Raw genomic sequence first — 230,686 nt, forward strand, 5'->3', positions numbered from 1 at the left:
GCACGGCGGGTTCTCTGCTGTTTCTGTTCATTCCTGCAGGCAGTATGCCGATGCTGTTCATCGTCATCATGATTCTGGCTGCGGGAACCTTCATGCTGCAAACTTACAGGGACGCATTGCTGATGAATCGGCTCGGTTCGCACGACAAGGCGGACATGTTCTCCGCCGTACAGACGGTCATGTCGCTGATTGCCATACCATGGGGTTATTTTTCCGGGCTTCTCTATAACTACAAACCGACGCTGTTATTTGTTTGTATTTTCGTTTTGTATCTACTGCTGCTCGTGACCGCTTTCTTTTTGTCATCGACTCATTTTAAGACGGCGGCAGGAAAATTCAAGATGGAAAACGAATCCATACACAGGTAATAAAATACAAACTTAAATGGAGATGAATATGAACAACAATCTGTTTCATGCCGAGGCCAGGAAGTCATTGACCTGGATGAATCCGCCCGAGCATTGGGCGTACACCGAAGACGGGAGATTGATGGTCGAAGCCCCGCCTACGGCGGATTTCTTTCAGGACCCGGCCGGCAAACATGTAGTAAGCTCTGCGCCGTATCTGCATTTCCCGGTCGGATCGTCATTCGAGCTGACAACGCGGCTTCAGGTAGACATGCGGCATATGTATGATTCGGGCTGCTTAATGCTGATGGCGGATCATGCCAATTGGGCCAAGCTTTGCTTCGAATTCAACGGCGAGTATCCCACGATTGTTTCTGTCGTCACGCGGGACGGCTCCTCGGATGATTGCAATTCGGAGCGTGTTACGGTCGATAACCCTTATTTGCGCATTACGAAAGCGGGGTCGTGCATCTCTTTCCATTATTCGCCGGACGGGGAGGAGTGGAGGCTGATCCGGTATTTCGGGATGAATTTGCCTTCCGACATCGTGGCGGGCGTCGTGGCGCAATCCCCGAAGGGAACAGGCTGCCGGGTCCATTTTGATTATTTGCACGTAACGACGCCTAACGCGGACAGCCGCTTTTAGAAGTGCCGATATGAAGCTGAGTGGAGGGACTGGACATGAAAGCGGCCATATTTGACTTCGACGGATTGCTGCTGGATACCGAAACGCCTTGGTACTACGCCTTTAAAGAAATTTACGAAGAGCACGGGCTCGATCTCCCATTAACATTGTGGAGCAAAAACGTCGGAACCTCCTTTGATGAGTTCAACCCGTTCGACTATCTTGAAACTCATGCAGGGCGGCAGATCGACCGCGGGCTGATCGAGCAAAGGTCCGAACAAAAATACGCGGTGCATATGCAAAATGCGCAGCTTCGTCCGGGCGTCACTGAAATATTGCGCGAGGCGAAGGCGCGCGGGCTCAAAACAGCCGTCGCATCGAGCTCGACGCGAAAATGGGTGCAGGGCTACTTGCAGGAGTTCGGCCTGCTGCAATTTTTCGATGCGGTCGTCACTTCAGACGACGTCACACGCGTAAAGCCCGACCCCGAGCTGTATGTGACGGCACTGGCGAAGCTTGGTGCGGCAGCTGCCGAAGCCATTGCCTTCGAGGATTCGCCGAATGGCCTGAAAGCCGCCAATGCGGCGGGAATTCGTTGCATGATCGTACCGAACGATGTGACGCGCGAACTGCTCTTCGACACTTGCGAGCAGCGGCTCGATTCGCTGTTGTCGTTTGATTTTACCGCGCTGTCCGGCAAGCGGCCGGATTCAGCATAAGTTCATTTGAAGCATGCGCTCCCGGTATTGCTGCGGGGTGCATGCTTCATATTTTTTGAATATGGCGCCGAAATAACTGGGACTGTTGAAGCCGACTGCCGCAGCTACTTCGTTGCAGGTCATTTTCGCTTTCGAGGCAAGGATCTCCTTGGCCTTCAGGAGGCGAAGTCTGGTCAGAAAATGGGTGGCGGTCATGCCATACCTCTTGCGAAACAGTCTGTTCAAATGCTGCTCGCTCGTTTCAATATACTCAGCCAGCTCAGACAGCGGCAAATTCTCGGAATATCTGTCATACATCAGCAGAACTGCGGTTTCGAGCTTGTTCTCCTTGTTCCCCCGCCGTTCGGGCTTAGGAAGAGAGCGGGTCTTCCATACTTTAACCAGCAACGTGTACAGCAGCGCGGAGTTCTCGAATTTCAGATCCTGCCATTGCGAATTCAGGTTCAGTATAATTTCATCAAACAGAATCTTGATGATCCCGTCTTGTAAAGGCAAGACGAATGCCTCTTCGAGCTGAAGCGTTTTCATGATGCCGGATAATTCAAATCCATTGAATGAGAACCATTTGCTCTGCCAGGAGTTTCGCAATGTTTCGATTCGCAGCGCAGTCCGCGGCGGGTAGAGCAGCAGCATGCCTTCCTCAAGCTGGATCGTTCGATCGGAAAGGATAATCTGCCCGGCTCCGCTTTCGCATTGGAGTAAAGTATAATCCGATCTATCGTTAATGGACGAAAGCTGTTCGACCACGCCTGTTCTCCCGCTGCCGGTGATGTATACAGGAAGGTGGGTCATTCCAAATACTGCTCTCCTTTCAGTTTCAAATGAAAGGTCTCTATATGATGATAATTATTACCTGTCTATGGTAATATTTCAATTGATTGTTTCGCACTGTAATTTGGATTTGCCCATTAACGACGATTTAACGGAAATAATGGCGCAGATTACCATTACATACGTCTCTTTCATCTTGATAGAATGTGAGTATGCTCTATTCAAATGCGGAATTGGAGGGTGTATTGTTAGGGGGGACGTCAATGCGAAGGTCATCATGGAACTGAAAGCAATATGGGATGATGTGGGGCGGAACATGCTCACCGCAAGCGGTCTATGGCTATTGCCGCCAAATAGACAAAACGGATTGAAAGGATGCTTTGTCGTTGCCAGATCCCCATTCCGTAACAGAGTACTGGTTATAGTTCTGAAACCGCAATGCCGCCGGTGTCATCCCATTGCGATCCTGGAACAGACGGTAGAAGTGCTTCATATCGTAAATCCCCACATCCTCTGCAATAGATTGAACGCTACGATCCGTTAATAAAAGAAGCCAGATGCTATTGACGATTCGTATATCTTGAAGCATTTTGATAAAGGAACGACCTGTGGCGATCTTGAACAAGCGCTGGAAATGTCGAGGACTCATAGCAACTGCATGACTGATCTCGCTAACTGATATGGGCCTTTTGTAATGGGAAGCCATATACTCCACAGCAATGTGTATAGGGTAATCCGCTTCACTGGATTTATTGAAATCCACAGTGCTGGTTGAGGAAGACAAAGAGGATAACAGATTGAGCAGCAACGCAAAAAGCTTTATTCTAACGTAAGGATTTTGCGAGTATTTCTCTCGATGCATAGTTTGAAGAAAGTATGCGATTTCCTCCGATACTTCCCGGAAAGCCAGCCAGGTTGCTCCTTTGTGAAGGTTGTTGAGTAAGGTGTAATCTTCCTTCCATTCATGTTGAACCAGTTCGGAAGGGACTATAAAGATTTCCGGCCTGTACATACAATTCCAGATACGCAAGGAACGCCGTCCTGTTAAATCGCACGGTTGGAAGACATGCTGTATACCGGGAGGGATAAAGAAAAGGTCTCCTTTTGTAACCAACAGTTTTTCATTCTCAATATAGTGAATTCCATCACCTTCAGCTACATAAGCAATTTCAACAAAATCGTGCTGATGCCGCAATAGAAATGGTGTTTCTCTACCGCAGGATGTTTGAATCGGGATATTCGATTTAAAGATGTAGCGGCTCTCCAGAATAGGATATTCCCCCATACGCAACCCCCTTTACCATTAAAACTAGTATAATCTATCTGCTTCTATTCATGTTTTTACTATAGCACAACGATGTCATTAATACCCATATTTAAAAATTTATGTATATGATAAGTTACTCGCAAGTCCTAGGAAATGGAGGGAGATTCATAGCAAAAACAGCGGAAAATCTCATTCATGCAGCCGGGTCAGGAAAGACGCCGAGCGGGTTCTCAATCAGTCTGATCACTGCTATATTCATCGTGCTTTTCGCGATGGCAAGTCCTGTCTACTATCTGAATAAGTGGCATTTCAAAAGGCAAACTAGACGCAACCCGCTTTATACGAGCAAGTTGGTCCAGCTTCAAGTCCGCTATCCCATGATCTACGAGCTAGCTATGCTAGTGCAGAATTTTCCGATTCCTCGCAATGTTTACAAGGCTTTGCCGGAATTAAGGGGGGACGTCCTTCAAGTCGGCTGCGGGACTGGATTGTTGAACAAGTTCGCCCGATCGAATCGTTATGTTCGCTGGATCAACATGGACCCCAACCTGCGGGCGCTGAAGCTAGGCGTTAAATTGGGGCGGTTTGATTCCTATGTTCACGCTTATATTGACAAAACCGTACCACTGGAGGACAAGTGCTGCGATGTGATTATCTTTGCTCGCAGCTTTCATCACATTCGAAACCATAAGAAAGCGTTTCGGGAGTGCAGCCGATTGCTGCGTGATGATGGACGGATTATCATTGCCGATCCGGTTGTCCTTGTAACAAAATTCAGGTCGCAAGCGGAAAGGGGGTATATGGCCAATTCCTCAATCGACGGGGTGATTTGGCGGTTCAGTAAAGAGTCGCTTATTCGTCACTTAGAAGAAAACATGACCTCCGATCTGGAGATCGAATCGGTGACTGATTGCAGGCAGCTGCACATTACGAACTATAATTTGTTTGTTCCTCAAACGGATCTCATTGTAGTGCTAAGAAAAAAAGGAGGAATTTATGATGAACAGTAAAATTATTGAAATCATCGCCGAAATCAAGGAAGATCCGACACTGCTCCAAACCCTCAGCAACTCCTCCGACTTGATGATCGACGCAGCAATGGACTCCCTGCAAATTATTAGCTTTATTCTTCGCATTGAAGAAGAATTTGATGTTGAAGTTGATTTTGATACGTTTAACCTCGATCATCTGGAATCGATCGAAGCTTTCACTCATTATTTGGGTCAGTTGGAACGCGTATGATAATCTCGGTTCATTACGGTACCTTTAAGGCGGAAAGCTATTGTTAATGAGACAGGAGGGCACAAATGACGGAAGTAGTGACGATTCTCTGCTCCGGATTCGGGTTGGGCTTTTACATTCCCGGTCTGCTGATCGCACAGAAGCTGAAGCGTTTGGGACAAGTTACAGATGTAGAAGTGTTCGAAAACCTGCTTACGGAAGACAAAAAGCTGATGTCGGATGAGAGCCGAAAGGCTTACGCCGCGAACTTTGCCTTTGCTTTCGCTTCGCAGAAAATTCCGGGGAATATTCGAAAGAGTCTCGATTCCAATAAAGTGGAAGCCCTGATTGTTCGGTGGTTGCGTGAGGGAAGGAAGCGATTCATCTGTCTATCTGGCCACTGGGTCCATATCCTTGATGAATTTCGTAAACTGGCAGGCGGCGACGTTGTGGCGGATTTGCTTTACGTCGATTCCGATTTATCGCCTTCCTGGAAGCAGCTGCGCAAGCAGATGCCAAATTATGCAGCATGTTATCGTGAGGTTGGTCTCTATGATCCAATCGGAAAGAAAACCAAATTCAGAATCGATGTTGACGTTACTGATCCGGTTCCTTTCCCTGAACGTAATGGACGACTCGTCGTTCACGGAGGAGGTTGGGGAATCGGCACGTTCCGCCAATCTATTCAAGAGCTGGAGCAAGCCGGATATTCGCTTGATGTAGTCGCGTATGGCCTTGATGATATCACCGTTGATACGGCGGGCAGACGGTATTTCATGAACGATCCGGATTGGCGAGCTTGGATAAGGGAAGAGGGAGGGTCGCATACGTTTCCGCCATTTGCACGCGTGGATCAACCCGGTAACATCGTTTATTCTCCCGGTCTGGATTATCACGGTTTGTACGGGGTCATTCGCAAGTCGACAGCAGTCATCAGTAAACCTGGAGCGGGTGCTCTTATTGACTCGCTAGCCTCGGCGACCCCGCTGGTATTGCTGGAGCCATTCGGTCAGCATGAGAAAGTAAACGCGGACGTGTGGGAATCAGAGGGGTTCGGTATTCGGTATGAGCGCTGGAGAGAAGGTGGATATGAGATGAACGTCCTGCAGAAGCTGCAACACAATCTCGTAATCAAGAGAGCACAAATTCCTGATTACGCAACCTGTATGGCAAGCGGGATGACTTTGGTCGATGGGAGAGGATAGCATGCAAAGTTCTGTCATCACACCTTCTGTTTCAATGGATTTATCTTTACCGAAGTGGGTGTTTCTGCAGTTATTGGAAAGCTGTAATCTGCGCTGCAAAATGTGTTACGAATGGGGAGAAAACGGACCTTACAGGGAGAAAAAAATATTAAGGCAGCTCGATATCGAAGTGGTGAAGAATATCATCAACACCTGTAAGCCGGTTCAACCTTACTATGAGCTATACGGCGGCGAGCCATTGCTTTATCCGCATATTGACGAAGTACTGGAGGCCATCCATGAAGCGGGAAGCAAGGTGCACATGCCGACGAACGGCACCTTGCTGGAGAAGTATGCCGAACTGTTGGTCGCCTGCCCGCCCGAGAGGGTATGGATTTCTCTGGACGGCCCTCCTGATATTAATGATGCGCAAAGAGGCAAAGGAGTCTTCCAGAAGGCGTTAAGAGGCATCGAGAAGCTGCAGCGTTTGAGGGAACGAGCGGGTTCGAAATATCCTCAGATCGGCATCAGCACGGTCATAACGCCTACAAATTACAAATATCTTGAATCGTTTTTCTTCGAATCGCTGGATATCAGCAGGCTTGATTGTATGAGTCTCGAACTTCAAGCGTACATCACCGAGAAAGACCACCATGATTATGCAGGGGTATTGCGAAGAGAGTTTGGCGTACAGGAAGCTCCGTTAGCCAAGGGATTTGTCTGCGATCCGGCGATCTTTGCGGATGTTGATGCAGGCTTGATTGCCAGGCAGGTCAACCGAATCGCGGAATATTGTCAGGCGGAAGGCAAATACTTGAACACCTATCCTAAAGTGATGACTGAAGATAATATACGCAAATATTTCAGCGCCGACTGGTTTTCCATGACGAAAGTGAAGAAAAGATGTCCGTTCCCATGGATCAGCACGGAGATCAATGCCAGAGGCGACGTGACGTCGTGCCACGCCTACTATGATTTGACGCTGGGTAACGTTCATGAAACGGGTATCGATGAAATCTGGAGAGGAGAGAAGTATGCCCAGTACCGCAATTATTTGCGAAAGCATCTGCTGCCAATCTGCCAAGGCTGTTGCCTATTTTATAACGAAAAACCCATGATGGCTTAGCCCAACATTTTACGAGGAGGGATCGCGATGCAGCCGTCCAGCAAAGTTGCGATGGATCGCAAATCATTCGAAATTCTGAAACGAACGATTCGAAATGTGGTTGTTCCGCATCGCAAGAGAAAGATGGATTCCGGTTATAAAACAGTGATGCCGGAGGTTATTGCCGTTAAACTGACCAATCGCTGCAATCTCAGATGCAAGCACTGCTATCAATGGAACGACTCGGGATATCATCACGATATGGAACGCGATGAGCAGAATCTGGATATGGACGTCGATATATTTCGCAGCTTGCTGGAGGAAACCCGCGAGACCAAGTCGAGGCTGTATCTATGGGGTGGCGAACCTTTGTTTCATCGCAAGATTTCGGACATTCTTAAGCTTCTGGAGGAGGACCCCCGGGAAACAACCATATGTACCAACGCCTACCTGATCGATCAATACGAAGAAAGCTTATGCCGAATTTCGCCCAATCTCGAATTACTTATCGCGATTGAGGGCTTTGAGAAAGAGCACGATCTGCTTCGCGGAAAAGGATCGTTCAAAAAAGTAATGAATCAGATCGATCGTCTAATCGCTCTTCGTGAACAAGGTCTGTTTCATGGAAAAATCTCGGTTCACTCGGTGATCAACGACAGTATGATCGGAAGAATGTACGATTTGATGGCGTTCTTTGAGCGTAAGGGAATCGACCTTGTACTTCTCTGTTTCCCCTGGTACATTTCGCAGGAAACGACAAGCGAGATGGATATCTTTTTCCGGGATCACTTTGACTGGTTGAAGCAGCTTGAGGAGAACCGGCGAAGCAGCTGGCATGCTTTCAAATATCATATGAAGCCGGAGAACATAGGAAGATTAATGGATGATTTAAAACGGATCAACGATAGAATATGGCATACCCGCATCCGCTATCAGCCTGGACTCGACTTTGACGAGATCGAAGCGTTTATCGGCGGCGATGCCATGACTTCACGATGCGCCACGACTTGCTTGGCTCTCAGTACAAGAGCCGACATTATGCCTAACGGTAACGTGAGCGCCTGTAAATTTTTCTCGGAGTTCTCCGTCGGCAATCTGCATGAACAATCGCTTAATGATATCTGGAACTCAGAGGCCTATGATAAAATCAGGCGAACACTGGGAGAACAGCTATCCCCGGCTTGTTCCAAATGCAATGTGCTTTACTTGCATGGCTCTGCAGCATCGCTTGCACACATATGATCGGCATCAGTGAAAGGAGAACAACGCAATGAAGACGGTTATTCTATGCGGAGGCTTGGGAACTCGATTTGCCGAGGAGACGAATAGCCGGCCCAAACCGATGATTGAAATTGGCGGTATACCGATTCTGTGCCACATTTTTCAGATTTATCGCTCTTTCGGATTCAATGATTTTATGTTGACTCTTGGTTATAGAGCCGACTATTTTCAAGCTTTCTTCGCCGCCGGCGAGAAGAAGGCAAGGCATAGTCTAAATGAAGCGAAGATAGAACTGGTCGACACGGGAAGCGATACCATGACGGGTGGCCGTTTGGGAAGAGTAAGTCGCAGTATTGATAATCAGGCATTCATGGTCACATATGGCGACGGGTTGGGAAACATTGATATAAACGCTTTGTTGAGGTTTCATCGAAGTCATGGAAAACTTGCAACGGTGACGGCGGTTCGACCGAAAGCAAGATTTGGGATGATGCGGTGCGTAAACGGTGTTGTCACTTCTTTTCGTGAGAAAGTTCACGCGCAGGATGAATGGGTCAATGGCGGTTTTTTCGTGTTCGAACCGGAGGTCCTGAATTTCATCGATGGTGACGAGACAGAACTGGAGCGAGAAGTTCTTGAGAACTTAAGCGCGATGGGACAATTGATGGCTTACCGGCATGAGGGTTTCTGGGCCTGTATGGATACGATACATGACAAGCGCGAGCTTGAAAGGCTTTGGGAGAGAGGTGAGGCTCCATGGAAGGTATGAAAGGACTGCTATCCGAGCAACAGAAGCATGTACAAAGCCTACCTTGGGAAAATGAAGTGATCCGAGAAGATATGATCTATATGCTGAAAAAGTTCGGCAAGCCGGAAAGGTTTGCGAAAAAAACGATTGTCATTACCGGTGGCGGCGGATTTATCGGATATTATCTGACTCTGTTCTTGCTGTATCTATCAAATAATGCCGATCCGATTCATCAAATCTATATACTTGACAGCTTTACAAGAGGGAAGCCGAAATGGCTGCTCGATTTAGAGAATGGGGGATGGCCACCGTTAAAAGTCTGTGATTTTGATGTGACGAAAGATTCATTCGAGCCATACGTAAAGGAAGCGGATTTTCTCTTTCATTTGGCTTCCATTGCTTCTCCAACTCATTACCGGCGCTTCCCCCTGGAGACGCTGGAGGCGAATGTGATCGGACTCAAACGGCTGTTCGATGAGTGCCGTTCGGGAAATCCTGAAGGCATTTTATTTTTCTCCAGCAGCGAGGTGTACGGGAACCCCGATTCCAATGCCATCCCAACGCCGGAGACTTATAACGGCAATGTACCCACTACCGGACCCAGGGCTTGCTACGATGAATCCAAGCGGCTTGGCGAGACATTGTGCTATATCTACCATGAGCTGTACCGGCTGCCGATTCGGATCGTACGGCCTTTTAATAATTTCGGTCCCGGTTTGGATTTGAATGACCGACGAATCACTTCCGATTTTGCAAAAGCTATAGTTAAAGGTACGGATATTGAAATTTACTCAAGCGGTTTGCCGACACGTACTTATTTATATATTGCGGATGCGATAGTCGGATATTTGCTTGTATTGACTCATGACCGTTTTGATATTTTTAATATCGGTTCGGACGCACCGGAAATCAGCGTGTCGGATACGGCAGCTTTGTTTGCAGAATGCGCCCGCGAGCTAACCGGAAAAAGGACATCGATCCTTTATTGCAGTCCGGAGGATTATAACTATTTGACCCATAATCCCGAGAGGCGTTGCCCGAATATTCAGAAAGCGAAACAACTGCTCGGATTTCAGCCGGAAATCGGGTTGAAAGAAGGGATTCGACGATATTTAACTTTTAACGGGGTGAAGGCATGAAAAAGCCTGCAGATGTGGCGGTAATCGGTCTCGGATTTGTCGGATTAACCGCTGCGCTCGGATTTGCGGAAAAAGGCATGCGCGTTTGGGGATTTGATCAGGACGCGGCCAAACGTGCGTGCTATCGTTCAGGTCAGGTACCTTTTTACGAACCAGGTTTGGAAAAAGCGCTGCAACGTCAGCTTGATCAGAAATTTTTTGTGCAAGAAACGCTTAAGCAAGCAGTCGACCATGCCGAGTTGATATTTCTTTGTGTCGGAACTCCCGCCGATGAGAGCGGACAACTGAATCTATCAAGTCTCAATCGAGCACTACTTAATATTCTTCATTGCCTGCACAGGGACAAGTTTTATGGAATTGTCGTGAAATCAACCGTTCCTCCGGGCACAATGCGAGACTTATTGATTCCAACCATACATGCTGAAGGATTTGAGCTCGGGAAGCAGGTCGGTTTGGCGTACAATCCCGAGTTTCTAAGGGAGGGCAGTGCATGGAACGATTTCATGTTTCCTGATCGTATAGTGGCGGGTGAAGCCGACGATACAATCGGATCGTTGCTTGAAGAGGCATACAGGCCATTTAAAGCGTCCTATTGTCGCGTTTCGCCAACAACTGCAGAATTTGTGAAGTTCGCTTCAAACACGCTGCTTGCCACCATGATCAGCTACGCAAATGAAGCGGCGATGATCGCGGAGCAAATTGGCGATATTGAGGTGCCTGCCGCATTTAACCTGCTTCATATGGATCGCAGGTGGTCCGGATTCCCGGCAGGCATGAGCAAATACGTATACCCCGGCTGCGGATTCGGCGGATATTGTTTGCCTAAAGATACCATGGCCTTCAAGCGAGTAGCGGAAGAGTATGGATACAATCCCAAGCTGCTGAACGCTGTGATAGATATTAATCATGATATCATGGAGAGGTTCGTCGAACGGATTCTGGCCGGTATAGGCGATCGCGACAAGCAAATCGGTATTCTAGGTCTTGCCTTCAAGCCCGGAAGCGATGATGTTCGACATTCGCCTTCGGCTCGCATGATTCAATTGCTTCTGTCTCATGGTTGTGTCAACATTGCCGCTTATGACCCCTTTGCCATGAAATCTTTTTCCGAACAGTATTCATTTCCTATTAGGATGATGGATTCATTGGAGGAGATCGCAATTTCAAGCGATATTCTTGTGGTTGCAACAGCATGGGAAGAGTTTCGCGCCATCCATGACTTATTTCAAAAAGAACGTCTGATCGATGCGCGATATATGTTAGCGGGTCGCGGAAACTGTATAGAAGAGAAACAAGCGGTAAAATTCTCGTAAGGATGCGCGTAGTTATTACGGTTTGATTACCGCCGATCAATAAATGGCATATGGATTGGGAGGAGAAATATCGATTAATCGTCGATTTGTGGTATAACATACAAATAGTCCCCTTTTATAGGGACTATTTGACATTTCTATTATATGCGAATCATATTCAAGGTTGCAGGATGACATCAAACGACGACGATATACCATTAGGCGCTATAACTTTTACCCGGAAGCTTGAAATAGGGGTCCCTCCATTGGAGTTATACTTAATAAATCCTCTCAGCGGATCAATGCTCACAGAATCAGGTGTTCCGGCAACAGGAGAACCGTAGGTGATCTTGTCTATTGCGAACATAAGATTCAACAGATCATTACCGTTCTGGCTTGTGCCGGTTGCGCCGGGATCTTGGACCAACCAATTGTCGGTCGGATTCCATTCTTCGTCCAGCGACCCAGGAGCGTGAAATGCTTTAACAGTATCAAAATATTGATCCGTAACGGTGATTTTGTTCGCAAGTTTAGCATCCCATACATATAAGCCGGTGCTCAAATCCGATCTGGAAATATTGAATATTCTTGATTTATCGAGAACAATTGAAGACACTGCCGGCGCTTCGTTTTTAACTTGAATATCGAAAGCCGCTGTGCGTCCTTCACCTTTAGCATCTGTGAAAGATACGCGAATCGTGGCTTTTCCTTCTTTTAGACCGACCAAATACCAACGCCCGTTACTTGCTTTGGCGACTTGAGCCACAGAGGGGTTGCTCGATGCTCCGCTATTAATCGTCCACGTATTCGTTGAAACTTGTTGCGAATAATCCCCTTTATAAGCGATAATATTCAATTCTTTAGCGAATTGTAAGTAATGATTTAAAACATAAGTCGCATCGGTTACCGAATCTCCTAAATAATCTTTGGCGGCAAGAACCGTTGATAAATAATTATAAGGTAACGGAACAGGAATATAACCGAGATTCCCGCCCATGAAATCCGATGATAACTTCGGATCAAAGGCTTCTTCGACAGAACTAAGAGAATTAATCTCTTGGTTGGTTCCCGATTTATACAATACGGCTTTAAAAGTAAAGCTGGATTCACCCGAATCTCCGGTATAGAAGCGGAACCCTTTATCGAAAACAGTATGAATGTCAAAATCATGATACACTTCGTTTGCTACGGTTCCAATCGGTCCGAATGCAGCCCCCATACTTTGGGGAAACGCTTGAAACACATATTTCCGATTCTGATAGGGAGCATTTGCGCTTGCGTCTTTTTCGTTACTGGCTAAAAAAGTGCCGAATGCATTTCCGCTGTTAAATTTGAAAGACATCCGAACATAATAATTACGGGCGTCATCATACTTCATTTCACTGCCATATTGATCGTATACTTTTAGTTTGAGATCCGTAGCCCAGTAAGGCATTAAATATTTGTACGGCTGCGGTTGCGAAGAAAACTTGATGGAATCCGCACGGCGCTCATCGCCAATCGTTGTTGTGAACTGTGCTTTTACGTCAGGCTTGTCTTTCAAGAAAACCGTAATGATCGCCGGGCCTTTCGAAACGACGGATTTAATAGCGATTTGGCCTCGGTTGATTCCGCTTGTAGCAATTGAATTGGCAGCTTTCAATGGATCGTCCTCAAGCAAGATGCCGCCGGTTCCAAGGATCATAAATTTATCGGCGTTATTGATGATATCATCTGCAGATAGAGGATTTCCCTGCCAGTCCTTAACGACAAGCGGCACAAATAAATTGGCATCCGCGGTATCATCATTTCTTTCTTTATCACCGACTGCCAGGTTATGCTTATATTCTCCAAACTCAATCATGGCAGGAACACTAGCGGTCTTAACATGGATCTGTTTTGAAACGGATTGACCGGAATAGTTCGCGTAGACAGTGAGAGAAATATCTTTCTCTTTATCGGCGACGGAAGTAAGCTTGACATCCGGGGCATCATCGCCTGCAACGTTGTCAACGAATGCATTCGAGTTATCATCACCCTTCTGCAGATCCGGATCTGCAATGACCACAGATACTCCTTGATTTAAAATGTCTTTATCCGTTATTCGAAGACCGTATTGATCATACGTTTTGACTTCCAAATAGGCCGACGATTTTGCTGCGATGTTATCCAGCTTTACCCCGGACGCATTCTTGATCTCGCCAACCTCCACCTTGCTGGCCAGAGGCTGTAAACCTACCGTAAATGTTTTTGATAGTGTAATTCCGCTATTTCGATCCGATATGATGATAGAAATTCCGTCATTTGTTTTAACGCCGGTGTTTTCGGTGATAGAGATAGCTTGTTCGCCTGATACTGTGGTAAAGTCAGCATTGTTTACGAAAATACTAAAACTGCTTGCAGGGATCGAAGCTTTTTTACCATACTGGTTTGTAGCTTTGAAATCGACTCGCGCTTTTTGACCTGAGGCGAGTAGAGGCAGGTGGTCGTCAGCCGACAAGAACTCGATTTTCGAGATGCGTTCCTCTGTCGTGTCTACTTTGGCAATACGGGTCGTTTCATCGATGTTCGGAAGCCCTCCCAAACGAATCGCCCACGAAGCGCTGTCGAAGTTTTGATCAAATAACAGAGTTGCGCCGGTTTTATCGTCGTTCCAGGTAACTTTGAAGCCGCTTTTTTGCTCAGTTCCATTTTTATAAACGGATAAGGTAACCGCGTCGGTGTCGGTAACAGCACCATTTAAGGATAGCGTTAAAGCGTTTGCATCCGTTGCTTGTAAGGATGTAATTCCATATGAGCCGACGAAAGCTTTCTTGAAATGTTTCGTTTCATATGCAGCGAGCACCAGGTCTTTGCGGGTAGCTGCCGTTCCGCCTTCAAAACGGCCGTTGTCCTGATTCGTCATTAACTTTTCTTGTAAAGCTAAAGCCACATAACCTCTAGCCCAATGAGAGACGGTTGGGTCGTCTGCAAGACCGCTTGCCGACTCCGCTGCCTTCTCCTGCCCAAGGCCGCGAATCAGAAAAGCCGCCAATTGTTCTTTGGTAACAACACCTCCAGGGTTAAACTGACCCGGTGCATATCCCTGTGTAATGCCTGCTTTTACAATCGCTTCAATATACGGTAGTGCATACCCATTTGAAGGGTCGTCCTTCTGTACGTCCGTGAAGTTGGAGATGGATAATTTTGTATCCGCTTTCAATTTGAAAATGAAAGAAGCGACTTTAGCGAATTGAGCACGATTCATGTTCTCGGCGACGCCAAATTTTCCATTTTCTAATCCTTCAAAAATACCCTCAGCAATCATTTCCGAAAACTTTGCTTTGGTTGTCGGGTCTAATCCTTGGAGGTCGCTAAAGTTATCAGCCGCTGATGTCTTATTTGTTTGAACATCATCTGCAAGAACAGGCGAATAGGAAGCAAGCAGTAAGATGGAAGCGGCCAATCCGGAATATTGCTGTTTAAATCGTTTCATTGTTCACTCTCCTGTAATGACTATTGTACTTTGTGTCCCCCCGTTACATGTGCAAAACAGCTTTACTCCTTTCCATAACGAATTGGTGAAGGCAACGAAAATGCGCGTGGTACAAAACAAAACGCATCTTCGTTTTCAATAAAATTATACAGAGCGAGAAGAGTGTCAGAAATAGTGCAAAACAAAGGTGGAATATCTCGATATTAACATTAGGCTTCATTCGCCATGAATTGAAAGAGGAGGATAAACGGAATCGCGGCGCCGTGACTTGCTGATAACGGGAGGAGGGGAGGTGCATAAAACGAGTTCTTAGCGATTATCCCCAGCTTGTCCGACCCATTCCTCCAGTTGACGGAACGTTGTTTGTTCCAAATCAATTGTCTGAAGCATGTGGGTCGTAAGCCGGATACGGGACTGCAGCTTATTGCCGGATAGGGCGATCTTGATCCATAGCAGTCGAATTTTATCCCAGCGATCGGCTGCCTGCAGCATCTGATGAGCCAGATGGAGCAGTTGGGATTGGCCGCAAACATCATGCAGATGTAAGAGAAAAGCTGCATATCGTCTACGGTACAGCGGAAATTTCATCAAAATAAATTGATCCGGAAATGTTGAGCAGCTAGCGGGCAGGCCCTGTTCCTTATAGAGATTAGTAAACTCACATAAATCATAAAACGATTGACGCAATCGCATCAGATCTTCCTCGTTGCATAACGATTCCTTGAGAATCGCAAACACATCTTGGGCTGAAGAAGAACGCGGGGTTAATTCGAATACAGCATAGCCACGGCAGATTTCCTGAAATAGATTCCAGGAGAAAGGTTCGCAATGCCCCTTATAAAACGCATCCATCAGGGTGAGTTCATTCTTCACGTTATCATAGCCAAGCACAAGGCAAGAATGAAGCACGTGCATTTGCCGATAGATCTCCGTCCACGGACAATGATAGGCATCGATTTCTACCAGCAGGGGCATGCCAGCGGCCAGTTGCCGCTTAATAAGATTCAGTAATTGGCGTTCGTCTTTTTCATCAGCGGGTCTGTTGAAAAATCGAACCCGAATGCCGTGATAGGCGGCTAAGTAATCAAGACTCGGCTTAGGAAATTCGACTCGTTCAAGGAGCGATGTTGTCGGAGCTTCCCGCCGCAGCGAAAAGCTCCAAACATTAGCATACATACAATGGTTTCCGCGTCCCAGCCACTTGGCAACAGATGCGATTGCATCATCGATACAGCTTGGGAATTTATCCGTTTTCGGGACGCTCTTGACCGGCAGAATCACAAGCATACCAGGAATCCTCCTTTTTTGATTATCGGTCGCTTAAAGGAGGATCCTGGTCAAGCCAGTTCCATTCATTGTTTTCAATGAAGATTGCAGTGGAAAGCTCCGGAGGGAAGCCGGGATTCCGGAAACCAAACAGCATCGCGGCAAAGCCTTTGCACTTATCCGCTGTCGGATTGCTCAGAAGATCGCCTGCGAGTCGGATGAAGTTGTCCGGTTTTTCGGGCGCGTTTTCGACAGCCGTCATTAAAGACTTGTGGCATGGGAATAACATGCGATTGTGAGCAAGAATGATTCGGCCGCCAAACAACACAAGATTGCTTGCAGAATGGGCGAGCAAGTAGGGGCTGCTCTTTTTTACCGCTTCATCGGCAAAGTAAAAGCCATACAAAAAGATTTGCGCAAAAAAGTCCTTGATATTTTTATCCCGATTAGCCTCTGGAAAAACCGGTATTTTGGCGAGAAGCGAATCCAGGTCCGGAATACGTGAAAACCATGCCCTGGATCCGATAAAAGAAGCACGGGTCGGTTCGCTGCCGCGTTCGGCTGCCAGCTCCAGGAAGCGAAGATTGATTATTTTGCCGTCAATGTATCCCCCGGGATAATCGCATATTTCTTTCTCATGATTGATATACGAAAGGTTATAAGTCTTTTTTCGTTCGTCGTATGATTCATCGGTCACAACCAAGTAAACGTCAACGTCCGATGTTTCTTTCGCTTTTCCTTGCGCGACGGAACCCGCAGTAATTACGGCCAGTATCGTAGGATCCTGCCGCAGCGTATCAACCAGATTATTTAAAGCACGTTTATGATGCTCGTACATCGAAATTCCTCCCATTTCCTATGTTATGATTCTAAAGTAGCAAAAGGGTCGGCATTGCACTATGGTCAATTCTGCCATAAGCCAAGAGCTTCATGCTTCCATCAAAAAGGCTTGCTTTCCGGTATATGCCGCGAAAGCGAGCCTTTTTGCCGCTCTCCTTTACAAAAACTTTAACCCGATCACCGCGCCGTCGCCATTGCCGCTTGTTAGAATAGAGTCAAGACGGACGACGCTGGACACCCTTCCCTATACAACGATAATGACGAGAAAGAAGGAAGACGGCAATGAAAGTGATGATTGCGGAAGACGAAATTTTGGTGCGCCTCGGTTTAAAAAAATCGATTCCGTGGTCGACGCTTGGCATAGAACTTGTATGCGAGGCGAAAGACGGTGCTGAAGCTTACGAATTGTTCAAGCTGCATCTGCCCGACATCGTGCTGGTCGACATCGAGCTCCCCAAGATGGACGGGCTGAAGTTTATCCGTCTTGCAAAAGCGCATCGAAGCGGCACCCATTTTATCGTGCTGACCTGCCATCAGGACATGAAATATATGCGCGAAGCGATCCAACTGCAGGTAAGCGATTTTATTTTAAAATCGACGCTGGATATGAAAGAGCTGTGCGATATATTGCAAAATATTGCTTTGAAGCAGGCGCGCGACGTGCCAAAGGAACAGCCGAAAACGCCGGAGGCCGCCATTTTGCCCGACGAAGCCTTCTACCGGAACTGGCTTGGCGGATCGCTGCGCGATTCAGCGCGCATCCGGCAGCAGTTGGCGCGAACCGTCCCGGACGACGAATGTTTTATCGCTTGCGTCCTGCAGCTCGACGTCCGTTCGCACGTCCATATCCGGTTGTCGGAAGCGGATATTCGCGGCATGGGACAAAGGCTCGGGCGGCTGCTCGTTCAAGAGCATGGGGAGCACATTCTGGGCATTGTGGAAGAGACGCACTTGCACAGGTGGCATTTTATCGTGTCTGAACGGCTCGCAGCTGCGGACATGATCGCGTGGATGGATGCAGTGAAGGCCAACACCGGCATCGTGTTTTCGGTTGGCCGGAGTGCGCCGTTCGTTCACCCGCACGAATGGCAAACGCACGATCGCCGGGCGGCCGAACTGCTGCAGCACCAATATTATGATCCGGAAGGGGAGGGGCGCCTGTATGAAGGGGCGATTTCCCTTGGCGAAGCGCTGCCCGAGCCGGTGTCTCATGCGAGAAGGGAGCTGTACGAAAGGATCGGTTCGCTGCAGTTTGCCGAAGCCAAGCTCAAGGTGTACGAGCTGAAGGAGGCGCTGCTCCTTGCCCACCGGCTGCATCCCCACATCGTCAAAAACATGTTTACGGAATTTTTGTTTCGCATGTGGTCTGCGTGTGAGGAACTGGCAGCTGGAAAATCGATAGCCGATCATCGCCTGGTCGATCAAATGTATGCGACGCAGAAGCTCGATCAAACCGCCTCACTGCTGCTCGCCGATATGGAAAGAGCCGAACGCCAACTGGAGTTGACGAATTCGGTCGACGACAAAACGAAAATTATCGTGCTGATCAAGCAATATATTAAAAACCATTTACAGCAGGAAATATCGCTTCAGGAGGTCGCCGACACCTTCCATCTCAACAGTTCGTATTTAAGCCGGCTGTTCCGCGAAGTAAGCCAAATGAGCTTTACCGAATTCGTTTTGTTCGAAAAAACGGAGCTTGCCATTGTTATGATGCGTAACGGCAAAAGCTTGACGGAAATTTCCGAGAAGCTCGGCTATTTGAATTTAAGCTCGTTCACCCGCATGTTCAAGAAGGTGCGCGGCGCTTCGCCGTCGCTGTTCCTCGGCCGAACGACGAAGCATGATAAATGAAAAGCGGCGAACGATCAAATCGGGGCCGTTTTTTTACAATTCGTTCATGAAGCAAGCCTGCCGCCATCCGGCAAATGCCGCATAAAGAGATAAGCGATCGGTCACTTCCTGTCATTTCCCGCCGGCGGCCTCCCGCCTATAATTTGAACTAGCAATTGATCAACCACATAATGAGGAGGAGTTCAAATGAGTGTCGGCATCATTGCCATGCGCGTTATGCGGGTATGGCTTGCTGCAATCATCGTTTTTGTCACGATTGTCCCCGGTATGAACACATATGCCGCCGGGCCTGTTTCTGCATCCCCGCCCGATCTTGAAGGGCATTGGGCTAAGGAAACGATGGAGCGCTGGCTGCGCAACGACCTGCTTCAAGGTTATCCGGACGGCAAGGCGGAGCCGGACCGGACAGTCACCCGCGCAGAATGGATGGCGCTTGCCAACCGCGCGTTCGGCTTCAGCGCAGCGGGCGAGATCGGCTTCCCGGACATCGCGGCGCCCGACTGGGCTTACCCGGAGGTGCAAAAAGCGGTCAAGGCCGGTTACGTGACCGGCTATGAGGACGGCACGATTCGCGTTGACGGCAGCGTCAGCCGCGAGGAAGCGGCGGTTATGCTCGCGCGGATGTTGAATCTGAACGTGAACGCGGCCGCAGGCGGCGCGGACAAGTTCATAGATGCGAAGAAGATCGCGGGCTGGAGCCAGCCGTCGGTTGCGGCGCTCGCTGCAAGCAAGCTGATTGCCGGTTATGCCGACGGCAGCTTCAAACCGCAGGCGAAGCTGACCCGCGCAGAGGCGGTCATGCTGCTGGATGCAGCGATGGCAGCCGCCAAACCGACGGACAAGCCGGCCCAAACTGTGTACGACCAACCGGGCGTATACGGGGATGCCGATCGGGTCACGGTCGTCAGCGGCGACGTGACAGTTCGATCGGCAGGCGTTACGCTGCGCAATATGCGGATCACCGGGAAATTGATTCTTGCCGGGGAGATCGGCGAAGGCGACGTCCATATGAGCCGGCTGACCGTTCAGGGCGATACGATCGTGTTGGGCGGCGGCGCGAACAGCGTTCATTTCGCGGACTGCACGCTCGCGAAGCTGATCGTTCGCAAAGGCAAGAGCAGCGTGCGAGTTGTCGTTGAAGGATCGACAGGCGTGGCGAACGCCAGCGTCGAATCCCCGGCCACGCTGGAGGAAGCTGCGAACTTGACCGGAAGCGGGTTCGCGGACGTAAGCATCGGCGGCGGCGGGCAAGTGGCCGAAGACGCGGCTGTGAAGCTGATCGGGCGATTCGACAGCGTATCCGTTGCTGCGGCGCATATTTCCGTTCAATTGGCGAACGGATCGGCAGCCCGGCTCACGGTCGAGAAGCAAGCGGAGGGGGTTACGCTGACGGTGGCGGCTGACGCCAGCATCGCCAAGCTGATCCTCGACTCGCTGGCGAAAGTGCTTGGCCAAGGCTCCATCGACGAAGCGACGTTAAGCGAGCTTGCGAAGAACACGACGTTCGAGAAGCAGCCGCGCAAAGTGACCGGAGGTTCCGGCAGCGGCAATGGCGGCGGGAGCAGCACCGGCAACGGTGGTAATGGCAATGGAGGCAACAATGGCGGGAACAACGGCGGCAATCCGCCGACAGATCCTGCTCCCGCGCTTGTGTTTCCGGTCATGAGCGATACGCATGTCGGCATCGAGGATGTTTCCCAGGACGCGGCGGCCAAATTCAAGCAAGCGCTGGAAGTGTACAACACGCTCGCCCAATATGATGCCGTCGTCGTTAACGGCGATTTCGTGGACAGCGGGAAAGTGGAGCAGTACGACGAGGCCATGGCCATTCTTCAAGCCAATAAAGAAAAAGCGGCTAAATCGATCCTCGTTCCCGGCAACCATGAATATTACGCCAGCAAAGAATTCGGCGGCGACAAGTATAAAGCGGCGGAACGGTTTTATGACAAAACCGGCATGAATACAGCCGGATACAACGTGGAAGCCGTAGATCGCAATACCGAAAACGCGGGCGTATTTTTCGATACTTGGGTCAAGGGATACCATTTCATCGTGATGGATCATGACCGCAGCACCATGTCCGACGCCAAGTACAAGTGGCTGGAGGAGAAAATCGGCACGGATGAGCAAGGGAAAGCGGCGGACCCGACCAAACCGGTGTTTGTTTTCACCCATTATCCGTATCGAAACACGACTTACGGCAGCGAAGGCGCCGGCTGGAAAAACCCGGCCGAGTACGCCAAATTCAAAACGATCATGGCGAAGCATCCGAATGCGATGATGTTTACGGGACATACGCACTATACGCTGGAGCACCCCAATACGATTAACGCAAACGACGGATTCATCCGCGTGGGCGACGGAGCGACCTCTTTCGTACAAGCGTACGGATACAGCAATGACAGCGATATTTATTTGGACAAGAAGCTATCGCAAGGATTGCTTGTCAAAGTGTACGGCGACAAGGTTGTTATCGAACGAAGAGAGCTCGACCGGCAAGGCGCGATCATCGGAGAGCCTTACAAGATCGATTTGGAAAATCCGGTAGCTTCGGCCAAAGCCTATTCGGCAGATAGCCGGAATCCCGAATTCGCGGCAGGGTCCAAGCTGACGGTATCTTCCGTCACCGCAGTATCCGCCTTGCTCGAATGGCCTAAAGCTCTGGACGATACGCGCGTGGATCATTACGAAATATACGCGAACGACAAGCTGATCGGCGCGCCGTTAGTGATCTCGCCGTTCGTCGAGGTTTCCGCTCATACTTTTGCGGCTAAAGGTTTAACGCCGGATACGGAGTACAGCGTGTCGATCCGAGCCGTCGACGCCTTCGGCAAACCGTCGCAGCCGATCTCCGCGGCTTTCCGGACTGCAGCGGCTCCGGCCGGATACGACCCGCGGCAGGCGGATATTTTGGACATGGATTTCACGAACGCAGCGGGCAATATCGTGAAGGACGGCTCCATCAACGGGAATGATGCCGTTCTTGAGCACAACGCCAAGGTGATGCAGGATGCCAAATTTGGCAAGCAAGCGCTGGTCCTTGACGGGGCGGGAAGCCGCGGACTGCCGAGCTCGGTCGCACGGGTGAAATATAACAGCAGCCTGTTCAAGCAGGACGCGATGACGATGGAAGCGGCTTTCTATATTTCGCCGGACAGCGATTTGTCGAAGGATGAGTACCATATTCTCGGCACCTACGAGAACGGCGGCTATTATCTCTATTACTCCGCCAAAGACCAGAAGTTCGTGTTCGACACACAAAATTCGAGCGATCCGGCCGAATCGGACGTCATCGCGGACGTGAAGGGAAAAGTGTTTTATCTCACCGCCGTGTATGACGGAGATGCAGCAAACGGGTATGCCGGCGGCTCCATCAAGCTGTACGTGAACGGCGTTTTGGCCGGCAGCAACAAAACGAGCGGTGTGCTCCCGATCAACGAAACGAACGATTTGATCCTCGGCGGCGACGTCGAAGGCTACGGCGATGTGATCCATCTGTTCGAAGGCGCGATCAACCGCGTCAAAATGTATTCGCGTGCACTGAGTGCCGAAGAAGTCGCCGAGAACTACGATCAATACCACGGGACGGTTAAAATCGTAGGCGGACACGACATCGTTCTGTTCAAGGACGAAATCGCCTGGATGGATGTCAAAACGCCGCTCGGCGCCGAGGCGAATTGGAGCATACCGCAGAACGGCGTCATCAAGGAAGACGACGACCACGGCAGCAGGCGCGCCGTCAAAGCGCTGGCTCCCGGCGTCGAGACCGTACGCGTGACCGCCGGCAACGAAAGCGACACAGCGAACGTGATCGTGGCCAACTACAACGTCAAGCTGACGCTGAACGCCGGCATCCATAATGCGGCTGACCTTGCCTCCATCATGGCACCGGGCAAAACGGCCACGAATTGGAGCTCGTTGTCGCCGGAAGTGGCGACGGTTGACGCGAATGGTACAGTAACTGCAAAGATGGTCGGCAATACTGTCGTTTCCGCAACCGTCGACGGCGTGACGGTAAGGACAAGGGTGATCGTAGATCCGGATCCGGCTAAGTTCGAACCTTTGGACCCTATCGATATTACAAAAAGGCCGACAACGGCGCAAAAGGTCAGTCCGGAAAATATTGCGCCTGCGGTCGTAAACACAGTGCTGCAAAAGATCGTGAGCAAGTATGCAAAAACAGATTCCGCACTGCCGCAGGAAGTGAAGGATTATATTAACGGTACCATCCAGGCGCCGACGGAACGATCGATCCCGGCATTAAACGGGGATCTTCCCGGGGAAATCCTTCCGGTTGATGCCGCAGACGTCAAGTTCAGCGTCACGGACGCCACCTATACGACATGGCTCGCCACAAATAAAGGCGTCGTACGCATCAACCTCGGCGAAACATATTCGCGCGACGTCATGCAATTGTTCGCGACGCACCGTTATTTGCCCGACGACGACGTTCAATTTATCGCTCCCGACGGCAATAACGGGATTTGGGCGGTAACGATCAGTGGCGTTTCCCATATCGAGATGATCGGGATGGGCTACGAGAAAAAAGCCCAGATCATGAGCGATAATCTGGAAGCCAATAACTTGCGCCGAGGTCCGGACGGCCAAATCGCCTTGCCGTTCCTCTCCGAAGGCAGCGGCACGCCGGGGAACCGCCGAGGGTATGAAACCGATAATGACGGGTTGTGGACGGCCGACGCCATCGCCGGCGAATTGTTCCGCACCGCAGTAGAGGAAACGAAAAATCCGAACAGCGTTCAGGCCCAACAGGCGCGCGCAAGGGCGACAAGATCCGTGGAAGCCGATCTATTGCTTATGTACGTCACTGGACGCGCGGGGCAGATCGAAGCCAAGGTCCGAATGCTGCCGTACAGCACGATGGATGTCGGTTCGATGAGCTACTCCTATCTAAAAGCCGGGGGTCGCAAAAATAATCCGGACGATTATGTGTACTCGGGGCCGGCGGCGACTGAAAAACGGACGATCCAGGGCTTTATGAGCCGGACGATGGGCATCGATAAAGCGGGCTTCGACAAGCATGACAGCTGGAACGGCATCTTTTATAAAAAAGGTTTGACGGTGGACGGCAAAAGCTATTCCTACAATACGACCGATTCGTTCGCGGACCCAACTAATACGGGGAACGATGACGTCCGGAAAAAAGGCTGGGGCGAATTTGCGGGATCGGTCGTCAATTCCGCAAGCGACATTCCCGCCAGGCTTTCCAAGCTGTTTACCGATCTCGGCGCAACCGAGAAGGACTTGTATTACAAAGGCGATACAAGCGCCGACGAAATTCTCGGGCATATGTATTTGTACAAAATCGCTTACGATACGCTCTGCACCGGACCGAATGCGGATAACGAGCTGGGCCGGCTGATCGCGAATGCGGCGGGAGAGTTCGCGCGGCATATCATCAACAACGGCTACACGATTACCGATATTACCGGGCAGCCGACCGTACACGGCAAATACACCGGCGATGTGTTCGGCCGGACCGAAGACGCCGGTGAAGATACGGCGCTGCGGGCGGCGGAGCTGATGACCATCTTCAAGACGGCCGCGTACGTCACGGGCAACGATATGTTCCTTAACGAATACCGCAAGGTGGCAAGGGATTACATTTATCCGTCCGTATTTGAAAACGTGGATGCTTATAACGACGTAGTCGCCGGCATTAAAGGAACAGGACCGCTTGCAGGGGCCGTAGAACTTAAAGGCGTCAATATGCCTCCGCAAAACGGGGTTGCCCAAGGCTACATGCAGCGGCTCAACCAACGCTGGGCGAGCTACTATTATGCCAGCCGAAGGGATGGCGACCCGTCTCCGTTCACCTGGTACAATTATTCGGACGAACGGCAGGCGATGTTCACCTTCTACAATCTGATCGCGATTCCGGAGAAGGCGGGCGACGAAGACATCGCCGTCATGATCCGCGCCGGACTCGACAACTGGTATAAGTCCAACATGCAATATGAAGATGAGCCGCTGTGGGATTACATTTACCAGCTTGCTTATCCCGACCGGCGAGTCGTCGACCTGAACAAGGCGGCATGGGTGCTGAAACGGACGCCGATCGACCGGACAGATTATTACGTCAATCTTACCGGCCGCAAAGATATTTCGTGGTTCGTGACAAAAGCGATCGTCAATGCCGACGACGGGTACAACAACAAGACTTCCGGGGGCGGGCTGCTCACTGAGGCCGGCGTTCCAGCGGCCAACGGGATCGTATACGACCCGGCGACGGGGCAATACGTCAAGCAGGCGGTCAAAGAAGGCGACCTGTTCGTCGTAAGAACGAGAAGACAGGAAGGCCGGCATGTGCAAACGGCGATGAAAGGCGACCCGACAAGGAAAATCGCGGTTTCCCCTGACGAACGACCGCTCACGAGACCCGGCGACAGCATGTTCGCGATTGACGACGGCGGCAATGAAAACAACTGGGATTACGGGAACGCCTTTAATGCTCCGTATTGGATGGCGCGTTATTACGGCATGATTACCGCCGATCAATAAACGGCGATATGGATTGGGAGGAGAAAAATCGATAGCTGGAAATCGAACGCATTGAACGAAGTGGCCCGAGTTTTTTAGATCAGCCTTAGAAAAGCATCCGCCGTGAGGCGGATGCTTTAGGTTCACGAATCGAATCGATATTCTTGCGGTGTGCATCCATAGTGCTTTTAAAGATCTTGATGAAATGAGGCGGAGCCAGAAAGCCCAGCTTGGAGCTAATGTCGGAAATTTTGAGATCGGTGCTTTTGAGCAAATAGGCCGCTTTTTCCATGCGCAAAGCGTATAAATTCAGTCCAAAGCTTATCCTTTTATTTCTGAGTATCTTAGAATCCGTTTGTACATCGTTTTGTTCTTCAAAGTGTTAAAGATGCTCATATCAGGCTCTGTATTAATCTCCAAGACCCAGGGATACAATTTATAATCAATTGCTATATCAACTCCGAATGCTCGTTTACTTCTATAACTTTTACGAAGGACAGTGCTTGCATCTTTCCCTAATCTCTCAATTATTTGAATGTACTGTTTCCTTGATTCGTCATTCAGATGTGACTTGAGCAAGGTATCTATAGGTAAGGGAGTTCCACCAGAATGATAATTTGTTACTATTTTATTACGCTTCGATTGTCTCCCAATAATCCCAGTCACATCTAATATTCCTTTTTCATTCTTTTGTACCATAACTCTGATATCGAACGGACGATTATTGTGTTTTAACAATACAATTCCTTCTTGAACAATATATTTATCTCTAATTAGATTCCTTTGAATCGAATCAAATAAGACATTCAATGAGTTAAAATTACGAACATTCGATCCGGTGCGTAAAATAAAGTTATTTTTTTCCTTAGTTAATTTATATATCCCATGACCGCCTGTTCCCTCATCAGGTTTTAGGTAAACTGATCCATACAATCTCAGCATTATTTTAATGTTAGACAAAGTTGCTTTTCGAGTGTTTGGCAAGAATTTGCGTATCATTTTATATTTCTTCATGAAATTGTACTTTCCTAATTTACCCATTTTATATTTTACCTTTTTCACACGATCTTCCTCCTAAACTGATCATATTTCTCACCCAAGACCGATGCTTAAACTATTGCCGAGTATGTCGTCTTTGTTTTTTATTGATAAAACCAGTCTTATTCAAAAGATAACGTAATACCTTCATCTGGTACATTACTCGAACTGCTTTAGGTAAACTGCAGCTCGTCTCCACAGTGATGGAGTTTGATTTTAGTAAGCGATACGCAGCGGTACGGCCAGACCCAGGTAAAGAACGTATACGAATTGAAAATTGCCTTGATTTATTAGAAATAGAACGGTTCATATGATTTGTAAGGCGTCTAATTAATGGTATTGCTTCACTATTTGGATTCGTAAGCAATGTCTGCCCTAATACGCTTGGGTCTAATTTTGAGAAACCTCTGGCTTCGTGCAGATCAACGTACCATTCAGGTTGAAATTGCTTCGCCAACCGAAATAGCGCGGCCGTTAGCGGGTGATTTGCTGCAACGTTAGGTTTACGTGGGAAAGTCCGATTCAAATCGGGAGTACCTCTGATACGTTTCTTATAGGCGATCTGATTGACGATTGGAACGATAATCAACATTCCTTTGTCGATATGGAGGATGTTCTTCCGTAGTAAATCCACCAGTTTATTAGCCGCGAGTACGTTTGCTGTTTCATCCCCATGAATCCCCGCCGTTATCATTACTGTTTTTCTCACAGTGTTCCCCTTGATAATGTAATAAGGTGTTTCGAACTTAGTCCCTTTTGCTAAAAGAAGTTTCGATATTTGCATTGCAGTAGTCACCTCCCAGTTAGTGACTAATGTACGTTCCGATCTGTCCATACGAAACGGACATTAGCACAAACAGCAAACGCTCCATTAATACAAATATCTCTTCCAGCCGCGGCAGAAAAACTTATCATGATCCGGGCAAAAATGGATTGTCGAACGACACAAACATTGTCCTTTTAAAGTCGCATAAATTGCGGCTTTTTATAACAACGCGGGATCCATATCCAGATCGTGCAAAAGAAATAGGGCTTCCTTCGCAGCAGCGAAGAAATCCGTTTGGCGTGCGGAATACGAAAATTAAACATGTTGCCATAAGTTAGAATGTTTGATAACATGTTAACGATAACACATGGAATCATGGAGACTAATATGAATGTCAAGATGGCGGATGTAGCAAAAGCAGCGGGCGTTTCTCTTGCAACCGTCGGCAGGGTTCTGCACAATAACGGTTACGTGTCTGAAGAGAAACGCAAGGAGATCGAGCGGATCATCAAAGAGATGGGGTATATTCCGAACAAGATTGCACAGGGGCTGAAAAGCAGTCAAAGCAAAATCATTGGGCATTTGACGCTATTTAGCGCTAACATGCAGTTTATGGAGATCAGCTCTGCAATCAATGTTGCTGCCTCGAACAGCGGTTATCATGTGCTGACTCTTACGAGCCACAATGGCTTGGGTGAGGAAGAGCAACAGGTCAACGACTTGATCGGTCACCGTGTGGACGGAGCTATCATTACCTCGAATCGTGCCTTTTCAAAGGATTTAATCAACCGGTTGATCGAAAAAAATATACCCGTTGTGATGATTGAACGGACCTATGAAATGCCCTTGGTAGATCGAATTGTGGTTAATGATCGCGTCAGTTCGCAAAGCGCCGTTCGTCATATGGTGAATAAAGGACACCGACGTATCGCTTTTATCGGCGCCAAGCTGGGACATCAGGTTGAAGTGGACCGTTACCAGGGATACCTTGATGCTCTGAACGAGGCAGGAATAACGCCGCAAGAGGAGTGGATAAGGGTTAAGCCCGACTATTCTGTGGACGCCGGCCGGAAGGCAGCTAGCGATCTACTGGATGCGAAGCGTCCTCCGACGGCGATTTTTATGACCTCGGACATCTATGCTTGCGGCGTGATGCAAGTTTTGTATGAACGCGGTCTTCGCGTGCCGGACGACCTGTCGCTTATCGGATACGACAACACGCTGTCGGCCCTGCTCTCTCCACCGATTACATCGGTCGGACTACCGTTCAAAGAAATCGGTGATCATACTATGCAACTGCTTCTACGAAGAATGGAAGACACGAAAGCCTCATCCCGCACGATCGGAATAGACCCATTTCTGATGGATCGGCATACGGTGAGGGAATGGCATGGCGACTAGTCGGGCGTACGATGCAGGAACTTTGGAATTGATTCGCCTTCGGCATTCGATTTCGGGTCTTGTTTCGCCAATGTGGTAACGTTAACACATATCTCTTATGTGATGTGTTAACGATAACATAAATAACAGAGTCTTTATGAAGGTATCCCGGTTCGTTTTCCGGATTCTTTGCTATGCTCTAATCCAATTTATAACCAGAGGAGTGGAAGTACGATGACACAACCGATGCCAATGCTTACACAGATTTGCCTTGTTGTCCATGATGCGGAACAGGCAAGCGCCAATTGGGCTAAAGTGCTGGGCGTTCAACAGGCAACTGTCGAGACACTGAAGATGGAGGGAGTGCTTCACTATACGTATGGAAAACCAGCAGAATACATGGGATGCAAGGTGGCCAAGTACGAATTGGAGAATCTGATCCTGGAGCTTATGCAGCCCGCCGAATCTCCGAGTCCCTGGAGAACCTTTCTCGATCAACACGGACCGGGAGTTTTCCATTTCTGCTTGTACGTGGATGACCGCAAGTCCATGTATCGGACTCTGGCCGACATCGGAGCAGAGCTCCCGTACCATATTGGCTATTTTGCCAAAGGTTCTTACAGCTACGTGGACACGAGAGCTCAGCTTGGACTGGAGCTTAGCATCAACAACCGAGCCGACAATCTCGATTTGGTGCAGCGCCTTGCCCAAGGGAGCGCAAAAGCTTTAGATGAAGTAAAGGATCTTTAGATATCGAAAAGTAAAGTACATGCCCATTCAAACAACAAAGGAGAACGAAAAATGGATATTCAAACCCTTCGGGCTTTAATAAAAGAAAGGGATTCCTATAGCATTCTGGAAACGATAGATATCATAACAGGCGAACGGACTGTTTTGCGGGAGTTCGACGAGGTCATCGAGGCTCCCAACTGGACGAAAGACGGCCGATTTTTGGTGTATAACAGCAACGGCCTTATGTACACCTACGAGCTGGATACCGGAACGATAAGGCAGATCGAGACCGGATTTGCCATCGACTGCAATAATGATCATGTACTTTCTCCCGACTGCGCTCAAATCGCAATTAGCCATTTTACGGAAGAGGATGCGTTGTCCAGAATATACGTTCTTCCATTTGAGGGAGGGGTACCGGTACTGGTGACGCCGAACGGTCCAAGCTATTTGCACGGTTGGTCTCCGGACGGTTCGACTCTTGCTTACTGTGCGGAAAGAAACGGACAATATGATATTTTTACTATTCCGGCGAGCGGTGGTGAAGAGATCCAACTTACTGACCTTCCCGGGTTGGATGACGGACCTGAATTTTCGATCTGCGGTCGCTGGATATGGTTTAATTCGACACGAAGCGGATTGATGCAGATTTGGCGCATGGGTTATGACGGGAAAAACCCGGAGCGAATGACATTTGAAGAAGCCAATTGTTGGTTTCCGCATATGTCCCCGGATGGCGAATGGGTATCCTATCTGGTTTACCGCAAAGGTGATGTGGCTCCCGGAGAACACCCGGCTAATAAACAGGTGGAACTGCGTCTAATGCCTGCGGGCGGCGGACCGTCGCGCACGATTGCCCGACTGTTCGGCGGTCAGGGAACGATAAATGTCAATTCGTGGGCGCCGGACAGCCGTAAACTGGCTTTTGTTTCATATCGGCTGAAGCAGTAGCGTTCAAGTCCTGGAAAGAAGGGGGCGTAGTGATGACCTTTCAACCCCGGGCAGCGACTACATATATCTGGAAGGGAAGATGGGCATGGACACAGTGAAACCGGTTAAAGTTGCAGTAGTGGGCTGTGGGAGGATTAGCGAGGCGTATTTGAGTTCAATGATTAACCGCTTTCGTATATTGGATGTGGTCGGTTGTTGCGATCGCGATCCTGACAAGGTGGAACAGACCTCGAAAAAGCATACATCAGAGCGCTCTCCATGGAAGAGATACTGGAGGACGATTCGATTGAAATCGTAGTAAATCTGACCGCTCCGACTGCACATTACGATGTCGTGAAACAATTCTATTCGACGCCAATTCCATACTCATCGTTCCGGAGAAGCCGACGCTTGTGCTGTTTGGCACCAATGGCCTCATGTACATGTCCGATCCTAACCGTTTTGGCGGTGAGGTCAAGGTTATTCTAAAGGGCAACACGGAGCCCATGGTCATACAGCAATCCCATGCCTTCACCGGAGAGAGCCGAGGACTTGGCGTCGCAGAGATGGCGTGGTCTATGCGCAAAGGCAGAGTGAATCGCGCGAACAAGGAATTGGCCTATCATGCTCCGGGAATTCGAGCTGCTGCTGTTTCTTTCCAGAAATCCCAATATCGTTTTCTCCAAGGAAAGGCTCTTCGAACGAATCTGGGGATTCGATTATATTAGCGACAATACGATCGTCACGGTGTACATCAACCGAATCAGATCGAAAATCGAGAAGGATAGCAGCAATCCGCAATATATCGATACCGTTTGGGGTGCCGGCTATCGCTTCAACAAGATCTAAGGAGGCGCTGGATGAGAATTGCCATCGTGACAGAAACGTTTCTTCCTTCGACCGATGGAATTGTTACCCGCTTAACGGCTTCCTTTTTATCGCACCAAAAGAAAAAAGGGCAGGTAACCAAAATCTCGATATTCAGTGTCCCACTGGATATCCCTACGCCGGCATTGCGAAGTAGAAGGCCCGCCCCTAAAAAGGGGCGAGGCCTTCTTTTACTGAGGCGATTTAAAAGCGTGGTGAAAAAGCAGCCGGAAAGCCGATAGGGAGTTGGAGTAGCAAGATGGAATTTATTTGATGATATTTGTTTTATGTGTAACAAAGCGGGTAACTTTATGAAATGGAGAGACATGATGAAAAGTTGCACAAATTTACAATAATTTTGAAAAGGATCTTTTAATTTTGTTTTTTTAAAATCGTTTTTTTTCTAAAAAAAAAGCCCTTCTTATAAATTATCTGAATATTTACGGATATAATCAAACATTTATGGGATATAGCCCGCTGGACATACCTTCTATAATTAAATCTAACAGATCGCTAAACAAAGTAGCAATGATCTGGAGCCGGAGAAAACAAACAAAAAAACTTTAGAGAAGAGGGTTGACGATGAAGAACAGAAAGATAAGAAAGAAAGTAACTCTTTTAAGTCTAGTTTCCCTGCTTGCCTTATTCAGCGCGGCTTGCGGAAATAAAAGTTCGGAGAGTACAAACGGAGCATCGGCGGGAGGCGATAAAGTGACGCTGACCATGATGCACCCATGGACGACGCCCAATATCGACAATGACGTGTACAAGGCGAGAATTGCCGAGTTTGAAAAAAAACATCCGAACATCGTGATCAAGACGGACGAGGTTCCTTCCGCGCAATACAAAACAAAAATCCATACAATGGCTGCGGCAAACAATTTGGCGGACATCAACGTTGTTTGGCCAGGGGCGGATATGGATCCATTGGTAGAGGGCAAACTGCTTGAGCCGATTAACGGTCTGTTGGACAACTGGAAGTCCATTCTGCCGGAAGCGGCACTGAAAGGCTTCAATGTGAAAGGCAATCAGTATGCCGTACCGACCAAACAAACGTTTGTAGACATCGTCTATTACAACAAAGAGCTTTTGGCCAAAGTTGGCTACAATGAGTTTCCTAAAACCTACAGCGAATTTATCGATCTGGTCAAAAAGCTGAAAGACGCCGGCATTACGCCGATCTCGCTTGGCAACAAAGAGAAATGGCCGCTCCAGTCCTCGTATCTGTCGATAATCGGCGACCGCTTTACAGGCAGCGACTTTCTGCAGAAGGTTGTGAACAAGGAAGCCAAGTTTACCGATCCGGAATTCGTGAAAGCCATCAGCGTCATCGACGAACTGACCAAACTTAAAGCTTTTAATGTGGATGCCAATAATATGGACACCGTACAAGGACAGGATTATCTTATTCAAGGCAAAGCCGCTATGCACATTTCCTCTTCCACTGTTGATGCCCGAATTCGCGTGAACAACCAAGACGGCAGCAAATTCGGCATTGCCCTGTTCCCAAGCGTGGACGGCGGTAAAGGGGATCCGAAAAAAAGCGCGGGTGTCGTACAGTACGGCATCGCAATCAAGAGCGGCTTGGATGAGAAGAAGAAGGCGGCAGCCGAAGAATTCCTTAAGTATTTCGTAAGTGAAGATTTGTATAAAGCATTGATCAGCAACGGCGTCGTTGTTCCGGCGAAAGTGGATATTCCCCAGGATGCGAACCCTTATCTGAAACAATTGCTTAACCTGACCGGCAACGGAACAGCTCCTGTATTCGACAGCATGATTCCGACCCAGGTGGTGGACGTTATTCAAAACGGCCTGCAGGCGTTGACTGTAGGACACGGTACCCCTGAACAAGTAGCAGCGGATGCGCAAAAAGCAATGGACAACATTACGAATTAATGCTCAGTTAAACAGGCTTAATCCGATGCAAAGAAAACCCGCATACCGGGTTTTCTTTGTTCAAAGCCAAAGCTGACCGAAAGGAGAACTGCTGATGCAAACCTTGAAACGAAGCAGATACGCCATCTTTATCGGCTTGTTCCCGGCGCTGGTGATTTATCTCAGCATCGCGATCGTTCCGATAGGCATCTCGCTTTACTACTCGCTCATGAACTGGAACGGTATTGGTTCCATGAAATTTATCGGACTGGACAATTACATCCAAATGCTGCAGGACGATACCTTTTGGCTGTCGGTCAAGAACAACGTTATTATTATGATCACCGGACTGATCGGGCAAATTCCGCTCGGACTGCTGTTGGCGCTGCTGATGAACCGCGGGTTGAAGGGCTCCGGCTTTTTCCGGACCATCGGATTTATGCCGGTCGTCATTTCCTCGGTCATGGTATCCCTGATTTTTGGAATGGTTTACAACACCGAATACGGACTGCTTAACAATCTGCTCGCCTTTTTCGGACTTGATAGCTGGCAGCAGAATTGGCTTGGCGATTCCAAATGGTCGATGCTATCAATCAGCGCGGCTTATATTTGGCAGAACTGCGGTTTGTACATGGTTATGTTCCTGGCAGCTCTGCAAAACATTCCGGACGAGATCAACGAAGCCGCCGAGCTGGATGGAGCTACAGGCTTTAAGAAGACCCGGTTCATTACCATTCCGATGCTCCGCAGCACCTTAATGGTCACGATCGTATACAGTATAAGCAACTCGTTCCGCGTATTCGATCTCATACAGGTTCTGACGGGCGGCGGACCGGCTCACCAGACGGAAGTCATGACGATTTATATGTACAACAGCGCCTTCGTGAATTTACGCTACGGATACGGCAGTGCGGCTTCCATTATGATTTTGCTGTTCAGTCTTATCGTCATTTCCTTCGTCAACCGGATCACCCGTGAGAAAGATTAAGAGGGAAAGGAGGAATACGTTGAATGAAGAAAAAGTCTCCGTTATTCCTAATATTCGCATACACATTTTTGATTCTGTTCGCTATTATGAATATAGTACCGATTTTTTGGATGGTTATAAACTCGTTTAAGTTGGAGCAAGAGTATGCGGCAAATCCGTTCTCGCTGCCGTCCGGCTTCGAGTTCTCCAATTATGCGGAAGCGTGGAGAATCGCCAACATGAACGTTTATTTCTTTAACAGCTTGCTTATCACCTTTGCTTCACTGATCGTGACTGTGCTGCTCGGATCGATGGCCGCTTATTTCCTGGCCCGCTTTTCCTTTAAGCTGCGCGGATTAACCTACAGCCTGTTTCTGCTTGGTATGCTGATTCCCATTCATGCCACATTGATTCCGATCTTTCTAATCATGCAAAAGCTGAGCCTAATCGATACATATCTGTCGCTCATTTTGCCATATACAGCATTTCACCTGTCTCTGACGGTATTTATTCTGGAAGGTTTCATGCGGGGGTTCCCGAAAGACCTGGAGGAGTCGGGTGTTATGGATGGGGCCGGCATCTTCCGGATCTTCTGGTCCATCATTTTACCGATTACCCGTCCGGCCATGGCTACCGTGATCATTCTGAATTTTATATACAATTGGAACGAATATTTGTTTGCACTCGTTTTGATTACATCCAACGCCCTGAAGACGCTGCCGTTGGGCTTGTCCAATTTCGTCGGTATCGAAACCGCTAGCTATACGCTGCAAATGTCTGCGCTTACCATCGCATTGATTCCGATCATTATCTTCTATCTGCTGCTGCAAAAGCAATTGGTAACAGGCATGACGGCAGGAGCAGTTAAAGGCTGATCAATCTGCGTCCTGACAGCAAAGGAGAGATGACATGAAGACAAGCTACATCCGACGTCTGAGCAGCTTAAGCTTAAAACGCAGGGCACTTGTCATCTTCCTGCTGTTCGTCATTTTGCCGACGATAGGGGTCGGCGTCGTTGTGCAGTACAAATACAATCAGGTGCTACGCGAGCAGTTTATCAGCTCTACCCGACGCAACCTGGATAATGTGACGAGCCAGCTGTCAGAACAGACAAAGATGGTTGAGGATATCGCCGACTACCTCATTTTAAGTCCCGATATGCGGAGCTACTTAAGGACCGGACCGCCGCTCGATAATGAGCTCAAAGCGGATCTCAAGAACAATATTGAAAACTTTCTGACCTTCCAGTTGATGTCCAAAGGTTATATCCGCTCTATCGAAATTACGGGGTATAACGGGAACCAGATCAAAATGGGCGAGCCGTTCACCGGCGATGAAAGCCGCTGGAAGGAAGAAGCCATCGGGCGAAAAGGCGGCATCTTCTGGAGTGAAGGCCACACCCTGGAGAGCTCCTGGAATGGTCAGGTGCGGGTGCTGTCCATGATCCGCATCTTAAATTCATACATGAAGATTACTCAGCCGCTCGGCGAACTGACGATCAGGCTGGATGAAGCCAGCATCGCTTCCCAGCTGGAGAAAGGCGTGCTGGAGGCGGAAGCGGGGGGCGTGTTTATCGTAGGACCGAAAGGCAATCTGATCTTATCTTCCAAGGCCGCGATGCCGGGCGGTTATGTTCCGGATGAAACGCTGCTGAAGAAGCTGTCTTCCGGCAAAAAAGATTTCCTCAACTATAAGGTACAGGGGAAACGGTATTTGGTCTTGTACAACCAGATGGAAAATACGGATTGGAAAATCATCGCCATGGTCTCAGAAGCGAATATTTCCGAACAGCTGCGCGGCGTCCAGGCCATCATGATGATTATACTGACCGCGATCCTTCTATTGGCTTTAGTCGCTTTATTCGGCTTTAACCTGACGATCATCCGGCCGATTCTGAGGCTGAAGAAAGAGACGGGACGGGTAGCCGGCGGCGATTTCAGCGCCAGGGTTCCCATAGATTCCCAGGATGAAATTGCCGAGCTTAATCGTAAATTTAACGATATGGTCACGACCATTGAAGAGCTGATCGAGCACAAATACAAGCTGGAGCTTAGAGAACGGGAGTCCGAGCTCAAGCTGATGCAAAACCAGATGGACCCTCACTTTTTGTATAATACATTGGATATGATCCGATGGACGGCGCGGCTGGAAAAAGCGGACAAATCGAGCCGTATGATCGAGATGCTGTCCAAATTTTTTCGTTCCAGCGCAGGCAACCGAAATTATCAGACCACGCTTGCCAAAGAAATCGAATTTGCTCAGACCTATTTATCTTTGCAGCAGTTTCGCCTGGGCGACAAGCTGATGTACAAGCTTTATCTGGAACCCGGGATTGAAGAGACTCCCGCACTCAAAGCTTCGATTCAGCCGCTAGTCGAGAACTTCATCAAACATGGCATCGATAAGAAGAAACACTTCAGCATCATTGAAGTGATCGGCTACAGGTCGGAAGACGAAATTTGGATCGATGTAACCGATAACGGCAAAGGCATGCCGCCGGATCGGGCTTTTGAAATCAGCCATGCTTTGGCGAGCAGGCAAATGGAGCGTTCGGCGGGCCGCATCGGCGCACTTCTGAACATTCATGAGCGGGTCACCATCTTTTTTGGACAACAGTACGGTTTGGAGATCATTCATAACTCGGATGAAGGTACGGGAATCCGCTTAAGACTTCCCGGGCCGGAGCCCGAAAGCTAGGAGGGCATCTCATGGGCAAACAGGAAGCTGCGGAGCTGCGGCGGATCAAAATGCTGATCGTGGACGACGAGCCGATCATTTGCATGGGTTTGCGTTGCACGATCGATTGGGAGGAGCTCGGCGTCGAGGTCATCGGCGAGGCATATGACGGTGAAGAGGCGCTCCGTTTGATGGAGCAGGTGCAGGCCGATTTTTTGCTGTCGGACATCCGGATGGACGGTATGGACGGCTTGGAGCTTGCCGCGCAGCTCAGGCAGCGTTACCCGGATACGCAGATGGTCATTATTAGCGGATACGAGGACTTTGGTTACGCCCGCCAAGCCATGCGGCTCGGGGTCAACGATTATTTGCTGAAGCCCGTGGAAGTAGAAGAATTGACCAAAGTCGTGCAGAAATTGGTGGAAGGCATCAGAAGCAGAAGGAATACAAGCGGAGACCAGGACGTGAAGCTGTGGCTGGCGAATATGGCCCGAAGCGGCATCGCCTACGGAAAAATGACGCCTCCGCCTCTGCACGGCGTCCAGTTCCGGATTCTGGCCAGCCAGTTGGCATGCTTCTATGAGCTTTATGAGGATGTGCGGCCCGACCAGTACGAGCGTATCCAGGAGCAATGGATTCACACGCTCCACCGCCGGCTGGAGAATCCCGGGCTGCGCCCCTTTTCCATCTTTGACCATGAAAATTTGCTGATCACGCTGGCCGTGTCGGACCGGTTCATGGACGAGGGGGAGTGGGATTTGCTGCTGCGGCAAGATACCTTGCCTTCGTCGGGACAACCGCAGTTCTACTGCGGTGCGTCGGAACCGTACGGACATTTGGACGAGACCGCTCAGCGCTGTTCGGAAGCGGCGTCCAGGTTGAAATACTACGTGCTGGAGCATGAACCGGTACTGAATGCCGCCTATGAAGCGAAATGGCAGGGGGGCCGCAGGCCGGAAGTGCTGGATGTATCGGCGCGGGTGCAGCATCTGGTCGCCGCGTTGTTCAAGCAGGACGAACAGGAACTGAAAGCGGAAGTGTCCGATATGTTTCATTTCTTTAAAAAGGAAGCTTACCTGCTGCAGGAGGTTGTCGCTGTCTGCGAGGAGTTGTTCGCGCTGCTTCGCCAGCGTCTCAGAAAAAGCGGCATGACCGGACTCGACGGCAGCCGTCCTTCACTGGATTTGAATCTCTACAATTCGTATCATGCTCTTGAGGAAGCGGCGAACCGGGATATGTCGGAACTGCTCGCGCTGATCGAGAAAAACGGCATCGACCGTTCCTACTGGATTATCGAAAAAGCCAAAAGCTATATGAACGATCAGTATCGAAGCGATCTCAAGGCTTCGGAGGTTGCAGCTTGGCTCAAGATCACCCCGAGCTATTTCAGTTATATTTTCAAGCAGAGTACCGGTAAAGGGTTCACGGAATATATGAACGAGCTGCGCATTGAGCAGGCGAAAGCGCTGCTGGCGACGACTCACGACAAAGTGTTTGAAATTGCCGATCAGGTCGGCTACAAGGAATACAAATATTTCGTTTCGGTATTTAAATCGTTTACAGGCTTGACGCCCAAGGAATATAGAGGACTTCGCGCAAGTAAAACCGAGAAGGGGTGAAGCGGACGGTGGAGACATACAAACAGGCCGGACTGCCGTTGGAGGAACGGGTTCAGGATCTATTGTCCCGCATGACATTGAAGGAAAAAGTCGGACAGTTGAATCAGCGCATGTACGGCTGGGACGCTTACAAAATGGAAAACGGGGAGTTCCGAATTACGGATGCATTTAAAGAAGAAGTGGAAGCGTATGGCGGAATGGGCGCTTTATACGGTTTGTTTCGCAGCGACCCCTGGTCCGGGGTCGACTATTCCAACGGCATTACCGCGGAACAAAGCGCGGTTGCGGCAAACCAAATTCAACGTTATGTGATCGAGCATTCGCGGCTCGGCATTCCCGTACTGCTGACGGAAGAGTGCCCGCACGGGCATCAGGCGCTGGACGGTACGATGCTGCCGGTCAATCTGGGTGCGGGCTCGACCTGGAATCCGGAGCTGCTCGAGGAGGCTTACGGCCACGTGGCGGCCGAAATCCGCAGCCGTGGCGCACATATCGGGCTGGTGTCCGCCCTGGATATTCTTCACGACCCCCGCTGGGGCCGCTCCGAGGAATGCTACAGCGAGGACCCTTATTTGGCCGCCGCCTTCACGGCGGCCGCGGTGCGCGGCATGCAGGGGACAGGCGCAGAGAAATTGGCCGGCCCGGATCGCATTGCTGTGGTGCTGAAGCATCTCTGTGCGCAGGGCGCAGGTCAGGGGGGGAGAAACGCTGGACCCGCGGATATCGGCGAACGCGAGCTGCGCGAAATCCATCTCCCGGCAGCCCGAGCGGGTGCCGCGGCCGGCGCGGCCGGTTTTATGGCCGCCTACAACGAAATCGACGGCGTGCCGTGCCATGCCAATGACAAGCTGTTGACCGGCATTTTGCGGGAGGAGTGGGGATTTGACGGCATCGTCATGGCGGACGGTCAGGCGGTTGACCGCCTGTTGGCTTTGACCGGAAGCCATGAAGGCGCAGGGGCGATTGCCTTGACCTCCGGCGTGGACTTAAGCCTGTGGGACAAGGCCTTTACGACGCTAGAGGAGGCGGCTGCCCAAGGGCTTGTGTCCGAAGCGGACATTGACCGCGCCGTGGTCCGGGTGCTGACGCTCAAGTTCAGGCTTGGCTTGTTCGACCGGCCGTACGCCGATGAGCGGCGCCCGCTGGCTGTTGTCGGCAGCGACCGCATGAGGCGGCTGAATTTGCAGGTCGCGCGGGAATCGGTCGTCCTGCTGAAGAACGAGGGTGAGATTCTGCCGCTGAAGGCGGACAAACAGCGGCGAATCGCCGTGATTGGCCCCAATGCGGACCGGCTGTACAATCAGCTTGGCGATTATACCAGCGTGCAGCGCAAGGGGCGGGGAACCACCGTTCTGGAAGGCATCCGCCAAGCGGCGCCGTCCGGGGTTGAGGTCGTGCACGCGCTCGGCTGCGGCATCCGCGATACGTCGGACGCCGGCCTGGCTGCGGCCGTAGAGCTCGCCGCCGGAGCGGACGCTGCCGTGCTGGTGCTGGGCGGAAGCAGCGCCCGCCAGTTCGGCGGCGATTTTGACGGCAACGGGGAAGCCGTCATTTCCGAAGGCAGTCCGTCCGAAATGGACTGCGGCGAAGGCGTGGATCTGGCCGACCTGCGGCCGGGCGGCATGCAACAGCGGCTTGCGGAAGCGGTGGCCGCTACCGGTACGCCGGTCATTGCGGTGATGATTCAGGGCCGCCCGCTGGAGCTGACGGATTTGGAGCCGCTGGCGGACGCTCTTCTATGCGCCTGGTATCCCGGCATGGAAGGCGGTCTTGCCATTGGGGAGATTCTGTTCGGCCAGGTGAATCCGAGCGGCAGGCTGCCGGTTTCGCTGCCTCGCTCCGCGGCGCAGCTGCCGGTATATTACAACCAGAAAGCGGCGCACCGTCTCCGCAACTATATCGATATGCCTTCGGCTCCGCTGTATCCGTTCGGATACGGTTTGAGCTATACCCGTTTTGCGTACAGCGAATTGACGCTTTCGCAAAGGGCCGTTTCTTCGGCGGAGCTTGCCGCAGGATACACGGTCCAAATCAGCGTCAAGGTAAAAAACACCGGTGCCGTCCGCGGGGCGGAAACCGTGCAGCTATATATCCGCGCCCTTGAATCGGGAATTACCCGTCGGATTGCCGAATTAAAAGGCTTCCGCAAAGTAAACCTGCATCCGGGCGAAGAACGAATCGTTACTTTGGAATTGGGGCATGAAGAGCTGGCTGTCTGGAACCGGAACATGGAGTTCGCCGTCGAGCCTTGCCGGATCGAGGTTAAGGTCGGCGGCAGCGCGACCGATACGCTTTCCGCCGAATTGAGCGTCGTACGATCATTTACAATTTAGCGGATAGAATCGCAATTCCATTGGATATTTTCTCGCAGTTTCCTGAATTACTATAGAAGTAAGCAACAAATAAGATGATAACAAGCAAACCTACCTCTAAACGCGGTCGTTCATCTTTGAAAGACCTCGAAAGAGGTTTATCTCATTGAGGCAGGAGGTAAGCCGATGGATCGAAGCTTATTACTGCGGCGTGTCCGCCTGGTGAGCGGAGAAGAAGTGGATGTGGCGATTAACGCCGGAATCATTACGGATATTGTTCCCGGAGGCGCGGCTTCTTGCGGCGCGGATTCGGAAAGCGAGATTTGGGAGCAACCCGGTACATATGTCTCCAGCGGCTGGATTGATCTGCATGTACACGCCTTTCCGGAGTTTGATCCCTATGGCGACGAAATCGATGAAATCGGGGTTAAGCAGGGGGTCACAACGATTGTCGATGCCGGAAGCTGCGGCGCCGATCGGATCGGTGATCTGGCCGCCGGCGGGCGGAAAGCGGATACCCGGCTGCTGGCTTTTCTGAACATTTCGCGTATCGGACTGCTGCGGGTCGACGAGTTAAGCCGGTTGGAGTGGATCGATCGGGACAAGCTGCTTCAGGCTGTATCGGGGCATCCCGATCTCATCGTCGGTCTGAAGGCAAGAATCAGCCGAAGCGTCGTTGGGGAAAGCGGCATTCAACCGCTGCTGATTGCCCGCGAGCTGTCTGAGCGGACAGGGCTGCCGCTGATGGTCCATATCGGATCGGCGCCGCCGGATATCCGCGAAGTGATGCCGCTGCTGCGCGGCGGGGATGTGGTTACGCACTACTTGAACGGAAAAAGCAACAATCTGTTTGACGAAGACAGCAAACCGCTGGAAGTGCTTCGGGAAGCCGTCCGCCGCGGCGTTCATCTGGACGTCGGGCACGGGACGGCGAGTTTTTCGTTCCGGGTAGCGGAAGCCGCCAAGCGGCATGGCATAGACCCGAACACGATCAGCACGGACATTTATCGCGGCAATCGGCTGAATGGCCCCGTATACAGCATGTCCAACCTGCTCAGCAAATTCCTCTACCTCGGTTACACGCTCGAGCAAACCATCGGTTGGGTGACGGTACGGGCTGCCGAGTGGCTGAAACGGCCGGAGCTCGGGCGAATCCAAGTCGGCGACCGGGCCAACCTGACCTTGTTCGGGCTGGAGGAACGGCCGATCGCGTTGATCGATTCGGAAGGAGAAACGAGAACGGTGGTGCGGCGAATTGAAGCGAAAGGGGCAATCATAGGTGACAAACTCATTAAATGCTAGATACGGGCTGAAACGGGTTATCAACGCAAGCGGGCGGATGAGCATTCTCGGCGTTTCGGCACCGACGGACACCGTTATGGAAGCGATGAGACAAGGCGGGCAAAGCTATGTGGAGATAGCGGATTTGGTAGATAAAGCAGGCGATTACGTAGCCCGGCATGTCGGTTCCGAAGCCGCGGTTGTCGTTAATTCCGCTTCCAGTGGCATTGTGTTGTCCGTTGCGGCGATCGTCACGAAGGGCGACCGTCGGACAAGCGTGCGTCTGCATCAGGAACCCATTGAACAGAATGAAATCATCATGCTGAAGGGTCATAACGTGCAATACGGCGCTCCGGTTGAAACGATGGTTTACCTCGGCGGCGGCAAGGTTGTTGAGGTCGGGTACGCGAATGAAGGACGGGCCGAGCACATAGCCGATGCCGTTTCGGATAAGACGGCGGCGATCCTTTATGTGAAATCCCACCATGCCGTGCAAAAAAATATGATTTCCGTGGAAGAGGCATGGGAAGTCGCGCAACGTAAAGGGATTCCGCTCATCGTGGATGCGGCGGCAGAAGAAGACCTGCAACAATATGTAAAAGTATCGGATTTGGCGATTTACAGCGGCTCCAAAGCGATCGAGGGCCCGACCTCCGGCATCGTAGCCGGGAAGCAGTCTTATATCGAATGGTTGAAAGTTCAGCTGCACGGCATCGGCCGCAGCATGAAGGTGGGCAAAGAAACCACTTTCGGCCTGCTCCAGGCGTTGGATGAATATGCCGTGAAAAAAGATAACAGCGAGCAGGAGAAAGCTTCCTTGCAGGCTTTGATGCCGCTCAGCCGGATTCCCGGTCTGGAAGTGACTATCGTTCAGGATGAAGCGGGCCGGGCGATTTATAGAGGCCGCGTCAAGGTGGACGAAACGGTGGCGGGGATCAGCGCCAAACGGTTGAACGAGGAGCTTCAAAACGGCGACATCGCCATTTATACCCGGGATTACGGCGTAAGACAGGGCTACTTTGACATCGATCCCCGTCCGTTGGCGGGCGACGACATCATGATCATCGAATCCAGAATCCGGGAGTTAACGGGAGGTTCTAACCATGTCTGAGATCGCAAAAAGATTTTACAAACATCGGGTGGCTTTAAATGTTCTGGCCAAAAACATCTCCAACGCTAAGGAGGTGTTTGAAGCTGCGGAAGGGCATGTGCTGATCGGTGTTTTATCCAAAGATTACGGCACGGTGCCGGAAGCCGTGGAAGCGATGAAAGCTTACGGCTTGGAAATTGACGATGCGGTTTCCATCGGTCTGGGCGCCGGCGATAACCGGCAGGCCGCTGTCGTTGCGGAAATCGCCAAGCATTATCCGGGCAGTCATATCAATCAAGTGTTTCCGGCGGTAGGAGCTACCCGCGCCAACCTGGGCGGTAGAGACAGCTGGATTAACAGCCTTGTTTCGCCGACAGGCAGGCCTGGTTATGTCAACATCTCTACCGGTCCGGTCAGCGCGGCACAGAAGGAACTTGCAGTGGTGCCTGTCGAGGCGGCCATTGCATTGGTTAGAGATATGGGTGGCAACGCTCTGAAATATTTCCCGATGCAAGGATTGCAACGGGAAGAAGAGCTGCGTGCCGTTGCAAAAGCTTGTGCAGAGGCCGGTTTTGCGTTGGAACCGACGGGCGGCATCGATTTGGACAACTTTGAAGCGATTTTGCGCATTACGCTGGAGGCCGGAGTGCCTCGGGTGATTCCGCACGTTTATTCTTCTATCATCGACGCTTCTACTGGTCTGACGATCATCCGGGATGTGCAGAAGCTGCATGGAATGATGATGAAGCTGGCCGACCATTATGCCTAAACGTATAGCGGCATTTGGAGAGGTTATGATGCGCCTTACGGTGCCGGGCTATGATCTTTTAACGCAGAGCAGTACGCTCAGCTACTCCTTTTCGGGAACCGGGGTCAATGTCGCGGCGGCCTTGTCCCGATACGGTCACGATGGGCGCCTGGTGTCCAGGCTGCCGGACAACCCGCTGGGGGATGCGGCCGAAGCTTATTTGCGGAAGCTCGGATTAAACACTAACCGTGTGCTTAGAGGCGGGGCGTATATCGGCATGTATTTCTTGGAGAACGGCTTCGGACTCAGACCTGGCCGTGTCACTTACTCCAATCGCCAGGAAAGCAGCTTCAATACGGCTCCGGCAGGAACCTACGACTTTAAGGGAATCGCAGGCGAACTGGATGCCGCACATTTCTGCGGTATTACACTGGCGATGAACGATAACGTCAGGGAGGCGATGAAGGCTTTTGCCCGGGCGGTAAAAGAGCGCGGCGGCAAGGTGGTTTTCGACTGCAATTACCGGCCGGGCTTGTGGGGAGACGGGGGTTACGCCAAAGCCAGGCCGCATTATGAAGACATGCTGCGTCTCGCGGATATCGTCTTCATGAACGAAAAAGACGCGATCCATGTGCTTGGGCTGCATACAAGCCGCACGTCGAGGGAAGAGCAACTGGCGGAGCTGATTCCGGCTGTCGCCGAACGTTACGGTCTGCAGGCGGCCGCCGGAACGCACCGGTCCATCCAAAGCGATAACCGTCATAGCTTGAAGGGCTATCTTTTTAAAGAAGGGGCTGTTGTCCATTCCGATCTTCTGACGTTCCCGGTGTATGACCGGATCGGGGCCGGAGACGCTTTTGCGAGTGGGATCATTCACGGAGAGCTAGAAGGGTTCGAACCCCAGCGAACCGTTGCTTTTGCGGCGGCCGCTGGGATGCTGGCGCACACTGTAGCTGGGGATACGCCGATGGCTTCCGAACAGGATGTTGTTCGCGCTATGGATCACGCCGTTAGAGATGTGGAGCGTTAACGTCATTAAAGGAACAGCATCAATAGCTTTCATTCATGGCTCGGGCCGCTGAAACGCCATATTCGGGATATTATAATAACATTTCAACATGACCAAGATGCATTGGATCAAGGAGGCACAATCAATGAAAATTACAAGACATCCTGAAAACCCCATCGTAGTACCCGGTGGATATGAATGGAGATTGGCTACCGTATTTAATCCGGCCGTTGTCAAAGATAACGGCAAATATTACATGATCGAACGGACCGCCGGTTCGCTTACCCCGTGCAAAAACTTCCTGGGCCTACTGGAAAGCGAAGACGGCGTACATTTTACGCATGTCACAGACGAGCCAGTCGTAACCCCGGATATGTTAGGATTTCCATACGGCAGTGTTCAAGACCCGCGGATGGTCAAAATTGATGATACCTTCTACATGACGATTGCGGTGCGGCCTTGTGCGATGAACTACTATCCGACGGGCACCGGAATTCCGGAGCGTTCGATTCCGACCTATCCAGACGGCTGGGGAGAAGAAGAAGGGCACTGGCTGACACGCTCGATCCTGATGTCCTCCCGGAACCTGACCGACTGGGAATATGTGACGACTACAACGCCGCTTGAAATCAACGACCGTAACAACGTGCTTTTCCCTGAGAAGGTAAACGGCAAATACGTCCTGCTCCGCAGACCTGAAGAATATATTGGCGAAGCGTTCGGCACTGACCAAGCGGCTATCTGGATCACGTACTCCGACGATCTGGTGAAATGGGAAGAGCCTGTTCTGCTGGCCAAAGCGGAGAACGATTGGGAAGGCAAAAAAATCGGCAGTTCCACGCCGCCAATCCGTACCGAACATGGGTGGCTGCTGCTGTATCACGGCGTAGACCAGAACACTATCTACCGCGTAGGCGCGATGCTGCTTGACCTGGACAATCCGAATAAAGTGCTGGCCAGAACGTCCAACTTCATTATGGAGCCGGAAACCTATTACGAGAAGTTCGGCTACCAGATTCCGAATGTGATTTTCCCAACAGGCTGCGTATTGGATGAAGGGATTTTGCACATCTATTACGGTGTAACGGATACGGCCATCGCTTTAGCTACCGTCCCGCTTGAAGACATGCTTAATCATCTACTGGCCCAAAAGGTCTAACGGGAACGGGCTAACAGCTGCATGAATGAAATCGTTTATTTGAATCAGATAACTTCAACAGACAAACCCGTTAGGTTATCCGCGCAAATAATGGGATAGCTTGTAGCATCCATTTTATTTGAACTTATAGAGAGCCGCTTATCGAAATAAGGATAAGCGGCTCATTGCCGTTGCGATCTTTACCGGGAGCAGCCATTCGAAGTTGTCCAATATTCCTTTTCAGCACGTGGAATTCGATGGTCATCGAACCGACTAATGACAAGAACTTTGTTACAGTACACATATCACTCTTAATTGAATCAATACTTATTAATACCCACACAACCTTAGCATAATTGCAATATTATACCTTTAAGATGCACTTGATGAAATGCAGGAATAAGCAGCATTGTTCTTTCATTTGGTTATTTGTGTTGTATGTCTGATAAATTAAGGAGTTGGTAATATTGCTATGATCTATGTAGCTCTTGGAGATTCTATCACATTTGGGGAAAACGCCTCCTCTTTTGCAAATGCGTATCCCCAATTGACCGTATCTACATTAAATTCAAGCTCCCATAAAGCTACTTGTTGTGTTATGGCTCGGCCTGGTTGGACCAGCGATGATCTGTTAGATTCAGTGATATGGCGGGGGGCTTCAGTTATTCGGCAGGCTGCTGTTGTTTCGATATGGATCGGAGGCGTGGATTTAGCAAACGCAGCATTGAGTTCACTTCGAAATCAGCAGCCATTAGCCGCAAAACAAATTGCAGCAAACTATATACGCAACCTAGGTGCCATTGTATCCCAAATAAAAAAAGGATGCCATGCCCGCATCATCTGCTGCACGCAGTACAACCCATTCCCTAACAGTCCTCTTGCTGTTGAGTCAGTAGACAAACTTAATCGTATAACGAAAGAGCTCGCCCAAAGTTACGATGTAAGTATTGCTCCCGCTCATGCATGGTTCGAAGGAAAACAAGCGAATCTTATCTATGGATATCGAAATGGAAAAATTGAGGATGCCTTGAGCGGATCACTGCCCATCCATCCAAATGATAAGGGGCATCAAGTTATTGCAATGGGAATGGCACCATATCTTATCCCTCGTAAGTAGCATAGAGGCGCGGGAAGTATTGAAGATCGATTGAAATGCAGGGTGGAGTGCGACCCAAGCAACCCGAGAGCCAACCCCTGCAATAGCAGGAACGTCTCAGAGCTTTACGGTGACTGGACTCAGCGCAAGTACGACGTATTATTTTGCGATCGAGAGGTGATTTTGAACTAGAGAAAATATTAAAACAATTTCAAGTGTCAGATAAATCAATGAGTGCAGCATTTACTTGTAAATATGGATTTCAGTTTGCGGATTGAGAAGATCGGTAGTTTATTTTCACCAGAAACATGCAATTGTACAAAAGAATCCTATTAAAACAATTGTTGAATTATTAGAAGACGCAAATTCTAATATAAAATACGAATGTATGTGAACAACAAGATGCCAATCGAGGGTAAAACATGGCTCATCCAATTAGAAAGTAAGGTTGCCGATGTGCCATTGAACCTATGCGATTCGGATGGGGAATCATTTTGGGAAACGGTCAATAAAAAGATTCTATCCTACTTCATTCGCAACTCGGCTGGGAACCCTTGGGGGAACCATTTCGCACTTGCTCTACTTTGTTTGAAAAACTTAGTTTGTTTAATTGACAAACTAAGTTACAAGTGCTATCATCACACCATGATAACCAAAACTTATACTCACATTTTAATGGAGGAGCAAAGCCATCATGGATCAAAATATTAAACAAGCGATAGTCAGGGGAGAAACCTCGCTTGGCATCGAATTTGGATCCACACGAATCAAGGCTATACTGATTGATTACAATTTTGAAACAATCGGTTCCAGCAATTATGAGTGGGAAAATCAATTGATCGACGGTTATTGGACCTACCATCTCAATGAAATGATTAACGGGTTGCAAGAAACCTATCGCCAATTAAAGCAAGAGGTTGAAAATAATTATGGCGTAACACTGCAAAAGATCGGTTCAATTGGATGTTCTGCTATGATGCAGGGCTATATTGCACTTGATCAAGCAGGGGAGCTATTGGTTCCGTTCCGTACATGGCGCAATGCCACAACGGGTACAGCTGCATCGGAGCTAACCGAGAAATTCCAATTTAAAATTCCTCAACGCTGGAGCATTGCACATTTGTATCAAGCGATTTTAAACGATGAAGAGCATGTCACTAAAATAGATTATATTACAACTTTGTCGGGTTACATTCATTGGCTGTTGACCGGCAGCAAGGCTCTTGGTTTGGGGGATGCCTCTGGCATGTTCCCAATCGATGAATCTGCATTGCAATATAATGAAGAGATGGTGAAGCAGTTTGCCGAATTAATTGCCGATAAAGATTACCCGTGGAATCTTAAAGATATTTTACCTAAAGTTTATACTGCTGGTGAACATGCTGGATATCTCAATGAAGCTGGTGCCCGACTATTAGATCCATCAGGCAGCCTGCAAGCAGGTATTCCGCTATGTCCTCCAGAAGGAGATGCCGGAACAGGCATGGTCGCTACGAATAGTGTCAAAAAGCGTACCGGCAACATTTCCGTAGGTACGTCGATTTTTGCCATGATTGTACTGGATAAAGATATATCCGTGTACCCTGAGATTGACATCGTGACTACACCTGATGGCAGCCCTGTCGGCATGGTTCTTGCTAACAACTGCTCCAGCGATATTAATGCATGGCTCGGCTTGTTCCGTGAATTTTATGAAGCAATGGGACTGAAACCCGATATGAATCAGTTATTCAGCGTCCTGTTCAACAAAGCGCTGGAAGCAGACGCTGATGGCGGCGGCTTGCTAAGCTACGGCTATTATTCAGGTGAGAACATTACCGGGCTTGCAAAAGGTCGTCCACTGTTCGTTCGTTCTCCAGAAAGCCGCTTCAATCTGGCTAACTTTATGAGAGTACATCTGTTTACCGCGTTTGCTGCACTAAGGCTCGGGATGGATATTTTGACACAGAAGGAGCATGTGACAATTGACCGTATTTTGGCGCATGGCGGATTGTTCAAAACGCCGCTAGTTGGTCAAAAAATGTGTGCCGCAGCACTGAATGTTCCTGTTTCGATCATGTCTACGGCTGGTGAGGGCGGCGCATGGGGGATGGCAATTTTGGCATCCTATATGGTTAATAAGGAGCAGCACGAGGGCTTGGCTGATTACCTTACCACTAAAGTGTTCAATGATGCAGAAGGACAAGAGGTTTATCCTGACAGCGCAGATGTGAATGGCTTTGCCTTGTTTATGGAGCGTTACACGGAAGGGCTGGCTATTGAGCAGGCAGCGGTAGATCATTTTGTGGAAAATTGGAAGAAATGACACCTAAACAAAAGATAATAAATTTATCAGCAAGAGACAATACCTCGGCAATAATTTATGCGATGATGATCACAGGATGTAAGCATGGCGTGGGACGAATGTTTGGTTTGGTTATAACGAACCGTTCCTTATAAAAGAGGAACGGTTTTCAATACTTAGTTTTTTTTAGTCCGTGATATTTATGTATAAAACAGACCATAATTTGTGTCGCGAAACGGACTAAATTTGTGGACAGTACACAAGAAAAGAAAAAGCGTTTTTTGAGGTCGAAAATACATATGCACAAAACCCGTATTTTGTACATATGTTTATAAGTCGATTAACCCCCTCATATGTTGTCTAATGTCGGACGTGTCTAATGACACAAATCTCCCTACATAAATGACACAAAATTCCCTTGATTGTCATACCACCCTTTGTCGTTATCGGACGTTTGGAGGCCCCAACCATTTTAACAGGAATGCGGCTCCCTCGATTTTTAAAATATTGACCTGAGATGAGCTCTGCAAACCTCTTATTCGATGTCAATCAAGGAATTGCTTTAAATTGCTTCATTTATCACCCATGCGGCCAATCACAGCTTTATCTGCTTCGGCTTTACGGCACCTTGCTTCACCGCCTCCATATATTCATATGGCGACAAGTCATAGATGCTGCCGTGGATGCGGATTCGATTAACGTACAGGAATCTAGGCTTTTTAAATAATATGAATGCTTAGCGTACGTTTTCCGCGTTTTGTTGGCGGGACCCCTTACTGATCTGCTAGGTCACGCCCCTATATATCCAGCTTCAAGGCTCCGACGAATACGTAGGTATATTTAAAACTTCGGGATGGAATATCATGGGAAACTCAAAAAGAACGAGCCTCGTCCCTTACGTTCCTAGCCTTTGGAGTCGGTTCTGCGCAGTGGATCTGCTCGTTCTAAAAGTATCATACCTCTGGATCTTCTTTCTTATGCGTGATGATCTGCAAAGAAAAAACGCCACCCGTTAAGGTGACGTTGATTTCATTATTTCTTACAATACACGGCGTGCCGTAGCGTAATGATTGCTCCACCAACCTTTGCTCATATCCGAGATCGTAACTCCCGGACTGCCGTAAGTCTGTAGAACTTTACCGTTACCGATGTAGATACCTACGTGATGGATCGGTGAATAAAAGAATACCAAGTCACCGGGCTGCAGTTGATTACGTGGTACATACGTACCGACATGCGATTGCTCGCTGGACGATCTAGGCAAATTAATACCATATTGTCTAAACACAAATTGCGTAAACGAGGAACAGTCAAAAGTTCGAGTATTTCCCGACGCTGAACCAAATCGATATGGTGTGCCCATATAGCGTTCGCCTGTAGTGATGATCTTATTCGCAGTTGTGGCCGCCGGTGCCGTTACCGTAGCGGCATGTGTTGTTGGTGTGATCGCCATAGCGCCGCCTGTGAAGACGGATAAACCCAGAGCAAAAGTCGCGATCATTTTATTGGCTTTTTTCATGTGTATCCTCCCTTTGTTGGCTCAATGGCCTGTGTTTTGTTGACCTGGGATCACTATAACACAGAGAGGATATCCGAAAATTTACCGCTATGTCCGTTAAAGTACGCGCGGCAACGATTCAACCGGGTTTATTAGAGTTTGCTAAGAACTGAATGAGCAGAATTTTATTGACTAAATAATAAAAACCGCCGGATGCTTTCCGAGGCGACTCTCTAAATTTATGGTCGATCAAAGAAGTCCTTTTGAGTTTTGCGTTTTCTAAGGGCTAGAAGCAGCCGGGAGCCAGCTAAAGCGCACATCATGTGCATCATATTGCGATATTGCCTTCGTACTCGCTAAATTAATTTCTTAGAAAAATAAGGGTAGAGCCAACGGAACGCTAAAAATCGTTAAAGCAGACATTAGCCATGAGCTATAGCGAGGAAGTAAAATTTAAACCAGCTAGGCTGTTAGCTATTTCTTGAATAAATTTAAATAATAGTATGATTATGTCAAACTCATTATTATAACCTCCGGATCGGAGGTTTCTTTGTTTGTTCAGTCGTCGACGATACATCGTCAAAAACGCCTCAAAAGGGGTAGTGTCAACATTTTGAGCGATTTAGACACGGCCATGGAACGGACGGAGATTCACCCGACTCTTATCTCTCACCTGTATGTTATCGTCCAACATTAACGATCTTCTTGATCCATGCTGGCTCACTCGTCGCCGCCCGCACAAGGCAGTCGGCACAGTCTGCAAAGGGCAGCGGCCGCAGTGGAGAGATGCGAGCCCATGGACCTGCTGTATAGTTCAGATTGCCATCCGCGTATTTAAGCACTGACGCTCGTACAATTACCCAATCCAAATCACTCCGTATTACTGCATGCTCGGCAATCGCCTTATCCTCGATCGCCTTCCAATAGATTCGGCGCATCAAGTCTACTGCCCACCGATTGACAGCAGAAAGTTCTTTTCCGTCGCTCAAATTAATGCCACTCTGCATGACTAGGTGCTTAACGCCAGCTCGCTGACAGGCCGCAAGTATATTCGGGATTCCCTCCGACATGACGGTGCCCGGTGAGAAGTTTGCCGCCATAACATTCTTTGCCGCCCTGATATTCAGAAGCCACTTCTTGGCGCTATCCGGCGAGAAGTTACTTGGCGGGCCTATGCAACTGATTACGGCTTCAGTACCGGCTATGGCTTTTTCCATGCTCGACGCATCGAATACATCCCCCTTCCGGGTGCTGATCCGCTCTGCGGGGGTAATGACTTCTGGCCGACGAGCCACGGCTACAACTTCATGTCCCAATTCAAGTGCTCGTTCCATCACTTTCCTTCCAGTTCCCCCTGTTGCTCCAATAATTGCAATTTTCATTAAAATGTTCTCCTTTCGCTGGTGATCATGATTAAACCCATCCTCTTATATGCGCATATAATGCACTCTAGAATATTAGGTAACAACTATGTATAATTATAAATAGAAATAAAAAGTCTACAATGATTAAAAAGTCAGGTTCCGTGCATTAGTTCACAATTCTTTTGAAATTATGTATTAATTTCAGGAAAGCTGGTGTTTCTCAGGTGTCAACGATGGATCGAAGGATACGCAAATCTCAAGAAGCCATAAAAATGGCTGTTGTTGAACTGATGATTGAAAAAAAATTTGATCAAATTACGATACAAGATATTTCCGACAGGGCAGATGTCAGCCGAAGAACCATCTATCTTCACTACATGGACAAATTTGATCTTCTGGATAAACTCATCGAAGAACATATTGAACAGATGCGGGAAATCTGCGATTCGACAGGCGACGACGCCGATTATGTGGATGCGGGGTTGTTATGGTTCGAGTATTTTGAGCGTCATTCTTTATTTTTCTCCGCGATGCTAGCGAGTAAAGGGGGCCCTTTTTTTCGTAATCGATTCCTTACGTTTTTCCTCCAAGAGTTAAAGAATAAAGAGAATGGTTTATCACAAGGGAGTAATCGAGGCTTAACTAACGGCGAGGAGGTTGATTTTCAATTTTTAGGAGCGGCTATCGTAGGGGTAGTGGAATGGTGGTTCAAGAATGAAATGCCCCACCCTCCTTCTTTCATGGCTCAACGATTGGGGACGTTGCTTGAACGAAATCTTGAAGCAGATTTCCCGCTTGCATGAAGAAAAGCCCTATGTATGAAAATTATAAATCAAAATTAGATGTTTTGACTTCGCATTGGCATATAAAAAAGCAAAACTCGCCGCAAACTTGGCGAGTTTTCTTTAATATTGTTATCTATTCCTAATTCAACTAAACTCCCCGTTACTTCAATAAAAAAGGAACAGCTGCCGGCCCGTGGCATTCTGCTCCCTTATTTTGAACTATCGTCCCCCGATAGTTTAGTTCTCAGAGCGTAATGAGATGATGTAAGACTAAAATGTTCATTGCGGACCTCTATCCCTAATGATATACCCTTGCCCGAGTTCGATCTCTGTGAAGCCTGCCATTTGGCGTGCTTGGAACCCGATCGGCTTATTTCTGCCTACGAGAATGATATTTTGAATGTCGGCGATGCCTTCTGACGGTAGAGAAAATGCTTTGATATACGCAAATTCCTCGCTTAGCGTTGTATGAATAGCATTCATGAGCTGGTCATTTTCACCTTTACCGAACAAGTTCATAACGATCAATCCCGAAGAATCGAGCTTTTCTCTGCAAATCACAAAGAATTCTTTAGAGATCAAATGAAGAGGCGTTCCCTTTTCAGTAAAGGCATCTAAAACAATAAAATCATAAGCCTGTTGATCTTCACTTTCAAGAATTTGTCGGCCATCACCAATGCTCACATTATCCTTTCGGTATCCAAAAAACCTCTTACTTAACTCCACCACCTTGTGATCTAGCTCCGCCACCTTAAATCGTTTCTCTGGAAAATGGCCAGCAATCGTCCCAATCCCGTGACCGATGATAAATACGTTTTCGAAGGAAGGGGTGTTACATTCAATTAGATGTATAATAGCTCGCGGATATTCAAATAGGATACGTTCCGGATCATTCAAATCCATAGCACCTTGTATGGCTTTATTGGAAAACTCCAACACTCGAAACTTGCCTTTTTCACCGTACAACTCTGTAGTGTCATAAACGGATATCTCATGATTAGGGCTGGACGTTTTGAAAAGTAAATCCAAGTTATCGATCCCTTTCTGGCTGATCTTTGTGACAGTATACCATTATAAGCAATCAACTTAAAGAAGAATTCTATTAGTTGTCGAAACGATATCCGCCAATTATTAGAATATGCGGCCGTCACTTCGCCAAATTCGGAAAAAACAAATATGTCCCGTTTTTCCGTTCGTCTGTATTTCCCGCTTGTTCCATTCGCAGTAGATGTCGCCGCTGACGCAATAGTTCAACTCGAAGATCGGGCAGGCTTCCCGAATGCTTATCTTTGTATCCTGTTCGTAGATCAGATCGGAAATGATAATTTCCATTCCGGACCGAATCCGCATACGCGTGATGGCGCCACTCCCCATACGAACGAGCAACAAGAGTTCTTGCTCCCAATGGCTATGGCGAGTACCGCCATTTACCCATGCTGTCAGTTGATCAAAGTAATCATGTATCGTTGTATTTGTAACGGTAAAGTTCGATGTCATCGTCAACCCTGCTTTCCTTCACAATCAAATTGATAACCATTCTCATCGATTGTACTTGGTTCTCCCTCGTTTATCAATAGCAGGGAAAAGAAGGTTGCGATGTCAGGCATGCAGGGTTGATTGATCTGGAAGCAACTGAATTTCGCATTAACATTTCATCACAATTAACCGACTCTACGGCCGTTTCGATACAGCAAATAAAGCAAATATGGCGCTCCAATCAGCGACACCATCAATCCCGAAGGAACTTCTTTCGGCAAAGCAACCAATCGTCCCGCCACATCGGCCGTTGTCAGCAGCAAAGCGCCGATCAGCATGGAGAACCCCATCATTCTGCGATGAGCCGTTCCTGTCAACAGTCTTGCCGCATGCGGAGCCAGCAATCCGATAAATCCGACGGTGCCTACGGTGGCTACAACGACCGCAGCTAATGCTACTCCCAGGCTTGCCGTCAGCAATCGATCTCGCTTGACGCGTTGTCCAACCCCTGTCGAAACTTCGTCGGTAAAGGACAATAATTCCACACGCTTCCCCAACCACCAGGCGATCGGAAGAAGAAGAGCAGAAACGATGACTAATGGAATCGTATCTGTCCATCCTCGCGCATACGTACTGCCCGCAAGCCAGATGAAAGCAGCCGTAAAGCTTGTCGTCCGCAGCACCAGGATTTGAATGACGGCCGTACCTACCGCGGATATGCTGATCCCCGCCAGAAGCAACATTCCGGGCTCCAGACCGCTTCGCCAAGCAGCCGCGAAAATAACAATGGAGATGATAACCGCTCCAGCAAATGCACATATCCCCATCAGCCATCCCGGCGCATAGGGCCATACAACCAACAGGGCCAGCACCCCCGCACCTGCGCCGGACGTAACCCCGATGACTGACGGATCGGCCATCGGATTGCGCACGGCACTCTGAATCAGTAAGCCGGATGCCGCCAGTGCCGCGCCGCCAAGCCAGGCAGCAGCCATACGCGGCAAGCGCAATTGCCACACCAGATGATGAATCGATGGTTCGCCTTGGCCTAATAACCCTTGGATAAACCCTTCGAAGGTCAGCATGGAATGTCCTGAACACAAGCATCCATATAGGGTGACGCCGAGCAAAGCCAAGCTCAGCAGGATATAGGCCGTGAACATTCGCGCTTTACTCGCTCTGAATCTGGAAGTTGCGGACATCGGGGGTGTCCCGGCGAATCCGCCAATTCCTTGACGCTTCTTTTGTGCGCGCATTACGAATACGACCAACCAAGCACCGCCAAGCAATGCCGTCACAGCTCCGACAGGAAGCGTGCCGTAAGTCGCCTGTAACATGGAGGTCAGCGAATCGGCAACGAGCAAAAGCCCTGCCCCCAGCATCGCGCTTGCGGGAATCAACAAACGGTGCCGCCGAATGCCGGTCAGTCGAATGATATGCGGCGCGAGCAGACCGATATACCCGATAGGACCAGCGAGGCTCGCACTGAGCGCGGCAAGTGTAATGGCTATTCCAGACAACGCCACCTTCGTCCAAACCGTACGTTGCCCCAGGGAAGTCGCTGACTCCTCACCAAGCATCAGCAGATCAAGGGATTTGGAGAAAAGAAAAACAATCGCCAACCCGATGACCATCCAGTGCCATGTGACCTGAACGCCTTGCCAATTGTTTTGCATCAAGGAACCCGAGCCCCACACGAACAAGTGACTGGCATCTTCCAAATACAAAATTTGCATCATATTCGTCAACGAAGACAGCAACAAGGTGACAATTAAGCCGGACACCACCAGACGAATCGGTGGTGCCCGATAACCCCCGGCCAGCACGTAAGCCATGCCGGCCGCCAGAACGCCGCCAGCAAGAGCAAAAACAAATGGAAACCGGTGAAGCAGAAAAGGACTCCATACCGTTCCTGCTACGACTGCCAAGTAAGCTCCCGCATTAATGCCAAGGGTGCCCGCAGAAGCGAGCGGATTGCGCAGCACCGTCTGCAGCAACACGCCGCTGGCAGCCAAAGCTGCTCCACAGAGCATGCCCGCAACCGCCCGCGGCAAACGCAGCCCCCATATGGCCTGATCAACAGCCGATCCTTGCGCATGTAGAAGAGAACGCATTACATCAGATACGCTGATATCTACTTGTCCCTGAGTTACATGAAACATAAAGAGCAGCGCCAGAAGCAGGGCGCTTCCTCCTATCACACTGACCGCCTTCACATTCGCTTTCATTGCCCGGTCAACGCCTTGACAACCTCACCGACCAGCACTTTGGCGCTGATTGGTCCCCCATACGCCCAAATCCGACGATCTATCGCATAGACACGCTGCTGTTTGACGAAATCCAATTCGTTCCATAACGCATTGGCTTCCAGTTGATTCCGCAGTCCGCCTGTACTGTCCGTGTTTAAATAAATCAAGGAAGTATCCTGATAATCCATTAACGCTTCTACGGTTGTCACCGTCACGCCTCGTTGTTCAAACATCTGAGGCTGATAGACGTGATGTAATCCGATTTCTTTCATGATTCGCGCACCTTGGGAGTTTCCAGTGAACAACCATACGGCAGGACCCGATTGACCAGGTGTCATTTGTGCGAACACAACATTCGCTCCCGCTTTATTCGCGCCTTTCAGCCTCCCTTTGGCCTCGTCATACACCTTTTGCAAATCCTTGAGTTGCTGCTCGGCTTCATCCCCTTTGCCTACTATATCTGCAATTACACGGAATGTTTCCGTCATTTCTTCGTACTGCTCCTTCCCTTCCGGCGGATAGGGATCAAAGACCATGGTCGGCGCAATGGCATTTAGCTTCTCATAGTTCTTCTGAACAAAATACACATTGGTTAAAATGAGATCCGGCTGAAGTTCGGCAATGATTTCGAGATTAGGTTCCTGCCGGCCTCCGACATCCACAACCTCGGCCCCCAACCCAGGCTGTATATTCACCATGGTGTTAAAGCCTGTCGGAGAATCAATATCCGCTACGCCTACCGGCGTAATCCCCAGCGCCAGCAGATCTTCCGTATAACTGAAATCCAATGCCACGATTCTTTTTGGTGTTTCGGTCAACCTTACTTCGCCTAACGGATGCTTAAATATACGAGCCTCTTCCTGGTTAAGCGATGGCTGCCGATTCTTGGAGCAGCCAGTCAGCATCACTATGGCCAAAACAATAAATGTGAAGATAAACCCTTTTCTAACTCCCATCCTTATGTGCTCCTTTCTGTGAATGATAATGATTATCACATACATTCATAGCTCACCTCTACCCAAGGAAGACGCTCGGCAACCCATTAAGGACGGCAAAACGGACATACATCAGTTGACGATGCATGTCCGTTTCGTTTGTAAGGGATTCCGTTTTTATCGTTCAAGATGCTGCCCATATTGACTTGGATTGCAGCCATATTGCTTTCTGAAGGCGGCAGCGAATTGGCTCGGGTTGCTGTATCCAACCGCCATTGCCGCATCGCATACCCTCATCCGATTCGTCTCCAGCAGCCATACCGCTTTTTGCATTCTTTGTTCGCGGACATATTCAAAGATCGTTTTGTCGAACACAGTCCGGAAGCCTGCTTTTAGTTTTGTTGTGCCCATTCCTGCTATTTTGGCCAACTGCTGAATGGAAAGAGGCTGATCCAAATGCTCGAGTATCGCTCTGCGAACGTTATGCAGCTTCTCCAAGTCATTGCGATGAAGTGTCGTTAATTCTTTGCTCGACAGATCATATGTAGACAACTCATGAATAAAGAGAGTGACCAGCTCCAAAACCTTACTTTCCATAAACAATCGCTTTAGCGCCCCGTCATATTCACATGTCCACATCGCCTGCAAAATCGCTTGAACAGCCGGTGAGATAGCTTGACCGCGAATGGTGTTTTTATATGAGTGTAGCATCTGCCGCAGTTTGCGGTTCTCCTCCCCGTCGGCAAAATACGCCTCCAATATACCCGGACTCATTCGAATCTTAATGGCATTGTTCTGGATAGCTGAGCTTGTCTCCAAATAGACTTTGGTTTGATGGGTAAAGAACACCGTACTCTCAGGACCGGATAAGTTCGTACAAATGGCATTATTCCATTCACAGTAGCTTTCTCCGCTTAGGCGATAAACCAAACCCAAAACTTGGCACTCCTGGTCGATCCTCAATCTCAGATTTTGATGCAGACTTAAACGCTCCAGTAAAATTTCCATCCCCGGACGAATAACCATTCGGTGAATCGTGCCATTTCCAAGTTCATTCGGAAGGATCAGTTGTTGTCCCCAACTTGAACGAGACAGTTTCCTCTCCAGCCCCATCGATAAATGATCCATATATTCGTGCATGCGGGTTAATTTGAATTTGTGCTGCATAAGCCACTTCCTCGATATCTATAATGAGTATCATTCTCATTATAAAATATAATAAGGAATAATGCAGGATTGTTTTTCTGGCGCTATCCTCTTACTTTAAGAACGTTTTATAAACCGACCTTGTCTTCGACGCAAGCAACTCTCATGACCAATGCCAACCTTCTCTGCATCACAAGTCCTAGCCGCTAGTTTCATACAGTTCTCCCCTCTGCCTGATCATTCTTCATTGGCCTCTATCTTCTCCACGACCACCTGCACGACATAGCAAATTCCGCTATGATACAACCCTTACTTCCGTTCTGCTTCTCCAGTGAAAATTTGTATCACTTACGGCATATATTTTAAAATGTTTGTGCGAGCTTTTCTGCACGCACAACGGCATTCGCTTTAATTTCTTCAGCTTTGTTTGGTGTTGCCGCATAGCCTTCTATAAAAATACCTTCAAGTGATGGAACTCCAAAAAAGTCCATAATTGCTGCTTTGTATGAATCGATAAATGTTTTTCCGACTGCCATGCTGAAAGACTTTGCTTCATTATAGAAAGGGCGATATGACGGTCGGGTGTCGTTTGTGACAACATAGACACCTTGGACAGTACCCAATTATGGACAGACTTATCCCGTTGGTGATTGATTGTTGATTTCTGGCCAAAAGAAAAACCGCTCTATCAATCATAAGGCGGTAAATTCTGAACTAACGTTTTCCGTTATCAATGACTCGTGGTACGGTCTTCCCCCAGTCTGTAACGGCAAAGTGCACTTTATCCCTCATACGCTTGCATCAAAGTTTTTATGTCAATTTTACTCTTCGTTTGGAGCAATGCTTTCATAACTCTTTCTGATTTTTCTGGATCTGGGTCGCTTACCATCTCGGTTAGAGTGGAAGGAATAATTTGCCACGACACGCCATACTTATCTTTTAGCCAACCGCAGTTTTGAGCCTTTTCATCTCCGCCTTCGGAGAGTTTTTCCCAAAAATAGTCCAATTCATCTTGATCTTCACAGTTCACGATAAATGATATTGCCTCTGTGAATTTGAAATACGGACCGCCATTCAAGGCTACGAATTTTTGCCCGTCCAATTGAAATTCCACGGTCATTACTGTTCCTTCTGGTATCCCGTGATTATCTTTGCCATGGTGAGTGATTCTTCCTATCTTCGAATTTTTAAAAATAGAAGTGTACAACTCTGCCGCCTGTTCGGCTTGTGTATCGAACCACAAGTTTGGCGTGATTTTTTGGATTTTGTTATTCATAATTTTTTCCTCCTTAATATTCAAGCGTTTTAGTAGGTTTATACACAATACAGTTTAGCATAAAAAATGAGCCATGGTTTCTTTCAAATTGCTATGTTTAAAAAGTTGCTCATTGAAAACAAAAAAAGAACGGGAAGCTTCCCGTTCCAAGCTACTGCGAATGTCTAACTGTTGATACCCGCTGTTTGTATTTATTCTTATTTGAAATAATAATTTCAATCATGATAACTAAAATGAGCGATAACCCAAATAACGGCATCATACAACCTAGTACAACCATAAAAATGATGAAGCCTATCGACAGCCTGCCTGTAAGATTTGGAGGTGCTGACAAGGAATTTTTCTTCTTCCGGATGAACCACGTTCTAAAGCCCCAAAAAATAACGAGCAGAAACGAAAGACAAACTAGCAGATTCATTAATTTATTGAGCCAGCCGAATAAGTGGCCTTCATGCAGCGGAATTCCCCAAGTATACCATTTCGCTAAAATTCCGTAATCCTCATAGCCTACTTTTGAAATCAATTTACCGTTATATTGATCAAAGTAGGTCGTCACTTCCTCATAAGGGCTAACGTCTAAGCCTGTTACACCGGTATTGCTTCCTTTGGAAACCGTATACACGCCGTTTTCACCGGATGGGTAAATGATTGAATATGGTTTGGAAATGTTATTCTTCTCCACCTCATTCATCAACTGTTGGACAGTAATCATGTTGCTTGGGCTCGACATTGAATCCATAGGCGCCATACCAGTATGATCAGCATGAGCTTCGCTGGATGTTGGGGCTTCATTTTTACGGGTAGCCCAAGGAATTTCGTTCATGTCCGATGTCGGCGGATGTTGTTTTAAGAATGGAATGCCGATCGAAGGATGCTTTTGAGCTGTCGAATAGATGAAATCCCCCATAAATGCCGACCAGGGCAACCCGGTAAAAATAATGATAATCATTGGAATTGTAATGATGGTTCCGATGAGCGCATGCCATTTAAGATTCTTTTGCCTCTTCGTTGGGCTTGGCTCTTTCTTCAAGGCTCTTCCTTTGAACGTCATATAAATACCGGAGAACAGCAGGAAGACCGCCCAACAGGCAGCTAGTTCCACCAAGTAGTTAACGACGGTTCCACCTACAAACAGTGAACTATGGAGAGCTCTCATGAAATTTGAAAACGTATATTCCGCATTTTGACTGCCGACGATTTGGTTATTTTTATCCAAGAATATGTATTTTTGGACGCCGTCTTTAGTCAACGTCAGTCGTGTATTATACGGATCTGCTAACATAATTACTTTTGCAACAGAATATCCTGCGTAGGTTTCTTTAGCCTTTTCAATTCCTTGATCGATCGTCAATGGTTCGGCTTGACTGCTTTTACCAAAAAATTCATGCTTATACACATTATTTTCTACATTTGTATAGAACAAATAGCCAATACCGCTTAATGTCAGTGTAATCAGCAGTGGTGTAATAAATAATGCTGCATAAAAATGCCACCGCCAAAAACGGTTATAATTCGTTTTTTCCATTTTGTCTTTCCTTTCATGTCATAAGAGTGTAACCCATTCACCATTACACAAGCTCCTGCACCCTATCGATGGCCTGGGTGCAGGAATGATCCCCGCATAAAAAATGTCACCTCCTGAATAAAGACTCCCCTTCGAATACCTACTTCGGATTCAGACTACATTATACTTATTGTGTTTGACTTTGAAATGACTCGATAGTGCTAGGAATCGATGAACAAATTTTGAACGTGTATGCCATCGAATGGCACTCACCTCGTAGAAAATGACTGCCAACTTGCCGGAAGCCATCATCAGTCAGTCGAATATCAACTATCATTGGATACCCACAGGTTATAAACCAGCTCCCTCTGGTTCTTGGTGCTCAGTCTGTTGTTCCGGTTGAACTTGAGGTCCCAAAGATTGATACAGAATTCCAACAGTCAACAGCATGATAGCGTCCATAAACAGAATCATGAGCAAAGGATGGTCCTGCGTGATCATGACACCAAGCATAGCCCCCATCATTCCGCTCATCACTCCGGACAACATGCCGTCGAGTGCAGCAAGCCAGCTATAGGCCTGGCCTGCAAGGATTCCCGCGCCAACTCCGAGCGTCACGCTAAGAACAGTTGCATAGAACAAGGATTGTAACCAGATTCCGAGTAGTGTTCCTCCAATCAGCCCAGTCATCATTCCGACGGTCATGGCCGCCATCATGGCGGTCATCTTGTTAAGCCTGGAAGCATCGGTCCGGAGCCGCACGATCATAGCTGCAGCCGCAATCGTCGTTGCCAGAGCGGATATCGTTCCGACAATGACCGTTTCTGAAGCGGATCCTGAGCTGCTGGCGGCAGTCGCGGTTCCATGATTATGATCGTGCTCTGCTGCTACAGCTAACGGTGCTGCCATCCACATGCTTATCACCATAATCAACATGCAGAATGCTACCTTTACCCAGTTCTTGCTCATTGCCACAAACACCTCCGCATCATTGTAGTTCATCCCATAAGCTCTTCACTCTATCATAGTCATCTGCAATCAGAATAGTATGACTCGTTCGAGTCATTTTTCAACGCCAAATAAGACATCACACCAGTATCCCTTCTGAAAACAACTCCTTAGAGCCACGTCGTCAGGCTATGAAACAAGTTACAATGATGTTCAAATACGAGGTGAAAGAGAATGAAGAAGCCATACTATCGCGTGCTTGTAGCCGTTCACGAAGAACGGATCCGTCAGTTGATTTGCATGAATTTGGAAAAAGATTCCACATTTATAAGGGAAGCAGAAAATTCCGAGACGGCCATTAGTGTGCCTGCTAATTCATTCGATCCCTACATAACCAGGTTCCGCCCAAAGCAAAAAACACGTCGAAGGCAAGTCGGATCGAAACTCTGACTCCCTACTTGCTAGGCAGGTGCTCTTCGAACTGAGCTATGTCCCTTCGTTGTCATCTTTTCGGTGCTTTTCAGTGCCTTACTGATTCTCCCTATTTATATTTTATTTTAGTTGGCACTCGATGACAGCTTCGCTGGGAACAGAGACCCCTACTGCCGGGATTCCAACTGGTCCATGTGTTCTACCACTTCGTCAAGATCATTATCGAGCATTCGCATGTAGCCTTCCAACTGGCGGAAGTTGCTTTTCGTTTGCCTGCAAAATGTGTGCAGCTCGTCGGGGAAACGGCATTCAGTTTTTCATTTTGTGCCTCAACCTCGCCTTTTTTCCAATGCCGCAGCAAATACGCATACTGCACCGCCGCTAGCGCTGCCGGTGATCATTATTTTCGACATTTTCTTGATCCTGTATGGACTCTTAAATTTTTATCCAAAAAAAGAAAAATATATGATATATTTGACATGTAACTTAAAACATGTTCAGGAAAAGAGGATGTTATATGAAAAAAATCTTTTTAACTTGTCTTACCATGCTCATGTTTTTGATTCCATTTTCCCCTGTGACTTCCGCCAGTGGAGATCGGCTGATTTATGACACGATGTATAATGTCGCCGGTAGAGGGTTAGTGTCAGACAATAACAGGTTTTCGTTTCAATTTGATAACTGGGGCGATGCGCAGCTCTGGGACGTCAAGACAGGAACGATGTTATGGAACTCCAAGACGAAAGACACGAGAATACATAAACTCCAGATTAATTATTTCAGCGGGAAGTTGGTAATATCAGATCCGCAAAACACACCTTATTGGACGTCGGATAACCTGGCGTGGGCTAAGGCATGGTATGGAGCAGACAATGTGCCGGCCAATCTTAGAGGCAATGTGCTGATCATGCAAAATGACGGCAATCTGGTACTGTACAACAATGAAAATCCGGCCTTGGGCTGGTATCCTGTCTGGGCTTCCAATACAGGTGGACATTAGACACCATCCGTATCTTGCAAGTGGATTCACGCGCTCATCCGTCATCATTATGTAATGTGATTTCATTAAAAAGTTGTTGTACACCAAAAGATCTCTTCAGTAGTGAAGAGATCTTTTGGTAGTGCGCCACGCATGGCAATTAAGTGTCCGGTGAACCTAAAGTGGTTGCATTGATTTGGAACACTAATATTGACAGTATCCCAAATCAATGCAACCTGTTTTACCCAGTTCTCACTACTCCTGTCGCCTTACCTTCCTTGCTCCTTTCAAGTGGATTTCCCGATCCGCGCAAACCCCTAACTAAAGAGGACTATGGGGCTGATTCGTTCCAATACCCCAACTTTAATTTCTCATCTACAATTTGAACGTCGTCCACAAATGAGATAAAGTTCTTGTCACCCGACACATGGCTGTGAGTTAAAACGTATTATATACATTTACACATTCTTTCGCGGTCGGCTCATAAAAACAGTGCTTCTTCCATCGTCCTACGAGCGGCTGATTATACCAAGTTGGCGGACATGGTCCGGGATTTTCGAACGATCCTGGACGGAAGTACCATAAGGAGAATTTGGCTGGCCAATTCCGCTCCCCTTTCACAGAACGTTGCGCCAGACGGCGTTCCCTCTCTCTTGACTTTTGATAGTACAAACCATGTTGCAACGCTTCGAATGCATGCGGCTGATTGATCATTTGGGGAATTGTCCGAATTCCTTTAAAATCGGAGCAATTCGCTCTTATTCGGTTAATGCCAACATTTCCAACAAGGAGCATGCCCATTTCACCTTCGGTCTCAGCTTCAGCTCGAAGCAACCTTGCCAACATATCAATATCCTGTTTCCTTGCTTTTACGACTGCCATGTGGCTCACCTCTTTAGATTTCTAGACTCATCATATTGTAGGTGAAGCGGATGTGTTACTCTGGCAAAATAGAACATGCCTATTTTTCAGTATAATGCTGGTAATCGGCGGGATGTAAGCAGATACAATTATAGCTACCATCCCAGCCTTCGTTCACTTGGCAGCTAGACTACAATTGCGAAGTCATTGTGTGCCTTGGTAGCGACCTAACAGCTCGGAAAGTCTCGTCCTTATCGCTTCTTTTAATTCCTCCGGCTCAACCAGAATAACCTCATCTCCTAATCCAATGAAAAACTCCGCATAAAAGGAAAGATGGGATCGGGACACAGCCTTGTCAATAAAGCCGCTTCCGTCTGCATTCAATTGCAGAGAGAGCCAAATCTCTGCCTCGCAGCGTTGCACGCCTTTGCGACTCAGATAAGCCCGAAGGTGGGTGGGGTCTTTCACAGGCTCCTCTTCTTCTCGCCATGTAAGATGGATATCGCCAAGCTCAAGCGGCTCTATGCCTGAAGTATCGTAGACAGCCGTTCGAATCCGGTCGCACCGGAACAACCGATAACCTTGGCGCAGGAAGCAATGCGCCAAGCAATACCAGTACCCTTGGTTGGCATAGAGCAAGACTGGTTGAATCTGACGGCTGCTTTCCCCTTTCTCATCCGATTCGTATTCGATAGCGAGTACCTTTTGCTCCACAGCGGCTTCCAGCACAATAGCCAGGTATGGAGCATCCCCCCACCTTGTCGGTGCAATGAAATCGAGCCGGTCTTTCATGCTGTCGATGCGATTCCTGACATCTCCAGGCATATGCAAATAAAATTTTTTCAGTGCAGAAACCGACTCCACTTCGAATGGAAGCGAGGAATAATGACGTAAGGCATGCACCGCAAAAAACATCGCCACCGCCTCCATTTCCGTAAACGCGATAGGCGGCAGAACCCTTTCTCTTACTACTTGATATCCCCCGTGCGGGCCTACTTCCGAATAAAGCGGAACCCCCAGCTCGCTCAATTCCTGCAGATCTCTCAAGATGGTGCGCGTGGACACCCCGAATTCATCGGCAAGCTCTCGAACCTTGAACTGCCGCTTTCGATTAACGGTCATCATCAGTTCCATCAGTCTTTTGGACTTAGGCAATTCAGATTTTGGCATTTTAATTCCCCATCTTGTTCCAAATTAAAGTTCATGACAATCCCTGTCACCATTATTCCTTATTATAGTCTCAGAGGGCAATACAAACTTCAAAAATGATGGAGGAATGACGAATGTCAACATGTGACAAGAATCAAAAAGTCGAATTCGTAACAATGAGAGACGGGGTCAATCTGCATACGATTGTTACGCTTCCGGAAGGGGGAGGCCCTTGGCCAGTCATTCTCAGTCGAAATCCGTACCCGTTCATGCAGGCGGATTTTCTGGAGCAGGCGAAGTTCTGGGCTGGGCACGGATATGCCTTCGTTCTGCAGGAATGCCGAGGCCGGGGGCAATCTGAAGGAGAATGGATTCCCTTTGTCCATGAGAAAGAGGATGGGCTGGATACGCTCACTTGGGTGATCGAGCAATCTTGGTCGAACGACCGCATCGGCACTTACGGTTCCTCTTACTTGGGGATCCTTCAGTGGAGCATGGCCGCACACTTGCCCCCGGAAGTCAAAACGATGTTTATCGCCGTCGCCGGAATCGAGCGGTACAAACAACTTTACATGAACGGCATGTTTCGGCACGACCTCTTCACCGCTTGGGCGATTTGGAACGCCGGCTATGAGCCGCTTTTGCCGCAAGATACACTTTATCGGGAAGCGCTGTCCGTGAAACCTCACATCGAGATGGACCAGCATCTGTTTGGACATAAGCTGCCTTGGTATCGGGATTGGGTAACAGAGGTCGATCCCGATAGTCCTTTTTGGAAAACAGGTTTTTGGGCCGAACTGAAAGAAGCTCCCTGCAAGACGAAGATTCCGCTCATGATCATCGAAGGATGGTTCGATCAAAATCTCAATTCGTCCGTCTTGAGCTACAACAAACTTCCCGAACCCGTCCGATTGGGAAGTTGTTTTCTCATCGGGCCTTGGGTGCATACAGAAGATGTTGCCGGCGACCTGGATTATCCGAATCATGAATTATGGGTTCCGAAGCAGCATCGAGCCGCATTGCAGTGGTTTAATCATCATTTGAAAGGCGAGCCGTTCGAGAACGAGGATCTAAAGGGAAAGGTTCAAACTTATGTGATCGGGGAAGGACGTTGGAAAAGCTGGGACGGATGGATCAAAAACAATAGCGTTGCGCGATATGAACTGGCATGTACGCAGGGGCCCATTCATTGCTTGACGCTCGAAAAATCGTTTGCGGAAACTTCCGTTTCCTATGCATACGATCCTTCCAATCCCGTACCGACGAAGGGGGGAGCCGCTTTGATGAATTATTTGTCCGGGGCTCCTGACGCTTGCAGGCCGGCCAGCGTCTATCAAGACGCGCCGGGTACGAGGACGGACGTCATTTCTTTCTTGTCGGAAGAACTGGAGGCCCCCTTGCAGATCTCGGGGCCAATTACAACGCATCTGACCGTAAGCTCGGATGCCGAGGATACTTCGTTCACGGTATGCATCATGGAGCAGTTTGCTGACGGTACCACGTGCAACATTCGCGATGGCATCACTAGCTTGCGTTTTCGCAATGACCGTACATCACCCTACACGCCAAACGAGATCGTCGAGATCGAAATCGAATTGTGGCCGATCCTCTGGACGCTCCGCAAAGGTTCGAAATTGAGGTTTGATATCTCCTCATCCAATTTTCCGGCCTACCATGCGCACCCTAACATCGCCGGATCTTGGGCGCTTCAAGAAGAGATGAAAATCGCGAAGCAAACGATATATACCGGTGATATTCGTTCATCGTGGATTGAAATTCCGGTTCTATAGAACCTATAGATTAGAACGAACAACATCGTTGATCTGCCTGTTTCCGGCAAGACGTCCCAATCGGAATACTATTGGGCTTAGAGTAAGAATAAACGCTAAGCCAGAAATGATTGAAGGCTTAGCGTTTATTTTCGTTAACATGCCCACCCGAAACTGATTTCACTTACCATTCCGCATACACAAATGTCGGAGACCTTCCGGTTTAGCAACTCTTTTGTCGATATCCGTTCAATCAATCCGGCACAACCCGATAAACATTTTTCTTCCCTATATTTTGCAAAATGCGGGTTGGCACACATGACATTTTCACCACATCCGTTATCCCTTTTGCATTTTTCGTTAAGGTTAACATCATGATTGTTCCTCGCAGTCTAGCGGTATGCCGGGGAAGTTCGGTGGAAACGAAATTCCCTAGAGAAGACGCCGCTACCCGATTTCTAATGCGTCCGTCTATGTCCTTCACCTTAAACATTCTTATCGGATGCAGTACATGGGGATGCGCTCCCAACACTACATTCACACCATTTTTAAACAACAGCTGCATGAGCAGGATTTGGCTGCGGTCGGGATAAGTTTGAAATTCTTTCCCGAAATGTAGACAAGCAATGATAAAATCTGTTCTACTCTTCAAGCTGCGCACGTCAGCTATTATTTTTTTCCGGTTTAGCCTGTTGACTAACCACGGCTCCGGCACTGCAATCCCGTTCGTTCCTTTCGTATAAGCCAATATTCCGATTTTTATTCCCTTTACGTTAACAATCAGTTTCCGGCGGGCTTCCCGGGCGGAGCGATACGTGCCCGTATGTCGCAGACCGTGTCGATCTAGGACGTTCAATGTCCGCCTCAAACCGGATAGTTTCCCGTCCATACAATGGTTATTGGCTGTGCCTAATACATCGAAGCCCAAGTTCCGGAGCGCAGCAGCGAACTTGTCCGGGGAGTTAAACAACAGTTTTCTGGGCTCTTCGCGAAAATTGTTGCCGGAAAAGGTCGTCTCCAGATTGCCTATCGTTAGATCGGATTTCCACAGATAGGGTTTCACTTTGGCAAAAATAGGTGCGAATCCGCCTTCCCGTGCGGCCGAGGCGATCATCTTCTTTTTCATCAACAAATCTCCGACTGCAGCGATTGTGATTTTCGTCAAACCACCCACTCCCTTCATGATTACACCTTATGCGATAGAAAAGCGAAATGCTTGTAAGTTGGGCACCCTCGGTACGGCCAGAAGAAAAAAGCCCAAGCCTGGATCGGCTGAGCTTTCGCATTTTAACCCGCTATAGGTTGACGCTTTTCATACTCAATGCCAATTTGTGCCGCGGCTGTAATCAACTAACCACCGCTATTGGCGATCGCCTGCCCCAATACCTCTTCATTTCCATAGATACGCGCTGTGTCAAAATGACGATATCCCGCTTTAATGGCTTCGAGATTTGCTTCCACCCGAACGAAAACGGCAAGGTGGACGAATTTCGCTTGATGCTCAACGCTATGTTTTGAGTGGCCAGGTCCGGGGCGCCATGGCGAGATCTAGTGCTTCATTTGGATAATGATGAACCTGGGAAAATGAGTAGTGTTTTCCCTCCCCAAAAAAACAGCAGCTCTGGACAAAATCCAGCAGCCGCTAGCCGATGGTTGGATCATTCATTGGGTTTTCTGCCAAGCTTCCTGATTTAATTCTCCATTTATTGCTGCTGCAGCTATAGCCCCCGATGCGGCTGCGGCAATGGATTGATGCATTAGTGAAGACGCGTCACCCGCTGCGTAAACGCCAGGTACACTGGATTTTCCAAATTTGTCGACTGCAATCACCTCCGTATCCGATATGTGGCAACCAATGGACTGCGGCAAATCCGTTCCCTGAACCAGTTCCGACTTGAAGAAGATTCCCGTGCACGGAATTTCTGTCCCATCCTCAAGCGCAACATGGTTCACCATACCCTCACTGGATAAAATGGCACGAATCGGCGTATCGAATAGCGGAATATGATGATCCCGCAATTCATCGCGTTCAGCCTCGCTCAATTCATCGGGGCCATTCGTGCAAACGACAAACCGCTTCGTCCACCCCGACAACAATGGAGCGAAATGCATGAGTGCCGCTCCTCTGCTAATGACAACCAGCGGCTCATCCCTTAATTCCCAGCCATCGCAATACGGGCAAACAAACGCGCTCTTCCCGTAGACCTCGGTCAATCCCGGTATTCCAAGCTTGCGATCCTTCATGCCTACGGCAAACAACAGCTTTTTGCTGGCGATCTTCATCCCTGTGGCCGTCTCCAGCAAGAAGTATCCGTCCTCACCCGTGATCGACACAACGGTATCTTCCGCCTGGGAAACCGACGGATAGACGCGCAGCTGCTCCTTCGCAATACGTCGGAATTCACCCGGGCTGATTCCGTCCCGCGTCAAAAACCCGTGCGCCTCCCGGGTCACGGCATTGCGGGGACGTCCCTCATCAATGACAATCGTCTGCTTCCTCGCGCGTCCCAGCATAAGTCCGGCGCTCAAACCGGCGGGACCTCCCCCGATAATCGCTACATCCACTTTGTTCATGATTGTTTAACCCTCCTCGTTAGCATGATCAATAATTTGGAGACTATCGTTGTTTTCAATTCCCGGGTTACCAACGATTGATAAGAGTATCCCTTTAGCAGCAGTAATTGGGTCAGGTAAATCATCTCCAAATGCTCGGTCTTTCGGGGGCGATCGGTGACAAGCGGCCATACCTCGTCAACCAGACTGTGTTCCCTGAAACCTACCGCCAAACTCATGTAGCAGAACGCCCTCGCGCAGCTCAGCGCCCTCTCCACACTGGCCCAATCGACCAGAACAGGGCACATGGAGACAAAGACGAGATCAAAGGTTCTCTCCCATCCCCTCACCTCAAGATCGATGTTTTCGAAAGGTTCGTGCATCACCTTGACCGTTCCAGTCGCCAAGTCCGAACTATTTTGCTGATATGTGAACACGCCTCATGAAAAGAGAGAAGACGAAACCTACAATCGCAACAACAATAGCAATTTCAAAAACATGTTGTATACCTGCTGTCAAAGCAAGCGCGGCGTTAACTGGGTCCGCCTGGTCTGCCGTTTGCTTCAGAATGTTGCTCATGCCAACAGACATGATACTTACCGCAACCGCAGTGCCGATCGCCCCGGCCACCTGCTGGACCGTATTCATAATTGCGCTACCGTGCGGGTAAAGTGAAGGAGGCAATTGGTTCAGACCATTCGCCTGCGAAGGCATCCAGACCATGGAGATCCCGATCATCAAGAAGGTATGAAGCACAATGATTTGGGTTATGGTCGTCGTTGTCGTAATTCCTGAGAGAAACCAGAGCACGACGGATATCAAGACCATACCAGCGGGAACAACCCATCTCGGCCCAAATTTATCGAATATTCTGCCCATAATCGGTTGCGTGATCGCGTTCACAATCCCCCCGGTCAACAAAACAAGTCCGGCAGAAAAAGCGTTTAGGCCGAGGCCTCTAATCAAATACAAGGGCAATATAATCATGGCTGACATCATCACCATTACGGCAATCATAAGCATAACAGTGCCAACCGTAAACATGGGCTGTTTGAATGCCCTCAAATCCATCATCGGCTGCTTCATTCGCAATTGCCGTACCGCAAATATTAAAAGCGCCAGTATGCCGACAATCATCGGAATCACGACCTTGGGCGCTCCAAGTCCTCCTTCTCCTTCCCCGGCGCTGCTAAAAGCAAATACAATTCCACCAAAGCCAAGCGTGGATAAGATAAGCGAATAGATATCTATTTTCGGCTTGGTAATCGTCGTTATATTTTGCATATATCGCATTCCAAACAAAAGAGAAAACGCCAAAACGGGAAGAGTCAATCCGAAAATCCAGTTCCAGCTAAGCTGCTCGATCAACAGACCGGAAAGGGTAGGTCCGACAGCAGGAGCAACCACAAGGACAAGCCCGATCAGCCCGTAGGTCGTCCCCCTCCTCTCAGGTGGAACAATGACCAGCACTGTGTGAAACATCAGCGGCAGGATGAGCGCTACGCCCGCAGCTTGAATGACCCTTGCAATCATGAGCAACTCAAATCCCGGGGAAACGGTCGCCACCGCTGTGCCGAGTAAAGACAATAGGAGCGATGCCGTGAACAATTGTCTGGTTGAAAACCATTGGAGAAACAACCCGGATACCGGGACTAATATGCCGAGGGTCAGTAAGTAACCAGTCGTCAGCCATTGGGCCGTTGCGGCGGTGATATGAAACTGGTTGATTAAATCGCTGAGCACTACGTTTAAAGCCGTCTCGTTAAACATCCCAATAAATCCGCTTAATAGTAAGGAAACCATGATCGGAATAACTTTATATTTTTGCACCGCATTATGCTGTGCTTCTGTCGCTGCCTGCATATTCTCCACTCCTAGTAATAATTCGATATTTTAGACTTTACAGATATGAGTTATCTTTAATAGACTTAAAAAAAGAAGTGTTATGTAACTATATTCAATTCCCGCACAAGATCCGACATTTTCTGATTTCTCAACTGTTCTTCCCTCTTCTCTTCTGCCGATAACACCACCTTTTGAATCGGGCATTCTGGCCCATGATCGAAACTGCAATCGAACATGGAGGCCGAGCCTTCAATCGCATGAATAATATCTAGGAACGAAATATTTTCCCAATTTCGTTTGAGTCGATACCCGCATTCACCCCCCCTTATCGATTCAATCATGCCTGCCTTTTCCAACTTGGTCAGTATTTTAGACAAATAGGTGGGAGACACATTTTGCCGAACCGCCAACTGCTGTACACCCATTGGTTTTTGCGGAGTCGCCGCAGTAAGAAAGAGCCTCGTATGGAGGGCATAGGCCTGGAAAACAGGAATCGTTGCCGTACCCCTCTGGGGTTGACTCAAACTTACCGAAAGTATCTCCATGAAATCACTAAGGTTTAGCGAGGTTCATTTTCGGCGGGATATACCCGAGTTGCCTGCCCATTTTTACAATTTGTCCTCTATGATGAAATTCGTGGGTGATGGTGTGCGTAAATAGCCATAATTCGGTTAACTCTACGCTGCCACTCTGCCAGGATGCTTCAATGGTAGGATCCCATTTGTTTTTAAATTCATTCAGAAATTCATAAACCAGAGCATCCGTTTTCTTAAAAACTTCACGCATTTTCTGTACATTGTCAACGGATTCTGGGTTTACTTTGGGAAGTGATTTACCAAGGGCACGACTCCCCAACCATACCCGATAACAATCGGCTACATGAGCATGCAGACTGCGAATAGAAACTCCGCCTAAGGTTCCAACTTCTTTAACATAATCTGTGGGGGACAAAGTTTCGCAAAAACGAAATAATGATTCCCTTGTACGTTGGATCAATTCATACTGGCTTTCGAATACATCCATCTTCTCGCTCTCCTTTTGATATCCGCTTTGACCACAGCTACAGCTTTATTTCCTTCTCCATTCTCCACTACCTCGGTGCCCAATACAGTCGAATCGCAGCTCGCAAAGGGAAGCACCGAGCGGCCGTTGCCGTTACCCATTCCATCATGACAATCGCATACGCATGGGTTAGCAACAGAAGCTTGCACTCTGTATTGACACCAGTTCGCTGGAACGAATCTGTATACCAAGTGCTACCGATTTCAGCCACGGTTGGTGGGGTCAAATCTGTTGGAGAAGGCCCGTTGGCAACACCCGGTGAACGGGTGGTCAAGTGACTTTATATTTTTGCACCGCATTATGCTGTTCTTCTGTCGTCACTGCTTGCATACTCTCTACTCTCCCAGCTAAAATTCAATATTCCAGCCTTTAAAGGTACCAGTTATCTTTAATTGGTTTAAAAAAAATAAATGTTATATAACTATATTCATTTCCCGCACAAGATCCGACATTTTCTGATTTCTCAACTGTTCTTCCATCTTCTCTTCTGCCGATAACACCACCTTTTGAATCGGGCATCCTGGTCCATGATCGAAACTGCAATCGAACATGGAGGCCGAGCCTTCAATCGCATGAATAATATCTAGGAACGAAATATTTTCCCAATTTCGTTTGAGTCGATACCCGCCATGAACCCCCGTTATCGATTCAATCATGCCCGCCTTCACCAACTTGGTCAGTATTTTGGACAAATAGGTGGGAGACACACTTTGCCGCTCCGCCAACTGCTGTACACCCATTGGTTTTTGGGGAGTCGCCGCAGTAAGAAAGAGCATCGTATGGAGGGCATAGTCGGTAGCCTTAGAGAACTTCATTCATAATCACCTCAAAAAAGGACTATACATATCTATAATAACTATTATGTTTCATTACGTCAAGGATAAAACATGCGCTTTTCTTGGAAAAGTACATCAACGGTCCATACCGAATATGGCGAAATACAGATCAAAGCGCCACACGATCGCTTCGGTGAGTTTGAGCCGGTCGTTACCCGAAAAATCAAATGAAAGTACCGGGATCGAGGTGTCTCCAACGCTAATTTCTAATGTCACCAATAAAATTATGCCCGTCATTTTTCATTTTGTGTAATATAAGATCGGCCCCTTCCAAGCAGGACTTGGCCTATTCTGACGCTGATCTGCTGGTTTCTTAGGCATTAGAACTTTTGACTGTCCAGATACGTTAACATAGACTTAATTAATATCTTTAATTACGTTTTTTATATATTCGCTATACTTTGTGAGAAAAATTACAGTATTCGTTATTAATAGAGCGATTTGACATGGAGCCTCTGCGGGCATGATTTCAAGCGAAAGGGCGAAACCACAAGGGTTTCGTATGGCAGGCTAGCCTCTCATGCCCGCCACTCCATGTAGAATCGTAGTCTATTTTACCATGCAGAGTAGCGAGGAATCCATTATTTATTATATACTACTATATATTAGGAACCTATTTCGACCAATGAACCATTTGGTTGCTAGCAGCAAGGTTCTTACTTATCATCCAAATCCATTCCAAGGAGAATCCCAATGAAAACGCATGTCAGCTTACCCGTGGAACAGCCGATCATCACCTCGTGGGCCAACCAGTCGCATGTTTTTTCCATTGCCCAGCGTCATCCCGCCTATAAACCCTGGATCTATTCGGGCTATATTCAAACCGAACTGATTTTGGGCTTGAGCGGAAGAGATACCGTTCTCAACTACTCTCATTTCGCCACCCCCCAAGAGGATTGTCCTTGGATTGAGACTACCCATACGACCGTACAGCAGATCCAAGAATCAGGGGGAGATCTGGTATCGTTTTTTAAAGAAAATCTGCAGCAGGGCCATTACATCTATCAGTTTGTAGATACCTACTATATTTCAGCTTATCCGTTCTATCAGTTGAGACATGAACGGCATGATCCGATGATCATCGGATTTGATGATGAACAAGAGATATTTTACATGGCCGATTTCCATAAAAATGCGGATGGTGCCAACCGGTACGGTATCTTTGAAGTTTCTTACGCCCAGTTAACCGACTCCATCCTTCATCTTACGGAAGATTTGAATATTTTAAAAGGAATTGAGCTTTTCCGCTACAGGACCGACGTCTCCGTTCCCTTTGATACCGAAGGGGTTAAGCAAGCTTTGTCCGATTATCTGGAATCCACTTATACGCCTCACCGGGAACCGACCTGGCTGTCCACTCCGGTTCTAGCGTACGGTATTGCGTGCTATGACCATTTGATCCGGCATATTGAGGACATCAAGACGGATAGCGGGAGGAGAGACTTCCGCTTCTTTCATGTCATGGGCGACCATAAGCTGCTGATGCATCAAAGACTCCAATATATGCATGAAATTGGCTTGATTCGTGCAGAACTTCCCCAATCCTACGAGGAAATCTTGAACGATGCTGCCATTACGAGAAACCTGCTCCTGAAATTCGGCTTAAACGGAAACATCCGTTTACTCGATCGGATTATCCTGCTTCTCCGCAAGATCGCGGAAACCGAAAAGAACATCCTGGGAGGGGTGCTGGAAGAATTGAAGACTTCCTGCTCCGCATCCGTTCAGGCTTAAATCACACAAAAGACTATTCTCGCCTGGCCGTCATCGCCGGCATTTGAGAATAGTCTTTTGACTGTTCATCCTGCTTACTTCGTGCCCGGAGTCACCGAAATCCGGCTTTCTACATAATCGACCACATCTGCGATTGTAATAAATTTGCCTGGAATCATATCCTCATCGGGAAATTCGAAATCGAATTCCTCTTCAATCGTCACAATGGCCCGCATATAACTTAAAGAATTCACGCCCATATCCACCAAATGATCCAGCATTCCAATCCGGGTCCTCCCGAGCAGCTCTTCCCAAATGGCCGCCATCCTTTTCTCTACAGAGCTTTCCGGTGCTTTATATTCATTCATTGTAACGGAAGGGTCAGGAAGCGGTAGAGCCTTTCGGTCTACTTTCCCATTCGTATTCAGCGGCATGCTCTCCAGCCGGACCGCATAGGCTGGCAGCATGTAGGACGGCAGCATCCGTGACAGCGCTGTCCGTATTTCGCCGACACTGTACGCACGGTCTCCCATATAGTAAGCGCACAGCTGGTTTTGTCCCGACAGATCGACCTGGGCCGTTACAACGGATTCCAAGATGCCTTCCAACCCCGCCAGCTGTGCTTCAATCTCACCCAGCTCGATCCGGTAGCCCCGGATTTTCACCTGGTGGTCGATTCGTCCCACATACGCGATACTGCCATCCGGCAGCCATTTCGCCAAATCGCCTGTCCGGTACATCCGCTCTCCCGGCAGGAAAGGATTTTCCACGAACTTCTCCTCCGTCAGCTCCGGACGCCGCCAATATCCTCGGGCCAGTCCATCCCCTGCGATGCACATCTCCCCGATCACGCCGACCGGCTGCAGTTGAACCCCGGACGGCTCCACAATATACACCTGCGTGTTCATGATCGGCTTGCCGATGTTGACTTCCCGGCCGCTCCCGCTGATATCCGCCATCGTGGACCAAACCGTCGTTTCCGTCGGACCATACATGTTGAACAGCTTCGCCTTCGAATGACTTCTGATCTGCTCCGGCAAACCCGCCGGCATCGCTTCGCCCCCAAGGAGGATCTGCTTCACACCGGTCCATCCCTTCCCGCGGCCCGCACCCAGCAGCAGCCCCATCCGGGACGGGGTGGTCTGGATGAGCTCCACACGCTCCCTCTCCATAAGTTCAAGCAGCTTTTGGGGATCATTCTGCTCCTCCTCAGTCGCCAGGATGACCACAGCCCCGACGGTGAGCGGCAGCAGGCACTCCAGAACGAAGATGTCAAAGCCATACGTGGTGACCGACAGGACGCGCTGGCCTTCATAGAAGTCGATCCGCTGCTCCATCCCCTGTATAAAGTTATGCACGCTCCGGTGCTCCAGCATAACTCCCTTCGGCTTGCCGGTGGATCCCGAGGTGTAGATGACGTATGCCAGGTGGCTGCTATGATTGAGCTGCCCCGGATTCCCGGCCTCATCCTGCTGCAGCCCGGCCTCCGCTGCAACACAAACCTCCACATTCGTCGGAACGAGTTCGCGCAAAGGAGAGGAGGCCACCACCAGCCGCACCTCGCTGTCCTCCAGAATCGTTTCGATCCGATCTAACGGAAATGCAGGATCGATCGGGCAATACGCTCCCCCGGCTTTCAGCACGCCCAGCATAGCCGCCGGCATGTCCACCGAACGCTCCATCAATATTCCTACGATCTGATCGGGCTGCACTCCACTGCCGCGCAGCTGATGCGCCAGCCGGTTCGCCCTTGCGTTCAGCTCCCGGTAGGTCAGCTGCTCTCCGCCGCACACGACAGCCAAGCGGTCCGGCGTCCGCTCCGCCTGCTCCTCGAACAGCTCGTGGACGGTTTTCTCCCGGTCATAGTCTGCTGCCGTGCAGTTGAACTGCTCCAGTATGTGCCTGCGCTCCTCTTCCGTGGCCAGCTCCAGTGAAGACAGCCTCCGCTGCGGATCCCCCAGCAGCATGTCGATCACCCGGAGCCAGTGCCCGGCCATCCGCTCCACCGTCTCCCGCTTGAACAGCGCCGTGGCATATTCCAGTGTGAACCGGAGACCCTCCGCCGACTCTTCCGCGTTCAACGTCAAATCAAATTTCGCCGCCATGAATTCCTGGGGATAGGCGGATAGCCGGACTCCCTCCATGACAAGCTCCTTTTGCCCCATATTGTTCATAATGAACATCGTGTCGAACAGCGGGTTGCGGCTCAGATCCCTCGGAAGAGCAAGCTTCTCCACAAGTTCCTCGAACGGATACTCCTGGTGCTCGTACGCTTGCAGCAGCCCGTGCTTGACTTCCTCCAAATAGGCTTCAAAGGTTTTGTCCGCCGCCGGATATTGACGAAGCGCCAACGTGCCGACAAACATCCCGACCAGAGGCTCCAACTCCTCCTGCAGCCTGCCGGCCACCGGCGTACCCACGATGATCTCACCGCTGCCGGTGTATTTGCCGAGCCATGCGGTATAAGCGGCAATCAGCACCATATACAGCGTTGTGCCCGTTCGGGAGGCCAGCTGCCGGAGCGCTTCGCTCCGGTCTTTTCCAAGCGTGAATCTCACCGCTGCTCCTTCATAGCTGCGTACCGGCGGTCTGGCATAGTCAGCCGGAAGCTCCAGAACCGGAAGCTCGCCGCTGAACACCTCCAGCCAGTAGGCTTCCTGCTTCATCAACCGCTCGCTTGCCGCCTCCCTCTGCTGCCATACCGCATAGTCCTTATACTGGATGGTCAGCGGCTGCAGCGTTTCGCCTTCGTAAAGCCTCGTAAATTCATAGGCCAGATTGATCATGGATATCCCATCCGAAACGATATGATGAATATCGAACAGCAGCAGATGGCGCTGCGGCTCCAGCTCGACGAGACCCGCCCGCATGAGCGGGGCCTGTTTCAGATTGAACGGGCGCAGGAATCCCTTGATATACGCTGTCACATCCTCCTCGTTCAGCCGGACGTTTTCCACATCAAAGGCTGCCTCATTCCTTACCCTCTGAACCATCTCTCCATTCTTCATCTCGAAGCCGGTCCGCAGCGTTTCATGGCGGGCAATCAGCCTGCGAAAGGCTTCCTGCACACGGCTGCTGTCCAAGGGACCATCGAGCTGAAGCACCACCGGCGTATTGTAGCTCATTTCCCCGCCTTCCAGGCTGCTGACGAGGTAGATCCGCTTCTGTGCCGAGGAAAGGGGATAATATTCTCTCTCGGGTGCCTTCAAAATCAGGGAAAGGCCCGTAGTCTGCTCAGCCTCCCCAGTCTCCTTGGCTCGTATGAGCTTCGCCAACCCCCGGACCGTCGGTGACTGGAACACCTCCTGCAAGGGGACTTCCACCTTAAAATGGTTACGTATACGGGCAGCCAGCCTCGTTACGCTCAGCGAATCCCCGCCCCGCTCGAAGAAGGATTCATTCACCCCGATGCTTCCTTGGCCGAGAATTTCCTCCCACAAGTCGGCCAGTCCCTGTTCCGTTGCGTCGGCCGGTGCTTCCGCTTCGGACGGATGGGCTGACCCTAGGGCCGGCTCCGGCAGCGCCTTCCGGTCTACCTTGCCGTTCGCATTCAGCGGCAGCTCCTCCAGGAACACATAGGCTCCCGGCACCATATAGGCCGGCAGCTCCGCCGCGAGGTATTCCCGGACAGCGCCCACCGTCAGATCGCCCGACGGCACGATATAGGCGCACAGATACCGCTGCTCCCGTCCGTCCAGCCGGTCCATCACCACCGCTTCGCGGATCCCCGGGTGCCGGGCCAGTCGGCTGTCGATCTCGCCCAGCTCCACCCGGTAGCCGCGGATCTTCACCTGATGATCCTTGCGGCCCAGGAATTCCACGTTCCCGTCCGGCAGCAATCTCCCAAGGTCCCCGGTCTTGTACATCCATCCCCCTCCCGGGAGGAACGGGTCGGGCAGGAACGCCGCCGCCGTCTTCGCCTCGTCGTTCATATATCCGCGGGCTACGCCCACGCCGCCGATATACAGCTCGCCGACCACGCCCCACGGCACCCTCTCCAGGTCGTCGTCCAGAATGTAGAAGGCGTTGCCCCCGATCGGCCGGCCGTACAGGATGCTACTCCAGTTAGCGCTGACTTCCATGGCCGGATAGTAATTCGACCAGACGGTCCCCTCCGTCGCTCCCCCCAGCGAGATCACTTCCGCTTGCGGGAACAACTGCCGGATCCGACCAGGCAGCGTGACCGGAATCCAGTCCCCGCTCATGAAGACCAAACGCAATCCGGCAGGAAGCGACTCTGCCGAACTTTCTTCCAGATGATGGATAAAGTGGTTCATCGTCGTTGGCACCGAATCCCAGAACGTGACCTCCTCGGCCTCCATCAGCCTTAGAAGCGCCCCGGGGTCGAGCACTTGCTCGCGTTCCGCCACCACGACGGTTCCCCCCGCCGCCAACATCCCGAAAATATCGTAGACGGACAAGTCGAAACACATCGAGGTGATGAACAGCAGACGGTCTTCCCCACCGACCGCAAACCGCCGGTTGACCCAGGAGACCAGGTTGACGGCGCTTCGGTGCTCGATCATCACGCCCTTCGGCGTGCCCGTGGAGCCGGAGGTGTAAATGATATATGCCAAATCGCCGCTGTCCTTCGCCAGCTGCAGCGGTTCGGAACTTTCCCCGGCGATCCTCTCATCCTGCATGAAGATGACCCGTTCATGCCCAAGATCCGGGTAAGCGCGGTCGGCCAGTACCGCCGCAGCTTCCGCGTTATGCAGAATATACGCCTTGCGGCTCAGCGGGTAATCCGGATCGACCGGCACGTAAGCCGCCCCCGCCTTGAGGATGGCGAGCATCCCGGTGATCATGTCGGTTCCGCGACCGGCCACCAGGGCCACATGATCCCCGCTGCGCACACCGTGCCGCACCAAATGCCGCGCCAGCCGGTTTGACTCCGCCTCCAGCCGCGCATAGGTCAGCGTTCGGCCTCCATGCCGGACCGCCGCATGGTCCGGCGTTCTTGCCGCCTGTTCCTCGAACAGCCCGTGCAGCGTCTTCCCCTCCGTGTAGGCAGCCGCAAGCTCGCACGCCGGAGCATTCCATTCGCGGAGCAGCCGGTCCCCCTCCTCCGTCAGGATCAATGCCCCGCTGCCCAGAATCGGGTTCGCCTCGTCGCACAGCTCCTCCAAAATCCGCACATAGAGCGTGAATACCGTCTCCATATCCCGGTCATAGAAGTAGCTCGGGGCATACTTGATTTGGACACTCATCCGGCCCCCCGCCCGGTGCACCTCGACATCCAGCAGCGTGTTGGTCATTTCGGCGCTCTGCAGCTCCAATCCACCCGATTGTTCCGGACGGATACCGCGCCCCCCTTTACCATAATCCAGGATATGAAAGTCGGTATAATTGAATAACGTATCGAATATCGGATTGAGTGACGGATCGGAACGTTCGCCGATCATTCTGGCGATATCGCTCAGGAACGCTTCCCCGGACTTCATCCGGTAGACCGTATCCGCGACTCTCCTCACCAGCCCCTTCTTGTCTTCATGCTTGCCGACATGCAGCCGCATCGGCAGCGTGTTCAGGAAGCAGCCAAGAATGCGGTCCCCGTCCTCTACAGCAGGACGATCGTGCGAAACGACTCCCGTTACGATGTCCTTTTCTGCAGTTATAATGCGAAGCAGGTACAGATGGGCGCTTAGGCAAAGGTCTCTCACGGTGCTTCCGTACGTTCCTGCCACCGCCTCCAGCCTGCTCACCAGCTGCGGAGCCAAAGGTCTCTTGATGATGGCGCTGGATGCGGTGCCTGTCATGGGTTTGCGGGCGATATTAAATGGCAGCTTGCCTCGTGTATAGCCCCCGAGGAATTCCCGCCACCAGTCTCCCGTCTTCCCGTCGGCCTGCCTGAACGCATTCAGCGCCACGTATTCTTTGTACGAGCTGCGGAGCGGAGCCCGCTCTGAAGATGAGGCCGGCGAGGCTTCCCCTCCGGCCGCAAGCTCCGCGTACAATTCCATAAATTCCTGCTGGAACACCGCTACACTCCATCCGTCGAGAGCCGCATGATGGAACGATAAGAGAATGATGGTCTCCTCATCGCCTAACCGAAACAGCCGGAGCCGCCATAATAAGCCGCGGTCTTTTAAATATTTATCGCGCAGATCCGCCCCCCTGCATGCTTCGATATGGGCCTTCTGGGCATCGGCCGAAAGATGCCGGATGTCCTCCAAGACCACATCCGGCTCGAACCGCTTATAAACCAGCTGGATCGGCTCGTTAAAGTTCACCGTATCGAAAACCGTCCTAAGCACGGCATGCCGGTCCAGCAGCCTGCGCACCGTTTGGATGAAGATATCGTTGTCCATAGGACTCATCCGGACGGAAAAGAAGAATTGATCATGATAGATCGGCTGATCGGGCTTCAGCAGCGAGTAGTACACCATGCTCTGCTGGATCTTGCTCAGCGGGTAAAAGTCTTCCAACTCCTGCGAAGCATAAGTCTGGAATGCCGGCGTGCCGCGCAGAGTCTCCTGGAACGCTTCGATCAGGCTCAGGCCGCTCTCCAGCTCTTCGGATTGGCGTTTCGTTCCTGCAGCATCCAAATAACGGGCATACTCGCGGATCGTGCGGTACGTATACAGGTCTTTCAGTTGGACGGGGATCTCCAGCTCCAGTTGAATTCGGCTGGCAAGCCGGAGCAGGGTAATGGAATCTCCGCCGGAGAGGAAGAAATCATCTGTGGCGCCCACCTTTTCTTTACCGAGGATCCCACTCCAAAGATGTGCAAGCTGAGCTTCCATTCCCCCAGCAGGAGCTGTGAAGGTTCCCTCGCCTTCCCTCTCCTTGTCCGGCTCCGGCAGCGCCCTCCGGTCCAGTTTGCCATTTGGCGTCAGCGGCATCCGGTCCAGCTCTACAAAAGATGAGGGCACCATATATGTGGGCAGGCTATTCACCAGATGCTCTCTGTACTCCGCAGCAGATAGTTCCCTCCTGGATACGAAATAAGCGCAAAGGGATTTGGCTCCGGACCGGTCCATCCGGTCCACTACAACGGCCTCAACCACATCCGGATGATTCATGAGCGCTCTTTCAATTTCTCCCAATTCAATTCTGTAGCCCCGAATCTTCACCTGGTGATCCATCCGGCCGAGATACTCCACATCGCCGTTCGGCAGCCAACGGGCCACATCGCCGGTGCGGTACATCCGCTCGCCCGGTATGAAGGGATTGTCTACAAACTTTTCCGCCGTCAGCTCCGGCCGTCCTACATATCCCCGGGCCAGACCAGCTCCTGCTATACACAGCTCGCCCGGTGTGCCGATCGGAAGCAGGTTCAGCTTCCCATCCACCACGTACAGCCGGGTATTGTCGATCGGTGCTCCGATCGGGATGCGTCCCAGCCCCGGTGCACATTCGAATGAACTGACATCCACGGTCGCCTCCGTCGGTCCGTACAGATTCACCAGCTTCACCCGATCCTGTCCGAACAAAGTGAAGAACCGTTCCACCATAGGACTTGGCAGTGCTTCACCGCTGGCAAACACTTGCTTAAGATTGGAGATTTGTCCCAATGCCCCTTCCGCCGCTTCCAGATCTTCCAGGAACGCCCCGAGCATGGAAGGCACGAAGTGCATCGTCGTCACGCCATATTTCGAGACCGCCTCCCGGATGAGGCTAGGGTCCTTCTCCCCTCCAGGCGTCAGGAGGCACACGCCCGCACCATACCACGACCACCAAAACAGTTCCCATACCGATACGTCGAAGGAGAACGGCGTTTTCTGGAGGATGACGTCCTCTTCGCCCAGTATGTAGCGTTTCTGCATCCAGTGAATCCGGTTGATCACCGAATGATGCTCAATCATGACACCCTTCGGTCTTCCCGTGGAGCCGGACGTATACATAACGTAGGCGAGATCCGCAGGTCCGCTTACGGGAACAGGATTGTCCGCAGGCCGGTTATCGATCTCTTCATCCCGAAGGTCCAGCACGATGCCGGAGAACCGGGCAGCTGTGACTTCATCCTCCCCTTGGGTCAGCAGTACCCCCGCCCTGCTGTCCTCCAGCATGTAGCGAATCCGCTCCGCCGGATACGCCGGATCTATCGGCAGGTAGGCGCCTCCCGCCTTCAATATGCCGAAGATGCCGATCAGCATCTCTAGGGAACGGTCCGTCCTGATTCCGACAACGGCATCCGGCTTGACACCATATGCCCGCAAAGTATGGGCAACCTGATTGGCTTTGGCGTTCAGCTGCGCATAAGTCAATGCCCGGCCTTCAAAGACTACCGCCACGTGATCCGGCGTGCGTGCCGCCTGTTCTTCGAACAAGCCGTGGACCGTCTTCTCCTTGGGGTAATCCGCCTCCGTATCGTTGAACTCCTCAAAAATTTGCCGGCGCTCCCCTGAAGTCATCAGCTCAAGAGAGGACAGCGGTCTGCCCGGATCCTCCAGGAGCATGTCGATCAGCCTCATCCAATGACCCGCCATACGCTCTACCGTTTCCCGTTTGAACAGCGCGGAGGCGTACTCGATCCAGAACCGCAGCCCGCCCTCCGTCTCTTCCGCGTTCATCGTGAGATCGAATTTCGCTGCCGCAAAATCCTGTGAATAAGGGGATATCCGCAGTCCGTCGATCGTCATCGGGGATGGGCCCGTGTTGTGCAGCACGAACATCGTGTCAAACAGCGGATTACGGCTCAGATCCCGCGGGAGGTCCAGCTTTTCCACCAGTTCTTCAAATGGGAACTCCTGATGTTCGTATGCTCCCAGCAGCCCCTCCTTGACCTCCTGCAGGTACGACTCGAACGTTTTGTCTCCGGACGGATGCTGCCGCAGCGCCAGCGTGCCCACAAACATGCCGATGAGGGGCTCCAGTTCCGCCTGCAGCCTTCCGGCCACCGGGGTACCGACGATCACATCTGGGCTTCCGCTGTATTTGCCAAGCCATGCCGTATAGGCTGCGAGCAGTACCATATGCAGGGTTGTCCCTGTCTGTCGGGCAAGCTGTGTCAACGCTTCGCTTCGTGCCTTGTCAAGCGTAAAGCTCAGGGAGGCCCCTTGATAGCTCCGTACCAGCGGTCTGCTATAGTCGGCCGGCAGTTCAAGGACCGGAAGCTCGCCGCTGAATACACCCAGCCAGTACGCCTGCTGTTCCCGAATCCTCCCGCTGTCCGTCTTCTCCTGCTGCCATACGGCATAGTCCTTATACTGGAGAGGCAGGGGAGCCAGCGTCTCTCCTTCATACAGCCGTGCGAACTCGTGTGTCAAATGGTTCATGGACACCCCGTCCGAGATCATATGATGCATATCGAACAGCAGCAAATGATGCTCCGGCCCCAGTTCGACAAGACCCGCCCGCAGCAGCGGCGCCTGATCCAGGTCGAAAGTGCGAATGAACCCGCGAATCAATTCGGCAACCTCCCGCCCGTCCCGCAGGGTCGTTTCGAGCTCAAACGGCACCTCCTCATGAATCCGCTGGACGATCTCGCCGTCTTTCATTTCAAAGCGGGTCCGAAGCGATTCATGGCGGCCGATCAAGGTCCGGAAGGCTTCATAGGCCCGTGTCCGGTCTAAAGGACCGTGGATCTCCAGAACCCCCGGCATGTTGTAGCTCAGCTCGCCGCCATCCAGTTGGCTTAGGAGATAGATCCGCTTCTGCGCAGAGGAGACGGGATAGCTCTCTCTCTCCTCCGCACGCGGAATGCCGACATAATCGGTACGCTTCATCCCGTCTATAGCTTGAGCCATGCTTTCAATGGTCGGTGATCGGAATATTTCCCGCAGCGGCAGTTCGACGTTCATTTCTTTGTATATTTTCCCCGCCAATCGAGCCGCCCATAGAGAATGCCCGCCCAATTCAAAAAAATTGTGCTTCACGCCAATATCCGGGAGCTTCAAGACCTCCCTCCAGATCGCGGCAAGCCTTTCTTCGGTCGGATTCCGGGGGGCAGCATACTCGGTGCTGCTCTGCATCACCTTCTCCGGCTTCGGCAGCGCCCGGCGGTCCAGCTTTCCGCTCGAGGTCAGCGGCAGCTTCTCCAACTGCACCATGTAAGCAGGCACCATGTAGGAAGGCAGCTTCCGGGAAAGCTCTTCTTTCCAATCCTGAGCGGCATACGTCGTCTTCATGACCATATAGGCACACAAGTGCTTATCCCCCGTATCGTCCTCTCCGGCTACGACAACGGCTTCCCGCACCCCCTCCAGCCGCAGAAGCTGCGCTTCGATCTCCCCCAGTTCGATCCGGTATCCCCTGATCTTCACCTGATGATCGATCCGCCCCATATATTCGATACTGCCGTCCGGCAGCCATCTCGCCAGATCCCCCGTCCGGTACATCCGCTCCCCCTCATGGAAGGGGTTGTCCACGAACTTCTCCGCCGTCAGTTCCGGCCTGTTCCAGTATCCGCGTGCCAGGCAGACTCCTGCTATACAGAGCTCGCCCGCTACGCCTATAGGCTGCAGCTTGGCTGTTCCTTCCTTCACAATATACAGCTCTGTATTGGATATCGGTTTGCCGATGGGGATCAGCGGATACGCCCTATCTTGTTCGCAAGCAAAGCAGGTCACCTCAACCGTCGCTTCCGTCGGACCGTAGAGGTTGATCATCCTCGATCCGTTGACCGATCCGATCAAACGCTGGAAGCGGGACACCTGATGCGGAGTTAGAGCTTCCCCGCTGGCGAACACGTACCGCAGACTGCTTAATTTCGCAGACACTTCCTCTGGGGGCAGAAGCTCCACATATTCAAGAAACAGCTGAAGCATCGATGGGACAAAATGAACGGTAGTGATCCCGGAGCTTGCGATCGCCTCCACCAGCTGCCCCGGATCCTTCTCTCCCCCGGGGGGCAGCAGGCTTACCGTGGAACCGGCCATCCCCCACCAGAACAGCTCCGGTACCGATACATCGAAGGTGAACGCGGTTTTGAGCAGACTGACATCGCCGCTTCCTAACGGAAACCGGCTCTGTCCCCAGAGAATCCGGTTGACCACGGAATGATGCTCGATCATAACCCCCTTCGGGTTCCCGGTGGAGCCCGAGGTATACATCACATACGCGAGATCCCTTGGCCCGGAGGATGCCTCCAGATTGCCGCCGTCCCCGCTGCTGCACGAAGCGTCATCGATTAGCAAGCACCGGCCTTCGAAGTTCACCCGATCTCTGAACCGGGCCGTTGTCAGCAGCAGTTGAATACCCGAATCCTCCGCTACGTACCTTATCCGGTCTCCCGGATGGTCCGGGTCTATCGGCACATAAGCGCCTCCGGCCTTCAGGATGGCATATACCCCGATGACCATCTCCAGCGAACGCTCGGTCATGATTCCTACAAGCCCGCCCGCTCGAACACCTTCCGTCCGCAGCCTTCTCGCCAGACGGTTCGCCCTCTCGTTCAGCTCCGTGTAGGTCAGCCGCTCATCCCCGCACAGGACGGCCACGCTGTCCGGCGTCCGCTCCACCTGCTCCTCGAACAGCCCGTGGATCGTCTTCTCCTTCGGATAGCTCGCAGCCGTATCGTTGAAGGCGAACAGGATTGCGGCTTTCTCTTCCTCCGTTACGAGAACCGTATCCCCAAGAATGAGATCAGGCGCACTTGCCAGCGCGGAGAGCAGCTCCTGCAGATGCGCGGCCAACCGGAGCATAGCTTCCCGGCTGTACCGCCGCTCATTGTAGGTGAGGTCCAGCACAACATCCTGATCCGCCTGATCAAAGAAGAACAACAGATCGAATGAGGCCTGTTCCCTAAATTCCATCGTATGAAGGGGCCTGAACCCCACGATCGTGTGGATTAAGGGTTTGCCATCCGAAGCGGATCGTGTGGTGATCCGCTCGGTATAGTTCCAGAAGGGAATACTCTGATGCTCGATAGCTTCGCTTACGGCTGCCTTGATACCGGAGAACAAGGTCTTTAGTGTGCTTTGATCCGTGACCGTGTTTTTTACAATGACCAGAGAATTGAGGCTCTCCGCCGAATCGTCCGGCTGACGGAAGACCGGAACGCCAAGCAGCATATTGGATTCATTCGTGTAGTGGTGCAGCAGCCCTTCCACTCCGCACAGCAGAATCATGTACAAGGCTAACGGAGAACCGCCGGCGATTTGCATCATCCGCTTGGAGAGCGTGGCCTCCAGGGTCAGGTTGACGGTTTGAAACAGGCTGTCCTGATTTCCGGAAGTCCGGTTATAGGGAAGACACACGATACGATCCCCGCCATCTAACTTTTGGTTCCAATAGGCAGCTTCTTTACCAAACAGGCTCATAAACATCGGTACGTCCTTTCTATCACATCATAGGATTAGAGTAGGAATGCTGCCGGACTTCAGGCAGTGGGAAACGAAGCCGCGGGTGAAGATTAAAAGATGAGTTCTATGGATTCCAGCTGTGGAACTGTCTTTTTCTGAAAACCGGTAACACGGAGGTCTGCCAAGCGCCGGTCCGGATGGAGCGCGATGACCGCCAACAGCTCAAGATAATCTCTTGTCAAGGTTTCGATCGATTTCATAGAGAACAAGACGGTGCTGTATTCAAACGATCCCTTGAGCTCGCTATCTTCAAGCTCCATCGTTAAAGACAGATCGAATTTGGCCGTATGGTGCTCCATGGCATAAGGCCGCACCGAGATGCCGTCAATCTCTGCATTACCGGATGCACTCTCGGCGAAAGCAAATACGAAATCAAACAAAGGATTGCGGCCCGGATCGCGGCGAATACCCAGCTTCTCTACCAATTCGGCGAACGGATATTCCTGATTCTCGAACGCCTCAAGCGTATTCTCCCTTACTTCATGGACATATTCCCGGAAGGTAAGCTCCTTGCGCGGATGGTTCCGCAGGGCCAGCGTGTTGACGAACATTCCGATCATCGGCTCCAGCTCCCCTGATATTCTTCCGGCCACATGGGTCCCCAGAACAATATCTTCATAGCCGCTGTAGTGGGAGAGCAGAACCGTATAGGCTGCCATGAGCGTCATGAACAGGGTGCTTCCATCGCTTGCGGCCAGCTGCCGCAGCCCTTCCGTTACCGCGGAATCCACCTCGAAAGAGTGCCGGCCCCCCTCGTAGCTTCGCAGTGCAGGCCGGGGGTAAGCAATCGGAAGCTCCATTCCCCGGAGCTCACCGGACAACGACTTCAGCCAGTAAGCCTCTTGCTTCAGGTACTGCTCGCTTTGCATTCTCTCACGCTGCCAGGCCGCATAGTCTTTATACTGGACCGGCAGCGGCGCAAGCTCTTCCCCCGCGTACAGCCGCAGGAAGTCCCGCATGACGATCTGCATGGAAACGCCATCCGAAATGATATGGTGCATGTCCACGATCATGAGGTGCTTCCTGGTCTGCTGAGCGGCCAATCCTACACGAAGCAGCGGCGGCTTCGAGAGATCAAACGGACGGATAAACCGGGAGATCACCTCCTGCATTTCATGGGCATCCTGCTTCCACGGAATCCGCTCGATTTCGAAAGGCACCTCCGTATAAATACGCTGCACCACTTCTTCCTCATGGATGTCAAACCCGGTCCTCAGCGTTTCGTGACGCTCCATCAGCTTCAGGAAAGTGGAGCGTATCCGGTCCACCTCGATCGGTCCCGTGACCTCCAGAACGTGCGGCATATTGTAGACATCCCCTTCGCCCGACATCGTGCTCACGGTATAAATCCATTCCTGCGCAGCGGACGCCCTATAATATTCCTGGTTCGGCAGAACGGGGATGCCCGCGTACTCGGCCTGCTGCGAGCTTTCAACAAGAACGGCTAGTTTTTCCAGGGTCGGCAGCCGGAAAATTTCGCGCAGAGGAAGGGCAACCCCCATCTCCTTTTGAATCCTTCCTGCCATCGAAGCAGCCCCCAGCGAGTCTCCGCCGATCTCAAAGAAATCCTCCTGGACGCCGACCCGTTTCAAGCCGAGCACCTCCTGCCAGATCTCTGCGAGCTTCAGCTCAACCGGGGTCCGCGGCGCAGTGTAGCCTGATCCGCTATCCTGGAGCTCCCCCGGATCCGGCAGCGCCTTCCGGTCTACCTTGCCGTTCGCGTTCAGCGGCAGCTCCTCCAGGAACACATAGGCTCCCGGCACCATATAGGCCGGCAGCTCCGCCGCGAGATATTCCCGGACAGCGGCCACCGTCAGCTCGCCCGACGGCACGATATAGGCGCACAGATACCGCTGCTCCCGTCCGTCCAGCCGGGCCATCACCACCGCTTCGCGGATCCCCGGGTGCCGGGCCAGTCGGCTGTCGATCTCGCCCAGCTCCACCCGGTAGCCGCGGATCTTCACCTGATGGTCCTTGCGGCCCAGGAATTCCATGTTCCCGTCCGGCAGCAATCTCCCAAGGTCCCCGGTCTTGTACATCCGTCCCCCTCCCGGGAGGAACGGATCAGGCAGGAACGCCGCCGCCGTCTTCGCCTCGTCGTTCATATATCCGCGGGCTACGCCCACGCCGCCGATATACAGCTCGCCGACCACGCCCCACGGCACCCTCTCCAGGTCGTCGTCCAGAATGTAGAAGGCGTTGCCCCCGATCGGCCGGCCGTACGGGATGCTGCTCCAGTCCGCGCTGACTTCCATGGCCGGATAGTAATTCGACCAGACGGTCCCCTCCGTCGCTCCCCCCAGCGAGATCACTTCCGCTTGCGGGAACAACTGCCGGATCCGACCAGGCAGCGTGACCGGAATCCAGTCCCCGCTCATGAAGACCAAACGCAATCCGGCAGGAAGCGACTCTGACTTTGCGGAACCTTCTTCCAGATGATGGATAAAGTGGTTCATCGTCGTCGGCACCGAATCCCAGAACGTGACCTCCTCGGCCTCCATCAGCCTTAGAAGCGCCCCGGGGTCGAGCACTTGCTCGCGTTCCGCCACCACGACGGTTCCCCCCGCCGCCAACATCCCGAAAATATCGTAGACGGACAAGTCAAAACACATCGAGGTGATGAACAGCAGACGGTCTTCCCCACCGACCGCAAACCGCCGGTTGATCCAGGAGACCAGGTTGACGGCGCTGCGGTGCTCGATCATCACGCCCTTCGGCGTGCCCGTGGAGCCGGAGGTGTAAATGATATAGGCCAAATCGCCGCTGTCCTTCGCCAGCTGCAGCGGTTCGGAACTTTCCCCGGCGATCCCCTCATCCTGCATGAGGATGACCCGTTCATGCCCAAGATCCGGGTAAGCACGGTCGGCCAGTACCGCCGCAGCTTCCGCGTTATGCAGAATATACGCCTTGCGGCTCGGCGGGTAATCCGGATCGACCGGCACGTAAGCCGCCCCTGCCTTCAGGATGGCGAGCATCCCGGTGATCATGTCGGTTCCGCGACCGGCCACCAGGGCCACATGATCCCCGCTGCGCACACCGCGCCGCGCCAAATGCCGCGCCAGCCGGTTCGACTCCGCCTCCAGCCGCGCATAGGTCAGCGTTCGGCCTCCATGCCGAACCGCCGCATGGTCCGGCGTTCTTGCCGCCTGTTCCTCGAACAACCCGTGCAGCGTCTTGCCCTCCGTGTAGGCAGCCGCAAGCTCGTACGCCGGAGCATTCCATTCGCGGAGCAGCCGGTCCCCCTCCTCCGTCAGGATCAATGCCCCGCTGCCCAGAATCGGGTTCGCCTCGTCGCACAGCTCCTCCAAAATCCGCACATAGAGCGTGAATACCGTCTCCATATCCCGGTCGTAGAAGTAGCTCGGGGCATACTTGATTTGGACATTCATGTGCTCGCTGCTCCGATGCACCTCGACATCCAGCAGCGTGTTGGTCATCTCGGCACTTTCCATTTCAAGCCCCGCCGCTTCCTCCGGGCGGNGTAGAAGTAGCTCGGGGCATACTTGATTTGGACATTCATGTGCTCGCTGCTCCGATGCACCTCGACATCCAGCAGCGTGTTGGTCATCTCGGCACTTTCCATTTCAAGCCCCGCCGCTTCCTCCGGGCGGATGCCGTCACCTGCCGTACGGAAATTCAGAACATGGAAGTCCGTATAGTTGAACAAGGTGTCGAAAATCGGGTTAAGGGACGGATCGGATCTTTCTCCGACCATCCGTGCAATATCGCTAAGGAACACTTCATGGGCCTTCATCCGGTAGAGGGTATCCGCCACCTGGCGAAGCAGCTCCTGCTTGGCCTCCCTCTTGCCGATGCGCAACCGCATCGGAAGCGAATTCAGGAAGCATCCGAGTATGCGGTCCCCGTCGTCCACAGCCGGACGATCATGGGAAACGACGCCGGTCACGATATCCTCTTCGGTCGTGATGACGCGCAGCAGGTAGAGATGGGCACCGAGGCACAAGTCCCTCACGGTGCAGCCATAAGCTTTGGCCCCCTCCTCCAGCTTGCGTACGAGCCCGGATTCCACCGTTTTATTGATAATGGCGCTTGGCGCCGTGCTTGAGCGCGGTTTGCGCGCAATATTGAACGGCAGCTTGCCGCGCGTGCAGCCGGCGAGGAACTCTCTCCAGAATTCCGTCGTCTTCCCGTCCGCTTGCTTGTAAGCGTTCATCGCCACGTATTCCTTGTACGAGCTGCGGAGCGGAGGCAGCTCGAAGGATCGCGGAAGGGCATCCTGCTGTGCAGCGGCGAGCCGGTTGTACAGTTCCATAAACTCCTGCTGGAACACAGCCACGCTCCAGCCGTCGAGCGCCGCATGATGGAAGGACAGAAGGATCACCGCTTCCTCCGCTCCAATCCTGAACACCCGAAGCCTCCACAGCAGCCCGTCGTCCGTCAAATATTTGTCGGCCAGGTCGGCATGCCGCCGCTCTTCCATATACTGCCGCTGAGCCTCTACCGGCAAATGCATGATGTCCTCTACCGACAGATCCGGCTCCACCTGCTTGTACACCAGCTGAAGAGGCTCGGAGAACCGTACGGTATCGAACACGGTCCGGAGGATGGCATGCCTGCCCATCAGCGCGAGGGTGGTTTGCCGGATCAATCCGGCATCCAGCCGGTGAATCCGCGCGGTGAAAAAGAACTGGTCGTGATAGATCGGCTCATCCGGCTTCAGCTTTGAGTAATAGACCATACTCTGCTGGATTTTGCTCAGAGGATAGAAATCCTCGATTCCCTGCAGCAGGTACCGCTGCATCGCCGGTTCATTCCGGAACCGATCCTGGAGTGCCTTGATGAGCCCCAGCCCTCGCGCCATCTCCTCTGACCCGCTGCCGCTTCCGGACTCCTCCATAAAGCGGGCAAACTCGCCGATGGTTTGGTAGACATACAAGTCTTGCAGACGGGCCTGAGTCCCGAACACCTGATGAATCCGGTTGGACAGGCGAATCAATTTAATCGAGTCCCCGCCCATCTGGAAGAAATTGTCCTGGGTCCCTACTTGACCCGCTCCAAGCACCTCGCTCCAGATCTCCGCCAGCTTCCGCTCCGTGCTGCTTTGAGGCGCCACATAGGCTTCCGCCCTTGCCGCCGCCGTGTCGGGAACCGGCAGCACCCTCCTGTCCAGCTTGCCGTTAGGCGTCAGCGGCAGGCGTTCCATGGCGACAAAGTAGGCAGGAATCATATACTGCGGCAGTCTCTGGGCCAGATGTGCCCTAAGCTCATATCCCGTCATCTCGGCCTGGGCAGCAACGTATGCAACCAGATAGCTCGTCCCGGTTTCATCGGTCCGGTCGATCACGACCGCTTCCCGAACCCGCTCATGGCGCAGCAGAGCTTCTTCAATCTCACCCGGCTCGATCCGGTTGCCCCGGATCTTGACCTGGTGGTCCATCCGGCCGAGGTACTCCACATTCCCGTCCGGCAGCCAGCGGGCCACATCGCCGGTGCGGTACATCCGCCCTTCCCCTGTGAACGGATCGTCTACGAACTTCTCCGCTGTAAGCTCCGAGCGGCCCAGATACCCCCTGGCGAGGCCGACCCCGGCAATGCACAGCTCGCCGGGGATGCCTGCGGGGAGCAGATGCAGGTTCTCATCCACCACATACAGGCGGATATTGTCAATCGGCTTTCCGATCGGAATGCGTTCCAGCCCCGGTGTGCAATCGAACGAAGTGACGTCCACCGTCGCTTCGGTTGGCCCGTACAAATTCACAAGCCGGATGCCGTCTTCGCCAAGGCATGCGTAGAACCTGTCCACAAGCTGCTTCGGAAGCGCCTGGCCGCTGGCAAACACTTGCTTCAAGGAAGCCATGCCCTGTACCACATCCGGGTGTGCTTCCAGATAATCCAGGAACGCTCCCAGCATAGGCGGCACGAAGTGCATGGTTGTCACCCGCTGCTTCGCAATGACAGCCGCGATGACAGCCGGATCCTTCTCTCCTCCCGGCGGCAGGAGGCACAGGCCGGCGCCGTACCAAGACCACCAGAACAGCTCCCATACCGACACATCGAAACTGATCGGCGTCTTTTGCAGAACGAGATCCCCTTCGCCGAGTCCATACTCCTTCTGCATCCAATGCAGCCGGTTGATGACCGAACGGTGCTCAATCATGACGCCCTTCGGCCGTCCGGTGGAGCCGGACGTGTAGATGACGTAGGCGAGATGGTCCGGTCCGCTAACGGGTATCGGATTGTCCATGGGCTCATCGCTGAAAACATCGCCCTGCAGATCAAGTACGGTACCGTCGAACGCGTCAGCTGCCTCAACGGCCAACTGCCCGGTCAGCAGCACCTTCGTCTCGCTGTCCTCCAGAATGTAGCGGATACGCTCCGCCGGATACGACGGATCGACCGGCAGGTAGGCCCCTCCCGCCTTCAAAATACCGAAGATCCCCACCATCATATCGAGCGTGCGTTCCGTCATCAGGCCAACGATCGTATCTGCCTGAACGCCGCAGCCCCGAAGCTTGTTCGCAACCTGATTCGCTCTGGCATTCAGCTCGGCATAGGTCAGCTTCCGGCCCTGCTCATCGGTTACGGCCGCCGCATCCGGTGTCCACGCCGCCTGTTTTTCGAACAAGGCATGGATCGTTTGCTCACGCGGGTACCCGGACTCCGTCCGGTTGAATACTTCCAGAATTTCATGCCGCTCCGGGGTCGTCATGATCTCCAAATCTTTCAGGAGCCCATCCGGCTCCCTCACCACAGACCTGAGCACCTCAAGAAAGTGGGTGGCCATACGCTCCGCAGTTTCCCGCTTGAACAGCCGGACAGCATACGCAAGACTGCCTTGCAGCCCGCCCTGTTCTTCCGTCAGCGTAAGGGTCAGGTCGAATTTGACCACTCGCGAATCGATCTCATAAGAGCTAAGGACAAGTCCCGGAGCCGGCAATTCGTCCTGCTCCATATTCTGAAGCACGAGCATCACATCAAATAACGGGCTGCGGCTCAAATCCCTGCGCACCTGCACCCGTTCCACCAGCTCCTCGAACGGATAGGCTTGATGGACGAACGCTTCCACCGCCCGCTCCCCTACTTCGGAGAGGAAGGCACGGAAAGACTTGCCGCCTTCCGGATAGTTGCGCAGCGCCAGTGTGTTAACAAACATGCCGATGATAGGTTCCACGTCGGGATGCTCACGGCCGGCCACCGGGCTGCCCACCACGATATCCGGCTGCCCCGAATATTTGAACAGCAGCACATTGAAGGCCGCGAGCAGCGTCATGTACAGCGTAGTTCCCGTCTCCCGGGCCAGCTCCTGCAACCTCTTAAGCAGCCCCTGATCGATCCGGAAGGACACCGTATCCCCTTCGAAGCTTTGTGCAGGGGGACGGGGGCAGTCCGTCGGCAGCTCCAAGACCGGAACCCCATCTTGGAAGCGGTCAACCCAGTACTGCCGGTGCAGCTGCATCGCGGGCTGGGCTATAAGCTCCTGCTGCCAGACCGCATAGTCTTTGTATTGAACGGGAAGGGGCGGCAGTTCTTGCCCCTGATAGTATTGAATAAACTCCCGGGCCAGAATATTGAGCGACACGCCGTCCGAGATGATATGATGCATATCGAAGAGCAGCAGATGCCGGTCCGGCTCCAACCGGACTAGCCCGGCCCGGAGCAGCGGCGCCTGAGACAGATCGAACGGCCGGATAAAGCCGCGAAGGAGATCCGGCTCCGCCTGATCCATCACCGGGATGGAAAAAGCGGAGAAAGGCACCGCTTCATAGATCCGGGCCATGACATTCCCGTCCTTCATTTCGAATCCGGTCCGCAGCGATTCATGACGGGCGATCAGCCGCTGGAGGGCCTCCTGGACCCGGATGCGGTCCAATGGACCGTCCATCTGCAGAGCCCCCGGCATGTTATAGCTCAGCCCGCCGCCATCCAGGTGACTGATCAGGTAGATGCGCTTTTGGGCGGAGGAAACCGGATAGTACTCTCTCTCCTCTGCAAGGGGGATCGGGGTATAACCGCTGCGGCTTGCAGCGTCGATCACCCGGGCCATGCCTTCAATGGTCGGATACCGGAACACCTCTCTCAACGGGAGCTCCATGTTCAATTCTTTGTAGATTCGTCCGATTAAGCTGGCCGCCAATAAGGAATGACCGCCGAGTTCAAAGAAGTTATCCCTCACTCCAATGTCCTGGCACTTTAATATGCTCTTCCAGATTTCCGCAAGCCGGTCTTCGGTCTCATTGCGCGGAGCCACGTACACCGCTTCGCTCTGAACCGCATGCTCCGGCTTAGGCAGCGCTCGGCGGTCCACCTTGCCGTTGACCGTCAGCGGCAGTCTGTCAAGCTGTACGATGAAGGACGGGATCATATAGGCAGGCAGTTCCTCCGCCAGCGCGCTTCTAATTTCTCCCGAGGTGAGCCCGGATTCTGCCACAACATACGCGCATAGGTACTTCGCTCCCTCTTCATCGTCGAGCGCCAAGACGACCGCCTCCGTTATGGACAGGGTATCCAGTAACCGGGATTCCACCTCGCCAATCTCAATCCGGTATCCCCGGATCTTCACTTGATGGTCCATGCGGCCCAAGTATTCCAACGTGCCGTCCGGCAGCCATCGCGCCAAATCGCCTGTACGGTACATCCTTTCGCCGGGCTGAAGCGGATGATTTACAAACTTCTCGGCCGTCAGCTCGGCACGGTTTACGTACCCCCGGGCGAGACCGGCCCCGCCTATGCACAGCTCCCCTGCCGCTCCTACAGGCTGCAGTTGCCCGTTTCGGTCGATAACGAAGATGCTTGAATTGGCTATAGGTCTGCCGATCGGTGGCAGGTTCGGGAGAAGCGGATCCTTGCCTTGCATCCTGTGGGAGGTCACCACATGGGTTTCGGAAGGACCGTAATGATTGTGCAAAGTCACCTCATGCTCCAACAAATAAGCGCGCAGGTTCGGATGAATCACCAGCTGTTCCCCGGCCACGACAATATGCCGCACACGGCCTTGGGAAAGCGTCTCCAGATACCGCTTCTCCGAAGCCAAATATTTGAGATAAGCGGTTGGAAGGAATACGATATCCGCGCCGGTTTCCACCACAGATTCGACGAACTCCCTCGGCTGCCGCTTCCGGTCTTCTCCAACAATATGCAGCTCGGCGCCTCCAAGAAGCGCAGTGAACATCTCCTGATAGCACACATCGAAGCCCATCGCAGCAAATTGAAGAACCTTCGAAACCCCCGCTTCCACAGGGATGCTTTCCTGCTGCCACTGCAGCAAATTGATGAGGGTCCGGTGCTCGATCAGTACACCCTTGGGGGTTCCCGTGGATCCCGACGTATAGATCACATACAGGGCATCGCCTGAGCTGGCACCAATGGTCAGATCCGAAGCCGGCATACTCCTCGAACGGGAGATGGCCTCCTCCTCCGCTACTGCCTCTACATCGCCCAGAACGGCCTCCGGCAGGGAAAGCTCCGTCAACACAAGTGCAGGTCTACTATCCCTCAGCATATGCCGTATACGTTCGGCCGGAGTAGACGGATCGATGGGGAGAATAGCCCCGCCTGCCTTTAACACGCCGAACACAAACTGAATATAACGCACGGACCGGGGCAGAAGCAGAGCAACGATCCTGTCCGGTCCGATGCCCTGGCTCTGAAGAAAGTGCGCCAACTGATTCGACTGTTCATTTAGCTCGCGGTAGGTCAAGGCTTCCCCGTCCGAGACCACCGCAAGGGCATCCGGCGTCCGTTCCGCCTGCTCCCGGAACAGGGCATGAACGGTCTTCTCCTGCGGATAAGGGACTGCCGTGTTATTGAAAGATTCCTGCTGCAGGAGGATCTCCTGCTTCGTCATCAGCTCCAGGTCGCCGACAACCCGGTGCGGGTCGTTCACCACTTGCTCCAGGATGTGGATCAGGTGTCCGGCCAATCTCTGCACAGCCGTATCCTCATAGACACTGCCGTTGAATTGAAATTGAACCGTCAGCTCTTCGCCCGGAAGCACGATGAGGTTCAGATCATAGTTGGTTTGCTCCCGCACGGTAAAGCCCCCAAATGCCAGATGGGCATCCGGTTGTTCCCCCATTGGGCCGAGTCCTTCGGTCAGCGGGTAGTTCTCGAATACAAGAATGTGATCGATCAACGCTCCATTCTGCGGAACCTTGGCCTGGATCTCGTACAGCGGATAAGCAAGGTAGGTTTGGGAACTCAGCGCCTGCTCCTGCGTTCTGCGCATCACTTCAGATATGCTCTCCTCCATCCGGCACACGATGCGAACAGGGATCGTATTGATACAAAGACCGACCATCGCTTCAATCCCCGGAATTTCCGGCGGTCTTCCCGAGACTACGCTCCCGAATACCACATCCTGCCTCCCGGTATACATTTGCAGCAGCACAGCCCAAGCGGTTTGCAAAAGGGTATTCATCGTCACGCCGTTACGCTGGGCGGTCCCGTTCATCCGCTCCGTCAAATCCCTGCCAAACCCGGCTTTGTACACTCTCGGATCGTAAGTGGACTGCTGCGCTTCATCGGGAGTCCGCTTCGGCAGGGACGACGAACCTTCATACCCCTCAAGGCAGGCCATCCAGTACTTCTCCGCCGCTTCCATGTCCCTTTGTTCCAGCCATGAGAGATACCGGTGATACGGCACGGCCGGAGGGAGTGCGGGTTCGTTCCGCTTGAGATAACAGGCGTATAAAGTGAAGAGCTCGCGGAAAATCAAAGGCAGACACCAGCCATCGAGAAGAATATGATGATGGCTCCACAGCATTTGATATGTCGCGTCTTCCTTGCGCAGTACGGTGACCCGCATCAGCGGATCCCTGCTGAGCTCGAATCCTCTGGCCCGGTCCCGGGCGATCAGATCATCTATATACGCAACCCGCTCTTCCTCGTTCATGCCGCGGATATCCTCATACTGGAAGCTGATCTCCTTCGTCCGGAACACCACCTGCACCGGTTCTTCCCTTCTGCCGCTGTAGAAGTTCGTTCTCAGCACATCGTGCCGCTCGATCACCGCATTCCAGCTTCTGCGGAGGAGCTCGATGTCCAGGCTTCCCTGCAGCTTGAGACTGACTTGTTCTACATAAGTTCCGGGCTGGCCGCCGAGGAGAGAATGGAACAGCATGCCTTTTTGCATCGGTGTCAACGGGTACACATTTTCGATCTCACCGAAAGGCCGGCACTGTTCCGTCAGCTCCGCTACCTCTTCCAGCGTCATATCCTTGATTAACAGATCACTCGGTGTTAATTCGGAGTAACTCCTCTCCATGCAGTGGCCAATCACTTCGCGAAGTGCCGTCTGCAGCCGTTCAGCCAAGCGCTCGATCGACGTACTGCGGTACTGCTTGGAGCTGTAGCTGAGCGTTAGCGACAACCTGCCTGAAGTGACCGCGCAGTGGATATCCAGAGCGTACGGTCTTTCGGCATTCCCTCCGACCAGGCTGCCGCTGGAATAAGGCGATAGTTTGAGATTCAGCCCATGATTTTGCAGATCCTGATCGAACTGCCCCAGATAGTTGAAGCTGATCTCCGGTTTGGCGCAGAACCCCCACTTTTCTTTGCCCGTGGATAAGTACCTCAGGAGGCCGTACCCCACGCCCTTGCCCGGCACGCCCCGCAACTGCTCCTTCACCTTCTTGATCTGCTGCGAAAGGGGAAGCTCCGCTTCGTTCCTCAATACAACAGGGAAGATGCTCGTAAACCAGCCTACCGTTCTGGAAATATCGGTATCCTGAAGAAGGGCCTCTCGGCCGTGTCCCTCCAGATTGACCATGACTTCCTTGTGCCTGCTCCATTCCCCGACAGCAATTCCCAGCGCCGTTAACAGCAGATCGTTAACTTCGGTATTGTAAGCCCGATGCGCTTCTTTGAGCAGAAGCTCCGTTTCTTCCACCGTCCATTGGACCGTGAGAGCTTCGCTATCTTGAACCCGCGAGACCTCCTGCTCCATATCTTTGGGCAGTGCTTTAACCGGAGTGCGGTCCACCTCCTGCCAATAAGAGAGCTCCTCCAGCAGAGAATGAGAGTCCGCATAGGCCGTAAGCTTGTCCGACCAGACTTGGAACGAATCGGTTTTGAGCGGCAGTACCGGTTCCACACCGAGAAGAGCCTGCTCATACCCTTTGGCGAGATCTTCGAGCAAAATCCTCCAGGAGTACCCGTCGATCGCCAAATGATGGATGACGATGAGCAAATGGTCGCCATCCGCACATTGAAACAGCGCCAGCTTCATCAAAGGACCGGCACACAGGTTGAAGCCGCCCTGCAGCTCCGCCGCCTTCGCTTCGATGGTGTTCTCTGCAGACGCTTCCCCTCTGCAATCGATCACCTCCAGCGTGAAGAGATCCCCTTCCTCTGCGCTCCGAATCCACAGCGTATTCCCCTGTCCATCCTGCCTCATGATCATGCGCAGGGCATCGTGATGCGTAACGATCTGCTGCATGGTTAGACGCAGTGCAGCTTCCTCGAATCGTTCCGGCCGGAACAAGAAAAGACTCTGGTTATAGTGATGGAGAGAATCTTTCGTCAGCTCCATGAACCTTGCGATCACAGGCGTCGGACAGACCTCGCCGGAAACTTCCCTCTGATCAGCCAGCCGGGTGACCGGCGTTAGTCTAGTGCTCATCTGCTCCAGCGTCGGATAGTGGAATACATCCTTCATTTCCAGCTGATAGCCGGCGGGATACAGCTTGGAAATCACTTGGAGGGATTGGATCGAATCCCCGCCCAGCTCAAAGAAGCTGTCCTTGACGCCGATTCTCTCCGTTCCGAGGACCGACTTCCATATCGAAACGAGCAAATGCTCCTCCGGCGTCCGGGGCGCCGCATACTCCACACCGGTCTGCCTGTAGCCGGCGGGTTCAGGCAGTGCTTTGCGGTCGAGCTTGCCGTTAACGGTTAACGGCATGCCGGGCAGCTGGATCAAATGGGCAGGGATCATGTGCCCCGGCAGTACAGCCGTCAGGCGGCTTCGGATTTCACTTGAAGCAAGCTCCCGGGCCGCCACGTAATACGCGCAGAGCTGCTTCTGGCCCCACTTGTCCTCTCTTGAGATGACCACCGCTTCCCTCACATCATCCACTTGAAGCAGCTGTGCTTCCACTTCACCGAGCTCGATACGGTAGCCGCGGATTTTGACCTGGTGATCCATCCGGCCGATGTATTCCACATTCCCGTCCGGCAGCCATCTGGCCAGGTCGCCCGTCCGGTACATCCGCTCCCCGGGCTCGAAGGGATTCTCCACGAATTTCTCTTCCGTCAGCTCCGGCCTGCCCAGATAGCCGCGTGCCAGTCCAGTGCCGGCGATACAGAGCTCTCCCGGTACACCGATCGGCTTCAGCTGCCGGTCTTCATCTACGATGTACAGCCGGGTGTTATCGATCGGCCTTCCGATCGGAATCCGCTCCAGCCCCGGTATGCAATCAAAATAAGTCACATCCACCGTAGCCTCGGTCGGACCATATAAATTCACCAAAGCCGCCCCGTTGCCGCCGGCGACGCGATAAAAACGATCCACCTGCTGCTTGTGCAGCGCTTCGCCGCTCGCAAATACCCGCTTGACGCCGGCAAGCTCCTCCGGGTTCCCCGCCGTTTCCATATGCCCGAGCCAGGCATTCAGCATGGAAGGCACAAAATGAAGTACCGTGACTCCGTAAGCAGCAACGGCCTGTGTAAGCACGGCCGGGTCTTTCTCGCCGTCCGGCTCCAAGAGGCACACGCCGGCACCGTAAAGTGACCACCAGAACAACTCCCATACGGAGACGTCGAAGCTAAGAGGCGTCTTCTGCAAGATTACATCATGGGCGCCCAGCGGGTAACGTTTCTGCATCCAGGCCAAGCGGTTGACCACGGCCCGATGCTCAATCATGACCCCCTTCGGCCTTCCCGTCGATCCCGAGGTATAGATCACATAAGCGAGATCTTCCGGGCCGCCTGCCGGCTCAGGATTCCGTGCCGGAAGGCCGCCATCCGCTTCATCGTTCAGTTCCAGTACGATCCCTTCGAAATGGACGCCATCCAGGGACTCGGCCGAACCGAGCAGCAGACCTGCCCCGCTGTCCTCCAGCATGTAGCGGATGCGCTCCTGCGGATAGCCCGGGTCAAGGGGCAAGTAGGCAGCGCCGGCCTTCAAGATGCCATAGATGCCAGCCAGCATATCCAGCGAGCGGGGAGCCATCAACGCAACCACGCTGCCGGACCGCACGCCTTCAGCTCTGAGCTTCCAAGCCAGCCGGTTCGCCCTCGCATTGAGCTCCCGGTACGTAAGCTTCTGATCCTTATATACGGCAGCCGTTGCATCCGGCGATCTCACCACCTGCTGTTCGAACAAAGAAACCACCGTTTGGTCCGAAGGATAAGGCGTCAACGTTTCATTAAATTCATGAAAAATCCGCTGTCTTTCTTCCTTATGCATGATCTCGATATCCTTCAGCCGAAGCTCGCCGTTCTTAAGCAGCTGATCCATAAGGAATTGAATGCGCTCATTCATCAGGATAATCTCTTGTTCTGTGAACATCTCTGTTTTGTAGTCGTACATGAGAATGAGCTTCCGTTCATGTCGCTCCCCAATCAGTAACGTCAGGGATTCGGTTTGCTGTCCGGTATGATGCCAGTTGGTCACAATAGGGATTCCGTTAAGCTCCGGAATGAAGCGGTAGTTCAGGAAATTAAGGCCGTATTCGAACAATTGATTCAGTTCGGGATGTTGTTTTTTAAGTGAAGGAATCAGGAGGTCATAGGGATATTTCTGGTGAAAATAGCAGCGTTTGAGTTCATCGTGAACGGAGCTGAATAGCTGGCGGAGAGGCACGTCGGTATCACTTGTGAGTCTGACAGGCATCGTGCTCGTACACATCCCGAACATAGCCCGCTCTTCCCTGCTAGACCGGTTGAATACGGGCGTACCCAATACTAGATCGGTACACTGCTGCACTTGGCTGAAGTAAATATAGAGGACCGTCATAAAAAAGGAAGGAATTGAAATATTGTTCTCTTGAATGAATTTCCGTACGCCTGCATCCTGCTCATCCGAGAGGACAAAGTAACTTCTTCTCGCAGCGGTGGAATCGCTCGGAGCGGGGAGCCTTTCCGGCAGCGGCGTGAAGGTTTTCTGCCAAAAGTTACTGCTCTTTACCCGCCGGCTGGAGTCCAGATAGCTCCGCTCGCTCTCCATATACCGCAGGTAAGAACCTTGGGGAGCGGGTGATTGAGGGAGCTGATCTTCACCGTCCGGCTGGAAGACAGTCCGAAGGTATTCATTCCAGATATAGTCAAGGAATAAGGTTGTCGACCAGCCGTCCGCAATGATGTGATGAAACTTCGCTATAAACCCCCTTCGCTCTCCGATTTCATAGAAATAAAATTTGAACAATTCACAGTTGAACAGGTCCATCTGGAACGCTTCCTTGCGGGATGCGAGAGCTTCCAGCGGATCTTCAGCGCCTACCGGCCGGTCGAGCTGCACTCTTTCCACCGGCTGCAGATCCGCCTCATCGTCAATATACTGTCTGATCTCACCGTCCACCAGGATCAACCGGATGCGCAGGCTATCCTGATTCTCGATAAACTTACGGATGGCCTGCTCCATGACATCAAATCGGACGGCTTGTTCGGTCTCGCTGCTGATCACAATCAGATTCAAATTCGACTGGGGATATTTACTTTCCGTATACCAAATTCGGCTCTGCGGATGGGTTAGGGGAAAAAGCGTTCTTCGTTTCAAACGGGTCATTTGAAGCATGCACTCCCTTGTTTTTCGAATATATCATCTTATGGGTCAAGATGATCGAAAACCATTGTTTCTCATATTTCTCTTTTTTTGGGTGATATTAATTAATGTAGCATATCTTTTATATATAATCTACTTATGCGAATTCAAAATCTAGCTGCTTGTGGTTTGACACTGCGGGTGGGCAAGCACAAATTGATCAATCTTTGGGCTGAGTTTAAGAGTAACTTAATCCCAATGTTACCTATGTTATAACTAGACAGTCCAATTCTATGAATTTAAAAACGCCAATATCCATCCCCAAGGTTTGGATATTGGCGTTTTTGTAATTTAGATGACTTCTTTTCTCTTATACAAATACACGTATAAAAATAAGTCCGGTTATTGCGCATAATGCTGCACATAATCCAATGAATCCGTAGCCGGGCCAGCGCGAAACATGCTTCGTGTGAGATGTTATCTCCAGGGAACGTACTGAACAAAGCAGTCACAATCGGGATGACGGACAATAACAGCATCACCAGATACATCCCGCGCCAATCCAGCGTGTGGCCAGCAATCGGTTCACCGAATCTTCTCTATAACGAAAAAAAGGGCGTCCTAGTGGACGCCTTCAGTTAGTTTAGTTCCTTCGCTCTGTCAAATATTGTTCAAGCTGATCGAAGGTTCCTCCGAAGCCCTGCTCCATGGATTCGAACATGCCCTCAAAGAAGCTTCTCTCTTCATCAGTTGCGTTTATCGGTCCGCTGCACAAGGTCATTGTGGTAATACCGTTATTTTCACTAAAGGTTACCGCATTGCGTATTTCCAGCGGGATCAAATCGCTAAATGGAGCCCGGACAATGTTACCCGCCTCATCTGAAAAGCTGTTGACCCAGACAATCTTTTCGAAAGCTTCGATTTCCTGATACACGAATTTACCCCACATTTGATTACCATCAGGAGATTGCATGTTGTAGTGGAAAAAACCTCCCGGACGGAAATCCAATTGCGCAACATTTATTTCAAATCCTTTCGGTCCCCACCAGCGTTTCAGGTGCTCTGCCTCAGACCATGCTTTGAAAACAACCTCGCGCGGCGCATTGAGTACACGTGTTATGACTAACTCCTTGCCTTCTGATTTTGCTGTCATATCCATTCCTCCATTTCACAAAATGAATCCCTGATTAAAATATACTCCAATCGGAATATTCCCGTCAAGGAATATTCATCTACGCAATAAAGGGATACCATTAAACTTCAAGTAGAATTTTTACTCCTGTTAAGCCCCGTCCTCTCTCCGCCAACTTCACCTATCCATGTGGAGCCCAATAGCAAGACAGCTCCGATCAGCTGCTGCAAAGTCATCAACTCTCCTACAACCAGAGCTGATATCACTAATGAGGTTAGGGGATCGATATAACTCAATACGGCGATGCTTTGGCCTTGTAGTCCTTTCATTCCGGCAAAGAATAGATAAAATCCAACCCCGCCATGAAGGATACCTAGCACGAGCATCAATGCAACCGCGTCACCGGTGACAGAAAAGATTTTGAAGCCACTCGTGAACAGCACAAATGGGAGCAACATCGCCACCGATAAGCCAAGCTGCAGAAGAGTATTTGCCAGTCCGTCCAGGTCCCGAATAAACTTGTTGACCAGCGTCAAAACGGCATAGAAGCCTGCCGCGACGAGTCCGAAGCCGATACCTAGCAGATGATGTCCGGTTGTTTCCACCCTGCCGTTTTGCAAAACGAAGAACAGACCAAGCAAAGCAATAGCGACGCATACCGCCTTTTTGAGCGACAGCTTTTCTTTCAAAACGAAGGGTGAGCATATAATAACCAGAACAGGCGCAAAATAATAGCTCAACGCCGCATTTGCAATTGTTGTTTCCTTGTACGCCTGAAACAGAAAAATCCAGTTGCCGCTCAACGCCACGCTCGCAATGAACAGAGCAGCCGCATTCTTCTTCACCTTCCGCCACGACACTTTCTGCTTCGTCCACACGAAGACGACAAACAGCAACAGGCTGCCGATCAAGCTCAAGAGCAACGCAATTTCTCCGGATGACATGTTGATATATTTGGCAAACACGCCAACTGCGCCGAATATGATCATCGACAAGATGAAATAAATTTTTTCCTTCATTTATTATTCCCACTTTCTACCAATATGATGATGAGACCAATGAGATAGTCTCCCCTTACATACAGTAGAATCTATGGCAGGACCAGCAACATTCATGTAGTTACCTTGACAGTAGATTCTACTGTTGTGGTACTACCGGTGGAGCAATAAAATTATACATTTGATTCCCTCCTTCATGGACTAATGCGTTCATTTTTGAATTCTGTTGTGCTATAGTGTATCATCCTTTGCCCTACAGAAACATTTCAGAGAACAATTTTATTTGACCTGATTGAGCAAAAAAATGGACAGTACCGTCCCTCTCGAAAACGGATGTCCACATATGATGTGTAACGCTATATGAAATTACAGTTCCATATCATTGATTTACTCTTTTATTTTTCTCTAACTCAGCATTTAATTTAGCATTCTCTCTCAACAAACTTGCATTCTCTTCCAATAACTTTTGTACGTCTGGTACATCCTTGCCGGAAATCCAGCCATGCAAATCGTCTCTTCCTGCATACTCCGGCAATTTTTCATGAATAACCCACTTAATGTGCCGTTCATTTTCAGCATAAAACGTGGGTATTTCTTCCATTACTGATTGCTTAAACTCTTGGTACTTCTGATAGCTATCCATTACTACAAAATCGTCTGGCTTTTGTCTTAATGCTTCATCTGTGATAACAATAACAAATCTAGGTTTGCCAACTTCTCCGGCATAATCATATTCCCAATGAGTATAACTCTTTGATTCATCAGGAAGCATTGAACCATAAAGTCCTCCGAGTATTAGGATATAAACGTCAGATTCATAGATCCATCTCTTAATAGTTTCCATATGATGACCTTCTTTGAAGAAAAGCTCTACTCCAGCAGGAATGTGACCGGCATTAACTACAGCTTGTACAGCGGCTTGACGTTCTTCAATCAGATCAGTAAAAGTAGACGATATGAAGACTTGTAATTTTTTTCTCATAGGCCACCTACATGAAATGAAATAATATAAATCGTACCATTGGCTCGCTTTATTTGTCAAAAAATATCCAGAAACATATTTGGCTCAACCTTAAAATCAGTGACGGCTAAGTCCCCATGCGATGCCGATTGCACTCCAGTAGGATACCGTCTTTGTAGTTGCGACGATTGCGCGTAAAGTAACGACGACGCTGGAAAGCCTTAATGCGATTATGCCGGCCTTCTACTGTCGCGTTGGTCCATCTGCAACGATGATAGTTGACGATTTCCACCTTCCAGTTTCGCATCGTTTTTAAGGTGCTTCGAACTGCCGGATGGTCGATTCGATCCCCATGCGCACACCAACGTTCAAAACCAGATTCGGCGATGGTAACGCTCGGCGAAAAGTTGTACCAAGTGGTGAAGGCTTCTTTCCATTCCCATACGCTGCGCAAGAGCGGGGAATAGCCAAGCAAAATATGAAGACGATTGCCAGATTCTGTTTGTCGATCACAATGAACTTCATATCGACGCCACTCCCGTCGCCCATCTTCAAAGCTGCCCGATCTGCCTGTCGGTGCAGCACGTGATTCGCAAAGGTACCAATGGGACGCGAACCGTACGCCATCTGTCAGTCTTCAATAGGAAATCCTATCTGCACGTACCGGCGATTCGTTTGTTCTGTACGACTTGTCATGCCGGATTCGGATGGACCTACGAATTCGTGGGGCACAAACAACGCTACAGCAATGGGGAATCAACAATACAGGAGTGGCAGGAATCAAGTGGCTTAGACTGTTCAAGTCGCCCAGTGCCAATAACAAAAGCCCTCCATGGATGAGGGCTTTTAGCATTTATTTAAATTTCTGGCCGAGGTACTCGGAGAAATCCGGAACCTTTACAGTTATATTGACCAGCACCACCGCATACAGCTTTTAAATAATATTTACCGGCACCTACTGTAACAGTTGCAGCATTGACAGCTTGCCGATTCTCCAGTACTTTTAGTACCTCGTTCTTTTAATTTTGTTTTGCTGCCTTATAGAATTTACAAAGCATCTTCAAAATGATCAGGTCTTTACTAGAAGCATCAAGCAATCCCGCAGGCGGTGTGTAAACAGGATCTAGATCTTTAGCAAACTTTTCATATTCGGATTGCAAATTATACTCGATCTGATTATGCCACCCGACTGGAATTCGCCAACCGCTTTCATATCCGGTAGCAAGCGTATGCGCTACTGTTTCCGAAATGACCTCTTCACGGGAAAAAGGTTGAATAGGTTTACGCACTGGCTTAAATAGCTCTAAGTCGAAATCAGCTGGCTCGCCACTTATAAGTTTGGCCATCTCTCGAGACAAATAAGGCGAGAGCGTTAACCCATCACGAAATGTCCCCGTCATAATCCAGAGACCATTAAGATCCGTTTCGCCAATAAGAGGAAATCCATCGAGGGAAACGGGGCGATTCCCAACTTGCAGACGACTCATCCGTCCTTTCGACAAATCCCGCCGAATTTGGCGGTATGCGCATTCAAGAAGAAATACGACATCTTCTAACATAGGCGAGTCTACAGCTCTCGGAGAAATAATGTTTGTAGCTCCGACATATACTTCTCCCCTGCTGCGTGGAAGGATATGCAATCCGCATGAAAAAGCTCGGTTAGGCGTCCTAATTACAGAGTTTGGCGTAGTTCCATCCATCGTACTTACTAATGCTGAAACACCGTACCCGCTGACCAGTCGAGGGATACGTGCGGCAACATCAGGGACAGTATCCAACAAGGTTTGGGACTTGACACCCGCCGCTATTACGATTTTATCACAAATCAGACGTTCTCCAGAATTGAGAACTAAGGCTTCAACACGGCCATAATTCCTTTCGATCAGGACGCCTACTTCAGAAATCAAAGTTCCACCAAGAGAAATAAAGGACTCTTCCAATTTTCGAAAAAGTTGGGTGGTGTTTACTGCATGTTCATTCGGTATATATACGGCTTTAGTGGGACGTGAACCAGATTCCGGGTCAAGCCAATGAATATCGGTTGGATTAATATCCTCAAATGGCTCACCATACTCCTTCAGCGACTCACGAATGGCCTCGAAGTTGTCATCATCGATTTTCGAGTAACCAACGGTATTATGGATAACGAATGTTCCGTCGGCTGCACGAATGTCAGAAACACTAAGATTATCTTCCAATTCGTTTAGCCAATCGTTCCATAATCCGGTAGCACGTACCGCAAGATCGTGTTTCATGCGTCCGTATTTACTCTTTAGAAGAGTACTCGTTACTTCACCGAAGCTCCCTAGCATTGCGCCTGCAGCCGTCGATGCTGCCCATGGCCGATGGGATTCGCCAACTAATGCTACACGTAATTTCCTTCGAACCAGCGTAAGTGCCAGTGATAGTCCTAAAACACCATTTCCCACAACAACAACGTCATATACCGGATTTTTTGACATACATTCTTTACCTCTTTCCACGTTATTATTTGTCCACGCACCACCCGAATTTTGTGCCGTAGTTAGGCTAGATAATGCCTGGACTTTCGGGTTTCGAACAAAACATAATATTAACTGCATTTTTCATAAAAGAAATCAGATGCTAAGGAATGGATTCCTCCGGCAAGCAATCCAGATGTCCCCACTCTCTAGTAGAGAACAATCGTCTAGCAATCTCGAAGTCAATCGGTTTCATTTCTTCGATATCAACGCCAATAGGCTATTGGTCTATTGCGCAAACCACCCAATTCCCTGAATGGGATACATTAAACTCCAAGAGTCCATTCGAAAGAATCGGTTTAACGTACTCATTGCTGTCTATTCGAATATTTTGGTTTCGAAGCGAACGCTTTTTAGACACGACCACACGAACCAATAATTCGGCAGCAAAAGACCTATAGTAACCCTCCTTTCTTCTGAAACTGCTTAATCCAATTCTTCTCTTACTCGTGATGTGCGGAAGAAACAAGGATAGAATCTCATCATCGGCAGGTGGAGCGCTTAGATCAACGGCATATAGATTCATTTCTGCACCCTGGTGTTTATTCTCTATCACGGTCATATAGTGAAAGAGCGCTTTCATTGTTGTCGACTTTAATAGCGGCACTACACAAAGGAATAATCACTATTATTCTTATTCGACATTACCACAATTTCCAAGAAAAGGATGCGTCCTACTCTCATAGTATCTCTCTACTTGCCCATCGTCAAGTTCATTTTGGCGCTTAAGCTGGAGTTCTCTAAACCGCAGATCGGCCATCTGTTTTCGCTCGTTCATGGCATCACCCTTTGTGCCGGTCGTAAGAATATCACCCAACTCTGCAATGCTGCAGACAGGGTCGTCAACTGAACAATGTGACGAACTTCTTGAATCATACTCCTTGGTGTGTAAATCGGATGCAACGAAGAAGAATGCAATTTGTACTCGAGAAGATTCGGGCTAAGCAATTGAAGGAGAGTGATTTGAAACGGCTTGTGTTTCTCATCGTCGACGACACTTGTTGCAAGAAAGACAAGTCGACCAAGAAGATGGAGGCGCTTAGCTTCCAGTATTCGCATGAAGATGAAAAGTCCGTCTGGTGCCACAATCCGGTCACCGCTCATGAAGTCAGCAACGGAGGTTCTTTTGCGTGGGATTTCCGTCCGTACGAGCAAATTATTGATCCAGATAGTAAATGAAATTAGTGAAGAGTTGGAACGGAACCGGGAAAAAGCAATAACAACGCTAATTGCGGAATATTGGGATATTTTGCAATCGGCTGAATTATTGAATATTTTCTATGAAAATGATGTGAGTACTCTGCCCATAAAGAAGCTCTCATTCGCAATTACTTCAATGCTTACTCTCTTTCTGATATCGATGTAGTTAAACTTATTGATGTGATATCGAGATATTTCTTTTCACGTTCGTTTGAATATGATGATACTACTGGGGTTGTCTTCAGTGGATTCGGAGAGAATGAATTGTTCCCATCAACAGTTGCTTATATAATGGACAACATGCCAACGGTCATGATAAATGCACTCGTGGGTCTAGAGAAACAGTATTACCTTAAAGAATCAGTATTTAACAGGTTCAATTGTGTTTGATAGTTCTAAATTGGCATCCCGACAATCTTGGCTGATGAGCAAGTATACAGCCGATACGCAAGCAACATTACCGTTCTCATCTCCGTCTGTAAATGTATTAGAGACCAATCAGCACAAGGAGATGAATGGGATGTCGGCAAAACATGTGCTCATCGTTCTGGCCCTTTCGGCGCTTTTGGCGTCATGCGAAAAACCGTCCATACTTTCGTTTGAAAAACGGGCCGAGGCCGCTTCGAAGCTGGATCCGAAAATCGTAAAGGCACAAAATGCTTTTGGCCTGAAGCTCCATAGGCAAATGGCGCTTGAGGAAAAAGATACTAATGTTTTTGTATCCCCAACCAGCCTATCGACGGCGCTCGCTATGACGTATAACGGAAGCGACGGAAACACGAGGAAAGCTATGGCCCAAACGTTAGGCTGGGAGGAATTGCCGCTCGCGGAGCTCAACGAGGGCTACAAAACGATGAATCATTTGCTTGAACAACCCGGCCAAGGAGTGGAATTGAATATCGCCAATTCACTTTGGATCAGAAAAGGAACGCGTCTTGCAAAACCTTTCGTGCAAGCCGCCCGCAACGACTTTGCAGCCTCTGTCGAGGAGTTGGACTTCGGCAGCAAAACAGCGCACGAAACCGTAAATAAATGGGTGAAAAAGCAAACTCAAGGCAAGATTTCCGCTATTCTAAACAAGCCGCTAGAGCCTGAAGATAACCTGATGCTGGTTAACGCCATTTATTTTAACGGGAGTTGGAAAGATGAATTTTCGCCTTCCTCCACCAGAGAAGAAGCTTTTAGACTTGCCGACGGTTCTACCAAAAACGTTTCCATGATGTCCAGGACGGGCAGGTACGAGTACGCGGAGGAGGACGGTTTTCAGGCGATCCGGCTGCCTTACGGCGATGGCCAAATGGATATGCTCGTCATCCTGCCGGATGAAAAAACCCCTCTGTCCGCTTTGCACGAACGCTTGTGGTCCGACGCATCCCGGTGGCAGAAGCCCTTCAAGGAAAGGACCGGTGAAATCCGACTGCCAAGCTTTAAGCTGGAATACGAAAAATCGATGGATCAGGCGCTGCAATCGATGGGCATGGCGGTCGCCTACGATGCCGCCCGCGCAGAATTCCCCTTAATCGCTCCCGGTATCAACCATGTGATCGGCCAGGTCATGCACAAAACCTATCTTGAAGTCAACGAGAAAGGTACGAAAGCTGCCGCGGTTAGTTCCGTATCGATGAAAGCCACCTCGGCGGAAATCCCTTTGGACCCGTTTAACATGAACGTGGACCGCCCGTTCTTTATCGCGATTGAAGACAAGCAGACGGGAGCGTGGCTGTTTATCGGATCCATTTACTCCCCGTAGCCCGGCCCCTCTTCTTCTTTGGCGAAAATAAAACCAGCGGCAGTCTAGGAGCGAAAAATAAAGCCTTAGACTGCCACTGGTTTATTAAACTTCCAACGTCTCCCTTTTATTAAGAATAGTCAGCCGTTCATCCCCGTGGTGCTTCACTTATTTCTGAACAATTGAGCTTGCAGATTCTGTCGGACCTTTTGCCTCGCCGTGTCCAGCGCCGAATAAGTTTAAAATCACTACCCCAATAACAATCAATGCGATCCCGACGATGCTTCCTGTGTTTATTTTTTCTTTCCAAATCAAGACAGAAATAAGCGCCGTTGCTACTGCCCCTACTCCTGACCAGATCGCGTAAGTCATGTTTAAGGGAAGTGTTTTGAGAGCAAGCGAGATGAAATAGAACGAGGTAACAAAAGCAACAATCGTGAATAGAGTCGGATATAGTTTAGTAAATCCTTGCGATGCCTTAAGCATCGATGTACCGATCAATTCACCGATGATAGAGATTGCCAAAAATAAATATGCCATTATTTTCCCTCCTGGATACTTGTTTTTAACTGCTCAATTACCTTTTGCCTGAGATCTGCTTGGGGTGGAGCCAGCCCAAACATTTCAGCAAACCAAAGACCATCAATTGCTAAACGAACAAGCGTAGCACGAACAGGGTCTAGTTCATCATTCTCGATTTTATTCTGAATCTCAGAATATGCTTGCTGCAGCCGTTGCAGCATCTCCGGATTAGTAAAGTGCGCAGCTGAGATCGCCGTATAAAGATCGTTCGCATCGCTCTCTCCGGAAACTGATGTTTCGATATAGGACCTCGTCCACTTCCCTTTAGACTGTAAATCGCCATTGGCCCTCATATTAAACCCTTCGAGAAAGTGATTGGATAACTGCTCGATCACACCTAGAATTAAGGCATCTTTATTAGGGAAATGATATAGCAATCCCCCTTTACTGATGCCCGCCTTTTGGGCAACAGCCTCTAATGTCAGCTTTTCCACCCCTTCTTCATTTACAATTTGCGAAACCGTTTTAAGGATCAGTTCTTTCTTTAGATCTTTTTTTCTTGTTTTCATTTTATATATCACCCTCATTTATAATACCGTCTGGACGGTTTTATTTCAAGTTAATTATATTTCACCACCTTCCCCCTCGCCAGGCGGCAGTCTACAACTGCATGGCCAGCATTTCCCTATTATCACTTATAGGATGGACGTTCCTTTTTTTGGCAAAGGCGAATTCTTAGTCCAAAAGGAAGTGAAAGGCCGCCGATTCTGCCGGCAGCCTTGGATAAGCATACATAAGTTTAACCTTTAGTACTTGCATTACATCAAGTATCTTCCTGTAACAGACGAATCAGTCGGCGCCTGTTTGGATCTGCAGTCGCCTGCGAAAGCTTTGCCGTCAAAGATACGGTGCAGCCAGTTCGATAGGCAATTGGCGGACCGCACCCGCAAAGCCTGCGAAAGTGCAGGCTTTTTCCATGAAAGTAGCTCGTTTTGGCGAAAAGCCTGCGATTGTGCAGGAATTTTGGATGAAAATGGCACTAAACTCGTGTATGAGCTGAAAAACCTGCATTTTTGCAGGAATTTCTCTCGGCCGGCGCATCGACGTGTGAAAAACTGCACTATTGCAGGCTTTCTCCACGATGTCCGGCATCTTGCGCTGCCTCCGGTGTGCAAGCCGCTTCTCCGTCGCTCCAGTTTGCCGCCAAGGACACGGTGCAGCCAGTTCAATAAGCAGTTAGCGGTACGCAAGCCGCAAAGTGAAGAGAACTTCAACATGGACCTATTGGCCGTCCCTTTAAATGTCATGTTTTTGTCGACCGGGCACGGAATAGCCAAAAGTTTCATATCATGGCATCAAGCCACATAACGATGACAAGGCGGGGATGGCATGTTGGCGAACGAATGGCGGCAACCCGAAGCCGTCGGAAATGTCGGAAATGTCGGAACGGTATGGCCGCCTGGGATTACCGGCGTCAAGATCTATGGGAGCCTTCCTCCGGGAGTGCATTTTATCGGACCGGAATATGGTTACCACCCTGTTCCGTATCACATGATTGCACCCATGTATCTTGGCTTTCCGAGTGTCGGCACGTATGTATATTTTTAGAAAAATAAAGGCTGCCGGACGCCCGGCAGCCTTTATTTTGCCTAAGCCGGTACAGCTTCCGCTCTCGCCTTAGAAGTTAGCCAAATATATTTGATTAATCAACTTACGTCAATTATTATATAAACAAGTCGTTTATTTTCAATAGTTAAAGAAACGCGATATGTCGATATCTCAACACTGTACTCGAAAATGTTAATCATCTATGAAAGTTTGGTGGGTATTTACGATGGCAAAAGTGGATCGGAGAATTCTTAAAACACAGGAAGCTATGAAAAAGGCTGTCATTGAGCTGATGACTGAAAAAAATTTCGATGAAATTACAATTCAGGATATTGCCGACCGGGCAAACATAAACCGTGGAACCATTTATCTTCATTACCAGGACAAATTTGATTTATTGGATAAACTCATAGAATCTCACATTAACGAATTAGCGGAGATGGGTGAATGGGCATGCAAGCTGGATTGGAGCAATGCTCTTTTACCTTTTTTCGAATATTTTGAGAAAAATTATTTATTCTTTTCGACCATGTTAGCGAGTAAAGGGGCCCCTTCTTTTAGAACACGGCTGCTTGATTTTATTACGGAAGGATTCAAAGGAGAGATTGACAGAGAAAGCGGAAGAAATACGGATTTAAGCGAAGATGTTATGTTGCAATATTCTGGGACCGCTTATGTAGGTATAATTGAATGGTGGATCAGAAATGGAATGCCATACCCTCCTCAAGCAATGGCCAAACAAGTTGGGGCCTTGTTAGAAAGAAGTCTATAGTCCATGTATAACAAGAGCTTCATTGTCAGGACGCTCTTGACGCGTAATATTCCAATAACACCCATTTCTGTATTTATAATTCCGAAAACTCCAATGGTCAAAATAAATATAAGTAAATTATTTCGTTTAGCCCCCAAAAAAACCTCCTGGATAGTTTACCTCCACTTGCCAGTTAATACCTCTGTTCGATCTGTAGCGGGGCATGGCGTTCTTGATAAATTCGAAATTTCAGCGTACATCTCTGCTGTCATTTTAAAATCGGCTGCCGCCAACGAGTCCTCCAATTGGTTTAAATTGCGGGCACCTATGATAGGCGCAGTAATAGCAGGGTTTGCCATAACCCAAGCAACAGCTAAAGTTGCAGGATTCACATCATGTGATTGCGCATACTTGGTGAATTCTTCAGCCGTAACAAAATCCTCATCGGCACCATAACGATCTTTGTAGCGGGCATCCTCTACAAGACGACCCTGTTCAGGACGTTTGTTTACCCCATATTTACCGGTTAATAACCCCCCGCCAAGCGGGCTGTACGTAATGACTCCAATTTGTTCGGACTTCGCCATGGGTAAAATTTCGACTTCAGCCTGACGCTTAACCAAGCTGTACATCGGTTCGATTAATTCGAAACGAGCCAATTGCTCTTTTGCAGAAATTCCAAGAGCTTTGGTGATTTGCCACGCTGCCCAATTGCTTGCAGCAGGGTAAAGAATCTTGCCTTGCCGCTGCAAATCGTCCAATGCTCGTAACATTTCTTCCATTGCTGTACTTTCATCGAAGTCGTGAAGAAAATAAAAATCAATATAGTCCGTTTTTAAGCGTCTTAGGCTGGCTTCAACATTTTGTATAATGTTTCGTCTTGAGGTGCCCAATGCGTTGACATCAGGACGGAATGACCAAAAGACTTTCGTAGTTATAATGACGTTTTCCCGCTCGTGGGCGATACATTCCCCTAAAATTTCTTCAGAACGTCCCTCACCATAACCATTGGCTGTATCAAAGAAGTTGATACCCGCTTCCCGGCAGCGTTTATACATGTCTTTCGATGTTTTTTCATCGGCATTTGCACCAAAAGACATAGTACCGAAACATAAATTAGAAACCTTGATTCCTGTTTTTCCTACAGTACGATATTCTATAATAACATCTCCTTTTTAGGGGATAATTTCATTTATACAATGTAAAGCGTTGAGTGTTCTCGGAAATCCCATATAAGGAAGGCAGTGTGTAATGGCGGTGATCAATGTTTCCTTGTCATTGCCCACATTTTTGTTACCCTGCACATGTGCTTTAACTTGACCATCAGCACCACCCAATGCACTAACAATGCAGAGTGTCAGCAGCTCCCTTGTTTTCAAGTCAAGCCCGCTACGAGTATAAAAGTCCCCGAAACAGAAAGCAGAAAGATAATCCTGTATGTGTTTTTGGTTTGCCGGAGCACTTTCGCGCATTTTTGCAATGATATCACCAAAAATCTCTGCCTGCACCGCAAGTCCCTTGTCAAAACGATTCTCTTCACCAGCACTCCATCACCAAATAGCTGTTTGTATTTTTCCTTGCTCTTTTCAATTCGATTCATGACTATGCCTCCTTCCTGCATTCATTAGATATTATCATGTAAATTGATTAGTTGCTTATAATATTCGACAATGATTGATTTTTCAACTTATGTCTATATTTTAAACATAATCAGGACAATTGCAATCGTCAAATCCACGTGATGTGTGGATTACTCAACAAGCCATCAACAATTGTTGAATTAAAACCATTCCCCACCCCAAAATGCCGAAAACATTGATTTTCCGGGCGTTTCAAGGTGGGTTTCTGAAGGGAACCTCAATTGTAAAAACAAAAATACCATTCTTATGCGTTAGTGTTAAAGTTCCCCCATGCAATTCGATAATATTTCTGGCGATGGAAAGTCCTAATCCGGTCCCGTTCTGAATGCCTTCACTGCTCCGCGAATGATCAACTTTATAAAAACGATCGAACAGTTTGTCTTCTTGTTCTTGCGTAAGGGGTTGTCCTTTATTTTCGACCTCGATGTAAAATCGTTGATTATCCGTCCTTAATAATATGTGAATAGTACCCGGCTTAACGGAATACTTGAGAGCGTTCATCAGCAGATTATCGATAGCTCTGGCAAATTTACCGCCGTCGATCAAGGCAATAACAGGGGAATGACCTGTCTTTTTAACGATTTGAATTCCGTTTTCCTGAGCAAGCGGTTCGAATTCAAACAGCATCTGGTCGAGTAGTTGATGTACATCAATCGTTTCCAAATGTAATTGGATGTCGGAAGTTATAAGACGCGTATATTCAAACAAATCATCGATTAGCTTTTTTAAATGAACGGCTTTGTTGTACGTGTTTTGAACAAACCGTGTATATTCAACTCTGTTTTGAAATGAATCCGTTCTTAACAGTTCCAAATAGCCAATAATACTCGTAAGCGGCGTGCGCAAATCGTGGGAAACGCCCGTAATCAGCTCCATTTTGGAGCTTTCGATTTTACGTTCCTTTTCGATCTGCCGCTGCAACCGTTCCGTCATCAAATTGATGTTAAGCGCGACCCGTCCGAGTTCATCTTTGCGAATGACAGGAACCCGAAATGACAAATTACCTTCGGAGATGGTTTGAAGCCCATCAGCCAAAGCAATGATGTACTTAACCATGCGACGGGTCAGTTTATAAAAAGAAAAAATGAAGGCTATTACAAAAGAAACAGGGGCAAGATTAAAAAAGTAGTATCCCGTTTGAAATCGATTTACAAAAAAACTGACACTAATGTCTACAATGACGAAGCAGAATATTGCAATGACAAAACTAAATGCGGACGCCCAAAATAATTCAAAGCGAATGCTTCTTTTACCGCTTATCAGATGGGACCAATTATTTTTCAATTTTGTACCCAACTCCCCAAACGGTTTTAATATATCGCGGCTCTCTTGGGAGATCCTCTATTTTTTCGCGCAAATTCCGAATGTGAACCATTACCGTATTATTTGTATATCCGGACGGTTCATTCCACACGCTTTCGTAAATTTTATCCGCGCTAAATACTTGCCCCGGGTGACTTACGAGTAATTCCAGTATGGAAAACTCTAGCGGCGTCAGCGAAATTTCGGTTCCTTTCATCGTTACGGAATGCTTAGCTTTGTCGATAACGAGGTCTTGGATACGGATTATGGAATCGTTTGGTTCGTTAGGTTCTTTCTCCGCGAACGTTTGCCGCCTTAGCTGAGCTTTGACTCGCGCCAGCAGTTCTAATGGATTAAAGGGCTTCGTAACGTAATCGTCGGCACCGGTAGTGAGACCTGTAATTTTGTCAATATCTTCTTCCTTTGCCGAGAGCATGATTATAGGGAGCTTTGAAGTTTCCCTGATTTTGAAGCAAGTTGTAATGCCATCCATTCGGGGCATCATCACATCCAAGATCACCAGATGGACAGAATTTGACTTTAATACCTCTATCGCTTCCAGACCGTCAGCAGCCTCTAGAACGCAATATCCTTCGTTTCGTAAATATACATGAATAACATCCCGAATTTCCGAATCGTCATCGACGACAAGCACTGTAATCATTACGCTTTGCTCCTTTTACGGCATATATAAACAAAAGCCGGAGGAAAATTGAGCGGCACGAAATCGATTTTATCAATAATGAAATTTTGGGATAAATGTTTCTTCATCTGGAGGGAGTATTGAAAAGCGATAAAATAGCCCCCCGGTTTTAATGCTTCGGTAATTTGATTAATTAAAGTTTCTCTTAGATCGCTCGTAAAATTAAAAAAGGGTAATCCGCTAATCACGCAGTCCAATTGATTGATGCCTTTCTGCTTCATGATTTCAGTTAAATGGCAGGCGTTTGAATGACATCCGAAATTGGGGTAATTTGTTTGCAAATCGCTCTTCATCTTATCGTCCATTTCAAACAATAATACCTTAGTAGATCCATTTACTCGCGGTTTGATAAAGCGTGTGATGGCTCCTGTGCCGGAACCGAGCTCAGCGATTGCGGTTACATCATTCCATGGCACAGATTGAACCATTTTACCGGCCAGAAACCGTGAACTGGGAATGACACTTCCGACTCGCCTTGGATTGTTAATAAATCGTTGGAAGAACGTTACATACTGATTTGAAGTCAAATGACTCCCCCCCATTTCCCTTATTTTCTTCATTTATGGATTAGCTCATGCAGCAAAGAACGATTTAAAACTTTTATGTGATTATATTAATGGATAAATCTAAGGAACCTGTGGGGATATTTTTTAAGAAAATCTGAAGAAATGCATACAAAAATCTCTTTGAACTTTTTGTCACGCAGAATGCAGGAAAGGCCTGGTTAGCTTTTAAGCAAGCTAATCAGGCCTTAACTTTTCCATCCTAAGAATTTCTTTAGAAAGATCCCCCTGGAATCTTCAATAGTTCGCCCTATACTCTACCTATACATTTAGGGACTGGGGGGCATGCCGTTGAAACGGGTAGGGTTTGCCTTTGTTGTTACACTGGTGCTGTGTATCAGCTATTACATCAGCAAATAGACGCAGCACGTTTTATATGGGTATCGTATTAACAAATCATTCAGGAGGAATTCAACATGAATATACAACGGATCAAACCGCTTTTGCTTACTTTAAGTTCGCTATTGATTATTCCGCTGATCGGCACGATTTACGTTTATCTCAATCATGCCGGAGGAGCCGCGCATAGCTTGGTTACCGATTTGGATCGTCAGCTTCCTTTTTTGAAAATTTTCATTCTTCCCTATATGGGTTGGTACGCTTTCCTTATTCTTGCCTTCATCTATTTGGCTGTGAAGCAGCGCGAGGCTTATTACGAAACATTGCTCCATTTCGTCTTCGGCCTTCTTGCGTGCTATGCCATCTACGCTCTCTATCAAACTTATGTACCGCGGCCTGAGCTTGTCGGAGACGACTTCCTGACAAAAGCTGTCCGCTACGTATACAGCAAAGATGAGCCAATCAACTGTTTTCCCAGCACGCATGTGCTGACGTCTTACTTGATGATGAAAGCCTATCTTCGATCTACATCGGTCGCTAGGCCCATCCGCATTGCGGTTGCCATCATGTCTCTGCTGATCATCGCCTCCACCCAATTCGTCAAACAGCACGTCCTGCTTGACATTGCAGGCGCCATTGCCGTAGCCGAAACGGTGATCTATGCGCTAGGCCGCGTACGGCAGCTTTGGTTCGGCAGTACCTATACGCCAGGTATGTTGAAGCAAAGCGAGGTGCTTAAGTAATGCAGCGCGAAAAAATATTGCTGTTGACAGGATCCCTGGGCGACGGTCACATCCAGGCCGCGAAAGCCATTATGGAGGCGGCGAAGCTGCGCTGCCCGGAAGCGGAGATCGTCACCGTCGATTTTATGGAATGGGTCCATCCGCGTCTGCATGCAGTCGGCCAGTTCTGCTACTTGCAGTGGATGAAGAACCTGCCTTCCATGTACGGATACTTATACCGCAAAACGCGCAGTGACAACAAATGGTCCACCTTGTTCAAAAAAATCCGCTCCTTCCGTACCTATCGGATGATGGAGCTGCTGCGAAGCGTGCAGCCGACGAAGGTTGTCAGCACGTTCCCTGGAGCCGCGGCCGCGATGTCCTTCCTCCGTTCCAACGGGCTTACGGGATTGCCGACAGCCACTATAATAACTGATTATACCGATCATAGTTATTGGGTCCATCCTTTTACCGACCGCTATCTGGTAGGAGCCGAGCATGTGAAGGAAGCGCTTCTGCAGCACGGAGTACCGGGATCCCAGATCGAAGTGACCGGCATTCCGATCCGTCACTCCTTCTCCAATGCTTATGACCGCGATCAACTTCGCGGGAAATATGGGTTACAACCGAATCAGTCTGTCGTTCTTGTCATGGGAGGAGGCTGCGGTTTGATCGGCAAAGAATTGTTGTCTCAATTGCAAAGCAGCGGTCTTCCGGGAAATGTACAGTTCGTTATTGTCTGCGGACGCAACAAGAAACTGCAGACGACGCTGGAGGAAGAAGTACAGCGGCTGGAAGAGTCGGGAGCTAATCTGCACAACTATCGGATTACCGGCTATGTGAACGAAGTCCATGAGCTTATGGCCTTATCCGACCTCATCGTGACGAAGCCCGGTGGCCTCACCGTTACCGAAGCTCTTGCGCTGGAGCTTCCGATGCTGCTGTTTAAACCGCTGCCGGGTCAAGAGCGGGACAATGCCGCTTACCTTGTCGGTGCCGGCGCCGCGCTGGAGGCATCCGACGAGAGCGAGTTAGCGGATTATCTGCAGCTGCTGTTGGCCATCAGATCGCATCTAAGCCGCATGAAGCTGGCAGCCCGGCGGATCAGCCGTAAACATAGCGCCGCGACTGCCTTGGAGGCGATTATGGAGATGGAAAACCAATACGTTCCCACGCAAAGCGGCGGCAGGCCGTTAATCGCTGCTGCGAATGCGTAAGAGCCTCCTTTGAAAGGATGAAGCTTTCCTTGATAAATATAAATCGACCTGTTTTTATAATTATTACCGGTATCCTTATTTTGTATGTGATCGTCCCATTCGTTCTTACCCGCATCCTCGGCATAGGCGTTATCCGCAAAGGCGCAGTTCCGCGGGAAGTCGCTTTCACCTTTGACGACGGGCCGAATCCGGTTTACACGCCGTTCCTTCTCGATTTGCTGCACAAATACGGGGTCAAAGCCACTTTCTTCGTGCTCGGAGAAAAAGCTGCAGCCCACCCGGACCTGATCCGGCGCATGTGGCGTGAAGGGCATCTCATCGGCATCCATAACTACACACACCGGATGAACATCCTAATGCCCCCATGGGCGGTACGACGCGATGTTGCACGGTCCGCAGACACAGTCGAGTCCATCACCGGCGTACGCCCCTGCTATTACCGTCCTCCATGGGGGCTCTTCTCCCTTTGCGATCTGTTTCTCGCCAAACGGTATACATTCGCACTATGGTCTGTGATGGGCTTCGATTGGCGCCGAAACACTGCGGAGAACAATCTGAAGGACAAGCTGATGCGCCCAATAACCTCCGCTTCCGCTCCAGACGGAGAAGGCGCCATTGTGCTGCTTCACGACTGCGGAAATACTTGGGGTGCAGATCCAGAAGCGCCGAAATACATGCTTCTCGCCTTGGAGGAAGTATTATCCGAGCTCAAGGACGCCAATCTTCGTTACGTCCGGCTGGAAGAGATGACATTGGCTTCAAGCATAGCGCACTCCGCGGATGACTCAGGTTGATTCAAAACACATTTACCTATACGTCGTGTAATCTAAAAATCTCTGTGCTAGCCTTTTTGAGAAATCCTTCATTAACTCCGGGTGTTCGGCAGCGATGTTGATTGTTTCGTCCGGATCGTTAAGTAAGTCATACAGCTCCGGCTTATCGTTAATGTTTTGAATATACTTATATCGTTCTGTACGGATACATTTAAAGTTCTCTCCGCAGGTTACGGCATCTTTGCGGTGCGTCTCTCCTTTTCCCTGAAGAACGTGCAAAAATGATTGGGAATCGTACAATCGTCCATCTGGGGGGAGATTAGCCAGTTCGCAACACGTGGCGTTAAGATCGATCAATTCAATCATCGCGTCAGAAATTTTGCCTGCTTCGATTCCAGGTCCCGATATAATTAGGGGTACATGAATCGATGACTCATACGCCAACGACTTCGTATACATCCCGTGATCACCGAGCATCTCGCCATGGTCGCTAGTGAATATCATATATGTGTTATCCAGCATCCCTCTCCTCTCTAAGCTATCCAAAATCAGCCCGATCTGGTCGTCTATCGCTTCCATGGATGCACAGTATTGGCGGCGAGTTTCGGCTATTTTTTCCGGATCCTCCGTCTTCACACGTCCTTGAACCCAACCCGGCTTACCTTCGCGAACCAGCTTAATTGCCTCTGGCATTACCGCGGCTCTATACCGATTAGCATACTCTGAGGGGGGATCATATGGATCATGCGGACCAACAAAGCTGACAAAATGAAACCATGGAAAGTCATCGGGCACATTGTCTATCCAGGCAGCTCCCCGTCTCCCGATATAACAATCTGCGAAGGCTTCGGTAGGAAGCACCGAGTCTCTACAATCAAGCGCAAACCCATTTTTTCGGCGTATATGGTAATAGTCCTCGTGGAACGCATCGTACAAACCTAATTCTTGCAAATAGAAGCCGTACGGTCCTTGCGGTTGTGGGTATAAGCCGGCATGCATCTTTCCTTCCACTTCCTCAGGATGCGTGAAACCCCATTGATAGATGCACGGTCGGTCCCCATAACGCCCGTTATACGGATCCGGTTTTGCCAAATCAAGTTTCCCGACACAGCCAACGCGGTAACCGTTGTCGCGAAATCGTTGGTAGAATGTTGGGGTATGCGGTTGTAGATAGGATTCATTGTTCAAAGCACCGAGACGGCCGGGGTGCACTCCTGCGGCCAGACCTATCCGGGAAGGCACACAAAGAGGAGAATTTGTAAAACAATTTGTAAATAAAGTTCCCCTCGAAGCGATTCGATCCACGTTTGGCGTACGGATAAAATCGGCTCCCGCACATCCTAAATAATCAAAACGCAGCTGGTCTACCATAATAAATAAAAGGTTTGGTTTCACTTCAGAAGTCCCTTCCTTTTTCCTCAATTAATCCGCTATCCTAACCTCTGCAAAAAACTCTCTGTCATTCCCTACAACCGTCCGATTCCCCACAATTTCAAAGGTATCTTCCAATCGGATATCCGTTGAGGAAGAACCTATCATAAGAGACATCATTCCGGGCTCAATGATCCATTCCATCTTACGATCCAAGAAAGATAGCTGACTCATTGCTATATGGAAGGTTACATGCTTCTCTTCCCCGGCTTGAAGATGAATTCGCCCAAATCCGGCCAGTTCTTTGACAGGGCGTGCGATAGACGCAATTAAATCTGCAATATATAATTGGACAACTTCATCCCCGGCTGTAGAACCGGAGTTTTTAACCTTACACGAAACCGTCAGAACCTCTTCAGGCCTCACCTCTTTACTCGACAATTCGAGATGCGAGTAGGAAAATTGTGTATAAGACAGGCCATGGCCGAAAGGATAAAGCGGATCCAAAGATTCGTTTACGTATCCCTCCTTGGTGACAAACATGTCCACCCCGCGTCCTTCGTAACCGCTCCCGTTTCGATGGGCATAGTAGACTGGTATTTGCCCCGCGCTTCTGGCAACGCTGACCGGCAGCTTTCCTCCTGGAGTATAATCGCCGAGGAGGATGTCCGCGATGGCACGTCCCCCTGATTGCCCGGGATGCCAAACTTCTAAAATCGCAGGAATATGCTCGGCTATCCAAGGACTGCTGAGCGGACGGGCACTCATATGAACGAGAACGATAGGCGTACCGGAAGCATAGACGGCCTTCACAAGGTTTTCCTGTATTCCGGATAGGCCGATCTGGGAGGAATCATTCCCTTCTCCTGTAGTACACGGCTTACCGAAGCCATCCTTCCCGCCGATTGCCATGATGACGATATCTGCTTTTTGTGCATGCCGAACCGCTTCTTCAACATCCGTTTGATTATGGCTGTCGAGATCGCAACCTTTACTGTACGTTACTTCCGCATGTTGCAGCCTGTTTTTCAGTTCGCTGTAAATCGAAGAAATATAAGGATAAGCTTTTGGTAAATATGCCGTTTCCAGCTCATGCAATTGTTCTTCGTAAGGTACGTTGGAATTCCCTGTTACTTCGACGCCAACCATTTTCGCCATGCCAAAAAATAACTCTTTACTTGCAGGATGGGAGTAGCCGCCGAATAAATTACGCAAGGTATGAGCGTTGGGGCCAATGACGGCCACCTTGCTGCAGTTTTTGGCCAAAGGCAACAATTCCCCTTCATTCTTGATGAGAACCACCGATTCCCGCGCCATCTTCAGCGCCAACTCTTCGTCACCCTGTTGATGAAAAACAGATTCAATCCGTTCCATTTCAGGGTACGGGTTCTCGAATATCCCTAACCGGAACTTGATTTCGAGCACTCTTCGTACGGATCTGTCTACGTATGACATCTCTACTTCTCCGGCTATTATCGCCTCAAGTAACAGGGTGCCGTATCCGTTTGTGTGCGGAAGCTCCATATCCATACCCGCTTTAATCGCCTGAATGCCTGCGTCCTGCATATCCTTCGCCGTTTTGAAAGAAGTGACCAGCTTATCGATAGACCTGTAATCCGATACGGTAAGCCCCGGGAAGCCCAGCTCTCCGCGTAAAAAGTCCGACAGAACGGCCTCCGATGCAATAATCGGTTCTCCGTCCAGCGTACTGTAGGAGTTCATGACGGAGGCGATATCCGCTTTGCGGATTACGGCTTTAAACGGTTTGGCATAGACCTCGCGAAGAGTGCGTGGAGGAATTTGTTCCTCCGTCATATTGAGTGCGCCCTCTGTCATGGAGTAGCCCAGGAAATGCTTGGCTGTAGCCGCGACGCCTTCCTTTAGGTTTTGTCCCTGTACTCCCGTAACATAAGCGACCCCCAAGCTGGAAATTAACGTCGGGTCCTCGCCGTATGTTTCACCTATCCTCCCCCAGCGCGGATCGCGTCCCACATCCAGAACGGGCGAAAGTGCTTGCCGGATTCCCAGGGATCGGAGCTGCTTCTTAACTACCTCTGCCATCCCACGGATATTTTCCGGATTCCATGCAGCCCCCAAACCGATAGCTAACGGGAAGCTTGTAGCGCCCGGAACCATGGCCCCGGACAACGCCTCTCCATGAAAAAGGGCCGGAATCCCCAGTCTGTTTGTTTCCACGCAAAGGTTCTGAATCCGTGTAATGAGCTCCGCAATAGTACGGGGTCCATCCAATTTCCCAAATAAAATGGTTGATATTTGTCCGATTCCGTTACTTATCGCCTGTTCCTGCCGATCATCGGTAAGATGCGGATTCCACATGATACAGCCTAATTGTGCGATTTTTTCTTCAAGCGTCATTTTTGACAGTAAATCGTCTATCCGTTCTTCAACAGGCAGACTGCTGTTTTGATAGGGAAGATTATTGGGATTCATATTGATTTCTCTCCTAATGGGCTCGAGGCGTACTTTCCGGAATACGCCGCGGTTACTTCCTTGCTGTCTTTATATCCGATACGGGATGCTCGCGCTCTGATCATTGTCTTTCCATTTTTCAATAGGATGGGTTCGGTATAGAGCTTCCAACGCGGCTCAGTAGCCCCCTCTGTTTCTATAGAATAGGCAATGGACGCGCCCTGCGTTGCGCAATGAAGCATAATAACCGTTGGCTCGGAAAATTCCCCTTCCGCCGAGGCATCCGTACCACGTAATTGATTGTTTATCGGAATGAAGATCGGAGCCGCTGTTTGAGGCTGTACCCCTCCGGGCCACATTCCTGCCACCATCCGGTCTTCAGGGATATCCCCCCACTTATCATACCTTTCCCGCCATTCATCCAGTGCATTGCTCAAGCGCTCCAACTCATCCCGATAATCAGGGTCATCGGCCAAATTGTGCAATTCGTAAGGATCATTCACGCAGTCATACAGTTCTTCCGCGGGACGTCTGTTTGCCATTAGCAGCTCCTGCTCCGGGCTTAGAGTTCCATTCAACTTCAGTTGCCATAGATCATGATACATCGGATGCGAGTGGCTGAAAGGAATCCAGAGCAGATATGGCTTCTCAGGGTAATAATTGCGAATATATTTATATCTTTGATCTCGCACGGCACGCACCATATCATAGGACTCGTCATACCGGTCGCGAGTGGCGTATATATATTCCCGGCGTTTCGATCGCTCGCCCAGGAACACGTTCCCCTGAAGATGCTGCGGTGCAGGGGCGCCGGTCAAGGATAGGACCGTTGGCGCTAAATCAATAAGGCTGACCATTTGTTCATCAATCCCATGTTTCGGCCCATTAGGCTGCCGAACAATGAGGGGAATACGAATTCCGGCATCGTAAGGCCAGCGTTTGGCACGCGGGAGTCCCTCGCCGTGATCGCTCCAAAGGAACACGATCGTGTTTTCCGCCAATCCGTCCTCATCAAGCTGACGAAGCAGTTCCCCCACATAAGCATCCGCCTCTTCAATAAGATCATAATATTTGGCGAGTGCCAGCCGGGACTCAGGCGTGTCCGGCAGGTATGGGGGAATCACCACCCGAGAAGGGTCTGTCCTAACCTCTTTATCGAAATCCCCGTTCGGATAATACTTTTTCCTGATCATTTCCGACCACATCATGCTTTCATGAGTACAAATGAAATTAAAGACTGCGAAGAAGGGCTGATCAGGCTCCCGGTTCCTCCAGTGAGCTTGCATACCGTTTTCGTCCCAGGCGGTTAATGGCGGATCAAACTGATAGTCTGTCTTGAAATTATTCGTACAATAATACCCTTCCGCGCGTAAATATTCCGTAAAGGTCTTCACATAAGGCTGTGGAACCGCTTGATAAGGAGTAGGCAATTCTGGCGTATATTCATTCGTATGTTCTGTCCTCATATGGTGCGTTCCAATAAAAGTTTGATACATGCCGGTGATAATAGCCGAGCGGCTTGGTGCGCATACACCGGCCGTGCAGTATGCGTTGGTATAGACGATCCCGTCTTCCGCAAGCTTATCGATGTTTGGAGTTCTTGCTAACCGATCGCCATAGCAGCCGAATCGCGGGCTGGTGTCCTCAAGAGAGATCCACAAAATATTAGGTTTTCTGGTTCCCGTTTGCATTCACTTCAACTCCTTCATTAGTGTAATAAATCTAGCTGCTCAAGAAGACAATTTAAACGTTCTTCCGCTTCTCTTCCTTTCATTTGTCTAACTTCGTTGATCACTCTTCTGGCTACCGGGGCTTTGATCTTTTGCGTGTCCAAGCGGTTTAAAGTAGCATCCGCGTATTCGTGATAATACTGAACATCCATCAAATCCGCCCGCCAGGTTAACAATGCTTGCAGCATGCGATTGCGAATCTCCGCGTAATTCTCATCATCAAAAAGACTGTTTCTCTCCAATGGATCGGACACGCGATCGAACAGTTGCCCCGCCGCTTCGTCAAAATAATACGTAAGCTTCCAACGATTTGTCGCGATCGCAGCCGATTTGAACAAAGTTGCCGCCGCGTACTTGCGTGGCGATGCTTCGTCTTGCTTCAGCGGGTTAAACAAATCGAAACCTTGCATCGTATCAGATTGTATACCTGCGGCCCCTAATATCGTTGTCGGTATATCGTTCCACGTCGCAAAGTCCCGAACTTCATCCGCCGGCAAAGTACCCGGCATACTCATAATAAAAGGTACGCGCCATGAAGCGTCGAAATAATTGTGCTTATCATTAAATCCGTGGTCGAACAACTGCAATCCATGATCGGAAGAAAAAATAACGAGAGTGTCCTCGCGCAGCCCGGATTCGTCCAGATATCGCAGCAGTCGTCCGACCTGTTCGTCGCAATAAGCGGCTAAACCGTAGTAAAGTTTGCGAAGCTGATCCACCTTTTCTTTCAGTTCTTCCCGGTATACGACGCCTTTTGCTGTCTCTAGCTGTTCAAGCGCATGATTAAAGTTCTCATTTTGATAAGAGACTGAGTCCCTCAATCCGAGAAGAGCCTTCATTTGCTTCGGAAACCCGTCGATTTCTCCCGGAACGAAGTTGACCTCAGGCAAACTTATGTTTTCGTACAATTCCGCCCACTTGCCCGGGGGATCTATCGGTTCATGCGGACTCACCATGGAGCAGTAGGCAAAGAACGGCTCACTCTGCTCTTGTTTCCATCTATCCAACTCCTGGGTGGTCTTATCGACCAAAAAGGCCTCCATAAACAAATGGTCCGGCACCGGATTCGGATGATGGCTTATCCGGCTGTAACCGTGCTTTGCAATATGCTCCGCATAACAATCGGAGGCATTAACCATTTTTTCAGTCACAATATGCTTGACATCAAAGGAGTCAGGCACCGGTCCGAAGTGGGCCTTCCCAATGATCATATTGTAGTACCCGGCTTTTTTCAGCAAATCCGGCAGCGTTGGAAAATGTGTTCTTCTTTCCACACCGTTTTCAATGCAGCCGTGGACAGGCGTATGTAATCCCGTGATCAGGCTGCATCTTGCCGGCATACACACAGGCGAAGATGTGTGCCCTTGTTTAAAAAGCACGCCTTCCTTGGCAAGTTTGTCCAATTTGGGCGAAACGGCAAATGAGCTGCCCATGCAGGCTAACGTATCCCATCGCTGGGAGTCCGTCGTAATCAACAAAATGTTCGGTTTACTCATGTTCTCACCCTCACGAATCCGTTATATACCGCTATACCATACTTGCTCCGGAAGTTCGAACTGATCCCCGGTTTTGGCAATCCAATCCTTCAACATTCCGTGAAGCCTCTCCAAATGCCTGCGATTAAACTTACTGTAAGCAAGATTGACCATCTCATACGGATCAGAGTTCAAGTTGTACAGCAGCCATGGTTGATGCTCCAAAGCGATGTACTTCCAACCGTCGCGGGTAACTACACCTCTAAAAGGGCGATCGATCCCTTCCTCGAAGGGCCCTGGCTGCATGGCTTGCGGCAGCGGCAAGCTAATGTATGCGCTTTCAGGCATAGCTGCCGAATCGGAATTGAGAGCAGGATCCAAAATAACGGATGAATAATCAAAGCCCTCCATATCCTCAGGCACCGTAATGCCGCACAAACCAAGTGTTGTCGGGGCTATGTCAACGTGATTGACCAGCGCATTCGACCGCTTTGGCTTGTAGCTTCGGCGGGTCGGTCCGCTGACCAGAAAAGGAATGCGGATGGATTCCTCCCAAGGCGCCATCTTTCGAAATTGACCGTGTGCTCCATGCATATCTCCGTGATCGCTGAAAAAGATCACATACGTCTCTTGATCGATGCCAAGCTTCAATAACGCATCTCTTATTCGCCCGACGTTGAAGTCAATCCGCTCAATGGCTGCATAATAACCCGCCAATTCTAAACGGGCGCGTTCCTCGATGTCTTTGACGGCGGGGACGTTGGGATTCAGCCGAATGTTGGCAGGGCGGTGCCTTTTCATATCCTCCTCAGGCGCAACATAGGGGTCATGCGGAGGTTGTACGGATAGAACGCCGAAGAAAGGCTTTTTTGCATAATCTTGTGCGCCCCCTGCCTGCCGCTTCATCCACTCGATGAACAAATCGGTCAACGCATCGGTCTCATAACCGGGAAGCCTCAATGATAAAGGCCGTCCGTCTTCCCCGTCCGTATGAACATAGCCGTGAAAAGGCTGATTATTATTCTCGTATGCCCACCAATCTTCAAATCCTCCTCTTCTTTCCGGGGGGATATACCGGGTGCTGGCGTGATTTTTGGAATCTTTAAGATCCAGCTCCGGGCGGTTGCCATCCAGATGCCATTTTCCAAACCATCCGGTCCGGTATCCATGCTCCCGAAACGCATGCGCTACCGTTTTAGCTTCAGTTGACATTGGCGAGTGAAGAGCAGGAACGGTGGAACGGTGCGGATACTTTCCCGTCACAAGAGAACCTCGAAACGGCGAACAAAGAGGAGTTCCCGAGATCGCATGTGTAAAGTTGACCCCTTCAATCGCCATTCTATCGAGATTAGGTGTGCTGACATTCGGATCTAAGCGGTGGCTCATCGCTTGGGCACGCATCTGATCGACCAAGATCCAAATTACGTTGGGCTGCTTCAAGGTACCTCCATCCTTTCAACTCTCGTCCGCAATCAGCAGTCTTATTTCATTTCTTTAAAGTTGCTGCTTCCGTCCCATTTCGGGAAATGGAAATCCTCCATATCTACTTTGGCGCCCTCAGCTTTTGATTTATTTATGGCATCTTGCAGGTTTTTATTCAACTTATCGGAATGTTCCTTCAGCGTTGCTTCCACATTGGTTGCTTTACCGTTCAAAATCATCTGAAGCACTTCACCCGTGTTCGGCTTCATCTTGTCTTGCACCAAATTGCCGATTTTATTGGATACAGGAACTAATTCCGGATTGCGGGCAATGGCGTCAGGTCCGAGTATCCAAGCATCGTTATGAACTTTGACAAACTCCTTTAATTCGGGGAACGGATAATTGCTTTCGTCCGCGTTTACATCCGGCATAGGCGTTAAAGAGATCCCTTTTTTCATGTATAAATTATAATATTCTTTGGAAGTAAATGCTTCCTCGATAAATTTCCCCACCTCTTTGGCGTGCTTTGTGTTCTTGGAAACGACATAGCCACGTTCGGGAACAGCCAACGTATATCCAAATTTAGGTGTGCTTCCATCCGGCGTAGGTACATAGGCCGAGCCGAAATTAAGCTTTGGATTCAAATTTTTTAGATTAGCAAGCGACCAGCGGCCGTTTAAAAGAAAAGCCGCCTTGCCTTCCGCAAACAACGCCTCGGATTCTGATGTTTTAAACATAAAGGAAGATGGCAGAATGCTCCCTTCCTTCTTTAAAGTTAACAAGAAATTGACCGAATCTACCCAAGCCTTGGAGGCAAGGTCATATTTACCTTCAATAAAATTGAATCCGTCGAAAGGACTTTCCCCTTTACTGGCTCCGACAGCGAAGCCGGCTACAACGAGTTGAGTAAAGCGTGCCGGCGTTCCGCCTGCAAACGTTACTCCGTAAACATCCCCTTTTCCTTGCGCTGTAACTTTCTGAGCCATTTCTCTTAGCTCATCCCACGTTTTTGGGGCTTTAGGCTCCAGCCCGGCATTTTTCAAAACATCTTTATTGTAGTACAGCATATAACTGAGAGACGGACCTGAACTCGGCCAAGTATAGATTTGACCATTGAATTGGTTAACCCCTTCTTGGAACGACCCTTCATAAAAATTCTGTTTCCATTTATCTGATACTAATCCTGTAATCGGTTGAATTAAGTGCTTATCTACATAATCGGAAACTTGAGAGCCTAACGGCAGTTGGAACAAATCGGGTTCATCCCCGGAAGCAAAAGCTGCCTGTACCGCTGTGTTATGTCCTTCCCACGGAGTATATTTGGCCTCTACTCGAATTTGCCCTTTATACTTCTCGTTAAAAGTTTTGACGACCTGCTGTCCCGGACTGTCTTCCCCATCCCAACTAGATTGGTCAGCGCCCCAAACCTTTAACACGACCTCTTTGGCTCGGTTATTAGCGCTTCCATCTTTCGCTCCTTGTTTGCTGCTTTCTTGCGAACATCCGGAGAGCGCAACCGAAAATGCCATTGCTGCTGCAATCGTGACTGAACCTGTACGTTTTAACATGTTAGTTCCCCCTTGTGAAATTGCAATATCCGTTTTTACATCCTTATTGTAAACGCTTACTCTATGCATATTAAGACGCCCATTTTTTACTTTAGAGGGTCTATTTTTTACTTTGATGCTTATCGCGGTATTCTCCCGGCGTCATCCCAAAATCCTTTTTAAAGGTTCTTCTAAAATGTTTTTCGTCCCAATAGCCAACCTGTTTAGCAATTTCTATATTTGTCAAGCTTGTCTCCTTAAGCATTCTGCATGCGTGCCTCATCCTCACATCTCTCAAATACTGGACAAAGCCTTTACCTGTTTCTATTTTAAATAACCGGCTAAGATAGGAAGAGTTAAAGCCTGCCTGATCGGCCAGCAGGGAAAGTGACAGGTCTTCCATATACAAACGCTCCATCGTTTTCAAGACCGATTGAACAAGCTCTACGCCACCGCCCAAACCGGTGAGACCGATAGCCGTTTCCTTCTCAGTTGACGGCGCTTCCGTACGCCGGGACAATAATTCCTGCAGGTTGGTCAATACGGCGGAAAGCTCCTCGTTGTTGACAGGCTTTATCAAGTAATCAATCGCACCCAAGCGCATAGTCGTCCTGGCATATTCAAATTCGTCGTATGCTGAAACAATAATTACCTGCTGCTTGAACTGCCGCTCCCGCATTTCCTTCATCATCTCCAGCCCGTTCATGCCCGGCATGTTGATGTCCGTAATAATCGCATCAAAATTCCCTTGTTCAAGCTTGGCCAGTGCCTCCCTGCCGTCCCGAGCCGAATCCGTAACCGTAAATTGAACGCCTAGCCGGGCTATAATTTTTTTCAACCCTTCGCACATCCAAAACTCGTCATCCACTACTAATAAGTTATGCATAGCTGCCGTCCTCTCTGTCTTCATCCAATGGTATACGAATTTCTGCAATCGTTCCGGTTAACGGACTATAATCGATTCCAAGCCTTCCTTGCCCGCCATAGTTTAAAAATAATCGTTGGCTCACATTAAACAACCCGACATGGCCGGCCAACGGCTCCTCACCGTCGACAGCTTCGTCTGCTTGTCTGGCAAGCCTGCGCTTAATCTCCTGCAAACGCTCAGCCGCAATACCTACTCCGTTATCCGCAACACGTAAAACAAGCTCGTTATCATCCGCTTCAACGGCTGTTATCCAAATATCCCCTACTGACGACTTGGGGATCAAGCCGTGTTCGATCGCATTTTCAACTAGAGGTTGAAGGATTAATTTAAGCACCGGCTGTTCTTCAAGGTGTGCCGCAATATCAAAATGGCAGCGAATTCGTCCGGGATACCGAACTTGAATAATTTGTATATAGGCTGCTACATGATCAATTTCTTGCCGCAGCGTTTTATATTTCTCGGTATCGATGCTGTACCTGAACATTCCTGCCAGGCCCTCACTCATAATCGCGACTTCCTTCACGTCATAGACTTCACCGACACACTTTATCGTATTTAACGTATTGTGCAAAAAGTGCGGATTAATCTGCATTTGCAGCGCTTTCAATTCGGACTCCCGCTTTAATAACTGGAGCCTGGTCTCCCTAATTTCCGACAAATACACTTCTTCTTTTAATTCCTGAACTTGTTCTAGCATACGGTTAAAGCGCCGTGTCAATAAGCCCAGCTCATCCCCTCTATCGATAGGCACCCTGGCGGATAAATCTCCTTTTTCGACACGCTTCATATATTCGGCAAGCCGGATCATAGGGTTAGTGATAGCTTGACTCAAATATTTGGCAAAAAGGACGATAAACCCAAGAGCTACGCAGACGATGATCAAGATGGCCCATTTGAGGGCTTCAATCTTTCCAGACACCTCTCGAAACGGGACAGCCGCGACAATTTTCCAACCCGTCGCCTTAGAGGTTGAGAAGCCTACAAGCGTATTTACTCCATGAACCTCAGTAAACAAATAGCCTTGGTCCTGCTTAAATTCCGGCAGCAAGTTGATTTCCTTGATCAGGTCTTCCGATTCGCCCTCCCCGCTTTGATTAACGACAGACTTCCCTTCCTGTGAAATCATAAATACGGAACCTGTATTCCCAACCTGGATGGTATCAATCATACCGGATAAAAATCTCGCATCATAATCCAGCAGCAGCGTACCGCTTTCCTTCAGATCGGAAACTTTGAATATTCTGCCTGCAAACGTAACAACCGATTCCCCTTGGGCATAGTTTTGCGCATGCGCGGGAAATAAACGAAAGCCCTTTTGCTTGATGACCTCGCCATACCAAGGGTCGTTTAGAAAATCAAACCCTATTTTCGAAAAATCCTTACCGTCAGAAATGAAATTACCGTGATCGTTAACAACATAAACACCGCGTATATGAGTGTTTTGATTTGAAATGGTAGAAATGAGGTTTCTAAGGGCCTGAAGATTCGGAATCAGGGACAAATCGGCGGGATCTTTCCAATCCAGGAAAGCCTGGGTATCCGAATCAAACTGTATTAATTTGATCAAATGGGTCGTTTCTTCCGTAAAAGAACTTATTCGTTCATCAACTTGCCTAGTTGTTTGCACCATAGATGCCCCTACCTCTTCCCCAAGCGATTGAGTTAAGGTCATATAAAAGAAAGCCGCTGTAACAATAAGCGGCACAATACTTATAAAATAAAAAGTGATCAACAATTTAGGTCGAAGCTCAATATGATTCGTCCATTGATCCAACATATCGACAAATCTATTCACATGCTGTCTCTCCTATCCTTTTACGGCACCGGCAATCCCCTCTACGAAATAACGTTGAAAGAAGACGAATATGAAGATGATTGGAATGAGGGAGATGCTCGCCGCTGCAGCGGCTCCGGTCCAGTCGACGGAATGCTCGCCGACAAACTGATACATTCCGACACCAAGCGTTCTTAATTCCGGTTTATTTAAAGTAAATACTAACGGAATTAAGAAGGAATTCCAAGAGTACATAAACTGTAAAATTCCGGTTGTCGCGATCGTCGGCCTCGAAAGGGGCAGCATGACCTGAAGAAAGGTGCGCAGAAATCCCGCCCCGTCAATCTGCGCCGCCTCTTCCAACTCTCTCGGCACTCCCCGAAAAAATGCTGTAAACAATAAGATAAATAACACATGCGCTCCGCCGGCTTCTGCAAGTATAACCCCTGCAAGCGTATTATTTAATCCGAGTGAATTAACTAACGTATAGACTGGAATAATTGTATAGCCTTTAGGCAAGAACAACGTTGCGGCAACTAATACTAATATCAATTTCCGCCCCGGGAATTCGAACCGCCCTAACACATAGCCTGTCATGGCACATAGTAAGATAACAACTAGAACAACGGATACCGAAATGATCGCGGTATTGTAAAAATAAATGGAGAATTTAGCCGTCTCCCAGGCTCTAACATAGTTTTCAAATTGAAACGATTTCGGCAAGACGGACAATCCGCCCGAAATGTACTCGGAGTTCGTTTTAAACGACGCCGTTACCATCCAAATAAATGGATAAATCCAAATCAGGCCTACAACAATTAACAATAGGTGTGTAATGGGAATAACCAGCTTCTTCACAGATTTTGCAGCTTCCATATCTAATCCCTTCCTCATCAAAGATGTATGAACTTGCAGTTCTAGTGCTGCGCTCCTCGCTTTTTCCCGCCCGCCATACGGGAGAGTAAACCAAAGGCCAGCGATACGAACAAGATAGCAAAGCCGTATACGACCCCGGCTGCCGAAGCGAATCCGATTCTAGATTCCCCGCCGCCGCCGAAAGCATACCGGTAAATATAAACATCAACCATATCCGTTGAGAAGGATGGGCCACCGCCCGTCATGGACTGGACCAAATCGAACACATGCAGCGCATTCACGGCCGACAAAAGAACAATCACGGTTCCAACGGGAATCAACAGCGGGATCGTAATGAGCCGGAAACTTTGGAATGCCGAGGCACCGTCCACTTTTGCAGCTTCGTATAAATCTTTCGGCAGCGTGGAAATACCCGATAACCAGTAAATCACTTTAATCCCAAAATACTTCCAAATCCCTACAAATGTCACGATCAGCAATGCCGTATCGGCGCTGCCAAGCCAGTCGATCGGAGCATCAATCAATCCGATTGCTATAAAAACTTCGTTAACCAATCCTTTATAAGCTCCGAATATAAACTTCATAACAAGGCCAACGATAGCTGTCGTCGTAACCACAGGCAAAAAAAAGATCGTCCGATAAGCAGCGGAGCCTTTCAACCAGGAGGCACTTAATAACAGAGCCAGCAGCAATGCAAGCGGTACTTGAATAAGAACGAGTGCCCCCATGAATATAAAGCTGTTTTTAAAAGCGTTCCAAAATAACGGGTCCAAAAGGGTTTCCTTAAAATTGTCAAAGCCGACAAATTCATCTATAGGACCAATGCCGCTCCACTCGTAAAAGGCATATACATAGCTCATAATCATAGGATATAACGTAAAAGAAACATACAATAATGCTTGTGGCAGTAAGAATAAATAACACCATAGCCACCTTTTTGTTTTTAATGAATTGTTTCTTGTTGTCTTCATTACAGCCGCATGACTTATCCTGTTAGCAATCACTACAACCCCTCCTCTTTGTAGTTTAAATTGTAACCGCTACCACGAAAGCCTTAAACGCTCCATTTTTGACTTTTGAAAGGGCTTTTTTTGATGTTCGGAAACGAGACGGGTAAGGAAAAAGACAACTCTCACGCCCATACATCGGGAATGGTAGTTGTCTTCAGTGTCCTCGGGACCTCGGGAAGATTCCGCCGGAACTTTGTATGGAAGGATCGTTTGCCGCTATGGAGCTTTAGTTGATCTCCAAATAATCAATGTAAGCATCCCATGTCCCGTTATCGGCTGTTACAACGAGCTCGATCTCTTGATTTCCGGTTCCATGGCTGACATTGTTTAGGGTATAGACCGCAGGACTACTCCCGCTAAAATAAAAGGTGCCCTTTGTCTGGCCGCCGATTTTCAAATCGACTTTGGCCATGTTGGAGTTGTTCGAAGCACCGCGGAGTGAAAAATTATGGGTGCCGCTCGCGAAATTCTGTGTATATTTCACCGAATCATTGTTGGCGTATAAAGCGACTCCGTTGAACGGCGAGCTGATATTCCTGGTGTACTGGCCGCCTTTGGTCATACTCTCGGCTTCTGTTTTCGCACCTGTGTTACCACCGCTGCTTCCGCCGTCAGGCGCGACCGCCCGGCCGGTGCCCGGCGAGATCATGCCGGAGCAAAGATTCCGGCTCTTGAGGTTCTGCGCGATCTGCGGGATTGCTTGGAGCGTAGTCTGGTATTGGTCGTGCATCAGGATCACATCGCCGTTTTGCATCCTGCCCGCGGCGGCTGCGATCTGGGCGGCGGTAGCGCCGTTCCAGTCCTGGGAGTCAACGCTCCATAGCACTTCGGTAAGACCGTTCTGGGCCTCGATGGACTTCAAGGTCGCGTTGGTCTCGCCGTACGGCGGACGGAACAGCTTCGGCGCCGTGCCGGTAATGGACTGCAGCGTTTGCTGCGTGCGTGTAATTTCCGATGACATCTGCGAAACGCTCAGCTGCGTCATGTGCGGATGCGACCATGAATGGCTGCCGATCCACATGCCTGCCGCCTGCTGGTCGCGTACGAGTGACGGGTAATTCTGCGCATTCTGCCCAACATTGAAGAACGTCGCGCGCAAGCCGTTTTGCTTCAGTGTGTTAAGCAGCGTTGTCGTATTGTTGGGATTCGGACCATCGTCGAAGGTTAATGCTACATAGCCGTTCGAACAATCGGCCGCAAGCGCCTCGCTGCCCAACATCACCAGCGAGCCCGTGAACAAAGATACGACGAGCGACCCGATCGCCGCCCATTTTCCTGCTTTCGCTTTAAACATGGTTCTACCTCCTTCCGCTCTTTTAGTTGATCTCCAAATAATCAATATAAGCATCCCATGTCCCGTTATCGGCTGTTACAATGAGCTCAATCTCTTGATTTCCGGTTCCATGGCTGACATTGTTTAAGGTATAAACCGCAGAACTGCTCCCGCCGAAGTAGAAGGTGCCCTTTGTCTGGCCGCCGATTTTCAAATCGACTCTGGCCATGTTGGAGTTATTCGAAGCGCCACGGAGTGAAAAATTATGGGTGCCGCTCGTGAAATTCTGTGTATATTTCACCGAATCATTGTTGGCGTATAAAGCGACTCCGTTGAACGGCGAGCTGATATTCCCGGTGTACTGACCGCTTTTGGTCATACTTTCGGCTTCTATTTTCGTACCTGTAGTACCACCGCCACTGCTTCCGCCGATCGTAAGTGTATTGCTAGTCACATTAGCGCTCCCGCTGCTTTGATACCCCTCTATCGTAAGCGAAACTTCATTCATTTTCCCCATTTGCATTCCCATGTTCTCCCACGCATTAAAGTGTTGGCTAACAGATATGGTTCCGCTCGTGCGTTTCGACGTCCGGACACTCCAATACTGCTTAAAAGTTGTATTGCCTTTAATGGAAGGTTGGTTGACTCTGATGGTCTCATAAACGTCATATGTCCCCCCGTCAACGGTAATAGTGCCTTTTGACGTTGCGCCGGGCGGACGCCAGCTGCCCCAGCTATCGACGATGTAATATTCTACTAGCGGGTCAACCATCCACCCATAGACGCATAAATACGAATTGCCGTTTGGCTGGTAATCGACACTGTAGTTGACGGATATGTTTCCGATTTGCTTGTGTGTCTGGGTCTCGTCGAATTTCTTGCCTTTACGGAATAACGCATTTCCGATGTTGCTCCACTGTGCGCTGAACGCGCCGCCGCTATTGAGCGTCATACTCGTCGTTCCGGAATCCTTCCACAGTTCATAATAGTAGCCGTCATGGGTGCCGGTTTCATTGGAAGTGATCGTTGTTGCCGCTTGCGCGGTTACTGCAGGCAATGTAAGCGTAAAACAAATTAAAATCGCAAAAAATAACCTCATTCTTTTTTGCTTCATTTCGCATTCCTCCTTATTAGGTTAAATTGCATGTAGTTTTACTATGATGCTGTGCTGCTCGTAGCAGGCCGTCGTCTCCACTTCCTTCCAATATTAAAATTGTAAGCGATTACATTTACTATTTTATCAAACCATTCCTTCATATTTCACCCGAAAAGATTTAGTTTTTACTGTAAAAAGCTTAGTTCTTTTGGAAACGGAAATAGCATCAGGGATAGCGGTTCGTTTAAACGAAAAAAACAAACGCCCCTGTTTCGAAAGCGAAACAGGGGCGTTTGTTCATAATCGGGACGGTGCCGACCGCGCCGTTCTTTGCGGATTCATGCGGCGCCACACTGCGAGTTGGGAACTGCGCGCGTTGCGACCGAAGCTATTTAAGCTTGACCACGATATTTCCTTTCCTACTATCGTCTGTCTCGTCAATGACATTTACTTTGATGCCATACAACGGCAAAATAACTCCTGCATCCGGCATTTCCTGCGTAAAATAAGTCCGTTTATCCTCGAAAGTAGGATTTTTGGAATTGGTGGTGTCTGTTATGGTGCGCACTACAGTATCCGTACTGTAATCGATGAACATTTTCTTGTCCTTATTTGTGCTAAAGGTTGCATCGTGAACTTGGTACCTGGTGGCCGCTGCGCTGCCGTCGTTCCACCTCATCAATTTTTGCTCCGCATCGACAACATTTAAAAAGCCGTGACCGGGATGAACAGCTGTCCAGTTATCGGTGTACTGTTCGTCCGCGTACCAGATCAAGAGACCCGGTTTATAAGCCATAAGGCTTTTGCCGCGTAAAATATGGCTGAGTCCTGCGTCAACACCGGAATGGTTCCTCATCTCGAGCAAGTAATAGTGATCCGAATACTTGTAACCATCGTCTTTCGTGAAGCCGTTCAATGTGAAGCTGGAGGCAGTTCCTTCCGCGTCATCAAATGAAGACACCTTGCCGTCTGTTACTAACGAAATGTCATCTACATATAAGCCCGCCATTGCAGCGGCAACGTCGGTCCAATAATTGATTTTCAGGTTGACCTTTTTACCCGCGTAATCGTTCAGGCTAAATTTGGCGTCAATCCAGCCGTCGGATTTGCCGGTTATGCCGTTTCCGGGATTTTGCTGATTGGGATTGGCAGCGGTTGTAATGTTGCCGGGGATGCTTGACCAAGTATTCGTGCCGTATACCTGCACTTGCACAGAGCCATAATCCCAATCCTTTTCGATATCGTACCAAGTCTTGAAGTTCAGGTCTGCTGAGGTCGCATTGGTCAAGTCGATGGAAGTAAACATGGAATTATTCAAATTATTGCCTGAGCCGCTAAAGTAAGCGTATTTACCGCTGGGCGGCGTGGTTACGAGCGTTCCCTTTTTCGGAAGAGTGATCTTGACTACGTCGTTGTTGGCTGCTTTGATGCTGGCTGCGTCCAAAGTGTATTCCTTGCCTTTGGTCGTCAGCTCCGACAAGTCTACTGTATTGCCGTGGAGCCAGTTGCCGCCATAGGTATTTTGGAAAAATTGCTTGGCGTACGGACTGAAGCCTACAGGCTCGGTTCCCGGTATAGTTCCCGCCCAGCTTCCGGCTGACATAATGGACCAGTAGGCGACGGAATCGCCTTGGCCGGTATATTCCGTATCGTATTCGTCAGGAAGTCCGAGATCGTGGCCGAATTCATGGCTAAACACACCGGCCGCCCCATCCTCGGGCATAACAGTATAGGAATAAGCGGAAATTTCCGTGCCCGGTATTTTCCACGGAATGGCGGAACCGTTCACGATGTCATAGACCTTTGAGCTATGGGACCATATTGCGTCCGTTCCCAGCGTGCCGCCACCCGCCTCCTGGCCCATTCCCGAGTGGATAATCATGAGGTGATCAATAATGCCGTCTGGCTCGTTAAGGTCGCCGTCACCGTCCAAATCATTAGGGTCCTTCAGGTCGTAGTCTTGAAGATTCACATCCTTGGAAGCGGCAATTAAAGCCTCCTTGACAAGCTCTCGAATGTTCACATTTTTGCTGCTGCCGCTGTCTGCGCCATAGTAGGCCGCCGGTTTGGAGGCTTTGTACCAGCCCAGAGCTCTGCCTTCCACGTCATAACTGCCACCGGATTGCTGGTCATAGAATTGCTTTAAGGAAACGAAATTTTCGCCGTTAGGGCCGGCATAGCCGTTATTCCCAAATATCATATTCTGATAATGCGACGGGGTGTAATCCTTGTAATACATTGCCGTTTCTTTCGGTGCTAGCGAATTATGCGGAAAGTCCGGGAACTCGATCAAAAGAACAAGCGCTTTATCCTTGGTAACACTTCCGTCCCAAGAGGTTTGGGGATCATTCTTTTTCTTCTTGTGGGTGTCTGAGTTTTTATTCAAAAATCCTCTGGCAGCGGCGGATTTGCCGTACTTCTTCAAGTCTTGGGCCGACTTGATATCGGATTGGGAACGGTTCTTAATGTCCTTATCCGCATTTTGGCTTAAGTACTGCCTGATAATTTTTTCGGCTTGCTCCGGCGTTGCATCCTTTGGAATCGTTCCATTCTTCGTCAAAATTTCATTCAGCTTTTCATCGTTGGCGACTATCAGATGTTCATCGATGCCGAGCGTAGGGTCGGCATTTGGGTATTGTGCGCCTGCTGCATAGGCGCTGGTGCCAAAGCTTGCAGTTGTCATGACCGCGGCTGTTAATAAGCCTATGATTCTACTTTTTCCCATAATTAATTACCTCCTTTTGGTATATGTTATACATAAACTACCATATTAAGGATTAAGTGTAAATACATATTTTCCATAATTTATATGAAACTAGTTTGGTAGAATAAAACATAATTAAAAGAAAAAGGGGGCCGCTCATAAGTCATAAAATAACTTACGGGCGGCCCTAAAAAAATTGTTGAACAAATGAAGCTCATCCTATTTTAAATTGGAAGTGTCGAGCGACCGTTCAAAGGAGTGCTTTTGGGGGACATTCGCGCCAGTTCCCCTTCTCCCCGCTCTGAAGTCAAACCTCTTCGGCGCCGGAAAGATCATCGAATCCGACAATGCGCGCATCGTGGAAATTCACCATCACGCCGTAAGGCTCACAGATATCCAGACTCCCCTCGGCGAACAGGATGGACCAGTCCAAGCCGCCCCAGAATGTGAAACATTCGATTATTTACCTTCATTTGCCGCATCACAAAATTGTTTCAGCGCCTGCTCCAATATCGATCTGGGGCATGCAAGGTTAATACGCAGCCATCCTTCGCCCTCGGTTCCGAAAATCGACCCTTCATTAAAGGCCACCTTCGCCCGATGGTACATCAAATCCTTTAACCCGTTACGATCCAAGCCAAGCTGACGGCAGTCTATCCATAACAAATACGTACCCTCCGGCCGCAGCGGCTTGACTTCCGGTAAATGCGATGCCAGGTACTCAATTGCATATTCAAGATTGCCTTTCACATACGCCATCATCTCGTCAAGCCACTCAGCCCCTTCACGATAAGCAGCCTCCACTGCGTCCTGAGCGAAATGCTGAGCCATGTCTAAGCTGAGCGTTTTGAGCCGCTGCTCTATTTTTCTTCTTAAGCCCGCATTGGAAGCAACGATGAACGATGTATGTAACCCCGGCAAATTGAATGTTTTGGTCGCAGCCAAGCAGGTAACTGTTATATTAGCGAGTTCAGGAGATAGCGTGGCGAACGGCGTATGCGCATGTCCCGGGAAAGTTAAGTCGCAATGGATTTCATCGGAGATGACAGTGACTTGATATTTCAAGCAGAGCTCGCCAAGCTTCAGCAGTTCTTCCCGCTCCCATACGCGTCCGCCCGGGTTGTGAGGACTGCAAAGCAGCATAAGCTTGGCGCCGTCTTTAAATAAGGACTCCAAATGCTCGTAATCCATCTCGAAGCGGCCGTTGCGCAACAGCAGCGAATTTTTGGCCACTTTCCGGCCGTTGCCTTCGATCACGTGATAAAACGGATAGTAAACAGGCGTCTGTATAACAACCGGTGCGCTTGGCTCGCTGAACAATTCTACAGCCAAACTTAAGGAAGTGACTATACTCGGCGAGTCCGTGATCCAACCGGGTTGAATTTCCCAGTGATGACGGTTACGAAACCATTGGATAATGGCGTTAAAATAATCGTCTGTACGAATGGCATAACCATAAAGCCCTAATTCGGCACGTTTCTTCAAAGCTTCCGCAACTGCAGGCGGACTTGGAAAGTCCATATCAGCAACCCATAAAGAAAGTACATCCGCTTGGCCGAACAGCTTTTCGTTTTGATCCCATTTGTAAGAACGGGTGTTGCGGCGGTCAATGAAACGATCAAAAGAGTAACTCAAGACTTACCACCTCATATTATTTTCTGCGAGTTCAGTAATATATGGAATCGTACCTTATGATGAACTTTTACGACGTATTTGTCAATTCATCGGTACATAGCAAAGCACATGCCAACAACAGCATGCGCTTCTAAAAGTTTTTTATTCTTCTCTAGCATTTTCCACATATTTTTTGAAATTGTTTAAAATCGCTTGCCATCCGGACTGCTGCATCTCGATGGCGTTGGTCTCTTCCGCTTCGAACGATTCGATGATTTTCGTGTTGTTGTCTTGGCGTATAAAAACGATCTTTACTTTTCTACCGTCGGCGATCGTATAGGAGATGCTCTCGTTAACGCTCACTTCGTCGTATACTCCGCCGAAATCAAATCCAAAGCTACCGTCTTTGGCTTCCATTCTCGAGGCGAATTTACCGCCGACCTTCAGATCATTCTCGGCGTATGGCGTGTGCCAGTCATCGGAAGCCGTACTCCATTGCGTGATATGCTTCGGATCCGTCCAATACTTCCACACGCTTTCAACGGGAGAATGAACGATCGTTTCTACTGTTATCGTTACCGGTTTACCTGTTCCCATTACATAACCTCCATAAATGAATATATTATTCTCAAATATTGCCGTCAGTCATTCGCTGAAAAACGATTTACCTACAACTATTATATCATGTAAGTGGCGACTAGATTTCTTTTAGATTGCTATTGTACAAATCTGCCAGTTTTAAACCTCATGCCATAGAATCGCACCCGGAAACCATCCTGATTCGGTTCGCTACTGTCGACGATAACTTGGTCGTACTCGCAGATACCGCTGCTTACAGCGGTGGTATGGTCATCGGGGTGTCCATTGATTCGATGCTTGTAATCCGGGCAGTGATCAAACATTTATCCGCCGCGGCCAGTGCTTTTCCCGTGAAATTAATACCCCGCAAACGATCCAACGGCCGAGATCTTCGGATGAAGATCTCGGCCGTTGGAAGCCAATGCTATGGGAGGGTGTTTCATGATTGAAGGCGCAGCCTTCAATCAAACTAGCGGGCGGTTCCCGTCACTTTCCACTCCAGAATTCCGGTCGAAGCCAGATTCTTCGCTACGATTTCGAGACGCACCGCCGTTGTGCTGACCGGATCGAAGCGAGTTGTGTTATACGCATCGGCTTTCGTGCCCAAGCCCTGTGCATTGGGAACATTCCTCCAGGTTGTGCCATCCAGGTATTGGACCCGGTACGAAGCCGGTACGTCGATGCCTCCGCCATCCTTGAACCAGTACACGTCCGTCTGCGAGACGGTATACGCGCGGTCAAAATCGTATTGGACCCATTGTGTCCCAATTTGCGGCCAGTTGCCGTATACCGACTGGGTGCGGTCATTGGAATGGGCGGGGTCCAGTCCGTCATTCAGTGCTTGAATGGTCTCCCATGGAGACACATAGCTCGTAGTGGCTTTGGCCGTCAAAGCCGCATTCACGGATTCATTGCCCGCCGGAGTCGTAGGGAAACGGCGGGTATCTTTCTTAATCTGGCTCCATGTGTAGCGAAGCAGCCATACATCCCAATTGGTTATAGTAGCTGAGTTGCCCGCCCACATAATAGTTGGCTGGGGGAAACCACCCGGCGGCCGGTCCTTATCTTCGTAGAAATCGGGCATGCCGAATCCATGGCCAATCTCATGTTCCGTAATATGAACTTCATTGTTATTGACGGTGCTCAGAATATAGTCGTCCGATACACGCTGTCCCCAGTCGCCTCCGGCGCCTCCGCCAAAATTGGTCGTCCCCCACAGATACATGTCAAACCGCTTATCCAGTCCGCCGGGATAGGCATAGTTCGGATTGCTGAAGTGCTCGAACCGGGACAGCTCATTCGGAGCGACAGGCAGTGCGGCCGGAATGCGGGGATCGGTTTTGCTGAGATCATCCACGATGGTCTGGGTATATACGATTTCACCCGGCTGCCTGTCCAGAATCTGGGACGAATTGGCCACAGCCCAACCTACAACTTTGACAGAAATATCACCGTAAGGCCAGCCGTCATACCCCTTGAGATTCTTCGTCCAGTTGTTCAACTGGCGACCCAGCATCTTCTCGATATCCTTGCGCTGCTGCAGGGTCAGATTTTTGGAAGACTGCCAGCGGACCACATAGTTAATTGTTCCTTTACCTGCAAAAATTTGATCGTAGATCAAATTTTTACGACTGACGGAGCCTTCCTTGACCATGCGGTTGTTGTACACCCATTCAATGGAGGATTTGAATCCGGCAGGCATATCGGACACAGCGGCGTTTATTGCCGCTTCTGATCCCGCAGTCGCCGTGATTGCAGGCTGTTCTGCCAAAGCAGACCCGGTTCCGATTACGGATGTTGATAAAGCCATGAACATTGTTATTGCTACCCATTTTCGACGTTTTGATATCACTAATTCATCTTCCTTTCCTGATTGAAGTTTGAATTTCTTAAAACTTAGTAGAACTTAGTAGACTACTCACCTCCTTTTCGATTAATAGAATTTCCCTCCCCACTCTATTAACGGGAATTCTCTTCTATTATTTTATATTAAAAAGAAAATAAAAGAATATTTTCCTTTATTTATATGAAAACAACCGGGTTAAGTGAACTTTATCGGGACAATTCCCGTATCATCGCGGGTGTCGGGTGCCCTCTCCCGGTTCATAAAGAAATCCCCTCCAAGCAAACTGTAAGGTCCTAACCTTTACAGTCTACTTAGAGGGGGACACTATTAGTGCATGACACCAGGGTTCCTGCTCACCTCAATCATCCGTCTAATCTGATCGCTCACCTTTCGGGAGAACGCCCGGTCAAATGTCTCAACGGGAATCTCTTGGGCTAGCAGCGGTCTGAGCACATCCTTTTCAAACTCATCCCAACGATCCCGAGTATAAATAAAGGTGCCAAATCCTTTGCCGGGAGTAAAGTACATATACTCTTGGCTATCGCCATCAATTTGTGATAAGCCGCAGATCAGACAATGAACCTCCAGCCAGTGCATTTCTTTCCGCGTCAAACGCTCTTCGAACTCCTTGCGCACTCCCCACACTTCTGCAAGCAGCGAAAACATCCCTTGAATTTCTATAGGAGGCACAAGTTCCGGATGTATCCCGTGTACAAGGCCAGGCACCAACATAAATTGACGAAGTGCATCCGGCAAGGTAAAACCTAATTCCTCTTCAGCTTTCGCAATCATGTCCTCCCTAAACGAAAGGGAGATAATGGGCCCAAACTCCTTTTCCACTTGCGAGTTGAATTGGCTGAATGTTTCGTAGGCCTTGTGGTAACGGATCACTGCCTCCATAGCTGTTTCTTGCACAGGTGCCTGTATATACTCTCTATCGACTTCATGGCTGCTTTTCAAAAATGCCTGATACTCTACTGAATTTATCGCTTTAGTCAGTCGAGGCTCTTCCCTCAGATAATGCGACCCCATAGTTTGCATCCGCTGAAGAAAAGCAAATGCCTTGGCTTTCTCATTTGGATCAAATTCACTCAGTTTTAACAGCACAAGCGCTCTGGTGTCATAGAAATATTCAAGTACCGCTTCGCCCTCGACCGGTTCCACCGCTTTGAAGCAAGCCTTTACATGTTCCCAGGCCGATAGGCATTCTTCTTTGGATGCAGCGTGTTCCATAAGCTCCCGTGCGAGCATATTGTGGCAAACGCGCAGCGTTTGGCGGGGCTCCGATCGGTAGTTGAATAACATCCTCCGGTTGATATAGTCAATCGCTTCGCGGCAGGACTCGAGCGATTCTTCTACTCGGCCTAATTGATAAAGCGCATTCCGCTTAAAGTCATAGATACAGCTCATTTGTGCGACATCCACATCCACAGAATTTGATGCCAGTTCCTCCATTTGGGACACCAAATTCAGAACTTCTTCATATGCTCCCTCATCCATACGAGACTGAGCTTCATTTACTAGCTTTTCAAACTGGTGGAGAGCAAATGTTTGGCTATTTTCTTGGGATTCTTCATTATTCGAACTGTATTCGTTCTCGACATCCTCCTGATCGTCATCCAAATCCTCTCTGTATCCTGCAGCAAGCCATAGCTGGTGGACAAAATCCCCATCACCGTATTGATTGAACCATTCCAGCACCAAATACTTGCCATTCACTTCCCATACCTTGCTAACGTTGTTATGACCCCAGCGCAGCATGATTGACGCATCGGGCAGCGGGTCGCCGAAAGAATCAGAAAGACGGTCAGCTATCACTTTAAAATACTGTTCAAACGCATTGCGTACCCATTCTGCGAGAAAATGGTAATGCCCATGATGCTCCTCGCTTACATAGGTTTTTGCCAGGACCTCCATTGCGCCTCTTTTTTTATACTCGTCAATCTCATCTTCATCTTCTTCCGATAGATCGTACACATCCCGTTCATACCAATCATAGGGATAAAAATCTCTAGGTTCCGCATCCAAAAGGGCTTGTGCAGCAGCCGTAATATCTCCTTCCCAATACTTGATATCCTTAAAATGCTGAGCAGGCTGCTTGCGCAAAAACGGACTCTCCCTAAAAAATGTATCCCGCCCTGCTTCGTTTTGCCATTCTATTCTTCCATCAGCATTGAATAGTCGCAATACACGCTCCTGAGGATTATTCGTCTCCCCTACCTGCAGTTTGCAAACTTCCCTTCCAACTGCGTCCACGTAGACGACTTCGCCCTGCCGGATAAGAAATGGAGCAATTCCTTTGCAGCTATTAAAGCCTAACACCCAGCCTTCATGATCCGTCAGCGGCTCCAAATAAGGTATCTCCTGGAACTGACCATCCATCGTCAGAATCCCCCATTTATCATTGCGAAGAACGACACTGGCACCACATTCATGAAAAGGATCGGCCCAAGCGTACTGTGCCGGGATCACCATCGTACCGGTACGATCAAAGAAACCGATACCTCCGCCATAAGGTACAACTTCTTTGGCCAGCCCGCGCACCATCTGGTCCGAGATTGACGTTCCCTCGATGACCACATCGCCTTTTGTATTGAGATAACCGTTTCTCATATTCATATTGGTGTAATCACTGAAAAAAGCGAGCCCCTCTTCGTTGAACTCTTCGATACGAGAATAGGTCGGCTCCATGATCCAGTTGCCTTGCGCATCGATTAATCCCCATAATTTACGTTTCTTTGCAGGGGCTATTCCATCGCTTGTGTACATTCTGACATCTGTAAATTGGGGGGCAATCACCATTTCTCCCTTCGTATTGATCATTCCCCAAGAGGAGTCCCCCCGCTTTTTCACGGCAGCTAGACCGTTCGGCGAAAAGTAGCCTGCCTCGGCAAACGGCCCCTCGATGACTACTTGTCCCGTGCAATCGATATAAGCATAGCCATTGTGCAAGCGAACCGCCGCCAAGCCTGCGCTAAATGGCAGTGCCTCCTGAAACTGGGGGTGGATTTGGATCTCCCCGTTTAAGTCTACATAGCCCCATAGCCCCTCTTTTTTGAATCTGGCGATGCCCTCCTCGCCAAAAATGCGCGCATCCTCCAAAGTCGGCTCGATCAGCCATCTACCGCTTTGATCCAGGTATCCCCATTTTTCGTTTAAGTCTTGAGCAGCAGTTATGTAGCCTCCTTTACCATTCGGAGTAAAATTATGTATTTTAAGCAAATTCGGCTCACGAACAAGATTTCCGTTAACATCAATCAATGCATGACGTAACCCGAGCGATTTTTCGAATGGAAACCTTACTACATATGGTGGATGAAATGCGTTACTATTTTCCGTCATGACAAACTTCTCCTCTGGTTATTTTTTCGTCGGGTCCCCTTGCGATTTTTTCTTCCGGATCGGCGGTTTTTCCACAAACAATCTTTCCTGATTTTCCTTGAGATAGTAATTCTGCTTCCCGACCATCAAGCCAATGCCGTCTGCCGGCGTCAATCCATAGCTTTGCGCAGCTGCGGCGATTTGCTGCAACTCCTCCGCATCGGATATATTAAAATCATGCGGAAGCATGACAACCGCTTTGGCGGCTGCATGAGAATCCTTAAGCGGTGTAGTCCGGACCCAGAAGGTAAAGCGGCCTACAGTTGTTTTGACATATCCGCTTTTTTCGTAATTACGATCGGATTCCTCTACATTCGAAGCGCCTTTCGTATTTTCTATTGAGCCCTCCTCGGGTTGCTCCGCTTGCTGATTGACAAACGGAAGCATCCATAGCGGTTGGGCCCCGCGAGTTGGACCGCCGTTCTGCTGGTTTGTATCGATATCATCGACAAAGGGATTGTCCTCTTGTACAAAAATCGGTTCGTAATGGACTCCGGTATTCCACAACCTAATGACATTGGGCGCGCCGGCATTAACGGTCTCACGGTGCTGGCGGGAGCCTCTTGCCGTCCATTCGCTTCGAACCTCGTAATCATGAGGATTTACGCCAATTAATTGCAGAATCCTTATAATATGCTCGTCGCCAAACAAGAAATCTCTCGGACCGGTTCTTCCCTCCTGCACTAACTGATCACGGATGAACCTCGCTTCGGTCAGCCGTTCCTCAGCACTAAGTGTCGTTGTGTGCTGCAGTAGCGAATCAATCAGGCAATTGAATCCCATACCCGAGGCTTGCCCGCGCTGCCAGGTTTCAGGCATGATTCCCCATTGATTGGAGGGCATATAGGCTTCCAGCAAATCCTCCAAGCTTTCGTATTCCGCAAGCTCGCCTTCCAGCTGACTGAGCTTCTCCCGGGCCTTCTCACGCTTGTCCTCATCCTTGTGATACAACCCGTCCAATGCTTCCTGCAGCAGCTCTTGAAGCCCTGCATTATCCGTCTCTTCTCTCTTTTTTATGGCGTTTAACACCCGGTTCATGCGTTCTTCAATTGATTCCCCGGACGCCCGCCTGCCGGCACGCTTGTCCGACTGTGACGCTTTATGCTTTGCTGCTTTCTTCTCCTGGAAGCCCTTGTCGTCAACTTGCTCCGTTTCACCGACCCAGTCCTGTCCTTCCCAATGATTCCCTTGCAGCTTATCCGTACCGCTGTTGGAAAGCTTCAGGTGAGCTCTACCGTATGTAATGGCTTTGCCAACTTTCATTGCGATATCATAGATTGTTGGGCTGCGGAACACCGCATTGAAATTATGGGTGCTTAATTCTAAAGCGAGACGTGCGCGTTCCTCCGGCGTAAGCAACACAATACTTGAATTGTCTGCGGATCGGTCTGGGAACTGCTGATCCTCCGGAAAATGCTTTTCCAGCATATCCGCAGTCAAATGGGCCTCCAGTTTGGGCGCACGCTTCCACTCACTCTCGTAGGATGTCTCAGATTTTTTCTTGTCGGTCGCCGATTTATTGATCACGTAAATCAACATGTCCGACAAATCCTCTGCAATCTTCTCCGGATCTGTACCTGCTTCCAGCTGCGATTCCACATAAGCCTGTGCATCCAGTTGCAGCGCCGGACCCGATAAGGCCGCCCGTATGATGCCACCTTCTCGAATCGCCGCCGGCTCGGTCGCGCGGAATTCGTCATCCTCCCGCTGTTTCTTGAATGATTCGCGCCGATCGATATGTTTCCCTGACGTAGGGTCGGTGCTGCCCGTAGTCATCGTTAACGCTGTGGTGAACAAACTGTCGTGCTCATCCATTTCCTGCGTTGCCCCGGTCATGGCCAGCGCTACGGAGACGAGCTGCGGTTCGTAGCGGGTAATTTCAGCTGCGACCGAGGCGATAAAGATCGTCAATTGATCAGGCGAAGCATTCGGTTGTTCACCGTTGAGCATGGCTTCGATGATCGAGCGAAACATCGGATGAGACATTTTCTGAAACGGGTAGTCATAATTTGCAAAAAGGCTGTCTGGCGTCGGAATCGCTTGGCCGCTGTCGCCGTTGACATTATCGGAAAGAGGGGCCACATACCTCTTGGGGCTCACGACAAAGTCATATCCCCAATACGTGAACACGTTGACACCCCGCGGATGAGGTGAGGCTTGCAAGGCAGCTAACTGAAACGCATGAACGAGATCGCGGACGACAGCCAACATTTCCTGAACCTGCACATCAAACCGCTGCGGTTTGAGCTCAGCCTTCTTCTCCTGCTCATTCCCCGAATGCTCATGTTTAGCGGACTTTGCTTCGCCTTTGTTCTTGCCGGTTGATTTCTTCGCTTGTTCCTTCATTTTTTTCTTCTGCCCGCGTTTCGATTCGACAGGTACCTGTTCCGCATTGCCCTTGAGCTTGTTCACGTCTATACCGGAAAGGTCGGCGGGTACTTCTTCTTGCATCTGCTGGGTCACACGGACCGCCGTTCGATGAAGGATCCAGTCCACGATATTGCCTTCGCGAGCCAGATCGTGTCCCTGTGTCATCGTAAGCGGTTCACGCTTCGGAAGTGAAGTTCGCGCCGGTTTGGATGTACTGCCTTTGCCTTGATTATTGCCTGGATCAGAAACATCCTTTTCTCCCTTGTGCCGCTGAATGACGCTTGTCCCTCCACTGCCGTGTACCGATAGCAAGAACTGACCCGTTGCCCGATTGCCGAACTGCCGCTGCATGAACTGCAAATACGGATGCCCCGAACCTACCGTGCGTTTCGCGCTTTCGGCTGCTTCCGAACGTTCCGGATCCCTTCGTTTTATCCGCTGAAACGCATCCATCCATTCACCTGCTTTCACATTCATCAATTAAGCATGAATTCGACATTTTCCGGCTCTTTCCTCTTTGAACAGTCTGCCGCGCTCTATCGCTCTCATTCGGCCATCTCCCTCAAAAGAAACAACCACCGCCGACTTGAAAGAATCGGCAGTGGTTGTGGTACTCATACATCAGTCAATCAAGTTCTTGGATTGCAGTAATCTTCTCATTAACGCCGCTGCTTCCGCGCGAGTCATGTTCTCTTGCGGCTTCAGCAGCTTTCCAACACCCGATCCATCTGTTTCATAGTCGTACCGGCTATGGGTGTTTGGTAAGCGGTACTTTTGCTGTCGCCGTTATCGCCGAAGATTAGATAATCTCCATGGCAATGCTGCCCGCCGCAATGTCTTGGTTGGATGCTTGAATGGCATTGCCAGCCGCAAGCGTCACAAACGCTCCCGAATCTTGGGACTTGGACTGCCGCTGGTTCAGCGTGCTTCCGGAATCGCTGCCGATGCCGGTAATACGGCTGCCGTAACCGTTATTGGCGGCTGCAGACCAAACCGTCATTCCTTGGCTGTTCACGTAGTCCGTTGCTCCATGATTCAAGGTCAATCCGTACTTCAGCGCCAGATAGCTTTGAATCTGACCCCGATAAGCGGCGGTGCTTCCGGAAAATAAGATAACTTCCGCCATTTCTCCGTTATAGTTGTAGTAATTTCTACCGCTTGCTCCCTCTTTCGTCCCGCCAATCATTGGCGTAAAGGAGGTAGGGAAATTTCTTTGCTCACCGGTTACTGTTACTGTATCTGTCGTCCCGCTAGTATCGTACTCGGCCAATTGGTAGCGGGTTGACTCGGCAATGGGATAATTGATCGATTTATAACGACCATCGATATTACCCAAGTAAAGCCCGTCGCTGTCTACTGCAAATAAGGCCGCTCCGTGCCCGCCAGTCCGCGTTGTGGAGCCGACGAGCGCACCTCCGTTTCGGAATTGGCTTTAAAGACTGCATACGCATCCGTAAAAGTGATCTGCCCGTCGCCGCGCAAGTATTGGCTAAGTGCGCTGTTCGTATTGCCCGTGTTGGCAAACGTCACAACCGGATTGAAGTTAGCTCCCGCTGTTTTATAACCCGGACCTCCATAAACGTCAAAACGAACCGTTCCTGCCTGATTGTCCCATTTCTCGACACCAATACCTGCTGAATACGTCGCCGTAGTGACACCTTCATCTGCCTTCAGCCAAAATTCGGCGTCGTTTTTCCACACAGGCAGAGGAACGCTAGGATTCGCTGACGCTTTACACGGCGCCGCTATGTTGGAAAAGCTGCCCACAGCCATCGTGAGGACCAGCATCGCCGAGAGCTTCCTTTTCCAACTACGTTTCATACCTCTCAATGCCATTTTCTCCATCCTCCTGATTCATTACCGGATCAAAGTGCGACCCTTCTATAACTATCTAACCCTTCTATGCATCTCCTCTAACTGTCCGATTCAAATTTTCTTGGGCATCCTATCCCCCCTTAATGAAAAGAAATTTCGCTTTGCAGCGTTTGCGACAACAAACGCCACAATTCGATTTTTCAAATCCCAACTGAGTATACCAATCCCAACTATACAAAAATATACAACTATTTCCTCGAGTTCCCATGTCCTCAGACTCATCGATTCATCTGTCGCATACGATGGCGCCGACCATAGCCACCCGTTACATAAGCGGGAGAGATCGTGCCCATGCCGGGAATAACGCAAAGAGCCGCCCGGCTCCTTATCGGAATTCGGACGGTTTACGAGCCGGAAGAAAATTGACCCGACTGAGTGCTGTCAGTGCCAGCCTTTCGTCATGCGAACGTTAACTGAGCCTCCTCATGATAAGCTCAACAGGCCCTCTGCCAACTCGTTCTCTCCAAAATATCGAGAAGATAACAGCTGCAATATAATACAGCAGTGCGTAGATGCTGGAAAATACCAGACTCCCGTTTTCCAGTACACCGGCCAACTCGAGCGTGACAAGTCCAATGACCACATGTCCGATATAATGTGACAAGGATAACTGTCCAGTACTGATCAGCGCACGTACAAACATGGCGTTTGGAAATTTTTCGGTGAAATACATACACAACACAAGAACTGCCAGTGCAGAAGAGGCTGCGGATAAAACATATAGAAGATTAGGCGGCATAGGCTTGGTTGTGAATAAATGATAGTAGGTATTATGTTGATCCAAGACGGAAGGGGTCCATCGTGTAAGTACCCAGGATACCATTTCGAAGAACAGAGTTCCGGACATGGCAAACCACAGCAATCGGTGACGAGCTTTCTGTTGGAAAAACCATTCTTTCCTGCCGAGCCATAGACCAAACAGAAAAAAACTCAGCCAGGGAAATACAGGATGAAAGCCGTTAAATAGCAGGTTGCGGAAAAATCCGGGTAAGGTCCAAAGCTCTGTGTATTCATGGAAGTCTTGTGACCACCCTTGGTCATAATCCAGTAATAATAATTGAATTTGCGTTGTCAGAACAATAACAACAATGAATCCTGCTATCTGTTTATCCGATACACCGATCAGTGCAGCTCCAACTATCATAAATACGGCATAATAATGCAATATATCTGCGCTCCATCCTATTAGCAATAGCAAAATTCCTGCTGCAAACAGGAACATCGCCCGCCGGTACAAACTGCTCCGGCTTTGACGGATAAGCTCGCTGCTGGCCGAGCTTCTGGCCTTGGCGGTCATCAGGGAAACACCGATCCCGGCTAGTATCACGAATAATGCGGAGGCTCTGCCTTCAAATATTTCTGTAAACCCTCTTAGCCATCCGGGACCTGTGTTCTCTGCCCCCATTGCGAGTTTGTAATTGACGATGATCATGCCCGCGATCGCCAGTGCTCTGGCAACATCCAGCCCCATGACGCGCGCTTTTGATTGATTCATTCTTCATACCTCCTTAGAAAAGAGCTAACTAAAGTCCGCCCCTGCCATTCTTAATCTTTCTTTGCGATTCGGGCGAACATCTCGTAATGCAGGCTGTCCTGACTGAAGAGGGACAGATACGACTTTTCTGCCAGCACAAGCGGGCCTGTGATATTCAGCGAATGCCCTTCAGCATAAGTCTGAAATTGTTCCATGTGCTGTGCAAGTTCATTTTCATCCCAGGCAAGGAAGCGACAGGATAGATACTCGCCCGCCGGCAAAAGCAGGTCTGGCTCCCCTTCCCACGCTTCGGTATAAAGAGCAACACTGTCGGGACCGTCGTAGATATAATGCAGATCGGCTTCGAACAGGTTCGATACCGATCCACCCTGCTGCGCAAACATTCTTGCATGAAGATCGGTCAGGCTGTCCGTCTCGAACCAAAACGCCAGAGGCAAAGTCTCCCTCCACTGGGTACGGTAAGCTCCGATCTCCCGTCCGAAATCCTCATGCTCGCCCAGCACTTTTCGGATAAACTGACTGAGCTGCTGGAGCCGTACAATTTCGGCATCGATCTTCACCAGGGAATTGCGGAGCAGTGGCTGCATGCTGTCCGAAGCATCGCCATCAAGACATTCTCGAATCGACTGCACAGACAGTCCCAACTTGCGCAGCAGCAATATATGAGCCAGTTGATAGACCTGATCCATGCCGTACATCCGATATTGGTTGTCATCGATGTAAGCTGGCAGCAGCACTTCCTTTTCCTCAAAATAACGAATCTGATGAACAGACACCTGCATAAGCCTGGCTAGCTCACTAATCGTAATTTCATTTTTCAAAGACAATCTCTCCTTGGCTGCCATTGGATTTAACTTAAGGATACACCCTGGGTCTGACCTAAGGTCAACATTCTTTGAGTGATTCCGATTTTGCTCCACGATGTATGCCCAATTTATTTTGCTGGCCGTGAGCTGTCGATCTTGCTGGAAAACGCCGCCAAACCGCTAGAGCTGCTTCCCGTCATCCGCAGGCTGCCGCGGCGTCTCGACAATCTCGGAGCGATGCTGGAGAAAAGAGCGGTTTCGGTCAAGGTCGGTTTTTTCTCCGACAAAACCAACGCCTCGTTCGTAAACAAATTGATTTCGCAAGTTCTGCTTGCTTTCGTCGGGATGGCATTCGGCGGCACAAGAAAAAACGCCGAGCCTGTACGATTCATGGCTTGGCGTTTTTGCGTTGAAATATCAATGGAAAATACATTATTTTCCGAAACCATTTAGCTTTGTAATTCCGGGTATAAGGAAGAAACCCCTCCTGCAAGACCATTCTGCACCTTCCGACTTAGATCGTCGGCAACAATCTCATAGAGATCAGCTTCGATTCCGTCTATCGCGATTCTTGCGATATCCTTTGGGTCTGCCTTAGGCGTTTGGATGTGCGTTGCCATGTCCGTGTCCATGAACGCTACGTGTAGTCCGGCAACCCTAATGTTGTTAGGGGCTAAATTTAAGCGTAAAGCATTCGTCATTCCCCATTCGGCGGATTTTGCAGCCGAGTACGCTCCTATCCCACCCACACTGAACCAAGATAATACGGATAAAATATTCAGTATCGTCCCTCCTCCATTCTTTTCAATAATTGGTGCGAAAGCGCGAATCATAGATAGTGTGCCGAAGAAATGAGTGTCGAATTCCATTTGTATATCGTCCAGCTTACCTGTAAGTAGAGAGGCGCCCGTTGACGTACCGGCATTGTTGATCAAAAGGGTCACATCCCCAGCCGCCTCCACTGCAGCAGCTACGGATTTGGGATCTGTAATATCGAGCTGCAGCGGGATTGCCCCCGGCAGATCGATTGATGCCGGGTTCCTTGCTCCGGCATATACTTTGGCTCCCCTCGCCAGAAGTTCCTGAGCTAAATGCTTGCCAAAACCTCGGTTTGCCCCACTGACAAGAGCAATTTGTTTAGAAATATCCATTTTTCACTACTCCTTTTTTGTATCTAAATATGATGAGCACAATATATTATAATCATCATATTTTGAAATAGTCAATAGTGCCACATATTCCTTAGCGGAAGTTTCGGATGCAACCGGCAAATTGACAAAGTTTATTATGATGATTATAATTTTTTAAAAGCAGATTTCGAGTAAAGGAATGATAGTAATGCCTTATCCTGAAGGACATAAAATAAAAGTCCGAGGCCGTATCATTGAAAGTGCCGCCAAAGCCTTTCGTACCAACGGAATTCGCGACATAAGCGTTCCGTTCATTATGAAAGGGGCGGGACTGACACACGGGGGGTTTTATGCGCACTTTGCAAGCAAAGAACAACTGGTCTCCGAAGTTTGCAGTTATGCCATCGGCGCTACGATTGCGTTACTTCAGAAAGCGGTGGAAGAGGAGCAAAACGAATCCAAAATCAATGCAGTTATCCATTATTATCTAAGTCCGCACCATCGTGACAATACCGAGATGGGCTGTATTCTCCCTGCCCTTTCCGGCGAAATATCCCGGTCATCGGAAGAAGTTCGTCAGGTTTTCACCCGCGAGTTAGAACGAGTCATTGATTTTATCTCCGATTTGGCGGGAACCGATAAATCTACTGGCAGCGCTCTGCTCAGCATCATGGTTGGAACGCTTATACTGGCACGTTCCGTTGATGATTCCAAGCTAAGCGACAGCCTCCTTGCTGCTGGAAAACAGCATGCCAAAGATTTACTGAAGTCCTAGCTTTGCTGGAAGTCTCGTTGGATTGCTCCCAAGACTTTTTTGCATATATGAATGAGCTGGCTTACAATATCCTGTATACTCATGGACATGACCACTAGCGAAAACTACACAAGAGGGTTCAGGCATCGTTGCAGCCTGAACCCTCTCTTTTTGCAATCCGCGCTTCCTCTCCGCTAAAAAGCGACAGGCAGAGCGGCTAACCCCTGTGAGGACAGCTTGAAGTGCCAGATGACGCTCTCCCGTGGGATGCTGAGCCGCAGATTGGGCATGCGCCTCAGCAGGGTGGTAAACGCAATGTCTCCTTCCACACGGGCCAGCGGCGCCCCCAAACACATATGGATACCGTGTCCGAAGGCGAGATGACGATTAATTGTACGTGTAATATCCAGATACTCTGACTCAGTAAACTGGCGCTCATCCCGATTTGCTGATTTCAATACGGGAATGACCATGTCCCCCTTCTTGATCTGCCGCCCGGCCAGCTCGATATCTTCAATGGCAAAACGCGGGCCCGCAATTGTAGCGGGCCCATTGAAGCGCAGCAGTTCTTCGACTGCCGAGGGGACCAAACTTTGGTCGGCTTTGAGCTTCTCCAGCTGCTCGGGATGATCCAGCAACATCAATGTACCGGTGGCGATCAGGTTCGAGGTGGTCTCATGGCCGGCAAAGATCAATAACGAGATCATCGAGAGCAACTCTGCTTCTTCGAGCCGGTCTCCCTCCTCTTCGATGGCGATCAACTGGCTGATCAAGTCATCAGCAGGATGCCGGCGTTTGTCCGCCACGAGCTGTGCGGTGTATTCGCCGAAGGCTCGTATGTGCTCCGTTACCCCTGGTTCTCGCCTTCCCAGACCCAGACCGTGCGCGATCGCATCAGACCAGACATGGATCTGTGCCCGGTCTTCTTTAGGCACCCCGAGCATGTCGGAAATGACGTTGATCGGTAAAGGATAGGCATAGTCCTTGACGAGGTCCATCTCGCCTTGAGCTTGCACCCGGTCGAGCAATTCGTCAGCAATCATCTGTACCCGGGGGCGTAAGCTTTCCATATATCTGGGCGTGAAGGCTTTAGACACTAACCCGCGCAACCATCGATGATCGGGCTCATCGACAGAGAGCATGGAATTGGCAAAGAAGTTAGGGGGAGCCGATGGATCAGCGTTGCCGGTGAAAATTTTCCGAATGTCGCTGTTGCCATCGATAGAGCTTGGGTCTACAGTAAAGCGGGCATGATCTTTGAGCACCTGCATCGCCTCTTCCATACGCGTGACCAGCCAGGCTTGACGATCCGTCCCACCCATCGGAAACTGAACAGGAATAACGGATCCCACCTCCCGCATCTGTGCGAATAATGGAAATGGGTTTTCACCGCTGTCACCGCTAAACAGGCTGAATGCTGCTTTCACAATTTGGTCCGAAGTATTCATGACGACCTTCCTTTCCCATAATAGGCTCTATACTTTCGTTAAAATCACTGTTGTTTAGGTTTAACATCGGCACAAAATTCCATACCTGCTCATCAATTGCATCGAGTATCTCGTAATTAACCCCCAGGTGTTATGATAAGTCAACGATAACCTTTATAGCCCCTTTGGCTTCGATTGCGACGTTGAATGCTTCTTGGATATCGTCCAGTGCATAGACTTGTGTCACGATATTCGCAATATTTGTTTTTTGATTTGATTTGATTACAGCTTTAAAATTTTCAGCAATAATTGGTTCATTTCATCAATAGGTTCTTCAAAATTGTGATAACACCATTCCATGACTACACCCAGGATTGCATTTGCTTGATAAGATATATGAAACTCACTGACCTCCTCAAGCATGGCCATGGAATCCATTGATTTTTTTACAAGTCTTTTTATCCGTATATAAAACATCTCATAATAAATAAAATTTGAATTTGCACTGAATATGAAACGATAAAAATCTTTATTATCGTATACATGTTGGAAAAGATGAATCATTTGGGGTTGTAAACGATGATAATCCGCCTCTTGACGATACTTGGAAGTTGCCAATAAGGATGCCTCTAAATCTACCAAAAGCTGCTCAATTTGTTCTTCTAACAATTTAGAAACACTTTCATAATGTAAATAAAAGGTTCTTCTGGTGATACCGGATTCCTTACATAATTCGGAAACGGAAATTTTGTCTAACGATTTTTCCTTCAATAAAAAAATCAATGCGTTTTTCAAATTGTTTTTTGTTTTGATGACGCGTAAATCTTGCTCATTCATTATTCACCTCCGAAAAGATTTTTATTACTCATGTGTATAATAACTTTAAACCCATTATTCTGAAATGTCAAACTATTCCTCCGTTTGAAAGCTTCCCATAATAAAAAAGACCGCAAATAAATGCGGTTCATAATAAATTTAGACATATGTACAAGCAAAAGTTAAATCGCCGACGTATAAATAAGACGTATCGAAAAATGGATTGTGAAGGGAGGAAATGAACATGGGCGCTAGTTGTGCAGGTTACGGCATGGGAACAAATGTGGCTGCTATCTTGGTTCTTTTTATTCTTTTGGTAATCATCTCGGTAACTTTCGTTTGGTAATCTAAAACTCAAAAAAGTTACTATTTCGTTAAGAACATGGAGATGATTTTGAGTGAAGAGTCCAAAAAAATTAGCTAAAAACAAAAAATCCGTTAAAACAAGTGCATTTTTCACACCCTTCAGTCCATTCGGATTCTTCCCGTTCGAAGAAAGATTCGAGCGTTTTGAGCCATTCGAATTTTTTGAGTCCCCGTTCTTTTTTAGAAGAGGTTTCTTTTAAAACAAAATCGCATAAGTTGTAAAGAGCAAAAGGAGCTGCCGAGGCAGCTCCTTTTTAAGTTCTTACGGACTGGCACAGAACAGACGTTCTCGCATCAACTTAATCCGTTCCTGTGAGCAGACTCCCGGGGTTAAAAAGGTTCTGAATGTTTATTGTAATTTTGGTCGTAATTGGCCCTTGCCTCTTTGACCTGAGAATCATAGATCCTTACCCATTGCCTTAACTCTCTCATTGGCTGAAGCAAAGCTTCCCCCATAGGAGTAAGCGAATATTCGACGATCGGGGGCACGACTGGTGTAATATGGCGCTGAACCAACCCATCCCTTTCCAGCTTTCGCACCGTCTGGGTCAGCATTTTTTTGGAAATGCCCTCGATTCTTCTTAATATTTCTCCATAACGAATACTTCCGTTTTCCAATGCATAGATGATTAGTGCTGTCCATTTATCGGAAATCAGCTCAAGAACTCTGCTGTAACCGCAACTTGCCAACGAAATATCGGGCTGTATTGTTTTTCCAGAAGATGACAAACGATCTCCCTCCTCTACCTGTGCACCTTAAAGTACCCAGGGAACAATAAAGTGCCTACTTATGTCATCTTAGTTTATATATTATTGTATGTCTATATTCTGTTTAATTAGGAGGAAATGAACATGACGAATATTATTAAAGCCCGCCCTAAGCTGTATGTAATGGATAACGGCCGAATGAGCATGGACAAAAACTGGTTGATCGCCATGCATAATCCGGCTACGCTCGGCAATCCTAACGCCCGGACGGAGTTTGTGGAATTTCCGATCTATACGGTATTGATTGATCATCCGGAAGGGAAAATTTTGTTCGATACGGCCTGCAACCCGAATTCGATGGGTATTGAAGGGCGCTGGTCCAAATCGACCCAGCATGCGTTCCCCTGGGTGGCGAGCGAGGAATGTTACCTGCATAACCGGCTAGAGCAGCTGAATGTTAGACCGGAGGACATCAAGTATGTGATTGCTTCGCATCTGCATCTGGATCATGCCGGATGTTTGGAAATGTTCACGAACGCTACGATTATCGTGCATGAGGATGAGTTGAACGGCGCGCTGCAGAGCTATGCCCGCAACGAAAAAGGAGGCGGCTATATTTGGGCTGACATCGATGCTTGGATCAAAAACCATCTGCAGTGGAAAACGGTCAAACGCAATGAAGATAACCTGGAGTTGGCCGAAGGCATCAAAATCTTGAACTTCGGAAGCGGCCACGCCTGGGGCATGTTAGGCCTTCACATTGAAATGCCGGAAACGGGCGGGATCATCCTCGCTTCCGACGCAATCTACACAGCGGAGAGCTACGGGCCTCCGGTCAGGCCGCCCGGTATTATATACGATTCGATAGGTTACCGGAACGCGGTTGAGAAAATTCGCACTCTGGCGACCCGAACGAACTCCCAAGTGTGGTTCGGGCATGATGCAAATCAATTCCAACAATTCCGCAAATCAACCGAAGGTTACTACGAATAAAGAGTTCGTAACCCTGCCCAACCATGTAGTTCTTGTCATTCAATTTGGGTAAGAACTTGCATGGTTAACCTAAAAAAGCCGCATAAAATGCGGCTCAGACCGTTGAGAAAGGCACGGCACTTAGTTAGAAATAAGGAAACCAAAGGGGTACTAGTTTGGGGGCAACCGTTTTTCCTAACGCGCACCTATCCCGGTACAGATCGTGGAACCGCACAACTTTGCATGAGGCAACCTGGCAGAAAAAAAACCTGCGAAAGTGCAGGCTTTTCCTCCGAAATTGGCTTGTTTTAGCGAAATTCCTGCAAAAGTGCAGGAATTTTCGCTGAAAGTGAACCTTAGCCCCCGTCCCCGCTGAAAAGCCTGCACAATTGCAGGAATTGTTCGTGGGCAGCGATCATGGACGCAAATTCATGTACTTTTGCAGGTTTTCTTCGTGCGCCGGGCTGATTGTGGGCTATCGCCTCTGACGTGCGGCTTTCACCTCTATTATTCCATCCATTGAAAATGAAAGCTTCCCTTTTGATCAAGCCGTTCGAAAGTATGCGCCCCAAAATAATCCCTTTGCGCTTGCAGCAAATTTGCCGGCAGTCTTTCTGAGCGGTAGCTGTCATAATAGGCTAAAGCCGAAGCAAACGCAGGAACCGGAATCCCCCTGGTTACGGCAATAGATACGACATTTCTCCAAGCTTCTTGATAGTTTTCAACGATCTCTCTGAAGTAATCGTCCAAAAACAGGTTTTTCAGAGCCGGGTCACGGTCGTAAGCATCCTTAATGTTTTGTAAAAACCGTGCGCGGATAATGCATCCGCCGCGGAAGATCATCGCAATGCCGCCATAGTTCAAGTTCCATTCGTACTCGTCGGAAGCGGCTCGCATTTGTGCGAAGCCTTGCGCATAGGAAGCTATTTTGCTTGCATATAACGCTTTTCGAACGGCCTCGATAAATTCCTTAGGATCGCCGTCATAGCTGGAAACTGCAGGTCCGTTCAGACGCTTGCTTGCGGCTGTGCGTTCTTCTTTCATGGCGGAAATAAATCGCGCGAACACGGATTCAGTAATTATGGACAAAGGGACTCCCAGATCCAATGCGCTTTGACTTGTCCATTTCCCGGTTCCCTTTTGCCCTGCCGAATCCAGGATGACATCCACCATAGGTTTGCCTGTTTCAGGATCTGTTTTTGCGAAAATGTCGGCCGTTATTTCAATCAAATAACTGTCCAGTTCACCACGGTTCCACTCGGAGAAAATGTCATGCAGCTCGCTTGTATTCAGGTTCAATACATCCTTCAGCAATTGATACGCTTCGCCAATAAGCTGCATATCTCCGTATTCGATGCCGTTGTGGACCATTTTGACGTAATGACCGGCGCCGTCTTCTCCGATATAGGTTGAGCAAGGATCGCCGTTAACTTTGGCCGATATGGCAGTCAAAATGGGCTCAACCAGCTCATAGGCGTCTTTTTGTCCTCCCGGCATAATCGCCGGACCCTTCAGCGCCCCTTCTTCGCCGCCCGAAACACCTGCACCGATAAAGCGGAAGCCTTGAGCTTGCAGCTCTCTGTTTCTTCTTTGCGTATCAGGGAAATAAGCGTTTCCGCCGTCGATTAGAATATCTCCCGGAGCCAGGTAAGGAACAAGCTGATTAATGGTATCGTCCGTCGGCTTGCCCGCTTTGACCATGATTAATATTTTACGGGGCGTCTCCAAAGACTGGACAAACTCTTCGACACTGAACGTGCCGACAAAGTTTTTCCCCTGTGCTTCCGCCAATAGTTCGTGCGTTTTTTCAGGTGAACGATTATACAAAGCAACCGAGAACCCTTTACTTTCTATATTCAAGGCCAGGTTTTTACCCATGACGGCTAATCCGACCACACCGATTTGCTGTTTTTTCATCGTAACGCCCTCCTGCTGTTCAAATCGAATTTGTTCGTGTCATTTCTCTGCAGATAAACGCTTCAGGAGTTCGGCTTGCTGCGCTTCATAACCAGGCTTGCCCAGCAGCGCAAACATATTGTTCTTGTACGCTTCCACGCCAGGCTGATCGAACGGATTCACCCCAAGCAGCAATCCGCTGATGCCGCATGCCTTCTCGAAAAAGTACACCATTTCGCCGTACGCATATTCATTGAGCTCATCCAGTTCAACAATCAGGTTAGGGACGCCTCCGTCAACATGGGCAAGCCGCGTGCCTTGGGCCGCCTTTTTGTTCACTTCATCCATTGTCATGCCGGCGATAAAATTCAATCCGTCCAGATTGCTTTCGTCTTCTTGAATGATCAGCTCTACGCGCGGCTTTTTCACCGAAAGCACTGTCTCAATGAGGTCTCGCCGGCCCTCCTGGACGTATTGTCCCATGGAGTGCAGATCGGTCGTAAAATCGACGGACGCGGGATACAGCCCCTTCAGATCTTTCCCTTCGCTTTCGCCGAACAACTGTTTCCACCATTCGGAAACAAAATGCAAAGACGGTTCAAAGTTAACCAGCAGCTCGATCGTTTTTCCCTTACGGTAAAGAGCATTGCGAACGGCCGCATACTGATAGCTTTCATTGGCGGAGAGATCGGCATTGTTATATTTTCGTGCAGCCGCGGCGGCTCCCGCCATCATTTGATCGATGTCGAGTCCGGCAGCGGCAATAGGCAGCAGCCCCACGGCTGTAAGCACCGAATAACGCCCGCCTACATCGTCGGGAATAACGAAGGTTTCATAGCCTTCTTCGTCGGCAAGTTTTTTTAATGCGCCCTTAGATGAATCGGTTGTAGCAAAAATACGTCTTTTGGCTCCGCTTTTTCCGTATTTCTTTTCCATATATTCGCGCAGAATTCGAAAAGCGATAGCCGGTTCCGTCGTTGTGCCTGACTTGGAAATGACATTCAGGGAAATATCCTTGCCCTCCAGCAGCTCCAAAAGATGAGTAATGTACGTAGAACTGATGTTTTGGCCGGCAAAATACACCTGGGTTTTACCGTTCATCTGGTTATGAAACGTGTGGGACAGCGCTTCAATCGCAGATCTTGCCCCCAAGTATGAGCCGCCAATGCCGATGACAATCAAGGCATCGGAATGGCTGCGAATGCGCTGTGCGGCATGTTTGATTCTCGCGAACTCTTCTTGATCATATTGAAGCGGCAGATCGACCCAGCCCAGATAATCGGACCCGGGGCCTTTTTTTTCATGAAGCATATGGTGAGCCGCTTTTACAAAGTCACTGAAATAATCCACTTCATGCTGTCCGACAAAGGACAAGGCATTGGAATAATCAAATGAAATAGCCATCCGGAGCGTCTCCTTTGAACTCGTATTTCGTTGCCTTTTAATGTTGAGCCGCTTTTTTCCAATCAGCAGCGAATTTTTCCATCCCTTGATCCGTTAAAGGATGTTTGGATATTTGTTCGATAACTTGGAACGGAACCGTGGCAATATGCGCGCCTGCCATCGCTACGCGAGTTACGTGATCCGGATGCCGAACGGATGCCGCGATAATTTGCGCGTCCAGGTTATGAATGCGGAACAGTTCGGCCACTTTGGATACCAGCAGCACGCCATCTTCAGAAATATCATCCAAACGGCCTAAAAACGGAGAAACATAAGTTGCCCCTGCACGCGCAGCCAGCAAAGCTTGGTTGACGGTAAAGATCAGCGTAACGTTTGTTTTCACGCCTTTTTTCGACAGGTAACGGCATGCCTCAAGGCCGGCCAACGTCATTGGAAGCTTGATCGTGATGTTCTTGTCTCCTCCGTTGATTTTGATCAGCTCTTCAGCTTGCGCGATCATATCTTCCGCCGTCTCGGCATCCGGAGTAACTTCAGCGGATACCGATTCGACTTCAGGAACAGCTTGCAAAATTTCAGCAATACGGTCTTCGAACTTCACGCCTTCTTTGGCAACCAAAGAAGGGTTTGTTGTCACGCCGGACAGAACGCCGATTTTATACGCCTTTTTAATATCCGCAAGGTTAGCAGTATCAATAAAAAATTTCATAGTTTTTTGCCTCCATTTTTTTAAATATTTATTAGTTTATTTACTAAGCAATTCTTTAGTCAACCGAATCACATTGCTTTTGGAGAAACCGAAGTATTCCATGACCTCATTGCCGGACCCTGAAGCGCCGAAGGTATCGATAGACAATATTTTTCCGTGTGGTCCCACGTATCGCTCCCAACCTAAAGAAATGCCGGCTTCAATCGCTAAGCGCTTCGAGACGGAAGCAGGAAGAACAGCCTCTTTGTATGCATCGGATTGGCGGTCAAACAGCTCCCAGCTAGGCATGGCGACGACGCGTACAGAGAGGTTTTCCCGCTCAAGCTCCGTTTTGGCGCTCACGGCCAGAGAAACTTCGGACCCGCTTCCGATCAGGATGACATCCGGCTTATTATTGGTTTCCATCAGGACGTAAGCGCCTCTGGTTACCTCTGCAACATTGCCCTTGGTCGCTTCGTACACAGGAAGGTTTTGCCGGCTTAGCACAAGAGCTACCGGACCTTCCTGCTGCTGTAAGGCATACGCCCATGCACTCGCCGTTTCGTTCGCATCCGTTGGCCGAATGACGGTAAGTCCCGGAATAGTTCGCAATGCAGCGAGGTGTTCGACGGGCTCATGAGTAGGACCATCTTCCCCGACGGCAATCGAATCATGGGTAAATACATAAATAACAGGCAGCTTTTGCAGAGCGGCCAAACGTATGGACGGCCGCAAATAATCGCTGAATACGAAGAAGGTGCTTACGAACGGTTTTACGCCGCCGTGTAAAGCCATGCCATTGCCGGCTGCGCCCATCGCATGCTCGCGAACACCAAAATAAATGTTGCGTCCCGCATAGGATTGAACGGCAAATGCCGGCTCTCCGCTTATATCCGTCATCGTAGAATGCGATAAATCCGCGCTGCCTCCGAATATGGAAGGAACCGATTTGACGAAATGATTGATGGCCTCGCCGCTTGCTACGCGGGTTGAAATGGTTTTGGAGGAGTCGAACGTCACAATATTGGCCGGGTCAATCACGACAGAACCGCCGATGACCTGCTCAAGCTCCTTGCCCAGCTCAGGATACTGCGCTTGATAGGAAGCTAACAACCGATTCCACTCTGCTTCTTTTGCCTCGCCGTTAAGTTTAAGCTGATCAAAGTGGGCTCTGACTTCTTCCGGAACGGTAAACTCGTCCTTATACTGCCAGCCATACGCTTCCTTCGTCGCCTTTGCCTCTTCTTTGCCGAGCGGAGCACCGTGCGCTTTGTTCGTTCCCGCTACTTTTTTGCTGCCATAACCGATGATTGTCCGTATTTCGATAAGAGTCGGCTGCGAAAGGTTCCGCTTAGCCGCTTCAATCGCTTGAACAATTTGCGAAACATCGTTGCCGTCTTCGACCCTTAGATATTCCCATTGAGCCGATTCCGCTCTTTTTTGCATATTTTCCCCAAAGGACAGGTCAAGTTTCCCGTCCAGAGAAATATCATTGGAATCATACAATACGATTAATTTGCCCAGCTTCATATGTCCCGCCATGGACATCGCCTCGTAAGAGACGCCCTCCATCAAACATCCGTCTCCAACGAGCGCATACGTGTAATGATCGATAACCGGAAAATGGTCTTGGTTGAATTTCGAGGCCAAGTGAGCTTCCGCCATCGCCATCCCAACAGCCATGGCAAGCCCTTGCCCCAATGGTCCTGTTGTAGCTTCTACACCATCCGTATGCCCGAATTCGGGGTGCCCCGGCGTTAGGCTGTTCAGTTTGCGAAACTGCTTCAAGTCTTCAATCGACACATTATATCCTGACAAATGCAGGAGACTGTACAGCATCGCCGAACCGTGACCCGCAGATAGAATGAAGCGGTCGCGGTTGAACCATTTGGCGTTGCGGGGATTGTGATTTAACTGCTTGGACCAAAGCGCGTACGCCATCGGTGCGGCTCCCATGGGCAGCCCCGGGTGACCTGAATTGGCACTGTTTATGGCATCGATGGACAAGGTTCGGATCGTATCGATCGCCAACTGATCAATGGTTTGTGTGATAGGCATATTGTTCTCCTTTGCTCGCTTCTATTTCTTGTTCGGGCTTGGAATCAAACCACCAATGATAACCGTCTTTCGTGGGCAGCTCATCGGATTCGGCAGGCCCGTATGTGCCCGCTGAATAAAGATGAAGCGGAACAAGATTTTCTTGGAACGCATCCAGGATCGGCTGCACCCATTTCCAAGACAATTCGACTTCATCCCAATGGGCAAAAAATGTGGGATCTCCGTGCAGAGCGTCGTAGATCAAGCTTTCATAAGCCTCGGGCATATCCTTGTGACTCTCGTGAAAGTCAATGTGAATGGGCTTGAACTCCCCTTTATGCTGAGGATCGCTCGCATTTAACTGCAGCGTGATGCCCTCGTTCGGACTGATCTCAAACACCAAAAGATTAGGAATCGGATGATCGTCATTTGTTGAAGAATGCTGATTTAACGGCTCTTTGAACTCGATAACGATTCGCGTCGATTTCTCCTTCATCCGCTTGCCCGTACGGATATAAAAAGGAACGTCCCGCCAAAAAGCGGTATCCAACTGCAGTTTTGCGGCAATAAACGTATCAGTCCTTGAAGTTTCAGGAATATTAAGTTCGGAAGTATAACCGACAACCGGCTTTCCTCCGATCGTTCCTGCTCCGTACTGCCCGCGAATAACGCTGGATACTACATCCTGCTTTTGCAGCGGCTCAAGGGATTCCACCACTTTTTTCTTTTTGAAGCGCACCTCTTCGAAGGTACTGTTCTTCGGCACTTGAATCGCCAGCATCATTAGCAATTGCAGCATATGGTTTTGAAACATGTCCCTTACAGCGCCCGCATGATCGTAATACCCCGCTCTTTCTTCAACACCGACCGTCTCGTTTGCCGTAATCTGCACGTTGGCAATGTAACGATTGGTCCATAAAGCATAAAAGACCGGATTCGTCTGCTGCAGCACCCCAAGCTTCTGTACCATAGGCTTGCCCAGATAGTGATCAATGCGGAAAATTTCATCCTCCGTAAAAGCTTTGCTCAGCTGTTCATTCAACTTCCGGGCCGATTGCAAATCGCGGCCAAAAGGCTTTTCGATCATCAGACGCTTCCAGCCTTCGGTAGAACCAAGCCCGCTTTCCTGGATATTGGATGCTATCGTTTCAAAAAATTCAGGCCCAACGGATAAATAAAACATCCGATTTGACGGAATGTTCAATTCTTTCTCCCGCTGTTCAACCAGTTGCAGCAGTTTCTGATAATCCTCTTTGTGGCCTATATCCAAAACACTATAACGAAATGTGCTCAAGAAATTTTTCATTAAGGCACTATCGTTCGCCTCGCGTCTGGAAAAGTTGTGGAGAGATTGCTCGACACTTGCCTGAAAGGCTGAATCGGATAGCTCTCTTCGCCCAAGACCAATCACGGAGAATGATTGCGGCAGCTTTTGATCGGCAAATAAATTATACAAAGCAGGGTAAATTTTCCTTTTGGCTAAATCTCCTGTCGCCCCAAACAAAACAAACGTTACAGCCTCCATGTGTATCTCTCCTTCCAGTGTAGTCTCTTTGTAGTATGGTTTCTCTTTCTGAGTTCAACTATAATACGAATATGACCTATACAGGTAATTCATATATTTCACAGGAGCTATAGACCACATCTATGAACAATTATGAGCTGTACAAAGTTTTTTATTGGGCCGCGAAAACAGGCAGCCTATCTCAGGCCGCAAAATCCCTTTACCTTACTCAACCGAGCGTCAGCCACGCCATCATGCAGCTTGAAAAAAGCTTTGGCATCACCTTGTTTTACCGCAATTCCAAAGGTGTTGTTCTGACGCAAGAGGGCGCCATCCTCTACTCCTATATTGAGAAATCCCAGATACTCATTTCGCTGGCGGAAGAAAAAATGGCCGCTCTTAAAAATCTGGACAATGGCGAACTGCGGATCGGAGGAAGCGACTCACTGTTTAAGCATTATTTGCTTCCCTACCTGGAAAATTTTCATGAGGAACATCCAAACGTCAGCCTTCGTCTGATTCACGGCACTACGCCGGAAATCATTTCTTTCTTAAAAGAAGGCCGGATTGATCTGGGCGTTGTCCGCATGCCTATCGTCGATGCCCAGCTTGAAGTGAGGGAAGGTATTCAGCTGCAGGATTGCTTTGTCGCGGGGGCCCGTTATGCGGAGCTTAAAGACACGGTGCTGTCGCTTGAGATGCTGCTTCAGTACCCCGTTATTCTGTTCTCGCGCAATAGCCGGGCACGAATGGCCATTACGGAATTATTTCGAGGCTACGGCTACACACTGAACCCCGAAATCGAGGTCGGAAGCGTAGATCTTCTCATCGAGCTTGCCCGGAAAGGACTCGGAATCTCTTACGTTACTAGAGAATTTGTATCCAAAGAGCTGCAGGACGGCTCTCTTTTCGAGATCCAACTGGACGTGAAGCTGCCGCCCTCTAAAGTGGGGATTATGATTATGCGAAACATGCCGCTTTCCAGTGCGGCGAGCGAGTTTATAGAGCGTATCAAGTAGCTGGGGAAGAGATCGCGTGTCGGAATCATCGGCGGCCCATTTGGACGATATGCCAAAAAAAAGACTATCCCAAAAGTCATCCTAGATGACGGGGATAGTCTCTTACGTTCGCTGCGGGCGATTCGCGACTCGCCGGCTTTTACGGAATCGCCGATTTTCTTGTTCAGCATCAAACCGACCGCCAGATCGATCACCGATTCTTTGGTCGCACGCCCCGCTCCCAGCAGCATCGCAGCCGTTCCGATTTCGTCGGCAATCATCTCCGCCACTACGCCGCCCTCTTTGGCCGGCACTTCAATGCGGTAGAGGGCCTGGGGCAGCTTTTCCGGCTGGTCCACTACGGAAGGGTCGCCTCCTTGCGCCGCGATGAATTCCTTGAATTTCTCCAGCGCCTTGCCGTTGCGGATCACTTCTCTCAATTTCCGCTCCGCTTCTTCAAGCGTCGCCGCTTTTTCGGCCAGGACCACCATCTGGCTGCCGAGCGCCATACACAGATCCTCCAAATCCTTCGGACCGTGGCCGCTCAGCGTATCGATCGCTTCCTTCACTTCCAATGAATTGCCGATTGCCTGGCCAAGCGGCTGGCTCATGTCGGAGATGACCGCCATCGTCTTGCGGCCGACGTTGTTGCCGATGCTGACCATGGCATGCGCCAGTTCTTTGGCAGCCTCGGCTGTTTTCATGAAAGCGCCTGCTCCGGTTTTCACATCCAGTACAATAGCGTCAGAGCCGGCGGCGATTTTTTTGCTCATGATGGAGCTGGCGATAAGCGGGATAGAATTTACCGTGCCGGTCACATCACGCAGGGCGTACAGCTTTTTGTCTGCCGGCGTCAGGTTACCGGATTGACCGATGACGGCGATCTTCTGCTCGTTTACCTGCTGCACGAACTGCTCCTTCGTCATTTCCACGTGGAAGCCTTCAATGGCTTCCAGCTTGTCGATAGTACCGCCCGTATGTCCGAGGCCGCGGCCTGACATTTTGGCAACCGGTATGTCTAATGCTGCAACAAGCGGCGCCAATACCAAAGTCGTCGTATCGCCAACGCCCCCGGTGGAATGCTTGTCGACCTTAATGCCTTCGATGGCGGATAAATCAATCGTATCGCCCGAATGCACCATCGCCATCGTCAAATCCGCACGTTCACGGTCGCTCATATCCCGGAAAAAAATCGCCATAGCCATTGCGCTGGCCTGATAATCGGGAATGTCCCCATTCGTATATCCGGTAACGAAAAATTGGATTTCCTCTGCTGTCAGCTCTTTACCGTCACGTTTCTTTTCAATCAGATCTACCATTCTCATTATTGAAACACTCCTGTTCGTAAAATGGATAAGTGCATGCTATGAATCGGCCAAGCGCAAGATTTCTTTTCCGCAACTGTGCCGCGTATCTCATTGCCCCGTCCAAGGTTACAGGAATAAGCCGGCAATGGTGGCAGAAAGCACACTGACCATCGTAGCGCCGTACAGAAGCTTCAGACCAAAGCGTGCAACCAGATTTCCGGCTTGATCATCTGCATGTACGCACCGACAATGGACATAGATACGGTCGACATGGCGGAGGCGCAAAGCGTGTACATCCTTTGCTTCGGCAGCAGGCCGATCTGCTTTTTCACCGAAATGAAAACTTCGGACTGTCCGAGAATCGCGGAGGCAACGGCATTGTACGATTCCAGCTTGCCCATCCCGTTGACCTTGCTCAGGGCAAGTCCAATATACCGAATAACGAACGGCAAAATTTTGGAATACTGCAGAATCCCGATCAACGCCGAAATAAATACGATAGGAAGCAAAACATTCAGAAAAAACGGCGCCGAATTGGCGTTGGCTATACCTCCGAATACGAAATTCACACCCTCGGCGGCATAGGAAAGCAAAAAGCCGAATACCGACACGAATCCTTTGACCAGCGTCTCGCCTATGCTCGTGTTAAGCAGGGCGAACGCTAACAACGCCTGCAGCAAAACCATGACGATCAGCGGCCGGCAACGAATGTTGCGACGGTCACTGCTTGCTGTATAAGAAAGGCCAAAGATGACCAGAATGCCCAAGATCGCAATCAGAAATTTCATGATGTAGTGCCTCCTTTTTGCAAACCTTGATGTTAAGCGCTTACATTCGGTGCAGAAAGGATCAACCTTTACAGGTTCAATCCTCATCATTCACTGAGTGAATTACTTGTCCATGTCCGTTGGACGAAAAAAGCCGGGCAGTAGTTGATCCATCGTCCATTCTGTCGTATTGCCGTGCAGATTCGTGAGGTAAATCCGGGTGTCAGGCGTGCTGAACTCCGCGATAACTTGCCTGCAAGCACCGCAAGGAGACACCGGCCCTATCGTATCGGCGACTACTGCAATCGCTTCGATGCTGCGGCAGCCTTCCGACACCGCTTTGAAAATCGCCGTGCGCTCCGCGCAATTGCTCAGGCCGTATGAAGCATTTTCCACATTGCAGCCGCGGTACACTTTGCCGTCTATTTGAACGGCTGCGCCTACTTGAAAATTTGAATACGGCACATAAGCCTGTTTTCGAGCCTCGATGGCTTCCTGAATGAGCAAGTCCTTCAGATCGGTTGTATCTTTCATATCGTTTCCTCCTTCGCGGCGAAATACTCCGAGTTTAATACGAAGCCGCCGACCGTCCGCCCTCCATAATTTTGACGCCGGAGCTGGCCCCGATCCGGGTTGCCCGGCTGCTACCAGTGCATCCAAGTCTTCCTTGCTGCGTATGCCGCCGGACGCTTTGACACCGATGTCGGAACCGACTGTTTTTCGCATCAGCGCTACATCTGCCGGAGTTGCTCCATGCGTAGAAAAACCTGTGGACGTCTTGACAAAATCCGCACCCGCCTGAACCGCCAACCGGCTTGCCGCCACCTTTTCTTCATCCGTAAGCAGGCTGGTTTCAATGATCACTTTCACGAGCGCTTTACCGGATGCAGCCTGCACAACCGCCCGAATATCATTCTCGACCAGCTCATGGTTGCCGTCCTTCAAAGCGCCAATGTTGATAACCATATCCACTTCCTGTGCACCGTTTGCGATCGCATCTTGCGTTTCAAACGCTTTAACGGCCGAAGTTGTCGCCCCGAGAGGGAAACCGATGACGGTGCATACTTTTACATGGGTACCCGCAAGCGCTTTGGCCGCATGGGCCACCCAAGCCGGATTCACGCATATCGATGCAAATTCGTATTTTTTTGCTTCTTCGATCAGTTTGTTAACTTCCGCCAATGCTGCATCCGCTTTCAAAAGCGTGTGATCAATAAGTTTTGCAATATTCATGCTGACACTCCTCAATGATTAAAATGGGTTCGTTTGCTTCTTGTCTCCGAAAAAAATATTCATTATTTCTTGTAATTATGTTCAAGTAAGTGAAAGAAAAGATTCCAAGCTGGTAAGAGCCGGTTGTTATTTATTGCTTTTCATTTACTTCTCATGGATGAAAAATACATTTTCACTCATTTTTAGTTTTCAAAGAACGAATTCTCTTTCTTGCCCACCCTGCACTTGCTCCCGGGCACAAATCGAGTATATCATAGGTTTGAAATTATTTTCAATAATGTAGTATCATATGTGCAAGATTGCGTGCCTGACTTTTGTATTCTGCGGCAACGTCTTAACGAATCGAAGCTTGTCCAATCGTCGTTAGGCAAATAAAAAAACAGCCATTATCTGGCTGTTGGGAAACGACCCGCCAGAGCTGGCCGGTCGCACAAATTCGCCTCGTTGCGTGAAGAAAACCTGCAAAAGTGCAGTTTTTTGCAGGGTTGATACGCTAGCCACCAAAAATTCCTGCAATTGTGCAGGCTTTTCGCCGCGAACATGGGCTCAGATTCACATTCATCGAAAATTCCTGTACAATCGCAGGCTTTTCGTCAAAATGAGGTGCTTTCATGGAAAAAGCCTGCACTTTCGCAGGTTTTCTCCCTACCAAGCGTCTTGTGTCCCACCGTTTCAGCTCCGCAACCGTGTAGAAAGATCGGCTCTGCCCCCGGCCCCTCTCCTATCCGGCGTGTTCGCCCGGCTGCTTTCCGGAACGGGACAGCGAAGCGGCCAGCCCGAGCAGCGTGGCGATCATCAGAGCGGCTAGCGCCCAGCGGTAACCCCGGACGATCAAGGCCAGATCGGGACGGGACAGGACGGCGTCCGCGCCTGAATACAGCACATTTTTCAATCTCGGCGGCAGCCCGATTCCAACGATCATCAGCGTAACGGCCGTGCTCAACACTTGGCCCATATTGCCCAGCATGGAACGGAGCCCGTTGGCGACACCCCTCCGACTGCCGGGCACGGAGTTCATGATGTCGGTCGTATTCGGCGTCAGGAACAGCCCCGCCCCGCTCCCTACCAGCAGCATAGCCGCGGCGGTAAGGCCATACGACAGCTCCGGTCCGATGGAGAGCAGCAGCAGGACCAGGCCTGCCATCGAGACGATTAGCCCGGTCGAGGCTAGCAGCTTGGTGCTGAAACGGCGGGTCAAAAAGCCCGCTATCGGCGATATGACGAGCATGCCGATAACCGTCGGCAGCACCCGCAAGCCGGCTTCGAACGCGCTCATTTTGTAGGCGAACTGAAAAAACAGCGCAAAAAGAAGCACCACAGCGGAACGGGCAAACGAATTGAGAAAGTTAGCCACATTCGCCATCAGGAAGCCGCGGCTTTGAAGCAGACGCAAATCCAGGAGCGGAGAAGCGGCGCGGTGTTCCCGCCATATAAACAGCGGAGCAAAGACGGCAAACAGCGCCAGTCCGGCGACCACCGTGCCGCTTTTCCATCCCAGATCGCCGCTTTCGGAAAGCGCCATGACCAGACCGCCGAGCGCGATGAAGAGCAGCACGCCGCCAAGCCCGTCGATTCGTTCGCGGACAGGCCGGGCCGGAGCGGACCGCAAAATCCAAGTGCCCCACAGGACAGCGATGACGCCGATCGGCACATTGAACCAGAATACCCACCGCCAGCCCCAGCTTGCGGCAATGAGGCCGCCAACGACCGGCCCGAGCAGCTGCGCCGCGGAAGCCGTCAAAATATTGACGCCTAGTCCGGTACCGAGGCGGTTGGCGGGAAAGGCGTCGGTGATGAGCGCAGTCGTATTCACGACTACAAACGCCCCGCCCACCGCCTGCAAAACTCTAAGCGCAATCAATATAACGGCGTTGGGAGAAAAACCGCTCGTCAGACTAGCCAAGGTGAAGAGCGCCATCCCGCCGAGATACAGCTTTTTGCGGCCGAAAATATCGGAAATCTGACCGAAAACAAGGATCAGAATCGTATTGACCAGCATGAATGAAAGCAAAATCCAACTCGAAGTTAACGCGTCGGCATGAAAATGTTTGCTTACTTCAGGCAGCGCGACATTGAGGGAGCCGATGCTCACCACCACGAGAAAAGCTCCCAGGCTTGTAACCGTCAGCACCAGCCAAGGGTAAAGTCCGCTCTTTTCGCCAGGTTCGTCTGCCGGCCGCGGCTCCCCGGAACGGACAACAGGGTCGTCGTTCATCGCTACTCACCAGTTGTCTGCAAAATTTGCTCCGTCGTGCGGATGCGGCCAATACGCGGAAAAATAAATTGCCGGACATAATCGTGCTCAGCTTCGGAAATACCCGAAATAGCGTCGATGGCGAAAACCAGCTGGTAGCCATGCTGGAACGCTTCCCGCGCCGTCGTGTCGACGCCGATTCCGCTGGCGACGCCGCACAGCACAATCGTTTCGATCTTCCGGCGGCGCAGCTGCAAATCCAGCTCCGTGCCGTGGAATGCGCCCCACTGTTTCTTCGTAATAAAACAATCGCTCTCTTTCACGCCGATTTCGGGCACGATCTCGTCCCAGCTGTCGGGTCTGACCGGCTGCGGCTGCTCCTGATCCAGCTTGGGCCTCAGCATATCTTTGCCGTCCTTGCTCGATACCCGCACAATTCCGACAAAAGCGCCTTTTTCCCGAAAAGCTTGAACCAGCGCAGCCGCCCGACTCACGACCTGTTCGCCGGTGTATGGCGCCAAATTGTACCCGACAATACCTTTTTGCAAATCGATGACAACCAGAGCAGCCGTCTCCCAATTGAACAATGATTCCATGTTCCAACACTCCTCCCAATTCGTTTAGCTATCATGACCGCAAGTCTCGTTAACTAAACTATCGGTCATGATTGACTTAATGTTTATTATTATGTACTATGAGTCATAACGTGTCAAGGCTTGGGAAGGAGTGAATGATCATGAGCATGACGAAACAGGAGATCACCCGGTCGGCGGCCAAACTTTTTTCCTTGCGCGGCTTCACTGCCGTCTCGATTCAGGATATAGCTGATGACTGCCGGATTGCCAAAGGGTCCGTGTACAAATATTTTCCGTCCAAGGAAGACCTATTTAACGAGATTATCGAGCAATTCCTGAATCGGTATTTCGATGAAGTCGAGCGGATCAAGCGGCTGCCGGGGCTTTCCCCGAAGGAGCATTTTCTGAAGCAGGTGATTTTTCGCTTGCAGTATTTTATGGAGCACAAGCACATTCTCGCAGAATATAACATGTCGGTTCGCCAGGACGATAAATTCATCCCGCTTCGGGTACAGACGAGAGGACGGATGTTGACCTGGCACAAGGAATGTCTGCTGCGCGCCTACGGTCCGGACATCGAACCGTACGTATGGGATCTGGTATTTGTTTATAAGGCGCTGTTGAAGGAATTTTTGAATTGGGTGACGTATGAGCGGGAGCTGTTGTCGATGGAGGAGACGGCCGCATTCATCATCGAGAGGCTGGATGGAATGACCGCGCAAATGATCGCCGCAGGCAAAAAGCCGCTGTTATCCGCCTCGTCGTTTATGCAGTACACCCATTATGGAACGATGAATGATCAACAGCCGCCAACAACCGGCGTTCTGCTGGACAGGCTTGCCGCCGCGGTCATGGAACTGCCGACGGGCGAAGCCGAGCGAGGGGAACTGCTCGAACTGATCCGCCTGCTGCGCGAAGAAACTGCCAAAGAACAGCCGAACGCACCGCTCATCCAGGCCCTTCTCGCCTATCTGGAACGTGAAGACGAGCTGAAAAGCTTAACCGCACAATTTAAAAACATGATCGCACCGTAACCGGTGTCATCGGACGAATACAAAAAGAAGGCCTTGCGGTTGGCAAGACCTTCTTTACTATGATTTTCAACTTCCGGATAGATTCATATTGGCTTTCATTAGAGAGGCGATCTTTTGCTCATCCGCATTTGGTATCCGTTCCAGTTGACTGATAACCAGCTCCTGCCGTTGTAACGAATGGTTTTGGCTTAACTTTGCTTTCCCCTCCATGCTGCTGATTTTTATTTTGAATCCTTGAACCCCCTTGTTCATACCGGCGAGAAACTCAGCGTCCACATCTTGCAATTTGTATGAGCTGTCAGGAGCTTCATATTTCAATACCAAGTCGCGCAAGGAAGCCATTAACTCGGCCTCGTCCTTCACAAGTTCGACTTCTCCGTAGACATGAACGGTCACATAATTCCATGTCGGCACGGCTTTATTCGTCTCATACCAAGAGGGAGAAATATAACAATGAGGACCGTGAAAAACGGCCAAAACGGTTTGATTCTCCATATCTTTCCACTGAGGATTCGGACGGGCAAAATGGCCATATAAATACTTGTTCTCCTCGTCCAACATTAACGGTAAATGAGTTGCGAACGGCATTCCATCGTGCTGAGAAAACAGAGTGGCGAAACTATGTTCTTTTATTATGTGATGAACGATTGATGCATCTGTAATTTGAAAATGCGACGGAATATACATGATTTTTTTCTCCCCTACGCCAAGAGTTATTTATAGTTATTATGATAAACAGGCTAATGGTAGAGGAAAAGTGCCAATTTCTTTGATTATTAATGGACCAATTCTACTGTGACGGGTTAAAAGGACTGGAGGAGCACACCCCAGCCCTCTTCGCCAATCCATGCCTCTCCTACACGGGTTGCGGAGCTGAAGTGAGAGTGTAACAAAAAAAACCTGCGATTGTGCAGGTTTCTTCCATAAAAATCGTTCGTTTTGGCGAAAAACCTGCAATAGTACAGGAATTTTCGATGAAAATGAATCTAAGCCCATGTTCACGGCGAAAAGCCTGCACATTTGCAGGAATTTGTCGCGGCCAGCGTATCCATCGAGTAAAAACTGTACTTTTGCAGGTTTTTTCCGCGCAATCAGGAGGGTGCCTTAAAACCCGGCACGCAGGGCATCCTGATTAGCCGCCCTTTGGCGCGATTCATTTTCGGGCAAGCTTGTTTATGAATGAAAGTCTTGCCCGAAACGAACTTCTTTGACATAGCCCGCGCGAATGACAAAATCGCCGAAATGCTCGTTTTCACGCCGTTCCTTCGCATATTGAGCGATAATCGGCCGCAGCGATTCCAGGATCTCCGCTTCGCCAATGTTTTCCTTGTACAGCTTGTTCAGCCGGTTACCGGAATGGCCGCCACCCAAATACATGTTGTATTTGCCGGGCGCCTTGCCGATGAACGCGATTTCCGCCAGCATCGGGCGGGCGCATCCATTCGGACAGCCGGTCATGCGAATGACGATCTCCTTGTCCTGCAATCCGGCCTCCTGCAGCATAGGTTCGATCTTATTCAACAGATCCGGGAGGTAGCGCTCCGACTCGGCCATCGCCAACCCGCAAGTCGGAAGAGCGACGCAGGCCATGGAATTTCTCCGCAATGCCGAGTAATTGTGCCCGTCGGTGAGCCCGTAATCCTTGATCAGTTCTTCAATCTTTTTCTTTTTCTGTTTGCTTACGTTCCCGATAACCAGGTTCTGGTTTGGAGTAAGCCTGAAATCCCCGGTGTGAACCTTGGCAATTTCCCTTAATCCCGTCATCAAAAGGTAATTGTCGTCGTCTTTGACCCGTCCGTTTTGGATAAACAAGGTGAAATGCCAGTTTCCGTCATTCCCTTTCACCCAACCATACCGGTCCCCATTATGATCAAAATGGTACGGACGCGCTTCCTCCAGTTTCCAGCCCAGGCGAGCGGTAAGTTCTTCAATGAACCAATCGATACCGCGGTCGTCGATCGTGTATTTAAAACGGGCATGCTTGCGCACCGAGCGGTCGCCATAATCCCGTTGAATCGTAACCGTCTTCTCCGCCAAGTCAATCATTTGCTCAGGCTTGATGAATCCGATGACTTGCGCGACCTGCGGGTACGTCAGCGGATCGCCGTGGCTCATCCCCATCCCGCCGCCTACCGAAACGTTGAAGCCCTTCAGACGTCCTTCTTCTACGATCGCGATGAATCCGAGATCTTGCGAGAATACGTCTACGTCGTTGGAAGGCGGTACAGCCATGCCTATTTTAAACTTGCGCGGCAAATAAACGGGCCCATAGATCGGCTCTTGCTCTACTCCGTCCTGGCTGTCCACCACTTTTTCGCCGTCAAGCCAAATTTCGTGATAGGCTTTGGTTCGCGGATCAAGATGATCGCTGACACGGCGGGCCCACTCGTACACTTCGGAATGAACGTCCGACTGGTACGGATTCGGGTTGCACATCACATTGCGGTTTACGTCGCCGCAAGCGGCCAACGTGCTTAGCATCGCATCGTTTACTTCTCGAATCGTCTGCTTCATGTTCCACTTGATTACGCCATGAAGCTGAAAAGATTGACGGGTCGTCAGGCGGATCGTTCCGCCGGAATATTTCCGTGCGACCCGGTCCATCATCAGCCACTGCTCTGGCGTGACAATCCCGCCGGCGGCGCGTACGCGGAGCATGAACTGATAAGCCGGCTCCAGCTTCTGCTTTTGCCGTTCATTTCGCAGATCCCTGTCGTCCTGCATGTAGCTTCCGTGGAATTTCATCAACCGGTTGTCATCCTCGGGAATGGACCCGGTGATGCGATCCTCAAGCGTCTCTTCTAGGCTGCCGCGCAAGTAATTGCTTCTGATTTTGATATGTTCTACGTCGCTATGCGGCGCACTGTTCGCTGAAAGTAAATTATTTTCTGACATGTTGCCCTCACTCCTCTTGCGATCTTTGGGATGCGAAACTTAATAAACATCCCTTTGATAACGTTTTTGCTGCTGCATCCGGGTCAAATATTCCGCAGCTTCTTCCGCGCTGAAACCGCCCTCTTGTTCAATGATCGTTGCCAAAGCCGCATGGACATCGTGCGCCATTTTCTTTTCGTCGCCGCAAACGTAGACGCATGCCCCTTCCTGAAGCCATTTATAAAGCTCAGCGCTCTTTTCAAGCATTCTGTGCTGCACGTAAACTTTTTGGTCGGTATCGCGGGAGAACGCGACGTCCATGTGCGTCAACACGCCGTTTTTGAGCCATTTTTGCCATTCGATCTGATACAGAAAATCTGTGGAGAAATGCTGATCACCGTAGAAAAGCCATGCTTTCCCTTCGGCTCCGCTCTCTTCCCGTTCGCCTAAAAAAGCTCTGAACGGAGCAACGCCGGTTCCGGGTCCGATCATAATGACCGGCGTTTCCGGATTGTCAGGCAGCTTGAAATTCGGGTTGTTTTGAATATAAACCGGCAGCGTATCGCCAGACTTGATGCGTTCCGCGAGCTGCACGGAGCACACCCCGTAACGCTCTCTTCCGCGCAAATCGTAACGTACCGTGCGCACCGTAACGTGAACCTCGCCGGGGAAAGCTTTGGAGCTGCTTGCGATCGAATAAAGCCGGGCAGGCATTTTTCGCAGGATCGATACGAATTCGCCGGCGGATACGCCCTTAAAGGAGTAATCTTGAACCAGATCCAAGAGATCCCGTCCGGCAAGATACGATTTAAGATCCTGCTCACGTCCTGCAGCCAGCAGTTCTTGCAGCCCATTATCCGGACTAAGTTTCGAAGCTTGCTCAAGCAGCGGCTTCGTCAGTACGGTAATTTCATAATTACGAAGCAGCGCCTCTTGCAGCGGACGCTTTTCGCCATTTTTATTTATGGCAACGGGCTCGTTGGCGCTCCACCCCATAGCTTCGATGAATTCGTCTACAAGACGAGGGTGATTTTCCGGATAAATGCCCAAGCAGTCGCCCGGTTCATATTGAAGATCGGACCCCTCCAGCGAGATCTCGATATGGCGAGTTTCACGATCCGAACCGCGGCCGTTCAGGTTCAAATTTTCAAGAACTTCGGCTTGAAACGGGTTCGTTCTGGAGTATTGCGATTCGCCCCCGCTTTCAACCGCCGCCGCTCCCGCTCCGCTTGCAACGACTGAGGCTGCTGAAGCTTCGCTTAAAGAGCTTACAACTTGATTCATCCACTCCGCGGCAGGCTCATCGAAATCCACGTCGCAATCGACGCGCTGCGTAAGCCGCTTGCCGCCCAGTTCTTCCAGCTTTTTGTCAAAATCTTTGCCTGTTTGGCAGAAAAACTCGTAAGACGTATCTCCGAGCGAGAGTACGGAAAAGCGCAGATCCTCCAGCTGCGGCGCTCTTTTGCTATGAAGGAATTCATAGAATGAAATCGCATTATCCGGCGGCTCTCCTTCCCCGTGGGTGCTCACGAGAATAAGCAGGTTTTTGAGCTTTTTCAAATTATTCGGTTTGAAGTCTGCCATTGAGGAGAGCGCCACCTGAAATCCGAGCTCTTCCAGCTTCTTGGACACCTTTTTGGCTAGCCCCTGGGACTTGCCGGTCTGTGATCCGAAGAGTACGGTCACTTCTTTGGGAATCGCCGGGGCACTCGCTGCCGGAGCCGCTGCAGCTGCCGAAGGCGCCGCGCCGGATACCGCTGCAGATGCCGATCCTTGAAGAGCCGCGAAATAACCGGTCAGCCAGATTCGCTGGGTTTCCGTTAGCGTAGGAAGCAGACGATTTAGCAATTCTACCTGTTCCTGATTAAAGGGACTGTTCATGACTTGAAGTTCCAAAAAATATCCACCTCTCATAACATGCAAAAAATGATGAATTCCTAGTATGCGTATCAGCTTTTAATTTACTCTCTTGAACCTATCACAGGTAGAGCAGCGGGTCAATTAGAATGATCTTATATAATTTATCAATAATATTGATAAAAGGATCAAACACTTGCGGAGACCCCATCATTTGGGTTCGTCCGCCTGGCTACTGACAGGATGGGGGATGTTCGGCGCATGTACACTGGCGTGCTCGATCTCGAATCAGGCTGCGTCGGGTGGATGCTGTAACCGGTTGCAGTCCCTTCTGCGCTATTCTGTTTGATTTTTTGCATACAAAAGTCATTTTTCCCGCTCAAGGAACGATTCTGTTCGATTTTTCATGCCTATTTTTCGATTTTACGAAATCAGTACAATTTCTGTATGAAATTTCAAGCAGATTTCCACAATTCGCAAGTGGTAGCGGTTTCCAGTCCGGCTCCCAACTTATTATTCGAGTTCAAGGGATGAGTACATTTAGATCGTCGAACAACAACCATACGGCAGGATCGATCAAGCTTGTTCGTATAGCTGCCGGCGGCTGTCGTAGGCATCCATTTCGATTGAAACAGCTAAGCTGCTATGCCAGCGGCGTTGCGATGCGTTCAAGCATACGGTCCCCGTATACTTCCGCCATGCGAAGATCCGGCAGATGAATATAGCCGATGTAGCAGCCGCAGCTTTTCATCCTGCACGTCTGCGGGCCGGACAATCGTTCCAGGCCGTCCCGGTACAGATGGCCGATCACCTGGCGGTCCTGATAACATCGTTTCACCAGGCCGGAGCCCTGCACATAAAACACCGACTCCCCTGCCGCACAGCGCCTGCCGGCGCTCTCGTAATCGATCAGATTGCGTTCGAAGTGCGGATCGATCCCGCGCAAAAATGCGCGGTCGGCTTCGGTATAATAGCCGCTTTTATCCTTAAAAGCGTTGACCCACACATACACGTCATCCGGCAAAGCCCGGCGCAGCGAGGCAATCGCCTCAAAGGCCGTTTTTACCCCGACAGTCCCGACGCTGAACGGTATGCCGCGGCCATGCAGCTCGCCGCACTGCGCCAGGAAAGCCGATTCGCCCGTCTGTCCCGGATGGTAAGTGGCCCAGAAGGCCGCTTTGTGCGGATTCAGCTCCGCCGTCCATGCCAAAATGGCCGACAGATTCGTCTGGATCACCACTTTATCGACATGCTCCATATGCGACAGCTCCGTGATCGCCTTCCTGTACCAGCGGTGGATCAAACCCTCGCCGTACGGGTTGAAAAACACCGACAGCCGGTGCCCCTCACGCGCTTGCCGGCGCACCCAGTCCACAAACACGTCCACTTGCATCCGGTCCTTGGCAAGCGTCTCGGCGCTATCCTTGTTTTTGCTGAACGGGCAGTACGGGCAATCGTAATTGCAGGAGGACAGGCTGCCCCGGTAGTATAACGTCGCCTTCATGTGAACACGTACCCTTCCATCCGCTCGCGTACCTCTGGTGAAATAAGCCAATCTCCGATCGCATCGGAATATGCCAAACCTTCATCAGTCAACCGAAGCACCCCTTCCGACAGCACAGCCCACTCCGTTCTCAGCAGCACATCCAGCTCCGGAAAATCGCCAAGCGGATCGCTTGCGAACCGCGCTTTGTAGGAGTGAAGCGGCAAGCCTTCACGATGCAAAATCGCTTTTAAAATGAAGCGCCGCTTCTGCTCCCGTTCGCCAAGGACAATGCCGTAATCCGCAAAATCGTACCGCGCGGCGGCAACGTAATCGGCAATGATGCTCTCCGTCGCCTGCCGGCTGACGCCGTAGCGGGACGAGTAGTGAACGCGCCGGGTGTACGAACGGGCCCCGCAGCCCAACCCGACCATGCCTTCCTCCTGGCAGCCGTAGGGAAGCGGATGTTTGCGGGAGCCCGCCCGCTCCTTGGCGAACCTGCGCATCGAATACTGCGTATACCCTTCGGCCAGCAAACGTTCGCGCGCGGCGGCATAGCAGTCCATGCGCACGTCGTCGCCGCTCAACCGGCGGTCCCCCGGCTTCACAATCGTGTGCTCCCGGGTGTACAGCGGATAAATAAAAATTTCCTCCGGTTCAAAAGATAGCGTCCGCTCCAGCGAATACAGCCATGATCGAACCGTCTGTCCGGGCAGACCGTAAATCAGATCCAGATTCAATATCGGAAAATCGTACCGCTTCAACACATCCAGCGCCCGCTCCGCCTCCAGCGGATTTTGCGGACGGTAAATCGCGGCGGTTTCCTTTTCGACAAAGCTTTGGATGCCCATGCTGATCCTATCCACTTGCCGCTCGCGAAGAATGCCCAGCCTCTCCGGCGTCACCGTCTCGGGAGACGCTTCGACGGAGATGGACGCCTGCGCCGCATCCAGTCCCATCACCTCTTCGGCGATGCCGAACAGCCGTTCCAAAAGCGCAGGCTCAAGCAGCGTAGGCGTTCCGCCGCCGATGGCAAAACGCGCAAACGGCTTGCGGCTCACATAGGGCGCCCACTGCCTCGCCTGCCGCTCAAGCGCGTCCACATATTGCCGGTGCGCATCCGTACGCTTGTCCGGCAGTGTAAATAAATTGCAGAAGCCGCACCGGGCGCCGCAAAACGGAATGTGCATGTACAGGAAAAAAGTTTCCGCCTCTTCGTCCCGCCACAGCTCTTCCAAAGACAGCTCTGGCGTCAGCTCGCGGTAAGCCGTTTTGTGCGGATAAGAATACAAATACGAGCGGTACGGATCTGCTTGCATGCGCTCTTTCCAACGAGCATCGTCAGGATCGGGCATACGGGAATTTGGCACCTGTAACCACATCCTTTCCATATAAATCTACAAAATAAATTCGCGGTAAGGCACGGTCCAGACGACCTCATGAGCCAGCCGGTGCCCTTCGTATCCATCTTCTCCATAAGCCGTTCCGTGATCGGAGAACGCAAGACACAAAACCGGGCGCTTGCGGGCGCTCATCGCCGTGAACAAACGGCCGAGCTGCCCGTCGACATAGCGCAGCGCCGCACGCTGCGTCTCCACCGAATCTTTCCGGGCGCCCGGCACATAATAATGGTTCGGTCCATGAATGGCCGAAACGTTCAAAAACAAAAACAACCGCTCATCCTCGGAAATTCCGCTGAGCAGCTTTATCGCATGGTTGACCTGGTGCTCGGTGGAGCGCGGATTGGTCACTCCGAATGTCATGCGCCAGTAGCTGTGCTGAAAATATCCCGGCAGCACGCGCGCCAAAGGCACTTTCTTCGTGAAAAAGATGACGCCGCCTATGCAGACGGTCGTGTAGCCTTCGGCCGCCAGCCCGGACACGATGTCCGGTGCATCGAACAGCCATGTGCGAGGATGTGTCTTCAGTCCGGTATGCTTGGAATGAAACAGCCGGATGTGCTCGGCTTTGTTCGTGGTGGCGGGAGTCGGCAAAAATCCGCCAAAAAAAGCGTGATGCGCCGCATAAGTGAAGCTGCCCGGCGTATGCCGCTTCTCCCAGTGTCCGCCGCCGCACAAATTCGGGCAGTTTGCCTCCTCCAGCACCGCGGCATCGTAGCGCAGCGTATCCAGCGTAATCATCAGGATGTCGTGGCTGCCCACAATCCGGTTCATATCCATCAAGTCGTTGTCACCTTCCTGCTTTGAACCGCTTCATTCTCGATCGAAACAGCCGTCAGCCGCTTCAGTTCCCAAGTGTATGTATCATAGCCCTTGTGCAGCACGCGGTATAACAGATCGCCGAACGGATTCACATCCGCCACAAAAGGCGTCAGCGTGCCGCTGCGCAGCAGAACGTCGATCCCCGCTACCCGGGAATGCGGGAACGCGGACAACGCCCGCTCCGCGCATTCCCGCACAGCTTGCTGCACATCGGCCGAGAGTCCGACCTCGTCAAGCCTCATCCGTTCGCTCCGCAAATGCAGATTGGTGATCGGCGTACGGCTCACCCGCGCTACACTGTGGCATGCCTCGCCTGCGACCACCAACTGCCGGATGTCGAACGCCCGTCCCCCGACGGAAGCTTTCGCGATCCACTGCTCGACATGCGCTCCGTGCTGAAGCAGCCAGTTCAGCACCTGTCTTATCGTTGCCGGGTCGCTGTAGCGGCGCGGCTTGACGGCGTTATAATAGACGGGCGGCGTGGCGATATAATTTTCCACGCCGATCGTAGTAACGGCAAGCTCTTCGCCAGTCCGCGGATTGAGCTGGTAAGCCACCACGCCGCAGGCGCCTGAACCGGCGGCCAGCTTCACGAATACGCGGTGCATCCGCCCCTCCAGCATCTCAGCCCGCAGCGCCTCGTAATCGGCAAGCGCCTCCGCGGGCGCAAGCAGCCGTGGCACGGGGACGCCGGCTTCCGTCAGCGTCCGGTGAGTCTGCCGCTTGTCGAACATGCCTGCGATATCGGCAGGCGCATTCAACCAGCGGGGCGCAGACCACAGCTCCTGCGCCTCGCGCTCAAGCCGGGCGAGCAGCCGTCCGAAGCCGCGAAACCATTGCGAGGGATGATAGATGCGCCCTCTCTGCTCCTTGATCACCAGCGCGGCTTTCATCGAGACGGGCTGGCGATCGGGTCTGCCGCCGAAGGGCAGCAGGCGGTCATCGCGCCATTCCGCCATGGCGTCCGGCGCCCCCAGCGCGATGATTTCGCGCTCCACCTCGAAATGCTCGCCGGGCGCATCGATGCGCAGCAGCGGGGAGCTGTCCCCTTGCCGGGCGAACTGCTCCGCAGCTTTGGCAAGCGCGTGCTCTCCCCGCAGCAGCTCCAGATACGATACAACGTGCGCAGGCGGAAGCCCGAGTTTTTGCCGGGCTTCCTGCAATCCCGCCGTTCGCCGGTTATCCGGATTGCCGATTACGATCATCGGCTCCATGGCTATTCCGTTAAGGACGGATAACGGTAATCGTCATCAGACGCATCCTGGACGTCGCTAATATCGACATTCAATCCGGATTGCTTCCAGCGCTCCATCATTTCTTCGGACATATAATGGTAGCTTAAATCAAGAAATTGCAGCTTTTTCACCCGCTCGCTGTTCAGCAGCGCCTCCGCCCCGGCATCCGACAGCGTTCCCTGGGATAAATCCAGCGTGTGCAATTGGTCCAAAATCGGAGCCTCGGCGAGTGCGATCGCAATCTCATCCTGAATTTCGCTGTCTTTTAAGCCCAAATAAGTCAGTTCAGGGAATTTGCCGGGCTGGGCCACCCGTAGTACATCCTCCAGGTTCCCGTCGAATCCGTACCCTTCCACGCCGAGATACAGCTCCAGCTTTTTCAGCCGAGGAAAATGGCCCTGCGCGATGCTGTCAAGCACATTTTTGCCAAGGCCGCCGCAAATAATGACCAGTTCTTCCAGCTTCTCGTGGCTGGCCGGGGTCAGCTCCAGCTCCGTACTTCCTTTAATGATCAGCGAGCGAAGCTCCGGATAAGCGGTTAACAGCGGCGCCACATTGGATTGCCTGATCCAGGACACTTCGCATTCGTCAAACTCCATATCGCCGATAAACAGCTTGCGCAGCTTCGGAAAGCTGTCCTTTAACCGGACAAGCGTCTCCACGACAGAAGCGGAATCGTTCTCGTAAGAGCCGCCCCAATCGCCGATAATTAAGCTTTCCAGCTCTTTGCTTTGCGGGCCCTCTGCCAATTGTTCAATCAATTGCGTTATTTTCACGCCATCTTCATAATCGTCATAGCCAATAACCAGCTTAGTTTCGGACATATGTATTCCTCTCCATTCGAATGAAATCGATATGTTTGATTGTATAATGACGAATCAAATCGCGCAATTGTTCAAACTCTTATCCATATGCACCGTTTCATAAGAATCAAATGACTCCAGACGCAGCACAAATCCCTGCTTCTCCCAAAAACGTACCGCTCCCGGCAAAAAACGATGCGTGTGCAGGTACATGGTCTCATACCCTTTGGCGCGGGCGAGCTGGAGCGTTTCCCTTACTAATTCGGTGCCCAGCCCCTGGTGTCTCAGCTCCGGTTTCACGTAGCATTTCACCAATTCCGCCGTCTTCCGGGATGAATAACGGCCTTTCATGTCTTGAATGCGATCGTCATAACGCAAAAATGCCGCTGTTGCGGCAATCGCACCGTCTTTATCGAAAGCCGCGAGAAATGCAGCCTTCTCCGACCGGTCATATACGTTTTGAAAATCCGCCAAATCGGACGGCAGCGTATAGGGATCCAGCATGGGAAAAACTTCTCTGCGGATCCTCATAGCGAAATCCACCGCCGCAGCCGCCTCCTCCAATTCGATTTCCCTGATTTCGTAATCTTTTAACAGCAAGTTCATTCGGCTCCCCTCCGGTTCATGCAAATATCGATTGGAACAACAAACGTGTATAAGGATGTTTAAAATGCGAGTCGTCCCAATCCGTGAATGTCTCCACAATTTCTCCCTGATACATGACAGCAACCCGGTCGCAGAACGATCGGGCGGAAATAAGATCATGCGTAATAAACAAATAAGATAGTTGTGCTTGCTTTTGCACGCGTTTTAACATTTGCAGCATGGAAGTTTGCGACGATGGGTCCAGGCTTGCGACGGATTCGTCAAAAATGATCGTTTCGGGCCGTACGGCCAACGCTCTGGCGATACATACGCGCTGCTTCTGTCCGCCGCTTAATTGATGCGGATGCTTGGATAAATACGAGTCATCGAGATCGACGAGCTTTAATAGGTCTGAGCACCGCTCTTGAACATTTGCTTTTTCTTCCGGAAAATAATTGCAGATCGGTTCTTCCAAAATTTCACTCACCGTCATGCCCGGATGCAAAGAGGAAGACGAATCCTGCAGCACCAGTTGAATACGCCTGTAAATATCGAGATCGTTCGTCGATTTGCCGGAAATCGGCTGCCCGTCAAGCAGGATTTGCCCCGAAGATACCGGCTCCAGCCGCATAATTAATTTGGCGAGCGTGCTTTTGCCGCTGCCGCTTTCCCCGATTAAACCTAGGCATTCTTCCTTATGCAAAATCAAGTCAACCTGCTTCACCGCCTGGACGCCGGTTGTCTGTGCCTTAAAGCGCGATCGATGCCTCGTTCTAATCGGATATGACTTTGTCACCTGCCGCAATTCCAGCTTGGTCATTGAAGGATTCCTTCCGGTTTCATTTGGATAACGCGATCCGAAATCCGCCTCACGCTTTGCCTATCGTGCGAAATCAGCAGGATGGTCAGCGCGTAATCGTCTCTCAACTGTTTGAACAAGGTCAACACCTTGTCCCTGTTAATCGCATCAAGGGCCGTTGTCGGTTCGTCGGCAATCAATAGTTTAGGCCTCAAACTTAACATCATGGCCACCAGCACCCTTTGACACATCCCCCCGCTCAATTCAAAAGGATAGGCGGATAAAATATGCTTCGGGTCCGAAAAGCCGACTTGTCTCAGAAGCTCGCACAGGTAAGGTTCGATATCTTTTTTTAAGTACGTTTTCCTGTGCCGCAAAGTTTCCGTCATCTGTTTTTTTACCGTCAGGATCGGATTCAGCCCGTTCAACGAGTGTTGGATCAGCAGGGCAATTTCTTCCCGGCGGAGCTTTTGCCATCCTCGGTCATCGTTGCCGGCGATATTTTGACCGTTATACATCATCTGGCCCCTCGTTACTTTCAATTCCGGTTCCAACAACCCGACGATCGCGTGTGCAGTCAAACTTTTGCCGCACCCGCTCGGCCCTGTAAGCGCGACAATTTCACCCGGATATAATTGAAACGATACTTCCCGGACAAGCGGTTTTGGCGGATCGGATGCCATGTGTGAAATCGTTAACTTCTCGACACTTAACAAAGATTTCCGGTTCGCTGTCACGCTGCACCTCTTTCGGAACGGTCTCCCATAAGCTGGCAAGCCCATACAAACAGCATAATCGCCAGCCCCGGAAACAGCATGACATGCGGAGCCAATTGGAAATATGCCGTCGCATCGTGCAGCATGACTCCCCATTCGGGTGTCGGCGGCTGCGCGCCGAGACCGAGAAACGAAAGACCGGCAATCATGAGTACGACCCTCCCCATATCCCATGCGCCGAATGCGGCGAGCGGGGAAACGATTTTCGGAAAAATATAGCGCCTCATAATGCGAAAGTGCGAATTGCCCGACAGACGCGCATACAAAATATAATCTTCGCGGCAAGCTTTTTGAACGAGGGTGCGAATAAAACGAACATAGGTTGCCCAGCGAACCATAATGACAGCTGCAACCATATTCGTCAGACTCGGGCCTAGAATGCCGACGGCCGCAACCGTGATCACCATGTCGGGAATGGCAAGCATGCCGTCAACCGCACGCATCAAAATGCGGTCCGTTCGACCGCGCAAATACCCGATGAAAAGACCGATAGGCAAGCTGATGCATACCGTAAACACCATAATCATACACGCAACCGTTACAGTCGTTCGTATGCCGTACATCGTTCGCGACAATACGCAGCGTCCCAAATGATCGGTACCGAAAGGGTATTCCAGGCTGGGGGCGGCCAGCCGGTTCAATAGATCAATTTGCAGCGGATCGTGAGGAGCGAGCCAGGGCGCGGCCGCCCCGATGATGACGATAACCGTCAACAACCCAATTCCGGTTAGTAGACTCCCGTTGAAAGTGGACCATGTTGTATTCAATCCGTGTTTCCCCTCCCCTATTGGGCCGACAGCCGCGGGTCCAGAGAAACTTGTACAGCCTCCACCAGCAAATGAATCGACACGATCAGGAAAGTCGCGAAGATCACATACCCCTGAATGACCGGATAGTCTCTAAATGCAATCGCGTCAATCAAATATTTGCCCAAACCCGGCCAGGCAAATATCGTTTCGACAATGACATTGCCGCCCAGCATAAACGCAAAATTCGTACCCATGATCGTCAAAAGAGGCAGCACCGCATGTTTAAGCACATGAAATATAAAAATACGGCTTCTGGACAGCCCTCTCGCTTTGGCAGCTTTAATAAATGGCATATCGTGCAATTTCAACATATTCGCGCGCAAAACACGTGCATACATAGTACCTAGTCCAAGACCGAGCGTAACTGCGGGTAAAACCAGATTGGACGCGCCGCTGCGGCCCATGGAGGGAAACCAGCCGAGCCGGACGGAGAACAAATAGATCAAAAGAAAGCCGAGCAAAAACGAAGGAAGAACAGACCCCGCAAGCGCCAAAAACCTGCCGGTTCGATCCAGCCATCCGTTGGAAAAAATAGCTGTCGTAATTCCCAAGCCAAAAGTAAGGAATACCACGATGACAAATCCGGCTGCAGCCAATTCTAAAGTTGCGGGCAACCTTTTGACGAGTTCATCCAGTACCGGTTCTTTGGAAACGTAAGATTGACCCCACTGCCATGTGAAAACGTCGCGCAGCCAATGGATGTACTGCATCCATAGCGAATCCGTGAGCCCCAGCTGCCGGCGCAATGACGCCAACGCTTCCGGGGAAGCGGGCACATCGTGCGCCTTCAGCAGGATGGCAGCCGGGTCTCCGGGAGATACTCGCATCAAAATGAAAGTCAAAGTAGAAACCATAAATATAACGATGACGAGTTGGGCCACACGTTCCAACCAAAAGCGAATCATTGAATGCTTCACCTGTTATTCCGTCATATCGACTTTAGAATGAATGTAATAGTACTCGATCGGATGAGGAGTAAATCCTTGCACGCCTTTTTTAGCGCCAAATACATTATTGGGATGAACGATAAACGACTGCGGCAGATCGGTGTTCACAATTTCCTGGGCTTGTACGGCCAATTGATTTCTTTGGGCCGGATCCGACGCCAAAAGAAGTTGATCCAGAATCTGTTCCAACGGCTGCGACACGTACCGGCTGACGTTGGACTCGCTATTCGACCGGTAGAACGTGTTCAAAAAATATTGCGGTTCGCCTGTATGCGCCGTTAACATGCTGTACATCGATAAATCCCAATCATCCTTCAGCAAAGCGTCATCGATATTTTCCACTTTGCGAATGTTGATCTTAATGCCTTCTTTTAATAACTGGCTTTGGATGACCTCGGCCATGACGGACAGCTCCGGCCGCTGCGGAAAAGTTAACAGTGTCGCCTCGAACGGTTTCCCCTGTTTTTCCCAAATCCCTTGCGCATTTTTCTGCCAGCCGCCCTGTGTCAGCAATTGCCCGACAGTGAGGTTTTGCGCCGCACGTTCTACTTTACCAAACGGAAGTACGCTTGGAAATGGGCCTTTTGCTGCAGTGCCGTAACCCTTCATAACCGTACCTGCAATAGCCTCCCGCGGAATCGATTGATCTACCGCCCTCCGGTTAGCCGCATCCTGGAACAAGAGGGATTTCATATTAAAAAGCATCATGTGTGTCCGAAGCGACGGAGCCGACAGCACCTTGGTCTTGTTGTCCTTTTCCAACAAGGCCGCACTGTCGATCGGAATATCGGTCGCGACATCCGCCTGGCCCGACTGCAGCGCCATCAAACGGGCATTGCCATCCGTTACGAATTTCATCGTGACTTCGGACAGTAAGGCCGGTTCTCCCCAGTAATTCGGATATCTCTCGACGACAAGCGAATCGTCTTTGTTAAACTGTTTGATTTTAAACGCCCCCGTCATGGCGGGGTAACCGTTTTTCGCATCCATCGACGCCGTATCCACGATAATCGTGGACGGATCTGCCAAATTAGATACCAATGCGGCATTCGGCTTGTCCGTTACGATTTTCAATTCATGCGGCGCGACGACCTCCACGGATTTCAGCTGCAGCAAATCTTTGGCTAAATGGCTCTTCTCAATCGAGCGCTGCAGCGAGCTTTTGACACTTTCCGCATCCATCGCCTTTCCGCTATGAAAAGTGGCGTTTTCCTGCAGTTTAAACACCCATGTCGTCGGATCTTCCTGCTTCCACTCTTTGGCCAGCCAAGGAGCGGGCTCCAACTTTTCGTTGAGACGAACCAGTGTTTCACCGGCGCCGGAACGCATAACGTCCCAACTGTCCGCTCCGTGGGGGTCTACGCCGGAAGGCTTCCACGTGTAAGCTACGGTCAGCTTTTTGGCTGGGGACGATTGCTTTGTGTCCGTTCCGCTCGTTTTGTCCTGCGTAGAACATCCCGCCAGCGAAAGCACAACCGCTGCAATCACTCCCCATTTAATCAGCGAAAATCTGTTTTCCATTGTTCTCATCTTGCATCCCCCTTTTAGTAAAAAACAAAAAAAGCACACCCGACCCAAGACAAGCAGTCGGAAATGCTTTTTATACGCGTACATGGCTAGACAACGGCTAAAACCGCTTCAGCATGAAGGGGTTCATGGACTTAGACATTTTACAAATGAGCACATCCAACCACCTCCCTAATATCCCGTAGATCTAACAGTGATGTTGAAACAGGCAGGTCTCCTGACTAAGAGTATGACTTCCGGACCTTCCCGGGTTTATGGCCCAGTGGCTTTTCCGAAAGAAATCAGCCGGCATGGCTGAACCTCATGTACAGTGGCGGGTCCGTGCCGGAATTAAACCGGACTTCCCTTTTAAGCGATTAAAGCTTAGATACAAACTTTAACTACACCTATTTCCAAAATATGAAGTTGTGAGAAACTCTCTTAATATTAGTTATGAAACCCGAAAATGTCAATGTACGAAAGTTCGCACGCTTAACCGATCATTTGCTGCGAAATGGAATGAGTTTGCGCACGCGCTCGTCTCTCAGCCAAACTCCACCCCAAGCCAGGACAGCAAAATATACCGGAAATAAAATATGCGTAAAAAGCGGCGCGTCCATTCGAATATGCGTGGCAACCACCCCGCCAAAATAAGCGGTCAGCAGCAGCGCACCCAGAAAAGATGTACGAGGAACGGCGTACAGAATGGTAGAAATCAGCCCGAGTATGCCAATTACGGCGATATGGTGCTCGGCATAGCCGAGAGCAACTGTGCCTTCTACAACGGGTACGGGTTGAATGAACTTAAAAATGCTATCGAACAGCATAAACAAAATAACCAGCCAGCTCATGATTCGCGCCGTCCAGAGCCTGCCCCTTGATATTTCGGTTCTCATGATTTCCTCACCCTTCTTAGCAATGTTATGCACTCATATTATCATAAACACAGGGGCAAGATTTCTTCTTAATTGCTACATTCTAAAAAATTCCTCTCCCGCATTGGCAGGAAAACGGTCGGTCATTCCGGCATTGCCGGGCGTTCCCTGCCGTCCATCGGATACCATCGGATTACTTCGCGCGGCGGTCCCGCCAATCCTTCCTCCGCCAAAACGCCCTGCCAACGGACCCCGCCCGGCCCGTCTGTCGTATCGCCATTTTTAATAACGGGGCCGCTCTCGTATACATAATTCGATATGTTTCTTAGAAAGTTGGCGACTTCGGCAGGGTCGTAAACATGACGATGAAAAATCGCCTCATGATCGGTCACATCCAATTGAAGCATGCCGACCGAATCCATCAACAGCCAGTTTTCATCGCTGGGAATGTTAAACATCCTGACATTGGACCACAGTTCCAGCGGAGGCAGCGCCGTCTGTTCATAGCGTTCATGCAGTTCATGAAACATCTCTGTAGAAGCGAGGCACTCCCCGCTCGGGTTGAAATAGCAAAGCGCTTCGGGCAGTTGAAGCAGAACACCGGCGATGTCGGTCACGGCCAAAAGCTCAGGAAGCGATTCATAATCCTCAGGCAAAAGCGGCGCTTGATCGTCCATTTGACCAAACGTATACGTGGAGCGGATGCGGATGAACGCCTCGTGATCGGCGCAAGCCTGCCGTCCTTCGGGATATCCCCACGCCTGCTGGGCCGCGCGCTCCAAATTGTTCGGGAACGTATAAGGCCCGAAAAAGCCCATTGACCAGGCCCCGAATATCATGGCCTCCTCCGACGGGTCGCCCATGTCGTCCGGCCAGGGCCTGTCGACGACGTCAACCTGAATATACCCGTTGACTTCCGGACGGTATGGAACAAGCAGGCTGGGGCCGCCGAACACCCACTCCTCATAGGTTTCCTTTATACTTACAATTTCGAACCGCCGATTAAGCATCTCTTCTATTTTGCGGATCGAAACGGCCTCCGACAAGAGCACCATAACTCCCTGTGAAAAAAATCCTTTAGGCATATATCGCACCTCTATCCTCTCATTCTTCTTTCCATATATCGGCAAATTATACTGCGTTCTGGATAGGTCTAAAGCCTCGTTCTGCCGCCTTGACATGCACCCAAAAGGCTGCATATAATAGTTGCCGTTGAATGGCAAGGACGAAATAAACTGCATGATTTGAACGCCGCCCCTATCGGGGAAATTTACGATCGCTGGATTGGAAAGTATGAGCGGCAGCGGATCGATGCTTTGCGCGAACTTAAAGAAAAGCTGGAGGAGAATAAAAATGACTGATACGACCTTTGTTTATGTTACTTACATCGCCACGACACCGGAAAAACTGTGGGAAGCTCTGACAAGCGGCGATTTTACCAAAAAGTATTTCTTTGGAAGCGATGTTCAGTCCGATTGGCAGGAAGGCTCAAGCATCACCTATTCCCGTAACGGAGAAGTCTCCGATCACGGAATTATCCTGAAGTGCGAACCGCATCGATTGCTTTCCTTTACGTGGAATTACGTGAATGATCCAATCGTCCGCAAGCAGCCGTCACGGGTCACTTTTGAGCTGAGACCGATGAAAGAAGCTGTAAAATTAACGCTTAAGCACGAAAACCTGCTGCCCGCCGACTTGCTGGATAAAGAGGATACGTTCGAAGGATTGAACAACGGATGGCCGGCCGGCCTAAGCAACTTGAAAAGTTTGCTCGAAACGGGAAAAACGCTGTCCCCCATTTCCATCTAACCCTGAATCGAATAGGGATGTCACTCGTTGAATAGGCTTCCTTTCCGGTTGGCGGCTTAGACGTTCCCAGCCTCGCTTGGCAATCGCGACACTCTGTGAGGGTTAGGGGAACGAGTGTGACTAATTTGGGGGACAGCCGCTTTTTCTGAGCGCGTGCCTCACCCGGTGCAGGTCGTGGAATTGCACGAATGGGCAGAAATCAGCTTGCTAGGGAGAAAACCTGCGAAAGTGCAGGGTTTTTCCCTGTAATTGGCTTATTTTGGCGAAAAGCCTGCAAAAGTGCAGGAATTTTCGCTGAAAGTGAACCTGAGCCCATGTCCCCGCTGAAAAGCCTGCACTTTTGCAGGAATTCTTCGTGTACAGCGATCACGGGCGCAAATTCATGTATTTTTGCAGGTTTTCTTCGTGCAGACGGGCAGATTACGGCTTTCTCCTCTAACGTGGGGGTTTGGGGCAGCCTGCACTTTCGCTGATTTTCGCTCTATCACCCTACCAGGGACGTTTTTGGGCAAAAAAAGAAACCCTTCTACCGAAGGGTGTGCCAAGCCTAAGCATAGCTCTTCTTTTCTAACGCTTTTAATTGCCGCCGGCAATGCTTTCCCCTGCTAACGACCTTTCAAACATCTCAATTATTTCCAAAAACCGCTCCGCCTCGCGGAATACATGATCCGCCAATAGCGGATGAATAATGCTTTTTATTTTACATTGGTCGATTAAATCTCTGGCCGTCTTTTTGAAATCGCGCAAAGATTTTACGGATACCCTGTTCTGATCAAGGAATTGGTTTAACAATGGATCTGTCTGGGACTGAGGCCGCATGGAGGATAAATCCCTGGCTTGAAACAATAATTGATCGAAATCATGGCTAAAATCGCGTGCTTGATCGACAAGTTTTCGCTCGGACGGATCCAACAAGTGGCCGATGAACTTCGCATGGTCGGCCATGATCCGCAGGAAGAACACATTTTCATCAATAATGGCATCTTGCAGCGGTTCAAGATTGCCTTGGTTTAATTCTTCCAGCCGATTGCGGAAATAATTCGCTTCCCTGCTGGTATGATCCACCAATAGCGGAAAATTCGTTTGCCCCGGCAGTTGGCAGGTTAGGATAAGCCCCAATATTTTTCTTTTAAAAGCCCATATATGCGATGCAGCCGTATGTACTTCCGTATTAAACTGCAGGATCGTCGTCGGATCCGTATGTTCATCCAAAGCATGCGACTGTGCTTCGATTCCTTCAAAAATATGATAAAAATGGTGAGCCTCCTGGATGAGTTGAGTATCCTCTTGGCGAAATCCCAAGCTCAAGAAAAACGAATGTTCCTTCATAATCCGGGACCAAAAACGGATTTCATCCAAAGATCGACCGACAAATCCATCACTCATGAGCAGCCCTCCATTAGCTTCCTTTCTGTTTACTTTTATATATGATCAGGATGTTTGGCTTCATTCCATAAATTGAAAAACGCATGGGAATTTTGATGAAACGATATTCCATACGGCCAACATCCAACATAATATATAAAAAAAATTTGCAAAGGAGCTGCTATTTTGAAAAGAATACCAGTGGAAGGTTTTGTCGTTCATTCCAACGAATCAGGGAACGAACATGCTCATGGGCTTTATATTACATCTTGGGACGGTCGGCCCGTTTATCATGTACACCCTTATTCCGGCGTTACTTCTTATGATGACGGGCATGTCCATCAATATGCCGGCGTAACCGAGCCGGCTCCAACCGGAGTTCCGCACGTGCACAGATACCACACCGTGACGTCAGTCAATCAAGGTCACACTCACACGATTCACGGTGTAACGGGTCCGGCGATCGACTTTCCCGGCGGCGGTCATTATCATTATTTTGAAGGGTATACAACCCTAAATGGAAGGAGGCCTCATGTGCATCATTACCAGGGAGCTACCGGCCATCAAGCTTAAGAAACGCCTTTGCCTCCGACAGGACGCAGCTTGATAGGCTCCGCTCCCGCGATCAAAGGCCTGCCGCGCTGCAAAAGCGCCAATGCTCCCTCATTGCGGAGGGACGCGTCATGGGCTTCCGAGCTTTCCCACAATTCCGTTACCCATACGACATTCGGATCATCCACCGATTCGTTAACGATGTAAAGCACGCAGCCCTCAACCGTTTTCGAAAGTTCGGCTCCTTCGAGCAAAATTTGCACAAGCGCGTCCCTTTGCCCCGGATGGGCCGTTATTTTAGCATACATTGCGAAATTATTCATAGTCGCCACCTCTTTTGGGAATGATTTCCGATTGCATCTTTTTATAATGCGCCACAATTTCAGAGCTTATTTCCGTCATTTTCGCTATGAGAAAATCCGGTTCGAGAATGGTCAGCGATTTTCCGTATGGGAGCAGAAAATAAGGCACGTAAGTTTTCAACGAATCGCTGCCTAACCGGAATACGGCTTCTCCGCCGCTGCGTTCGGCCAGCGTATGGCCAAACAACCAATGCCGGACCAGTTCGTTCAGCGCAAGTTCATGCCCTCGAATGCGCACGGTTACAAGAGAGCCGGCATCCATGGAACCGGGCAGCAGGCTGCTCATAAGGAAGTCTTTCGCGGAAAAATGATCGGGCCGCTCGAAATGACGGCCGGTTGGTTTCAAAGCGGCGATGCGGTCTGCACGAAAGCTGCGCAGCTCCCGCCGAAGGCAGCAATAGCCTACGGAATACCAGCTTCCTTTCCAATGTATGAGTCCGTAAGGCTCGAACTCGCGAGTGCCCGGCGTTTCTTGCTTGCCGCTAAAGTACTTCATCTCCACCGCTTCCCCGCGAGCCGTCGCCTCCTCCAGCACTTGAAGCAGAACCTGCAGCTTCCCGTCAACCGGCGGGTGAATGACCGAAATCCCCGCGCTATGCCGCTCCATTTGATCGAGCTGCTTGTCGTTCGCATAACGTTTCAGTTTGTCAACCGCCCGGTTCAGCGCCTCCGTAAACGGATATCCGGCCTCCCTGGCAAAAACCGATGCATGCATCAGCGCCTTCTGCTCCTCGACATCGAACATCAGCGGGGCGTCGGTAAAATGGTCGAGCAATTGATAGCCGCCGCCCGGACCCGAGTCCGCAATGATTGGTGCACCGCTGGCACATAACGAATCGATGCTGCGGTATACGGTTCGAATATGGATTTCCAACTCGTCTGCCAGCTGTTGGGCGGTCATTCGCTTGCCGGACCGGAGCAGCCATAAAATGGACAGCATATTGTCCGCTTTTGACATTGCAACGCTACCTTTCTGTTATTCGCATAATTGCATGATGTAACATTCTAGGCGGGATGCCCTTAACCCTTCTCTGTACGCGGAACGCTACAATCGGGGACACGGTTATTTTATACTGCTCTGTAGGTAGTATACAAAATAATCACTGACACATTCGGTCAGTGATTATAATTTTCTTCTACTCCCCTAAGCAGGGGAAATCCGTTACAAGGCGGACCACTTGCCCGTGTTCGTTCAGCGCGAAGTAGGAAGCATAGAACCCGTCGCCCCAGCCCGATCTGAATACGGCGGCATTGTGCGGTTTTTCCGGAAAAGGGACAACATTGCAGTAATCCGGGCTTACCGCTTCATCGCCTTCCAGCAGCTCGCTGAGGTAATCGTCGTAATAGTTGTCATATTCGTCGTCCAGCTCTGCCGCCAATTCCCGCTCATGCGCCATTAATTGCTGCGCGCTTTCTGCGTCCATGAAGCAGCCCAGTCCGGCATCGACCGGATACCCGAATATTTCGCCGGGCTTTAATTGGCGGACATCTTGCCCGGGAAGCAGCGCCAGCTCCCAAGCCGCTATCTCCTCTTCGGAGAAGCGGATTTCAGCGCAGCAAACACGGCCGTACTGACGGTCGATATATAAATAGACCGGAAACGTCCCGACAGGCGTCCGGCGGGTAAAAGCCGGTCTTTCCGCATTCGCGAGCGGATCGGCGGCCACTATGCTGCCGGAAGGCACATACAAGTCAGGCAACCGCACGACTTGCCGAACATCGGGATGGCTGTCCCCCGTTCTCAGGACGTCAAGCAGCTTGTCTTCCGGCCGATTCACCAACGCCGACCTGCTTCGCTCGTACCGCAGAGCTTGCAAAGCTTCGCGGAACCTTTTTTTCACCGCCAGCGTCGACGTATATTCGTTTTCCGGAGCGGTCTCGAATTGGCACAGCAGCTCCCACTGCTCGTTATGGACATCGTACAATAGCTGCCATCGGTTCTCTTGCAAGTACCAAACGACCCGCAGGCTGTAAAAGTACGTTCCGTCCATGAACCCGACCTGCCTCCACTCCGGTTCGTGGCTCTGGTAGTAGAAGCAGCTCCCCGCATCGTCCAGTTTGATTTTGTACAGGCTCTCGCCTTCAGGACTCCCGACGCCATCGCGGAAAATCTCGTCAAACGCAGCCGGAAGCTCCTCGGCAAAAGACGCATAAGTTTGCTGCAGCTTGTCCTGATCGATCACCGATTTTCCTTCGTCAAACCAGCGCAGAAGCAGGCTCTGATCCGGCCATAGGCCGTCCGTTCCGGCACTCGCCGCAACCAGTTCGTCACGCAGGACGTCCTTGGCGAGGTGTGTCGACGGGTACAGCGTCCAGCGCTCGATAATCCCGCCGTCCTCATCCCTGAGCTCGTCGATACCGTAAATATGATCGTCGGAGATGAGCACATTGCTGCGGATTTGCCCGATATGCACATCAAAGTCACGGGCAATAACGACGCCGGCCGCCAATTGACCGGCCACGATCAACTCGCCGTGATTGTAAAATCCGTACAAGCATTCGCAGCTTACATTCCCGCCTACATAAAAGGTGGTGCCCCATAAAGCGATGTGCCTTGCGGTCAGATCGCCCAATACGACCAGAGGCGGCGAATAATCGATATCGTAAGCTTCGATAAAGCCATCCACCGTCAAATTCGCGGCAAATATGTAACCCGCAATCGTAAAATGAAGCCGGTCCGCCTCCTCGGCCAGCTGCGTCATATCCAGCCGCTCCAGATGCGCGCTTTCTTCGGACAGCAGGAAATAAACCGGCTTCTCATCCATGCCATGCAGCCAGGCGTCGTTAAGAACATCGTACAAAATGGCGTCGTGACGGGGATGTTCGATGCCGTTCAGCAGATTGTCCGCCTGCTTGACCGTAATCAGACGGAACGTATGTCCAAGAAGCGTGCATGTCTGTGTGAGCAGGTCCTCCTGCTGCGCGAGTGCTTGCATAAACTGTTCCTTGCTCAACGAAAGCGCCGCGCTTTCGGCAAGCTCCCGATCTCTCTCCTGCACGTACCCTTTGTTATCGTACCGAACCCTCGCGACGAGGCGCTCGAAATAGCGCAAAGCCTTTTTCAGCTCATTCAAATCATCGGTAGATAGCGGCTTCAGCGGCTTTTCATATCCGTTGCCTTCCTGGGAGTATAGGCCGACCATTTTTTCTCCCTGTTCGTTCACGGCGATATCGTAATGGAAAAAGCGGAAATCTTCCTCATCGTTTGCGCCCGCGAACTCTTCCCCTACAACGAGCCGGGCCGTTCGGCCTTGTTCCGGCAGGCGGAAGCCGAAAAACAGATTCCCGTGCCAATAACCGCCCTTGTCCAAATCGTAATAGTCGTAATACTTCTCATGAACGATCGGGAAAGCCAAAATCTCTTCGATCGCTTGCACGGTAACTGCCGCTCGCAGCTTCTGCAAATAAGACTCGGGCTGAAGCGGAGGTTCGCCGGTTTGTTTTTTCAGCAGCGGCTTCCCGGCTTCCAGCAGTTGCAGCACTTCGCTGCTGCGGATCAGCATGCATTCGCCGTCATCCTCGTCATACAGCTCCTCGGCCAGCCACCTCTCCAGCATTTCACTATCCAGGTCCTGCCAATCCCCGCGACTATCCCATTGTGTTATATGCTGCGTATAATTCAGCGATCCCGCGATGTTCACGTGATACTCGTCCGTTTCGGCAAAGACTGCGGCGCTCACGTCTCCTTTTACGGTAAGATCGCCGTGATTGTAGTCTCCCCAGAACAGCTCCTGCACCGTCAGGCTGCCGCTCACATAAATTTCTTGACCGCCCACAAGCATGTTCCGTGCGGAAAGCTGCCCGTTCACGATCAGTCCGGCAGCGCCGTCCGTATTTTCGTTGTAAATGTAACTGTCTACGATAAGATTGCCGTCTATCAGGATGAGTCCTATCCGTTCGTCGCCGAACGGCTCGTCCAGATTCAAGCTCTCCAGACGGGTATCCCCCGAAAAATAAACGGCGATCTCGTTTTCCAACCCTTCCCTACCCCGCTCGATCCGGGCAAAATTCCAGCTGTCGCTTGGCAGCTTGTCCTTCAGCTGCAGCAGCGGAACAATTTGATGGTTAATATTCATAGTCCGGTACCTCCACGCTGATTTGGATGCATGGCTACGCCTGATTCCGTTTCTCTGCGTATTCATCCTACCATGAACGAAACAAATGTCATAGTTGCTTTTGCCCTAGTACATCCGGCCGACTCCCGAATGCAAAAAGGGCTTGCCCGCCAACATCGAACACTGCTGAAGGGACAGCCCCGGCGTCCTCAATAATACGGTGAGCCTTCCGTCCTCCTAGCCATATGAGGGTGCGATAATGCCCGGGTAAACGGCGCGTTTGTTTATTTCAAGACCGTTGCCGATATCGGCGATCTCATTTCCTTTTACCGTTACATGCCGCTCGCAGCCTTCGTAAACGACAGTTCCTTCCACCGTCCGCACGCTCATGCCGATCAGCGATTTTAACGTTCCTTGCCGGTCCGTTACCGCTCTCAAGCCGTTCGGAAACTCCAAAATCAGCTCGCCGTTTCGATAAACCGTACTTTGTTCGCGCGTGTTGACCAGTTCAAATACGGCTCCACCCACGATACGGCTGTAAGCGGTCCCGTTCGCAATCTCCTCACCGTGATCGACCGCGTAAGGCAGCAGCCCGGTAAACCAAAGCTCGTCTTCCGGTCTGGGCATAATTCCGCTCAGCCGCTCCACGTAGTCAAGCATACACAGAATGGCGGGCGAATACGCTTCCGTAAACCCTTCCTCGCCGGTCCACGGGCTTACCGCTTGGGCAAACCGCGTCATTTTATGAAAAGCGGCCATAAGCGGATATATCACATAGGTCAACTCCACAAAACGGCCATGATGCTCAAAAGCGTGCGGTGCGCGGATCAGGCTGAGGAAGTTGGACGGGCCTCCCCAGCTGTTGTAACTGGAAAAAGGGTCAAACCGCGGGTCGTCCATCGCAATGGACGTAAACGGATATTTGGCAAAAAATTTCCGCGTATTCAACAAATAGCGGCGCAGAGCCTGATCAAAGAACGCCCGGTCCCCCACTTCGCAAGCAAGCACCCGCAGAAGGACGTCGGATTGCACGCGCACCAGGTTATCGTTCTTATCGAGATCATAAAAGAAGCCGTCCGCCTCATCGAAGCAATACCGGAACAAGCTGTCCAGGCTTTGTTCGGCCTTTTCCCGCCAGATCTCGCCGCTCTCCCCCAGCTCTTCCGCCATCCGCGCCAAATAAAGCCGCTGGCAGTATACATGGGCCGTTAAATCAGGCGCCACGAAAGGCAGGATAGGAGAATCCGGGTTGCACAACCTTGCATCGTTGTCATGCGGAGTGTCCGGCACGTGCCAAAAGCGCGGCGACAAGTCATGGCCCGTATCAAACGTACAAAACGCCTCCACCCCGTTCGTTCCGCGCGTATTGCGATAAGTAGACAGCCACTCGTCATAACGCTGCATCGCTTTGTACATTTTTCGCAAAAACGGCCGGTCCCGGCCATGCAACCGGTAATGGTTCCATACGCTTCTGGCCAGCGGCGTTACGAGCTGAATTTGCCTGTAGGACGGCCCATTCGCCGTCAGCTTATAAGGCATTAAACCGTCCTCGCGCTGATAATCGGCGAACAATTCATAGGTTGACCGGGATACCGACGGTATGAAACGCGACAGCAGCTCGGCGTTGATCGTCCCTGTGCTTTCCAGCCAGCAGCCCGAATAAATGCCCCCTTCGTGCAAAACGGGCTTTTCGCCGCCTGTCGGCACTATGCAATCGAGCAGTTTGCGCAGCGCTTCGTAATAGACGTCTTCCAATTTTACGGAAGAAGCTGCAAATTTCACTCCCGAGTGCAGCCATTCGGCGAGAACCGGACCGTCGGACGGCTTTTTCAAAGCACCAATTCGCTCCTCCGTTCGAACCTCGCGCAGCTTGCGCAGCATTGCTTCTCTCATCCATTTGTCCTCCAGCCGTGTGTCGTATTGCCGTTGCGGCTTATTGTCATTTATTATTGTTGAAAATTTTAGTCGCCCCGGCGTAAAAATCTTCAACGCCCTTTTTCACGTCTTTTTTGCCGAATCCGATTTCCTGCACGGTTGTTTCGATCAGTTTCGTATATTCCGTAAAGCCCGGAGGATTGTAACTGATGGCAAACGGCTCTTTGTTCGTCGCCGCCGAAACGCGGTTCGTGTAATCGTAGATGATTTGCTCCACCGGGTTGGCGTCTTTTTTCAGAAGATCCCGCATTTTGGAAGTGACGGGAATGCCGCGGTCGTTGCCGAGAATTTTCGCCGCATCGGGATCATTGATCCAATAGTTCATCAGCATGGCGGCTTCCTTCGGATGCTTCGTTTTCGCGTAGCCGGACAGCCCTTGGCTCGATTCGAACACTACGCCGGTTCCTTTCGGCCCGCGGGGCAGTTGCACGAGCGTCAGTTTGTCCTGCGTCAAATTTTGATGAGCGCCCAACTGGTTGGAAGCGAGCAGGCTCATGGCCACTTTGCCTGTTACAACGAGCGATTTGCTCGTGTCCGACGGCGGGTTCGATACCTGCACGGCCGGCGGTACGACGCCACCCGCTTTCGTCATGTTTTCCCATAAGGCGAACCATTCTTCCGCATCTTTTTGCTCGAAGCCGAGTTTGGCGTTCTCCATATCGTAAAGCTGCTTGCCCCTTTGCTTCAGGTAAATGTCCATGCCGTCAACCGTAAAATTGTACGTACCGTATATATCTTTGCCCAGCTTATCCGTTATTTCCTTGCTGATGCGGCCGTAATCATCCCAGGACCAGCCATCCTGCGGAACGGGAATGCCCGCTTTCTTGAACAGTTCCGTATTGACGACGATGCCGCGCGCATTCGCTCCGGCGGAGATGTGAAGCAGCTTTCCTTTGAGCGTGCCGTATTGAATCATCGATTTGTCCATATCGGTTAAATCAAGCTCTTTGCCGACATACGGGTCCAGTTCGAGCAGGACGTTTTTATTCGCGTAATCGACGACATTGCCTCCCAGGAAAAACACGTCGGGCGCCGTACCGGAAGCCAACTGCGTGTTCAGTTTGTCGAAATAACCGGAGCTGGGCGCGAATTCGCCGACAACTTTAATATTCGGATATTTCTCCTCGAATTTGCGCAGCGCTTCGTTGGTGCGGTCCGCCCGCTTCTGGTCCCCCCACCACATCATTCTCAGCTCAACCTGTTCCGCTTTGGACGGTTCTTTGGCTGTGCTTGGAGCGCTTCCGGTGCCCCCGCTCCCAGTTCCGGTGCCGGATGAGCAAGCGGCCGTAACGGCCATCAACATGGCCATCGTTGTCAATGCCAAACCTTTTTTCATAGAAAGTCTCCCCCTAAGTTCGTTATGGTAATCGCTTACAAAATAGCTGCAAATCGTCGGTTGACCCGGTACTTTTTGCGGACTATTTCAGTCCTGTAGTTGCAATGCCCTCCAGAAAGTACTTCTGGCAAGTAAAGAAAATCGTCATGATCGGCACGAGCGACAGCACGGACATGGCGAGCAGCGCCCCCCAATCGGACTCGCCGGACGGATCGAATAAAGAGCGAATCCCGAGCTGGACCGTAAACAGTTTAATGTTATTGAGATAAATCATCTGCGAGAAAAAATCGTCCCACGTCCAAATGAACGTAAAGATGGCCGTCGTAATTAAAGCCGGAACAAGCAGCGGCATGATGATGCGAAAATAAATTTGGCCGTGCCCGCAGCCGTCGATCGTCGCGCTTTCGTCCAATTCCTTCGGAATTCCCCGGATGAACTGAACCATGAGCAAAATGAAGAACGAGTCGTGCGCCAGCCATTTGGGAACGATGAGCGGCAAATACGTGTTGATCCATTCGAACTTGTTGTAAATGATGTACTGCGGAACGAGCGTTACGTGGTACGGAAGCATGATCGTCACCAGCATAAGGCTGAACCAAAGCTTTTTCAATCTGAAATGGAGGCGCGAAAACGCATAGGCGGCAAACGAGCACGTGACGATGTTACCCAGGACGGAAAGCACCGAAATTTGCGCGGAATTCAGAAAAAACCGGGCAAAGGTCGTGCCCTGCAGCCCCCTCCATCCGTTCGCGTAATTGACGATCGTCATTTGTTTGGGCCACAGGCTCGTATCCGAGAAAATCAACTGATTCGGCTTAAAGGAACTGCTGAGCAGCCATAAGACGGGATAAAGCATGAGCAGGCCGAAGGAGATAATCAGCAGATGCTTCAACAGTTTGGCGTAGTTCGTATGTACAATCATCCGGCTATCCCCTCTCATCCTTGCCGTCGCCATAAAAAACCCAATACTTCGACGTAACGAACACGACGGCTGTCAGCGCACCGATCACGACGAGCATAATCCAGGCAAGCGCCGAGGCGTAGCCCATATCGAAAAAAGAAAACCCTTTCAGATACAAATACAAGGTGTAAAATAAAGTCGAATTCAGAGGCCCCCCGCGACCGTCTCCGATGATATAACCGGGTGTGAACACTTGAAACGAATTGATAATGCTCATCACCAGGTTGAAAAAAATGACCGGAGACAACAGCGGAAGCGTAATTTGAAAAAACTGCCGCACTTTGCCCGCACCGTCCACCTGCGACGCTTCATACAGATCGGCAGGCACCTGCTTCAGCCCGGCCAGAAAAATGACCATCGCCGACCCGAACTGCCAGACCGACAACGCAATGATCGTCGACATGATGTAGTCCGGATGCGCCGCCCAGGCCGGTCCCTGAATGCCGAAACGGCTCAGCAATTGATTGAACAGACCGTCGCCGTCGAATATTTTCCTCCATACGACGGCAATGGCAACGCTGCCGCCAAGCAAGGACGGGATGTAATAAACGGTCCGGTAAACGCCAAGCGCACGAATCCCTTTGTTCAGCGCCAAAGCTACCCCCAGCGCGAAAACAAGTTTGAGCGGGACGGACAATAATGCGTACTGGAAAGTAACTCCCATTGAGTGATAAAAGGAATCGTCTTCCTTAAAAATTTGCGCATAATTGTCCAGCCCCAGCCATTTGGGCGCATTCAATAAATTGAATTTCGTCATGGAGAGATACAAGGAGCCCAGCATGGGCCCCAGCGTCAAGCAGAAAAAACCGGCCAGCCATGGCAGCAAAAACAAATAAGCTGTGCGATTTTGCCGTGAAAGAGCCGTTTTGCCTAATGATGTCAAAAGAGCGCCCTCCTCCTTTCGTGATCGTTTCGATGAAGATTCATCGTTTGTACCACCATCATAAGGATTCGCAGCGCTGCTTTGAATGTTATTTTTTCGGCTCTTGATTATTAAATTTTTCAGATTGTTTGCGCAGACGATAGTCGGAAGGCGGCATTCCGTACAACCGCTTAAATTTCGAACTGAAGTAACTGGCATTCGAAAAGCCGGCCAGTTCCGCGATGTCCCATAAGTTGAGCATTGTTTCATCCAGCAGTTGCACGGCTTTGGCCATGCGGACATCGGTCACATACCGGATGAACGTCTTCCCGGCCTTGGACTTGAACATTTCGGAAAAATACGATGAATTGTAATTAAAGCGTTCGGCCAGCATGTTCAAATTGATATCGTACATATAGTTGTCCTCAATGAACTGCTTGGCGGCCTGGATGATGGATTGCTCCGACTGGCCGGGACCAGTTTCCGGGCCGCGCACGATTTTATGCGCCAGCTTATTGAGAAACAGCTGCGCTTTAGCCGGGGTATCGAGCCCCCATACTTGCTCGGGGCGAATCCACAGCTGCTCTCCGCTGTCTAGGGCGATACCGGCAGAATATGCCGCAGCATCCAGCATAAGATACAGCTGGAAAATGAGTTTCACGAATTTCGCTTGCGAAGCGGCGAAAGCTTCATTCAGCTCTTTGGCCGCGGCCTGCTCAAAAGCGGCAAGCTCGCCTCTGGCCAGGTAAAGCCGCATAACCTTCGCCGTTTCTTCCGAAAGGGCGGCCTCCGTCGCAGGTGGCATATGCATGGCTTGCGGCTCTTTATCGCCTTTCAAATTCCATGCCAACAGCGAAGACAAGTAACCGGCCTTCCACTGTCTTAAGCCTGTGACCGGCTTGCCGGCGGCGATCTCCGGCCGGAAGCCCAAATGTTCGCTCACAGCGCTGCTGAGAGCTTCGACGAACATATCCAGATCCGTCTCGGACATCACGACGATAACATGCATCAAACCCGCATAATTCCCGTCGCGGAATACTTGACACGGATGCTGCGAAGTTTCCGCCACTTCCCGGCATACCATTTCAAAGGGAAGCCGCAGCTTGTCCGGCGTGCGCGCAGGCTGCCCGGCATCATCCGCGCGTTCCGGCAAACCGGTCGTAAGGAACCGGACTTGCCGCTCCCCCCAGTCGTCCAGTTGAAACATCTTCGCCCTTTCCTTGACCGCCGCTTCCCGCTCCCACTCTTCTTTGACCAAATGCACGATAAAATGTTCTTTCATTTCTTTGTAATACTGCGATAGCCGCCATTGCATCACGGCTTGCTGATCGCGCTCACTGCGCTGCTCGTCAAGCTCGCGGACTACCTTGAGCAGCGCCTCCTTCAGCTCGCCCTGTGCGACGGGCTTTAGCAAATAGTCCCTCACGTGATTGCGGACAGCCGCCTTGGCATATTGAAAATCTTCATAGCCCGTAATGACAATGAGCCGCAGCGCGGGATAGCGTTCATGGCAAGCTTCCAAAAACGAGACGCCATTCATCACCGGCATATTCATATCGGTAATGACGATATCAACCGGATGATCAGCCAGAGAGTCTATGGCTTCCTCCCCATTCCCCGCCTCGCCCGCGATGCGCAGCCCCAAGCTCGCCCAATCGACCTTGAGCCGCAATCCTTGCCGTATTTCGGGTTCGTCATCGACGATGAGCACACTATACATCTGTCTTTCCTCCTTGCATCGGCAGCATGATCGTTATGCAGGTTCCTTGCTGCGGCGCCGAACCGATTTCAAAAGCAAACAGCGCCCCATAGTACAGCTGGCATCTGGCCAGCACATTGCGCAGTCCGATCTGCTGCGACCGGCTGTTCAAAACGTGCTCGAATTGCGAAGCCGACGATTCCGCCCGCAGCTGCTGCGCCAATTCCGCAGCGATTCCGGGGCCGTTATCCGCAACGGCAAGAAGGAGCCGGTCGCGATCCCGCCTTACCCGGACGACGACGTTCGCTGCCGCCTGCTCCGCAAAGCTGTATTTCACCGCATTTTCGATTAAAGGCTGCAAAATGAATTTGGGGATGACGCACGGTCCCGCCGGTTCGTCCTGCTCAATCCGAATATGAAGCCGGTCGGCAAAGCGCACTTGCAAAATGGATACATAATGGCGGACATAGGTCAACTCCTCTTCCAACGGGATGAGATCGTCGCTGATTTTCAACGAGAAGCGCATCATTTTTCCCAGCGATTCGATGACTCTCACCGTATCCTGCGTGCGATGCTGCATAGCCAGGCTGCTCAGCAATTCCAACGTGTTAAACAGAAAATGAGGATTAATTTGCATAAGCAGCGCTTTGTATTCCGCTTGCTGCCGCAGCAGCTTCAGTTCGAACTCCGTCTTGATATGATGCCGCAGCCGTATCAGCATGTTCCTGAACGTCGTCGTCACATAGCCGACTTCGTTGCGGACTTTTGCTTCCCCGGGGATCCGATTCTCTGCGCCCTGAAAATCGCCCATCTGCACAAAACGCATCGCGGACGCCAGGCGCGAGAGCGGTTTGGAAATCCCGTGCGAAAGCCATATCGCAGCGGCAATTGCGGCGGCAAGCAGCAGCGAGGCAAATATGAGGATGCTCGTCCGAAGCTTGTACAGCTTGCCGTATAAGTCCGCTTCAGGCACGATGCCGACGAGCAGCCAATCGTTCAGCTTCAGCTTTTTATAGACTACAATGTTCGTTCCGCCATGCCCATTATCCAGGGAGATCGCGCCGTTCTGGAGACGGCTGCCGGATATCGCCTCAATCTGCTTCACAGCTTCCGGGTATGCGGCAAATTCCCCCTGGCCCAAAATCGGGTTTCCTTGGCGGTCCAGCAGGAAAATCGTGCCCTTTTCTCCAAGATGAATCCGGCTCAACGGCTCCAGAAAAAAATCGGATTTGACGTTGATCTTCATCATGCTTTTGGATTGGGACGGCTCGAACGTGCCGATGGGCAGCAGCAAACTCACTACGTCAAAAGACTTCGCCCGTCTGACCTCAATCGGGTCCTGGTGAGCGGACACCCATTGGATTCCCTCCGCTTTGAACCGGTTATACCATGGATCGCTCTTGAAAGCAGCCTCGTTCATGATCTGGTTATCTTCCGAAACCCACATTCCCTCCTGCCGGTACAACGTGATCGACGACACAATCGAATAATTGTTCACCGTCTGCGTCAAAAACTGGCTTAAATGAATGTTCGCCAGCATTTTCTCGCCGTCAGGCAAAGCGGGGTCGGACAGCGCAGTGTCCCAATTTTTCGTCGTGCTGCTATTGAACACAATCGAAGAAACATCGTATATTTGCGCGAGTGCCATGCTGACGAACGACCCGTATTCGTCCATTTTTTCGAACGCGGACGACTCAATATACGAGCGGATGGTCGAACGGGATTCCGTAAAAAACAAATACGACATCGTCCCCAACGAAACGAGCAGCAAAACGATGAAAATAACGATCAACCGGCTTTTGAGCGAGTAGAAAATGAGCAAGTCCCCCCTCTGTTTGCGTGATGATTTGTTACATCCATATAAAACCCGGGGATCGGAATTTGTCAACCGGCCTATGCAAGAAAAAAGGGCAAGCCCTCCAGTAAGACGTCCAACTGCAAAATAAAAGGCCGCGCTGGAGCCTGTTGCCCCAAAGCGGCCTTGACGACGCTATTGCCATTCCTATCTATTCGTTCCGTCTGTGTCCGACCGGGCCAGGATTAGCACATATCCGCGGGTTCCGTCCAGCCGGATCCGATCGCCGCTCTTGATCTTCCCGGTTGCGCCGTCGATGCCGACGACTGCCGGCAGCCCGTATTCGCGGGCGACGACGGCGCCATGGGTCATCAGCCCCCCGACCTCCATGACCAAACCGACAGCCGAATGGAATAGCGGCGTCCAGCCCGGATCGGTAAAAGGCGCGATCAGAATTTCGCCTTTGTTCAATTTGGCCTCTTCCGGACGCAGCACGACGCGGGCAATGCCTTCGACGACTCCGGCGGACACGGGCGTACCGAGAAGTGCGCCTTCCGGAGCGGCTTGCTGTTTGCGCTGCCCGGTAATGATTTCTCCTTCGCTGGACATAAGACGCGGCGGTGTCAGCGTGCGAAAACGCTCGTAGTCGCGTTTTCGTCTTTCCAGCAGCCGCTCCAAGTCGTCCAGCGGCTTCCCTTCGCTCAGCGCAAGCAATTCGTCGAGCGTCAAGAAAAATACGTCGTCCTCGTCGCGCAGCACTCCGGCGCCTGTGAGCAGGCGCGCTTCTTCCTTCAGCGCTTTACGGATGATGCCGAATACTTGCATCAGCAAATATTTGGGATGCTCGCGAAGCCCCATCATGCCCCGGAACACGTGCAGCAGGCGGGTCATCAGCTTTGCCTTCAACCAGCCGAAAGGCTGGCCGCGGAGACGTTCAACAAGATCGCGCGCAGCCGCTTCCGCTTCCCGCGCTCCTTGCGCGAACTTTTCGCGATGCTCGCCCGGCGCTACGCTGCGCATATGGCTAACGATCGACGGCAGCAGCGTGCTCGTGTCTTCCCGCCATCGCGGGCGCGTAATGTCGATTTCGCCGGGACAGCGCATGCCGTATATGTCCATGAACCGGTCCCATTCCCGCGCAAACGCCTCTCCTCCTTGCACGAACTGCAGCTGCTCGCGGAAGCGGCGAGGGTCGCCGTGACCGGTCAGTTCGGCAACCTGCGGATGCTGTCTTGCGATATCGGCCAAATCGCCGATCATCAGCCCCATTTCACTCGTGACATTGCCGGGCAGCGATTTGTTCAGCACGTGCACTGTGTCATGATCGCCAAGCCATTTCTCCGCAAGCGTTTGGACCATTTTTAATGCAATTATGCCCGGGAGCGGATACGGCAGCAGTTCGCGAAAAAAACGCCGAAGCAAATCCCCGATTTGCTCTTGTACGCGAACGATCCGCTCAGGCCCTGTAACGCCAAACAAATGTTCCTCATTCATCTTCACGAATGCTTCGACCTTCTTGTTCAGTCTTTCTGCCGCTTCGGAAGGGCGGGCAAAAAACAAGTTTCGGATGGCCCTGAACACGATGGGACCCGCAAATTCGAGCACGGCTCTCTTTTGCCCGGGCTCGGGAGGCAAATGTTGAATGAATCCTTCCCGCTCAATGAACTGGGCGACTCCGCTGCTCATTTGCTCATCCACAATGCGCAGGACAATCGGAAACAGCTTGCGCGCCGGTTTTAGTAAAAACAGCTTCGTGATATCGGCGTACAGCCTTCCTCCCGCTGTATACATCAACCCGCTTTCCGAGCAAAGCGATGTCTTTCCGAAAGGAAACATGGTGCGCCATACGGACAATGCCATCGGCTTCATCGCATCGGTCATCATTTGCTGGTGACCGAGCGACAACAGCAAATGCGGAGACTCTCCCGGCGATGTGGGAACGTGCGGCAGCGGATACAGCGACGTAATCGGCCGGCTCTGCACAATATAGAAACGCCCGCCCTCATAACACCACTCGATATCTTGCTCCGTGCCGTAGTGCTGCTTGATTTTCTCGCCTAATGCGGCCAGCCGGACGATCTGCCCGTCGTCGAGCGCCTGCTGCTCCTGCATGTCCGCAGGCAAATCCTGCGTTACGGTGCCTCCATCCGGCAAAGCGAAGATCGCGATTGTTTTCCGGGCAATCTTTTTCCCAATCAATGCTCCCGAACGCACCTGGTACAAATCGGCCGATACAAGTCCGGATACCAACGCTTCCCCCAGCCCGTAACTCGCGTCGATCGATATCGTGTCCCGGCGGCCGCTGACCGGATCGGCGGTGAACATAATGCCCGACACTTCGGGAAATACCATCTGCTGCACGACGACCGACAACAGCACGGAACGGTGGTCGAAATCGTTTTTCGCCCTATACGAAATCGCCCTGTCGGTAAACAGCGACGCCCAGCATTTGCGAATGGCCTGAAGCAGCTGTTCTTCGCCGCACACGTTCAAATACGTATCCTGCTGCCCGGCGAACGAAGCCGTCGGCAAATCCTCCGCAGTCGCGCTCGAACGGACGGCATATGCCTTGTCCCCGCCTGTCCGGCGCCAGCTTTCCGCAATCGCCATGCGGACCGGTTCCGGAATCGGAAGCGCTGTCAAATGATCGCGTATTTGCCGCCCGAGCCCGGCGATTTCATCCAGACGGTCCGCCTTAACGGATGCCAGCCTTCTAAAAAACTCCGGCATCTCACCGCTTTGCCCGATAAATGCGCAATAAGCGCCGGTTGTGACGCAAAAACCGCCCGGAACCGGGAAGCCCGCTCGCGTCATTTCGCCCAGGTTGGCGCCTTTGCCGCCCACAAGCGGCAGGCTGCCCTTATCAATCCGCTCAAAATCAAGCACATACCCGTCCATCGTACAGCACCCCTTTTGTCGTTGGCAATCAATTTCGCATGTCTAAGCTCCCAAAGTTTCCCGATGCCATAATGAAGTCATCTATCGCTCAAGCTTGCGCAGTTCGCAGCCGTATAGCCTCTTCTATCCCAGTTTAGGTCCTGCAAGACTTAAATATTCATGACGAACTAGCCTCCCGCCTTTAAATATATTTACATTATTAATATTTAATCATATTAATTAATGCCATAAATTATCGAAAATTGGCGCTTTTCGCGGATTTTAAGAGTCAAAAAAAGCCCTGATCCTTCAGTTCAGGGCCCCTTCGTTTCCAAACAGCTTATGAATCCAAATCTTTCAGCTCGATCGCATACGATTGCCTTATTAAATGAACAAATGAAATAATCACTAACGGCAGCGCCACATACAAGAGCATGCCGGAGGAGATGAAAAACGAAGCGATGGAAAGGGCGAGCACACAGCCGGTAATAATTAAGGATAGCGACAGCTGATTTTCATTGTTCACCTTCTTGTATCTGTTAAACGGATGAAACGAGATAAAGGAGAAGCCCAGGTTTTTCTTCTTCAAAATCCATGCGAGAGACAAACCTACCAAGACGGTTACGACCTGAAGCAGCAGCGAGCCGGAACTGGTAGGCATTTGGTCATCGTCATAATTATACAAATTGCAGCCTTGCAATGCGATCACAACTATAATTTGCAGCAAAAAGTATAACGACAATCCGGATAGCAGAACGATGCCGATGCTGATCCACTTCATTTTAAAAATGAAGCGAATAAACAGAAACGTCAGCAGCGTTTGAAAAGCCGTATCATAAAACGAAAAGCCCAGTTTCACTCTCAAAACATAAGAAATGACGGCCAAAACCATACCAAACAGCCCAATATGGAGAAGCTGCATCATCGTAGAGCGATGACGGTACAATGTAAAAAACAGCATAAAAATGGTGATCGTCTCAAATGTGGAAAACAATACGGATAAAAGGAACTCCACGCCAACTCCTCCATCAGTTCGTGCTTGATCTTTATATTCGGCATGTTATTCTTTCTACGATCCCTTGTACGATTCCTCCATTTTTGCGCGCTGGAATTTACCCCCTTTATTTGGCAGCGGGAAGCACCCAAATACGTTCGTCCCTGAGCACGGCCTCTACCGGAGATTCGAAAAACCGGCTTAAATGCCCGCTCGTGAGCAGCTCCCTCATCTCGCCCTTCATGAACACTTCGCCCCGGCGCAGCAGCAGTGCATGGCGAAAGATCGGCAAAATCTCCTCCGTATGATGGGTCACATACAAAAGCGTAGGCGCCCCTTCGGCCCGGGCCAACTGCTCGATGGCTTCAAGCAGCCGCTCCCGCGAAAAGAGATCGAGCCCGTTGCAGGGCTCATCAAGAATGAGCAGCTTCGGAGAAGCCATAAGCGCCCGGGCGATGAGCAGCTTTTGCTTCTCCCCCTGGGAACACGACTGGTACGTGCGGCCCGCCAGGTGCAAGTAGTGAAGCTGCTCCATCAGCGCATAGGCGCGCTGCCAATCGGCCTCATCCGGCTTCTCATACAAGCCGATCGTGGCATATTTGCCGCTGACGACAATATACTCCGTTTTATCGTTGGCATACAGCTTCTCCTGCAGCGATGAGCTTACCCAGCCGATGGAAGTGCGAAGCTCGCGCAAATCGACCGTGCCAAAAGCGTTCTCCAGGACGGAAACCGTCCCGGAAGTCGGCCATAAATAGCCGGTGATGATGTTCAACAGCGTCGTTTTCCCGGAACCGTTCAGTCCCAGAATGGCCCAGTGCTCGCCTTTTGCCACTTCCCAGTCAATCTCGTTCAAAATGACGCTCTCACCTCTGCGAAAGCTCGCCTGCTTGATACTGATCACCTGCTCCATGAGCACTCACCTCTTTCCTCGACTCTCCCGATAAGATGCGGTCCGACGGCAGCAAAATCGCCAGCAGTCCTAACAGCGGCAAAAATGCGCACAATTTGATGACGAAATCCACGCTTGTCGCATCCGCCAGTGCGCCGAGCACGGCAGATCCAATTCCGCCCAGGCCGAACGCCAGGCCGAAGAACAACCCCGCTACCATACCGACGCGCCCCGGAAGCAGCTGCTGCGCATACACGATAATGACCGAGAAGCCGGACATTAGAATCAAGCCGATGAAGATGAGCAGCACAATGGCCACCCCCGGACTGACATAAGGCAGAAGCAGTGAAAAAGGCGCCGTTCCGAGAATGGAGAACCAGATCATATTGCGCTTGCCGAAACGGTCTGCGAGCGGTCCGCCGAAAAAGGTGCCCGCCATCCCCGCAAAGAGCAGGATAAATAAGTAAAGCTGAGACTGTTTAATAGAAATGCCGAATTTTTCGATCAGGAAAAAAGAATAATACCCGTTCATACTCGCCAAATAAACAAATTTGGAGAACAACAGCATGATCAGAATCGTAACGGACAACCCGACAATTTTTTTGTCAAGCTTCAGCTCGCTTTGGCTTTGACTGCGGTCAGCCTTTTTCCGCTCCCTTTGACTCAAATCTTGCCGGTACCAGCGGGCCACCCGGAATTGCACGATAACCGCCACGGCCGCAAACAGCGTGAACCAGATGATGCTTTTTTGACCGAATTGCACAAAGACGAATGCCGTCAGCACCGGCGCCATAGCTTGTCCGGTATTTCCCCCCAACTGAAAAATCGATTGGGCCAGTCCTTTGCGCGTCCCTGAAGCCAAATGCGCCACGCGCGACGATTCCGGATGAAGCACGGCCGAGCCGATGCCGATCAGAATGACGAACAGCAGCACCAATGCAAAACTGTTGGCATAGGCCAGACCGGCAACGCCGACCAGCGAGAACAGCACTCCTGCAGGCAAAATATACGGCGTCGGCTTGGCATCCGTATATGTACCGATTATGGGCTGAAACAAAGACGCGGTAACATTCAAGGCAAAACCGATCCAGCCGATTTGGCTAAAAGAAAGGTTCAGCGTTTCATGCAGCAGCGGAAACATCGAAGGAATAACCGACTGAATCAAATCATTCAGCAAATGTACGAAACTTACGGCAAACAAGATGGATAACGCCATCGTATTCGCCTGTTTGTTTATCGTCTGACTTTCCATGCGGTATACCACTCTCCCAAATTCGTAATATCATCTGACGTTTAAATCGACAAAAAAAGAGTTATGGGAGCACTTGCTCCAACGCTCTCTTTGTTCCTTCCAAATGCCGCAGCGTGTAAGTTACAGCCGCCTGCTCATCCTGATCGCAAATCGCCTCGTACAGCTTCACATGCTCCTCCGTGTATTCGTCTTGATGCGCAGGATCGGCATGCAGTTTCTCCAAAGCGACGCGCAGCACTTCGCTGAACGTCCGGTACAAATCCATCATGACCGGATTTTTCGCAGCGGCGGCTACCGCCAAATGAAACGCGATGTCCGCGTCCAGGTACTTCTGCTGCTCTCCGGCCGCAAGCGCCCGATTCCGCTCCTCCAACTGGCTGCGAATGTGCGCCAGATCCTTCTCATCGCGGCGCCGCGCGGCAAGCCGGGCGATCTCGGACTCGAGGGAGAATCTCACCTCGTATACATCAAGCACCTCGGCGCGGCGAAGCCGGATATCAAGCGGCTCCTGCGTGCTGGCCGTACCGATGACGAACGTGCCGTGCCCCTGCCGCTTCTCCAGCATTCCGGCGTGAGCCAGCACGCGCACCGCTTCGCGAATCGTCGAACGTCCGACGGCGAACTGCGCCATCAGCTCCGGCTCTGTCGGAATTTGAGTTCCGACGGGAAGCTCGCCGAGCGAGATTTTTTTTTCCAACTGCTGAACGACGTCATCGACAATTTGCTTGCGCCGGACAGTTTGGAACGATATGCCGCCAGAATTCATCTGATCATCTCCTTTATCAGGCATTGTACTAAATCCGTTGCCTAAAAGCCAGCATTTTTTTTCATTGCGGCATATTAGTTACATAACAATTATTATGTAAACAAACAACGTGAAAAACATCCACTATATGTGGAGGACTATGTTCGAATCGGGCCGCGATGGAGCCCCCATTTCTATCCATGAGGTGAATTCCATAGGGCCCGACATCCGTTTCTCCCGTTTTTCGCTTCGTTTCAACTGCTTTTCGCAGAAATCATGAGCTTAAGCCCGAGATACTGCAGACCGTACAAATAATCCTGCTTCCAGTCGCTGGTTGTGAGCTTGGGCAGATGTTCCGCCGGAATATAGTCTGCGCTCCTTGCCGCGATCCGGTTAACGAGAGTTGAGTCCACTTCGTCATGACAAAAAATAATCGCATGCGGGTTTATAATAGCCGTGCACGCAGCTACAAGCCGGCTGACCGCATCGATGCCGTCCTCTGTCAAGGATGCGTCCCGCGATTCATTGCCTTTTTTTAAAGCTTGTTGAAAATTCCGGTCATCGTATTGAGGAACGAACGAAACTTCCCCCGAGAAAAACGTGCTTCCCCTCACCACATCTCCGTTGATTAAAATGCCGGCGCCAGGGCCGTTTTGACCGAAATATAAGTAAAACAGGGATGGATTGTTTTCATGGTTCCTTTTGTTATAATAACCAAGGACCGCAGCGTTCATATCGTTCTCAACGACGACAGGAATGGCGAACCGCCCCTCAAAGTATCCCTTCAAATCAAAATTGTGAAACTGCTTGTAGGTCGGGATAAAAATGACGCGGCCATTATTGACCGAACCGGGGACACCGATTGCAAGCGAGCGGATATTCGGATATTTTACAATTATTTGTTCGATATGCTCCGCCAGTCTTGAGACATCTTCCATAAGGACACTCGATGTGCTGCCTTGTTCTTTCACTTCGCCCAAGCAATTAAAAATCGTGTAGTTCGTTTCCGTTTTTTCTAAAAATAGTGCCAAACCAAGCATATACTCCGGGTTGTAAGCGTATCTTTTGGCCCTTCTTCCGCCGCTGGAATCATCGATGCCGGCTAATAGAAGCTCCCCGCTCTTCTCCAATTGAGCAATGAATTTGCTAATCGTCGGAAAGCTGATTCCCAGTTTATCGCTCAGCTCAACTTTCGTTGCGCTTCCAAGCTCAAGCAGTGCCGTACGCAAACTGCGAACAATGAAATGCTTCATATCTTTTGGGGTTGCAGGCTGCCCATTCATTATGTTCACCACCCTGTAACACATCTTATTAAACAACTTTAATAAAACACAACGATACTATATCAAAAATTTCAAGCAATGGAAAGCGAATTCATTTGCTGCCGCTCCCGCTCTTTCGCGTTGATTTGTCCTGACAAAGTGACAGTTCGTCTACCTTTTTTTCAGTCACACTGCTATACTTACTTCAAGAACCCGCCTGAGGTGATTGCTATGAACATCATTAAAGTCAAGGACCGCAACGAACTGGAAAAAAAACTGCCGACTATGCCGTGGTATGTGGAGAAATTCATTAATTACAAGCTGCCCGATCTTTCGCCTTCGTCGCTGCTGGAATACGTCAGAGATTACGAGACGTTCTTCTCCTGGCTGCTTGCGGAAGGCCTCTCCACGGCAGATTCCATCGCCCATATTCCGATCGAGGATCTGGAAAAAATTCATATGGACAGCGTCGATAACTTCCGCATGTTTCTCGCTACGCGCAAGGAGCAGGCTAACGTGAAGACGACGATTAACCGCAAGCTGTCCGCCCTCCGCTCCCTGTTTCATTATTTGAGCCAAATTGCCGAGGATGACAATTTTTACCCGCTTCTGAAGCGCAATGTGATGGCCAAAATCGAGATCAAGCGTTCGCACAAGCCGAAAGATACCGCGGCGAAGCTGGAGGGAAAGCTGCTGCAGGAGCAGGAAATTATCGAATTTATCGATTATGTGCATAGCGGTTACGAGTACGATGTCGCCACCAACAAGCAGGCTCTTTATTCCTATGAGCAAAATAAAGTACGCGACGCCTGCATCATTACGTTAATTTTGAACTCCGGTCTGCGCGTTTCCGAGGTGTTCAATCTGAATGTCGACGACATCGATCTCAAAAAAAAGCTGACTTACGTTTACCGCAAAGGGAAAAACGACGATACCTTCAAGACGCCGGTCTACTTCCGCCAAAATGCGATTCAGGCGCTGACGGACTACCTGACGATCCGGCAAACCCGCTACAAGCCGGCGAAAAAAGAAAAAGCCCTCTTCCTTGCCATAGCCAACGGCAAAAAAGAAGGCGAGCGAATGACCAAACGGGCCATTCAGGAGATGGTCATCAAATACGCCAAGCGCTTCGGCAAGCCGTATTTGTCCGTGCACAAGCTGCGGCACTCGTTCGCGACCGATTATTATTTGCTCAACGATCTGTACAAAACCCAAGAGCAGCTCGGCCATGCTTCGCCGGAGACGACGCAGATCTACGCGCATCTCACCGACAAAACGATGGCCGAGGCCATCGACAAACGGGCGGAATCCTGAAGATTACTTCAGGATTTCTTCAATTTGCGCGAGCTCTTCGGCGGAAAATTCGAGATTTTTCAGCGCCGCGACATTTTCTTCGATTTGTGAGACACGGCTGGCCCCAATCAGCGCCGAAGTGACGCGTTCCCCTCTCAGCACCCAGGCAAGCGCCATTTGCGCAAGGCTTTGACCGCGGCTGCCGGCGAGCTCGTTCAGCTTGCCTATTTTGACCAGCTTGTCTTCGGTAATGTCCTTCGCGTTCAAGAACACACTGCTGCCGCCGGCACGGGAGTCGGTCGGGATGCCGGTAACATACTTGTTCGTCAGCAGCCCTTGTGCCAGCGGACAAAAGGCGATGCTGCCCACGCCGTGCTCGTCAAGAACGTCCTGCAAACCGTCTTCGATCCAGCGGTTCATCATGCTGTAGGAAGGCTGGTGAATGAGCAGCGGCGTGCCCAGCTCCTTCAAAATTTTGACCGCCTGTTCCGTCTGTTCGGCCGTATAGCTGGACAATCCTATGTACAGCGCTTTTCCTTGGCGGACAATTTGATCCAGAGCTCCCATCGTCTCTTCGAAAGGCGTATTCGGGTCAGGTCTGTGCGAATAAAAAATGTCGACATATTCCAGCCCCATCCGTTTCAAGCTTTGATCCAGACTGGAAATTAAATATTTTTTCGAACCCCACTCGCCATAGGGGCCTTCCCACATGTAATAGCCCGCTTTGGTCGAGATGATCATCTCGTCCCGGTAAGCGGCCAAATCGCTTTTCAACACTTTGCCGAACATTTCTTCGGCCGATCCCGGAGGCGGTCCGTAATTGTTCGCCAAATCAAAATGCGTGATGCCCAAATCAAAAGAACGCAGCAGCATTGCCCTTCCGTTCTCATGCGTATCCACGCCGCCGAAGTTATGCCACAGGCCCAGCGAAATCGCCGGAAGCTTGAGTCCCGATCTGCCTGTCCGATTATATTTCATCTCTGCGTACCTGGTTGCGCTTGCTTGATATTTCATAAGCTTACCTTCCTCCCTTGGCTTCAATCCTTTTTAGTATAGGCTAACGGCCGCAACAAAAAAAGAACTGAAAAAAACGTGTCTAAGTTACCTGAAGGTTAGTAAACACTTTTTTTCCAAATTTCCGTCACTCGCGCGCCGTGCTGTTCCAGCCATTTCGTTTTCTCCCACGTACTCCGAACGATCCCTGCCAATACTTCACGGCCATCGACGCCGTCCAGAAACCGGCCGAGGAAATGCACGAATACATCCAGCCTGCGAAGCTCGACCAGCAGAGGCAGCGCCTGAACCTCTTCTTCCTCCAAAGCGGCATAGCGGCGGTAGCCCGATAGCAAAGCTTCGATATTTCCCCACATTTCGGCCTCGGGAATCGCCGGGTCAATTAGATCCGATAGGCAAACGGCCAGTTCCATAACCCGCAAATCCCGCGTGACAAATTCAAAATCGAGTATCGCTGCGATACGGCCCTCCGCATCTACAAGCATATTCGAGCCGTTGATGTCGCCATGGACGAGCTGGTGCGGCAGCCGCTTCAAATCCGCGATCCGCTCAAAAAAAGCTTCGAACCGTTTCTCGATGTACAAAAGCGCCGTCTGCAGCGGCAAAAAGAAATCCGGAGGCATCCGGCAAAATTGCGAAATCGCTTCCGGCGTACAGCGCGGATGGATGTCCTCAATTTCGTAATAAGGCCTGTACACCGGCGCGGAGGCGATGTTCAGGCGCTGCAGCGCGTTGGAAAGCTGTCCGACGGCTTCCCCGACCCGCCCGATCTGCGCAGGGCTCATCCCGTACGGATTCGTTCCCTCCGTATAGCTGAACAGAGCCGCAAGCTTCCCGGAAGCGCCATTCGTCTCGGCTATCGTCCCGCCTGACGGCAGACTAACCGGAACAGGCGTTCGAAAAGGAAGCTTCAGCCCGGATAAAGCGAGCAGCACCTCGTGCTCATAGGCGATCTTGGCGCGATCCCGATGCGTTTCATAGATACGAAGCACATACTTGTTTCCGCCGGTTTCGACAAATCGGGTCGTATTGTTCATGCCGCCTTCGCAGGCAGTCATCGACCATTTCTGACCGGGAAACCAGCGCTCTGCCAATGCTTGCAAATTTTGTTCCGCAATTGCATTCATACGCTGCTTTTTACTCCTCTTCGCCTGGCTAGACCAGAAAATCTCCTTCAACCGCAAACTCAAAATCTTCCACATCAAAAGCTTCCGCCGGAACTCCGGCTTCAACCATCCGTTCCAACATGTCCAACTGGTCCGTCAGGAGAGCAGCACTCTCTTTAATCGCAGTCAAAATAAGCTCCGTCTCAATCGGATCGAACTGCTCGCCGTATTCGGCATTATCGATCGCATAAACGACAGTCAGGGAGACGTTCTCATTGATCGGCAGCGGCGGGCTTTTTTTCCAGGGTACGAGTAAAGCCCTTTCAATTTTCTTCTTATTGAACGATTCCTCGAAAAACGCAAGCAATTCGCCGATTTTTTGCTTCACGAAAACGTCGTCCTCGCTATTTTGCATAATCGGTTCGTTGGTTTCCTGTATTTCGTACAATTCTTGAATACTGGTATAAGGGATCACAAATGTAACCGGGCGCCCAGGATGCAGCAATTGCCCGTGAATGGCCAGCATAACGGCTTCAATAACGAAAACTCGGGACATGCTTCACCCCTCCTTCTTTTGTTCTAAATAAAACGATACTTCCATCTATCATACATAATTCCTTATTGGCATTTCAATGGAAAAACAAAAAAACGTTCGTTCTCCGGATCCTGAAGGACCAGAAAGAACGAACGCGCGGCTGAAACCTTATAAACTTCCATCTGTCACCTCATGGGCATGATAAGTAGCTTGGTAAGAAACGGGCTTTTTGGAAAACCGGTTGGCGTACGACGAAGCCACATAGCAATCCGGTTTAATGACAGGCACCATGCCTACCGACTCGACTCTGCGAACCATTTCTTCGACGAACTTGGCCGTCTTGTTCTTGGCTGCGTCTTCGCCGGCGTCGATATGAATGTACATCTCGAACGAGGCGCCCTGATAAATATGCGGCAGTATCACATTTTCCATATCTCGCCGTTTGGTCTCATCAAAGTATAATGCGATTTCTTCGCTCAAGGCCGTCTCCGTCGACAGCTTTTCTTTGACCGATGTCAAAGCGCGAGGAACCAACACTTGGCGGTAGCAAGCCCACGCGCCTTTCCCCATCCGCTGGATGACGACACCGGTAATAAATTTCGTGCATCCTGCATGCACCTGGCAATCGGTGCCGATGATGAACTTGTACGCTGCCAGTGGTTCGAGCCGCATAAAGCGAAGAATTCTCTCATGAACGTCCTCAATCGTGAGTCCACTTTCGGTCGTATTCCGAAACTCCAGTTGCTGCTGCACGGTTCTCCGATGTCCCAATGATAAGGCGCTTCCTTTCTCTTTAAGATTCGGATGAAGCAAAGGCGGTATATCCCAACCGCCTCTTATCTATATTATATGGCAAAAACGTCAAGATCGAACCGTCGTTATTTGCAAAACCCCGGTCCGGCTCCGAAATGTCAGGAAATGTCCCCTTTTCGCGCTTCCGGTTTGCCCGCTTCATTCTCGAACAACACGTAAGTGGGATCATTTTTCAGCCTGACGTTGCAAAGCTTCATTTCCCTCTCGTCCATCTCTCTCACATCCCATTCGGCCGGTTCCGCTACCCCCGCGGCCTGCAAAAAAGGCCGGGCCTCTTCCTCCGCCTCCCTGGCTTCCGCCCAATACTTAACTCCATAATACGCCAGTTGATAATGATTGACCAGCATGCATGTATAGATTTGCTTCGTTGCCGAGTGCTGAAGCACATAGGGCATATTCCTGTTCCATCCTTCCCGCCGCCAGCAACAAAGGCACTGTCCCGCGAGGGGAAAGTGCCCGTGCCTGTTCGTTATTTACAAATACGGATTGTCGTGCTTGGCTTTCAACATGTTCCAGCGGCGCTCCACTTCGAGCTCGAACGATTGTAACGATTCCGCGTACTCCGGCTTCGTCATATGCTTCGTTTTGCCCATCGTTTTGAGCCAGTCGGCCAAAGGAATTTTCTTTCCCTTGTCTTCCGGGTTGTACGTGAGCGTCGTAACGCCATGCTCCACTTCATACAGCGGGAAAAAGCAGGAATCTACCGCAGCGCCGACGATATTCGAGCCCTCCTGGTCTTCGGACAGCCAGTTGAGCGGGCAGGCAATCAAAATTTTGCCGTACACCATGCCTTCATGCTGGGCGTACCACTGCGCTTTGGCCGCCTTTTTCACCAAATCCTGCGGATATGCTTCCGAGCCTGTGAACACGTAAGGAATATGGGTCGCCGCCATAATTTGCGCGGTGTCCTTGTGGTGGAACACTTTGCCGCCCTGTTTCTTGCCGACGTTTGACGTCGACGTCCGGTGACCGAGCGGAGTCGAGTACGACAGCTGCGCGCCCGTATTCATGTAGCCTTCATTATCGTATTCCAGGATAATCATTTTATGATTGCGCAGCGCAGCGCCGATGGCCGGCCCCATGCCGATGTCCATGCCGCCGTCGCCGGTGATCATGACGAAGGTGAAATCGTCCTGCAGCCCAAGCCCGTCGAGCTCGCCGCGGCGCTTGCGCTCCCAGAACATTTCGACGACGCCGGAAAGCGTTGCCGCCCCGTTCTGGAACAAATTATGGATATACGTCGCCTTATGGGCGGAGTACGGATATCCGGTCGTGACAACCATCGCGCAGCCCGTGTGGAACAGTGCGACGATATCGCCCTCGATGCCTTTGAAGAACATCTCCAGGCCCGAGAAAATGCCGCAGCCCGGACAAGCGCCGTGCCCCGGAGCGATGCGCTTCGGCTTCTTCGTCAGCGAGCGCAGCGGCGGAATGCGGACGTTCAGCTTGCCGGAAGTTTCGTCCGGAGTGACGGTAATGAGGCCCGTCTTGAGATCCTCATATTTCATTGGCGTCAGCACGCGCTTCGGCGCCTTCGCCGGATCTCCCGCCGTATGGCCGTAATAATCGAAAGGTACTTCCACGTACCCTTTGTTCATCGCGTCGATCGCAAATTGGAACAGGTTGTGGCCGTCTTCCGAGTAAAAATCTTTGCCGCCCAAGCCGTAGACACGGCTAATCACAAGCGTATCGTGATTTCTGTGCGTGAACAGCGCGGCTTTGATCTCGTTGACCATATTGCCGCCATGCCCGCCGTAAGAATCGGCGCGGTCGCCGACCGTGACCGCTTTGACATGCTGCAAAGCTTCGGCAATTTGCTTCGCCGGGAAAGGCCGGATCATGTTCGGCGCAATCGAACCGGCTTTAATGCCCTTCTCGCGCAGCTGGTCGACTACGTCCTTGATGATCTCCGACGAGGAGTTCATCAAAAACACGGCGACTTCCGCATCGTCCATCCGGTACAGATCGAGAATCGGATAATCGCGCCCTGTCAAGTCCGCGTATTCCCGGCGGATCCGGTCGAACACTTCCTCCGCGTTGTACATGGCGACCGACTGCTGATAGCAGTTGTTAATATAGTCCGGCTCGTTCATATACGGGCCTACGGTTATCGGATTGTTGCGGTCCAGCGTATTCGGGAATCCTTGCGGTTGCTCGCCGATGAAAGCATGCACATCCTCACGGTTGGCGAACGTCTGCACTCTTCGTTTTTGGTGCGAGGTGAAGTAGCCGTCGGACGCGACGAGCACAGGCAGGCGCACCGCAGGGTCTTCGGCCAGCTTCAAAGCCATAATATTCATATCGTATACGGCCTGCGGATCGCGGCACATCAGGATCGGCCAGCCGGTATTGAGCGCATAATACAGATCGGAATGGTCGCCGTGAATATCCAGAGGGCCGGATACCGAGCGGCATACCAGATTCATCACCATCGGAAACCGGGTGCCGGACTGAACCGGCATCTGCTCCAGCATGTACAAATAGCCGTTGGCGCTTGTCGCGTTGAATACGCGGCCGCCGGCGGTCGAAGCGCCGTAACATACGCCCGCCGAGCCATGTTCGCCGTCAGCCGGAATGAGCACGATGTCATGCTGGCCGTTCGTTTTCATCAAATCGAGAAATTGGGCTACTTCCGTGGACGGAGATATCGGAAAATATCCCATGATATGATAATTAATTTGATGAGCGGCATATGCGGCCATCTCGTTGCCGGATTCGTACACAATCCGCTGCTCGATTTTGGCTTGCCCCAATTCCTTTTTGATATCAATGGCCATACGTTTGTATCCACCCTTCTCCCATGAATGATCCTATAGCGGATGTTATGCCGTGCGCGGCTAGACGCCTGCGGCCAAATTGAACCGGTGCGGCATCCGGTGCGAATCCGCGTAGCCGTCCTCTTCTCTTTCGCTGGACAGCGCTTCGGTCGGACAAGCCTGTACACATTTCAGGCAGCCCTTGCAGTATTGATAGTCGATGCCCTGCAAAAACATTTGCGGACGGCCCTTTTTATCCGGAAGCTCATCCCATACGAAGCAGAAGTCCGGACATACGTTGTCGCAAGAAGCGCAGTGTATGCACTTGTCTTCGTGAAAATGCGGCATCATCCCCGCCCGGGAAATGCTGAGATCTTTCAGAATGCTGTTGCCCGGATTCGTAATCACGCCGCCGATCGGCTGCGTCGCATATCCGAGAACAGGCGTATCGAAGCGCACAAAGTCGGGCATCGTCTCCCCTTCGGGCAGCGCGTACGTTTGGAATTGCACTTCGTCGTAGCCGCGGTCAAAAGTGCGGATGGCCGGAGCTACCGCCTGCGGATACTTTTTCTCCAGCGATTTGCGGATGACGCCGCGCATCACTTCCGGGTCCAGAAAGTCGCAGAGGCGGAACAAGGCGCCAAGCATCGCCATGTTGACTCTGTTCTTCTCCTCCAGCGCGATGCCGATCGCATCGATAACCGCAATGGTGCCGCCTCTGAGCTTCATCTTTTCCTTGAGCTCATCTGGCGTTTTTGTCGAATTTACCAAAACCGTGCTGTCTTCATAAATTCCGCTGATAACGTTTACAGTTTTTGAAAGAGCTTCATGAAAAACACCGACTACATGCGGTCGTTCGACCGGAGACGTATCGCGAATATTCGTATTCATATCGCAAAAACGGATGTGTGCCTTTACGGCTGAACCCTTCTTCTCCGAACCGTATGAAGAAAAGCTGACACCGTTAAGCCCTACCCCTACTACTCCTGCTTCTGCGAGCATTTTACCGGCCAAGTTCGCACCGAGTCCGCCAATGGATTCCAGCCTAATCTCGAAAAAGCCGAGATCGTTCACTTTGGGTAAAGTTACCATTCCATGTCTCCTTTCAAAAATGTGCTGCGATTGAATTTTATGAATTGTTAATCTACTTTCATTGTAACAATAAATTTCCCGTAAGCAACAGTTTTTTACAATGACTAGGATTATAACAAGTAATCCATAATCAATCCGCACGAGCCCATATAAAAGCTCTCCTGTTTTTCATCCGCTTCATTCGGACTTTCCTCCGCACAACCGTCCATACACTGTTCGCAAACATCGACATATCCTTCGTCAAGCGGATCAAAGACAACTCCACAAACATGCGGGCAAGCCCTCATCCTTATCGCTCTCCGTTCTATCGCAGCTCATCATTTGAAAACGCTTTCTCTTATTATACAGCGATGCGCTGAAAATGTCTCACATCACTTTGTTAAATCTTTATCATTTGAAACGTATCCAACCTATTTGAAGTACTCGTAATTTGTGAGATAATGTAGAAAAAAACCATATTCTGTCGTACGTTTAGAAAGGACGGTTCGTATTGCTCCATTCCGTCATCACCCATGAACTTCATGGTCTTTTATACATGATGAGTGCGCTGTTGATCTACTTGGTTCTTACTCCTATATATGTATACAAAGAACAAAAGCGTAAAATTCTTTTCGTCCTCATCCTCTTCGTGCTCACCTATTTCTATTTGGGCTATGAAGATATAGAGCCGATTGTCTATACTTTGCATCTGATTCCCGTCTCACTTACGCTAGCGATCCTCTTCGAGGGATCCGTACCCGGCATTTTTACGTGGATCGCATTCAACTTCGGCAATCTGGTCATTTTGCAAAATGAACTGCTTCCCGTACTGCTCGGCAGCACCTTCATGCTCGCGGCGGGCCTCTATTTGAAGCGGAAGATGGTCGCCGACAGCTTCAAAGCCAAATTTATATTCGTATCCGTCCTGATGTTCGGTTACTTGGCGCTTTATTTGGCGGCAGGCCCCGCACTGCTTGACCAAAACTACGTGTATGCCGCTTACGCGGTATCGCTGTCCTTCGTTTCGAGCTGGTTCGTGACCTTTCTTTTTTTCCACGTCAAAAAGCAGGAGATCAATAAAGAGAAATTGCTGCATCTCGAAAAAGACCGCATGATCGGACAAATGGCCGCTTCGGTTTCCCATGAAATCCGCAATCCGCTGACGACGACCCGCGGCTTTTTGCAAATGATGGAACAGAAGGAATTTTCCGAGGAAGAGCGCAAACGCTTCATTTCGCTCGCTTTATCCGGCATCGATCAGGCCAATGCGATTATTAGCGACTATTTGCATTATGCGAAGCCGAACAGCAGTCAGCAGGAAAAGCTGAATATCAAGGAAGAGCTTGCTTCGATGCTCCGATTTATGAATCCGATCGCTGTTTCCAATCAAATAACGGTCGACATCTCGCATAGCAGCGAATCCCCTCTCTACGTATGGGGAGAATCGAAAAAATTGCGCCAGTGCCTGATGAATTTGATCAAAAATGCGATCGAATCCATGCCTGACGGCGGAACGCTTACCGTACATACGCACCTAACCGAATCTACCATTCATGTTTGGATATCCGATACCGGGGTCGGCATGAGCAAAACGCAAATCAATTCGTTAGGAATGCCGTTCTATACGACCAAAGCGGATGGAACCGGCCTGGGCCTCGTCGTTGTCATGAGCATCATAAAGTCGATGAACGGCAAAATTTCCTATTCCAGCAATCCGAATAAGGGCACCGTCTGTCTGATTCAATTTCAGGCCGGATAACGATTGATAAGCTTCCGTTAACAAGTCCGCCGGATTGTGGTATTCTGATAGAATAGCGATCAGCAGAATAGCGAAGGAGGCTGTCCCATGAATCCGGATTTTATTCAGATCAAATCGCTTGAGGGCGATCTTAAGATGTCCCACAAAAAGAAGGATTACGGGCTGACGGTTTCCACGAGAGAACTGGTCCTTCATAAGCCGCACGTGAATTATTACTTCAAGCTTGAAGATATGATCAGCATCGTGCCCTATGACGTGGGAGCTATGAAAGCAATCACTTTTGTCAATGCGCGATCCAAGAATCAGGAGTCCGCTTCACTCACTCCCGGTTCGGAGCACTTTAGAATTTATGTTCACAAAGCGACCGTTCATAACAGAAGCGGAATTTTCCTTCTGGGACCTACGGATGTTATCATTCCGATTCATAAGAGTATGCTTCAGGCGATATCCGAGTGCGTGCAGAACGCCGGGTTAACAGCACTGTAAATACTCATGCATGCGAAAAAGGCAAAAAAGGCATCTTCCCCTCATCCGGTAGGGTAAAGATGCCTTTTCGTCAACAGCGGTTTCCGCGGAACGTTCCGCAGCCGTCGCTAACTGAGCGAACGCGATTCCTGTTTGGCACGTATCGTGACGAACACGAAGCAAAGCAGTAAAAATACAAAGATGCCGATGCCGACGATTTCGAAATCGAGTTCGGCCCACGGATTGAAAAACGTAAAAGCTTCGTAGAACGAAACCCCGTAAGCAAGAATGACGATCACCCATCCGATCAGCCTTGAAGCCGACTGCCCCAGCTTTCCGGAATGATGAATCATCCGGTAAGCAATCAGCGAATCCAGCGTATCGGTCAGCATCATCCCGAACATAAACACAAGCCCCAAAATAACGGGCATGTATTCGATTTTATTGCTTGCGGCAATCGCCCAAACAGACGTTTGGCTAATCGTTTCGGCAGCCAATGCGAAAATCGCGCCTACCAAAATAATTAAAAAAGGATTGGTTGTCCCTTTGGCGACTTTATCGATAAATTTCCCTTTGTATCCTTTAATTTGAAAGCTCTCGTTTTTGTATTTCGAACGCAGAAGATTATAAAT

At 50.3% G+C, this 230,686-nt stretch carries 171 protein-coding genes, 7 pseudogenes and 1 riboswitch (2 of these 179 only partly in view); of the genes and pseudogenes, 55 read left to right on the top strand and 123 right to left on the bottom strand.

Going from position 1 to position 230,686, the window contains the following annotated elements:
• The 3 genes in view from AC6RNO_RS01990 to AC6RNO_RS02000 are tightly spaced (at most 35 nt apart) and all read left to right on the top strand, a layout consistent with a single transcriptional unit that may run on beyond the window.
• On the top strand, nucleotides 1-368 hold the 3' portion of the coding sequence (locus AC6RNO_RS01990; RefSeq protein ID WP_497104357.1) for an MFS transporter. It extends 898 nt beyond the left edge of the window; 368 of the gene's 1,266 nt are visible here — the last part of the coding sequence; its start codon lies off the left edge, out of view; its stop codon occupies nucleotides 366-368.
• Between the two features lie 28 nt (nucleotides 369-396).
• Nucleotides 397-993 carry a DUF1349 domain-containing protein gene (locus AC6RNO_RS01995; protein ID WP_497104358.1) on the top strand — a complete coding sequence of 199 codons (597 nt, stop codon included), beginning with the start codon at nucleotides 397-399 and terminating at the stop codon, nucleotides 991-993.
• A 35-nt stretch (nucleotides 994-1,028) separates the two neighbouring features.
• Entirely contained in the window at nucleotides 1,029-1,691 is a 663-nt protein-coding gene (locus tag AC6RNO_RS02000; RefSeq protein ID WP_474680978.1) for an HAD family hydrolase, read from the top strand.
• On the opposite strand, the gene AC6RNO_RS02005 is transcribed toward AC6RNO_RS02000, so the two are convergent.
• Nucleotides 1,683-2,483, bottom strand: a complete 801-nt coding sequence (locus tag AC6RNO_RS02005; protein WP_488437109.1) for a helix-turn-helix domain-containing protein — start codon at nucleotides 2,481-2,483, stop codon at nucleotides 1,683-1,685. The two genes, AC6RNO_RS02000 and AC6RNO_RS02005, sit on opposite strands and share 9 nt — an antisense overlap.
• Nucleotides 2,484-2,802: 319 nt before the next feature.
• Complete coding sequence (locus tag AC6RNO_RS02010; RefSeq protein ID WP_497104359.1) at nucleotides 2,803-3,747, bottom strand: helix-turn-helix domain-containing protein; 945 nt, start codon at nucleotides 3,745-3,747, stop codon at nucleotides 2,803-2,805.
• A 359-nt stretch (nucleotides 3,748-4,106) separates the two neighbouring features.
• On the opposite strand from AC6RNO_RS02010, the gene AC6RNO_RS02015 reads away from it, so the two are divergent.
• From AC6RNO_RS02015 to AC6RNO_RS02050, 8 genes are all read left to right on the top strand, one after another.
• Nucleotides 4,107-4,739: a methyltransferase domain-containing protein gene (locus tag AC6RNO_RS02015; RefSeq protein ID WP_497104360.1), complete on the top strand. Its 633-nt coding sequence runs from the start codon at nucleotides 4,107-4,109 to the stop codon at nucleotides 4,737-4,739.
• Nucleotides 4,726-4,971 (top strand): phosphopantetheine-binding protein, encoded by a 246-nt coding sequence (locus AC6RNO_RS02020; protein WP_488437107.1) that lies wholly within the window; start codon nucleotides 4,726-4,728, stop codon nucleotides 4,969-4,971. The genes AC6RNO_RS02015 and AC6RNO_RS02020 overlap by 14 nt, the downstream gene beginning before the upstream one ends.
• 65 nt (nucleotides 4,972-5,036) lie before the next feature.
• The gene (locus AC6RNO_RS02025; protein WP_497104361.1) at nucleotides 5,037-6,155 is read left to right on the top strand and encodes a UDP-glucuronosyltransferase; all 1,119 of its coding nucleotides are present in this window, start codon (nucleotides 5,037-5,039) and stop codon (nucleotides 6,153-6,155) included.
• A 1-nt stretch (nucleotide 6,156) separates the two neighbouring features.
• Nucleotides 6,157-7,260 (top strand): radical SAM/SPASM domain-containing protein, encoded by a 1,104-nt coding sequence (locus AC6RNO_RS02030; RefSeq protein WP_488437105.1) that lies wholly within the window; start codon nucleotides 6,157-6,159, stop codon nucleotides 7,258-7,260.
• Between the two features lie 27 nt (nucleotides 7,261-7,287).
• On the top strand, nucleotides 7,288-8,481 hold the full coding sequence (locus AC6RNO_RS02035) for a radical SAM protein (protein WP_497104362.1): 1,194 nt from the start codon (nucleotides 7,288-7,290) through the stop codon (nucleotides 8,479-8,481).
• 28 nt (nucleotides 8,482-8,509) lie between these two features.
• Nucleotides 8,510-9,229 carry a sugar phosphate nucleotidyltransferase gene (locus AC6RNO_RS02040; RefSeq protein ID WP_497104363.1) on the top strand — a complete coding sequence of 240 codons (720 nt, stop codon included), beginning with the start codon at nucleotides 8,510-8,512 and terminating at the stop codon, nucleotides 9,227-9,229.
• Nucleotides 9,217-10,347: an NAD-dependent epimerase/dehydratase family protein gene (locus AC6RNO_RS02045; protein ID WP_474680987.1), complete on the top strand. Its 1,131-nt coding sequence runs from the start codon at nucleotides 9,217-9,219 to the stop codon at nucleotides 10,345-10,347. Before AC6RNO_RS02040 ends, AC6RNO_RS02045 begins: the two co-directional genes overlap by 13 nt.
• Nucleotides 10,344-11,660 carry a nucleotide sugar dehydrogenase gene (locus AC6RNO_RS02050; RefSeq protein ID WP_497104364.1) on the top strand — a complete coding sequence of 439 codons (1,317 nt, stop codon included), beginning with the start codon at nucleotides 10,344-10,346 and terminating at the stop codon, nucleotides 11,658-11,660. Before AC6RNO_RS02045 ends, AC6RNO_RS02050 begins: the two co-directional genes overlap by 4 nt.
• Nucleotides 11,661-11,817: 157 nt before the next feature.
• Here AC6RNO_RS02050 and AC6RNO_RS02055 read toward each other — a convergent pair whose 3' ends face one another.
• The 3 genes from AC6RNO_RS02055 to AC6RNO_RS02065 form a co-directional block, all read right to left on the bottom strand.
• A complete protein-coding gene (locus AC6RNO_RS02055) occupies nucleotides 11,818-15,093 on the bottom strand; it encodes an S-layer homology domain-containing protein (protein WP_497104365.1) in 3,276 nt (1,091 codons plus the stop codon).
• A gap of 309 nt (nucleotides 15,094-15,402) precedes the next feature.
• Nucleotides 15,403-16,380 (bottom strand): hypothetical protein, encoded by a 978-nt coding sequence (locus AC6RNO_RS02060; RefSeq protein WP_497104366.1) that lies wholly within the window; start codon nucleotides 16,378-16,380, stop codon nucleotides 15,403-15,405.
• Between the two features lie 22 nt (nucleotides 16,381-16,402).
• Nucleotides 16,403-17,197 carry a nucleotidyltransferase domain-containing protein gene (locus tag AC6RNO_RS02065; protein WP_497104367.1) on the bottom strand — a complete coding sequence of 265 codons (795 nt, stop codon included), beginning with the start codon at nucleotides 17,195-17,197 and terminating at the stop codon, nucleotides 16,403-16,405.
• A 284-nt stretch (nucleotides 17,198-17,481) separates the two neighbouring features.
• Here AC6RNO_RS02065 and AC6RNO_RS02070 point away from each other — a divergent pair, with 284 nt between their 5' ends.
• The gene (locus AC6RNO_RS02070) at nucleotides 17,482-19,053 is read left to right on the top strand and encodes a response regulator (protein ID WP_497104368.1); all 1,572 of its coding nucleotides are present in this window, start codon (nucleotides 17,482-17,484) and stop codon (nucleotides 19,051-19,053) included.
• A gap of 186 nt (nucleotides 19,054-19,239) precedes the next feature.
• Entirely contained in the window at nucleotides 19,240-25,572 is a 6,333-nt protein-coding gene (locus AC6RNO_RS02075) for an S-layer homology domain-containing protein (RefSeq protein ID WP_497104369.1), read from the top strand.
• A 300-nt stretch (nucleotides 25,573-25,872) separates the two neighbouring features.
• Here the strand turns inward: AC6RNO_RS02075 and AC6RNO_RS02080 are convergent, their stop codons facing one another.
• Nucleotides 25,873-26,613 carry a YheC/YheD family protein gene (locus AC6RNO_RS02080; protein ID WP_497104370.1) on the bottom strand — a complete coding sequence of 247 codons (741 nt, stop codon included), beginning with the start codon at nucleotides 26,611-26,613 and terminating at the stop codon, nucleotides 25,873-25,875.
• Nucleotides 26,614-26,665: 52 nt separating this feature from the next.
• Entirely contained in the window at nucleotides 26,666-27,373 is a 708-nt protein-coding gene (locus AC6RNO_RS02085) for a deacylase (RefSeq protein ID WP_497104371.1), read from the bottom strand.
• 369 nt (nucleotides 27,374-27,742) lie between these two features.
• Between AC6RNO_RS02085 and AC6RNO_RS02090 the strand changes: the two genes are divergently transcribed.
• From AC6RNO_RS02090 to AC6RNO_RS02175, 18 genes are all read left to right on the top strand, one after another.
• On the top strand, nucleotides 27,743-28,756 hold the full coding sequence (locus AC6RNO_RS02090; protein ID WP_497104372.1) for a substrate-binding domain-containing protein: 1,014 nt from the start codon (nucleotides 27,743-27,745) through the stop codon (nucleotides 28,754-28,756).
• Between the two features lie 213 nt (nucleotides 28,757-28,969).
• Nucleotides 28,970-29,485, top strand: coding sequence for a VOC family protein (locus tag AC6RNO_RS02095; protein WP_497104373.1), 516 nt, complete (start codon nucleotides 28,970-28,972; stop codon nucleotides 29,483-29,485).
• A 51-nt stretch (nucleotides 29,486-29,536) separates the two neighbouring features.
• A complete protein-coding gene (locus tag AC6RNO_RS02100) occupies nucleotides 29,537-30,418 on the top strand; it encodes a TolB family protein (protein WP_497104374.1) in 882 nt (293 codons plus the stop codon).
• A gap of 603 nt (nucleotides 30,419-31,021) precedes the next feature.
• Nucleotides 31,022-31,246, top strand: a complete 225-nt coding sequence (locus tag AC6RNO_RS02105; protein ID WP_497104375.1) for a winged helix-turn-helix domain-containing protein — start codon at nucleotides 31,022-31,024, stop codon at nucleotides 31,244-31,246.
• Between the two features lie 11 nt (nucleotides 31,247-31,257).
• Entirely contained in the window at nucleotides 31,258-31,506 is a 249-nt protein-coding gene (locus AC6RNO_RS02110) for a hypothetical protein (protein ID WP_497104644.1), read from the top strand.
• Nucleotides 31,507-31,846: 340 nt separating this feature from the next.
• Nucleotides 31,847-33,160 carry an extracellular solute-binding protein gene (locus tag AC6RNO_RS02115; protein WP_497104376.1) on the top strand — a complete coding sequence of 438 codons (1,314 nt, stop codon included), beginning with the start codon at nucleotides 31,847-31,849 and terminating at the stop codon, nucleotides 33,158-33,160.
• A gap of 94 nt (nucleotides 33,161-33,254) precedes the next feature.
• On the top strand, nucleotides 33,255-34,127 hold the full coding sequence (locus tag AC6RNO_RS02120; protein WP_474681001.1) for a carbohydrate ABC transporter permease: 873 nt from the start codon (nucleotides 33,255-33,257) through the stop codon (nucleotides 34,125-34,127).
• Nucleotides 34,128-34,150: 23 nt separating this feature from the next.
• Nucleotides 34,151-34,981: a carbohydrate ABC transporter permease gene (locus AC6RNO_RS02125; RefSeq protein ID WP_474681002.1), complete on the top strand. Its 831-nt coding sequence runs from the start codon at nucleotides 34,151-34,153 to the stop codon at nucleotides 34,979-34,981.
• Nucleotides 34,982-35,015: 34 nt separating this feature from the next.
• The gene (locus AC6RNO_RS02130) at nucleotides 35,016-36,803 is read left to right on the top strand and encodes a histidine kinase (protein ID WP_497104377.1); all 1,788 of its coding nucleotides are present in this window, start codon (nucleotides 35,016-35,018) and stop codon (nucleotides 36,801-36,803) included.
• Between the two features lie 11 nt (nucleotides 36,804-36,814).
• Nucleotides 36,815-38,401 (top strand): response regulator, encoded by a 1,587-nt coding sequence (locus tag AC6RNO_RS02135; protein ID WP_497104378.1) that lies wholly within the window; start codon nucleotides 36,815-36,817, stop codon nucleotides 38,399-38,401.
• Nucleotides 38,402-38,409: 8 nt separating this feature from the next.
• Nucleotides 38,410-40,734, top strand: coding sequence for a glycoside hydrolase family 3 N-terminal domain-containing protein (locus AC6RNO_RS02140; protein WP_497104379.1), 2,325 nt, complete (start codon nucleotides 38,410-38,412; stop codon nucleotides 40,732-40,734).
• A 165-nt stretch (nucleotides 40,735-40,899) separates the two neighbouring features.
• Nucleotides 40,900-42,015: an amidohydrolase/deacetylase family metallohydrolase gene (locus tag AC6RNO_RS02145; protein WP_497104380.1), complete on the top strand. Its 1,116-nt coding sequence runs from the start codon at nucleotides 40,900-40,902 to the stop codon at nucleotides 42,013-42,015.
• A complete protein-coding gene (locus AC6RNO_RS02150) occupies nucleotides 41,993-43,105 on the top strand; it encodes a DgaE family pyridoxal phosphate-dependent ammonia lyase (RefSeq protein WP_497104381.1) in 1,113 nt (370 codons plus the stop codon). The genes AC6RNO_RS02145 and AC6RNO_RS02150 overlap by 23 nt, the downstream gene beginning before the upstream one ends.
• Nucleotides 43,098-43,853, top strand: a complete 756-nt coding sequence (gene dagF, locus AC6RNO_RS02155; protein WP_497104382.1) for a 2-dehydro-3-deoxy-phosphogluconate aldolase — start codon at nucleotides 43,098-43,100, stop codon at nucleotides 43,851-43,853. The genes AC6RNO_RS02150 and dagF overlap by 8 nt, the downstream gene beginning before the upstream one ends.
• A complete protein-coding gene (locus AC6RNO_RS02160) occupies nucleotides 43,846-44,862 on the top strand; it encodes a sugar kinase (RefSeq protein ID WP_474681008.1) in 1,017 nt (338 codons plus the stop codon). The genes dagF and AC6RNO_RS02160 overlap by 8 nt, the downstream gene beginning before the upstream one ends.
• A 124-nt stretch (nucleotides 44,863-44,986) precedes the next feature.
• Nucleotides 44,987-46,000: a glycoside hydrolase family 130 protein gene (locus tag AC6RNO_RS02165; protein WP_497104383.1), complete on the top strand. Its 1,014-nt coding sequence runs from the start codon at nucleotides 44,987-44,989 to the stop codon at nucleotides 45,998-46,000.
• Between the two features lie 451 nt (nucleotides 46,001-46,451).
• Nucleotides 46,452-47,096, top strand: a complete 645-nt coding sequence (locus AC6RNO_RS02170; protein WP_497104384.1) for a GDSL-type esterase/lipase family protein — start codon at nucleotides 46,452-46,454, stop codon at nucleotides 47,094-47,096.
• 673 nt (nucleotides 47,097-47,769) lie between these two features.
• Nucleotides 47,770-49,380, top strand: coding sequence for an FGGY-family carbohydrate kinase (locus AC6RNO_RS02175; protein WP_497104385.1), 1,611 nt, complete (start codon nucleotides 47,770-47,772; stop codon nucleotides 49,378-49,380).
• A gap of 1,018 nt (nucleotides 49,381-50,398) precedes the next feature.
• On the opposite strand, the gene AC6RNO_RS02180 is transcribed toward AC6RNO_RS02175, so the two are convergent.
• Both AC6RNO_RS02180 and AC6RNO_RS02185 read right to left on the bottom strand, forming a co-directional pair.
• Nucleotides 50,399-50,878: a C40 family peptidase gene (locus AC6RNO_RS02180; protein ID WP_474681012.1), complete on the bottom strand. Its 480-nt coding sequence runs from the start codon at nucleotides 50,876-50,878 to the stop codon at nucleotides 50,399-50,401.
• 659 nt (nucleotides 50,879-51,537) lie between these two features.
• The gene (locus AC6RNO_RS02185; RefSeq protein WP_474681013.1) at nucleotides 51,538-52,239 is read right to left on the bottom strand and encodes an NAD(P)-dependent oxidoreductase; all 702 of its coding nucleotides are present in this window, start codon (nucleotides 52,237-52,239) and stop codon (nucleotides 51,538-51,540) included.
• Nucleotides 52,240-52,445: 206 nt separating this feature from the next.
• Here AC6RNO_RS02185 and AC6RNO_RS02190 point away from each other — a divergent pair, with 206 nt between their 5' ends.
• Nucleotides 52,446-53,024 (top strand): TetR/AcrR family transcriptional regulator, encoded by a 579-nt coding sequence (locus tag AC6RNO_RS02190; RefSeq protein WP_474681014.1) that lies wholly within the window; start codon nucleotides 52,446-52,448, stop codon nucleotides 53,022-53,024.
• A gap of 261 nt (nucleotides 53,025-53,285) precedes the next feature.
• Here AC6RNO_RS02190 and AC6RNO_RS02195 read toward each other — a convergent pair whose 3' ends face one another.
• The 9 genes and pseudogenes from AC6RNO_RS02195 to AC6RNO_RS02235 all read right to left on the bottom strand — a co-directional run bounded on the left by AC6RNO_RS02195 (nucleotide 53,286) and on the right by AC6RNO_RS02235 (nucleotide 62,594).
• On the bottom strand, nucleotides 53,286-54,035 hold the full coding sequence (locus AC6RNO_RS02195) for a spermidine synthase (protein ID WP_474681015.1): 750 nt from the start codon (nucleotides 54,033-54,035) through the stop codon (nucleotides 53,286-53,288).
• A 102-nt stretch (nucleotides 54,036-54,137) separates the two neighbouring features.
• Nucleotides 54,138-54,503 (bottom strand): hypothetical protein, encoded by a 366-nt coding sequence (locus AC6RNO_RS02200; RefSeq protein WP_497104386.1) that lies wholly within the window; start codon nucleotides 54,501-54,503, stop codon nucleotides 54,138-54,140.
• Nucleotides 54,504-54,667: 164 nt separating this feature from the next.
• Nucleotides 54,668-56,710 (bottom strand): iron chelate uptake ABC transporter family permease subunit, encoded by a 2,043-nt coding sequence (locus AC6RNO_RS02205; protein WP_497104387.1) that lies wholly within the window; start codon nucleotides 56,708-56,710, stop codon nucleotides 54,668-54,670.
• A complete protein-coding gene (locus tag AC6RNO_RS02210; protein WP_474681018.1) occupies nucleotides 56,707-57,687 on the bottom strand; it encodes an ABC transporter substrate-binding protein in 981 nt (326 codons plus the stop codon). Before AC6RNO_RS02210 ends, AC6RNO_RS02205 begins: the two co-directional genes overlap by 4 nt.
• A 156-nt stretch (nucleotides 57,688-57,843) precedes the next feature.
• Nucleotides 57,844-58,833: a helix-turn-helix domain-containing protein gene (locus tag AC6RNO_RS02215; RefSeq protein WP_497104388.1), complete on the bottom strand. Its 990-nt coding sequence runs from the start codon at nucleotides 58,831-58,833 to the stop codon at nucleotides 57,844-57,846.
• A 341-nt stretch (nucleotides 58,834-59,174) separates the two neighbouring features.
• Nucleotides 59,175-59,312: pseudogene (locus AC6RNO_RS02220) on the bottom strand (FMN-dependent NADH-azoreductase); the annotation flags it as partial.
• A 281-nt stretch (nucleotides 59,313-59,593) separates the two neighbouring features.
• Nucleotides 59,594-60,088 carry a VOC family protein gene (locus tag AC6RNO_RS02225; protein ID WP_488437324.1) on the bottom strand — a complete coding sequence of 165 codons (495 nt, stop codon included), beginning with the start codon at nucleotides 60,086-60,088 and terminating at the stop codon, nucleotides 59,594-59,596.
• A gap of 151 nt (nucleotides 60,089-60,239) precedes the next feature.
• Nucleotides 60,240-61,613 carry a PepSY domain-containing protein gene (locus AC6RNO_RS02230; RefSeq protein WP_497104389.1) on the bottom strand — a complete coding sequence of 458 codons (1,374 nt, stop codon included), beginning with the start codon at nucleotides 61,611-61,613 and terminating at the stop codon, nucleotides 60,240-60,242.
• A 330-nt stretch (nucleotides 61,614-61,943) separates the two neighbouring features.
• Complete coding sequence (locus AC6RNO_RS02235; RefSeq protein WP_474681022.1) at nucleotides 61,944-62,594, bottom strand: hypothetical protein; 651 nt, start codon at nucleotides 62,592-62,594, stop codon at nucleotides 61,944-61,946.
• 895 nt (nucleotides 62,595-63,489) lie between these two features.
• On the opposite strand from AC6RNO_RS02235, the gene AC6RNO_RS02240 reads away from it, so the two are divergent.
• Complete coding sequence (locus AC6RNO_RS02240; RefSeq protein ID WP_474681023.1) at nucleotides 63,490-63,972, top strand: hypothetical protein; 483 nt, start codon at nucleotides 63,490-63,492, stop codon at nucleotides 63,970-63,972.
• Between the two features lie 417 nt (nucleotides 63,973-64,389).
• On the opposite strand, the gene AC6RNO_RS02245 is transcribed toward AC6RNO_RS02240, so the two are convergent.
• Both AC6RNO_RS02245 and AC6RNO_RS02250 read right to left on the bottom strand, forming a co-directional pair.
• Nucleotides 64,390-64,833, bottom strand: a complete 444-nt coding sequence (locus tag AC6RNO_RS02245; protein ID WP_488437327.1) for a cell wall hydrolase — start codon at nucleotides 64,831-64,833, stop codon at nucleotides 64,390-64,392.
• Between the two features lie 183 nt (nucleotides 64,834-65,016).
• On the bottom strand, nucleotides 65,017-65,967 hold the full coding sequence (locus tag AC6RNO_RS02250; protein WP_497104631.1) for a WYL domain-containing protein: 951 nt from the start codon (nucleotides 65,965-65,967) through the stop codon (nucleotides 65,017-65,019).
• Between the two features lie 128 nt (nucleotides 65,968-66,095).
• Between AC6RNO_RS02250 and AC6RNO_RS02255 the strand changes: the two genes are divergently transcribed.
• Nucleotides 66,096-67,751, top strand: coding sequence for a CocE/NonD family hydrolase (locus AC6RNO_RS02255; RefSeq protein ID WP_497104390.1), 1,656 nt, complete (start codon nucleotides 66,096-66,098; stop codon nucleotides 67,749-67,751).
• A gap of 232 nt (nucleotides 67,752-67,983) precedes the next feature.
• On the opposite strand, the gene AC6RNO_RS02260 is transcribed toward AC6RNO_RS02255, so the two are convergent.
• The 8 genes and pseudogenes from AC6RNO_RS02260 to AC6RNO_RS02295 form a co-directional block, all read right to left on the bottom strand.
• Nucleotides 67,984-68,904, bottom strand: coding sequence for a CapA family protein (locus tag AC6RNO_RS02260; protein ID WP_497104633.1), 921 nt, complete (start codon nucleotides 68,902-68,904; stop codon nucleotides 67,984-67,986).
• Between the two features lie 176 nt (nucleotides 68,905-69,080).
• Nucleotides 69,081-69,191, bottom strand: a complete 111-nt coding sequence (locus AC6RNO_RS02265) for an aldo/keto reductase (RefSeq protein ID WP_474681026.1) — start codon at nucleotides 69,189-69,191, stop codon at nucleotides 69,081-69,083.
• 201 nt (nucleotides 69,192-69,392) lie between these two features.
• Nucleotides 69,393-70,304, bottom strand: a complete 912-nt coding sequence (locus AC6RNO_RS02270; protein WP_497104391.1) for an FAD-dependent oxidoreductase — start codon at nucleotides 70,302-70,304, stop codon at nucleotides 69,393-69,395.
• 35 nt (nucleotides 70,305-70,339) lie between these two features.
• A pseudogene (locus tag AC6RNO_RS02275) lies at nucleotides 70,340-70,687 on the bottom strand (SAM-dependent methyltransferase); the annotation flags it as partial.
• A 10-nt stretch (nucleotides 70,688-70,697) separates the two neighbouring features.
• Nucleotides 70,698-72,146 (bottom strand): DHA2 family efflux MFS transporter permease subunit, encoded by a 1,449-nt coding sequence (locus AC6RNO_RS02280; protein ID WP_497104392.1) that lies wholly within the window; start codon nucleotides 72,144-72,146, stop codon nucleotides 70,698-70,700.
• Between the two features lie 80 nt (nucleotides 72,147-72,226).
• Nucleotides 72,227-72,652 (bottom strand): Rrf2 family transcriptional regulator, encoded by a 426-nt coding sequence (locus AC6RNO_RS02285; protein WP_497104393.1) that lies wholly within the window; start codon nucleotides 72,650-72,652, stop codon nucleotides 72,227-72,229.
• 28 nt (nucleotides 72,653-72,680) lie between these two features.
• Nucleotides 72,681-73,151, bottom strand: a complete 471-nt coding sequence (locus AC6RNO_RS02290) for a DinB family protein (RefSeq protein WP_497104394.1) — start codon at nucleotides 73,149-73,151, stop codon at nucleotides 72,681-72,683.
• Between the two features lie 452 nt (nucleotides 73,152-73,603).
• Nucleotides 73,604-74,005, bottom strand: a complete 402-nt coding sequence (locus AC6RNO_RS02295; protein ID WP_474681032.1) for an Rrf2 family transcriptional regulator — start codon at nucleotides 74,003-74,005, stop codon at nucleotides 73,604-73,606.
• A 90-nt stretch (nucleotides 74,006-74,095) separates the two neighbouring features.
• On the opposite strand from AC6RNO_RS02295, the pseudogene AC6RNO_RS02300 reads away from it, so the two are divergent.
• Both AC6RNO_RS02300 and AC6RNO_RS02305 read left to right on the top strand, forming a co-directional pair.
• Nucleotides 74,096-74,264, top strand: a pseudogene (locus tag AC6RNO_RS02300) (IS256 family transposase); the annotation flags it as partial.
• 455 nt (nucleotides 74,265-74,719) lie between these two features.
• Nucleotides 74,720-75,760, top strand: a complete 1,041-nt coding sequence (locus tag AC6RNO_RS02305) for a hypothetical protein (protein ID WP_497104395.1) — start codon at nucleotides 74,720-74,722, stop codon at nucleotides 75,758-75,760.
• 74 nt (nucleotides 75,761-75,834) lie between these two features.
• On the opposite strand, the gene AC6RNO_RS02310 is transcribed toward AC6RNO_RS02305, so the two are convergent.
• The 7 genes and pseudogenes from AC6RNO_RS02310 to AC6RNO_RS02340 all read right to left on the bottom strand — a co-directional run.
• Nucleotides 75,835-87,945, bottom strand: coding sequence for an amino acid adenylation domain-containing protein (locus tag AC6RNO_RS02310; RefSeq protein ID WP_497104396.1), 12,111 nt, complete (start codon nucleotides 87,943-87,945; stop codon nucleotides 75,835-75,837).
• A 92-nt stretch (nucleotides 87,946-88,037) separates the two neighbouring features.
• On the bottom strand, nucleotides 88,038-91,439 hold the full coding sequence (locus tag AC6RNO_RS02315) for an amino acid adenylation domain-containing protein (RefSeq protein ID WP_497104397.1): 3,402 nt from the start codon (nucleotides 91,437-91,439) through the stop codon (nucleotides 88,038-88,040).
• Nucleotides 91,421-103,681, bottom strand: coding sequence for an amino acid adenylation domain-containing protein (locus tag AC6RNO_RS02320; RefSeq protein WP_497104398.1), 12,261 nt, complete (start codon nucleotides 103,679-103,681; stop codon nucleotides 91,421-91,423). Before AC6RNO_RS02320 ends, AC6RNO_RS02315 begins: the two co-directional genes overlap by 19 nt.
• A gap of 610 nt (nucleotides 103,682-104,291) precedes the next feature.
• Entirely contained in the window at nucleotides 104,292-104,801 is a 510-nt protein-coding gene (locus AC6RNO_RS02325) for an SRPBCC family protein (RefSeq protein ID WP_474683039.1), read from the bottom strand.
• 107 nt (nucleotides 104,802-104,908) lie between these two features.
• Nucleotides 104,909-105,799 carry an EamA family transporter gene (locus tag AC6RNO_RS02330; RefSeq protein ID WP_497104399.1) on the bottom strand — a complete coding sequence of 297 codons (891 nt, stop codon included), beginning with the start codon at nucleotides 105,797-105,799 and terminating at the stop codon, nucleotides 104,909-104,911.
• A gap of 358 nt (nucleotides 105,800-106,157) precedes the next feature.
• The gene (locus tag AC6RNO_RS02335; RefSeq protein ID WP_497104400.1) at nucleotides 106,158-106,760 is read right to left on the bottom strand and encodes a DUF4062 domain-containing protein; all 603 of its coding nucleotides are present in this window, start codon (nucleotides 106,758-106,760) and stop codon (nucleotides 106,158-106,160) included.
• 106 nt (nucleotides 106,761-106,866) lie between these two features.
• Nucleotides 106,867-107,238 (bottom strand): annotated as a pseudogene (locus tag AC6RNO_RS02340) (transposase); the annotation flags it as partial.
• 65 nt (nucleotides 107,239-107,303) lie between these two features.
• Here AC6RNO_RS02340 and AC6RNO_RS02345 point away from each other — a divergent pair.
• Nucleotides 107,304-107,579, top strand: a complete 276-nt coding sequence (locus AC6RNO_RS02345) for a hypothetical protein (RefSeq protein WP_497104635.1) — start codon at nucleotides 107,304-107,306, stop codon at nucleotides 107,577-107,579.
• A gap of 179 nt (nucleotides 107,580-107,758) precedes the next feature.
• On the opposite strand, the gene AC6RNO_RS02350 is transcribed toward AC6RNO_RS02345, so the two are convergent.
• Nucleotides 107,759-109,201: an FAD-dependent oxidoreductase gene (locus AC6RNO_RS02350; protein ID WP_497104401.1), complete on the bottom strand. Its 1,443-nt coding sequence runs from the start codon at nucleotides 109,199-109,201 to the stop codon at nucleotides 107,759-107,761.
• Between the two features lie 259 nt (nucleotides 109,202-109,460).
• A complete protein-coding gene (locus AC6RNO_RS02355) occupies nucleotides 109,461-109,823 on the bottom strand; it encodes a 4'-phosphopantetheinyl transferase family protein (RefSeq protein ID WP_497104402.1) in 363 nt (120 codons plus the stop codon).
• Between the two features lie 314 nt (nucleotides 109,824-110,137).
• On the opposite strand from AC6RNO_RS02355, the gene AC6RNO_RS02360 reads away from it, so the two are divergent.
• Entirely contained in the window at nucleotides 110,138-110,419 is a 282-nt protein-coding gene (locus tag AC6RNO_RS02360; RefSeq protein ID WP_474683043.1) for a hypothetical protein, read from the top strand.
• A 541-nt stretch (nucleotides 110,420-110,960) separates the two neighbouring features.
• A complete protein-coding gene (locus AC6RNO_RS02365) occupies nucleotides 110,961-112,190 on the top strand; it encodes a serpin family protein (RefSeq protein ID WP_497104403.1) in 1,230 nt (409 codons plus the stop codon).
• 147 nt (nucleotides 112,191-112,337) lie between these two features.
• Here AC6RNO_RS02365 and AC6RNO_RS02370 read toward each other — a convergent pair whose 3' ends face one another.
• From AC6RNO_RS02370 to AC6RNO_RS02380, 3 genes are all read right to left on the bottom strand, one after another.
• The gene (locus AC6RNO_RS02370; protein WP_497104404.1) at nucleotides 112,338-112,709 is read right to left on the bottom strand and encodes an SMR family transporter; all 372 of its coding nucleotides are present in this window, start codon (nucleotides 112,707-112,709) and stop codon (nucleotides 112,338-112,340) included.
• On the bottom strand, nucleotides 112,709-113,260 hold the full coding sequence (locus AC6RNO_RS02375; protein ID WP_497104405.1) for a TetR family transcriptional regulator: 552 nt from the start codon (nucleotides 113,258-113,260) through the stop codon (nucleotides 112,709-112,711). The genes AC6RNO_RS02370 and AC6RNO_RS02375 overlap by 1 nt, the downstream gene beginning before the upstream one ends.
• A gap of 328 nt (nucleotides 113,261-113,588) precedes the next feature.
• Nucleotides 113,589-113,843 carry a hypothetical protein gene (locus tag AC6RNO_RS02380; protein ID WP_488437343.1) on the bottom strand — a complete coding sequence of 85 codons (255 nt, stop codon included), beginning with the start codon at nucleotides 113,841-113,843 and terminating at the stop codon, nucleotides 113,589-113,591.
• A 237-nt stretch (nucleotides 113,844-114,080) separates the two neighbouring features.
• Here AC6RNO_RS02380 and AC6RNO_RS02385 point away from each other — a divergent pair, with 237 nt between their 5' ends.
• The gene (locus AC6RNO_RS02385) at nucleotides 114,081-114,299 is read left to right on the top strand and encodes a hypothetical protein (protein ID WP_497104406.1); all 219 of its coding nucleotides are present in this window, start codon (nucleotides 114,081-114,083) and stop codon (nucleotides 114,297-114,299) included.
• A gap of 226 nt (nucleotides 114,300-114,525) precedes the next feature.
• Nucleotides 114,526-115,071, top strand: coding sequence for a TetR/AcrR family transcriptional regulator (locus AC6RNO_RS02390; RefSeq protein ID WP_474683048.1), 546 nt, complete (start codon nucleotides 114,526-114,528; stop codon nucleotides 115,069-115,071).
• A 155-nt stretch (nucleotides 115,072-115,226) separates the two neighbouring features.
• Here the strand turns inward: AC6RNO_RS02390 and AC6RNO_RS02395 are convergent, their stop codons facing one another.
• The 5 genes from AC6RNO_RS02395 to AC6RNO_RS02415 all read right to left on the bottom strand — a co-directional run bounded on the left by AC6RNO_RS02395 (nucleotide 115,227) and on the right by AC6RNO_RS02415 (nucleotide 119,237).
• Nucleotides 115,227-116,213, bottom strand: a complete 987-nt coding sequence (locus AC6RNO_RS02395) for an aldo/keto reductase (RefSeq protein ID WP_497104637.1) — start codon at nucleotides 116,211-116,213, stop codon at nucleotides 115,227-115,229.
• Nucleotides 116,214-116,225: 12 nt separating this feature from the next.
• Complete coding sequence (locus AC6RNO_RS02400; protein WP_474683049.1) at nucleotides 116,226-116,558, bottom strand: carboxymuconolactone decarboxylase family protein; 333 nt, start codon at nucleotides 116,556-116,558, stop codon at nucleotides 116,226-116,228.
• A 324-nt stretch (nucleotides 116,559-116,882) separates the two neighbouring features.
• Nucleotides 116,883-117,974: a sensor histidine kinase gene (locus tag AC6RNO_RS02405; RefSeq protein ID WP_474683050.1), complete on the bottom strand. Its 1,092-nt coding sequence runs from the start codon at nucleotides 117,972-117,974 to the stop codon at nucleotides 116,883-116,885.
• Nucleotides 117,964-118,656, bottom strand: coding sequence for a response regulator (locus AC6RNO_RS02410; protein ID WP_497104407.1), 693 nt, complete (start codon nucleotides 118,654-118,656; stop codon nucleotides 117,964-117,966). The genes AC6RNO_RS02405 and AC6RNO_RS02410 overlap by 11 nt, the downstream gene beginning before the upstream one ends.
• Nucleotides 118,656-119,237, bottom strand: coding sequence for a class I SAM-dependent methyltransferase (locus AC6RNO_RS02415; RefSeq protein ID WP_474683259.1), 582 nt, complete (start codon nucleotides 119,235-119,237; stop codon nucleotides 118,656-118,658). The genes AC6RNO_RS02410 and AC6RNO_RS02415 overlap by 1 nt, the downstream gene beginning before the upstream one ends.
• A gap of 437 nt (nucleotides 119,238-119,674) precedes the next feature.
• Here AC6RNO_RS02415 and AC6RNO_RS02420 point away from each other — a divergent pair, with 437 nt between their 5' ends.
• The 3 genes from AC6RNO_RS02420 to AC6RNO_RS02430 are packed head-to-tail and all read left to right on the top strand — an operon-like array spanning nucleotide 119,675 to nucleotide 122,330.
• Nucleotides 119,675-120,340 carry a phosphatase PAP2 family protein gene (locus tag AC6RNO_RS02420; RefSeq protein WP_474683053.1) on the top strand — a complete coding sequence of 222 codons (666 nt, stop codon included), beginning with the start codon at nucleotides 119,675-119,677 and terminating at the stop codon, nucleotides 120,338-120,340.
• Nucleotides 120,340-121,536, top strand: a complete 1,197-nt coding sequence (locus AC6RNO_RS02425; RefSeq protein ID WP_497104408.1) for an MGDG synthase family glycosyltransferase — start codon at nucleotides 120,340-120,342, stop codon at nucleotides 121,534-121,536. The genes AC6RNO_RS02420 and AC6RNO_RS02425 overlap by 1 nt, the downstream gene beginning before the upstream one ends.
• 29 nt (nucleotides 121,537-121,565) lie before the next feature.
• Entirely contained in the window at nucleotides 121,566-122,330 is a 765-nt protein-coding gene (locus AC6RNO_RS02430) for a polysaccharide deacetylase family protein (RefSeq protein ID WP_497104409.1), read from the top strand.
• 12 nt (nucleotides 122,331-122,342) lie between these two features.
• Here the strand turns inward: AC6RNO_RS02430 and AC6RNO_RS02435 are convergent, their stop codons facing one another.
• The 23 genes from AC6RNO_RS02435 to AC6RNO_RS02545 form a co-directional block, all read right to left on the bottom strand.
• Nucleotides 122,343-123,731, bottom strand: a complete 1,389-nt coding sequence (locus AC6RNO_RS02435; protein ID WP_497104410.1) for a sulfatase-like hydrolase/transferase — start codon at nucleotides 123,729-123,731, stop codon at nucleotides 122,343-122,345.
• Nucleotides 123,732-126,131 carry a glycoside hydrolase family 3 N-terminal domain-containing protein gene (locus tag AC6RNO_RS02440; protein WP_497104411.1) on the bottom strand — a complete coding sequence of 800 codons (2,400 nt, stop codon included), beginning with the start codon at nucleotides 126,129-126,131 and terminating at the stop codon, nucleotides 123,732-123,734.
• A complete protein-coding gene (locus AC6RNO_RS02445; protein ID WP_497104412.1) occupies nucleotides 126,128-127,801 on the bottom strand; it encodes a sulfatase-like hydrolase/transferase in 1,674 nt (557 codons plus the stop codon). The genes AC6RNO_RS02440 and AC6RNO_RS02445 overlap by 4 nt, the downstream gene beginning before the upstream one ends.
• A gap of 17 nt (nucleotides 127,802-127,818) precedes the next feature.
• The gene (locus tag AC6RNO_RS02450; RefSeq protein ID WP_497104413.1) at nucleotides 127,819-129,336 is read right to left on the bottom strand and encodes a sulfatase-like hydrolase/transferase; all 1,518 of its coding nucleotides are present in this window, start codon (nucleotides 129,334-129,336) and stop codon (nucleotides 127,819-127,821) included.
• A 21-nt stretch (nucleotides 129,337-129,357) separates the two neighbouring features.
• Nucleotides 129,358-130,755, bottom strand: a complete 1,398-nt coding sequence (locus AC6RNO_RS02455; RefSeq protein WP_497104414.1) for a sulfatase-like hydrolase/transferase — start codon at nucleotides 130,753-130,755, stop codon at nucleotides 129,358-129,360.
• A gap of 41 nt (nucleotides 130,756-130,796) precedes the next feature.
• Complete coding sequence (locus tag AC6RNO_RS02460; protein ID WP_488437351.1) at nucleotides 130,797-132,305, bottom strand: ABC transporter substrate-binding protein; 1,509 nt, start codon at nucleotides 132,303-132,305, stop codon at nucleotides 130,797-130,799.
• A 100-nt stretch (nucleotides 132,306-132,405) separates the two neighbouring features.
• On the bottom strand, nucleotides 132,406-133,170 hold the full coding sequence (locus AC6RNO_RS02465) for a response regulator transcription factor (RefSeq protein WP_488437352.1): 765 nt from the start codon (nucleotides 133,168-133,170) through the stop codon (nucleotides 132,406-132,408).
• Complete coding sequence (locus tag AC6RNO_RS02470; protein WP_474683065.1) at nucleotides 133,163-135,007, bottom strand: sensor histidine kinase; 1,845 nt, start codon at nucleotides 135,005-135,007, stop codon at nucleotides 133,163-133,165. The genes AC6RNO_RS02465 and AC6RNO_RS02470 overlap by 8 nt, the downstream gene beginning before the upstream one ends.
• Before the next feature lie 12 nt (nucleotides 135,008-135,019).
• On the bottom strand, nucleotides 135,020-135,862 hold the full coding sequence (locus tag AC6RNO_RS02475; protein ID WP_497104415.1) for an ABC transporter permease subunit: 843 nt from the start codon (nucleotides 135,860-135,862) through the stop codon (nucleotides 135,020-135,022).
• 41 nt (nucleotides 135,863-135,903) lie between these two features.
• Nucleotides 135,904-136,728 (bottom strand): ABC transporter permease subunit, encoded by an 825-nt coding sequence (locus tag AC6RNO_RS02480; protein ID WP_497104416.1) that lies wholly within the window; start codon nucleotides 136,726-136,728, stop codon nucleotides 135,904-135,906.
• A gap of 370 nt (nucleotides 136,729-137,098) precedes the next feature.
• The gene (locus AC6RNO_RS02485) at nucleotides 137,099-138,166 is read right to left on the bottom strand and encodes a polysaccharide deacetylase family protein (protein ID WP_497104417.1); all 1,068 of its coding nucleotides are present in this window, start codon (nucleotides 138,164-138,166) and stop codon (nucleotides 137,099-137,101) included.
• 22 nt (nucleotides 138,167-138,188) lie between these two features.
• A complete protein-coding gene (locus tag AC6RNO_RS02490; RefSeq protein ID WP_497104418.1) occupies nucleotides 138,189-139,259 on the bottom strand; it encodes a glycoside hydrolase family 11 protein in 1,071 nt (356 codons plus the stop codon).
• A gap of 370 nt (nucleotides 139,260-139,629) precedes the next feature.
• Complete coding sequence (locus AC6RNO_RS02495; RefSeq protein ID WP_497104419.1) at nucleotides 139,630-141,966, bottom strand: immune inhibitor A domain-containing protein; 2,337 nt, start codon at nucleotides 141,964-141,966, stop codon at nucleotides 139,630-139,632.
• Nucleotides 141,967-142,252: 286 nt separating this feature from the next.
• Entirely contained in the window at nucleotides 142,253-142,378 is a 126-nt protein-coding gene (locus tag AC6RNO_RS02500; RefSeq protein WP_488437358.1) for a hypothetical protein, read from the bottom strand.
• A gap of 26 nt (nucleotides 142,379-142,404) precedes the next feature.
• Nucleotides 142,405-143,580, bottom strand: a complete 1,176-nt coding sequence (locus tag AC6RNO_RS02505; RefSeq protein WP_497104420.1) for a PatB family C-S lyase — start codon at nucleotides 143,578-143,580, stop codon at nucleotides 142,405-142,407.
• Between the two features lie 141 nt (nucleotides 143,581-143,721).
• The gene (locus tag AC6RNO_RS02510) at nucleotides 143,722-144,156 is read right to left on the bottom strand and encodes an SRPBCC family protein (RefSeq protein ID WP_488437360.1); all 435 of its coding nucleotides are present in this window, start codon (nucleotides 144,154-144,156) and stop codon (nucleotides 143,722-143,724) included.
• A gap of 451 nt (nucleotides 144,157-144,607) precedes the next feature.
• Nucleotides 144,608-145,954, bottom strand: a complete 1,347-nt coding sequence (locus AC6RNO_RS02515) for a discoidin domain-containing protein (protein WP_497104421.1) — start codon at nucleotides 145,952-145,954, stop codon at nucleotides 144,608-144,610.
• Nucleotides 145,955-146,311: 357 nt separating this feature from the next.
• Complete coding sequence (locus tag AC6RNO_RS02520) at nucleotides 146,312-149,326, bottom strand: WG repeat-containing protein (RefSeq protein WP_497104422.1); 3,015 nt, start codon at nucleotides 149,324-149,326, stop codon at nucleotides 146,312-146,314.
• 18 nt (nucleotides 149,327-149,344) lie between these two features.
• On the bottom strand, nucleotides 149,345-152,188 hold the full coding sequence (locus AC6RNO_RS02525) for a hypothetical protein (RefSeq protein WP_497104423.1): 2,844 nt from the start codon (nucleotides 152,186-152,188) through the stop codon (nucleotides 149,345-149,347).
• 346 nt (nucleotides 152,189-152,534) lie between these two features.
• On the bottom strand, nucleotides 152,535-153,071 hold the full coding sequence (locus AC6RNO_RS02530; protein WP_497104424.1) for a DUF8202 domain-containing protein: 537 nt from the start codon (nucleotides 153,069-153,071) through the stop codon (nucleotides 152,535-152,537).
• A 17-nt stretch (nucleotides 153,072-153,088) separates the two neighbouring features.
• A complete protein-coding gene (locus AC6RNO_RS02535; RefSeq protein ID WP_497104425.1) occupies nucleotides 153,089-153,571 on the bottom strand; it encodes a hypothetical protein in 483 nt (160 codons plus the stop codon).
• A 448-nt stretch (nucleotides 153,572-154,019) separates the two neighbouring features.
• Nucleotides 154,020-155,105 carry a heparan-alpha-glucosaminide N-acetyltransferase domain-containing protein gene (locus AC6RNO_RS02540; RefSeq protein ID WP_497104426.1) on the bottom strand — a complete coding sequence of 362 codons (1,086 nt, stop codon included), beginning with the start codon at nucleotides 155,103-155,105 and terminating at the stop codon, nucleotides 154,020-154,022.
• A gap of 50 nt (nucleotides 155,106-155,155) precedes the next feature.
• Nucleotides 155,156-155,926: a MerR family transcriptional regulator gene (locus AC6RNO_RS02545; RefSeq protein ID WP_497104427.1), complete on the bottom strand. Its 771-nt coding sequence runs from the start codon at nucleotides 155,924-155,926 to the stop codon at nucleotides 155,156-155,158.
• 141 nt (nucleotides 155,927-156,067) lie between these two features.
• On the opposite strand from AC6RNO_RS02545, the gene AC6RNO_RS02550 reads away from it, so the two are divergent.
• Nucleotides 156,068-156,364, top strand: a complete 297-nt coding sequence (locus AC6RNO_RS02550; protein ID WP_497104428.1) for a hypothetical protein — start codon at nucleotides 156,068-156,070, stop codon at nucleotides 156,362-156,364.
• Here AC6RNO_RS02550 and AC6RNO_RS02555 read toward each other — a convergent pair.
• A complete protein-coding gene (locus tag AC6RNO_RS02555; protein ID WP_474683081.1) occupies nucleotides 156,361-157,062 on the bottom strand; it encodes an SDR family oxidoreductase in 702 nt (233 codons plus the stop codon). The genes AC6RNO_RS02550 and AC6RNO_RS02555 overlap by 4 nt on opposite strands.
• Nucleotides 157,063-157,249: 187 nt before the next feature.
• On the opposite strand from AC6RNO_RS02555, the gene AC6RNO_RS02560 reads away from it, so the two are divergent.
• Complete coding sequence (locus tag AC6RNO_RS02560) at nucleotides 157,250-157,816, top strand: TetR/AcrR family transcriptional regulator (protein WP_488437366.1); 567 nt, start codon at nucleotides 157,250-157,252, stop codon at nucleotides 157,814-157,816.
• Between the two features lie 173 nt (nucleotides 157,817-157,989).
• Here AC6RNO_RS02560 and AC6RNO_RS02565 read toward each other — a convergent pair whose 3' ends face one another.
• Both AC6RNO_RS02565 and AC6RNO_RS02570 read right to left on the bottom strand, forming a co-directional pair.
• Nucleotides 157,990-159,243 (bottom strand): cytochrome P450 family protein, encoded by a 1,254-nt coding sequence (locus AC6RNO_RS02565; RefSeq protein ID WP_488437367.1) that lies wholly within the window; start codon nucleotides 159,241-159,243, stop codon nucleotides 157,990-157,992.
• 261 nt (nucleotides 159,244-159,504) lie between these two features.
• Nucleotides 159,505-160,059, bottom strand: coding sequence for a TetR/AcrR family transcriptional regulator C-terminal domain-containing protein (locus tag AC6RNO_RS02570; protein WP_497104429.1), 555 nt, complete (start codon nucleotides 160,057-160,059; stop codon nucleotides 159,505-159,507).
• Nucleotides 160,060-160,282: 223 nt separating this feature from the next.
• On the opposite strand from AC6RNO_RS02570, the gene AC6RNO_RS02575 reads away from it, so the two are divergent.
• A complete protein-coding gene (locus AC6RNO_RS02575; protein ID WP_474683085.1) occupies nucleotides 160,283-160,384 on the top strand; it encodes a YjcZ family sporulation protein in 102 nt (33 codons plus the stop codon).
• Between the two features lie 350 nt (nucleotides 160,385-160,734).
• Here AC6RNO_RS02575 and AC6RNO_RS02580 read toward each other — a convergent pair whose 3' ends face one another.
• On the bottom strand, nucleotides 160,735-161,133 hold the full coding sequence (locus tag AC6RNO_RS02580) for a winged helix-turn-helix transcriptional regulator (protein ID WP_488437369.1): 399 nt from the start codon (nucleotides 161,131-161,133) through the stop codon (nucleotides 160,735-160,737).
• Between the two features lie 123 nt (nucleotides 161,134-161,256).
• On the opposite strand from AC6RNO_RS02580, the gene ahlS reads away from it, so the two are divergent.
• The gene (gene ahlS, locus AC6RNO_RS02585; RefSeq protein WP_497104430.1) at nucleotides 161,257-162,105 is read left to right on the top strand and encodes an AhlS family quorum-quenching N-acyl homoserine lactonase; all 849 of its coding nucleotides are present in this window, start codon (nucleotides 161,257-161,259) and stop codon (nucleotides 162,103-162,105) included.
• A gap of 486 nt (nucleotides 162,106-162,591) precedes the next feature.
• Here ahlS and gnd read toward each other — a convergent pair whose 3' ends face one another.
• The 5 genes from gnd to zwf are packed head-to-tail and all read right to left on the bottom strand — an operon-like array spanning nucleotide 162,592 to nucleotide 169,631.
• A complete protein-coding gene (gene gnd / locus AC6RNO_RS02590) occupies nucleotides 162,592-164,001 on the bottom strand; it encodes an NADP-dependent phosphogluconate dehydrogenase (RefSeq protein ID WP_474683088.1) in 1,410 nt (469 codons plus the stop codon).
• Nucleotides 164,002-164,040: 39 nt separating this feature from the next.
• A complete protein-coding gene (locus tag AC6RNO_RS02595; RefSeq protein WP_488437371.1) occupies nucleotides 164,041-165,384 on the bottom strand; it encodes a glucose-6-phosphate isomerase in 1,344 nt (447 codons plus the stop codon).
• A gap of 37 nt (nucleotides 165,385-165,421) precedes the next feature.
• Nucleotides 165,422-166,090, bottom strand: a complete 669-nt coding sequence (gene fsa / locus AC6RNO_RS02600; RefSeq protein ID WP_474683090.1) for a fructose-6-phosphate aldolase — start codon at nucleotides 166,088-166,090, stop codon at nucleotides 165,422-165,424.
• Nucleotides 166,091-166,126: 36 nt separating this feature from the next.
• Nucleotides 166,127-168,121 (bottom strand): transketolase, encoded by a 1,995-nt coding sequence (tkt, locus tag AC6RNO_RS02605; protein ID WP_497104639.1) that lies wholly within the window; start codon nucleotides 168,119-168,121, stop codon nucleotides 166,127-166,129.
• Nucleotides 168,105-169,631 carry a glucose-6-phosphate dehydrogenase gene (zwf, locus tag AC6RNO_RS02610; protein ID WP_497104431.1) on the bottom strand — a complete coding sequence of 509 codons (1,527 nt, stop codon included), beginning with the start codon at nucleotides 169,629-169,631 and terminating at the stop codon, nucleotides 168,105-168,107. The genes tkt and zwf overlap by 17 nt, the downstream gene beginning before the upstream one ends.
• Before the next feature lie 122 nt (nucleotides 169,632-169,753).
• On the opposite strand from zwf, the gene AC6RNO_RS02615 reads away from it, so the two are divergent.
• The gene (locus tag AC6RNO_RS02615) at nucleotides 169,754-170,629 is read left to right on the top strand and encodes a LysR family transcriptional regulator (protein WP_488437373.1); all 876 of its coding nucleotides are present in this window, start codon (nucleotides 169,754-169,756) and stop codon (nucleotides 170,627-170,629) included.
• A 128-nt stretch (nucleotides 170,630-170,757) separates the two neighbouring features.
• Here the strand turns inward: AC6RNO_RS02615 and AC6RNO_RS02620 are convergent.
• From AC6RNO_RS02620 to AC6RNO_RS02645, 6 genes and pseudogenes are all read right to left on the bottom strand, one after another.
• Nucleotides 170,758-171,933, bottom strand: a pseudogene (locus AC6RNO_RS02620) (pyrimidine-nucleoside phosphorylase); the annotation flags it as partial.
• A 176-nt stretch (nucleotides 171,934-172,109) separates the two neighbouring features.
• Nucleotides 172,110-172,703: pseudogene (locus AC6RNO_RS02625) on the bottom strand (Na+ dependent nucleoside transporter N-terminal domain-containing protein); the annotation flags it as partial.
• 102 nt (nucleotides 172,704-172,805) lie between these two features.
• Nucleotides 172,806-173,216, bottom strand: coding sequence for a cytidine deaminase (locus AC6RNO_RS02630; protein WP_497104432.1), 411 nt, complete (start codon nucleotides 173,214-173,216; stop codon nucleotides 172,806-172,808).
• Nucleotides 173,217-173,250: 34 nt separating this feature from the next.
• Nucleotides 173,251-173,915 (bottom strand): annotated as a pseudogene (gene deoC / locus AC6RNO_RS02635) (deoxyribose-phosphate aldolase).
• Nucleotides 173,916-174,636: 721 nt separating this feature from the next.
• Complete coding sequence (locus AC6RNO_RS02640) at nucleotides 174,637-176,130, bottom strand: DHA2 family efflux MFS transporter permease subunit (RefSeq protein WP_497104433.1); 1,494 nt, start codon at nucleotides 176,128-176,130, stop codon at nucleotides 174,637-174,639.
• 2 nt (nucleotides 176,131-176,132) lie between these two features.
• Nucleotides 176,133-176,705, bottom strand: a complete 573-nt coding sequence (locus AC6RNO_RS02645) for a hydrolase (protein WP_497104434.1) — start codon at nucleotides 176,703-176,705, stop codon at nucleotides 176,133-176,135.
• A gap of 140 nt (nucleotides 176,706-176,845) precedes the next feature.
• Here AC6RNO_RS02645 and AC6RNO_RS02650 point away from each other — a divergent pair, with 140 nt between their 5' ends.
• Nucleotides 176,846-177,718 carry a TetR family transcriptional regulator gene (locus AC6RNO_RS02650; RefSeq protein WP_497104435.1) on the top strand — a complete coding sequence of 291 codons (873 nt, stop codon included), beginning with the start codon at nucleotides 176,846-176,848 and terminating at the stop codon, nucleotides 177,716-177,718.
• Between the two features lie 66 nt (nucleotides 177,719-177,784).
• Here the strand turns inward: AC6RNO_RS02650 and AC6RNO_RS02655 are convergent, their stop codons facing one another.
• The 16 genes from AC6RNO_RS02655 to AC6RNO_RS02730 form a co-directional block, all read right to left on the bottom strand.
• On the bottom strand, nucleotides 177,785-178,405 hold the full coding sequence (locus AC6RNO_RS02655; RefSeq protein WP_497104436.1) for an FMN-binding negative transcriptional regulator: 621 nt from the start codon (nucleotides 178,403-178,405) through the stop codon (nucleotides 177,785-177,787).
• Nucleotides 178,406-178,891: 486 nt separating this feature from the next.
• Nucleotides 178,892-180,613 (bottom strand): assimilatory sulfite reductase (NADPH) hemoprotein subunit, encoded by a 1,722-nt coding sequence (gene cysI, locus AC6RNO_RS02660; RefSeq protein WP_497104437.1) that lies wholly within the window; start codon nucleotides 180,611-180,613, stop codon nucleotides 178,892-178,894.
• A gap of 39 nt (nucleotides 180,614-180,652) precedes the next feature.
• A complete protein-coding gene (locus AC6RNO_RS02665) occupies nucleotides 180,653-182,488 on the bottom strand; it encodes an assimilatory sulfite reductase (NADPH) flavoprotein subunit (protein ID WP_497104438.1) in 1,836 nt (611 codons plus the stop codon).
• A gap of 604 nt (nucleotides 182,489-183,092) precedes the next feature.
• On the bottom strand, nucleotides 183,093-183,953 hold the full coding sequence (locus tag AC6RNO_RS02670; protein ID WP_497104439.1) for an STM4011 family radical SAM protein: 861 nt from the start codon (nucleotides 183,951-183,953) through the stop codon (nucleotides 183,093-183,095).
• Nucleotides 183,950-185,287, bottom strand: coding sequence for an STM4012 family radical SAM protein (locus tag AC6RNO_RS02675; protein ID WP_474683262.1), 1,338 nt, complete (start codon nucleotides 185,285-185,287; stop codon nucleotides 183,950-183,952). The genes AC6RNO_RS02670 and AC6RNO_RS02675 overlap by 4 nt, the downstream gene beginning before the upstream one ends.
• Nucleotides 185,288-185,329: 42 nt before the next feature.
• Nucleotides 185,330-186,115, bottom strand: a complete 786-nt coding sequence (locus tag AC6RNO_RS02680) for an STM4013/SEN3800 family hydrolase (RefSeq protein ID WP_474683103.1) — start codon at nucleotides 186,113-186,115, stop codon at nucleotides 185,330-185,332.
• Complete coding sequence (locus tag AC6RNO_RS02685; protein ID WP_497104440.1) at nucleotides 186,112-187,368, bottom strand: STM4014 family protein; 1,257 nt, start codon at nucleotides 187,366-187,368, stop codon at nucleotides 186,112-186,114. Before AC6RNO_RS02685 ends, AC6RNO_RS02680 begins: the two co-directional genes overlap by 4 nt.
• 2 nt (nucleotides 187,369-187,370) lie before the next feature.
• Nucleotides 187,371-188,213, bottom strand: coding sequence for an STM4015 family protein (locus AC6RNO_RS02690; protein ID WP_497104441.1), 843 nt, complete (start codon nucleotides 188,211-188,213; stop codon nucleotides 187,371-187,373).
• A 54-nt stretch (nucleotides 188,214-188,267) separates the two neighbouring features.
• On the bottom strand, nucleotides 188,268-188,798 hold the full coding sequence (locus AC6RNO_RS02695) for a GNAT family N-acetyltransferase (protein WP_497104442.1): 531 nt from the start codon (nucleotides 188,796-188,798) through the stop codon (nucleotides 188,268-188,270).
• Between the two features lie 16 nt (nucleotides 188,799-188,814).
• On the bottom strand, nucleotides 188,815-189,597 hold the full coding sequence (locus tag AC6RNO_RS02700; RefSeq protein WP_497104443.1) for an ATP-binding cassette domain-containing protein: 783 nt from the start codon (nucleotides 189,595-189,597) through the stop codon (nucleotides 188,815-188,817).
• Nucleotides 189,594-190,313, bottom strand: coding sequence for an ATP-binding cassette domain-containing protein (locus AC6RNO_RS02705; RefSeq protein WP_497104444.1), 720 nt, complete (start codon nucleotides 190,311-190,313; stop codon nucleotides 189,594-189,596). The genes AC6RNO_RS02700 and AC6RNO_RS02705 overlap by 4 nt, the downstream gene beginning before the upstream one ends.
• The gene (locus AC6RNO_RS02710; protein ID WP_497104445.1) at nucleotides 190,310-191,119 is read right to left on the bottom strand and encodes an ABC transporter permease subunit; all 810 of its coding nucleotides are present in this window, start codon (nucleotides 191,117-191,119) and stop codon (nucleotides 190,310-190,312) included. The genes AC6RNO_RS02705 and AC6RNO_RS02710 overlap by 4 nt, the downstream gene beginning before the upstream one ends.
• 17 nt (nucleotides 191,120-191,136) lie before the next feature.
• Nucleotides 191,137-192,066, bottom strand: a complete 930-nt coding sequence (gene nikB / locus AC6RNO_RS02715) for a nickel ABC transporter permease (protein WP_497104446.1) — start codon at nucleotides 192,064-192,066, stop codon at nucleotides 191,137-191,139.
• A 15-nt stretch (nucleotides 192,067-192,081) separates the two neighbouring features.
• The gene (locus tag AC6RNO_RS02720) at nucleotides 192,082-193,638 is read right to left on the bottom strand and encodes an ABC transporter substrate-binding protein (RefSeq protein WP_497104447.1); all 1,557 of its coding nucleotides are present in this window, start codon (nucleotides 193,636-193,638) and stop codon (nucleotides 192,082-192,084) included.
• Between the two features lie 187 nt (nucleotides 193,639-193,825).
• Nucleotides 193,826-194,040, bottom strand: a riboswitch (cobalamin riboswitch).
• A gap of 74 nt (nucleotides 194,041-194,114) precedes the next feature.
• The gene (locus AC6RNO_RS02725; protein ID WP_474683112.1) at nucleotides 194,115-194,510 is read right to left on the bottom strand and encodes a DoxX family protein; all 396 of its coding nucleotides are present in this window, start codon (nucleotides 194,508-194,510) and stop codon (nucleotides 194,115-194,117) included.
• Nucleotides 194,511-194,632: 122 nt separating this feature from the next.
• Nucleotides 194,633-195,574: a DUF4261 domain-containing protein gene (locus AC6RNO_RS02730; protein WP_497104448.1), complete on the bottom strand. Its 942-nt coding sequence runs from the start codon at nucleotides 195,572-195,574 to the stop codon at nucleotides 194,633-194,635.
• 268 nt (nucleotides 195,575-195,842) lie between these two features.
• Between AC6RNO_RS02730 and AC6RNO_RS02735 the strand changes: the two genes are divergently transcribed.
• On the top strand, nucleotides 195,843-196,298 hold the full coding sequence (locus AC6RNO_RS02735; RefSeq protein WP_497104449.1) for an SRPBCC domain-containing protein: 456 nt from the start codon (nucleotides 195,843-195,845) through the stop codon (nucleotides 196,296-196,298).
• Between the two features lie 576 nt (nucleotides 196,299-196,874).
• Here AC6RNO_RS02735 and AC6RNO_RS02740 read toward each other — a convergent pair.
• A complete protein-coding gene (locus AC6RNO_RS02740) occupies nucleotides 196,875-197,684 on the bottom strand; it encodes a DUF2935 domain-containing protein (protein ID WP_497104451.1) in 810 nt (269 codons plus the stop codon).
• A gap of 165 nt (nucleotides 197,685-197,849) precedes the next feature.
• Between AC6RNO_RS02740 and AC6RNO_RS02745 the strand changes: the two genes are divergently transcribed.
• Nucleotides 197,850-198,236: a YmaF family protein gene (locus AC6RNO_RS02745; protein WP_497104453.1), complete on the top strand. Its 387-nt coding sequence runs from the start codon at nucleotides 197,850-197,852 to the stop codon at nucleotides 198,234-198,236.
• Here the strand turns inward: AC6RNO_RS02745 and AC6RNO_RS02750 are convergent.
• From AC6RNO_RS02750 to AC6RNO_RS02820, 15 genes are all read right to left on the bottom strand, one after another.
• Complete coding sequence (locus tag AC6RNO_RS02750; RefSeq protein ID WP_497104455.1) at nucleotides 198,233-198,538, bottom strand: antibiotic biosynthesis monooxygenase; 306 nt, start codon at nucleotides 198,536-198,538, stop codon at nucleotides 198,233-198,235. The two genes, AC6RNO_RS02745 and AC6RNO_RS02750, sit on opposite strands and share 4 nt — an antisense overlap.
• A complete protein-coding gene (locus tag AC6RNO_RS02755; protein WP_474683119.1) occupies nucleotides 198,531-199,535 on the bottom strand; it encodes a helix-turn-helix transcriptional regulator in 1,005 nt (334 codons plus the stop codon). The genes AC6RNO_RS02750 and AC6RNO_RS02755 overlap by 8 nt, the downstream gene beginning before the upstream one ends.
• A 178-nt stretch (nucleotides 199,536-199,713) precedes the next feature.
• Entirely contained in the window at nucleotides 199,714-202,653 is a 2,940-nt protein-coding gene (locus tag AC6RNO_RS02760) for a DUF4241 domain-containing protein (protein WP_497104457.1), read from the bottom strand.
• 216 nt (nucleotides 202,654-202,869) lie between these two features.
• A complete protein-coding gene (locus tag AC6RNO_RS02765; RefSeq protein ID WP_497104459.1) occupies nucleotides 202,870-204,525 on the bottom strand; it encodes an MGH1-like glycoside hydrolase domain-containing protein in 1,656 nt (551 codons plus the stop codon).
• Between the two features lie 46 nt (nucleotides 204,526-204,571).
• Nucleotides 204,572-205,903 (bottom strand): extracellular solute-binding protein, encoded by a 1,332-nt coding sequence (locus tag AC6RNO_RS02770; RefSeq protein ID WP_497104461.1) that lies wholly within the window; start codon nucleotides 205,901-205,903, stop codon nucleotides 204,572-204,574.
• Nucleotides 205,904-205,985: 82 nt separating this feature from the next.
• Nucleotides 205,986-206,825 carry an ABC transporter permease subunit gene (locus AC6RNO_RS02775; RefSeq protein WP_497104463.1) on the bottom strand — a complete coding sequence of 280 codons (840 nt, stop codon included), beginning with the start codon at nucleotides 206,823-206,825 and terminating at the stop codon, nucleotides 205,986-205,988.
• A 4-nt stretch (nucleotides 206,826-206,829) separates the two neighbouring features.
• Nucleotides 206,830-207,747 (bottom strand): carbohydrate ABC transporter permease, encoded by a 918-nt coding sequence (locus AC6RNO_RS02780; RefSeq protein ID WP_474683124.1) that lies wholly within the window; start codon nucleotides 207,745-207,747, stop codon nucleotides 206,830-206,832.
• Between the two features lie 88 nt (nucleotides 207,748-207,835).
• Nucleotides 207,836-209,446, bottom strand: a complete 1,611-nt coding sequence (locus AC6RNO_RS02785; protein WP_497104466.1) for a response regulator — start codon at nucleotides 209,444-209,446, stop codon at nucleotides 207,836-207,838.
• Nucleotides 209,439-211,247 carry a histidine kinase gene (locus tag AC6RNO_RS02790; protein WP_497104468.1) on the bottom strand — a complete coding sequence of 603 codons (1,809 nt, stop codon included), beginning with the start codon at nucleotides 211,245-211,247 and terminating at the stop codon, nucleotides 209,439-209,441. The genes AC6RNO_RS02785 and AC6RNO_RS02790 overlap by 8 nt, the downstream gene beginning before the upstream one ends.
• A gap of 180 nt (nucleotides 211,248-211,427) precedes the next feature.
• On the bottom strand, nucleotides 211,428-214,118 hold the full coding sequence (locus tag AC6RNO_RS02795) for a phosphoenolpyruvate synthase (protein WP_497104470.1): 2,691 nt from the start codon (nucleotides 214,116-214,118) through the stop codon (nucleotides 211,428-211,430).
• 319 nt (nucleotides 214,119-214,437) lie between these two features.
• The gene (locus AC6RNO_RS02800) at nucleotides 214,438-215,112 is read right to left on the bottom strand and encodes a hypothetical protein (protein ID WP_474683128.1); all 675 of its coding nucleotides are present in this window, start codon (nucleotides 215,110-215,112) and stop codon (nucleotides 214,438-214,440) included.
• Between the two features lie 106 nt (nucleotides 215,113-215,218).
• Nucleotides 215,219-216,004, bottom strand: a complete 786-nt coding sequence (locus AC6RNO_RS02805; RefSeq protein ID WP_497104472.1) for an ATP-binding cassette domain-containing protein — start codon at nucleotides 216,002-216,004, stop codon at nucleotides 215,219-215,221.
• On the bottom strand, nucleotides 215,958-217,235 hold the full coding sequence (locus AC6RNO_RS02810) for an MFS transporter (protein ID WP_474683130.1): 1,278 nt from the start codon (nucleotides 217,233-217,235) through the stop codon (nucleotides 215,958-215,960). Before AC6RNO_RS02810 ends, AC6RNO_RS02805 begins: the two co-directional genes overlap by 47 nt.
• Before the next feature lie 61 nt (nucleotides 217,236-217,296).
• Nucleotides 217,297-218,001 carry a FadR/GntR family transcriptional regulator gene (locus AC6RNO_RS02815; protein ID WP_474683131.1) on the bottom strand — a complete coding sequence of 235 codons (705 nt, stop codon included), beginning with the start codon at nucleotides 217,999-218,001 and terminating at the stop codon, nucleotides 217,297-217,299.
• Nucleotides 218,002-218,234: 233 nt separating this feature from the next.
• A complete protein-coding gene (locus tag AC6RNO_RS02820) occupies nucleotides 218,235-219,263 on the bottom strand; it encodes an ROK family protein (RefSeq protein ID WP_497104474.1) in 1,029 nt (342 codons plus the stop codon).
• 210 nt (nucleotides 219,264-219,473) lie between these two features.
• Here AC6RNO_RS02820 and xerS point away from each other — a divergent pair, with 210 nt between their 5' ends.
• Nucleotides 219,474-220,556 (top strand): tyrosine recombinase XerS, encoded by a 1,083-nt coding sequence (gene xerS / locus AC6RNO_RS02825; RefSeq protein WP_474683133.1) that lies wholly within the window; start codon nucleotides 219,474-219,476, stop codon nucleotides 220,554-220,556.
• Between the two features lie 3 nt (nucleotides 220,557-220,559).
• Here the strand turns inward: xerS and mgrA are convergent, their stop codons facing one another.
• The 7 genes from mgrA to AC6RNO_RS02860 all read right to left on the bottom strand — a co-directional run bounded on the left by mgrA (nucleotide 220,560) and on the right by AC6RNO_RS02860 (nucleotide 227,851).
• Nucleotides 220,560-221,549 (bottom strand): L-glyceraldehyde 3-phosphate reductase, encoded by a 990-nt coding sequence (gene mgrA, locus AC6RNO_RS02830; protein WP_474683134.1) that lies wholly within the window; start codon nucleotides 221,547-221,549, stop codon nucleotides 220,560-220,562.
• A 98-nt stretch (nucleotides 221,550-221,647) separates the two neighbouring features.
• Nucleotides 221,648-222,676 (bottom strand): phosphotransferase, encoded by a 1,029-nt coding sequence (locus AC6RNO_RS02835; protein WP_497104477.1) that lies wholly within the window; start codon nucleotides 222,674-222,676, stop codon nucleotides 221,648-221,650.
• 28 nt (nucleotides 222,677-222,704) lie between these two features.
• A complete protein-coding gene (locus AC6RNO_RS02840) occupies nucleotides 222,705-223,211 on the bottom strand; it encodes an ADP-heptose synthase (protein WP_474683136.1) in 507 nt (168 codons plus the stop codon).
• 147 nt (nucleotides 223,212-223,358) lie between these two features.
• Nucleotides 223,359-223,961 (bottom strand): ribonuclease H-like YkuK family protein, encoded by a 603-nt coding sequence (locus tag AC6RNO_RS02845; protein WP_474683137.1) that lies wholly within the window; start codon nucleotides 223,959-223,961, stop codon nucleotides 223,359-223,361.
• Nucleotides 223,962-224,101: 140 nt separating this feature from the next.
• Nucleotides 224,102-224,398 (bottom strand): hypothetical protein, encoded by a 297-nt coding sequence (locus tag AC6RNO_RS02850; protein WP_497104480.1) that lies wholly within the window; start codon nucleotides 224,396-224,398, stop codon nucleotides 224,102-224,104.
• A 78-nt stretch (nucleotides 224,399-224,476) separates the two neighbouring features.
• Complete coding sequence (locus AC6RNO_RS02855) at nucleotides 224,477-226,780, bottom strand: thiamine pyrophosphate-dependent enzyme (RefSeq protein ID WP_497104482.1); 2,304 nt, start codon at nucleotides 226,778-226,780, stop codon at nucleotides 224,477-224,479.
• Between the two features lie 60 nt (nucleotides 226,781-226,840).
• Nucleotides 226,841-227,851, bottom strand: a complete 1,011-nt coding sequence (locus tag AC6RNO_RS02860) for a 2-oxoacid:acceptor oxidoreductase family protein (protein WP_474683140.1) — start codon at nucleotides 227,849-227,851, stop codon at nucleotides 226,841-226,843.
• A 490-nt stretch (nucleotides 227,852-228,341) separates the two neighbouring features.
• Between AC6RNO_RS02860 and AC6RNO_RS02865 the strand changes: the two genes are divergently transcribed.
• Both AC6RNO_RS02865 and AC6RNO_RS02870 read left to right on the top strand, forming a co-directional pair.
• Complete coding sequence (locus tag AC6RNO_RS02865; protein WP_497104484.1) at nucleotides 228,342-229,589, top strand: ATP-binding protein; 1,248 nt, start codon at nucleotides 228,342-228,344, stop codon at nucleotides 229,587-229,589.
• Between the two features lie 87 nt (nucleotides 229,590-229,676).
• Nucleotides 229,677-230,075, top strand: coding sequence for a hypothetical protein (locus tag AC6RNO_RS02870; RefSeq protein WP_474683143.1), 399 nt, complete (start codon nucleotides 229,677-229,679; stop codon nucleotides 230,073-230,075).
• A gap of 107 nt (nucleotides 230,076-230,182) precedes the next feature.
• Here the strand turns inward: AC6RNO_RS02870 and AC6RNO_RS02875 are convergent, their stop codons facing one another.
• On the bottom strand, nucleotides 230,183-230,686 hold the 3' portion of the coding sequence (locus AC6RNO_RS02875) for a HoxN/HupN/NixA family nickel/cobalt transporter (RefSeq protein ID WP_474683144.1). Its footprint extends 300 nt past the window's final position; 504 of the gene's 804 nt are visible here — the last part of the coding sequence; its start codon lies off the right edge, out of view — the gene reads right to left on this strand; it ends in the stop codon at nucleotides 230,183-230,185.

The organism is Paenibacillus sp. sgz302190 (genome assembly GCF_059820445.1).

Excerpts from the sequence above, each read along its gene's own strand:
- AC6RNO_RS02075 (WP_497104369.1), top strand. The coding sequence starts at position 19,240 with ATGAGTGTCGGCATCATTGCCATGCGCGTTATGCGGGTATGGCTTGCT.
- gnd (WP_474683088.1), bottom strand. The coding sequence starts at position 164,001 with ATGAAAAAACAGCAAATCGGTGTGGTCGGATTAGCCGTCATGGGTAAA.
- AC6RNO_RS02115 (WP_497104376.1), top strand. The coding sequence starts at position 31,847 with ATGAAGAACAGAAAGATAAGAAAGAAAGTAACTCTTTTAAGTCTAGTT.
- AC6RNO_RS02770 (WP_497104461.1), bottom strand. The coding sequence starts at position 205,903 with ATGAAAAAAGGTTTGGCATTGACAACGATGGCCATGTTGATGGCCGTT.
- AC6RNO_RS02185 (WP_474681013.1), bottom strand. The coding sequence starts at position 52,239 with ATGAAAATTGCAATTATTGGAGCAACAGGGGGAACTGGAAGGAAAGTG.
- AC6RNO_RS02765 (WP_497104459.1), bottom strand. The coding sequence starts at position 204,525 with ATGAGAGAAGCAATGCTGCGCAAGCTGCGCGAGGTTCGAACGGAGGAG.
- AC6RNO_RS02810 (WP_474683130.1), bottom strand. The coding sequence starts at position 217,235 with ATGGAAAGTCAGACGATAAACAAACAGGCGAATACGATGGCGTTATCC.
- AC6RNO_RS02090 (WP_497104372.1), top strand. The coding sequence starts at position 27,743 with ATGAATGTCAAGATGGCGGATGTAGCAAAAGCAGCGGGCGTTTCTCTT.
- AC6RNO_RS02045 (WP_474680987.1), top strand. The coding sequence starts at position 9,217 with ATGGAAGGTATGAAAGGACTGCTATCCGAGCAACAGAAGCATGTACAA.
- AC6RNO_RS02820 (WP_497104474.1), bottom strand. The coding sequence starts at position 219,263 with ATGAATGGGCAGCCTGCAACCCCAAAAGATATGAAGCATTTCATTGTT.
- AC6RNO_RS02595 (WP_488437371.1), bottom strand. The coding sequence starts at position 165,384 with ATGGCTATTTCATTTGATTATTCCAATGCCTTGTCCTTTGTCGGACAG.
- AC6RNO_RS02390 (WP_474683048.1), top strand. The coding sequence starts at position 114,526 with ATGGCAAAAGTGGATCGGAGAATTCTTAAAACACAGGAAGCTATGAAA.
- AC6RNO_RS02565 (WP_488437367.1), bottom strand. The coding sequence starts at position 159,243 with ATGAATACTTCGGACCAAATTGTGAAAGCAGCATTCAGCCTGTTTAGC.
- AC6RNO_RS02440 (WP_497104411.1), bottom strand. The coding sequence starts at position 126,131 with ATGAATCCCAATAATCTTCCCTATCAAAACAGCAGTCTGCCTGTTGAA.
- AC6RNO_RS02215 (WP_497104388.1), bottom strand. The coding sequence starts at position 58,833 with ATGCAGCACAAATTCAAATTAACCCGCATGCACGAATATATGGATCAT.
- AC6RNO_RS02480 (WP_497104416.1), bottom strand. The coding sequence starts at position 136,728 with ATGATTATGAGCTATGTATATGCCTTTTACGAGTGGAGCGGCATTGGT.
- AC6RNO_RS02615 (WP_488437373.1), top strand. The coding sequence starts at position 169,754 with ATGAACAATTATGAGCTGTACAAAGTTTTTTATTGGGCCGCGAAAACA.
- AC6RNO_RS02670 (WP_497104439.1), bottom strand. The coding sequence starts at position 183,953 with ATGAAGGCGACGTTATACTACCGGGGCAGCCTGTCCTCCTGCAATTAC.
- AC6RNO_RS02070 (WP_497104368.1), top strand. The coding sequence starts at position 17,482 with ATGAAAGTGATGATTGCGGAAGACGAAATTTTGGTGCGCCTCGGTTTA.
- AC6RNO_RS02245 (WP_488437327.1), bottom strand. The coding sequence starts at position 64,833 with ATGGCAGTCGTAAAAGCAAGGAAACAGGATATTGATATGTTGGCAAGG.
- AC6RNO_RS02095 (WP_497104373.1), top strand. The coding sequence starts at position 28,970 with ATGACACAACCGATGCCAATGCTTACACAGATTTGCCTTGTTGTCCAT.
- AC6RNO_RS02785 (WP_497104466.1), bottom strand. The coding sequence starts at position 209,446 with ATGTATAGTGTGCTCATCGTCGATGACGAACCCGAAATACGGCAAGGA.
- AC6RNO_RS02000 (WP_474680978.1), top strand. The coding sequence starts at position 1,029 with ATGAAAGCGGCCATATTTGACTTCGACGGATTGCTGCTGGATACCGAA.
- AC6RNO_RS02110 (WP_497104644.1), top strand. The coding sequence starts at position 31,258 with ATGAGAATTGCCATCGTGACAGAAACGTTTCTTCCTTCGACCGATGGA.
- AC6RNO_RS02010 (WP_497104359.1), bottom strand. The coding sequence starts at position 3,747 with ATGGGGGAATATCCTATTCTGGAGAGCCGCTACATCTTTAAATCGAAT.
- AC6RNO_RS02040 (WP_497104363.1), top strand. The coding sequence starts at position 8,510 with ATGAAGACGGTTATTCTATGCGGAGGCTTGGGAACTCGATTTGCCGAG.
- AC6RNO_RS02310 (WP_497104396.1), bottom strand. The coding sequence starts at position 87,945 with ATGAGCCTGTTTGGTAAAGAAGCTGCCTATTGGAACCAAAAGTTAGAT.
- AC6RNO_RS02420 (WP_474683053.1), top strand. The coding sequence starts at position 119,675 with ATGAATATACAACGGATCAAACCGCTTTTGCTTACTTTAAGTTCGCTA.
- AC6RNO_RS02175 (WP_497104385.1), top strand. The coding sequence starts at position 47,770 with ATGGATCAAAATATTAAACAAGCGATAGTCAGGGGAGAAACCTCGCTT.
- AC6RNO_RS02515 (WP_497104421.1), bottom strand. The coding sequence starts at position 145,954 with ATGTTCATGGCTTTATCAACATCCGTAATCGGAACCGGGTCTGCTTTG.
- AC6RNO_RS02305 (WP_497104395.1), top strand. The coding sequence starts at position 74,720 with ATGAAAACGCATGTCAGCTTACCCGTGGAACAGCCGATCATCACCTCG.
- AC6RNO_RS02495 (WP_497104419.1), bottom strand. The coding sequence starts at position 141,966 with ATGGGAAAAAGTAGAATCATAGGCTTATTAACAGCCGCGGTCATGACA.
- AC6RNO_RS02280 (WP_497104392.1), bottom strand. The coding sequence starts at position 72,146 with ATGCAGGCAGCGACAGAAGCACAGCATAATGCGGTGCAAAAATATAAA.
- AC6RNO_RS02650 (WP_497104435.1), top strand. The coding sequence starts at position 176,846 with ATGAGCATGACGAAACAGGAGATCACCCGGTCGGCGGCCAAACTTTTT.
- AC6RNO_RS02485 (WP_497104417.1), bottom strand. The coding sequence starts at position 138,166 with ATGTTTAAAGCGAAAGCAGGAAAATGGGCGGCGATCGGGTCGCTCGTC.
- AC6RNO_RS02460 (WP_488437351.1), bottom strand. The coding sequence starts at position 132,305 with ATGTTAAAACGTACAGGTTCAGTCACGATTGCAGCAGCAATGGCATTT.
- AC6RNO_RS02030 (WP_488437105.1), top strand. The coding sequence starts at position 6,157 with ATGCAAAGTTCTGTCATCACACCTTCTGTTTCAATGGATTTATCTTTA.
- AC6RNO_RS02375 (WP_497104405.1), bottom strand. The coding sequence starts at position 113,260 with ATGAAAACAAGAAAAAAAGATCTAAAGAAAGAACTGATCCTTAAAACG.
- AC6RNO_RS02290 (WP_497104394.1), bottom strand. The coding sequence starts at position 73,151 with ATGGATGTATTCGAAAGCCAGTATGAATTGATCCAACGTACAAGGGAA.
- AC6RNO_RS02410 (WP_497104407.1), bottom strand. The coding sequence starts at position 118,656 with ATGATTACAGTGCTTGTCGTCGATGACGATTCGGAAATTCGGGATGTT.
- AC6RNO_RS02015 (WP_497104360.1), top strand. The coding sequence starts at position 4,107 with ATGATCTACGAGCTAGCTATGCTAGTGCAGAATTTTCCGATTCCTCGC.
- AC6RNO_RS02065 (WP_497104367.1), bottom strand. The coding sequence starts at position 17,197 with ATGTACGAGCATCATAAACGTGCTTTAAATAATCTGGTTGATACGCTG.
- AC6RNO_RS02240 (WP_474681023.1), top strand. The coding sequence starts at position 63,490 with ATGAAAAAAATCTTTTTAACTTGTCTTACCATGCTCATGTTTTTGATT.
- cysI (WP_497104437.1), bottom strand. The coding sequence starts at position 180,613 with ATGTCAGAAAATAATTTACTTTCAGCGAACAGTGCGCCGCATAGCGAC.
- AC6RNO_RS02100 (WP_497104374.1), top strand. The coding sequence starts at position 29,537 with ATGGATATTCAAACCCTTCGGGCTTTAATAAAAGAAAGGGATTCCTAT.
- AC6RNO_RS02740 (WP_497104451.1), bottom strand. The coding sequence starts at position 197,684 with ATGAGTGATGGATTTGTCGGTCGATCTTTGGATGAAATCCGTTTTTGG.
- AC6RNO_RS02760 (WP_497104457.1), bottom strand. The coding sequence starts at position 202,653 with ATGAATATTAACCATCAAATTGTTCCGCTGCTGCAGCTGAAGGACAAG.
- dagF (WP_497104382.1), top strand. The coding sequence starts at position 43,098 with ATGTCTGAGATCGCAAAAAGATTTTACAAACATCGGGTGGCTTTAAAT.
- AC6RNO_RS02840 (WP_474683136.1), bottom strand. The coding sequence starts at position 223,211 with ATGTCCCGAGTTTTCGTTATTGAAGCCGTTATGCTGGCCATTCACGGG.
- AC6RNO_RS02775 (WP_497104463.1), bottom strand. The coding sequence starts at position 206,825 with ATGATTGTACATACGAACTACGCCAAACTGTTGAAGCATCTGCTGATT.
- AC6RNO_RS02755 (WP_474683119.1), bottom strand. The coding sequence starts at position 199,535 with ATGTCAAAAGCGGACAATATGCTGTCCATTTTATGGCTGCTCCGGTCC.
- AC6RNO_RS02805 (WP_497104472.1), bottom strand. The coding sequence starts at position 216,004 with ATGGAGCAGGTGATCAGTATCAAGCAGGCGAGCTTTCGCAGAGGTGAG.
- AC6RNO_RS02050 (WP_497104364.1), top strand. The coding sequence starts at position 10,344 with ATGAAAAAGCCTGCAGATGTGGCGGTAATCGGTCTCGGATTTGTCGGA.
- AC6RNO_RS02060 (WP_497104366.1), bottom strand. The coding sequence starts at position 16,380 with ATGCTTGTGATTCTGCCGGTCAAGAGCGTCCCGAAAACGGATAAATTC.
- AC6RNO_RS02525 (WP_497104423.1), bottom strand. The coding sequence starts at position 152,188 with ATGGATGCGTTTCAGCGGATAAAACGAAGGGATCCGGAACGTTCGGAA.
- AC6RNO_RS02720 (WP_497104447.1), bottom strand. The coding sequence starts at position 193,638 with ATGAGAACAATGGAAAACAGATTTTCGCTGATTAAATGGGGAGTGATT.
- xerS (WP_474683133.1), top strand. The coding sequence starts at position 219,474 with ATGAACATCATTAAAGTCAAGGACCGCAACGAACTGGAAAAAAAACTG.
- AC6RNO_RS02795 (WP_497104470.1), bottom strand. The coding sequence starts at position 214,118 with ATGGACGGGTATGTGCTTGATTTTGAGCGGATTGATAAGGGCAGCCTG.
- AC6RNO_RS02385 (WP_497104406.1), top strand. The coding sequence starts at position 114,081 with ATGTTGGCGAACGAATGGCGGCAACCCGAAGCCGTCGGAAATGTCGGA.
- AC6RNO_RS02850 (WP_497104480.1), bottom strand. The coding sequence starts at position 224,398 with ATGCCCTATGTGCTTCAGCACTCGGCAACGAAGCAAATCTATACATGC.
- AC6RNO_RS02225 (WP_488437324.1), bottom strand. The coding sequence starts at position 60,088 with ATGAATAACAAAATCCAAAAAATCACGCCAAACTTGTGGTTCGATACA.
- ahlS (WP_497104430.1), top strand. The coding sequence starts at position 161,257 with ATGACGAATATTATTAAAGCCCGCCCTAAGCTGTATGTAATGGATAAC.
- AC6RNO_RS02555 (WP_474683081.1), bottom strand. The coding sequence starts at position 157,062 with ATGGATATTTCTAAACAAATTGCTCTTGTCAGTGGGGCAAACCGAGGT.
- AC6RNO_RS02205 (WP_497104387.1), bottom strand. The coding sequence starts at position 56,710 with ATGAAAGCGAATGTGAAGGCGGTCAGTGTGATAGGAGGAAGCGCCCTG.
- AC6RNO_RS02255 (WP_497104390.1), top strand. The coding sequence starts at position 66,096 with ATGTCAACATGTGACAAGAATCAAAAAGTCGAATTCGTAACAATGAGA.
- AC6RNO_RS02085 (WP_497104371.1), bottom strand. The coding sequence starts at position 27,373 with ATGCAAATATCGAAACTTCTTTTAGCAAAAGGGACTAAGTTCGAAACA.
- AC6RNO_RS02855 (WP_497104482.1), bottom strand. The coding sequence starts at position 226,780 with ATGGCCATTGATATCAAAAAGGAATTGGGGCAAGCCAAAATCGAGCAG.
- AC6RNO_RS02415 (WP_474683259.1), bottom strand. The coding sequence starts at position 119,237 with ATGGGGGGGAGTCATTTGACTTCAAATCAGTATGTAACGTTCTTCCAA.
- AC6RNO_RS02425 (WP_497104408.1), top strand. The coding sequence starts at position 120,340 with ATGCAGCGCGAAAAAATATTGCTGTTGACAGGATCCCTGGGCGACGGT.
- AC6RNO_RS02350 (WP_497104401.1), bottom strand. The coding sequence starts at position 109,201 with ATGTCAAAAAATCCGGTATATGACGTTGTTGTTGTGGGAAATGGTGTT.
- AC6RNO_RS02655 (WP_497104436.1), bottom strand. The coding sequence starts at position 178,405 with ATGTATATTCCGTCGCATTTTCAAATTACAGATGCATCAATCGTTCAT.
- AC6RNO_RS02005 (WP_488437109.1), bottom strand. The coding sequence starts at position 2,483 with ATGACCCACCTTCCTGTATACATCACCGGCAGCGGGAGAACAGGCGTG.
- AC6RNO_RS02730 (WP_497104448.1), bottom strand. The coding sequence starts at position 195,574 with ATGCCTAAAGGATTTTTTTCACAGGGAGTTATGGTGCTCTTGTCGGAG.
- AC6RNO_RS02160 (WP_474681008.1), top strand. The coding sequence starts at position 43,846 with ATGCCTAAACGTATAGCGGCATTTGGAGAGGTTATGATGCGCCTTACG.
- AC6RNO_RS02125 (WP_474681002.1), top strand. The coding sequence starts at position 34,151 with ATGAAGAAAAAGTCTCCGTTATTCCTAATATTCGCATACACATTTTTG.
- AC6RNO_RS02380 (WP_488437343.1), bottom strand. The coding sequence starts at position 113,843 with ATGCCGGACATCGTGGAGAAAGCCTGCAATAGTGCAGTTTTTCACACG.
- AC6RNO_RS02325 (WP_474683039.1), bottom strand. The coding sequence starts at position 104,801 with ATGACAGCAAAATCAGAAGGCAAGGAGTTAGTCATAACACGTGTACTC.
- AC6RNO_RS02180 (WP_474681012.1), bottom strand. The coding sequence starts at position 50,878 with ATGAAAAAAGCCAATAAAATGATCGCGACTTTTGCTCTGGGTTTATCC.
- AC6RNO_RS02315 (WP_497104397.1), bottom strand. The coding sequence starts at position 91,439 with ATGGAAAGTGCCGAGATGACCAACACGCTGCTGGATGTCGAGGTGCAT.
- AC6RNO_RS02230 (WP_497104389.1), bottom strand. The coding sequence starts at position 61,613 with ATGGAAAAAACGAATTATAACCGTTTTTGGCGGTGGCATTTTTATGCA.
- AC6RNO_RS02675 (WP_474683262.1), bottom strand. The coding sequence starts at position 185,287 with ATGCCCGATCCTGACGATGCTCGTTGGAAAGAGCGCATGCAAGCAGAT.
- AC6RNO_RS02170 (WP_497104384.1), top strand. The coding sequence starts at position 46,452 with ATGATCTATGTAGCTCTTGGAGATTCTATCACATTTGGGGAAAACGCC.
- AC6RNO_RS02560 (WP_488437366.1), top strand. The coding sequence starts at position 157,250 with ATGCCTTATCCTGAAGGACATAAAATAAAAGTCCGAGGCCGTATCATT.
- AC6RNO_RS02510 (WP_488437360.1), bottom strand. The coding sequence starts at position 144,156 with ATGGGAACAGGTAAACCGGTAACGATAACAGTAGAAACGATCGTTCAT.
- AC6RNO_RS02645 (WP_497104434.1), bottom strand. The coding sequence starts at position 176,705 with ATGGAATCATTGTTCAATTGGGAGACGGCTGCTCTGGTTGTCATCGAT.
- AC6RNO_RS02640 (WP_497104433.1), bottom strand. The coding sequence starts at position 176,130 with ATGAACGACGACCCTGTTGTCCGTTCCGGGGAGCCGCGGCCGGCAGAC.
- AC6RNO_RS02360 (WP_474683043.1), top strand. The coding sequence starts at position 110,138 with ATGCAACGAAGAAGAATGCAATTTGTACTCGAGAAGATTCGGGCTAAG.
- AC6RNO_RS02355 (WP_497104402.1), bottom strand. The coding sequence starts at position 109,823 with ATGAAAGCGCTCTTTCACTATATGACCGTGATAGAGAATAAACACCAG.
- AC6RNO_RS02570 (WP_497104429.1), bottom strand. The coding sequence starts at position 160,059 with ATGAATGAGCAAGATTTACGCGTCATCAAAACAAAAAACAATTTGAAA.
- AC6RNO_RS02020 (WP_488437107.1), top strand. The coding sequence starts at position 4,726 with ATGATGAACAGTAAAATTATTGAAATCATCGCCGAAATCAAGGAAGAT.
- AC6RNO_RS02145 (WP_497104380.1), top strand. The coding sequence starts at position 40,900 with ATGGATCGAAGCTTATTACTGCGGCGTGTCCGCCTGGTGAGCGGAGAA.
- AC6RNO_RS02130 (WP_497104377.1), top strand. The coding sequence starts at position 35,016 with ATGAAGACAAGCTACATCCGACGTCTGAGCAGCTTAAGCTTAAAACGC.
- AC6RNO_RS02445 (WP_497104412.1), bottom strand. The coding sequence starts at position 127,801 with ATGCAAACGGGAACCAGAAAACCTAATATTTTGTGGATCTCTCTTGAG.
- AC6RNO_RS02200 (WP_497104386.1), bottom strand. The coding sequence starts at position 54,503 with ATGACATCGAACTTTACCGTTACAAATACAACGATACATGATTACTTT.
- AC6RNO_RS02450 (WP_497104413.1), bottom strand. The coding sequence starts at position 129,336 with ATGAGTAAACCGAACATTTTGTTGATTACGACGGACTCCCAGCGATGG.
- AC6RNO_RS02490 (WP_497104418.1), bottom strand. The coding sequence starts at position 139,259 with ATGAAGCAAAAAAGAATGAGGTTATTTTTTGCGATTTTAATTTGTTTT.
- AC6RNO_RS02700 (WP_497104443.1), bottom strand. The coding sequence starts at position 189,597 with ATGACCAAGCTGGAATTGCGGCAGGTGACAAAGTCATATCCGATTAGA.
- AC6RNO_RS02105 (WP_497104375.1), top strand. The coding sequence starts at position 31,022 with ATGCTCCGGGAATTCGAGCTGCTGCTGTTTCTTTCCAGAAATCCCAAT.
- zwf (WP_497104431.1), bottom strand. The coding sequence starts at position 169,631 with ATGGAGGCTGTAACGTTTGTTTTGTTTGGGGCGACAGGAGATTTAGCC.
- AC6RNO_RS02135 (WP_497104378.1), top strand. The coding sequence starts at position 36,815 with ATGGGCAAACAGGAAGCTGCGGAGCTGCGGCGGATCAAAATGCTGATC.
- AC6RNO_RS02235 (WP_474681022.1), bottom strand. The coding sequence starts at position 62,594 with ATGAACTACAATGATGCGGAGGTGTTTGTGGCAATGAGCAAGAACTGG.
- AC6RNO_RS02035 (WP_497104362.1), top strand. The coding sequence starts at position 7,288 with ATGCAGCCGTCCAGCAAAGTTGCGATGGATCGCAAATCATTCGAAATT.
- AC6RNO_RS02575 (WP_474683085.1), top strand. The coding sequence starts at position 160,283 with ATGGGCGCTAGTTGTGCAGGTTACGGCATGGGAACAAATGTGGCTGCT.
- AC6RNO_RS02520 (WP_497104422.1), bottom strand. The coding sequence starts at position 149,326 with ATGACGGAAAATAGTAACGCATTTCATCCACCATATGTAGTAAGGTTT.
- AC6RNO_RS02870 (WP_474683143.1), top strand. The coding sequence starts at position 229,677 with ATGAATCCGGATTTTATTCAGATCAAATCGCTTGAGGGCGATCTTAAG.
- AC6RNO_RS02725 (WP_474683112.1), bottom strand. The coding sequence starts at position 194,510 with ATGAGAACCGAAATATCAAGGGGCAGGCTCTGGACGGCGCGAATCATG.
- AC6RNO_RS02295 (WP_474681032.1), bottom strand. The coding sequence starts at position 74,005 with ATGAAGTTCTCTAAGGCTACCGACTATGCCCTCCATACGATGCTCTTT.
- AC6RNO_RS02685 (WP_497104440.1), bottom strand. The coding sequence starts at position 187,368 with ATGGAGCCGATGATCGTAATCGGCAATCCGGATAACCGGCGAACGGCG.
- AC6RNO_RS02475 (WP_497104415.1), bottom strand. The coding sequence starts at position 135,862 with ATGGAAGCTGCAAAATCTGTGAAGAAGCTGGTTATTCCCATTACACAC.
- AC6RNO_RS02630 (WP_497104432.1), bottom strand. The coding sequence starts at position 173,216 with ATGAAAGATACAACCGATCTGAAGGACTTGCTCATTCAGGAAGCCATC.
- AC6RNO_RS02025 (WP_497104361.1), top strand. The coding sequence starts at position 5,037 with ATGACGGAAGTAGTGACGATTCTCTGCTCCGGATTCGGGTTGGGCTTT.
- AC6RNO_RS02365 (WP_497104403.1), top strand. The coding sequence starts at position 110,961 with ATGTCGGCAAAACATGTGCTCATCGTTCTGGCCCTTTCGGCGCTTTTG.
- AC6RNO_RS02370 (WP_497104404.1), bottom strand. The coding sequence starts at position 112,709 with ATGGCATATTTATTTTTGGCAATCTCTATCATCGGTGAATTGATCGGT.
- AC6RNO_RS02815 (WP_474683131.1), bottom strand. The coding sequence starts at position 218,001 with ATGAATTCTGGCGGCATATCGTTCCAAACTGTCCGGCGCAAGCAAATT.
- AC6RNO_RS02055 (WP_497104365.1), bottom strand. The coding sequence starts at position 15,093 with ATGAAACGATTTAAACAGCAATATTCCGGATTGGCCGCTTCCATCTTA.
- AC6RNO_RS02270 (WP_497104391.1), bottom strand. The coding sequence starts at position 70,304 with ATGAACAAAGTGGATGTAGCGATTATCGGGGGAGGTCCCGCCGGTTTG.
- AC6RNO_RS02465 (WP_488437352.1), bottom strand. The coding sequence starts at position 133,170 with ATGCATAACTTATTAGTAGTGGATGACGAGTTTTGGATGTGCGAAGGG.
- AC6RNO_RS02120 (WP_474681001.1), top strand. The coding sequence starts at position 33,255 with ATGCAAACCTTGAAACGAAGCAGATACGCCATCTTTATCGGCTTGTTC.
- AC6RNO_RS02750 (WP_497104455.1), bottom strand. The coding sequence starts at position 198,538 with ATGAATAATTTCGCAATGTATGCTAAAATAACGGCCCATCCGGGGCAA.
- AC6RNO_RS01995 (WP_497104358.1), top strand. The coding sequence starts at position 397 with ATGAACAACAATCTGTTTCATGCCGAGGCCAGGAAGTCATTGACCTGG.
- AC6RNO_RS02330 (WP_497104399.1), bottom strand. The coding sequence starts at position 105,799 with ATGAAGGAAAAAATTTATTTCATCTTGTCGATGATCATATTCGGCGCA.
- AC6RNO_RS02690 (WP_497104441.1), bottom strand. The coding sequence starts at position 188,213 with ATGTCCGAAACTAAGCTGGTTATTGGCTATGACGATTATGAAGATGGC.
- AC6RNO_RS02165 (WP_497104383.1), top strand. The coding sequence starts at position 44,987 with ATGAAAATTACAAGACATCCTGAAAACCCCATCGTAGTACCCGGTGGA.
- AC6RNO_RS02835 (WP_497104477.1), bottom strand. The coding sequence starts at position 222,676 with ATGAATGCAATTGCGGAACAAAATTTGCAAGCATTGGCAGAGCGCTGG.
- nikB (WP_497104446.1), bottom strand. The coding sequence starts at position 192,066 with ATGATTCGCTTTTGGTTGGAACGTGTGGCCCAACTCGTCATCGTTATA.
- fsa (WP_474683090.1), bottom strand. The coding sequence starts at position 166,090 with ATGAAATTTTTTATTGATACTGCTAACCTTGCGGATATTAAAAAGGCG.
- AC6RNO_RS02695 (WP_497104442.1), bottom strand. The coding sequence starts at position 188,798 with ATGAACTTGCTGTTAAAAGATTACGAAATCAGGGAAATCGAATTGGAG.
- AC6RNO_RS02540 (WP_497104426.1), bottom strand. The coding sequence starts at position 155,105 with ATGAATCAATCAAAAGCGCGCGTCATGGGGCTGGATGTTGCCAGAGCA.
- AC6RNO_RS02335 (WP_497104400.1), bottom strand. The coding sequence starts at position 106,760 with ATGAGAAAAAAATTACAAGTCTTCATATCGTCTACTTTTACTGATCTG.
- mgrA (WP_474683134.1), bottom strand. The coding sequence starts at position 221,549 with ATGAAATATCAAGCAAGCGCAACCAGGTACGCAGAGATGAAATATAAT.
- AC6RNO_RS02860 (WP_474683140.1), bottom strand. The coding sequence starts at position 227,851 with ATGGTAACTTTACCCAAAGTGAACGATCTCGGCTTTTTCGAGATTAGG.
- AC6RNO_RS02735 (WP_497104449.1), top strand. The coding sequence starts at position 195,843 with ATGACTGATACGACCTTTGTTTATGTTACTTACATCGCCACGACACCG.
- AC6RNO_RS02535 (WP_497104425.1), bottom strand. The coding sequence starts at position 153,571 with ATGGCATTGAGAGGTATGAAACGTAGTTGGAAAAGGAAGCTCTCGGCG.
- AC6RNO_RS02210 (WP_474681018.1), bottom strand. The coding sequence starts at position 57,687 with ATGGGAGTTAGAAAAGGGTTTATCTTCACATTTATTGTTTTGGCCATA.